231 protein-coding genes, 2 tRNA genes and 7 pseudogenes (1 of these 240 cut by a window edge) are annotated in these 230686 nt (G+C 42.2%); 173 read left to right on the forward strand and 67 right to left on the reverse strand.

Translation table 11 applies throughout. The features are described from left to right. Window positions 1-147 precede the first annotated feature (147 nt). From AWH49_RS15830 to dnaA, 7 genes are all read right to left on the reverse strand, one after another. Window positions 148-1230: an HD-GYP domain-containing protein gene (locus tag AWH49_RS15830; RefSeq protein WP_063966521.1), complete on the reverse strand. Its 1083-nt coding sequence runs from the start codon at window positions 1228-1230 to the stop codon at window positions 148-150. 105 nt (window positions 1231-1335) lie between these two features. Further along, on the reverse strand, window positions 1336-3807 hold the full coding sequence (gene gyrA / locus AWH49_RS15835; RefSeq protein WP_063966522.1) for a DNA gyrase subunit A: 2472 nt from the start codon (window positions 3805-3807) through the stop codon (window positions 1336-1338). A 199-nt stretch (window positions 3808-4006) separates the two neighbouring features. Then, a complete protein-coding gene (gene gyrB / locus AWH49_RS15840) occupies window positions 4007-5926 on the reverse strand; it encodes a DNA topoisomerase (ATP-hydrolyzing) subunit B (protein ID WP_063966788.1) in 1920 nt (639 codons plus the stop codon). A gap of 38 nt (window positions 5927-5964) precedes the next feature. Beyond that, a complete protein-coding gene (gene recF / locus AWH49_RS15845; protein ID WP_063966523.1) occupies window positions 5965-7083 on the reverse strand; it encodes a DNA replication/repair protein RecF in 1119 nt (372 codons plus the stop codon). Between the two features lie 26 nt (window positions 7084-7109). Then, window positions 7110-7349, reverse strand: a complete 240-nt coding sequence (yaaA, locus tag AWH49_RS15850) for a S4 domain-containing protein YaaA (protein WP_018395058.1) — start codon at window positions 7347-7349, stop codon at window positions 7110-7112. A 107-nt stretch (window positions 7350-7456) separates the two neighbouring features. Then, window positions 7457-8593 carry a DNA polymerase III subunit beta gene (dnaN, locus tag AWH49_RS15855; protein WP_018395057.1) on the reverse strand — a complete coding sequence of 379 codons (1137 nt, stop codon included), beginning with the start codon at window positions 8591-8593 and terminating at the stop codon, window positions 7457-7459. Window positions 8594-8783: 190 nt separating this feature from the next. After that, a complete protein-coding gene (gene dnaA, locus AWH49_RS15860; RefSeq protein WP_018395056.1) occupies window positions 8784-10133 on the reverse strand; it encodes a chromosomal replication initiator protein DnaA in 1350 nt (449 codons plus the stop codon). A gap of 585 nt (window positions 10134-10718) precedes the next feature. On the opposite strand from dnaA, the gene rpmH reads away from it, so the two are divergent. The 36 genes and pseudogenes from rpmH (at window position 10719) to rlmH (ending at window position 42236) form a co-directional block, all read left to right on the forward strand. Further along, window positions 10719-10853, forward strand: coding sequence for a 50S ribosomal protein L34 (gene rpmH, locus AWH49_RS15865; RefSeq protein WP_018395055.1), 135 nt, complete (start codon window positions 10719-10721; stop codon window positions 10851-10853). Window positions 10854-10925: 72 nt separating this feature from the next. Further along, complete coding sequence (gene rnpA / locus AWH49_RS15870) at window positions 10926-11261, forward strand: ribonuclease P protein component (protein WP_018395054.1); 336 nt, start codon at window positions 10926-10928, stop codon at window positions 11259-11261. A 56-nt stretch (window positions 11262-11317) separates the two neighbouring features. Continuing rightward, on the forward strand, window positions 11318-12067 hold the full coding sequence (spoIIIJ, locus tag AWH49_RS15875) for a YidC family membrane integrase SpoIIIJ (protein ID WP_063966524.1): 750 nt from the start codon (window positions 11318-11320) through the stop codon (window positions 12065-12067). A gap of 213 nt (window positions 12068-12280) precedes the next feature. Further along, on the forward strand, window positions 12281-13666 hold the full coding sequence (gene mnmE, locus AWH49_RS15880) for a tRNA uridine-5-carboxymethylaminomethyl(34) synthesis GTPase MnmE (RefSeq protein ID WP_063966525.1): 1386 nt from the start codon (window positions 12281-12283) through the stop codon (window positions 13664-13666). 27 nt (window positions 13667-13693) lie between these two features. Continuing rightward, window positions 13694-15586 carry a tRNA uridine-5-carboxymethylaminomethyl(34) synthesis enzyme MnmG gene (gene mnmG / locus AWH49_RS15885; RefSeq protein WP_063966526.1) on the forward strand — a complete coding sequence of 631 codons (1893 nt, stop codon included), beginning with the start codon at window positions 13694-13696 and terminating at the stop codon, window positions 15584-15586. 12 nt (window positions 15587-15598) lie between these two features. Further along, window positions 15599-16315, forward strand: coding sequence for a 16S rRNA (guanine(527)-N(7))-methyltransferase RsmG (rsmG, locus tag AWH49_RS15890; protein ID WP_063966527.1), 717 nt, complete (start codon window positions 15599-15601; stop codon window positions 16313-16315). Between the two features lie 63 nt (window positions 16316-16378). Then, window positions 16379-17221: a nucleoid occlusion protein gene (gene noc, locus AWH49_RS15895; protein WP_063966528.1), complete on the forward strand. Its 843-nt coding sequence runs from the start codon at window positions 16379-16381 to the stop codon at window positions 17219-17221. Window positions 17222-17357: 136 nt separating this feature from the next. Further along, the gene (locus tag AWH49_RS15900; protein WP_063966529.1) at window positions 17358-18119 is read left to right on the forward strand and encodes a ParA family protein; all 762 of its coding nucleotides are present in this window, start codon (window positions 17358-17360) and stop codon (window positions 18117-18119) included. Next, window positions 18112-18966 (forward strand): ParB/RepB/Spo0J family partition protein, encoded by an 855-nt coding sequence (locus AWH49_RS15905; RefSeq protein ID WP_063966530.1) that lies wholly within the window; start codon window positions 18112-18114, stop codon window positions 18964-18966. Before AWH49_RS15900 ends, AWH49_RS15905 begins: the two co-directional genes overlap by 8 nt. A gap of 190 nt (window positions 18967-19156) precedes the next feature. Beyond that, window positions 19157-19374: pseudogene (locus AWH49_RS20850) on the forward strand (ABC transporter permease); the annotation flags it as partial. A gap of 76 nt (window positions 19375-19450) precedes the next feature. Then, a complete protein-coding gene (locus AWH49_RS15910) occupies window positions 19451-20371 on the forward strand; it encodes a mechanosensitive ion channel family protein (RefSeq protein ID WP_063966531.1) in 921 nt (306 codons plus the stop codon). Further along, window positions 20371-20571 carry a DUF951 domain-containing protein gene (locus AWH49_RS15915; RefSeq protein WP_034287788.1) on the forward strand — a complete coding sequence of 67 codons (201 nt, stop codon included), beginning with the start codon at window positions 20371-20373 and terminating at the stop codon, window positions 20569-20571. The genes AWH49_RS15910 and AWH49_RS15915 overlap by 1 nt, the downstream gene beginning before the upstream one ends. A gap of 172 nt (window positions 20572-20743) precedes the next feature. Beyond that, window positions 20744-21844: a redox-regulated ATPase YchF gene (gene ychF / locus AWH49_RS15920; protein WP_063966532.1), complete on the forward strand. Its 1101-nt coding sequence runs from the start codon at window positions 20744-20746 to the stop codon at window positions 21842-21844. Between the two features lie 188 nt (window positions 21845-22032). After that, window positions 22033-22200, forward strand: coding sequence for a hypothetical protein (locus AWH49_RS20180; RefSeq protein WP_157723761.1), 168 nt, complete (start codon window positions 22033-22035; stop codon window positions 22198-22200). Next, window positions 22139-22735, forward strand: a pseudogene (locus tag AWH49_RS20855) (ABC transporter permease). Before AWH49_RS20180 ends, AWH49_RS20855 begins: the two are co-directional and overlap by 62 nt. 240 nt (window positions 22736-22975) lie before the next feature. Further along, on the forward strand, window positions 22976-23269 hold the full coding sequence (gene rpsF / locus AWH49_RS15930; RefSeq protein ID WP_018395041.1) for a 30S ribosomal protein S6: 294 nt from the start codon (window positions 22976-22978) through the stop codon (window positions 23267-23269). 75 nt (window positions 23270-23344) lie between these two features. Beyond that, on the forward strand, window positions 23345-23893 hold the full coding sequence (ssb, locus tag AWH49_RS15935; RefSeq protein WP_063966533.1) for a single-stranded DNA-binding protein: 549 nt from the start codon (window positions 23345-23347) through the stop codon (window positions 23891-23893). A gap of 24 nt (window positions 23894-23917) precedes the next feature. Beyond that, window positions 23918-24154 carry a 30S ribosomal protein S18 gene (gene rpsR / locus AWH49_RS15940; RefSeq protein WP_045852641.1) on the forward strand — a complete coding sequence of 79 codons (237 nt, stop codon included), beginning with the start codon at window positions 23918-23920 and terminating at the stop codon, window positions 24152-24154. Window positions 24155-24361: 207 nt separating this feature from the next. Then, entirely contained in the window at window positions 24362-24604 is a 243-nt protein-coding gene (locus tag AWH49_RS21040; RefSeq protein ID WP_063966534.1) for a methyl-accepting chemotaxis protein, read from the forward strand. A gap of 73 nt (window positions 24605-24677) precedes the next feature. Further along, entirely contained in the window at window positions 24678-25001 is a 324-nt protein-coding gene (locus tag AWH49_RS15950; RefSeq protein ID WP_157723763.1) for a hypothetical protein, read from the forward strand. Window positions 25002-25125: 124 nt separating this feature from the next. Next, window positions 25126-27105, forward strand: a complete 1980-nt coding sequence (locus tag AWH49_RS15955; RefSeq protein ID WP_082862908.1) for a methyl-accepting chemotaxis protein — start codon at window positions 25126-25128, stop codon at window positions 27103-27105. Between the two features lie 127 nt (window positions 27106-27232). Continuing rightward, complete coding sequence (locus AWH49_RS15960; protein ID WP_169816012.1) at window positions 27233-28165, forward strand: YybS family protein; 933 nt, start codon at window positions 27233-27235, stop codon at window positions 28163-28165. Between the two features lie 65 nt (window positions 28166-28230). Continuing rightward, entirely contained in the window at window positions 28231-30204 is a 1974-nt protein-coding gene (locus tag AWH49_RS15965) for a DHH family phosphoesterase (protein WP_034287774.1), read from the forward strand. Further along, window positions 30201-30650 (forward strand): 50S ribosomal protein L9, encoded by a 450-nt coding sequence (gene rplI / locus AWH49_RS15970; RefSeq protein ID WP_018395032.1) that lies wholly within the window; start codon window positions 30201-30203, stop codon window positions 30648-30650. The genes AWH49_RS15965 and rplI overlap by 4 nt, the downstream gene beginning before the upstream one ends. Window positions 30651-30709: 59 nt before the next feature. After that, window positions 30710-32074, forward strand: a complete 1365-nt coding sequence (gene dnaB, locus AWH49_RS15975) for a replicative DNA helicase (protein WP_018395031.1) — start codon at window positions 30710-30712, stop codon at window positions 32072-32074. Window positions 32075-32200: 126 nt separating this feature from the next. Further along, window positions 32201-33487: an adenylosuccinate synthase gene (locus tag AWH49_RS15980; protein ID WP_034287768.1), complete on the forward strand. Its 1287-nt coding sequence runs from the start codon at window positions 32201-32203 to the stop codon at window positions 33485-33487. Between the two features lie 280 nt (window positions 33488-33767). After that, window positions 33768-33844 (forward strand) — tRNA-Asp (locus tag AWH49_RS15985). A gap of 117 nt (window positions 33845-33961) precedes the next feature. Then, window positions 33962-34034, forward strand: a tRNA-Phe gene (locus AWH49_RS15990). A 318-nt stretch (window positions 34035-34352) separates the two neighbouring features. Beyond that, on the forward strand, window positions 34353-35063 hold the full coding sequence (gene yycF / locus AWH49_RS15995; protein WP_018395029.1) for a response regulator YycF: 711 nt from the start codon (window positions 34353-34355) through the stop codon (window positions 35061-35063). A 5-nt stretch (window positions 35064-35068) separates the two neighbouring features. Continuing rightward, the gene (gene walK, locus AWH49_RS16000; protein WP_063966537.1) at window positions 35069-36892 is read left to right on the forward strand and encodes a cell wall metabolism sensor histidine kinase WalK; all 1824 of its coding nucleotides are present in this window, start codon (window positions 35069-35071) and stop codon (window positions 36890-36892) included. After that, window positions 36889-38232, forward strand: coding sequence for a YycH family regulatory protein (locus AWH49_RS16005; protein ID WP_063966538.1), 1344 nt, complete (start codon window positions 36889-36891; stop codon window positions 38230-38232). The genes walK and AWH49_RS16005 overlap by 4 nt, the downstream gene beginning before the upstream one ends. Then, window positions 38219-39004: a two-component system regulatory protein YycI gene (locus tag AWH49_RS16010; protein WP_063966539.1), complete on the forward strand. Its 786-nt coding sequence runs from the start codon at window positions 38219-38221 to the stop codon at window positions 39002-39004. The genes AWH49_RS16005 and AWH49_RS16010 overlap by 14 nt, the downstream gene beginning before the upstream one ends. Before the next feature lie 20 nt (window positions 39005-39024). Beyond that, window positions 39025-39819 carry an MBL fold metallo-hydrolase gene (locus tag AWH49_RS16015; RefSeq protein WP_063966540.1) on the forward strand — a complete coding sequence of 265 codons (795 nt, stop codon included), beginning with the start codon at window positions 39025-39027 and terminating at the stop codon, window positions 39817-39819. Window positions 39820-40078: 259 nt separating this feature from the next. Further along, window positions 40079-41272, forward strand: a complete 1194-nt coding sequence (locus tag AWH49_RS16020) for a S1C family serine protease (protein WP_063966541.1) — start codon at window positions 40079-40081, stop codon at window positions 41270-41272. 13 nt (window positions 41273-41285) lie between these two features. Continuing rightward, complete coding sequence (locus AWH49_RS16025) at window positions 41286-41429, forward strand: CxxH/CxxC protein (RefSeq protein WP_018395023.1); 144 nt, start codon at window positions 41286-41288, stop codon at window positions 41427-41429. 327 nt (window positions 41430-41756) lie between these two features. Further along, complete coding sequence (rlmH, locus tag AWH49_RS16030) at window positions 41757-42236, forward strand: 23S rRNA (pseudouridine(1915)-N(3))-methyltransferase RlmH (RefSeq protein ID WP_063966542.1); 480 nt, start codon at window positions 41757-41759, stop codon at window positions 42234-42236. Between the two features lie 266 nt (window positions 42237-42502). Here the strand turns inward: rlmH and AWH49_RS21405 are convergent. From AWH49_RS21405 to AWH49_RS16065, 9 genes and pseudogenes are all read right to left on the reverse strand, one after another. After that, window positions 42503-42547 (reverse strand): annotated as a pseudogene (locus AWH49_RS21405) (hypothetical protein); the annotation flags it as partial. A gap of 22 nt (window positions 42548-42569) precedes the next feature. Further along, window positions 42570-42796 (reverse strand): annotated as a pseudogene (locus tag AWH49_RS19605) (NAD(P)-binding domain-containing protein); the annotation flags it as partial. A gap of 108 nt (window positions 42797-42904) precedes the next feature. Further along, the gene (locus AWH49_RS16035; RefSeq protein WP_063966543.1) at window positions 42905-44251 is read right to left on the reverse strand and encodes a GntP family permease; all 1347 of its coding nucleotides are present in this window, start codon (window positions 44249-44251) and stop codon (window positions 42905-42907) included. 27 nt (window positions 44252-44278) lie between these two features. After that, complete coding sequence (gene gntK / locus AWH49_RS16040) at window positions 44279-45817, reverse strand: gluconokinase (RefSeq protein WP_063966544.1); 1539 nt, start codon at window positions 45815-45817, stop codon at window positions 44279-44281. Then, window positions 45810-46541, reverse strand: coding sequence for a GntR family transcriptional regulator (locus AWH49_RS16045; protein ID WP_063966545.1), 732 nt, complete (start codon window positions 46539-46541; stop codon window positions 45810-45812). Before AWH49_RS16045 ends, gntK begins: the two co-directional genes overlap by 8 nt. 480 nt (window positions 46542-47021) lie before the next feature. Then, window positions 47022-48029 carry a FecCD family ABC transporter permease gene (locus AWH49_RS16050; protein ID WP_063966546.1) on the reverse strand — a complete coding sequence of 336 codons (1008 nt, stop codon included), beginning with the start codon at window positions 48027-48029 and terminating at the stop codon, window positions 47022-47024. Then, a complete protein-coding gene (locus AWH49_RS16055) occupies window positions 48026-49036 on the reverse strand; it encodes a FecCD family ABC transporter permease (protein WP_063966547.1) in 1011 nt (336 codons plus the stop codon). The genes AWH49_RS16050 and AWH49_RS16055 overlap by 4 nt, the downstream gene beginning before the upstream one ends. 69 nt (window positions 49037-49105) lie before the next feature. After that, entirely contained in the window at window positions 49106-50029 is a 924-nt protein-coding gene (locus tag AWH49_RS16060; RefSeq protein WP_063966548.1) for an iron-hydroxamate ABC transporter substrate-binding protein, read from the reverse strand. Continuing rightward, window positions 49980-50825 (reverse strand): ABC transporter ATP-binding protein, encoded by an 846-nt coding sequence (locus AWH49_RS16065; protein WP_034287732.1) that lies wholly within the window; start codon window positions 50823-50825, stop codon window positions 49980-49982. Before AWH49_RS16065 ends, AWH49_RS16060 begins: the two co-directional genes overlap by 50 nt. Before the next feature lie 198 nt (window positions 50826-51023). Here AWH49_RS16065 and AWH49_RS16070 point away from each other — a divergent pair, with 198 nt between their 5' ends. Continuing rightward, window positions 51024-52073 (forward strand): NAD(P)/FAD-dependent oxidoreductase, encoded by a 1050-nt coding sequence (locus AWH49_RS16070; protein WP_063966549.1) that lies wholly within the window; start codon window positions 51024-51026, stop codon window positions 52071-52073. Between the two features lie 101 nt (window positions 52074-52174). Here AWH49_RS16070 and AWH49_RS16075 read toward each other — a convergent pair whose 3' ends face one another. Continuing rightward, window positions 52175-52543 carry a hypothetical protein gene (locus tag AWH49_RS16075; RefSeq protein ID WP_157723764.1) on the reverse strand — a complete coding sequence of 123 codons (369 nt, stop codon included), beginning with the start codon at window positions 52541-52543 and terminating at the stop codon, window positions 52175-52177. A 534-nt stretch (window positions 52544-53077) separates the two neighbouring features. On the opposite strand from AWH49_RS16075, the gene AWH49_RS16080 reads away from it, so the two are divergent. Further along, the gene (locus AWH49_RS16080; RefSeq protein WP_063966551.1) at window positions 53078-54472 is read left to right on the forward strand and encodes an MFS transporter; all 1395 of its coding nucleotides are present in this window, start codon (window positions 53078-53080) and stop codon (window positions 54470-54472) included. A gap of 302 nt (window positions 54473-54774) precedes the next feature. On the opposite strand, the pseudogene AWH49_RS20860 reads toward AWH49_RS16080, so the two are convergent. Both AWH49_RS20860 and AWH49_RS20865 read right to left on the reverse strand, forming a co-directional pair. Next, a pseudogene (locus AWH49_RS20860) lies at window positions 54775-54861 on the reverse strand (IS6 family transposase); the annotation flags it as partial. Between the two features lie 63 nt (window positions 54862-54924). Next, a pseudogene (locus tag AWH49_RS20865) lies at window positions 54925-55014 on the reverse strand (IS6 family transposase); the annotation flags it as partial. Between the two features lie 422 nt (window positions 55015-55436). Between AWH49_RS20865 and rlmN the strand changes: the two are divergent. The 6 genes from rlmN (at window position 55437) to AWH49_RS16110 (ending at window position 60109) form a co-directional block, all read left to right on the forward strand. After that, on the forward strand, window positions 55437-56498 hold the full coding sequence (gene rlmN, locus AWH49_RS16085; RefSeq protein WP_018395002.1) for a dual-specificity RNA methyltransferase RlmN: 1062 nt from the start codon (window positions 55437-55439) through the stop codon (window positions 56496-56498). A gap of 509 nt (window positions 56499-57007) precedes the next feature. Beyond that, entirely contained in the window at window positions 57008-58528 is a 1521-nt protein-coding gene (locus AWH49_RS16090; RefSeq protein ID WP_063966552.1) for an ATP-binding protein, read from the forward strand. A gap of 86 nt (window positions 58529-58614) precedes the next feature. Beyond that, window positions 58615-58851, forward strand: a complete 237-nt coding sequence (locus AWH49_RS16095) for a hypothetical protein (protein ID WP_063966553.1) — start codon at window positions 58615-58617, stop codon at window positions 58849-58851. Between the two features lie 78 nt (window positions 58852-58929). Beyond that, window positions 58930-59175 carry a hypothetical protein gene (locus tag AWH49_RS16100; RefSeq protein WP_018394999.1) on the forward strand — a complete coding sequence of 82 codons (246 nt, stop codon included), beginning with the start codon at window positions 58930-58932 and terminating at the stop codon, window positions 59173-59175. 130 nt (window positions 59176-59305) lie between these two features. Further along, window positions 59306-59656, forward strand: coding sequence for an ASCH domain-containing protein (locus AWH49_RS16105; RefSeq protein WP_063966554.1), 351 nt, complete (start codon window positions 59306-59308; stop codon window positions 59654-59656). 21 nt (window positions 59657-59677) lie between these two features. After that, complete coding sequence (locus tag AWH49_RS16110; RefSeq protein WP_211268417.1) at window positions 59678-60109, forward strand: hypothetical protein; 432 nt, start codon at window positions 59678-59680, stop codon at window positions 60107-60109. A 104-nt stretch (window positions 60110-60213) separates the two neighbouring features. Here the strand turns inward: AWH49_RS16110 and AWH49_RS16115 are convergent, their stop codons facing one another. Together AWH49_RS16115 and AWH49_RS16120 are read right to left on the reverse strand one after the other, a co-directional pair. After that, window positions 60214-60480: a helix-turn-helix transcriptional regulator gene (locus AWH49_RS16115; RefSeq protein ID WP_063966556.1), complete on the reverse strand. Its 267-nt coding sequence runs from the start codon at window positions 60478-60480 to the stop codon at window positions 60214-60216. 709 nt (window positions 60481-61189) lie between these two features. Beyond that, window positions 61190-62389 (reverse strand): nitrate/nitrite transporter, encoded by a 1200-nt coding sequence (locus AWH49_RS16120; protein WP_063966557.1) that lies wholly within the window; start codon window positions 62387-62389, stop codon window positions 61190-61192. 196 nt (window positions 62390-62585) lie between these two features. Here AWH49_RS16120 and AWH49_RS21045 point away from each other — a divergent pair, with 196 nt between their 5' ends. The 4 genes from AWH49_RS21045 to fdhD all read left to right on the forward strand — a co-directional run bounded on the left by AWH49_RS21045 (window position 62586) and on the right by fdhD (window position 68061). Continuing rightward, complete coding sequence (locus tag AWH49_RS21045) at window positions 62586-62714, forward strand: hypothetical protein (protein WP_018394994.1); 129 nt, start codon at window positions 62586-62588, stop codon at window positions 62712-62714. Between the two features lie 19 nt (window positions 62715-62733). After that, window positions 62734-65016 carry a nitrite reductase large subunit NirB gene (gene nirB / locus AWH49_RS16125; RefSeq protein WP_063966558.1) on the forward strand — a complete coding sequence of 761 codons (2283 nt, stop codon included), beginning with the start codon at window positions 62734-62736 and terminating at the stop codon, window positions 65014-65016. Window positions 65017-65020: 4 nt separating this feature from the next. Further along, window positions 65021-67102 carry an assimilatory nitrate reductase catalytic subunit NasC gene (gene nasC / locus AWH49_RS16130; protein WP_063966559.1) on the forward strand — a complete coding sequence of 694 codons (2082 nt, stop codon included), beginning with the start codon at window positions 65021-65023 and terminating at the stop codon, window positions 67100-67102. Window positions 67103-67308: 206 nt separating this feature from the next. Then, window positions 67309-68061, forward strand: coding sequence for a formate dehydrogenase accessory sulfurtransferase FdhD (gene fdhD / locus AWH49_RS16135; protein ID WP_063966790.1), 753 nt, complete (start codon window positions 67309-67311; stop codon window positions 68059-68061). Window positions 68062-68113: 52 nt separating this feature from the next. On the opposite strand, the gene AWH49_RS16140 is transcribed toward fdhD, so the two are convergent. Beyond that, window positions 68114-68692 carry a molybdenum cofactor guanylyltransferase gene (locus AWH49_RS16140; protein WP_063966560.1) on the reverse strand — a complete coding sequence of 193 codons (579 nt, stop codon included), beginning with the start codon at window positions 68690-68692 and terminating at the stop codon, window positions 68114-68116. A 42-nt stretch (window positions 68693-68734) separates the two neighbouring features. Between AWH49_RS16140 and mobB the strand changes: the two genes are divergently transcribed. From mobB to AWH49_RS16155, 3 genes are all read left to right on the forward strand, one after another. Continuing rightward, the gene (mobB, locus tag AWH49_RS16145) at window positions 68735-69220 is read left to right on the forward strand and encodes a molybdopterin-guanine dinucleotide biosynthesis protein B (protein ID WP_063966561.1); all 486 of its coding nucleotides are present in this window, start codon (window positions 68735-68737) and stop codon (window positions 69218-69220) included. Between the two features lie 75 nt (window positions 69221-69295). Further along, entirely contained in the window at window positions 69296-69778 is a 483-nt protein-coding gene (locus AWH49_RS16150) for a COG4315 family predicted lipoprotein (RefSeq protein ID WP_051927915.1), read from the forward strand. A 152-nt stretch (window positions 69779-69930) separates the two neighbouring features. Then, entirely contained in the window at window positions 69931-70200 is a 270-nt protein-coding gene (locus AWH49_RS16155; RefSeq protein WP_018394987.1) for a hypothetical protein, read from the forward strand. Between the two features lie 159 nt (window positions 70201-70359). Here the strand turns inward: AWH49_RS16155 and AWH49_RS16160 are convergent, their stop codons facing one another. Beyond that, complete coding sequence (locus AWH49_RS16160) at window positions 70360-71229, reverse strand: LysR family transcriptional regulator (RefSeq protein WP_034287694.1); 870 nt, start codon at window positions 71227-71229, stop codon at window positions 70360-70362. Between the two features lie 114 nt (window positions 71230-71343). Here AWH49_RS16160 and AWH49_RS16165 point away from each other — a divergent pair, with 114 nt between their 5' ends. The 3 genes from AWH49_RS16165 to AWH49_RS16175 are packed head-to-tail and all read left to right on the forward strand — an operon-like array spanning window position 71344 to window position 74541. Beyond that, complete coding sequence (locus tag AWH49_RS16165; RefSeq protein WP_425305720.1) at window positions 71344-72564, forward strand: trans-sulfuration enzyme family protein; 1221 nt, start codon at window positions 71344-71346, stop codon at window positions 72562-72564. Next, window positions 72549-73313, forward strand: a complete 765-nt coding sequence (locus AWH49_RS16170; RefSeq protein ID WP_244886901.1) for an L-2-amino-thiazoline-4-carboxylic acid hydrolase — start codon at window positions 72549-72551, stop codon at window positions 73311-73313. The genes AWH49_RS16165 and AWH49_RS16170 overlap by 16 nt, the downstream gene beginning before the upstream one ends. Window position 73314: 1 nt before the next feature. Further along, the gene (locus AWH49_RS16175) at window positions 73315-74541 is read left to right on the forward strand and encodes a Zn-dependent hydrolase (RefSeq protein WP_063966563.1); all 1227 of its coding nucleotides are present in this window, start codon (window positions 73315-73317) and stop codon (window positions 74539-74541) included. A gap of 43 nt (window positions 74542-74584) precedes the next feature. On the opposite strand, the gene AWH49_RS16180 is transcribed toward AWH49_RS16175, so the two are convergent. The 4 genes from AWH49_RS16180 to AWH49_RS16195 all read right to left on the reverse strand — a co-directional run bounded on the left by AWH49_RS16180 (window position 74585) and on the right by AWH49_RS16195 (window position 78554). After that, window positions 74585-75847, reverse strand: a complete 1263-nt coding sequence (locus AWH49_RS16180; RefSeq protein WP_082862911.1) for an Nramp family divalent metal transporter — start codon at window positions 75845-75847, stop codon at window positions 74585-74587. A gap of 75 nt (window positions 75848-75922) precedes the next feature. Continuing rightward, window positions 75923-76585: a helix-turn-helix transcriptional regulator gene (locus AWH49_RS16185; RefSeq protein WP_063966564.1), complete on the reverse strand. Its 663-nt coding sequence runs from the start codon at window positions 76583-76585 to the stop codon at window positions 75923-75925. A gap of 17 nt (window positions 76586-76602) precedes the next feature. Beyond that, on the reverse strand, window positions 76603-77583 hold the full coding sequence (gene glsA, locus AWH49_RS16190) for a glutaminase A (protein WP_425305718.1): 981 nt from the start codon (window positions 77581-77583) through the stop codon (window positions 76603-76605). Window positions 77584-77603: 20 nt separating this feature from the next. Further along, window positions 77604-78554, reverse strand: a complete 951-nt coding sequence (locus tag AWH49_RS16195; protein ID WP_063966566.1) for an agmatinase family protein — start codon at window positions 78552-78554, stop codon at window positions 77604-77606. A gap of 354 nt (window positions 78555-78908) precedes the next feature. Here AWH49_RS16195 and AWH49_RS16200 point away from each other — a divergent pair, with 354 nt between their 5' ends. The 10 genes from AWH49_RS16200 to AWH49_RS16245 all read left to right on the forward strand — a co-directional run bounded on the left by AWH49_RS16200 (window position 78909) and on the right by AWH49_RS16245 (window position 87478). Next, window positions 78909-79523 carry a chromate transporter gene (locus AWH49_RS16200; RefSeq protein WP_063966567.1) on the forward strand — a complete coding sequence of 205 codons (615 nt, stop codon included), beginning with the start codon at window positions 78909-78911 and terminating at the stop codon, window positions 79521-79523. Next, window positions 79523-80059 carry a chromate transporter gene (locus AWH49_RS16205; protein WP_018394977.1) on the forward strand — a complete coding sequence of 179 codons (537 nt, stop codon included), beginning with the start codon at window positions 79523-79525 and terminating at the stop codon, window positions 80057-80059. Before AWH49_RS16200 ends, AWH49_RS16205 begins: the two co-directional genes overlap by 1 nt. Window positions 80060-80508: 449 nt before the next feature. Then, window positions 80509-80928: a hypothetical protein gene (locus AWH49_RS16210; protein WP_063966568.1), complete on the forward strand. Its 420-nt coding sequence runs from the start codon at window positions 80509-80511 to the stop codon at window positions 80926-80928. A 287-nt stretch (window positions 80929-81215) separates the two neighbouring features. Then, window positions 81216-81662 carry a riboflavin kinase gene (locus tag AWH49_RS16215; protein ID WP_063966569.1) on the forward strand — a complete coding sequence of 149 codons (447 nt, stop codon included), beginning with the start codon at window positions 81216-81218 and terminating at the stop codon, window positions 81660-81662. Between the two features lie 10 nt (window positions 81663-81672). Next, window positions 81673-81930: a hypothetical protein gene (locus tag AWH49_RS16220; RefSeq protein WP_244886907.1), complete on the forward strand. Its 258-nt coding sequence runs from the start codon at window positions 81673-81675 to the stop codon at window positions 81928-81930. 375 nt (window positions 81931-82305) lie between these two features. After that, window positions 82306-83385: a dimethylsulfone monooxygenase SfnG gene (gene sfnG / locus AWH49_RS16225; RefSeq protein WP_063966571.1), complete on the forward strand. Its 1080-nt coding sequence runs from the start codon at window positions 82306-82308 to the stop codon at window positions 83383-83385. 230 nt (window positions 83386-83615) lie between these two features. Continuing rightward, the gene (locus AWH49_RS16230) at window positions 83616-84665 is read left to right on the forward strand and encodes a lactonase family protein (protein ID WP_034287667.1); all 1050 of its coding nucleotides are present in this window, start codon (window positions 83616-83618) and stop codon (window positions 84663-84665) included. Between the two features lie 73 nt (window positions 84666-84738). Next, complete coding sequence (locus AWH49_RS16235) at window positions 84739-85431, forward strand: TerC family protein (RefSeq protein ID WP_063966792.1); 693 nt, start codon at window positions 84739-84741, stop codon at window positions 85429-85431. A 149-nt stretch (window positions 85432-85580) separates the two neighbouring features. Then, window positions 85581-86264 carry a FadR/GntR family transcriptional regulator gene (locus AWH49_RS16240; protein WP_063966793.1) on the forward strand — a complete coding sequence of 228 codons (684 nt, stop codon included), beginning with the start codon at window positions 85581-85583 and terminating at the stop codon, window positions 86262-86264. Further along, complete coding sequence (locus tag AWH49_RS16245) at window positions 86261-87478, forward strand: CynX/NimT family MFS transporter (protein ID WP_063966572.1); 1218 nt, start codon at window positions 86261-86263, stop codon at window positions 87476-87478. The genes AWH49_RS16240 and AWH49_RS16245 overlap by 4 nt, the downstream gene beginning before the upstream one ends. Before the next feature lie 118 nt (window positions 87479-87596). Here the strand turns inward: AWH49_RS16245 and AWH49_RS16250 are convergent, their stop codons facing one another. Together AWH49_RS16250 and AWH49_RS16255 are read right to left on the reverse strand one after the other, a co-directional pair. Next, window positions 87597-88157: a shikimate kinase gene (locus AWH49_RS16250; protein ID WP_034289727.1), complete on the reverse strand. Its 561-nt coding sequence runs from the start codon at window positions 88155-88157 to the stop codon at window positions 87597-87599. Between the two features lie 78 nt (window positions 88158-88235). Further along, complete coding sequence (locus AWH49_RS16255) at window positions 88236-89585, reverse strand: hypothetical protein (RefSeq protein ID WP_034287660.1); 1350 nt, start codon at window positions 89583-89585, stop codon at window positions 88236-88238. Between the two features lie 205 nt (window positions 89586-89790). Between AWH49_RS16255 and AWH49_RS16260 the strand changes: the two genes are divergently transcribed. After that, window positions 89791-90750, forward strand: a complete 960-nt coding sequence (locus AWH49_RS16260; protein ID WP_094777194.1) for a 2-hydroxyacid dehydrogenase — start codon at window positions 89791-89793, stop codon at window positions 90748-90750. Window positions 90751-90843: 93 nt separating this feature from the next. Next, window positions 90844-91365, forward strand: a complete 522-nt coding sequence (locus AWH49_RS16265; RefSeq protein ID WP_063966573.1) for a DUF3231 family protein — start codon at window positions 90844-90846, stop codon at window positions 91363-91365. A 257-nt stretch (window positions 91366-91622) separates the two neighbouring features. Here AWH49_RS16265 and AWH49_RS16270 read toward each other — a convergent pair whose 3' ends face one another. Further along, window positions 91623-92411, reverse strand: coding sequence for a DeoR family transcriptional regulator (locus AWH49_RS16270; protein WP_018394960.1), 789 nt, complete (start codon window positions 92409-92411; stop codon window positions 91623-91625). A gap of 390 nt (window positions 92412-92801) precedes the next feature. Between AWH49_RS16270 and AWH49_RS16275 the strand changes: the two genes are divergently transcribed. The 7 genes from AWH49_RS16275 (at window position 92802) to AWH49_RS16305 (ending at window position 99287) form a co-directional block, all read left to right on the forward strand. Next, window positions 92802-93923 carry an erythritol/L-threitol dehydrogenase gene (locus tag AWH49_RS16275; RefSeq protein WP_018394959.1) on the forward strand — a complete coding sequence of 374 codons (1122 nt, stop codon included), beginning with the start codon at window positions 92802-92804 and terminating at the stop codon, window positions 93921-93923. An 86-nt stretch (window positions 93924-94009) separates the two neighbouring features. After that, window positions 94010-95281, forward strand: a complete 1272-nt coding sequence (locus AWH49_RS16280) for an MFS transporter (protein ID WP_018394958.1) — start codon at window positions 94010-94012, stop codon at window positions 95279-95281. Window positions 95282-95465: 184 nt separating this feature from the next. Next, window positions 95466-95930, forward strand: a complete 465-nt coding sequence (gene rpiB, locus AWH49_RS16285) for a ribose 5-phosphate isomerase B (protein ID WP_018394957.1) — start codon at window positions 95466-95468, stop codon at window positions 95928-95930. A 2-nt stretch (window positions 95931-95932) separates the two neighbouring features. Further along, entirely contained in the window at window positions 95933-96937 is a 1005-nt protein-coding gene (locus AWH49_RS16290) for a dihydroxyacetone kinase subunit DhaK (RefSeq protein ID WP_063966574.1), read from the forward strand. 13 nt (window positions 96938-96950) lie between these two features. Next, window positions 96951-97601 (forward strand): dihydroxyacetone kinase subunit DhaL, encoded by a 651-nt coding sequence (gene dhaL / locus AWH49_RS16295; RefSeq protein WP_018394955.1) that lies wholly within the window; start codon window positions 96951-96953, stop codon window positions 97599-97601. A 143-nt stretch (window positions 97602-97744) separates the two neighbouring features. After that, window positions 97745-98719 (forward strand): class II fructose-bisphosphatase, encoded by a 975-nt coding sequence (glpX, locus tag AWH49_RS16300; protein WP_082862913.1) that lies wholly within the window; start codon window positions 97745-97747, stop codon window positions 98717-98719. Between the two features lie 301 nt (window positions 98720-99020). After that, window positions 99021-99287, forward strand: a complete 267-nt coding sequence (locus AWH49_RS16305; protein WP_063966576.1) for a phosphocarrier protein HPr — start codon at window positions 99021-99023, stop codon at window positions 99285-99287. 138 nt (window positions 99288-99425) lie between these two features. On the opposite strand, the gene tnpB (AWH49_RS16310) is transcribed toward AWH49_RS16305, so the two are convergent. Beyond that, window positions 99426-100592 (reverse strand): IS200/IS605 family element RNA-guided endonuclease TnpB, encoded by a 1167-nt coding sequence (gene tnpB / locus AWH49_RS16310; protein ID WP_063966577.1) that lies wholly within the window; start codon window positions 100590-100592, stop codon window positions 99426-99428. 225 nt (window positions 100593-100817) lie between these two features. Between tnpB (AWH49_RS16310) and AWH49_RS16315 the strand changes: the two genes are divergently transcribed. The 3 genes from AWH49_RS16315 to AWH49_RS16325 all read left to right on the forward strand — a co-directional run bounded on the left by AWH49_RS16315 (window position 100818) and on the right by AWH49_RS16325 (window position 103232). Further along, a complete protein-coding gene (locus AWH49_RS16315; RefSeq protein ID WP_063966578.1) occupies window positions 100818-101528 on the forward strand; it encodes a DNA alkylation repair protein in 711 nt (236 codons plus the stop codon). A 101-nt stretch (window positions 101529-101629) separates the two neighbouring features. Beyond that, window positions 101630-102214 carry a phosphate propanoyltransferase gene (gene pduL / locus AWH49_RS16320; RefSeq protein WP_063966579.1) on the forward strand — a complete coding sequence of 195 codons (585 nt, stop codon included), beginning with the start codon at window positions 101630-101632 and terminating at the stop codon, window positions 102212-102214. Between the two features lie 217 nt (window positions 102215-102431). Beyond that, a complete protein-coding gene (locus tag AWH49_RS16325; RefSeq protein WP_063966580.1) occupies window positions 102432-103232 on the forward strand; it encodes a YihY/virulence factor BrkB family protein in 801 nt (266 codons plus the stop codon). Here the strand turns inward: AWH49_RS16325 and AWH49_RS16330 are convergent. Further along, window positions 103229-103786 carry a hypothetical protein gene (locus AWH49_RS16330; protein ID WP_063966581.1) on the reverse strand — a complete coding sequence of 186 codons (558 nt, stop codon included), beginning with the start codon at window positions 103784-103786 and terminating at the stop codon, window positions 103229-103231. The genes AWH49_RS16325 and AWH49_RS16330 overlap by 4 nt on opposite strands. Before the next feature lie 46 nt (window positions 103787-103832). On the opposite strand from AWH49_RS16330, the gene AWH49_RS16335 reads away from it, so the two are divergent. The 4 genes from AWH49_RS16335 to AWH49_RS16350 all read left to right on the forward strand — a co-directional run bounded on the left by AWH49_RS16335 (window position 103833) and on the right by AWH49_RS16350 (window position 106868). Continuing rightward, window positions 103833-104354: a dihydrofolate reductase family protein gene (locus AWH49_RS16335; RefSeq protein ID WP_082862914.1), complete on the forward strand. Its 522-nt coding sequence runs from the start codon at window positions 103833-103835 to the stop codon at window positions 104352-104354. 4 nt (window positions 104355-104358) lie between these two features. Continuing rightward, complete coding sequence (locus AWH49_RS16340) at window positions 104359-105360, forward strand: PQQ-dependent sugar dehydrogenase (protein WP_063966583.1); 1002 nt, start codon at window positions 104359-104361, stop codon at window positions 105358-105360. Window positions 105361-105427: 67 nt separating this feature from the next. After that, entirely contained in the window at window positions 105428-106123 is a 696-nt protein-coding gene (locus AWH49_RS16345; protein ID WP_063966584.1) for a DsbA family oxidoreductase, read from the forward strand. Window positions 106124-106292: 169 nt separating this feature from the next. Then, window positions 106293-106868, forward strand: a complete 576-nt coding sequence (locus AWH49_RS16350; RefSeq protein ID WP_063966585.1) for a metallophosphoesterase family protein — start codon at window positions 106293-106295, stop codon at window positions 106866-106868. Window positions 106869-106875: 7 nt separating this feature from the next. Here AWH49_RS16350 and AWH49_RS16355 read toward each other — a convergent pair whose 3' ends face one another. Further along, complete coding sequence (locus tag AWH49_RS16355) at window positions 106876-107781, reverse strand: AEC family transporter (protein WP_018394944.1); 906 nt, start codon at window positions 107779-107781, stop codon at window positions 106876-106878. A 55-nt stretch (window positions 107782-107836) separates the two neighbouring features. Between AWH49_RS16355 and AWH49_RS16360 the strand changes: the two genes are divergently transcribed. The 3 genes from AWH49_RS16360 to AWH49_RS16370 all read left to right on the forward strand — a co-directional run bounded on the left by AWH49_RS16360 (window position 107837) and on the right by AWH49_RS16370 (window position 110059). Beyond that, entirely contained in the window at window positions 107837-108751 is a 915-nt protein-coding gene (locus tag AWH49_RS16360) for a sensor domain-containing diguanylate cyclase (RefSeq protein WP_063966586.1), read from the forward strand. 90 nt (window positions 108752-108841) lie between these two features. Beyond that, on the forward strand, window positions 108842-109603 hold the full coding sequence (locus AWH49_RS16365) for a threonine/serine exporter family protein (RefSeq protein ID WP_211268409.1): 762 nt from the start codon (window positions 108842-108844) through the stop codon (window positions 109601-109603). A 12-nt stretch (window positions 109604-109615) separates the two neighbouring features. Continuing rightward, window positions 109616-110059 (forward strand): threonine/serine exporter family protein, encoded by a 444-nt coding sequence (locus tag AWH49_RS16370; RefSeq protein ID WP_063966587.1) that lies wholly within the window; start codon window positions 109616-109618, stop codon window positions 110057-110059. 271 nt (window positions 110060-110330) lie between these two features. Here AWH49_RS16370 and AWH49_RS16375 read toward each other — a convergent pair whose 3' ends face one another. Continuing rightward, window positions 110331-111665 carry an RNA-guided endonuclease InsQ/TnpB family protein gene (locus AWH49_RS16375; RefSeq protein ID WP_063966588.1) on the reverse strand — a complete coding sequence of 445 codons (1335 nt, stop codon included), beginning with the start codon at window positions 111663-111665 and terminating at the stop codon, window positions 110331-110333. Between the two features lie 206 nt (window positions 111666-111871). Between AWH49_RS16375 and AWH49_RS16380 the strand changes: the two genes are divergently transcribed. Continuing rightward, entirely contained in the window at window positions 111872-112273 is a 402-nt protein-coding gene (locus AWH49_RS16380) for a (deoxy)nucleoside triphosphate pyrophosphohydrolase (protein ID WP_063966589.1), read from the forward strand. A gap of 409 nt (window positions 112274-112682) precedes the next feature. Here the strand turns inward: AWH49_RS16380 and AWH49_RS16385 are convergent, their stop codons facing one another. Together AWH49_RS16385 and AWH49_RS16390 are read right to left on the reverse strand one after the other, a co-directional pair. Continuing rightward, a complete protein-coding gene (locus AWH49_RS16385; RefSeq protein WP_157723765.1) occupies window positions 112683-112916 on the reverse strand; it encodes a hypothetical protein in 234 nt (77 codons plus the stop codon). A 206-nt stretch (window positions 112917-113122) separates the two neighbouring features. Next, window positions 113123-113902: a Cof-type HAD-IIB family hydrolase gene (locus tag AWH49_RS16390; RefSeq protein ID WP_063966591.1), complete on the reverse strand. Its 780-nt coding sequence runs from the start codon at window positions 113900-113902 to the stop codon at window positions 113123-113125. 445 nt (window positions 113903-114347) lie between these two features. Between AWH49_RS16390 and AWH49_RS16395 the strand changes: the two genes are divergently transcribed. Together AWH49_RS16395 and AWH49_RS16400 are read left to right on the forward strand one after the other, a co-directional pair. Beyond that, a complete protein-coding gene (locus tag AWH49_RS16395) occupies window positions 114348-114530 on the forward strand; it encodes a hypothetical protein (protein WP_018394935.1) in 183 nt (60 codons plus the stop codon). 279 nt (window positions 114531-114809) lie between these two features. Continuing rightward, a complete protein-coding gene (locus AWH49_RS16400; protein WP_157723766.1) occupies window positions 114810-116066 on the forward strand; it encodes an MFS transporter in 1257 nt (418 codons plus the stop codon). A 129-nt stretch (window positions 116067-116195) separates the two neighbouring features. Here AWH49_RS16400 and AWH49_RS19615 read toward each other — a convergent pair whose 3' ends face one another. From AWH49_RS19615 to AWH49_RS16415, 4 genes are all read right to left on the reverse strand, one after another. Next, complete coding sequence (locus AWH49_RS19615; protein ID WP_342341795.1) at window positions 116196-116570, reverse strand: DoxX family membrane protein; 375 nt, start codon at window positions 116568-116570, stop codon at window positions 116196-116198. A gap of 188 nt (window positions 116571-116758) precedes the next feature. Further along, window positions 116759-117631 (reverse strand): cation diffusion facilitator family transporter, encoded by an 873-nt coding sequence (locus AWH49_RS16405; RefSeq protein ID WP_063966593.1) that lies wholly within the window; start codon window positions 117629-117631, stop codon window positions 116759-116761. Between the two features lie 192 nt (window positions 117632-117823). Continuing rightward, window positions 117824-118789, reverse strand: coding sequence for an S-layer homology domain-containing protein (locus AWH49_RS16410; protein ID WP_063966594.1), 966 nt, complete (start codon window positions 118787-118789; stop codon window positions 117824-117826). Between the two features lie 187 nt (window positions 118790-118976). After that, on the reverse strand, window positions 118977-119444 hold the full coding sequence (locus tag AWH49_RS16415) for a GyrI-like domain-containing protein (RefSeq protein WP_063966595.1): 468 nt from the start codon (window positions 119442-119444) through the stop codon (window positions 118977-118979). 150 nt (window positions 119445-119594) lie between these two features. On the opposite strand from AWH49_RS16415, the gene dat reads away from it, so the two are divergent. After that, window positions 119595-120425 carry a D-amino-acid transaminase gene (dat, locus tag AWH49_RS16420; protein ID WP_063966596.1) on the forward strand — a complete coding sequence of 277 codons (831 nt, stop codon included), beginning with the start codon at window positions 119595-119597 and terminating at the stop codon, window positions 120423-120425. Window positions 120426-120503: 78 nt separating this feature from the next. Then, on the forward strand, window positions 120504-121385 hold the full coding sequence (locus AWH49_RS16425) for an SGNH/GDSL hydrolase family protein (protein WP_063966597.1): 882 nt from the start codon (window positions 120504-120506) through the stop codon (window positions 121383-121385). A gap of 57 nt (window positions 121386-121442) precedes the next feature. On the opposite strand, the gene gdhA is transcribed toward AWH49_RS16425, so the two are convergent. Both gdhA and AWH49_RS16435 read right to left on the reverse strand, forming a co-directional pair. Continuing rightward, window positions 121443-122828 (reverse strand): NADP-specific glutamate dehydrogenase, encoded by a 1386-nt coding sequence (gdhA, locus tag AWH49_RS16430; protein ID WP_063966598.1) that lies wholly within the window; start codon window positions 122826-122828, stop codon window positions 121443-121445. Between the two features lie 269 nt (window positions 122829-123097). Beyond that, on the reverse strand, window positions 123098-124441 hold the full coding sequence (locus tag AWH49_RS16435; RefSeq protein WP_082862917.1) for a sodium-dependent transporter: 1344 nt from the start codon (window positions 124439-124441) through the stop codon (window positions 123098-123100). A gap of 133 nt (window positions 124442-124574) precedes the next feature. Between AWH49_RS16435 and purU the strand changes: the two genes are divergently transcribed. Next, entirely contained in the window at window positions 124575-125483 is a 909-nt protein-coding gene (purU, locus tag AWH49_RS16440; protein WP_063966599.1) for a formyltetrahydrofolate deformylase, read from the forward strand. Window positions 125484-125786: 303 nt separating this feature from the next. Beyond that, the gene (trpB, locus tag AWH49_RS16445) at window positions 125787-126938 is read left to right on the forward strand and encodes a tryptophan synthase subunit beta (RefSeq protein WP_063966600.1); all 1152 of its coding nucleotides are present in this window, start codon (window positions 125787-125789) and stop codon (window positions 126936-126938) included. A gap of 202 nt (window positions 126939-127140) precedes the next feature. Here trpB and AWH49_RS16450 read toward each other — a convergent pair whose 3' ends face one another. Next, entirely contained in the window at window positions 127141-128763 is a 1623-nt protein-coding gene (locus AWH49_RS16450; protein WP_063966797.1) for an ABC1 kinase family protein, read from the reverse strand. A gap of 201 nt (window positions 128764-128964) precedes the next feature. On the opposite strand from AWH49_RS16450, the gene AWH49_RS16455 reads away from it, so the two are divergent. Then, a complete protein-coding gene (locus AWH49_RS16455) occupies window positions 128965-130806 on the forward strand; it encodes a cation:proton antiporter (protein WP_063966601.1) in 1842 nt (613 codons plus the stop codon). A 507-nt stretch (window positions 130807-131313) separates the two neighbouring features. Here AWH49_RS16455 and AWH49_RS16460 read toward each other — a convergent pair. Continuing rightward, the gene (locus AWH49_RS16460) at window positions 131314-132834 is read right to left on the reverse strand and encodes a succinyl-CoA:acetate CoA-transferase ScpC (protein WP_094777191.1); all 1521 of its coding nucleotides are present in this window, start codon (window positions 132832-132834) and stop codon (window positions 131314-131316) included. A gap of 122 nt (window positions 132835-132956) precedes the next feature. Continuing rightward, a complete protein-coding gene (locus tag AWH49_RS16465; RefSeq protein ID WP_018394921.1) occupies window positions 132957-133607 on the reverse strand; it encodes a LytTR family DNA-binding domain-containing protein in 651 nt (216 codons plus the stop codon). A 64-nt stretch (window positions 133608-133671) separates the two neighbouring features. Between AWH49_RS16465 and ybaK the strand changes: the two genes are divergently transcribed. From ybaK to AWH49_RS16480, 3 genes are all read left to right on the forward strand, one after another. After that, complete coding sequence (gene ybaK / locus AWH49_RS16470; protein WP_063966602.1) at window positions 133672-134151, forward strand: Cys-tRNA(Pro) deacylase; 480 nt, start codon at window positions 133672-133674, stop codon at window positions 134149-134151. A 112-nt stretch (window positions 134152-134263) separates the two neighbouring features. Continuing rightward, window positions 134264-134554 carry a hypothetical protein gene (locus AWH49_RS16475; protein ID WP_018394919.1) on the forward strand — a complete coding sequence of 97 codons (291 nt, stop codon included), beginning with the start codon at window positions 134264-134266 and terminating at the stop codon, window positions 134552-134554. Window positions 134555-134720: 166 nt separating this feature from the next. Beyond that, window positions 134721-135713 carry a hypothetical protein gene (locus AWH49_RS16480; RefSeq protein WP_063966603.1) on the forward strand — a complete coding sequence of 331 codons (993 nt, stop codon included), beginning with the start codon at window positions 134721-134723 and terminating at the stop codon, window positions 135711-135713. On the opposite strand, the gene AWH49_RS16485 is transcribed toward AWH49_RS16480, so the two are convergent. After that, window positions 135704-136507 (reverse strand): alpha/beta fold hydrolase, encoded by an 804-nt coding sequence (locus AWH49_RS16485; RefSeq protein WP_082862919.1) that lies wholly within the window; start codon window positions 136505-136507, stop codon window positions 135704-135706. The genes AWH49_RS16480 and AWH49_RS16485 overlap by 10 nt on opposite strands. Window positions 136508-136609: 102 nt before the next feature. On the opposite strand from AWH49_RS16485, the gene AWH49_RS21050 reads away from it, so the two are divergent. Next, window positions 136610-136735: a hypothetical protein gene (locus tag AWH49_RS21050; RefSeq protein WP_018394916.1), complete on the forward strand. Its 126-nt coding sequence runs from the start codon at window positions 136610-136612 to the stop codon at window positions 136733-136735. 51 nt (window positions 136736-136786) lie between these two features. Here the strand turns inward: AWH49_RS21050 and AWH49_RS16490 are convergent, their stop codons facing one another. The 4 genes from AWH49_RS16490 to AWH49_RS16505 form a co-directional block, all read right to left on the reverse strand. Next, a complete protein-coding gene (locus tag AWH49_RS16490; RefSeq protein WP_063966604.1) occupies window positions 136787-137176 on the reverse strand; it encodes a hypothetical protein in 390 nt (129 codons plus the stop codon). A gap of 61 nt (window positions 137177-137237) precedes the next feature. Then, window positions 137238-138428: a DUF418 domain-containing protein gene (locus AWH49_RS16495; protein ID WP_063966605.1), complete on the reverse strand. Its 1191-nt coding sequence runs from the start codon at window positions 138426-138428 to the stop codon at window positions 137238-137240. Window positions 138429-138583: 155 nt separating this feature from the next. After that, complete coding sequence (locus AWH49_RS16500) at window positions 138584-139666, reverse strand: AI-2E family transporter (RefSeq protein ID WP_063966606.1); 1083 nt, start codon at window positions 139664-139666, stop codon at window positions 138584-138586. Window positions 139667-139745: 79 nt separating this feature from the next. After that, window positions 139746-141083: a YjiH family protein gene (locus AWH49_RS16505; RefSeq protein ID WP_063966607.1), complete on the reverse strand. Its 1338-nt coding sequence runs from the start codon at window positions 141081-141083 to the stop codon at window positions 139746-139748. A gap of 214 nt (window positions 141084-141297) precedes the next feature. On the opposite strand from AWH49_RS16505, the gene AWH49_RS16510 reads away from it, so the two are divergent. Next, the gene (locus AWH49_RS16510; RefSeq protein ID WP_063966608.1) at window positions 141298-142170 is read left to right on the forward strand and encodes an HAD family hydrolase; all 873 of its coding nucleotides are present in this window, start codon (window positions 141298-141300) and stop codon (window positions 142168-142170) included. A gap of 43 nt (window positions 142171-142213) precedes the next feature. Beyond that, entirely contained in the window at window positions 142214-143461 is a 1248-nt protein-coding gene (gene ilvA, locus AWH49_RS16515) for a threonine ammonia-lyase IlvA (protein ID WP_094777195.1), read from the forward strand. Window positions 143462-143535: 74 nt separating this feature from the next. Here the strand turns inward: ilvA and bshB2 are convergent, their stop codons facing one another. Both bshB2 and AWH49_RS16525 read right to left on the reverse strand, forming a co-directional pair. After that, the gene (bshB2, locus tag AWH49_RS16520) at window positions 143536-144237 is read right to left on the reverse strand and encodes a bacillithiol biosynthesis deacetylase BshB2 (protein ID WP_063966801.1); all 702 of its coding nucleotides are present in this window, start codon (window positions 144235-144237) and stop codon (window positions 143536-143538) included. Window positions 144238-144264: 27 nt separating this feature from the next. Further along, window positions 144265-144612: a YojF family protein gene (locus AWH49_RS16525; protein ID WP_063966609.1), complete on the reverse strand. Its 348-nt coding sequence runs from the start codon at window positions 144610-144612 to the stop codon at window positions 144265-144267. Between the two features lie 123 nt (window positions 144613-144735). Between AWH49_RS16525 and AWH49_RS16530 the strand changes: the two genes are divergently transcribed. After that, window positions 144736-145299, forward strand: a complete 564-nt coding sequence (locus AWH49_RS16530; RefSeq protein ID WP_063966610.1) for a nitroreductase family protein — start codon at window positions 144736-144738, stop codon at window positions 145297-145299. Window positions 145300-145480: 181 nt separating this feature from the next. Here AWH49_RS16530 and pdxK read toward each other — a convergent pair whose 3' ends face one another. Next, entirely contained in the window at window positions 145481-146278 is a 798-nt protein-coding gene (pdxK, locus tag AWH49_RS16535) for a pyridoxine/pyridoxal/pyridoxamine kinase (protein WP_034287575.1), read from the reverse strand. A gap of 45 nt (window positions 146279-146323) precedes the next feature. After that, window positions 146324-146509, reverse strand: coding sequence for a general stress protein (locus tag AWH49_RS20870; protein WP_280512841.1), 186 nt, complete (start codon window positions 146507-146509; stop codon window positions 146324-146326). Window positions 146510-146696: 187 nt separating this feature from the next. Here AWH49_RS20870 and AWH49_RS16545 point away from each other — a divergent pair, with 187 nt between their 5' ends. The 5 genes from AWH49_RS16545 to AWH49_RS16565 all read left to right on the forward strand — a co-directional run bounded on the left by AWH49_RS16545 (window position 146697) and on the right by AWH49_RS16565 (window position 149793). Beyond that, complete coding sequence (locus AWH49_RS16545) at window positions 146697-148022, forward strand: RNA-guided endonuclease InsQ/TnpB family protein (RefSeq protein ID WP_063966611.1); 1326 nt, start codon at window positions 146697-146699, stop codon at window positions 148020-148022. Between the two features lie 206 nt (window positions 148023-148228). Further along, entirely contained in the window at window positions 148229-148912 is a 684-nt protein-coding gene (locus AWH49_RS16550) for a uracil-DNA glycosylase (RefSeq protein WP_018394904.1), read from the forward strand. Window positions 148913-148963: 51 nt separating this feature from the next. After that, window positions 148964-149143, forward strand: a complete 180-nt coding sequence (locus tag AWH49_RS16555; protein ID WP_034287570.1) for a hypothetical protein — start codon at window positions 148964-148966, stop codon at window positions 149141-149143. Beyond that, the gene (locus AWH49_RS16560; protein WP_034287568.1) at window positions 149140-149409 is read left to right on the forward strand and encodes a YwdI family protein; all 270 of its coding nucleotides are present in this window, start codon (window positions 149140-149142) and stop codon (window positions 149407-149409) included. The genes AWH49_RS16555 and AWH49_RS16560 overlap by 4 nt, the downstream gene beginning before the upstream one ends. A gap of 12 nt (window positions 149410-149421) precedes the next feature. Beyond that, window positions 149422-149793, forward strand: a complete 372-nt coding sequence (locus AWH49_RS16565; RefSeq protein ID WP_063966612.1) for a DUF423 domain-containing protein — start codon at window positions 149422-149424, stop codon at window positions 149791-149793. Between the two features lie 44 nt (window positions 149794-149837). Here AWH49_RS16565 and gerQ read toward each other — a convergent pair whose 3' ends face one another. The 3 genes from gerQ to hemQ form a co-directional block, all read right to left on the reverse strand. Beyond that, a complete protein-coding gene (gene gerQ, locus AWH49_RS16570; protein ID WP_155894731.1) occupies window positions 149838-150161 on the reverse strand; it encodes a spore coat protein GerQ in 324 nt (107 codons plus the stop codon). Between the two features lie 13 nt (window positions 150162-150174). Then, on the reverse strand, window positions 150175-150597 hold the full coding sequence (locus AWH49_RS16575) for a cell wall hydrolase (RefSeq protein WP_063966613.1): 423 nt from the start codon (window positions 150595-150597) through the stop codon (window positions 150175-150177). A gap of 147 nt (window positions 150598-150744) precedes the next feature. After that, window positions 150745-151491: a hydrogen peroxide-dependent heme synthase gene (hemQ, locus tag AWH49_RS16580; RefSeq protein WP_063966614.1), complete on the reverse strand. Its 747-nt coding sequence runs from the start codon at window positions 151489-151491 to the stop codon at window positions 150745-150747. A gap of 115 nt (window positions 151492-151606) precedes the next feature. Here hemQ and lipL point away from each other — a divergent pair, with 115 nt between their 5' ends. Then, window positions 151607-152440: an octanoyl-[GcvH]:protein N-octanoyltransferase gene (lipL, locus tag AWH49_RS16585; protein WP_063966615.1), complete on the forward strand. Its 834-nt coding sequence runs from the start codon at window positions 151607-151609 to the stop codon at window positions 152438-152440. An 8-nt stretch (window positions 152441-152448) separates the two neighbouring features. On the opposite strand, the gene AWH49_RS16590 is transcribed toward lipL, so the two are convergent. After that, a complete protein-coding gene (locus tag AWH49_RS16590) occupies window positions 152449-152988 on the reverse strand; it encodes an RsfA family transcriptional regulator (protein WP_034287558.1) in 540 nt (179 codons plus the stop codon). A 167-nt stretch (window positions 152989-153155) separates the two neighbouring features. On the opposite strand from AWH49_RS16590, the gene AWH49_RS16595 reads away from it, so the two are divergent. The 4 genes from AWH49_RS16595 (at window position 153156) to AWH49_RS16610 (ending at window position 156080) form a co-directional block, all read left to right on the forward strand. Further along, window positions 153156-153380 (forward strand): YuzB family protein, encoded by a 225-nt coding sequence (locus AWH49_RS16595; protein ID WP_018394895.1) that lies wholly within the window; start codon window positions 153156-153158, stop codon window positions 153378-153380. Window positions 153381-153518: 138 nt separating this feature from the next. Beyond that, window positions 153519-154829 (forward strand): HD domain-containing protein, encoded by a 1311-nt coding sequence (locus AWH49_RS16600; RefSeq protein ID WP_063966616.1) that lies wholly within the window; start codon window positions 153519-153521, stop codon window positions 154827-154829. Window positions 154830-154920: 91 nt separating this feature from the next. Further along, complete coding sequence (locus AWH49_RS16605) at window positions 154921-155559, forward strand: site-2 protease family protein (protein ID WP_063966617.1); 639 nt, start codon at window positions 154921-154923, stop codon at window positions 155557-155559. Between the two features lie 14 nt (window positions 155560-155573). Next, complete coding sequence (locus tag AWH49_RS16610) at window positions 155574-156080, forward strand: YwhD family protein (RefSeq protein ID WP_018394892.1); 507 nt, start codon at window positions 155574-155576, stop codon at window positions 156078-156080. 155 nt (window positions 156081-156235) lie between these two features. On the opposite strand, the gene AWH49_RS16615 is transcribed toward AWH49_RS16610, so the two are convergent. Continuing rightward, window positions 156236-158179, reverse strand: a complete 1944-nt coding sequence (locus AWH49_RS16615; protein WP_082862921.1) for a transglycosylase domain-containing protein — start codon at window positions 158177-158179, stop codon at window positions 156236-156238. A 144-nt stretch (window positions 158180-158323) separates the two neighbouring features. Between AWH49_RS16615 and speE the strand changes: the two genes are divergently transcribed. The 11 genes from speE to AWH49_RS16670 all read left to right on the forward strand — a co-directional run bounded on the left by speE (window position 158324) and on the right by AWH49_RS16670 (window position 170449). Then, complete coding sequence (speE, locus tag AWH49_RS16620; protein WP_018394890.1) at window positions 158324-159151, forward strand: polyamine aminopropyltransferase; 828 nt, start codon at window positions 158324-158326, stop codon at window positions 159149-159151. 2 nt (window positions 159152-159153) lie between these two features. Continuing rightward, the gene (gene speB / locus AWH49_RS16625; RefSeq protein ID WP_063966619.1) at window positions 159154-160023 is read left to right on the forward strand and encodes an agmatinase; all 870 of its coding nucleotides are present in this window, start codon (window positions 159154-159156) and stop codon (window positions 160021-160023) included. Between the two features lie 159 nt (window positions 160024-160182). Then, a complete protein-coding gene (locus AWH49_RS16630) occupies window positions 160183-160617 on the forward strand; it encodes a YwiB family protein (RefSeq protein ID WP_018394888.1) in 435 nt (144 codons plus the stop codon). After that, complete coding sequence (argS, locus tag AWH49_RS16635; RefSeq protein WP_034287538.1) at window positions 160614-162284, forward strand: arginine--tRNA ligase; 1671 nt, start codon at window positions 160614-160616, stop codon at window positions 162282-162284. The genes AWH49_RS16630 and argS overlap by 4 nt, the downstream gene beginning before the upstream one ends. 249 nt (window positions 162285-162533) lie before the next feature. Beyond that, on the forward strand, window positions 162534-164618 hold the full coding sequence (locus AWH49_RS16640) for a (Fe-S)-binding protein (protein WP_063966620.1): 2085 nt from the start codon (window positions 162534-162536) through the stop codon (window positions 164616-164618). Window positions 164619-164743: 125 nt separating this feature from the next. Continuing rightward, entirely contained in the window at window positions 164744-165595 is an 852-nt protein-coding gene (locus tag AWH49_RS16645; RefSeq protein ID WP_063966621.1) for a 3-hydroxybutyryl-CoA dehydrogenase, read from the forward strand. A 15-nt stretch (window positions 165596-165610) separates the two neighbouring features. Beyond that, window positions 165611-166732 (forward strand): acyl-CoA dehydrogenase, encoded by a 1122-nt coding sequence (locus AWH49_RS16650; RefSeq protein ID WP_063966622.1) that lies wholly within the window; start codon window positions 165611-165613, stop codon window positions 166730-166732. Between the two features lie 76 nt (window positions 166733-166808). Next, window positions 166809-167447, forward strand: coding sequence for a TetR/AcrR family transcriptional regulator (locus tag AWH49_RS16655; RefSeq protein ID WP_018394883.1), 639 nt, complete (start codon window positions 166809-166811; stop codon window positions 167445-167447). A gap of 339 nt (window positions 167448-167786) precedes the next feature. Further along, the gene (locus AWH49_RS16660; RefSeq protein ID WP_152333441.1) at window positions 167787-168008 is read left to right on the forward strand and encodes a hypothetical protein; all 222 of its coding nucleotides are present in this window, start codon (window positions 167787-167789) and stop codon (window positions 168006-168008) included. Window positions 168009-168102: 94 nt separating this feature from the next. Next, window positions 168103-168681, forward strand: coding sequence for a DNA-directed RNA polymerase subunit delta (gene rpoE, locus AWH49_RS16665; RefSeq protein WP_082862922.1), 579 nt, complete (start codon window positions 168103-168105; stop codon window positions 168679-168681). Window positions 168682-168850: 169 nt separating this feature from the next. Then, window positions 168851-170449 (forward strand): CTP synthase, encoded by a 1599-nt coding sequence (locus AWH49_RS16670; RefSeq protein ID WP_063966623.1) that lies wholly within the window; start codon window positions 168851-168853, stop codon window positions 170447-170449. Window positions 170450-170592: 143 nt separating this feature from the next. Here the strand turns inward: AWH49_RS16670 and AWH49_RS16675 are convergent, their stop codons facing one another. Beyond that, window positions 170593-171099 carry a DUF2529 family protein gene (locus AWH49_RS16675; RefSeq protein ID WP_193568206.1) on the reverse strand — a complete coding sequence of 169 codons (507 nt, stop codon included), beginning with the start codon at window positions 171097-171099 and terminating at the stop codon, window positions 170593-170595. Window positions 171100-171254: 155 nt separating this feature from the next. Between AWH49_RS16675 and AWH49_RS16680 the strand changes: the two genes are divergently transcribed. The 32 genes from AWH49_RS16680 to spoIID all read left to right on the forward strand — a co-directional run bounded on the left by AWH49_RS16680 (window position 171255) and on the right by spoIID (window position 199106). Next, window positions 171255-171617, forward strand: coding sequence for a response regulator (locus AWH49_RS16680; RefSeq protein ID WP_026221774.1), 363 nt, complete (start codon window positions 171255-171257; stop codon window positions 171615-171617). A 101-nt stretch (window positions 171618-171718) separates the two neighbouring features. Then, window positions 171719-172582, forward strand: coding sequence for a class II fructose-bisphosphate aldolase (locus tag AWH49_RS16685; RefSeq protein ID WP_018394876.1), 864 nt, complete (start codon window positions 171719-171721; stop codon window positions 172580-172582). A gap of 108 nt (window positions 172583-172690) precedes the next feature. Then, complete coding sequence (gene fsa / locus AWH49_RS16690; protein WP_018394875.1) at window positions 172691-173338, forward strand: fructose-6-phosphate aldolase; 648 nt, start codon at window positions 172691-172693, stop codon at window positions 173336-173338. A gap of 92 nt (window positions 173339-173430) precedes the next feature. Then, the gene (locus tag AWH49_RS16695; RefSeq protein ID WP_063966624.1) at window positions 173431-174717 is read left to right on the forward strand and encodes a UDP-N-acetylglucosamine 1-carboxyvinyltransferase; all 1287 of its coding nucleotides are present in this window, start codon (window positions 173431-173433) and stop codon (window positions 174715-174717) included. A gap of 94 nt (window positions 174718-174811) precedes the next feature. Beyond that, a complete protein-coding gene (gene glpX, locus AWH49_RS16700) occupies window positions 174812-175777 on the forward strand; it encodes a class II fructose-bisphosphatase (RefSeq protein WP_018394873.1) in 966 nt (321 codons plus the stop codon). 157 nt (window positions 175778-175934) lie between these two features. Continuing rightward, window positions 175935-177218 (forward strand): transcription termination factor Rho, encoded by a 1284-nt coding sequence (gene rho / locus AWH49_RS16705; protein ID WP_034287512.1) that lies wholly within the window; start codon window positions 175935-175937, stop codon window positions 177216-177218. Between the two features lie 132 nt (window positions 177219-177350). Then, on the forward strand, window positions 177351-177563 hold the full coding sequence (gene rpmE / locus AWH49_RS16710; RefSeq protein ID WP_018394871.1) for a 50S ribosomal protein L31: 213 nt from the start codon (window positions 177351-177353) through the stop codon (window positions 177561-177563). Window positions 177564-177642: 79 nt separating this feature from the next. Beyond that, window positions 177643-178215: a thymidine kinase gene (locus AWH49_RS16715; protein WP_034287510.1), complete on the forward strand. Its 573-nt coding sequence runs from the start codon at window positions 177643-177645 to the stop codon at window positions 178213-178215. 24 nt (window positions 178216-178239) lie between these two features. Next, the gene (gene prfA / locus AWH49_RS16720; RefSeq protein ID WP_063966625.1) at window positions 178240-179310 is read left to right on the forward strand and encodes a peptide chain release factor 1; all 1071 of its coding nucleotides are present in this window, start codon (window positions 178240-178242) and stop codon (window positions 179308-179310) included. Between the two features lie 3 nt (window positions 179311-179313). Further along, entirely contained in the window at window positions 179314-180159 is an 846-nt protein-coding gene (prmC, locus tag AWH49_RS16725; RefSeq protein ID WP_211268410.1) for a peptide chain release factor N(5)-glutamine methyltransferase, read from the forward strand. A gap of 44 nt (window positions 180160-180203) precedes the next feature. Further along, window positions 180204-180734: a stage II sporulation protein R gene (locus AWH49_RS16730; RefSeq protein WP_051927899.1), complete on the forward strand. Its 531-nt coding sequence runs from the start codon at window positions 180204-180206 to the stop codon at window positions 180732-180734. Between the two features lie 172 nt (window positions 180735-180906). After that, window positions 180907-181956, forward strand: a complete 1050-nt coding sequence (locus tag AWH49_RS16735; RefSeq protein ID WP_063966626.1) for an L-threonylcarbamoyladenylate synthase — start codon at window positions 180907-180909, stop codon at window positions 181954-181956. A gap of 59 nt (window positions 181957-182015) precedes the next feature. Continuing rightward, on the forward strand, window positions 182016-182543 hold the full coding sequence (locus tag AWH49_RS16740) for a manganese efflux pump MntP (protein ID WP_063966627.1): 528 nt from the start codon (window positions 182016-182018) through the stop codon (window positions 182541-182543). Window positions 182544-182630: 87 nt separating this feature from the next. Further along, window positions 182631-183053 carry a low molecular weight protein arginine phosphatase gene (locus tag AWH49_RS16745; RefSeq protein ID WP_082862923.1) on the forward strand — a complete coding sequence of 141 codons (423 nt, stop codon included), beginning with the start codon at window positions 182631-182633 and terminating at the stop codon, window positions 183051-183053. Then, window positions 183050-184339, forward strand: a complete 1290-nt coding sequence (locus AWH49_RS16750; RefSeq protein ID WP_063966629.1) for a methyl-accepting chemotaxis protein — start codon at window positions 183050-183052, stop codon at window positions 184337-184339. The genes AWH49_RS16745 and AWH49_RS16750 overlap by 4 nt, the downstream gene beginning before the upstream one ends. Before the next feature lie 87 nt (window positions 184340-184426). After that, window positions 184427-185023: a TIGR01440 family protein gene (locus tag AWH49_RS16755; protein WP_425305719.1), complete on the forward strand. Its 597-nt coding sequence runs from the start codon at window positions 184427-184429 to the stop codon at window positions 185021-185023. A gap of 168 nt (window positions 185024-185191) precedes the next feature. Beyond that, window positions 185192-186433 carry a serine hydroxymethyltransferase gene (gene glyA, locus AWH49_RS16760; RefSeq protein WP_063966631.1) on the forward strand — a complete coding sequence of 414 codons (1242 nt, stop codon included), beginning with the start codon at window positions 185192-185194 and terminating at the stop codon, window positions 186431-186433. Between the two features lie 199 nt (window positions 186434-186632). Next, window positions 186633-187262, forward strand: a complete 630-nt coding sequence (upp, locus tag AWH49_RS16765; protein WP_063966632.1) for a uracil phosphoribosyltransferase — start codon at window positions 186633-186635, stop codon at window positions 187260-187262. A gap of 21 nt (window positions 187263-187283) precedes the next feature. Then, window positions 187284-188432, forward strand: coding sequence for a non-hydrolyzing UDP-N-acetylglucosamine 2-epimerase (wecB, locus tag AWH49_RS16770; protein ID WP_034287491.1), 1149 nt, complete (start codon window positions 187284-187286; stop codon window positions 188430-188432). Window positions 188433-188702: 270 nt separating this feature from the next. Further along, window positions 188703-188918, forward strand: coding sequence for an AtpZ/AtpI family protein (locus AWH49_RS16775; protein WP_018394858.1), 216 nt, complete (start codon window positions 188703-188705; stop codon window positions 188916-188918). A gap of 6 nt (window positions 188919-188924) precedes the next feature. After that, window positions 188925-189317, forward strand: coding sequence for an ATP synthase subunit I (locus AWH49_RS16780; protein ID WP_034287486.1), 393 nt, complete (start codon window positions 188925-188927; stop codon window positions 189315-189317). Between the two features lies 1 nt (window position 189318). Then, entirely contained in the window at window positions 189319-190041 is a 723-nt protein-coding gene (gene atpB, locus AWH49_RS16785; RefSeq protein WP_018394856.1) for a F0F1 ATP synthase subunit A, read from the forward strand. Between the two features lie 78 nt (window positions 190042-190119). Next, window positions 190120-190332, forward strand: coding sequence for a F0F1 ATP synthase subunit C (gene atpE, locus AWH49_RS16790; RefSeq protein WP_018394855.1), 213 nt, complete (start codon window positions 190120-190122; stop codon window positions 190330-190332). Between the two features lie 333 nt (window positions 190333-190665). After that, window positions 190666-191184, forward strand: a complete 519-nt coding sequence (gene atpF / locus AWH49_RS16795; protein ID WP_063966805.1) for a F0F1 ATP synthase subunit B — start codon at window positions 190666-190668, stop codon at window positions 191182-191184. Further along, window positions 191181-191723 carry a F0F1 ATP synthase subunit delta gene (locus AWH49_RS16800; RefSeq protein WP_034287481.1) on the forward strand — a complete coding sequence of 181 codons (543 nt, stop codon included), beginning with the start codon at window positions 191181-191183 and terminating at the stop codon, window positions 191721-191723. Before atpF ends, AWH49_RS16800 begins: the two co-directional genes overlap by 4 nt. 47 nt (window positions 191724-191770) lie before the next feature. Continuing rightward, on the forward strand, window positions 191771-193279 hold the full coding sequence (gene atpA / locus AWH49_RS16805) for a F0F1 ATP synthase subunit alpha (RefSeq protein ID WP_018394852.1): 1509 nt from the start codon (window positions 191771-191773) through the stop codon (window positions 193277-193279). A gap of 81 nt (window positions 193280-193360) precedes the next feature. Next, entirely contained in the window at window positions 193361-194221 is an 861-nt protein-coding gene (locus AWH49_RS16810; protein ID WP_018394851.1) for a F0F1 ATP synthase subunit gamma, read from the forward strand. A 63-nt stretch (window positions 194222-194284) separates the two neighbouring features. Next, window positions 194285-195703, forward strand: coding sequence for a F0F1 ATP synthase subunit beta (gene atpD, locus AWH49_RS16815; protein ID WP_018394850.1), 1419 nt, complete (start codon window positions 194285-194287; stop codon window positions 195701-195703). 23 nt (window positions 195704-195726) lie between these two features. After that, window positions 195727-196134 (forward strand): F0F1 ATP synthase subunit epsilon, encoded by a 408-nt coding sequence (locus AWH49_RS16820; RefSeq protein ID WP_063966633.1) that lies wholly within the window; start codon window positions 195727-195729, stop codon window positions 196132-196134. Window positions 196135-196215: 81 nt separating this feature from the next. Further along, entirely contained in the window at window positions 196216-196452 is a 237-nt protein-coding gene (locus AWH49_RS16825) for a DUF1146 family protein (RefSeq protein WP_018394848.1), read from the forward strand. Window positions 196453-196763: 311 nt separating this feature from the next. Further along, window positions 196764-198053, forward strand: a complete 1290-nt coding sequence (gene murA, locus AWH49_RS16830; RefSeq protein WP_063966634.1) for a UDP-N-acetylglucosamine 1-carboxyvinyltransferase — start codon at window positions 196764-196766, stop codon at window positions 198051-198053. Between the two features lie 84 nt (window positions 198054-198137). Continuing rightward, complete coding sequence (spoIID, locus tag AWH49_RS16835) at window positions 198138-199106, forward strand: stage II sporulation protein D (protein WP_063966635.1); 969 nt, start codon at window positions 198138-198140, stop codon at window positions 199104-199106. Window positions 199107-199124: 18 nt separating this feature from the next. On the opposite strand, the gene AWH49_RS16840 is transcribed toward spoIID, so the two are convergent. Beyond that, entirely contained in the window at window positions 199125-199550 is a 426-nt protein-coding gene (locus tag AWH49_RS16840; protein WP_063966806.1) for a VanZ family protein, read from the reverse strand. 381 nt (window positions 199551-199931) lie between these two features. Here AWH49_RS16840 and AWH49_RS16845 point away from each other — a divergent pair, with 381 nt between their 5' ends. The 7 genes from AWH49_RS16845 to fabZ all read left to right on the forward strand — a co-directional run bounded on the left by AWH49_RS16845 (window position 199932) and on the right by fabZ (window position 204760). Beyond that, window positions 199932-200621 (forward strand): M23 family metallopeptidase, encoded by a 690-nt coding sequence (locus tag AWH49_RS16845; protein WP_157723768.1) that lies wholly within the window; start codon window positions 199932-199934, stop codon window positions 200619-200621. 162 nt (window positions 200622-200783) lie between these two features. After that, window positions 200784-201041 carry a sporulation transcriptional regulator SpoIIID gene (spoIIID, locus tag AWH49_RS16850; protein ID WP_026221770.1) on the forward strand — a complete coding sequence of 86 codons (258 nt, stop codon included), beginning with the start codon at window positions 200784-200786 and terminating at the stop codon, window positions 201039-201041. Between the two features lie 322 nt (window positions 201042-201363). Further along, complete coding sequence (gene mreB, locus AWH49_RS16855; protein ID WP_063966636.1) at window positions 201364-202368, forward strand: rod shape-determining protein; 1005 nt, start codon at window positions 201364-201366, stop codon at window positions 202366-202368. Between the two features lie 133 nt (window positions 202369-202501). Further along, window positions 202502-203302 carry a flagellar hook-basal body protein gene (locus tag AWH49_RS16860; protein ID WP_063966637.1) on the forward strand — a complete coding sequence of 267 codons (801 nt, stop codon included), beginning with the start codon at window positions 202502-202504 and terminating at the stop codon, window positions 203300-203302. A gap of 13 nt (window positions 203303-203315) precedes the next feature. Continuing rightward, window positions 203316-204104 carry a flagellar hook-basal body protein gene (locus AWH49_RS16865; RefSeq protein WP_063966638.1) on the forward strand — a complete coding sequence of 263 codons (789 nt, stop codon included), beginning with the start codon at window positions 203316-203318 and terminating at the stop codon, window positions 204102-204104. Window positions 204105-204178: 74 nt separating this feature from the next. Further along, window positions 204179-204325 (forward strand): DNA-directed RNA polymerase subunit beta, encoded by a 147-nt coding sequence (locus tag AWH49_RS16870; RefSeq protein ID WP_227431874.1) that lies wholly within the window; start codon window positions 204179-204181, stop codon window positions 204323-204325. Window positions 204326-204340: 15 nt separating this feature from the next. Then, window positions 204341-204760 (forward strand): 3-hydroxyacyl-ACP dehydratase FabZ, encoded by a 420-nt coding sequence (gene fabZ / locus AWH49_RS16875; protein ID WP_063966639.1) that lies wholly within the window; start codon window positions 204341-204343, stop codon window positions 204758-204760. A gap of 75 nt (window positions 204761-204835) precedes the next feature. Here the strand turns inward: fabZ and tnpB (AWH49_RS16880) are convergent, their stop codons facing one another. Next, the gene (tnpB, locus tag AWH49_RS16880; RefSeq protein ID WP_063966640.1) at window positions 204836-206002 is read right to left on the reverse strand and encodes an IS200/IS605 family element RNA-guided endonuclease TnpB; all 1167 of its coding nucleotides are present in this window, start codon (window positions 206000-206002) and stop codon (window positions 204836-204838) included. A 392-nt stretch (window positions 206003-206394) separates the two neighbouring features. On the opposite strand from tnpB (AWH49_RS16880), the gene AWH49_RS16885 reads away from it, so the two are divergent. The 3 genes from AWH49_RS16885 (at window position 206395) to AWH49_RS20195 (ending at window position 207511) form a co-directional block, all read left to right on the forward strand. Next, window positions 206395-206784: a hypothetical protein gene (locus tag AWH49_RS16885; RefSeq protein WP_063966641.1), complete on the forward strand. Its 390-nt coding sequence runs from the start codon at window positions 206395-206397 to the stop codon at window positions 206782-206784. A 155-nt stretch (window positions 206785-206939) separates the two neighbouring features. Next, window positions 206940-207338: a hypothetical protein gene (locus tag AWH49_RS16890; protein WP_034299480.1), complete on the forward strand. Its 399-nt coding sequence runs from the start codon at window positions 206940-206942 to the stop codon at window positions 207336-207338. 26 nt (window positions 207339-207364) lie between these two features. Further along, on the forward strand, window positions 207365-207511 hold the full coding sequence (locus AWH49_RS20195; protein WP_157723769.1) for a hypothetical protein: 147 nt from the start codon (window positions 207365-207367) through the stop codon (window positions 207509-207511). 40 nt (window positions 207512-207551) lie between these two features. Here AWH49_RS20195 and AWH49_RS16895 read toward each other — a convergent pair whose 3' ends face one another. Continuing rightward, entirely contained in the window at window positions 207552-207974 is a 423-nt protein-coding gene (locus tag AWH49_RS16895) for a YwpF family protein (RefSeq protein ID WP_063966642.1), read from the reverse strand. Between the two features lie 241 nt (window positions 207975-208215). Between AWH49_RS16895 and AWH49_RS16900 the strand changes: the two genes are divergently transcribed. Further along, on the forward strand, window positions 208216-208599 hold the full coding sequence (locus tag AWH49_RS16900) for a single-stranded DNA-binding protein (RefSeq protein ID WP_026221769.1): 384 nt from the start codon (window positions 208216-208218) through the stop codon (window positions 208597-208599). 253 nt (window positions 208600-208852) lie between these two features. Here the strand turns inward: AWH49_RS16900 and AWH49_RS16905 are convergent, their stop codons facing one another. From AWH49_RS16905 to AWH49_RS16915, 3 genes and pseudogenes are all read right to left on the reverse strand, one after another. Beyond that, complete coding sequence (locus tag AWH49_RS16905) at window positions 208853-211582, reverse strand: DEAD/DEAH box helicase (protein ID WP_063966643.1); 2730 nt, start codon at window positions 211580-211582, stop codon at window positions 208853-208855. Further along, window positions 211575-212876: a hypothetical protein gene (locus AWH49_RS16910; protein WP_063966644.1), complete on the reverse strand. Its 1302-nt coding sequence runs from the start codon at window positions 212874-212876 to the stop codon at window positions 211575-211577. Before AWH49_RS16910 ends, AWH49_RS16905 begins: the two co-directional genes overlap by 8 nt. 167 nt (window positions 212877-213043) lie before the next feature. Next, window positions 213044-213343 (reverse strand): annotated as a pseudogene (locus tag AWH49_RS16915) (helix-turn-helix domain-containing protein); the annotation flags it as partial. Between the two features lie 366 nt (window positions 213344-213709). On the opposite strand from AWH49_RS16915, the gene AWH49_RS16920 reads away from it, so the two are divergent. From AWH49_RS16920 to gndA, 7 genes are all read left to right on the forward strand, one after another. Next, window positions 213710-215134: an N-acetylmuramoyl-L-alanine amidase gene (locus AWH49_RS16920; protein ID WP_063966646.1), complete on the forward strand. Its 1425-nt coding sequence runs from the start codon at window positions 213710-213712 to the stop codon at window positions 215132-215134. Window positions 215135-215222: 88 nt separating this feature from the next. Then, window positions 215223-217169: a S8 family peptidase gene (locus AWH49_RS16925; protein WP_063966647.1), complete on the forward strand. Its 1947-nt coding sequence runs from the start codon at window positions 215223-215225 to the stop codon at window positions 217167-217169. A 295-nt stretch (window positions 217170-217464) separates the two neighbouring features. Continuing rightward, complete coding sequence (locus AWH49_RS16930; protein WP_063966648.1) at window positions 217465-218472, forward strand: C40 family peptidase; 1008 nt, start codon at window positions 217465-217467, stop codon at window positions 218470-218472. A gap of 106 nt (window positions 218473-218578) precedes the next feature. Then, on the forward strand, window positions 218579-220543 hold the full coding sequence (locus AWH49_RS16935; RefSeq protein WP_063966649.1) for an S-layer homology domain-containing protein: 1965 nt from the start codon (window positions 218579-218581) through the stop codon (window positions 220541-220543). A 189-nt stretch (window positions 220544-220732) separates the two neighbouring features. After that, on the forward strand, window positions 220733-222250 hold the full coding sequence (murJ, locus tag AWH49_RS16940) for a murein biosynthesis integral membrane protein MurJ (RefSeq protein ID WP_211268411.1): 1518 nt from the start codon (window positions 220733-220735) through the stop codon (window positions 222248-222250). Next, window positions 222247-223752 (forward strand): hypothetical protein, encoded by a 1506-nt coding sequence (locus tag AWH49_RS16945; protein WP_063966651.1) that lies wholly within the window; start codon window positions 222247-222249, stop codon window positions 223750-223752. The genes murJ and AWH49_RS16945 overlap by 4 nt, the downstream gene beginning before the upstream one ends. A gap of 242 nt (window positions 223753-223994) precedes the next feature. Next, window positions 223995-225410, forward strand: a complete 1416-nt coding sequence (gene gndA, locus AWH49_RS16950) for an NADP-dependent phosphogluconate dehydrogenase (protein ID WP_034287428.1) — start codon at window positions 223995-223997, stop codon at window positions 225408-225410. A gap of 42 nt (window positions 225411-225452) precedes the next feature. Here the strand turns inward: gndA and AWH49_RS16955 are convergent, their stop codons facing one another. Next, the gene (locus tag AWH49_RS16955) at window positions 225453-226664 is read right to left on the reverse strand and encodes an ROK family protein (protein WP_063966652.1); all 1212 of its coding nucleotides are present in this window, start codon (window positions 226662-226664) and stop codon (window positions 225453-225455) included. Window positions 226665-226900: 236 nt separating this feature from the next. Here AWH49_RS16955 and uxaC point away from each other — a divergent pair, with 236 nt between their 5' ends. The 4 genes in view from uxaC to larE are tightly spaced (at most 30 nt apart) and all read left to right on the forward strand, a layout consistent with a single transcriptional unit that may run on beyond the window. Then, complete coding sequence (gene uxaC / locus AWH49_RS16960; RefSeq protein ID WP_063966653.1) at window positions 226901-228316, forward strand: glucuronate isomerase; 1416 nt, start codon at window positions 226901-226903, stop codon at window positions 228314-228316. Window positions 228317-228318: 2 nt separating this feature from the next. After that, entirely contained in the window at window positions 228319-229587 is a 1269-nt protein-coding gene (locus AWH49_RS16965; RefSeq protein WP_063966654.1) for a nickel pincer cofactor-dependent isomerase, group 22, read from the forward strand. Between the two features lie 30 nt (window positions 229588-229617). After that, window positions 229618-230388, forward strand: a complete 771-nt coding sequence (locus tag AWH49_RS16970) for an SDR family oxidoreductase (protein WP_063966655.1) — start codon at window positions 229618-229620, stop codon at window positions 230386-230388. Window positions 230389-230406: 18 nt separating this feature from the next. After that, window positions 230407-230686, forward strand: partial view of an ATP-dependent sacrificial sulfur transferase LarE gene (gene larE, locus AWH49_RS16975; RefSeq protein ID WP_034287416.1) — the beginning only. It continues 539 nt past the right edge of the window; only the first 280 of its 819 coding nucleotides appear in the window; its start codon is at window positions 230407-230409; its stop codon lies off the right edge, out of view.

A 230686-nucleotide genomic window follows, 5' to 3' on the forward strand; every position in this document is an offset into this window, starting at 1 on the left:
CGTTGACGTTTTTATTGATTTTGTTCAGTTTTCAATGTTCAATTTGTTTATTTCTCGCCGTCATCATCAGGCGACTTAAATAATATACCACGGTTATATATAGAGAGCAAGTCTTTTTTAATAATAAATTAATAAAAACAGCCACTTTTATTTTAATGACTGTTTCCCTATCACTTTTTCAATATGTAAATCTCTTCTTTTCAACATGTCAATGACCTCTCCATTAGGTAATTGAATGAGCGGTCTCGTTCGATACATTTGATGAACAAACAACACTTTTCCTTCATTGCCATCCGATAACTCAACTATTGTCCCCGGTACTAAATTAGCTACAATTGAAAATAGTGCGTTCATAATAGGAAGATCGAATTTCCCGAATAAATCTTCTTGAATAAACTCAACCGCTTTAAAAACAGACCGTCTATCTTGAAACAATCTGTCTGTTGTTAACGCATGGTATGTATCAGCAATTCCTACAATCTGCGCAATTGGATGTATTTTATTCCCCTTTGCTCCCGTTGGATAACCCGACCCGTCTATGCGTTCATGATGTTGATAAATAGCAAGTTTTACTTCAGGCTTTAACAGCTTTAACTCTTTCACCATACTGTAACTGGAAATTGGGTGATTTTGAATATCTTTATATTCTTGCTCCGTCAGGGCAGTTGTTTTATTTAAAAGAGAAGAATTAATTTTGGACATGCCGGAATCAGCAAGAACACCGGTTAAAGCTACCTGCACAATCATTCCTTTTTCATAATTCATTTTTTGCGCGATCATTCCACACAAAATGCCAAGCGATGCTGTGTGATGAAATAAATACTCTTCCTTTTTTGAAAAAGAAGAAATTCTATACAACTGTTCTGGATTTTCAAGTACATATTTTAGAAGCGGTAAAATGATCGTTCTTATCCTCGCAATTTCTACATTCATTCCTGATTGCCATTTATGAAACTCTTCTTTTATTCCTTTAAATGTTTTATAGTACTGCTGCTCCAACATATCAATGTTTGGACTGAACTCATTTAGTGAGGCAGCAAAATAAATAGACGAAAGAGGATTTTCTTCTGGAGGAACAACATCAACAAATTTAATGGAGAATACTTTTAAAAATCGGATGTGCTGTTCAGTCAAAATAGTTCCTTTTAAAATGATAGGGTGATCAGTGCTGGCAAGCACCGCTTCATTAACATGCCATCCCTGCTGCAGATCTTCTACTTTCACAAACATATACCTTGCCCCTTTATTGAGTCTTTATACCCAATTATAATAAACATTATACTTAATTGATAGACAAAAAAGCACAGGTATGTTGAAATCCCTGTGCTTGATTCATTATTCTTCTATTTCTTCTATCTCTGTTTCGATCACTTCTTCGTCTTCCTTTTCTACTTTCGCTACAGTCGCAACTGTTTCTTCATTGCCAAGACGAATGAGTTTGACCCCTTGCGTACTACGGCCAGTAATGGAAATACCGCCGATATCCATTCGGATCATGACGCCGCCCATTGTGATCAGCATGAGATCCTCTTCACCTGTCACAGTTTTCACAGCAATCATCGGGCCGTTCTTTTCTGTAATATTGCACGTTTTTAATCCTTTACCACCACGCGTTTGAATACGATAATCCGATTCATGCGTTAGTTTGCCATATCCGTTTTCAGTGACGATTAAAATATACTCATTGTCTTCAACAAGCTCCATACCAACTGCATGATCGTCATCTGACAACCTGATTCCTCTTACACCTGTTGATGTTCTACCCATCGAGCGGACATTATCTTCTGGAAAACGAATGAGCATTCCTTGCTTTGTTCCTATGACGATATGTTTTTGACCGTCTGTTAATCTAACTGATATGAGTTCATCATCTTCACGAATATTAAGCGCAATTAAACCGTTTGTACGAATATTGGCATAATCCATAAGCGGCGTGCGTTTCACGATTCCTTGCTTCGTTGCAAAAAACAAAAACGCATCTTCTGTAAGCTTCTCAACAAATAGCATCGAATTGACCCATTCATCCTGCTCGACACCGAGTAAGTTTACAAGTGGAATACCTTTTGCTGTTCGGCTATACTCAGGAATTTGATACCCTTTTAGACGGTACACTTTCCCTTTGTTTGTGAAAAAGAGAATCGTATCGTGTGTCGACGTTGTTAACAATTGCTCCACAAAGTCATTTTCATTCGTACCCATCCCTTGAATACCACGTCCACCCCGGCGCTGACTTCGGTACGTTGAAACAGGCAGACGTTTAATATAGCCTTTATGCGTTAATGTAACGATAATTTTTTCGACTGGAATTAAATCTTCGTCCATTATATCACCTGGTGCACCATCGGTAATTTCTGTGCGGCGCTTATCGTTAAATCGCTCTTTAACCTCAGCCAACTCTTCGCGGATAATTTCCAGTATTTTTTCTTCATCTGCTAATATTGCTTTTAACTCAGTAATAATAGCCATCAAACTTTGATACTCTTCTTCAATTTTTTCACGTTCAAGCCCGGTCAACCTCTGAAGACGCATATCGAGAATAGCCTGTGCTTGCTTTTCTGACAAACCAAATTGTTCGATTAATCCTGCTCGTGCAAGATCTGCTGTCTGCGAACCGCGGATAAGTGAGATAATGCGATCGATATGGTCAAGCGCGATACGGAGCCCCTCTAAAATGTGGGCACGTGCTTCCGCTTTATTCAACTCAAACTGTGTACGACGGCGAATGATCTCTTGCTGGTGAGCAAGATAATAAGTCAAGCATTCTTTTAAGCTAAGTACTTTAGGATGACCATCTACGAGTGCCAGCATGTTAATACCAAAACTCGTTTGCATCGCTGTATATTTATATAAATTATTTAAAACGACACTTGCATTCGCATCACGGCGTATTTCCATCACAATCCGCATGCCTTCGCGGTCAGATTCATCACGAAGATCAGTAATGCCATCAATTTTTTTATCGCGGACTAATTCTGCAATCCGCTCGATTAGTTTTGCTTTGTTTACTTGATATGGAATTTCATGAACGACAATCGTTTCTTTTCCATTTGCTTTTTCTTCAATTTCGGTCCGCGCACGTAAAATAATAGAACCACGCCCTGTTTCATACGCGCGGCGAATACCGCTCCTACCCATTAAAATACCAGCCGTTGGGAAATCAGGGCCAGGTATGTATTCCATTAATTCAAGTACGGTCAACTCCGGATTTTTACTGATTGCAAGAAGCGCATCGATTACTTCGCCAAGCTGGTGTGGTGGAATATTGGTTGCCATCCCGACGGCTATACCAGATGCACCGTTCACAAGCAGATTTGGAAAACGCGCTGGCAAAACGATCGGTTCACGTTCAGAACCATCATAGTTATCTTTGTAATCAATTGTATCTTTATTCAAATCACGTGTAATTTCCATCGCAATTTTTGACATACGTGCTTCTGTGTAACGCATAGCCGCCGCTGCATCCCCGTCGACAGACCCGAAGTTTCCGTGTCCATCCACGAGCATATAGCGATAGTTAAAGTCCTGCGCCATGCGTACCATCGTTTCATAAACAGCCGAATCACCGTGTGGGTGATACTTACCAATAACATCCCCGACGATCCGTGCTGATTTTTTGTACGCTTTATCAGCGGTCATACCGAGGTCATTCATTGCATATAAAATGCGGCGGTGCACAGGTTTCAAGCCGTCACGCACGTCTGGAAGCGCTCTGGAAACGATAACGCTCATCGCATAATCTAAAAATGAAGAACGCATTTCTTGACTTATATTAATCTCTTTTACATTCGAGCGTGGCGTATCAGCCATGTAAAAATCCTCCCTTTTAAAAAAGTGGGAGCGCCCGCATTAACGGGCGCCATTTTAATTTATCCCGCATTAACAAGCAGTAAGGCCCCACGAAAAAGAAAGATAAGCGGGGTTCAACTGCCCGTAAATGCCCGATTGTTTCGGACTTGGGTCACAAAGGTATCGAGACAGAATGTCGTGCTCTTAACCTTTGTTCTGTTTATATATCAAGATTTTTAACATAACGTGCATTATCTTCAATAAATTGGCGGCGCGGTTCGACTTTATCACCCATTAAAATTTCAAACGTTTCATCCGCTTCCATTGCATCTTTTAATGTTACCTGAAGCAATGTACGCCACTCAGGATCCATCGTCGTTTCCCATAACTGAGTCGGATTCATTTCACCAAGACCTTTATATCGTTGCAATATCGGTTTGGCAGTAGTAGGGAGTGACCCCATCACTTCGTTAAGCTCATGATCATTATAAGCATAACGAATGTGCTTTCCTTGCTGCACCTTGTATAATGGCGGCTGTGCAATGTATACGTAACCTGCTTCAATTAACGGACGCATGTAGCGGAAAAAGAAAGTTAAAAGCAGTGTTCGGATATGCGCACCGTCGACATCGGCATCCGTCATAATAACTAATTTATGATATCTCGCTTTTGATAGATCAAATTCTTCGCTAATTCCTGTACCGAGCGCTGTGATCATCGCGCGCACTTCATTATTTGACAATATTTTATCAAGACGAGCTTTTTCAACGTTCAAGATCTTCCCACGCAGCGGCAAAATCGCCTGAAAGTGACGATCACGGCCTTGTTTTGCAGATCCACCAGCCGAGTCACCTTCTACAATGTACAATTCACTGATTTTCGGGTCACGCGATGAACAGTCTGCAAGTTTCCCTGGAAGACTAGATATTTCAAGTGCGCTTTTACGCCTCGTTAATTCACGTGCTTTCTTCGCAGCTAAACGAGCGCGTGCTGCCATCGTGCCTTTTTCAACAATTTTACGCGCGGTATTCGGATTTTCAAGCATGAATGATTCAAAACGACCTGCAAAAACAGAGTCCGTTACCGTACGTACTTCCGAGTTGCCTAGCTTCGTTTTTGTCTGCCCTTCAAATTGCGGATCTGGATGTTTGATCGAAACAATGGCTATTAGTCCTTCACGGACATCTTCACCGGATAAGTTTGTATCAATGTCTTTCACTAAGCCATTTTTGCGGGCATAGTCATTCACAACACGTGTCAGTGCCGTTTTGAAGCCGACTTCATGTGTTCCGCCTTCATGCGTATTAATGTTGTTCGCAAATGAATAAATATTACCGACATAGCCGTCATTGTACTGAAAAGCTACTTCGACTTGGATGCCTTCCCGCTCACCTTCCATGAAGATTGCTTCTTCATGAAGCACTTCTTTCGAACGGTTTAAATGCTCCACATATGATTTAATTCCACCTTCGTAGTGGAACTCATTTTGTCTTCCTTCTTCCCGTTTATCTTCCAGTGTAATTTTAAGTCCACGATTTAAGTACGCTAGCTCGCGCAAACGCTGTGTAAGTATATCGTAGTCATATTCGAGTGTTTCGGTGAAGATTTCAGGATCTGGACTGAAATGAATATGCGTACCAGTAATGTCCGTCTCTCCAACCACTTTTAAGTCTTCTTGTGGAACACCTTTCTTAAAAGCCATGTAGTGAATTTTTTCATCGCGATGTACATATACTTCAAGGATCATTGATAGTGCGTTTACAACAGATGCTCCAACACCGTGAAGTCCACCTGATACTTTATAGCCGCCGCCGCCGAATTTACCGCCTGCGTGCAGAACAGTTAAAATGACTTCAACAGCTGGACGGCCCATTTTTTCTTGATTATCAACTGGAATACCTCGTCCGTTATCTTTTACGGTTATGCTGTTATCTTCTTCAATGATGACATTGATTTCTGTACAGAAGCCGGCAAGTGCTTCATCAATACTATTATCGACGATTTCCCAGACGAGGTGGTGAAGACCTCTTGCACTCGTCGAACCGATATACATACCCGGACGTTTTCTAACGGCTTCGAGTCCTTCAAGCACCTGTATTTGATTAGCGTCATAGGAAGGTGTCGTATTTTGTTGGTCCATTGTCAAATCCAGTCACCTTCTCCTTCAATAAATTGATATTACTTTATTTGTGTAATCGCTCCGTCTGTCACATTGTAAGCGGAAGCGGCGTTTAATGTATCGTGCTCAATGCCATCCGTGTTCGTCGTCGTCACAAATGTCTGTACTTTTCCATGAATCGTATTAAGCAAATGCGACTGACGGTAATCATCGAGTTCAGATAACACATCGTCAAGCAATAAAATCGGATATTCACCGATTTCCGATTGTATTAATTCAATTTCAGCAAGCTTGACAGCAAGCGCTGTCGTACGCTGCTGCCCTTGTGAGCCGAATGTTTGAATGTTTTTCTCGTTCACATAAAAAAGAAGATCGTCTCGATGCGGTCCAGTCAATGTTACCCCACGATCCACCTCTTTTTTGCGCCCTTTTTGAAACAATTCTTCAAGAATGGACTGCATCTGTTCATCACTGTGCTCCTGTGAGATCCCCGCAGCCGGTTCATATAAAATAGTAAGTGACTCAATACCACGTGAAATGCCTGAGTGGAGCGGTCCCGCCCATTTTTGAAGCATACGAATAAATTCAAAACGCTTCTTCATCACTTTTACAGCTAGTTCAATCAGCTGATCTGTAAGTACATCAAGCATCGTATAATCAGATGCTCGTTTCGTCTGAAGCTGCTTTAAATAATGATTCCGCTGCTGCAGCACTTTATGATAAAGACTTAAATCATGTAAATAAACAGGCGATACCTGTCCAATTTCCATATCAATAAAACGTCTTCTTACCTGTGGACTGCCTTTCACAAGCGTCAAGTCTTCCGGTGCAAACATAACGACGTTCATATTACCGATATACTGGCTCAAGCGCGTCTGTTCAAGATGATTCACTTTTGCTTTCTTCCCTTTTTTTGAAATGATTAGTTCAAGTGGGAGCGACTGGTGTTTTTTTTGCACTCGCCCTTTTATTTTAGCATACTCCGCTTCCCAGCGAATTAAATCTTTATCATTCGACGTCCGATGCGACTTAGCCATCGCCAGCACGTAAATAGATTCGATCACATTTGTTTTCCCTTGTGCATTTTCACCGATGATGACATTAACAGTATCATCAAATTCAATGAGCATCGATTCGTAATTACGATATTGTTCCAGAGCCAGTTGTTCAATGTGCATGTGTGCATAACACCTTTCGCTGACAGTTAATCGATCTCTTCCTCTGATCCAAATGCCACTTCATACACGCCGTCCCCTGGAATTTCCACACGGTCTCCTTCCCGCAGCTTCCGTCCTCTGCGGTTATCTTCTTCGCCGTTTATATACACATCATGTTCACTTAAAAACCATTTTGCCATGCCGCCCGTTTGAATCACGCCGGCAAGCTTCAAAAATTGACCGAGCGTAATAAAATCCGTATCAATCCCTACTTTTTTTGTTGTCATCTTTTCTATTCCTCCGTTCAAAAAGCCAATACTTTAATTTTACTAAATAATCGCCGCAAATACAAAAAAAAGCAGAGCCTTCATGCTCCGCTTTTCAATTGGATTTATCAATACGTACGAACAGGCAAAATTAATTGTAATGTCGAGTCATCATGAAGCGGCCGAATGACGAATGGACGCATCGCACCTGTAAACTGAATATCAATTTCGGTTCCTTCAAGAGCTTTCAGTGCATCCATCATATATTTCGCACTGAATGAAATTTTTAATTCTTCGCCTTCTGTTGAAATACTGTTCACTTGCTCGGTTACCTTTCCAATTTCAGGAGAATTAGACGAAATTTCAATTGCTCCCTCTTCACTGCTGCTCATTTTCACAACGTTATTTCGCCCTTCACGCGCTAAAAGTGAGGCACGATCTATAGCTTGTAAATATTCTTTTGTATTCAGTTCCATTTTCGTTTTGTACTCATCCGGAATAAGGCGGCTCGTGTCCGGATAATTGCCCTCAAGTAAACGTGAGAAAAATAGTACATGTTTTGAACGGAAAAGCACTTGATTATCCGTCATAACAATTTCAACCGGCTCATTCGTATCATCCAAAATTTTGCTTAGTTCCGTTAAACTTTTCCCCGGAATGACGACATTGTACTCCCCCTCTGGCAGCCCTTCTGCTGACGTTTTACGCATAGCAAGACGATGACTGTCTGTTGCAGTACAAATAAGTGTTCCATTTTCAATCTCCCAGTTGACACCCGTCAAAATTGGACGTGTTTCAGAAGTTGATACAGCAAAAACGGTTTGACGAATTAATGTTTTGACAAGATCGGCTGGCAATTTAAACACATTTTCAACATCGATTTGTGGCAAATGAGGATATTCATCTGCATCCTGTCCATTCAAACTGAATTCAGCATGCCCTGAACGAATGATTGTTTGAAACGATACGGTTGTTTCAAACTCGATTGTCGATGCAGGCAGTTTACGGACGATTTCACTAAAGAATCGTGCATTTAATACAATGCCACCTGTTTCTTCAACGACAGCAATCGATGTTTCTCCTTCATCTTTTGGAATGAACGATTCAATCGAAATATCAGAGTCACTCCCTGTCAACGTAATACCGTCATCGGAAGCGTGAATCTTAATACCTGTCAAAATGGGAATTGTCGTCCTGGAACTGACAGCTTTTAATACATCTTGCACACCTTGAGCAAGGCGATCTTTTTGAATGGAAAATTTCATATTTATCCCTCCATCAGTATATTTGAATAATTTTTATTAGGAAACTCATTCTTTATTTATATATTAATAAAATAATAGTCGTAGTAGTAGGGCTTGTTGATTTGTGGATAACTATGCAAAAACGAAATAAAGACAGTCTATCCACATGTGGACAGACTGTTGATAATCGTCCCTGATTGTTCACAAGTTATTAAGCTTTTAAAATGGATATGATTTCTTTTACTTTATCTTGAAGCATCGGATCTGTGTCGAGCAATTTTGATATTTTCTCGTGTGCATGAATGACTGTTGTATGATCTCGTCCACCAAACTCTTCACCAATTTTAGGCAGTGAAAAATCTGTTAGTTCACGTGACAAATACATCGCGATTTGTCGTGGGAAAGCTACCATTTTTGTTCGTTTTTTCGCTTTGAAATCTTCTAGACGGATCTCGTATTGTTCGCCAACTACCCGTTGGATATCCGGGATTGTTACTACTTTTGGTTTCGCTCCTGGAATAATACTTTTCAATGCTTCTGCAGCTACACTTGCATTTACTTCTTTGCTGATCATTGAAGAATAGGCGACAACGCGGATGAGTGCTCCTTCGAGTTCACGAATATTTGTATCAATTTGATTGGCGATATAAAGCATTACTTCATTGGGCACGTCCAAGTTTTCAGCACGCGCCTTTTTACGTAAAATGGCAATTCTCGTTTCTAAATCTGGCGGCGTAATGTCCGTGATGAGCCCCCATTCAAAACGTGAACGGAGCCGGTCTTCAAGTGTTGGAATTTCTTTTGGCGGCCGGTCGCTTGAGATGATGATTTGCTTGCTTTCTTCGTGCAGCGTATTAAACGTATGGAAAAATTCCTCTTGTGTTTGTTCTTTCCCAGCTAAAAATTGAATATCATCAATAAGTAGCACGTCTACACCCCGGTACTTATTTCGAAATTCTACGGCTTTATTGTCACGGATCGAGTTAATAAATTCGTTTGTGAACTTTTCTGATGATAAATAAACAACTTTTGCACCGGGATTATGCTCAATCACATAATGGCCGATTGCATGCATTAAGTGTGTTTTTCCTAGCCCGACACCACCATAAATAAAGAGTGGATTATAGGCTTTTGCAGGCGCTTCTGCAACAGCAAGGGAAGCGGCATGGGCAAAACGGTTACCTGATCCGATAACGAATGTATCAAATGTATATTTGGGATTCAGCATGCTTTGAATGGTATCCTGCCCGTTGCCTTTTTGATTTTTAGGTTCTGTTGTATGTTTTGGAGGCACATATGCATCGAAATCATGGACATCCGGAGAAATAAAGTAAACATCGAGCTTTTCGCCCGTTAAATCGCCGATGATATCGGACATAAGATGTGTGTAATGGCCTTCGAGCCAGTCCCTATTAAAAAAATTGGGGGCAGCAACAACAATAGCATTCTCGTGAAGAGAATGAGCTTTTGTTGACTTCACCCATGTGTCGTAGCTTGGTTTGCTTATTCTCGTTTGAATGCTCTCAAGTACTTTGTTCCAGAGATCATCAATATTTTCCATGTGGCACCTTCTTTCTCGTTCCTAGCATATCTTGTTTAATAATTGTACAACATAAATAGGGATGAATTCATAATTATACATGACAATGATTGTGAATAAATATATAATAGGATGAAAGTAGTTTTTCGACAAAATCCACAAACTGTAGATAAAGTTGAAAACAACTTGTATATAGTTTTTCCACAAATTATCCACAACTGTGGATAATTTGTGTCTGTAAATATGTTATCCAGAGTGAAAACAAAATAATGATAGCAGAAATAATGAGTAGTTGCAATGATTGGAATGGATTATCCACAGGATGAAAAGTGGTGTTTAAAACATTGTCCACAGGGTGAGGACTTGTGAAGAATGGAAAGAAGAAGTTGTGGATAATCAAAAGTGCTGTCGAATACTGTCCACAATGCCAGACCATTCAACAAAATATGCATACTGCATAATTGAATTCCACAGAGAAAAGACAGTAAAATAAAGTAGATCAAACCTGTTTTTAAAATTCAGTTGACAGGATGGACCTACGTACTTATAATTGAAAAAGACTGTTTTGAAAATATGAATTTGAAAACCTCAGGGAGGTGTTTTAATATGAAAAGAACGTTCCAGCCTAACAGACGTAAAAGAAGCAAAGTTCATGGTTTCCGCACACGTATGAGCTCTAAAAATGGCCGCCGCGTTATCGCGAGCCGCCGTGCAAAAGGCAGAAAAGTACTATCTGCATAAGACCACTGACCATTTCAGTGGTCTTTTTTTCTAAAGTCATTGTGCGAATGAAAGAAGCAGCAGGTGTTATAGATGAAAAAATCATTTCGAATAAAAAAAAATGACGATTTTCAAATGGTCTTCAGTAAAGGAAAATCGTTTGCAAATCGCCAGTTTGTTGTTTATATGCATGAGAAAAAACAGAATGTACCATTCCGAATCGGCCTGTCGGTCAGTAAAAAAGTTGGCAACGCCGTTGTGCGCAATCGGATTAAGCGATACATAAGACAAAGTTTCATGGATCTAAAGACAGATGTCTCGCCAGGCTATGAGTTCATTATCATAGCGAGAAAACCGGCCGCGGATATGACGTGCAACGAAGTGAAAAGCAGTCTTATGCATGTGCTAAAACTGGCGAAAGCGCTGTAAGGAAACAATTGAATAAGCAAAATAAAGAGTAAGCTAATGACAGGGGGCGTAACAGTTTGAATAAAAAAACGCTTTCAATCCTGATTCTAGCTCTTTTTTCTGTATTGCTTGCTGGCTGTACAGAAGTCAATCAGGAAATTACAGCGAACAGTGAGGGGTTTTGGAATGAGTATATTATTTACCCGCTCTCACTATTTATTACGAAAACGGCTGAAGTAGTCGGAGGATATGGCTTAGCCATCGTCGTCGTAACGATCATCATTCGGATCGTTATTTTGCCACTTATGATCAAGCAGACAAAAAGTGCCAAAGCAATGCAGCTGCTGCAGCCTGAAATGGCAAAGCTTAAAGAAAAATACAAGTCAAAAGATGCACAAACACAGCAACAACTGCAGCAGGAAACGATGGCACTGTTTCAAACACACGGTGTCAATCCAGTTGCGGGCTGTTTACCGCTTATCGTTCAAATGCCGATTATTATCGGTCTTTATCAGGCTATTATGAGAACAGGCGAAATTAAAAATCATACATTTCTCTGGTTTGATCTCGGTTCACCCGACATTATTTTGTCGATTCTTGCAGGTGTCTTTACATTTTTCCAGCAAAAATTGATGATGGCTGGAACAGCGAATCAAAACCCGCAGATGGCAATGATGCTCTGGCTTATGCCGGTTATGATTATCGTCTTCGGAATCACACTCCCAGCCGCGCTTTCATTATACTGGGTTGTCGGTAGTATTTTTATGATTGTTCAAACGCTCATTATTAATGGGCCGAACAAACCAAAAGACCCGTCCATTACGTAACAAAAGACATTGTCTCTTTAGGCAATGTCTTTTTGTTATATAGAAAAAGGGGTATTGTTCCTTTTGTTGTTGGTTCTTTTTTGAAGTTATCAACATGTGGATGAATTCCGTCTTTTTTTCATCGTCTGGCTGTGGTATTCTATTTATTTAGGAAATGAAATTGAAGCCAATGGGCTACTATAGATAAAAAGTAAGGGGAGAGGGGTGAATTGAATGGAATTTGATACAATTGCAGCGATTTCGACACCGTCTGGGGAGGGAGCGATTGCAATCGTCCGTTTAAGCGGCGACACGGCCATTCAAATTGCCGATAAGGTATTTCATGCACCTGGAAATAAAACGTTGTCCACAGTGCCGACTCATACAATTCATTATGGCCACTTAATTGATCCATCCACAGGACATAATGTGGAAGAAGTGATGGTTTCTATAATGAAAGGACCGAAAACTTTTACACGTGAAGATGTCGTCGAAATCAATTGTCATGGGGGCATGACGGCGGTCAACCGTGTGCTACAAATTGTGTTGAATGAAGGAGCACGTCTTGCTGAACCAGGAGAATTCACAAAGCGTGCTTTTTTAAACGGCCGGATTGATTTGTCGCAAGCTGAAGCAGTTATGGATCTGATCCGTGCGAAAACGGATAAAGCAATGAATGTCGCACTTAATCAAGTAGAAGGGCGCTTATCGAAACTCATTCAAACATTGCGACAGGAAATTTTAGAAACACTTGCGCATGTAGAGGTGAACATTGATTACCCGGAATATGATGATGTGGAAGAAATGGCCCATGATGTACTCCTTGAGAAATCGCGGTTCGTTCAAATTGAAATTGAAAAACTTTTGAAGACAGCGGAACAGGGAAAAGTGTTACGTGAAGGATTGTCCACAGTGATTATTGGACGGCCGAACGTAGGAAAATCTTCTTTATTAAATGCGCTCGTTCAGGAAAATAAAGCTATTGTAACTGATATACCGGGTACGACACGTGATATTATTGAAGAATACGTAAACGTACGCGGTGTACCGCTTAAACTTGTCGATACAGCCGGTATCCGGGAAACGGAAGACATTGTTGAACGAATTGGTGTCGAACGCTCGCGTCAAGTGCTGGCAAAAGCGGATTTAATATTACTCATGCTTAATTATTCAGATGAATTAACAGCTGAAGATGAAGCACTGTTTGAAGTGATCAACACGATGAATGCAATTGTCATCGTCAATAAAACAGATTTGCCGCCGAAACTTAATATGAACCGTGTGAGGGAATTGGCAGAGCATAAGACGATACTGACAACATCACTGCTTGCAGAGCAAGGAATTGATGCGCTTGAAGAAGCGATTGCTGAATTGTTTTTCTCGGGTGCTGTCGGTGCGCAGGATATGACGTATGTGTCAAATTCGCGTCATATCGCCTTGTTGAAACAGGCGTATTCATCGATTACAGATGCCATTAATGGGGCAGAATCAGATGTGCCAATTGATATTATTCAAATTGATTTGACAAGAACGTGGGAACTGCTTGGTGAAATTATCGGTGAAAGTGTACAGGACGGTTTAATCAATCAACTGTTTTCGCAATTTTGTCTCGGGAAATAAACGAGAAATAGGAAGGAAGAAATAGTTATGAAACAATATGCAGCGGGAGAGTATGACGTTATTGTCATTGGGGCTGGCCATGCGGGTGTAGAAGCGGGGCTAGCTTCAGCGCGTCTTGGTGCAAAAACGCTCATGATCACGCTTAATCTCGATATGATTGCGTACATGCCATGTAACCCGTCTATCGGCGGTCCAGCCAAAGGTGTCGTCGTACGGGAAATTGATGCACTCGGCGGCGAAATGGGAAAAAATATTGATAAAACGCATATTCAAATGCGTCTTTTGAATACAGGAAAAGGACCTGCTGTACGTGCGCTGCGTGCGCAGGCAGATAAAGTGCTGTATCAGCAAGAAATGAAAAAAACAATTGAGACGGAACCAAATGTAAAAATCATTCAAGGGAAAGTAGAGACGTTGATCGTAGAAGATGGTGTGTGCCGCGGTGTCATTACACAAACGGGCGCGCGTTATGAAGCAAAAGCGGTTATTGTGACGACCGGTACGTTCTTGCGTGGCGAAATTATCATTGGTGAGTTGAAATATTCCAGTGGTCCGAACAATCAACAGCCCTCCATTCGCTTGTCTGAACATTTGCAGGAACTTGGATTTGAAATGAAGCGATTTAAAACAGGGACGCCTCCGCGTGTAAATAGCTTGACAATCGACTATTCAAAAACAGAAATCCAGCCAGGTGACGATGTGCCACGTGCGTTCAGTTACGAAACAACTAAATTTATTACGGATCAAATGCCATGCTGGCTCACGTATACAAGCCCCGAAACGCATCGTATAATTAATGCAAATTTGCACCGTTCGCCGATGCACTCAGGAATGATTGACGGAACGGGTACGAAATACTGTCCATCGATTGAAGATAAAATTGTTCGTTTTAATGATAAGCCGCGTCATCAAATTTTCCTCGAGCCAGAAGGAAGAAATACAGAAGAAGTGTATGTGCAGGGAATGTCATCAAGTCTTCCGGAAGAAGTGCAAATGGAAATGGTACGGAGTGTTCCAGGTTTGGAAAAAGCAGAGATGATGCGTGCAGGCTATGCCATTGAATATGATGCGATCGTTCCGAATCAGCTCTGGCCAACGCTTGAAACGAAGCGTGTGAAACAGCTTTATACAGCTGGTCAAATTAATGGGACGTCTGGATATGAAGAAGCAGCCGCGCAAGGTCTAATGGCGGGTATTAATGCAGGATGCAGCGTGCTTGGCAAGGAAGAAGTTATTTTGAATCGTTCTGATGCATACATCGGTGTATTAATCGATGACCTTGTGACGAAAGGAACGACAGAACCGTACCGTTTGCTCACATCGCGCGCAGAACACCGGTTATTGCTTCGCCACGACAATGCGGATTTGCGTTTGACGGAAATTGGATATAACACTGGCCTTATTTCAGAAGAACGGTATCGTCGTTTCATAGCAAAAAAAGAAGCGATTATAACGGAACTTGAACGGTTAAAAGTGTCAATGATTAAACCGAATGAATACACACAGACCATCATTCGTGAAGCGGGTGGCAGTGAGTTAAAAGACGGTATTCGCGCCGCAGACCTGCTTCGCCGCACTGAAATGACATATGAGCATATTAAACTGCTCACACCGCCAGAAGTTCCACTTAGTGCGGATGAAGAAGAGCAGATTGAAATCCAAGTAAAATATGAAGGCTATATTGAAAAATCGCTCCAGCAAGTAGAGCGTGTGAAAAAAATGGAGAATAAAAAAATTCCGGCTGACATTGATTATGATGAGATTACAAATATCGCCAATGAAGCACGAACGAATTTAAAATTAGTGCGCCCATTGTCCATTGCACAGGCTTCACGTATTTCAGGCGTCAATCCAGCTGACATTTCCATTTTGCTCGTCTATCTCGAACAAGGCCGTGTTGCACGGACTGGAAGCGAATAAGGAAGGTACCATATGAAAATCGATCAATTTCAATTAGAGCTCGCAGAAAAAGGGATTTCTCTATCAAACGAGCAAATGAATCAATTTCAGCATTACTATGAACTGCTCATCGAGTGGAATGAAAAAATGAATTTAACAGCCATTACAGATCGGGAAGATGTATATGTGAAACATTTTTATGACTCATTGACCGCTGCGATGTACACCGATTTAACAAAACCGCTCCGCATCTGTGATGTTGGTGCAGGAGCTGGTTTTCCAAGCATTCCGTTAAAAATCGCATTCCCTCAGCTCGACGTGACGATTATTGATTCGCTTAATAAACGAATTACCTTTTTAAATAAACTTGCTTCGGAATTGAAGTTAGAAAATGTTCATTTTGTACACGGCCGGGCAGAAGAAATGGGACAAAATCCGGCACAACGCGGACAGTATGACATCGTTACAGCACGCGCGGTCGCCCGTATGTCCGTTTTAACGGAGCTGTGTCTTCCATTTGTGAAAACGGGCGGTGCCTTCGTTGCGATGAAAGCCGCAAGCGCTGCCGATGAAATGGAGAATGCATCAAAAGCGATTACCGTTCTTGGTGGGAAAACAGAAGACATCTTTTCATTTCGTCTTCCTATAGAAGACAGCGAGCGGACCATTATTGTGATCCGTAAAGAAAAAGAAACACCGAAAAAGTATCCGCGCAAACCGGGCACACCAAATAAAGCACCAATTGAATAATGCTAGCAGGAACAGAACGCAGCGTGGCGAATACTATCTTGAGATGGAGAAGGTGGTGTAGTCATGAAGCGTTCTTTTTCCCATATATTTGGAGGGAAAAGTGAGTCGTCATCTGCTGTAGAATTAATGCCAGCAGATGAAGTGAGAGAACTTGCTGTGGAGTGGATCGAACCAAATCGGTTTCAGCCGCGCGTTGTCTTTCAAGAAGAGAAAATTCATGAGCTTGCGTCAACGATTGCCGTACATGGCATTATTCAGCCGATTGTCGTTCGTCAGCTAGAAGAAGACCGCTATGAAATTATTGCAGGCGAAAGAAGATACAGAGCGGCAATGAGTCTCGGACATTCCGCTGTTCCAGTCATCATACGTTCGTTTACAGATGAACAGACAGCGTCTGCAGCTTTAATTGAAAATGTGCAGCGTGAAGATTTGTCGCCGATTGAAGAAGCAATTGCTTATAAAAAACTGCTCGATTTAAGCGAGACGACGCAGCAATCACTTGCAGCTATGGTTGGGAAAAGCCAGTCGTTTATTGCGAATAAGCTTCGTCTACTAAAGTTGCCGGAAGATGTGCAGCAGGCAGTTGCTGAGAAACAGATTACAGAACGGCATGCACGTGCTTTACTGCCACTTAAAAAGCCACAGATACAAAGTGATTTGCTGCAAATCATACAAGCTAAACAGTTGAATGTGAAGCAAACAGAAGACCGTGTTGTGAAAATGCTTGAAAAAGAACAGCCGAAGCCACGTAAAAAAGCGATCAGCCGTGATATTCGTATTGCGGTCAATACAATCCGGCAGTCGCTCTCGCTCGTCCAGCAAAGCGGTATTAATGTAGAACAGTCAGAAGAGGAAAGCGATGAATTTTATCGGATTACGATTCAAATACCGAAAAAACCAAGATAATGACGAATAAAAAGCCTTTTTTGCTAATCTTCTAGTCAAAAAACGGCTTTTTTCTTATGGAAAAAAGGCAAAATGGTAGTCGTTTTGTTAGAATAAGAGATAGACAACACCGACAGATGAAAGCAGGTGAATTCCATTGGGAAAAGTAATTGCGATCGCCAATCAAAAAGGCGGCGTAGGTAAAACAACAACATCCGTTAATCTAGGGGCTTCTCTTTCCTCATTGGAAAAGAAAGTTTTGCTTCTTGATATCGATCCCCAAGGCAACGCGACGAGTGGTGTTGGTATTGAAAAGGATCGTGTTGAACAGTGTATTTATGACGTTCTTATCGATGATGTAGAACTGGCAGATGTTATAAAACCGACAACAGCCGAAGGGATGTATTCCGTTCCTGCCACGATTGCGCTGGCTGGGGCAGAAATTGAACTTGTGTCCGCTAGTTCACGTGAAAAGCGGCTTGAAAAAGCGCTTGAACCACTTCGTGACAGTTTTGATTATATTTTAATCGACTGTCCGCCATCGCTAGGATTATTAACTATAAACGCATTAACAGCAGCCGATTCCGTCTTAATACCTGTTCAATGTGAGTATTATGCTCTTGAGGGATTAAACCAGTTGTTAAATACTGTGAGTCTCGTTCAAAAGCATTTAAACAAAGATTTATATATTGAAGGTGTACTACTTACGATGTTTGATGCGCGGACAAATTTGAGCATTCAAGTCGTCGAAGAAGTGAAAAAGTATTTTCGGGATAAAGTATATCAAACTATTATTCCACGTAATGTGCGCTTAAGTGAAGCGCCAAGTCATGGAAAACCAGTCATGCTTTACGATGCCCGTTCACGCGGTGCAGAAGTGTATCTTGACTTTGCGAAAGAGGTGGCAGTACATGGCTAAAGGACTTGGAAAAGGTTTGGATGCGCTATTTAAAGATTTAGGACCGGATAATAATAATAATAATAATACCGTTCAAGATATTTTTGTTAAAGACATCCGCCCGAATCCGCATCAGCCAAGGAAGTTTTTCAATGAAGAAGCAATTGAAGAACTAAAGCAGTCCATTCAATCACACGGTATCATGCAGCCAATCGTGCTTCGCAAAAGTATTAAAGGCTATGAAATTGTCGCCGGTGAGCGTCGGTACCGTGCTGCAAAAGCCGCTGGCTTAGCAGAAGTACCAGCTATTGTGAAGGAATTGACGGAAGAGCAAATGATGGAACTTGCACTTATTGAAAACTTGCAGCGTGAAGATTTAACCGTCATGGAAGAAGCTGCGGCTTATCAAATGATTATCGATAAATTAAATTTTACACAGGCGGAGCTTGCTGCACGGATAGGGAAAAGCCGTCCTCACATTGCGAACTACGTCCGTCTGCTTGGATTGCCAGCTGAAATTCAAGTTTTTATCGCTAAAGGCAAGCTTTCGATGGGACACGCACGTGCACTTCTTGGTGTGAAACAAAAGGATCAGCAAAATGAAATAGCGCAAAAAGCCGTATATGAAGGCTGGACGGTGCGCCAGATGGAAGACTGGATTCGTAAACTGAATGAAAATGTTTCACGTGAAACAAAACCGGTAAAAAAAGATGTGTTTATCATTGACAGGGAAGAAGCCCTACGCGCACGTTTTGGTACATCGGTGCAAATCCGGCAGTCGAAAAACGGTGAAAAGGGAAAAATCGAAATTGAATATATGTCCATTGATGATTTAAACCGTATTTTAGAAATACTTGACCAAAAATAGTAGAGTGAATAGGTCGTCTCGTTTCATTTGTTTGATTTGTTCTATAAATACAGCATCATTTTAACGATTATCGTATTGATTGCTGTTTTTACGTCATTAAATCCGGCTTTTATTAGTGGAGAGAATGTGCTAACCGTTTTACGGTCCATTTCAATCGTCACGATTATTGCGGTCGGTGTAACGATTTCACTATATAATAGATTCTGTCGCCGCTGCGTTTATCCGTTTTTGGTGCGGGCAAACCGAATGCGCTCGGTACGTTCATCGGTGCAGTGCTGATCGGTATTTTACAAAACGGGCTTGTTATGATGTCAGTCCCGTATTACGCTATGGATATCGTGAAAGGATCTATACTTACTTGTCTTTACCCTAGCTCTCGCGTACTATAAGCAGACACAATCAAGATAAGGCGCATAGCTGTAAATGAGCGCCTGATCCTGTTAAAATAGTGACAACATAAGAAGCAGGAGAAGGAGGGCTTGTTTTGGAAGAATCATCATTATCGACATATCAGCGCGCTCTCGAAAAATTATGGGCTAAATTTACGAATGAAGAGACGTGGCTTGCGTTCGGTGAAGGAACGATTAAAATTACGTTAACGATTCTCGCCGCCATGGTCATTGTGAAAGTTGGCAAACTTGCGATTCGCAACTTTTTTGTGATTCGTTCGAAAGCGCCGCTTACCTTTTCAGAACGACGCGAAAATACGCTTTTAAAGTTGATTGAAAATGTATTGGCATACGTAGTCTACTTTATTGCGCTTGTTAATGTACTGGCTATTTTATCGTTTGATGTAAAAGGATTAATTGCCGGTGCTGGTGTGCTTGGTTTAGCGATTGGTTTTGGTGCACAGAATTTGGTCCGTGATGTTATTACCGGATTTTTTATTATTTTTGAAGATCAGTTTTCCGTCGGTGATTTTGTCCGCATTGGCCAGTTTGAAGGAACGGTTGAAGAAATTGGGCTGCGCACGACGAAAATTAAAAACTGGACGGGTGAGTTACATATTTTACCGAATGGAAGTATTGTTGAAGTGACGAATTTTTCACTTCACAACAGCGTAGCCGTCGTTGATGTGAGCATTGCGTATGAAGAAAATATTGCAGAGGCAGAACGGGTTATTGGTGAACTGCTTGAAACGCTTCAAGCGAAATATCCAGAGATCGTTTCAACACCAAAACTCCTAGGAATTCAGATGATGGCGGCAGCTGATGTAACACTGAGAATTACGGCAGAAACAACACCAATGAATCATTATTATATTGCCCGTATGATTCGAAAAGATATAAAATTGTACTTAGATGAACAAGGTATTGAAATTCCGTATCCGCGTATGGTCATGTATTCAAAAACGGACGAACCGGAAACGGAACAGAAAAAGTCGAAAAGCGGGGGGGCAACTTGATGGAAGAGAAGCAATTTGAATTAAACGACGTTGTTGAAATGAAAAAACCCCATCCATGCGGTACGAACCGGTGGAAAATTATCCGTCTCGGCATGGATATCCGCATTAAATGTGAAGGCTGCGGTCACAGTGTTATGCTACCGCGTCGTGAATTTGCAAAAAAAATGAAAAAAGTATTTGAACAGAGCGGCGGCGAATGAGCTGCTCTTTTTTTGTGTGAAATTGCCTTTTTCCCTCTCAGTCCATATAATAGGGAAAGGTTGAACAAAATAATTCGTCCGTGTGCCTACAGGAAGCGGGTCACGGAGGCGTTGCGGCAGGACGCAGAGAATTGAGCATTTGATCCTTTCGAGAAAATAAGGAGTGAATAATATGGCATTAACAGCAGGAATTGTTGGACTTCCGAATGTTGGGAAATCAACATTATTTAACGCAATTACAAAAGCAGGAGCAGAATCGGCGAACTATCCGTTCTGTACGATTGACCCGAACGTCGGCATCGTAGAAGTGCCAGATGAGCGTCTCGCGAAATTGACAGAAATGGTAACACCGAAAAAGACGGTCCCGACTGCATTTGAATTTACCGATATTGCGGGCATCGTAAAAGGAGCCAGCAAAGGGGAAGGCCTTGGCAATAAATTTTTGTCTCACATTCGTGAAGTCGATGCAATTTGTCAGGTCGTCCGCTGTTTTGATGATGAAAACATTACACACGTATCCGGAAAAGTTGATCCGATTGATGATATCGAAGTCATTAACCTTGAATTGATTCTCGCTGATCTTGAATCGGTGGACAAACGTCTTGCACGTGTAGCGAAACTAGCTAAGCAAAAAGATAAAGAGTCAGTAGCAGAACATGACGTACTCGTGATCATAAAAGAAGCACTTGAAGCGGACAAGCCTGCCCGTTCCATTGAATTCACAGATGATCAGCAAAAAATTGTGAAACAACTGCATTTGCTTACAGCGAAGCCAATGCTATACGTAGCCAATGTAAGTGAAGAAGAAATTTCAGACCCGTCAGGCAATGAGCATGTACAAAAGGTACGTGATTATGCGGAAGGTGAAGGATCTGAACTCATCGTCATTTGCGCAAAAGTGGAAGAAGAAATTGCGGAGCTGGATGATGATGAAAAAGCGATGTTTTTAGAAGAACTTGGCATTGAACAATCGGGTCTTGATCAATTAATTAAAGCCGCGTATTCATTGCTTGGTCTTGCCACATATTTTACAGCAGGTGTGCAGGAAGTGCGTGCATGGACATTCCGCCATGGTATGAAAGCGCCCCAATGTGCCGGTATTATCCACACCGACTTCGAACGTGGATTTATTCGTGCGGAAACCGTTTCTTACGACGATCTTGTATCAAACGGTTCAATGACAGCAGCTAAGGAAGCGGGAAGAGTGCGTCTTGAAGGAAAAGAGTATGTGATGAAAGACGGGGACGTTGTTCATTTCCGCTTCAATGTATAAAGGATCGAAAAGGAAAACAACATTTCTTTATTGTGACTTGAGAAACTGACCAGTCACGGTAAATATCGATTATTTTCGATGGAAATAATCCTGTCATCAAATCTTTTTCCCACTGCCATTTTGAAAAAAGGTCTGTCTCAAAATTCAATTTTGAGACAGACCCTTTTTTTGTAAGGGAGTTACGTATCGTGAAAGATATAAGTTATATGGCATTGCTTGCTGCTTTTTTAATTATGACGGTGCCTCTCCGGCTATCGTATAAACAGCAGCTTGGCATTTCGAAAGATATCATCATTGCGTCCATTCGCGCAGCTTCTGACAATTGGCTGTATCCTTACATTCGTTTTTTCGATTAAATCGCCAGTTGTCTTTACGCTGCTTATTTTATTTATGATCGTCATTGCAGCGAGAACGAGTGGAAAGCGGGGGAGTGTATTTTATCATTCATTTTGGATTGCCTTTGCTGCGATTGTAACGGCTGAAATCGTATCTGTCTCAATCTGGGTCCTATTTGACATGGTTAACTATGATTTGTAGTATATTTTACCTATGAGCGGGATGATTATCGGTAGTTCAATGATCGCTGTCAGCTTAACATTCGACCGTATGTCCCGAGAGTTTGACGCGACAAAAGAGCTGATCATGGGGAAACTCGCACTCGGCGCAACAAAAGGGCAAGCAGCGCAGGAGTTAATTGAAGCAACAGTAAAAGCCGCACTTATTCCAAATGTGGAAGCGATGAAAACGATCGGACTCGTTCAATTGCCATGCATGATGGCCGGTGCGATTATAGCTGGTGCATCGCCTGTTATTGCCGTTAAATATCAGCTTGTTATTTTGTTAACGGCGTTTGGAAATGCCGCAATTACGGCGATCATGGTTAGTTTTTAAACTTATTCTGCTTTTTTTAAACAAAGAATGTTTTAAAAGTTGCTATAATAAAACATGTGTTCTATAATGAGGATGCCGCCAAAGCTGTTGTCATGAATGACTACTCATAAAATCGGATTGTTAGAGAATGTTGCGTTGTTGAGAGATTCATGTTATAATTTCAACTTGTGAGTAATGAAAACTTACTCCTTGCTCTTTGGGAATCAAAGGGCCGCATAGTCCACGAGGAGGTGAACGAAGATGAGAAAGTACGAATTCATGTACATTATCCGCCCGAACATTGAAGATGAAGCGAAAAAAGCGCTAGTTGAGCGTTTTGACGGTATCCTTACTTCAAATGGTGCGGAGATCATCGATTCAAAAGATTGGGGTAAACGCCGTTTAGCGTACGAAATCAACGATTTCCGTGAAGGCTTCTACCAACTTATTCATGCTAAAGCTGAAAATGCAGCAGCAGTTGAAGAGTTTGACCGTCTTGCGAAAATCAGTGATGACATTATCCGTCATATCGTTGTTAAAGAAGAAGAGAAATAATCGTAACGTAATAAATACACATCTTTTTCAACATGTTTCACGTGAAACATTTCAAAAGAAAAGGAGTTGATTCTGATGATAAACCGGGTGGTTTTAGTCGGTCGTTTAACGAAAGATCCAGAACTTCGCTACACACCAGCAGGAGCAGCTGTTGCGACGTTTACGCTTGCGGTTAACCGCACGTATACGAATCAACAGGGTGACAGAGAAGCGGATTTCATTAACTGTGTGATATGGAGAAAGCCGGCTGAAAACGTGGCAAACTTCTTGAAAAAAGGAAGCCTTGCCGGCGTTGAAGGACGTATCCAGACGCGCAATTATGAAGGTCAGGATGGAAAGCGCGTTTACGTGACAGAAGTTCAGGCTGACAGTGTCCAATTTCTCGAACCACGCTCATCAGGCGGCAGTGGAGGAGGCGGCTATTCGGACGCTCCTCAACAGCAGCAGGGCGGAGGCTCTTACGGTGGCGAACAGCGGAATAACAACCAGGATTTTCCGTTTGGCCAGCAACAGCAGAATCAACAGCGCAGCAGTAACAATGCCGGTTATTCTAAAATGAATGAAGATCCGTTCGCGAATGACGGTCAGCCGATCGATATTTCAGACGATGATCTTCCGTTCTAATCAATAAAAGAGGAGGGGAAACTCATGGCAGGACGCAGAGGTGGACGTAAGCGTAAAAAGGTTTGTTATTTCACATCTAATGGTATTACACATATCGATTATAAAGATGTTGATTTGCTTAAAAAATTCGTATCTGAACGTGGAAAAATTCTTCCACGCCGTGTTACAGGTACAAGCGCTAAATACCAACGTCGTTTAACAATTGCAATTAAACGCTCGCGGCAGGTAGCACTTCTTCCATTCGTTGGAGAAGAAAGATAAGAATTGAAACAGGCACGATGTTGAATTTTCAGCATTGTGCTTTTTTTATGGGGAAAAACAAGTGAATCATTCTGTCCATGATGTGAAGGAATCGGTAGAAGCAACAGAACGATCAAACAATCTTGGCAGTCAGATTGATGTCATTACCGATCGGCAGATGAAATAGCCAGAGCAGCAGAAGAAGCTGAACAAGCGAACGAGGAAGGCTTGAGACAAATTCATGCATTGCGTAGGTCCAGCGAAGAAACGAAAAAATACATTGAAGATATGCAGTGCGTCATTGTGGATCTGGAATCAAAGATTACATCGATTGAAGTAGTCCTTCAACAAATTACAAATATATCTGCACAGACAAATTTGCTGGCGTTAAATGCGTCCATTGAAGCGGCGCGTGCAGGCGAGCACGGAAAAGGGTTCGCAGTTGCGTTCAAAAAGGGAGGAAGCTTGTAGAGCAGTCCTTACAGGCCGCGTGAAAGAAACCAATTCAGATTTTCAAATGGGCTCAAGGCAGGCTGTAAACCAAATGAAGAAAACGCACAGCAACTTTGATGAGCAGATGAATGTCGTCGAAGAAACGAGCATGATTTTCACAAAAATATCTACGCTTGTGGGCACAATTGCATTATCAATCTCAACCATTAACAGTGAAATTAAAGAAGTAGCTTTAACAAAAGATGAAGTCATTTATGTGATGGCAGGCATTGCATCAGCGAGTGAAGAAGTAAGTGCTTCGGCGGAAGAGCAGTTAAAAGCCATTCGAACCGTTACGGAATCTTCTGAGCAGTTAATGGAACTGAGTATTGATCTAAAAGAAGTTGTGGAACGTTTTAAGCTGGAACAAGCATAAGGGAAAATAGATGTTGGTTTTTCATATCTAATTTTAATAAAAACTTTACAAAGGCTTAACAATATAATAGGTATATAAAACTATAATGGAAGGCGGAGCTAGGAAGAAGGGTGTAGATAAATAAATGAGATCAATTCGAATGAAATTTATAGTGCCGATTGCGATTTTGTTAATCTGTGCATTTGCCTTTATTATTCTTTTTACGAGTTGGAAAGTAGAACAAAAAATAGCTGAAGATACGACGGAACAGACACAAGGTTTTGTGAAAGAGCTGAATAATTCAGCGGCCGTTTTTTTGAAAAAGTACGAAGAAAGTATTCAATTGTTATCGGAATCGGACCAAGTTGTTCAATATGCTAATACATATCGCTCTTCTAACGAGCCGAACAATAATATGGAAAGACAAATTCAAACGGTTTTCAACCGATACACGGAAATATATAAAGATGCATTGAGTGTTTACTATGCTTCTGAGAATGGCATGTTTAAAATGACACCGGCAACAGCTTTGTCGGCTGATTATAACCCAGTGAAAGAAGTTTGGTATACACAGGCGGTAAAATCAAAAGATCCTGTATGGAGCGAGCCATATGAAAGCAAAACAGGTGACTATGTGATTACTGTATCAAAAGCAATCATGAGTGGTGAGGATGTTCTTGGTGTCATTGGATCGGATATTAATTTAACGAGCATGACGAATTGGATGAACGAGCTGAATATCGGCTACGATGGTTATCCCGTTATTTTATCAATTGAAGGAAAAGCGATTATTCACCCGACGGAAAAAGGGCAGGACGTTACGAAAGATCCTGTGATGACTTCTGTGATCAATGGAGAGAAAAATGGTGTTATTGATACGGAAAAAGGACTTATCGTATATGATACAGTTGGCAAAACAGGATGGAAAATCGGTGCTGTATATGAAAAAGAGAACTTATTTGGTGTTTCAAATGAAATGAAAAAAATTCTCGCCATTACAGCGTTTTCTATTCTTTTTTTAGTCATTTTTGTCGTGTCGGTTTTATCATCTAAAGTGACAAAGCCGATTCAAAAGCTTAACGAATCTGTACAGCAAGTAGCGGATGGAGATTTGCAGACGCACGTTCACATGTCAGGAAAAGATGAAGTCGCGGCGCTTGGAAGGAATTTCAATAATATGGTACGGAAAATGCGTAGCATTGTCGGCATAACAGATGATGCTGCCGCGAATGTACGCGAATCCATTCATCAATTGAATATAGCGGTACAGGAAATTAATGAATCCGGTGCGATGGCTTTCTCCGCACTTGAAGAATTAACGGACGGTACAGAAAGGTCAGCAAGCGGGTCTAAAAAAGCAGCCGATCGTTCAATTGAACTGGGCCACTTAATTAGTTCTATTTCAGAAGAGGCATCGGCAATGTCAAAGCTTGCTGAGCAGGCTGCTGGAGCGACTGAAAAAGGATCGGCTCATGTCGCGGCTGTTGCATTGGCAATGGATACATCAACGGGATGGATGGACGCAGCGATGACCGCTATTCGAACGCTGGCAGAAGACATTACCCGTATTGAAAGCATCGTTCATGTGATTGAAGATATTTCGGTGCAAACGAATTTGCTTGCGTTAAATGCATCGATTGAGGCTGCACGTGCTGGTAACCATGGCAGAGGATTTGCAGTCGTGGCGCAGGAAGTGAGAAAACTTGCAGAACAGTCAAATAAAGCAGCCGGCGAGATTCATGAAAAAATTGCCGCTGTTCAAACTGGATCTGAACATGTAATTGATACGATGAGCCAGGCTGGTGATCATATTATGACACAGACAGACGCTGTACGCGAAACCGAAATTGTTTTTGCAGATCAAGGAGAGTTAATGAACAAAATGGATGCTGCGATTGTCGAAATTGCGAGTCATATTCATACAGCTAACAATGAAAAAGATGTTGTTGTGCAAACGGTTGGTCATTTAGCGGAGGAAGCCCGTTCTTCCGCTGCTTCATGCGAAGAAGTACAGGATCGGACGAAAAACCAGCTTGCAGTTATAGAAAGTGTTGCGTTGGCATCTGAACAGCTAGCTTCATTAAATGAAGAATTGATTAGCGCAATTCGTCAATTTCACATATAAGTACTTATGGAAACAGTCCGATCGTTCGTTCGGGCTGTTTTGTATTTAAAGTTGAATGGATGAAGAAAGGAATGTAGAATAAAGAAGGAGAATGTCGGAATTAACGGTGTATGAACGGAGTGTTAAAGTGGAAAGAACGAAAATGATAACAGAAGGGGCGCTCATGTCGGCACTTTTTACAGTGCTGCTCCTTGTTACGGTATACGTGCCAATTTTGTCAATAATCGGTGTCTTGTTTTTGATGTTGCCTTTTTTCATTTACAGTGCAAAATATAAGATCGTACCGGCTCTTATACTGCTCGTCGGGGCAGTAGCCATTACGTTTTTAATAGGTGGTCCATTTATGCTGCCGGCAGCGTTGCTATATGGAACAACTGGTATTGTGATGGGGACGATGGTTCGGAGAAAAACTGATAACTGGATCATCTATATGGCAGGAAGCCTAACACTTCTATTGAATGTTATCGCTCAATATGTCATCATGGTCTGGTTGTTTGATTTAACATTTTTTGATGAATTTCGTGCTACTTTTGAGACGACGCTCAATGAAATCGGCCCATTACTCGGTTCAGGAGACATGGATCAGATGAGAGAGCAAGTGGATATAGCAATGAATTATATTAGTGATATCTTACCAGCCCTATTGATCGCGACATCATTTGGCATGGTGTTTATATTAATGATGATCAACTACCCAATTGCAAAAAGACTTGGCATTCAAACAAAGCCAGTCAATCCATTTCACTCGGTACGGCTGCCAAGGTCGATTTTATGGTATTACTTGTTATTCATGATCAGTGCACTAATTGCTAATCCGAAAGAGGGAACAATGTGGTATGACATATATGTAAACATCATGTTTATTTTACAAGGTTGTCTATACATACAAGGTTTATCATTCGTGTTCTTTTTTGCACACAGTAAAAAATGGTCGAAAGCAATTCCAATCATCATTGCAATTTTATCAATTCCGGTCATTCCGGTCCTTTATCTTATCCGATTATTAGGTATAATTGACTTAGGATTTGATTTGAGACAGCGAATGCAGAAAAAGCCGTAACATGCTTTTTAAAATCGGCTCCATTAAGTACATGTAATGGAGTTCTACAATTAGGAGCTGAAGCTATGCTTTCGTATTATAACAGGCGAATTGTTCAATTGCTGTTGATCGTTATCGCGCTGGTCTTAACCACGGCTTCTATATGGCTGCTGACCTATCATCACGTTGTGGGCATCGTGATGATCACGGTGACGATTTTACTTCTCCTGTTTTTATATCTGGCAGAAAAAAGATTGCATGCGGAAGTGGAGCAATATGTGACAACGCTTACGTACAGACTGCAGAAGGTGGGAGATGAAACGCTTCAGAAGCTGCCAATTGGGATTCTTTTGTATAATAAAGAATATAAAGTCGAGTGGGCAAATCCCTTTTTGACTTCTTACTTTAAAGAAGAAACACTTGTTGGTGAATCGCTTTATGAAGTAGCTGAGCCCATGCCCGCGGTCATTAAAGGAGAAAAAGAAACCATTATTTCGCTCCATGACAAATTATTTCGGGTCATTATTAAACCAGAAGAGCGTCTTCTTTACTTTTTTGATGTGACGAAACAGGAAAAAACAGCACAGCTATTTGAAGAAGAAAAAACAGTACTCAGCATCATTTTTCTTGATAACTATGATGATCTAACGCAAGGAATGGATGATCAGACACGAAGCAGATTAAACAGTGCAGTAACATCCACGCTGAATAATTGGGCAAAAGATAATGGAATGTATTTAAAACGCATTTCATCCGATCGTTTTTTCGCTGTATTGAATGAGCGCATATTGAAAACACTTGAAGAAACAAAGTTTTCAATACTAGATGAAGTACGGGAAGAAACAGCGAAGTACCATGCACCGCTCACTCTTAGCATCGGAGTTGGACAAGGGTTAGTTCCATTACCCGAACTCGGTGACATTGCTCAGTCCAGTCTTGATTTGGCACTGGGCCGCGGCGGTGATCAGACTGCGATTAAACAAGACGACGGGAAAGTAAAGTTTTACGGTGGGAAAACAAATCCGACAGAGAAGCGGACACGCGTCAGGGCACGAGTTATTTCCCACGCGCTTCGTGATATTGTTGCAGATAGCGATAAAGTTATTGTGATGGGGCACAAGTATCCGGATATGGATGCGGTCGGGGCATCGATGGGCATTCGTCATGTAGCGGAACTAAATGGCCGTGAAGGGTATATTGTCATTGATTTTTCGCAAATTGATACAGCAGTGAAGAGACTAATGCAAGAATTAAAAGAACAAAACCCTGAGCTTTACTCACGCGTCATTACACCAGAAGAAGCGCTTGAAATTGCGACGAATAAAACACTGCTCGTTGTCGTTGATACGCATAAGCCGTCTTTAGTCATTGAAGACAGGCTATTGACAAAAGCTGAGCGGGTAATCGTGATCGATCATCATCGGCGTGGAGAAGAATTTATTAAAAATCCAATTCTCGTTTACATGGAGCCGTATGCATCATCGACGGCAGAACTCGTAACAGAATTACTTGAATACCAGCCTAAAACGAAAAAAATAATGTCGCTTGAAGCGACAGCGCTTCTAGCGGGGATTATTGTCGATACGAAAAGCTTTTCACTACGGACAGGTGCCCGGACGTTCGATGCAGCTGCGTATTTGCGTACACATGGAGCGGATACGATTCTCGTTCAGAAGTTTTTAAAAGAAGATATTGATACGTATATTCAGCGTGGCCAGCTTATCGAAACCGTTTATTTTTACAAAGATGGTCTAGCTATTGCAAAAGGAAAAGACGATTATATATACGACTCGGTATTGATTGCTCAAGCAGCCGATACGCTCCTTACGATGAACGGTGTGCAGGCGTCGTTCGTCATTGCACGAAGGGGAGAAGAGACGGTTGGGATAAGCGCCCGTTCGCTTGGTGATGTGAATGTACAGATTATTATGGAACAAATGAATGGCGGTGGCCATTTGACGAACGCGGCGACACAGGTGAAAGATGCATCTATTGAAGAGGTTGAAATGAAATTATGCCGGGTTATTGATGAATTGACTGAAGGGGGAAATGAAGAATGAAAGTTATTTTTTTAAAAGATGTAAAAGGTAAAGGGAAGAAAGGCGAAGTGAAGAACGTAGCGGACGGCTACGCAAATAACTTTTTAATTAAAAACGGGTTTGCGGTGGAAGCAACATCCGGTAATCAGAATACACTTGATGCACAAAAGAAAAAAGAACAGGCAATTGCAGCAGAAGAACTGGAAGCAGCGAAAAAGCTGAAAGAAACGGTCGAAAAATTAACGGTTGAATTACATGCAAAAACGGGCGAAGGTGGCCGCATCTTCGGTTCTGTTACAGCGAAGCAAGTAGTGGATGAATTGAATAAGACGCATAATATTAAATTAGATAAGCGTAAAATGGATTTACCGGATGGCATTCGCAGTCTTGGTTATACGAATGTTTCCGTTAAATTGCATAATGAAGTAACAGCTGTCTTGAAAGTTCATGTATCAGAGGACAAGTAAATAAATAAAAAATGTGATCGGATTTATCTGGTCACATTTTTTATGTAAGGAGATTGAAAATGAGCGATTTATTGACGGACCGCATTCCGCCGCAAAACATTGAAGCAGAACAGGCTGTACTAGGTGCGATCTTTCTTGAGCCATCTACGTTAACAGTCGCTTCTGAAATTTTAATTCCGGAAGATTTTTACCGGAACGCCCATCAGCAAATTTATTTAACGATGCTAAAACTTGGTGATCACGGTAAAGCAGTAGACGTTGTGACAGTGACGGAAGATCTGGCAGCCGCAAAGCAGATTGAGGATGTCGGCGGTATTGCATACTTAAGTGAACTGGCGGCTTCTGTACCGACAGCAGCTAACATTGAATACTATGCTCGTATTGTCGAAGAAAAGTCGCTCCTGCGCCGATTAATCCGCACAGCAACGACGATTGCGCAGGACGGATACAACAGGGAAGACGAAGTAGAAGATTTGCTCAGCGAAGCGGAAAAAAGCATTATGGAAGTAGCACAGCGAAAAAACGCCGGTGCATTCCACAATATTAAAGATGTACTCGTCCGCACGTACGACAATATTGAGCTTCTTCATAATCGAAAAGGCGACGTGACTGGTATACCGACTGGATTTGCCGAACTTGATCGTATGACAGCCGGTTTTCAGCGTAATGATTTAATTATCGTTGCAGCCCGTCCATCAGTAGGTAAAACGGCTTTTGCGCTGAATATTGCCCAAAATGTTGCAACGAATACGGATGAAAAAGTCGCGATTTTCAGTCTGGAAATGGGTGCAGAACAGCTGGTAATGCGGATGCTATGTGCGGAAGGCAATATTAATGCTCAAAACTTACGGACCGGTGCTTTAACAGACGAAGACTGGCGGAAATTAACGATGGCGATGGGGAGCCTGTCCAATTCCGGTATTTATATTGATGATACGCCGGGTATACGTATCGGTGAGATTCGATCAAAATGCCGCCGTTTGAAACAGGAACAGGGTTTAGGCATGATTTTAATTGATTATTTGCAGCTCATTCAAGGGAATGGCCGCTCCGGAGACAATCGTCAGCAGGAAGTGTCGGAAATTTCTCGATCATTAAAAGGGCTTGCCCGTGAACTTGAAGTGCCTGTTATTGCGCTCTCTCAATTATCGCGTGGTGTAGAGCAGCGGCAAGACAAGCGTCCAATGATGTCTGATATACGGGAGTCCGGTTCGATTGAACAGGATGCGGATATTGTTGCCTTCTTATACCGTGACGATTACTACGACAAAGAATCAGAAAATAAAAATATGATTGAGATTATTATTGCGAAACAACGGAATGGCCCAACCGGTACAGTCGAGCTTGCATTTGTGAAAGAATACAATAAATTCGTGAATATTGAGCGGCGTTTCGATGATATGTCAGCACCGCCAGGAGCATAAAAACGAATGAATAATTAATAAAATATTGAAATGTTCGTATTTTCTGTTTGACGAATAGTGTTTTTTACTGGTAAAATAACTGTGTTTGAGAAAACGTTTTTCATGAACCTTCGGAGGTGCAAAAAAATGTCATCAGTAGTAGTAGTAGGAACGCAGTGGGGCGATGAAGGAAAAGGAAAAGTTACAGATTTTCTTTCTGAAAATGCAGAAGTGGTTGCCCGTTATCAAGGCGGAAACAATGCAGGCCATACAATTAAATTCAACGGTGTTACATACAAGCTTCATTTAATCCCGTCCGGTATTTTTTATTCGGATAAAATTTGTGTAATCGGAAACGGTATGGTTGTTGATCCGAAAGCGCTTGTAAAAGAGCTTGCCTATTTGCATGGACATGGTGTATCAACGGATAATCTTCGTATATCAAACCGTGCACATGTGATCTTACCTTATCATTTGAAAATCGATGAAGTAGAAGAAGAGCGCAAAGGCGACAATAAAATTGGTACGACGAAAAAAGGAATCGGCCCTGCTTATATGGATAAAGCAGCACGCATGGGTATCCGTATGGCTGACCTTTTAGATCGGGAAACATTTGAAGAAAAATTAACACATAACGTAGCAGAAAAAAATCGTCTTCTAGAACGATTTTATGAAACAGAAGGATTTAAAGTAGAAGATATTCTTGATGAATATTACGAGTACGGTCAGCAAATTAAAGATCTTGTCTGTGACACATCTGTTGTGTTGAACGATGCGCTTGATGAAGGCCGCCGCGTATTATTTGAAGGTGCACAAGGTGTTATGCTTGATATCGATCAAGGAACATATCCGTTCGTTACGTCATCAAACCCGGTTGCTGGGGGTGTGACAATCGGTTCTGGTGTTGGACCGACTAAAATCACACATGTTGTTGGCGTATCAAAAGCGTACACAACGCGTGTGGGTGACGGTCCATTCCCGACTGAATTGAATAATGAAATCGGAGACCGTATCCGTGAAGTTGGCCGTGAGTATGGGACAACGACAGGCCGTCCACGCCGTGTTGGTTGGTTTGACAGCGTTGTTGTTCGTCATGCACGCCGCGTCAGTGGTTTAACTGACTTGTCACTTAATTCTATCGACGTGTTGACAGGTATTGAAACATTGAAAATTTGTACGGCTTATCGCTACAAAGGTGAATTGATTACCGAGTATCCGGCAAATCTTCGCGCCCTCTCAGAGTGTGAGCCCGTATACGAAGAACTTCCAGGCTGGACAGAAGACGTTACAGGCGTGAAAAACTTGCATGAGCTTCCTGAAAATGCACGTCATTATATTGAGCGCGTTTCACAGCTGACAGGTATTCCGCTTTCTGTATTTTCTGTTGGACCGGACCGCAATCAAACGAACGTTGTAAGAAGTGTTTGGGGCTAATCGTTATGAAAACCGTTTCCTTCGTGGAAGCGGTTTTTTTAATAGGCTGCGTTCAGTGCCCCTTGTTCATACTTTAAGTCGATTAAGTCGTATTTAGATGCGATTGTTCATGAATTGAGGCATGAAATGACGAAATTTGTATTGCAACGTTTGGAAATAGTCGCAAAATTGTCAATATATATTCTTTTTGTTCGCATTTTTCGACATTTTTTTTCGAAATGTATTGTCAGTATCTTAGGCATGTGATACTATTAGCAAAGTTGCTAGTAAACATATTGTTGGTCCGGTAGTTCAGTTGGTTAGAATGCCTGCCTGTCACGCAGGAGGTCGCGGGTTCGAGTCCCGTCCGGACCGCCATTTTTACTTTAACCTAATGTTATGTCTTAAAAGCGGCCGTCCGCACCTATGAATTGTCCTTCATGATCAACGGCCGCTATGTTTTTAACAGATAACGTAAAGAACGTTAATTATCTAGGCTCAGTAGCTCAGTCGGTAGAGCAAAGGACTGAAAATCCTTGTGTCGGCGGTTCGATTCCGTCCTGAGCCATCAAAAAAAGCATCGCGGTGATTTCGCTCCCGTGGTGCTTTTTATTATTTTATCCCGCATTAAAGGGCAGTAAGTGAGAATGTATTGTAAAACTTCGAAAAAAGAAGGGTAGATGAGGAACAACTACCCGTAAAAGCGTAATTGATCCAGGGTTGAAGTGAAGTTCCACTTTATGAAATGTTTACCGATCAGAAACGGGATGCCGCAGTCACACTATTCATGGTAAAGTTAAAAAAGGTAAAAGAGGCGCAAATATGATAAAATGTATTATTTGAAGCCATCTTTAACGTATTGAAAAAGAAGCGAGGGACATATATTATGCAAAAGAAAATATTGGTTGTAGACGATGAAAGACCAATTGCAGACATTTTGCAGTTTAATTTGAAAAAGGAAGGATACGACGTTCAGTGTGCATATGATGGAGATCAGGCTGTTGAGATGGTAGAAGAAATGCATCCGGATATCATTTTACTGGATATTATGCTTCCAGGCCGTGACGGAATGGAAGTGTGTCGTGAAGTACGTAAAAAATATGAAATGCCCATTATTATGCTGACGGCAAAAGATTCTGAAATTGATAAAGTACTCGGTCTTGAACTTGGTGCGGATGATTACGTCACAAAGCCGTTTTCCACACGTGAACTCATTGCCCGTGTGAAAGCGAATTTGCGCCGACATCAAGCGGTGCCTGTACAAGAAGAAGAACAGGCAGAAACGAATGAAATTGCGGTCGGGGCGCTAACCATTCATCCGGATGCATACATTGTTTCGAAACGAGACGAAACGATTGAATTAACGCATCGTGAATTTGAACTACTCCATTATTTAGCTAAACATATCGGACAAGTCATGACACGTGAACATTTGCTTCAAACAGTTTGGGGATATGACTATTATGGGGATGTCCGGACAGTGGATGTCACTGTGCGCAGGTTGCGAGAAAAGATTGAAGATAACCCGAGCCACCCTTCATGGATTGTGACGCGAAGAGGAGTAGGCTACTACTTACGCAATCCTGAGCAGGAGTAGCATTGATGAAAGGAGTAGGTTTTTTTCGTTCGATTCAAATGAAATTTGTGCTTACATATGTGCTGCTTATTTTATTTGCGATGCAAGTTATTAGCGTGTATTTCGTAAACTCCCTTGAGGAAAAATTTGTCACGAATTTTAAAACCTCTTTGCAAGAACGTGTTAATTTATTGGAGTACAATTTACGTGAAGAAATGTTGAAAGAGCGCAATGATGAATCTAATACACTTGAGCAGGATATTCGGGGTATTTTAGAAGATTTTTCTGCCAGAGATATTACAGAAGTGCGTATCGTTGATGAGCGGAGCCGGATTATCGGTACATCTGATGCGAATAATCAAGGTGTCGTCGGCCAGCGTATGACCGAGATTGCCATAAAACGGGCACTGTCTGCTGGTGCGACAGAAAATAATATGTTTATTGACGACCGGACTGGTCAGCGTGTTTGGGTATTGACGTCTCCTATTTTATCAAATAGTGAAGTGATCGGTGCCGTTTATTTAATTGGAGATATCGAAACCGTATTCAGTCAGCTAGATGATATTAATGAAATCCTATTTTCTGCGGCAATTTTAGCACTAGCTATTACCGCGATACTAGGCATTACACTAGCGAGAACCATTACAAGGCCAATTACCGATATGAGGCGTCAGGCGGTTGCTCTTGGAAAAGGAAACTTCTCGAGAAAAGTAAAAGTGTATGGCCAAGATGAAATTGGTGAACTCGCTGTAACATTCAATAATTTAACGAAGCGGCTTCAGGAATCGCAAGCGACAACAGAAGGTGAGCGTCGTAAGCTGTCATCGGTTTTGTCACACATGACTGATGGGGTAATTGCGACAGACCGCCGTGGCCGTGTTATTTTAATTAATGAACCAGCGTCAAAAATGCTGAATGTTTCACGTGAAACAATTATTTCACAGCCGATTGTGTCTCTGCTAAATTTAGAGGAAGACTATTCATTTGATGAGTTATTAAATGAGCAGGATTCGGTCATTCTTGATTATAGTACGCATGACCGCCCATATATCTTACGGGCAAACTTCTCGGTTATTCAAAAAGAAACGGGCTTCGTCAATGGGTTAATTACAGTTTTACATGACATTACTGAACAGGAAAAAATTGAAATAGAACGCCGTGAATTCGTGACGAATGTTTCACATGAACTGCGGACGCCGCTTACGACGATGCGCAGCTACTTAGAAGCGCTAGCTGATGGGGCATGGCAGGATCCGGACATTGCACCGAATTTTCTTGATGTGGCACAGACAGAGACCGAGCGGATGATCCGGCTCGTGAATGATTTGTTGCAATTATCAAAATTCGACAGCCGCGAATACAATTTAACGAAGAAAGATACCGATTTTATCGAGTTTTTCAATAAAATTATTGATCGTTTTGAAATGACGAAATCGCAGGAAGTTACATTCCGACGTAAACTGCCACGCTATCCGATTTATGTCACAATCGACCAGGATAAACTGACGCAGGTCATCGATAATATTATTTCCAATGCGCTGAAATATTCGCCAGAAGGCGGACTCGTTTCATTTAAAGTGGAAGAGCATGGTGACACGATTCAAATAAGCGTCAGTGATCAAGGAATGGGTATTCCGAAAAAGAGCCTTGAGCGCATTTTTGAACGTTTTTACCGTGTAGATCGGGCTCGTTCGCGGAAAATGGGCGGTACCGGTCTTGGTCTTGCGATTGCAAAAGAATTGATTGGTGCACATGACGGCCACATTTGGGCGAAGAGTGTGGAAGGAAAAGGGACAACGATTTTCTTTACATTGCCGGCAGATCTTTCCGAAGAGGATGATTGGGTATGAATTATGAAAAAATCAAATCTGCTGCCCTCGCGCTGTTTGTGCTCATAAGCCTGGCGTTTACATGGGGCATCTGGAACTACAAGCCTTCTTATGAAACGATTAAAGACAGCTCAGATACAATTGTAAAAGAAGTAGAAATTGGCCAGCAACGCAAAATTTCAGCGCTGCTGAAGCCATCTAAAATTGTAACCCATTTGCAGGATCAACATTACGGAACGGTGGCAGAAGAAGAGTTAACATGGTTCATGGAGGAAATGGCTTCATGGATATTTTATGAACCGGAAAATATTTCTAGTTTATTGAATGAGCAAGAATTTAATGAACTGTTGACTGGTGATTCTCATGTCGAATTATTTTTTTCTGGATCCATTCCGTTTAATACCATTAAAAATATATTGGCTTTTAATCATTCAGATGTCCCGAGTGCCGTATTTGACCGGATGGTAATTAAAGAGGAAGAGCAAAGTAACAGCGCGTCTGTTTACTTCGTTTCCGTACAGGAACGGCTCGTATTTAAAAGCCGGATTGAATCCGCATCACTTGCAGAATTTAAAATGCGCTATTTGGTACAATCAGATCATCTTGAACCATACATCGCGCATCAAATTCCAAATGGACCACTTTTGTTTGTAAGAAAAGAAGCACCGGTATTATATACGCAAAAATATTTGCCCGAACAAATAGAGGCTGAAACCTTTAAAAAAGCCCTGTTTAATGATCCAAGTTACGTAAAACGTGGAACGAGCTTGGGAAGTGATGAATACACAGACGGTTCAAGTTTAATGCGTGTTAACCACAGTACCGGTGTCATTACGTATTTGAATTTGGCATTAGAAAATGAAATCGGTCAGAAAATGGCGCTTAATACGCTTATTGATAAAAGTATTAGCTTCGTCAATGACCATAATGGCTGGGTGGATGAGTACCGGCTGTTCAGCACAACACCAGGTTCGTCGTTCATTAGTTACCGGTTGTTCTTAGATGATTATCCAGTATTTAATGAGCAGGGGATGGAGGGGATGGCTGAATTATCTCAAACTTGGGGACGTGAACGTATTTATCAATATAAACGTCCTTCTTTTATCATTCAGCTTGATAGTCCGCTTCCAGAAACAAAGACCCCGATTGAGCTTGAAAGCGGAGAAGAAGCCATTAGCAAAGTGCTCAGTCAAGAAATTGATGTGTCTCTTTTGACAGATATGCAGGTTGGTTATGAAATGACCGTTGAGCGTGAATCACCGAAAATTTTAGCGCTTGAGCCTTCCTGGTACTACAAATATAATGGAACGTGGCAGCGTCTTGTGACTGGTGGAGGGGGAGCGGCCGATGGATTGGAGTAAAACGAAAACGATTTTTATCGCTGTGTTCCTTGTGCTCGATCTGTTTCTAGCAGTCATGTTTTTTAACAAATACGATGCGACCCGTTTTGAAGTCATTAAGGAAACATCAATTGAAGAAAAGCTTCAGTCCGACCGAATTGAATACGAAAAAATGCCGGTGGATGCCGAAGAGCTGTCCATTATTACGGCCAAACCGAAAATATTCTCTGAAAAAGAGTTTTTCTTTTTAACGAAGCAGAGGATGACAATTAACAATGGAACAGAAGTTGTTAGTGAGCTGGACAAGCCATATGACACGGATAAGGCAACACGCGAAAAAATTGTCTCTTTTGTGAAAAACAACGTGCTTCAGGGCGACCGCTATTCCTATTGGAAGCGGAACCGTGATGAAAAAACAGTTATTTTTTATCAACAGTTTGATGATAAAAAACTGTTCAAAAATAGAAGTGGTTATTTAACGGTGCAGTTGGATGATGCTGACAACATTATTGGCTATACACAGACGATGCTGTCAGACATTGATGAAAACCGTGAAGAAGAAGCGATTTTACCAGCCTTCCAGGCGATTGATGCCTTGTACAAAAATGGCCTCATTCAGCCGGATAGTGAAATTGCCAATGCAGAACTTGGCTACTATACCGTCGTACAGCTAACAGAAGCACAGGTACTGTCACCGACATGGTACTTTCAGCTGAAAAAAGATGATAAAACGGAAGAAATTTATGTGAATGCATTTGACGGATCGATTTATCAAACGGAAAAAGAGTCGTAATTTAACTGGAGTGGTAATACATGACGATGCAATTTAGTGTGCTTGCAAGTGGAAGTACCGGCAACGCAATTTTTGTGGAATCAGACGGTCAATCGTTCCTTGTGGACGCGGGATTGAGCGGTAAAAAGATGGAGGAACTATTTTCATCGATCGGCAAGAAGATTGCGGACCTTTCCGGCATTCTTGTTACACATGAACATAGTGACCATATTAAAGGACTAGGTGTGCTGGCCAGAAAATATAAATTGCCGGTATACGCCAATGAAAAGACGTGGCGGGCAATGGACCGATTAACGGGTACCATTGATGACAGCCAGAAGTTTATATTCGAAATGGAAACAGTGAAAACATTCGGCGCACTTGACATCCAGTCATTCGGCGTATCACATGATGCGGCCGAGCCGATGTTTTATATTTTTCATCACGGCAGCAAAAAACTTGTGCTGATTACAGATACAGGCTACGTCAGTGACCGAATGAAAGGTTTAATCAAAAATGCGGATGCCTATGTGTTCGAAAGTAATCATGACGTCGGAATGCTGCGTATGGGCCGCTATCCATGGAACATTAAACAGCGCATTTTAAGTGATGTCGGCCACGTATCGAATGAAGATGCTGCACTCGCCATGAATGATGTCATTGGACCGAACACGAAACGAATTTATTTGGCGCATTTAAGCACAGATAATAATATGAAAGAACTTGCAAAAATGAGTGTCACGCAAACACTACAAATGAAAGACGCCGGTGTCGGAGAACAATTTCATTTATTTGATACCGATCCGAAAACGTCAACACCGCTTGCTATGATTTAAACGAAACGTCCCTAGCTTGTGCGCTGGGGACATTTTTTGATTAATTAAATGGTCAAAAAGCAGGATGAGCGGTTAGAAAAGACGTGGACTGGTCACAAATATGGCTAAGCGATCAAAAACTTGTATAAGTGGTCAAAATAGGCTTGAACCTTATTTTCTTCCTTATCAGTTGTCCTTTTTTTAGTCAAAGGCGTATAATTTTTCAGAATAGATAAAGTGAATGGTGAGACAATAACCGAGTGGAAAGGATGAGGAATACATGGGTTATTATGATGAAGGACGCATTGGACGTAATAAGGGTGGTGGAAAAGGCGGTTATTTTTTATCTGGGCTGGCAGGTGTTGTTATTGGCGCGGGATTGGTCGTCGCAACAATTCCATCCATAATGGATTACCAGAACGACGAACGAACTGTCGTTGAAAATCAATCATCTGGCCGAACAGAACAAGTTTCGTTTGATGTGACAACAGACGTGACAAAAGCAGTTGATAAAGCGAAAGATACGGTCGTCGGCATTACAAACATTCAAGAAACAATGAGTTTTTTCGGATCAGAAGCGACGACGCAGGAAGCGGGTACAGGAAGCGGTGTTATTTATAAAAAAGATGGAGATAAAGCATTTATCATCACGAACTACCACGTTATTGAAGGCTCACAGCAGCTGGAAGTAACGCTTGCGGATGGCACGAAAGAACCGGCAAAGCTTATTGGCAGCGATGTATGGACAGATCTTGCTGTCTTATCGATCAGCGGTAAAAATGTCGAGAAAACAGCTGAATTTGGCAATTCGGAGGCATTGAAAATAGGCGAACCGGTTATCGCGATCGGAAATCCACTTGGTCTTGAATTTTCCGGCTCCGTTACGCAAGGTGTCGTCTCGGGACTTGAACGTGCCATTCCTGTTGATTTAAACGGTGACATGGTGAACGACTGGCAGGCAGAAGTATTGCAAACAGATGCGGCAATTAACCCGGGTAACAGTGGCGGCGCACTTGTTAACATTGCCGGACAGGTGATCGGTATCAACTCGATGAAAATTGCCGAAAATGCTGTTGAAGGGATCGGACTATCCATTCCAATTGATGCAGCACTGCCAATCATTAAAGACCTTGAATCATTTGGAGAAGTGAAGCGTCCTGCTATGGGCATCACGCTTCAAAATGTCAATGAATTGCCATCGTATCATCAGCAGCAAACACTCAAACTTCCTGAAACGGTAACAGAAGGTGTCATCATTGAGCAGGTGCTCACCAAATCACCGGCAGCAGAAGCGGGGCTGCGTGAATACGACGTGATTACCGAACTGGACGGTAAACCAATTAAAGACGTTATCGAACTGCGTAAATATATGTATAACAATAAAAAAGCAGGAGACAGTGTCACTATCACATACTATCGCGGTGGAAAACAACAGCAGACTGAGTTAAAATTAGTAGCGGAAAGTGATTTTTAATGGGGGAAAAAAGATGTATTGTTGTTTAGAACATGCCGAGTTAGCCTTGGATATTGCTGTTGATGAGTATGAAACAGCGCCTAAAATAGAAAAAGTAGAAGAAACGATTTCATGTGAGTTTTGTAAAAATCAAGCCATGTATGTGGTAGGAAACTAATATTCGGGCACAAAATGTGGATGAATTCTGTGGGTATGTGGATAAAGTCAGAAAATTCCCGTTATCATCATGTTGATAACGGGAATTTTTTAATTATGTGAAAACGATCTTTAATAATATTGAAACAAAATTCTGTAATAAAATATAAAATTATCAAAAAAGTATGAAAATTCATTCTTTTATTTCTGTAGGAGTTAAAAAGAAGAGAGGAAAAGTATGATATTCACAGGTGTAAGATATGGTAAAATATAAACAGAAAGAATGTTGATATGTGGATAACTTCTGTGGATAACCTGTTTGTAAATTGTTTGTAAGGTGGGTTGTATTGTGAATATCTCTATTATAACAGTCGGTAAGTTAAAGGAAAAGTACTTAAAACAAGGCATTGATGAGTATGTCAAACGACTTTCGGCTTATGCGAAAATGGACATCATTGAAATAGCTGACGAAAAAGCGCCAGAAGTCCTGAGCGATGCTGAAATGATTCAGGTAAAAGAAAAAGAAGGAGAAAGAATCCTTTCAAAAATTGGACAGGACACATACGTCATTGCTCTTGCTATTAACGGAAAAATGAAATCATCCGAAGCTCTCGCAGCTGATCTCGACAAACTTGCCACATACGGAAAAAGCAAAATTGCCTTCATCATAGGCGGATCACTCGGCCTGAGTGATACTGTGCTGAACCGTGCAGATGAAAAGTTGTCATTTTCGAATATGACATTCCCGCACCAGTTAATGCGGTTGATTTTAGTGGAGCAAGTGTATCGGAGTTTCAGGATCAACAGAAATGAACCGTACCATAAATAGATGCGGTTTTTTATATTAATTTACATCTATCCTATCATTAGTACTGGATGAAGGACACTTTTCGTATTTCCATGGAGATTACTGTCCTTCAGAACCCGGATGAAAGACATGTTACTGGTTCCCAAGAAGAGTTTTGTCCTATCTGTTTTTTTATTCTAAATTTCATAGATTTTTAAAGGTTCCTTCTTCAAAAAATAAGAGGAACTGTCTTACGAAATAGTACAGGTATAGTGAAGAAATAATGAATCTTTTACTACCACTATCAATCACTGCCAGTTTGTGTGAAAGAATCCTGTTAAATCACTTCGTTCATAAGTATGGGCACCAAAATAATCCTGCTGTGACCATAAGGATTATTTTTCTTGGATGTTCTAAGGAGTGAACAAAATCTTGAATTTCGTAGTAGGGATGAATTGATTGATCTTCAATGTTATCAACAAGTTTATCGGTTAAATCCCTCGTATAATTATAGACAGCCACTTGCTCACTTTACTAGCCATATTTAAAGCAATATTACTGCCCATTACCCTTAAACCAATGACACCAATTGTATTGAACATTTCTTCCTGCTCCTTTTATTTAAGATTAATAGGCAGTAAAACCCTCACTTATAGACTCAGAAGATACTAAGAGAATAAGTGGGGGATCTACTGCCCGAAAATATTGGTTTATACGAATAAACTTAGTAATAGAACAAATCCTAATCCAGCTACAGAAACGATTGTCTCAAGCAATGTCCATGTTGCAAATGTTTCTTTCATGCTTAGGCCAAAATACTCTTTAAACATCCAGAAGCCAGCATCGTTAACATGTGAAGCTATTAAACTACCCGCTCCTGTTGCAAGCACGACTAAAGCAAGATTAACGTCAGATTGTCCTAACATTGGAATAACTAAACCGGCAGTTGTTAAAGCTGCAACAGTAGCAGAACCTAAGGAAATACGTAAGATTGCAGCGATGATCCAGGCAAGCAAGATTGGTGATAATGAAGTTCCTTGGAATAATTCGGCTACATAGTCACCTACGCCGCCATCAATCAATACTTGTTTGAAGGCTCCGCCGCCCCCAATGATTAAGAGCATCATCCCAATATGAGTAATAGCAGTTGTACAAGATTCCATTACATTTTTGATTGGGATTTTTCTTGCTAATCCCATTGTATAGACAGCGACTAATAAGGAAATCAACATGGAGGTTGATGCATCACCAATAAAACGGATAGCTGCTAGTAAGCTATTATCTTCAAATCCCATTGTTTTTTGAAGCAAAGTAATAATCGTAGCAATAGACATTAAAATAACAGGAAGCATTGCAGTAAATACACTGATACCAAATCCAGGTGTGTCTTCCAATTTAAATACTTTTTGTTCACCTAAAGAGGCGATGTTACCAGTTTTTTCAAATGAAGCAGGTACGAGTTTTTTGGTAAGCTTAGTAAATACAGGTCCAGCTAAAATAACTGTTGGAATTGCAATAATGAAACCGTAAAGTAAAACCTCACCAAGGTCCGCGCCATATTCACCAGCAATAACTGTAGGTCCTGGGTGTGGAGGTAAGAAACCGTGTGTTACGGATAAAGCTGCAGCCATCGGAATACCGAGATATAAGATAGAAACCTTTAATTCTTTTGAAATGGCAAATACGATTGGAATTAATAATACTAATCCTACTTCGAAAAATAACGCCACACCGATAATGAATGAAGCAGCTACGACCGCCCATTGAATATTTTTTTCACCAAATTTGTTAACGAGGGTCATGGCAATTCTTTGAGCGCCACCAGAATCAGCGATCAACTTACCTAACATCGCTCCAAGTCCAAAGATTAACGCTAAGTGACCAAGTGTTCCGCCTAATCCGGCTTCAACGGTTTTAACAATTTCCTCTAATGGCATTCCAAGTGCTAAAGCGACACCGAACGATACAATGATTAATGAAATAAAGGTGTTTAATTTGAAGCCCATTATTAAAATTAATAATGCTAAAATTCCAATTGCTACAATAACTAATGGCATTGTAATTTCCTCCTGCTGTTTATCTTATTAGTGTTTTATTAAGCTTCTTTGATAATTGGCAATCCGTGTATAATCGTTTTCTAATACTCTATATAGGTTAATGAAAATCGGCAGTAATTGCCTATATTCTTTTGTTGCATCTTCTTTTGGTGTGTGTTTGTTGGTACTGCCAACCATTTCAGAAACGACTTCAAATGATTGGATTTTTCCGGTGGCATATAAGCCTAAAATACAAGCACCTAGACAAGAACTTTCGTAGCTTTCTGGAACGACTACTTCAGATGCGAATATATCGGACATCATTTGCCGCCAAACATCTGACCTTGCGAAGCCTCCAGTAGCTTGAATTCGGGTCACAGGACCGTCCATGCATTCGGTTAATGCTAAAAATACTGTGTATAAATTGTAAATGACTCCTTCTAGGGCTGCGCGAATCATATGTTCTTTCTTATGAGACATCGTTAAACCGAAGAATGAGCCACGTACGTCTGGATTCCATAATGGCGCACGTTCACCAGCAAGGTATGGATGGAATAACAATCCATTAGCTCCGGGTTTTACACGTTCAGCAATCTTGGTTAATACATCATATGGATCAATTCCTAGTCTTTTCGCTGTTTCTACTTCTGATGAGGCAAGTTCATCACGAATCCAGCGAAGGACCATCCCCCCATTGTTTACCGGTCCGCCAATTACCCAGTGCTTTTCCGTTAAGGCATAACAAAATATTCTTCCCTTTTCGTCTGTTTGCGGCTTGTCAATAATGGTTCGAATGGCACCGCTTGTCCCAATTGTGATGGCAATTTCGCCTTTTCGTATCGCATTTACACCTAGATTAGAAAGGACTCCATCGCTGGCACCAATGACAAATGGTGTTTGTGGATCGATACCAATCTGTTTTGCTAAATCTGAATCACAGTTGGTAAATATCTTGGTTGTTGGTACGAGCTCAGATAATTGAGCAGGTGTTATACCAGCAATTTTTAATGCTTCTTCATCCCAATCTAGTGTTTTGAGATTCATCAAGCCCATGGCTGAAGCCAGGGAATAATCGACAACATATTGATCAAAGAACTTTTTAAAAATATATTCTTTAATTCCGATATATTTTTTAACCTTGACAGCAGTTTCAGGAAGGTCATTCACAATCCAAGCTATTTTAGTTAATGGTGACATGGGGTGAATCGGTGTTCCCGTTCGTTTATAGACTTCATGGCCATTCAACTCATCTTTTATTTTATGTGCCCATGCTTCACTACGATTATCTGCCCATGTGATACAAGGCGTCAGCGGATGCTCATTTTCATCCATGGCAATGACACTATGCATGGCACTGCTAAATGAAACAAACGATAGCTTTTTTTGTGAATGATGTTTCATTATATTTGAAATGGCTTGTAGGACTGCCTGAAAAATCTCTTCTGGATTTTGTTCACCTGTCGACATATCCGGTGTATAAAGCGGGTACCCGATATTTTCTTGTTGGATGACTTCGCCTTTTTCACTAAATAAAACGGCTTTCGTACTTGTGGTTCCGATATCTATACCTAACATATAGTTAGTCATTTTGTTGTACTACTCCTTTAGACAGCATTTGTTGTGACATCCATAGGTCTTCTACTTTAACTTGAACATCATCAAAGTTTTCATGGAAAGACTTAATCATGAGGTCTCTATCTTTTGTTTTGATCGCTTCAATATAAAGCTCATGATTTTTTACAATTCGTGTAAAGTCTTCATACTTTTCTTTGAAACGCATACGCATCGACAAAAGAATGAAGCTTTCCATAACGGGTTTTAAATTATTCCAGATCATCAGGATATATGAATGATTAACTGCATGAATAATCGTTTCATGGAACAAGACATCTTGATATGAAAACTCATCAGCATCACTATATTTGATTGCGACTTTCATCATTTCTAGTATTTTACTAAGTTCCTTTACTAATTCATTAGTGTCCATCCTTACAAGCCGTTCAAATACAAACGATTCTATGAGTAAACGGACATCATAAATTTCTTCTATTTCTTTATCTGATAAACCAATAACAACTGCACCCATTCTTTCTAATCGGATGATATTTTCGGATGCCAGTATTTTTAACGCTTCACGAATGGGTGAGCGGCTTACAGCAAAATCTACAGCTAATTTATTTTCTGATAATATGGTACCGCTTTCGATCTCGCCGGAAATAATACGCATTCTAAGCTCGGATGTTACACGATTACCAGCAGAGGCCTTTGAAAGCCATTTGGAGGGATATAGAAATTCCCTTGATTCGGCCATAAATTCACCTTCTTAATTAATCAAGTATACTTGTATACAAGTATTATAAATAAGATTTTTAATTTGGCAAGCGCTTTTATTAGATCGATGCCTGTCACGCCCCGACATTTGTCGAAGCTTGATAGGTATTTATAATGGTAGGGAATGATACATAGAATGAAAATTGTAATGGCGGCTTCGTTAGGGTTACTAATAATACTTGGAGGATGCAACTCAAAAACAGATGAATAATAACAAAACGCCATTCAAAAGGGTCTAGATGCTGTGACAGAAGATAATTTTAGTAAGGATGAAGGATTATTTGAGGGGCATTAGATAGTAAAAAAAGTGATGAGAGGGCAAAAGCTTATTTAAACAAAGTGCATTTGATTTTAAAAGCAGATAATTTAGTTGAACAAAATAAAATTGAGGATGCGATAAAATCCCTTGGGAATATGTCCATTCTCAAGGGATTTTATTTACAGTCTAAGATGGTGCGCCTTATTTTTTCAATAATAAATACATAAAATAGGGTGCACCAATTAATGCGGCCATAATACCTGCTGGAATACCATCCGGATCAACTAAATTACGTCCGATGGTGTCTGCAAGTAATAATAGCCATCCGCCAATCAGAATGGCAAGGGGGAGAAACAATTGATTTCTCGGTCCTACTAGCGCTTTTGCGATATGGGGAGCGATGAGCCCGATAAAGGCAATTCCACCTGTGACGGAAACGGCAGAAGCTGCTAGCGCAACCGCTGTTAAGAGCAAGACAATCCGTTCCTTTTCAATCGAAACCCCGATGCCAATCGCCACAGGTTCGCTAAGTCCAAGAAGATTTAAACGATTGGCTTTGTATAGCGTAAAGGGAATAAGGACTACCAACCAAGGAAGGATTGCCCATATAAAAGGCCAATCGGCACCCCAAATATTCCCGGCTAACCATTTCGCGATAAAATCCACTTTTGAACGTTCAGCCGATGAAATTAGTACAATCATGATACCGGAAAGTGCCATTGAAAATCCGATCCCAACGAGCACTAAACGAACGGGTTGAAGACCTACATTTCGGTTATATGAAAACACATAGATTAAGCATGCAGTGATTAAAGCACCTATGAAAGCAACAATTGGAAGCAAATAAACGAATGCTCCTGCTTGCACAGGGACAAACAAAAAGAAAACAGCAATGGCCACACCGGCTCCAGAATTAATACCGATAATGCCAGGATCCGCTAAATCATTGCGCGTAATTCCTTGTAAAATAGCACCGGATAGGGCAAGAGCCATGCCCGCTAATAACGTAATAATTATCCGTGGTAATCGAACAGAAAATAAAATAAAATCTTCTTTAAACGTACCTTGACCAAGAAAAGTTGGGATCAGCCTGTCATACGTTAACGAGGCATAACCGATTCCCATTCCAATAACGGCTGTCAATATAATAAGTGCTGTTAACAGACAAAAGATGATTCGCTGTTTTTTGAGTAACGCTGGCTGAATCATGAGAATGCTTTGCCTCCTTTGTGGACGATTAAAAGAAAGAAGGGCAAGCCCAGCATGGCAACAATAGCCGCCACAGGTGTTTCATAAGGAGAATTGATTGTACGGCCAAGCGTATCGGCAAACAGCATAAAAATGGCTCCTGAAACAGCTGCCATCGGTATAATATAACGATAATCAGTTCCAACGATTGCTCGAACTATATGAGGAACCATTAAACCGATAAATGCCATATTCCCAGCAAGTGCTACAGAAGCACCGGCGAGTAATGTAATGACAATAAATAGGATCGTTTTTATTTGAGTTGTCTTTTGACCTAATCCAACAGCTGTTTCTTCGTTTAAACTAAGAATGGTCAGTTGTCTTGAGAGGATAAGAGAAATAAGTATACTGATCGAAATGAAGGGCACGATCACTTGAAGCTGTCCCCATGAAGTACCGATCAATCCTCCGGCGGTCCACATGGATACATCTTTTGAAACTTTGAAGTAAATACCAATTCCTTCTGCGATAGCAGATAGGAAGACAGAAACAGCCGCACCGGCGAGTACAATTCGCAGAGGGGAAAAGCCACCCTTTTTCATAGCACCAAGACCGAAAACCATCATGGCTCCGATAGCCGCCCCCACAAAACAAGCAATCATGATTCCAAAATAATTGGCTGCAGGGATAAAAGCCACGGTCATTGCCAGTGCAGCATTTGCACCAGCAGTTAATCCAAGTAAACTGGGGTCGGCCAGTGGATTTCTTGTCATACCTTGCATCATTGCACCCGAAACAGCTAATGCCGCTCCGACAAAAATTGCGGCAATTTCACGCGGCAGGCGAATTTCACGGATAATGGAAATAGCATTTCCCTTCGTTTGAGAAGAAAGTGCCAGCCAAACATCTTTAAGCGTGATGTCCGCTGCTCCGAATACCATCGCTATCACAAACATCCCAACAAACACAAGGCTTCCCGCAATCAGTTTAAAAACAAATGGGATAGTATAGTCGTTTTCTTTCATCATTAATTAATCATCTTTTCTTTTATAGAATAAAGGAGGAACTCTTAAGTTAAGAATTCCTCCTTATTTGAATTAGTTACCAAGAAAGTTTTTAATAAAGTAATCTAGCTGAAAATCTAACGTTAATGGATCATTGAAGTAGAATTCTTTCATGTTCACTTCAAAAACTCGGTTATTTTTAACAGCAGGGATGTTTTTATACGTATCGGTTTCTTGGAATGAATTATCCTGCTCCGAGTCTTTACTAAGAATGACATAGTCTCCTGAAAACTCAGGCATAACCTCTAATGATAATGCGTAGTATCCATCTTTTAAAGCCGTTTCTTTTACTTTTTCAGGCATCTTTAATTTCATTTCTTGATAAAGAATTTCTGTACCACGGCCCCAGTTATCGCCGTATACATAAAGTTGTTTGTCAAAGTTTTCAATGACAGAAACAGTTGTCTCTTCACCAATTTTGGCTTTAATGTCTTCACCGGCTGTTTGTGCACGTTTTTTGAAGTCATCAATCCATGCTTTTGCTTCTTTTTCTTTATTTAATAATTTGCCTATTTCTAAGTGTTGGGTTAAATAATCTACTTTTCCATATGTATACGTGACAGTAGGAGCAATTTCACTTAATTTATCGACGTTGTTAATCGTTGATAAACCAATGATTAAATCAGGTTCTAATTCAATAATTTTTTCTAAACTTTCATCGGATACTTCTTCTACGTTTTTTAATTCCTTTTCAAAGCGTGGATTCATCTTGGACCATGAATCTACCCCAACAAGATTGACATCTAAAGCCATGATGTTACCGGCAAAAGAAGAAAGTACCAAAACCCGTTGTGGGTCAGCAGGAACTTCGATAGGTCCATTTTCGGATTGATAGGTGATGGTGCCTGATTTTTCTTTGTCCGTAGAGGCCTCTTTCTCGTTATTGTCAGATTCATTACTACAAGCACTAATAATTAGCACGAGCATTAGCATGAATGGAATTAATCGTTTTTTCATTTTTATCTTCTCCTTTTAATAGATCGTATGTAATACACATTGGTTTCTTTGTACGGGGGTCCCGTCCAATTTCAGCGTCAATATGAAAAACTTTTTTTAACACACTTTGATTAATAACTTCCTCGCAAACTCCGGCTTTAACTATTTCTCCGTCTTTTAAAGCAATTATAAAGTCAGCGAAACGAGCAGCTTGGTTTAAATCATGAAGGACCATGACAATCGTACGTTCTTGTTCTACATTTAATTTTTGCAAAAGTTCTAGAACTTCCAATTGATGTGCCATGTCTAAATAAGTTGTAGGTTCATCAAGAAAAATCATTTCCGTTTCTTGTGCAAGAGCCATGGCAATCCAGACGCGTTGGCGTTGACCTCCTGATAGGGCATCGACAGGTCGGAACTTAAAATCGTGTGTTCCTGTGACTTCAAGAGCCCAATCAATGATTTCATAATCTTTTTTTGTTAAGCGTCCGAAGCCTTTTTGATAGGGAAAACGGCCATAAGATATTAGCTCACCGACCGTCAATCCACTTGCACTTTCTGGTGTTTGTGGAAGAATCGCCATTTTTTTGGCGAGTCGCTTCGTGCTTTCTTTGGAGATATGTTCTCCATCTAAAACGACTGTTCCAGATTGATACGGAATAATGCGAGTCATTGCTTTTAACAGCGTAGATTTTCCACAGCCATTCGAACCGATAATGGTTGTGATTTTTTTATCAGGAATTTGTATATTGAGATCTTTTATAATTAAACGTTCACCGTAGCTAATCTTTAAATCATCTGTGTATAGGCGAACCATTACTCCACCTCCACCTCCATCTATTGAAACATATGACTAAACATAATTGATAACGATAATCAATTTCATTACTTTAAATATCATAATTCTATCTATTTTAATTGTCAACCATTGTTTTTATTGTGAAAGTAGAGAGAAATGTGTATATTTAATTGATAATGATAATCAATAACAATTAATTTGTAGGAGTGAATAGACATGGAGCAGCAAGAGCTATTTGATGTAACTGTCATTGGAGGAGGTCCAGCAGGGCTTTATTCCACTTTTTATAGTGGACTTAGGGAAATGAAAACAAAGCTTATTGAATATCAACCACAATTAGGCGGGAAAATACATGTATATCCAGAGAAAATGATTTGGGACGTTGGAGGACTCACGCCAATAACAGGAGAAAAATTAATTGAACAGCTTGTAGAGCAAGGTTTGACGTTTAACCCAAAAGTAGTGTTGAATGAAAAAGTAGAGTTGATCACCCGTGATGATAAAGGCATTTTTGTATTACAATCTGCCTCAGGCCAAAAGCATTTTTCGAAAACAGTCATTGTGGCTGTTGGCGGTGGAATATTAAACCCACAAAAGTTGGAAATAGAAGGTGCAGAGAGATTTGAAGTGTCTAATTTAAATTACACAGTAAAGTCTTTAAAACATTTCAAAGATAAAACGGTGATTATTTCAGGTGGAGGGAATTCTGCAATCGATTGGGCAAATGAATTAGAACCTATCGCAAAAAATGTTTATTTAACATATAGAAAAGATGCTTTAGCAGGTCATGAAGCACAAGTAACAGAGCTGATGAACAGTTCCGCTGTTTGTTTCTTTAATACGTCTATTACAAAACTAATGGCTAGCACTAATCATGAAGTCATTGAACGTGTTGAACTGACAAATCATGAAACAGGAGAGATATCGTATTTGCTAATTGATGAAGTGATTATTAATCATGGTTATGAATGGGATAAGACATTACTTGAAAATAGTGAAGTGGAGATAGCAATAGCAGATGATTATTATATCGCAGGTAATGCTGCGAGCGAATCTTCAGTAGATGGACTATACGCGGCTGGAGACATTCTAAAGCACGAGGGGAAATTACATTTAATAGCGGGTGCTTTCCAAGATGCCGCAAATGCTGTAAACAAAGCGAAGCAATTTATTCAGCCTGATGCTAATAAAACCGGAATGGTCTCTTCACATAATGAGATCTTTAAAAAGCGCAATCGGGAATTGGTTCAAAAAATGATGAAATAATCTATACTCCTTTAACCCGAAGAAAGCCGTTCCTTTAATCGTATTTCTACAATGAATGAAGGAACGGCTTTAAAGTTGATGTTCAATAATAAGAATGCAAACTATTCTCTTCCATCCAATACGCTTCTCTTCAGAATAAAAAGCTGTAAAAGCTTGTACACACTTCTTTTAATTGTTGTCCAAATGAATAAACTTCTATATTGCATTCGGTTAGTTACCGCGAGCCTCATCCGATGAATGTGTTCTTCAGTCACATACGTAGTTTCTCGGTCGATTTGTCCTTCCTTATTCAAATTTTCAATGTAGTTGGTTTCCTCTTCAAGGGCCTTCATCCGAATTTCGGTTTCCACTAATTTCAGTTGATCAGAGTCTTCATCACGTACAATCTTAAGACGATTTCGGGTTTGATTGCACGTCGCGATGACCAACAATGCGGCTCCACGGTTGTCAGATAGAGCTAATGGCAGCATCAATCGTACGAATCATAGCTGTCCTTCAAGCTGCACCATCTATTTTTTGAACTCGGACGTAAAGGTACGATATGCTTGCTTCATCGTGTTTTCGGCTCTACGTCTATTCTAGGTCAAGTAAGTGTACGTGACCGAAATTTTTCTGTCCAGATAAGTGTAGACGATTCATATAAATTCATTCAAATTCCAAATCCTTTTTGTAAAAAGATTAACCTAAAATGGAAAAAAGTTTTTTACAGCGCTTACAAAATTATATTGACGGAATAAAAAGAGGATGATATTCTACTGGTACGGTAATTAATTAGTTTATTAAACTAATTAATGTTCTATCTCGAGATGTAATAAAAAATTTTTTTATATATTTTTGAAAGGGATTTCAAAAATAAAAAATAGGACAAATTTCAAGGAGAAAGGCAAATGTTTTGCTGAAGGTGGGAATAGTGATGGACACACCTTTAAACATCCGAAGGTTCTGATATTAATTTTAGGGCAAGGCTTCTGAAATATGTTTTTAAAGTAATGGAGGGATAAAAAATGAATCAAAAAGCTACGGGAACAGGATCTGCAAATGTGGAAGTCAGAAAATTTGGCATGAGAGATAAATTCGGTTATTTGTTTGGTGATTTCGGTAATGACTTTTTCTTTATACTAGTACTGTCGTTCTTAATGGTTTACTACACAGATGTTTTCCATATTAGTGCGGCTACTGTAGGAGTCCTCTTTTTAGTTGCACGTTTATGGGATGCCGTTGCGGATGTTGCATGGGGTCGGTTTATTGATACTAGAAAATCGGGCAAACATGGTAAATTTAAACCATGGATTTTCAGAATGTCCTTTCCACTCGTTATTTCAGGTATATTAATGTTCGTAAAAATTCCAGGTATGTCAGATGGATTTTATATGGCATGGGCTTTCGTCACATATATTGTCTGGGGAACTTTATATAGCACGGTGAACATTCCATACGGCTCCATGGCGTCTGTCATTACGAGCGATCCTATTGAACGTACAGCTTTATCCACTTGGAGAACGATGGGTGCGATGCTGGCAAGCTTAATCATTAATGTACTTGGCCCTCTCATTGTGTTTGTAGACAATAAGATAGATGCGAACCGTATGCTGATGGCAGCCGCTATTTTCGGTGTTCTGGCGATTGTTTGTTACATGGCATGCTATAAATTATCAACGGAACGTATTGTTGCACCTGAAACTGAAAAAGAAAAAGTGAATATAGCTAAAACAATGAAAGGTCTTTTGAAAAATAAGCCATTAATTTTTATTTTAATCGCATCTTTACTTTTTATGGTGAATACGATGCTGATTGGTACGGTCAATGTGTATTTATTTAAAGATTATTTCAGTAACGCAGCCGCCTTAAGTATCGTAGGCTTTATCCAAGCGGCAGCTGTATTTCTAGCCATTCCGTTAGTGGCACCACTTGTAGCTAGATTTGGCAAAAAAGAAACAGCGGCAACAGGTATGTTACTTGCAAGCGTTGTCTATACTCTTTTATACTTCTTGCCAAACTTGACTTTAACGCCATTTATCGCCATTTCAGCTGTTGGGATGTTTGGGTTTGCCTTCTTCAATTTAGTCGTATGGGCATTCGTAACAGATGTGATCGATTACCATGAATATTTAACCGATTTGCGGGAAGATGCAACTGTATATTCGATCTATTCAATGGCTCGTAAATTAGGTCAAGCTATTGCGGGTGGTCTCGGTGGTTTTGCCATTGCAGCAGTTGGATATGATGCAACTCGTGAGGTGCAAACACAAGGTGCACTTCATGGGATTCATACACTTGCTACTTTAGCGCCTGCAGTCATTTATATTGTGATTTTCTTCATCTTGGTTTTCCTATACCCATTGAGTAAGAAACGCACAAACCAACTGGCTGCTGATTTGGCTGAAAAACGAAAAATATGACGAGCATAATTTAATTTCAAAGAAAAAATCGTACCGATGAAGGTACGATTTTTTTCGTATATATGCAGTCTCAACCTTTTAGGAGACGGGTGCTTTTTTGCTAATTTGAAGAGCATTTTGCAGATCATTGATCTCTTTTTGGATTTTTGAAAACCCTTGGATCTCAGGAGCACTTTTTGTAGACAGCGTCCATTGTTGCTAAGTAGACTTCGCCATTTTTTCGAAAATGAGAAGAAATTGGGGGTTCTGGTGCGAAAATAATTTGATAAAAATAGAACCTATATTACCTACTAACTTGCCCGTTATGATGCTATTCCGAACAACTGATGTATGAATTCAACTTCATTTTGGGCAGACTTCACCCCTTGGTGAACTTGCCTCTTTTTTATGGTTCTGGTGCAAATATGGTATTCATTAAAAAAAGACGTATGAAACCTTATCAGAATCGCTAGTTAAGCTGATAGACCAAACAATTGATGGATGAACGTTATTTGATTTTGCACAGAGTTATCCCTTAGAAGAAGTTGCTTCTTTTTCAGCATTCAGACACTCCTATCTAAAATAATAAGAAACCCATCATTGTTTTTCCTCTGTATCTATGCGCAAATGATGTCAGATGGAGCGATGACCCTAAGTGAAGCGGCTTTGAAATACTTCCTGTAAAAACACCTATGCCGCAGCCGGCCAAAACTCTTTAATCCATTCTTTAAGTTATTCCCCGGTTTTCATTTGCTATAAGTGTAGAAGTCAATTCTTCCTTTGAAAATAATGTATTTTTTGAATAAAATGCTCACTTATATATAATAAGAAGAGCTGTACTATAAATGAATGAAGTTTATACAGTATCCCCCGTACCTCTCCTTGCTTTTTTTAGAAATTGGAACGATAATAAACGAGTTGCTAGTTTAGGCTGCTATAACGTAGAATAGGGTTAAATTTTAGAGCTTTGAAAAGAGGGTAACAAATGAATAAAAAATCCATTTATGGGTTGACATTTGATCAACTAGAAGAATGGCTTATGGCATATGGGCATAAAAAGTTTCGTGCATCACAAGTTTGGGATTGGCTATATAGAAAGCGGGTAACAGACTTCTCTGAAATGATTGATATCAATCAAGAGTGTGTTCAATTACTAGCTGATCACTTTGTCATACAAACATTAAATGAGCATATTAAGCAACAATCAGCGGATGGAACGGTTAAGTTTTTGTTCAAGTTACATGATGGCAATTTGATCGAAACGGTATTGATGAGACATAAATTTGGTTTATCGGTTTGTGTCACAACGCAAGTCGGCTGTAACATTGGCTGTAGTTTTTGTGCGAGTGGATTATTGGCAAAAACACGCGATTTATCCAGTGGAGAAATCGTAGAACAGATTATGAATGTGCAGCATCATCTGGATAAAGCGGGCCAAAGTGAAAAAGTAAGTCACGTTGTGGTCATGGGGATTGGTGAGCCATTTGACAATTTTGATAACCTTATTGACTTCATAAGAGTGATTATTGATCAAAAAGGGCTTGAAATCGCGGCAAGACATATTACTGTGTCAACGAGCGGGCTTGCAGATAAAATTTATGAATTCACCGATACGAAATTACCGGTAAACTTAGCCATATCATTGCATGCGCCAAATGATGAACTTCGAACGCGGATTATGAAAATAAACCGGGCGATTCCGATAGAAAAATTAATGAAGGCCGTCGACTATTATTTGGAAAAAACAAACCGGAGAATTACATTTGAATATATCTTGCTGAAGGATGTAAACGACCGTAAGGAAGACGCTCTTCAACTTGCCGAATTGATTGGCGAAAAGCGGCAATACGTTAACTTAATTCCATATAATCCGGTTGATGAACATAGTCAGTACCAAAGAAGTGATCCGGAAGCAGTGATGGCCTTTTATGATACGCTCAAAAAGAAAGGCATTAACTGTGTTGTTCGTCAAGAACATGGGACAGATATTGATGCTGCTTGTGGACAATTAAGAAGCAAGCAAATTAAAAAAGCCAGAGCTCAATAACTTGGAAAAGATCATTGCGGATTAGGATGCTAATGAAGACTTAATGAAAAATGTATTCATTAACATGAAAATGACTATAAAAAAAGAAGCTAAGGGCATCCTTTAGCTTCTTTTTCTTTATCCACAAGTTTGTTGTGGTATTTTCCGACTTTCTGAATATAAGTATATCAGTGAATTAAATTGATCACATAATAAATGCGTATGGAAAAAGGTACCCATCTTCCATATGCATTATTTAATGGATTGTAAAGTGAAAAAAACTATTTTAATAAATATTTTAAAATAGTTTTTTTAATGGGAATGTAAAAAATAAACAGAGTTATAATTTTAGAATACTTACGTTTGATTTTGTATATTAAAATAGTTTCTTTCTGCTAGTATAAATCATCCAATTGCGATGTGTTAACAAAGAAAAAATCTATAAGCTGTAGAGAGGAGAGAAGGTCTAAGCAAAAGGTGATAAAATAAAACAACGAAGAAACAAATAGAGGATAAGAGGGAGATTGAACTTGAATAAAAATATAAATCATCCACCTGATTATTCATCCGCTCCACAGGATAACTTAATCTTAGAACATTACGGAATAAATGAACTTAATTTCGAATCTATTAAAAATTACCGATATAAATTTTCAGCCATTAAACCAGATCATCCATGGAATGGACTTGAAACAAAAGAATTTTTATATAAGATCGGTGCATGGGGAAAGGTACGAAATACGAGTAAGGAAGGCTTGACTATCGCTGGATTATTAATGTTCAGTGAGGAAAGGATTATTACGGAGGTTTTGCCGCAGTATTTTCTTGAATATAGAGAAAGCTTAGAAGGGACAGAGAAAGGGAATTGGTCCAACCGTTTTACTTCACAAGATGGAACGTGGTCAGGGAATGTATTTGATTTTTACTTTAAGGCAAGTGCTGATTTGGCTGCCGATTATAATGTTTTATATGAAAATAACCGTTTTGATCAGTCTGTTGAGAAGGATGATCTGTCTTGCTTGCATGAAGCATTGATCAATTCATTAGTTCACTCTGATTATTATGGAGGTGGCGGCATTGTCATTGAAAAAGAAAAAGAATTATTCCGATTTTCAAACCCTGGTCTTTTTCGTATGTCAGTAGAACAAGCGTTAGAAGGCAACATGAGCAATCTTCGCAATCCTAACCTTTTTAAAATGTTTATTTTAATCGGACTTTGTAAAAGGACTGGTTCGGGATTGAAAAATATCGAAGCAACATGGGAAAAGAAGAAAGAGGGAACTTTGGATATAATCCAGGCACTAGAGTCAGAGCGTACAATCCTCGCGTTACATGTAAAATTAAATTTGTTGGAGGAAGAAGAACAATTAAAGGAAGTAGACGAAAGTGATCTTTTTATATTCCATGAAGACGAAGAACCTTTAACAAAGAACGTTGATGACACGATAGACTCCATAAATAAGAATGAAAGCTCCATCAATAAAGAGGGTAACTCCTATATTAAATATAAGAACTCCGATATTATCATTGATAACTCTATAAATAATAAGACGAACTCCGATATTAATAATGGTAACTCCTATAATATCGATGATAAGTCCGTTAGTAAAGAGAATAACTCCGATAATAATAGGGAGTATCTATTTATTCATACTTTTAACTCCGACAATAGTGAAGTGCCTATAATAAACCATGAAAACACAGATATAACAGATATAACGGCAAATGATTTGACATATGAACAAAAAGAAAAAGCAGCAGATCTCTCTTCTTCAAAGGAAGTAGAGGAAGAACTATGGGAGATTTCAGAACTTGCCAGAAGGAAAAGGCGCTTGCAGCCAAGCACGATGGAAGAGATTATCATTAGACTGTGCACCCAAAAGCCATTAATGTTAAAAGAATTGGCATACTTATTAGAGAGAACACCGGATGGATTAAGAAATAATTATTTAGCTAAGCTACTAAGTAAAGGGAGGGTAAGGCTAAAATATCCAGATCAATTAAATCATCCGAAGCAAGCTTACATGGTTGTTGAGAAGAAAGATCAATGATTGTAGATAGGTCTTTAATTGGGAATAAAGAAATATTAGAATAATGAATATTTCCAAAAATAATATTAATAAGGAGCGGTAGGCAAGTGGGACAATGCAGTATCGATCACTCACAAGAGGATGTAATACAAAAACTCGAAAGCCAGCGGGACTTTTTACCAGCAGCTTTGTACGAAGAGTTGCAGTCACTTTTAAAGAACGAGCATGTACAGGAAGGGTTAAATGAGTTATTTCATTTATTTAAAAAATATGACCTAGCTTCCCAAGAAGAACAGGAAGTGCGAAATCAAAAATTAATGCACTTGATACACAGTAACAAGTAAGCAAAAGAATAATAGCCCATTCCGTTGAATAAAAGTAAATGAAAAGGCATGCAGATAATCAGACAAAGGAGGAGAAAAATGGATTTCTTCTTGGTTGGTCTTGGTTTATGGATAATGATTGGATCTGCCTTGCTTTTATTTATATGGGGGCTATGGAAAAAATCGTGGAGAGCATTAGTATGGAGTGGAATAGCTCTTTTACCGTCAATACTTTCTATATACATTGGCGGTACAGAAGGATGGCTTAAGGTATCTATTCTTTTGCCATTGGTACTCTTTGTTCGAGCTTACTACATGAAAAAAAGAAGGGCGCGTCTGTTATGAGGCCTCATTAATATTGAAAACTGCTTCATTTTTGAAGCGGTTTTCCGGTTATTTTTAATCAGATATACTATGGAAAAATAAAATATGGTAAAGTGGAAGCCTATAATAATATAAAAAAGGTGGTTTTAACATGACGACACAAAATGAAAATGCGGCTTTACCTCCTAAGACGTGCACGATTGAGCGTTTAGTAACAATGGAAGAAGATGTTAAAAAAGTATTGAAAGGTGAAAAAACAGCTACGCGCCGCAATGGCCGCTATGCGGATATTGGCGAAGTGATGACGCTTGATGGCCGTGATTTCGTAGTGGAGCGCGTATATTCACAATCACTCGGTGAATTAACAGATGAGCACGCTAAGCAAGAAGGATATGCGACGGTTGAAGAATATAAAAATTCAATTTTATCGTATCATCCAAATATGCCTTGGCTTCCGCAAATGCGTGTGTGGGTGCACGAATTCCGCGCTGTTCAGAATTGATTTAAGTAAAGGGTGAATACGATTTATCAAGTTATATTATTTTTGCACATTTTTAGTGCAGTCTTGTCCATTGGCCCATTTTTTGTACTTGTGCCGATGATTCCAAGAATGCGGGCAGCGGATCAAAGAGGGCTGCTTGCGTATTTGTCTTTGTTCAAATCAACCGTCAGTCTCGTGAAACATGCCGGTCATGTACTCGTGACGACGGGTGTTTTGCTTGTATGGAAAAGCGCGTGGTCTTGGTCAACATCGTGGGTTGTTATGACGATTGCAGTTATGGTCAGCTCCGTGTTTTTCCTCGCACGCGCCTTTTCACCGGTTATTTGCAGGTTTCACGCGCAGAAAATAAGTCAAGATAAGTTAATAAGTAAGCTGCATCGTTCTGTCTGGATTTATATTGCCTTACTCATGATCATGTTATGGTTCATGGTTGCAAAACCGGCTCTTTGGTGAAATAAAAAAGACTTGTCATATGGGATATTTACAAATTAACAGCATTCAAAATCCATTGTTTACGAAGCTACATAAATGAACACGTCTTGTTTGATTTTATTCATTCAAGTATTTATTTTTTTAAAAAGAGCATACATAAATGCCATGAGTTCAGCACGGTTTGAGACGTTTAGTTTTTTGTAAAGAATCGTTAAATAGTTTTTGGCAGTGCCGACAGATAAGAAAATTTTCTGGCTGATTTCGTCGTTTGAAAGTCTGAGTAGCAATGAATCGAGCAGTTCAGCTTCACGCGGTAGTAAGTCGATGCCGCTGCTCTTGACTAAATGGGCAATGGATAGGTCCAGCTTTTTTTCAACGACAGGTTCGTTCATAAAAAACGGCTGGATGAATACGAGAAAACCATTTGCCCAGCGACACAGTTTCGAATGGATAAAATGAGACTTTCGGTTTCCATACCTTTTAAAATGATAAAATCAATTTGATCAAATGGAGGAAACGAAAAGTAAATAAACCGGCCCAATCCGTAAGCTGCGTACGTAAAAACAGCATAAAATAAACTGAACTGGCTGGCGTATGTATAGGCAGCTCTCCTAACCAAAATAAGCAAAAAAAATTATGATATGAATGACGAATCATTCATATTGATAAGAAATCCAATGATTAACTGAATGGTAAGCAGTGATTGATCGGCACGAACGGACAGTTTGTTAAAGAGGAGGAGACTTTTGGCAATCGCTAACGAAACAAACAAAATTAAAAATAAAACAAGGGGTTTTGTTAGCACATTGTTGTCCTGAAACAGTAAATACAAAATAAACGGTTGTATAGTTAATAGTGATCGTTTTTTAGTTTCAAAGCTAGTACTTGTTTTAAGAGAAGAAAGGGAATTAATTTTGTTATTTAAAAATATTAAGTTGGTAAAAGAAGAATTAAAAAAAGCCTAGCGTTTATATACTTGCATTGGATGCCTGCTACGTCGTTCCTGCAATGGACAAATATCAGGATCGTGAAAAAATGGTAAAAAAAAGAGCTGACTCAAAGCCTGAATTTTTCAGGAGAGTCAGCTCTTTTAATCTTGTATTAAGCCGATTTTTCTTTCGGTGCCCATGATTTCCGCCATGAAATTTGTGCAATGGCCAATAGAATGAGTGCGGCAATACCGATAATCGCATAGACGGTAAAGCCTGCCGCGTATGTGCCGGTCATTTGTTTTAATGTACCGAGGATGTTCGGGACGAAAAATCCGCCAACTCCGCCGGCCGCACCGACGATCCCAGTAATCACGCCAATTTCTTTTTGGAAACGCTGTGGTACTAACTGGAATACAGCGCCGTTCCCCATTCCAAGGCACATCATTCCGAAAAACAACAAAGCTGTCACGATTGCGAGAGAAGGAAGTAAACTGACGCCAAACATACTTACGGCAACACCGATAAACAAAAAGCTGAGCAGTTTAGCGCCACCAATTTTATCGGCAATCATTCCGCCGACGGGGCGGAAGAAGCTTCCAGCGATGACACATAGTGTGACAAAGTCTCCGGCTCTTACACTTGAAAGTGCATATTGATCAACGAAAAAAATACTTAAGAAACTCGTCAGGCCGACAAAACCGCCGAATGTGACACTGTATAGCAAACAGAAATACCATGTGTCTTTCATTTTAAGGACGTTAAAATAATTGATCAATGGCTGCGCAGGAGGTTGAGATGGTGCATCTTTTGCAATTAGAACGTACGTGATAAAGACGAGGCTGAGCGGGATAAGAGCAACTCCCAACACGCCATGCCAGCCGACATGTTCCGCAAGACGCGGCCCAAACAATGTCGCAAAAACCGTTCCGCTATTCCCTGCACCGGCAATTCCCATCGCAAGGCCTTGCAAATGCGGCGGATACCAGCGGCTGGCCATTGGCAGGGCAACAGAGAAACTGGCACCGGCAACGCCAAGCAATATACCGATGAAATAAAGCTCTGTCATCGTATTTCCGAATAACCATCCCCAGAAAAGAGGGATCATCGTGACAATCATTCCGCCAATGGCTGTTTTGCGTGGGCCAATCCGGTCTGTTAATACACCGAGTATTAATCGAAAGAAAGAGCCGGAGAGAATGGGGATAGCGACGATTAATCCCTTCTCAGCTGGAGATAGCCCGAAGTCTTGCGTAATGTACACACCGAGTGCCCCTAACAACACCCAGATCATGAAGCTGATATCAAAGTACAAAAATGAAGCAAGTAAGGACGGCGTATGGCCGCTTTTTTTAAATTCTGATAGTTTCATCTGTTCCTCTCCTTCTTTAAAAGGTAATGATTTCTTAACATAAGTGTATGACTGGGAAAGGTTAATTTCTATCTTATTGTTAGAAAACCTAACATAATTTTTCGGAAAATAGTGAAAATGAAATTGACTTTCTTCTTTTTATTTCATATTGTGTTAAGTAAGCTGACATAAGAGACTAAATAAGGGAGTGGACAATATGAAAATCTTTTCTTTTTTCTTTATCCTTTTCACGAAAGGTGATGCAGATAAAGAGGCTGCAAGCAATATGGCAGAGTCATTTACAGGAAACGAAGCGTACTGGAACCCTACTTTAAAAGCTGAATAAAAAAGGAGGGATCCTCTATATGAATAAACGAAAAATAGTCGTCATTGGAAACGGCATGGCTGGCGTGCGATGCGTCGAAGAAATAGTAAAGATTAATCCACACTCTTTTCATATAACGATTTTCGGAAAAGAACCTCATCCGAATTATAACCGGATTTTACTGTCCAAAGTACTGCAAGGTGATACATCTGTTGAAAGCATTACGTTGAATGATTGGAACTGGTATGAAGAAAATAAGATTACACTTTTTACAGATGAGCCAGTTGTAAAATTGGATACGGAACAAAAATGTGTGATAACGGCAAAACGAACAGTAGAGTATGACGAATTAGTTTTGGCGACAGGGTCTCTTCCGTTTATACTGCCGCTTCCAGGTGCAAAAAAAGAAGGCGTGACTGCTTTTCGTGATATTGATGATTGTGAGAAAATGATCCGATTATCTAAAAAACACGAAAAAGCGATCGTAATCGGCGGCGGACTTCTCGGACTTGAAGCAGCAAGAGGACTGCTGAATCTTGGCATGAAAGTTGATGTTGTTCATATTGGGGACTATATTATGGACCGTCAGTTGGATCAGACAGCAGCTAATATGTTGCAAAAGGAGCTTGAGGAGCAAGGAATGAATTTCCTTCTTCAAAAGCACTCGGCTGAAATTACTGGGCATAAACGGGTGAAAGGGCTGAGTTTTAAAGATGGAAGCCGCCGGGAAGCCGATTTAATTGTAATGGCAGTCGGTGTTCGTCCGAATACAGAACTCGTTTCGGGAACGGCAATTAAAACGAACAGGGCAATTGTTGTCGATGATTATATGAAGACCAATGTGCCGAATGTATATGCTGTCGGCGAATGCGCGGAACATCGCGGTCTTGTGTACGGGCTTGTCGCGCCTTTATATGAACAGGGAAAAATATTGGCGGCCCATTTATGCGGTCTGGAAACAACAGGTTACCGGGGGTCTATTTTATCGACACAGTTAAAGATATCGGGCGTCAATGTTTTTTCAGCCGGCGAATTCATGGACAGTGATGATACGCAGTCGCTGAATTGGCATGATGGCATTCGAAATACGTATAAAAAAATTGTCGTGCGTGATAACAAAATCGTCGGGGCCATTTTACTTGGTGACATTCAAGAAGGCGCCAAATTATTTGGCATGATTCAAAAGAAAACCGATTATGCCGTTCTTGAAAAAGAAATGAAAAGTGTGGGGGACTCTCCGGCAAATGGCGATGCTCTTATTGCATCGATGGCCGATCACGATATCGTCTGTGCGTGCAATGGTGTGTCAAAAGGATCGATCGTCAATGCCATATGTGAACAGGATTTACAAAGTGTCGATGAAATTAAAGAATGTACGAAAGCGTCTAGTTCGTGCGGGGGCTGCCGGCTGGTTGTGGCAGGCATTCTTGATTATGTACAGCGAAACGGTGCGGGAGAAGACAAAGTGAAAGAAACAATTTGCGCCTGTACGGACGCGGAGCATAGCACCTTACTAGAAGTCATTCAGCTGTACCCGGGCGATTCGCAATCACAAATCATGAATCGGCTTGATTGGAATAATGAAGATGGATGTGTAATATGTCGCCCGGCACTTTATTATTATATGGGTATTCACAGCCAGTCCTTACCGGATATTATAGAGGAGCGGCAGACAGACGGCACGTACGTTATAGCGCCGCGTATGTATGGCGGAGTGACGGGAGCAGACCAGCTGAAACAAATTGCTAATGTCGTTGAGAAATATGCGATTCCTCTTGTGAAACTTGCGGCCGGTCCGAGAGTGGAGTTATACGGTGTGAAGGAAGGAGACGCGGCTACGATTCGGGCAGAGTTGAATGCAGCCAGTCCGCTTTACGGAAAAAAAATTCATGCAGTTGGTACGTGCGCTGGTATTCGATATGCAGGAGAAGCTATACAGGATTCTGTTCAGATGGGCATGACGCTCGAACGAGAACTGGAAACCATAATTGTACCGGCGAATGTGACAATTGGTGTATCAGCTAGTCCACGTGATGAAGCACATTCGCTTAAGGAAGATATCGGATTAATTGGCGTGCCGGGTGGCTGGGAATTATATGTGAGCGGTGAACGATTTTATGCACCGATGACAGACGAAAAAGTAATTTCGATGGCGGCTGCATTGCTGCAATATTACCAGGAAACGGCTTTTTATCCAGAACCATTGCCTGTATGGATCAAGAGACTGGGCATTGTGTTCATTCGTGAAGAAGTATTGAAGCGGAAAATAGAAAGAAAAACAAAAAAAATTCAACAGGCGGTTGCCATGTTACAAGGTAGGTGAAAGGATGGAAACGGTCATGGAGACGCAATGCCCATTTTGCAGTGTACAGTGCAAAATGCAGGTCATTGAAAAGAAAGAATCTGGTCTGAAAACGTATAAGGTGCTGCCAAAGCAAAATGCGGCATCAGAAGGACGGCTTTGTATAAAAGGGATGAATGCCTATCAGCACGCATTGAGCGGCGAGCGTATCACAACACCGCTCATTAAAAAAGACGGTGTATTTATGCCGGCTACATGGGAAGAGGCGTACGCTCTTATTGCGACCGAATTTTCGCGCATTCAAAGTGAATTTGGTCGCGATGCCATAGGTGTATACGGCGGCGGATCGCTGACGAATGAAACTTCTTATTTGCTCGGCAAGTTTGCCCGTGTCGCCTTGCAGACGAAATACATTGATTATAATGGCCGGTTTTGTATGTCGGCAGCGGCAACAGCCGGCAATAAAGCGTTTGGCATTGACCGAGGTTTGACCAATCCATTGCCGGAAGTCAGACAGTCAGACTGTCTTATTTTAGCCGGTACGAATATTGCCGAGTGTCAGCCAACATTAATGCCGTATTTTACAGATGCGAAAAAAAATGGAGCCTACATCATCGTCATAGATCCACGCAATACGTTGACCGCTGAACTGGCAGATCTTCATTTAAAAGTGAAGCCTGGTATGGATGCAGCACTTGCGAACGGATTGCTTAAAGTCATCATTGACGGCGGCTATGCCGATGAACTTTTTCTGGAAAAACGGACAAATGGATTTGAAGAAGTAAAAGCCCATATTGATACACTTGATCTTGCTAAGCTGGCTTCTATTACAGGTGTTCCGGCAGAGGATATTCAAGAAGCGGGCAAACGGTTCGGTAAAGCGGCTTCGGGCATGATATTGACAGCGAGAGGAGTTGAGCAGCAAACAGATGGGTACATGGCGGTCCGCAATTTTATTAATATTTTACTTGTCACAGGAAAAATCGGCAAAGTCGGCAGCGGGTATGGAGCAGTGACCGGACAGGCGAATGGCCAAGGTGGACGGGAGCACGGTCAAAAAGCAGATCAGCTCCCCGGCTACCGTTCAATTGAAAACCTGGAAGACCGTGCGTATATAGCCGGTGTGTGGGGAGTCGAACCGGATGATTTGCCGGGCAAAGGAGTTTCCGCTTATGAAATGATGGAAAAAGTACATGAGCGGGAAATATGCACGCTGTTTTTAATGGGATCGAACCCGATTGTCTCCAATCCAAATGCGAATTTCGTTGAAGAAGGACTGCGCAAGCTTGATTTTCTTGTCGTCGCAGATATGTTGATGTCCGAAACGGCACAAATGGCGGATGTCATTTTGCCAACGTCTTCTTACTTGGAAAATGAGGGCACATTGACGAATCTAGAAGGCCGTGTCTTGCTACGGGAAGCGGCGCGTCCAGTACCGGGCTTTGTGAAACAAGACTGGGAAGTGCTCAGCGGAGTTGCAGAGTTGCTTGAGAAAGGATCTTATTTTTCTTATTCTAGCGCGGAACATATTTTTGAGGAACTTCGAGTAGCAAGCAGGGGCGGACTAGCTGATTATTATGGCATTACGTACGACCGACTGAGAAAAGAAGAAGGTGTCTACTGGCCTTGTCCATCGATCGACCATCCGGGTGAAAAACGATTATTCGAAACGTCATTTGCCCATTCGGACGGAAAAGCAGCGCTTATTCCAGTAGATAATCATTTTCCAAAAGAGCAGACGAGCGAAGAGTTCTCGCTTTATTTAACAACAGGGCGTGTACTCGGACATTATTTAACAGGTGTGCAGACGCGCAAAAGTCCTACACTGGAGGCTCGCCAGTTTGAATCGTTTATTGAGATTCATCCGAAAACAGCGAGAAAGCTGAATATACGTGATGAGACACTTGTCAAAGTAAAATCTAGGCGCGGTGAGATTGTCGTTCGCAGTAAACTAACCGCATCAATTCGGGAAGATACCGTTTTTGTCCCGATGCATTGGAGCGGCATTCAAAATATTAATAAATTAACGAATGAAGAACTTGACCCAACATGTAAAATGCCAGGATTTAAAGTGTGTGCGGTTTCCGTGACCCCGTTGTTGACGTAAAAAAGAGGTTCAATGTATGAGCAATTTGTGAACGACGGTATAATCCCCTTCTAGTAGACAGATAAAAGAAAGATCTTTATCGTCTAACTAAGGAGGGTTTTTTTGTGGGAGTAATTATATAGAACAAAAGAAATCAATGTAGAGGAGGATTTACGTTGAGCCGCGCGGAAATAAAAAAGGACGTACTGCACTTTTCAAATGGAAAAATGACAACGAGAGAAGACACAATTGTGACTGAATTCCCAGTGACGATTAAAATAAACGGACAAGAATTCGTGACGATGGTTTGCACGCCGGAATACGTTGAAGATATGGCAATTGGGTATTTGGCATCTGAAGGAATTATCCGGAAATATGAAGATATTAAAGAGATATGGGTACAGGAGGATGAAGGGTTTGTTCATGTGAAAACAGATAAGCCGAATCCATACTATGAAAAATTTCAAAATAAACGGTATATTACGTCATGCTGCGGGGGAAGCCGTCAAGGGTTTGTGTTTGTTAATGACGCGTTGACAGCGAAAAAAATGAACGATATTCATGTAAAAGTTTCACCGGAAGATTGCTTTCGCCTTATGAAGGATATGCAGGAATCGGCGGTTACGTTTCAGCAGACAGGAGGCGTTCATAATGCGGCATTATGCGATATGAATGAACTGCTTTTATCTAGAATGGATATTGGGCGACATAACGCTCTTGATAAAATTTACGGATACTGTTTGAAAAATGACATATCCATTAAGGATAAAATACTTGTGTTCAGCGGCAGAATTTCTTCAGAGATTTTGTTGAAAGTGGCCAAGATCGGCTGTGAAATGATCTTATCGAAATCGGCCCCGACTGAACTTGCGCTTACATTGGCAGAAAATCTTGGCATTACAACTGTTGGTTTTATTCGGAATCAATCGTTCAATGTGTATACAGGCGCAGAAAGAATTATGTTGGAAAGTGAGTCATAATGACCCGCCATTTGCTACTTATGCATAATAGTAGGTTAAAAAAAGAGAAGTATCATACTCTTTTGAATTCCTCAAAATCAGATGGACTATTAATGTTGATAAAAGAAGGTTCTTCTATACTAAAAGAGATTGTTTTATATTTTACACTATTTAACAGCGCTGTCATGCTCCGCCTATCTTGCTTGAGATGATGATCAGCGGGTTGTAGGCAGTCACGATGATAAAGGGCGAGAAGAGGGTGGATCTTTTCATTTTGAACAGGCACGACCGCTTTATACTCATTGCTTTTTGTATAAGCGATCAATTGCTTTACAAAATCAGTTGTCACAAATGGTAAATCTGACGACAAAACAAAAAACCAATCCGGCTCGGGGAGACTTTTCATCACATGATGAAGAGCAAAAAGAGGACCCCGGTGGCACTCTTTTTCTATCGATAATGTGACACCAATCGCATCAAAATACGGCGCTAGCATGTCGTTCGTGGAAATAATAATCGGCGCCAAATTGTTTTCTTTTAGCGCATCAATGCTGTATTGATAAAATGGTTTTCCATTGTACAGTTCAAACATTTTTGGCTTGCCATAGCGGGAAGATTGTCCGCCGGCGAGCACGACACCTGCCATAGTCATCGTATCACACTCCTTATTTCATTATAACGCTGGAGGCTTTACATGAAAAATGTATTACAAGTTGTCGGCTATCAAAACAGCGGCAAAACGACATTAATAACAAAACTTATTACCCATGTCACTGAGAATGGCTTTCGAGTTGCAACCATTAAACATCATGGCCACGGCGGCTCACCGGATACGAAAGACAGTACACGCCATCAGCAGGCCGGCGCAATTATCGCCGGTGTCGAAGGGGATGGGTTGCTACAGCTAAATATTCAACGTGACAGCTGGCCGCTCGATGATATTCTTGCCGTGTACAATACGTTTCCAGTCGACCTGATTTTAATGGAAGGGTTTAAAAAAGAATTGTACCCGAAAATAGTACTGATCCGCACAGAAGACGACTTGCCACTTCTTGAACTTGAAGCCATTCAATGCATTATTAGCTGGATTCATTTACACGAATCACGCTATCCCGTTTTTCGTCTTCAAGAAGAAGAACAGTATCTTTCTTTTATTATCGAACGATTAATAAAGTCATGAAAAATGTTTCACGTGAAACATTGTATAATCCTCTTTCCTTGTGGATATTATAATCTAAAAAGGGGGACGGTATTTTTGCGAAAAAAATTAGCATATGTCTTGTTATTGATGTTGCTTGGAGGGTGTCAGCCAGATGAACAGCCAGAAAAGATGTCAGCACCGATCAATGAACCGCACGAATCGGCTCAAAGTCCGGCTAGCCCATTGAAGGTCATGAAAAAAGAAGAGACTGGTCAGTATTTGGCAGATTCAGCAGGAATGACATTGTATTATTATATGAACGATAAGCAGGATGCGTCCGCGTGCACAAATCACTGTCTTGAGGAATGGCCGCCGTTTTATATTGAATCAAGCAAAGTCCCAGAAGGCTTTAGTGAATCTGATTTCGGCGTCATTACCCGTGCTGACACAGGTAAAAAACAAACGACTTATAAAGGCTATCCGCTTTATTATTTTTCACGAGATCAAGTGGCTGGACAGACGAATGGCTATAGTGCAGATGATAAATGGTACACAGTCAACAATTCGATTGATAAAGTAGCACTTAATAAAAAATGATAGACCGGCATGATCGGTCTGTCTTTTTTTGTTCATTTACGATCTTATTCAAATTATGTCTTAAAGAAGCTAAATTCATATCAGTGAATTTAGTTTTTTTGTGTTAAAACGGGTATAGGTAACATAAGAATGAAAAAAGCGGAGGGATGGATATGGGATGGAAATATTGGAAGGTAGTCTTACGGTACGGTCATGTAGGGAAGAGAAATGAAATTAGCGTGGCTCGCTACCTTGTCACAGACTCATTTTATACACCGGTTCTCGTTATGGATCAGGCAGCGAATATGCCAGGTGTGAAACATAATGGGGTGACATCTATAAAAGAAGTAACGCGTAACGAATTTATTGCGGGCAAGCGACTGGAGCAAGAAAATTTTTATTTACAGAAAATGAAAGCGCTTCATGATGAAAAACCGGCTTGATGAGAATGAAAGTGTACAGGTTATTGCATGAGGAATACCGAAGCTGATAATAAAGTGAAACGTCCATCAGGGAGAGTTTACCGCCCATTAATCTGCGATAAAGATGTAACAAAAAAGACGATTTCAAAAGAATTTCTTTTGAAATCGTCTTTTTCGTGTTTATATTGAAAGCCATTCTTTGAGTACGTTTATCCACTTTTTTGACGCGGGTGACATGTTTTTAAAAGAAGGGGCAGCAATGCCGATTGTGCGATAAAAGTCTCCTTCTAATTTGATTGCTTTCACATTTTGAGGAAGCCGATATAAAATCATTTCCGGAAGAATACTAATACCGAGTTGATTTTGAACCATTGAGATAATAGCCTGATCTTCAGACGTTTCATAAAGAACATTAGGTTTTACTTTATGGGCGGTAAGAATCCTCCTCACATCATTATCAATACTTGATTTTGGCATGATAAATGGCTCGTTTTTTAGCTGGTGAAGTGAAAGGGATGTTGAATTGTAAAGAGGATGTGTATCCGGCACAATGCAGAGCAGCTTGTCTTTTTTGAGCGGTACCACATCTAATGATTTAGCGGCGGGCAGCGACAAAAAGCCAAAATCAATCGTTCCATCCGTCAGCCATTTGCTGATTTCATCATAGTCTCCTTCAAATAGTTTAATCTTGATGAGTGGAAATTGTTCACTAAAGCGCTTAATAATTTGAGGAATCCATTGAATCGAAACGCTCGGAAACGTCCCGATGCGGACAACCCCTTTTTCAATGCCATGAATGGTGGCTGCCTCCTGCACCATTTGTTCATTCCATTTCAATATTTCCCGAACATAAAGCAGCATCCGCCCGCCATTTTCAGTCAAGGCTACACCTGTCCGGCTTCTAGTCAGCAATGTAAAGCCAAATTCAGACTCTAATCCGGCAATGGCATGACTGACAGCGGATTGAGTTAAACCAAGCGATTCTGCTGCTTTTGAAAGACTTCCGAGATCGACGACAGCCCGAAATACTTCAAACTTTGCAATTGTCATAAGGTCTCACTCCACGTATTAATTTTATTCAACTATCTTATTATAAATATTCATTTGATTTATATAAAGAATAAATTTTATAATGAAGATAATAAAGAAACGGGAGGATGGTTCATCGTGAATAGGCGTTGGGGAATGGATACAGAGCTGATTCATCGGCATAGCGAACAAAAACAAATGGGTGCTGTTGCACAAGCAATCGTTCCGGCAGTCGCCTACTCGTTTGCAGACTGTCAGACCGCGATGGAGGTTGTTTCAGGCAAGCAGGAAGGGACCTATTATGGCAGATACGGAAATGAAACGTTATATGCCCTTGAAGAAAAAATGGCTGTTTTAGAGAATGGAGAAGCGGCACTCGGTGTCAGTTCAGGTATGGCCGCCATTTCAATTGCATTGCTTGCTTTTTTAAAATGCGGTGACCATGTGATTGTGACGAAAGATGTGTATGGCGGCACACATAAATTTTTAACAAGTCTGGCGCCGCGTTTAGGGATTACGTTCAGTTACGTAGATTGCACCAATCCAGCTAATATTGTGCATGCGATGAAAGATAATACGAAAGTGGTGTACATCGAAACACCGTCTAATCCATTATTAACAGTGCTGGATATTGAAGCGATTGCGAAAATAACAAAACGGTACGGGCTGCCACTGGTCGTTGATAATACATTTATGTCCCCTTATTTACAAAAACCGCTCGATATGGGTGCGGATGTTGTCGTTCACAGCGCAACGAAATATTTAAACGGTCACGGCGATGTGCTGGCCGGTTTTATTGTGGGCCGAACTGAGCATATCCAGTTTATGAGGCAAAATATTATGGGTGATCTTGGTCAGGTGTTAAGTGCATGGGATGCATTTTTAATTTTGCGTGGTTTGAAAACATTGGGTCTTCGCGTCGAACGTCACTGCAGTAACGCGCATCAAATCGCTGCATTTTTATCGGCTCATCCTCTTGTTGGGACCGTTCATTATCCCGGTCTTAAGTGCCATCCACAGCATGAAATTGCACAGAAGCAAATGCAAGGAATGGGTGGCATTGTTTCATTTGAATTAATGGGTGGATTGGAAGCAGCAAAGGAATTTATGGATTCCTTGAAGCTTGCGATGATTTCATTTAGTCTCGGTGATCCGGAAACGCTCGTGCAGCATCCGGCAACAATGACTCATTTTTCGATGTCAGATAAGGACCGGGCCGCTGCTGGCATTACAGATGGACTCATTCGCCTGTCCGCGGGTCTCGAAAGTGCATGTGATATTATTTTCGATTTAGAACAAGCACTGAAAACAGTCAATCAAAAAAAGGAAGAGGGATTATTATGGAAAACATTGTAAAAAAAGGAATCGATAATCTTGATCCAGTTTCAATGTACACGATTACCGCAAAATTATTTACACACGTTTTGATGTCAGTGACAGAGCGTTTCAGTGGCGAAGGAAAGATTGCGATAGAAGCGGGCGTAAAGCGCGTAACGGATGAACAGGTTCTTACTTTAAAGAAACAGATGAATAATCCAGAAGAAGAAATCAATGAAGGTGTGCTTTTTCATTTTGATCGATTGCTGGATGACGAAAAAGTAGAAGAAACATTTCGTGCGTATGAGAAAGCACAAAAAGAAGTAGGGCTTGAAGCGCATACGATGTACGCAATGATGGCGAAAGTGTTTGCGAATGTAGCCAAGTGTGTTGTGGATAAGTTTGGTGAAGCGGGACAGGAAGCGATGATGAACGGTGTTGGTACATTTGGTGAAGAGCGCGGACGCGATATTGCTCGGCGTGCAGCAGCTGTAGGCAAGCCGAATACAATGGACAATTATTTATCAAATTACGACATGGGACGCAGTGAGCTGTTTGAATACGAAACACTTTTTCATCCAACCGAGATTGAACAATCGTTTACGAAATGTGCATTTGCGGAGCAGTGGAAACAAGATGGGATGGAAGACTATGGAATTCTATACTGCCATATGATTGACCCGTCGATTGCGAAAGGATATAACCCGAATTTTGAAGTTGTTCATGATCAATACGTGCTGAAAGAAGGAACATGTCACTTCCGTTTTCAAATGAAAGAAGAAGTGTGAAATGGCGATTAATCAAGCACGTTTATGGAGCCGTCTTCATGAGCTAAGTCAGTTTGGCAAACAGGCAAGCGGCGGTGTTACCCGCTTTTCATTTACGAAGGAAGAACGTCAGGCGAAAGATCTTGTGATGACGTATATGAAAGAAGCAGGAATGACGGTTCGTGAAGATGCGGCTGGAAATGTTATTGGCCGAAAGGATGGATCAGATAATACGGCGCCTGCGGTCTTGATCGGTTCACATATTGATTCTGTTCCAGAAGGAGGGATATTTGATGGTCCTCTCGGCGTGCTGGCTGGCATTGAAGTTGTACAGGCGATGAGTGAAGCGGCTGTTGAAACCGTTCATCCAGTTGAAGTCATCGCATTTATTGATGAAGAAGGGAGCCGTTTTGGTTTCGGCATGATCGGCAGCCGGGCACTTGCCGGAACGCTTCTTCCCGAACATCTGCAACAAACGGATCAGAATGGCATCACGATTGCAGCAGCCATGCAAGAATCAGATTTACATCCGGACGAGATCAACAAGGCTGCCCGGTATTCAGAAACAGTCAAAGCTTATGTAGAGCTGCATATTGAGCAAGGAAAAGTACTTGAACGAGCGGGACAGCCAGCCGGTATCGTAACAGGAATTGCCGGTCCTCTGTGGACGAGATGGACAATCGAAGGGGAAGCAGGCCATGCTGGTGCAACACCGATGAATCAGCGAAAAGATTCCTTGATGATGGCCCTTCAAATTATTCAGTTTATTGAAGAAGAAACGAAAAAGTATACGAATGCTGTGGCGACAATCGGTCAAATTTCTGTCAAACCGGGAGGCGTTAATGTGATCCCTGGAGAGACCACGTTTACACTCGATTTGCGTGACATTGAAGAACGTGACCGCGATCAAATAGAAGAAGCAATTACGTCTTACGCACAGTCACTTTGTGCAGATAGAGAAATGAACATAAAAATAGAAGAGCTTCAACGAGTAGCACCAGCTCCATGTTCAAAAGAGATTCGTGCGGTCATGGAAGAAGCGTGCCTTACAATGAGTCTTGAACCGGTTTTTTTACCAAGCGGAGCCGGTCATGACGGAATGCAGTTTAACGATTTTTGTCCGATTGGTATGGTATTTGTGCGTTCTAAAAATGGGATCAGTCATAATCCGTCCGAATGGAGTTCAGAGGAAGACTGTGGTGTAGGGGCTTCGATTTTATATGAAACGGTGCTACGTCTAACCACGTAAAAAAGCGTGCGGAAATTAATCCGTACGCTTTTTTAGTATATTATTATGCACCCATAAAGGCATTAATCGCATCAACAAGGCTATAAATGCCAAGACCAGTACAAATCAGTGCAACGATTACGCCTGCAATGTTTGCTTTCACTGAGTTTGTATGATCACCAAGCCGTTTTTTGTTGTTCATAACAATTAACAGGAAGATCGCAATGAACGGTAATAAAACGCCGTTTAGAGCTTGAGCGAAAAGAAGCACGTCCATTGGTTTAAGACCGAGTCCGGATGAAACGATCCCGATGATCATGACAGTAACAAAAACTAGTTTATAACGTTTGTCTTTCATACCATTTTCCCAATTTAAGACACTACTAATGGTAATGGCTGCACCGAGTGGAGATGCGATAGCAGAAGAGAGGCCGGCTGCAAACAGCCCAATACTCATAAAGACTTTAGCCCAGCTGCCTAAAAGAGGTTCTAATTGTATGGACATTGCTGCAACATTTTCTACTTCTACGCCTCTCATTAACGTAGCGGATGTAATTAAAATGGCTGCCGTAATTAAACCACCTAGCCCAATTGAAATGATAATATCCCAGCGCGATTCTTTTAAATGATGTGGCTGATTCCATCTACCTTGTACCGTTGAGGAGTGGATGAATAAGTTATACGGTACAACAGTCGTTCCAATAAGTGCGATAATGGTAAGAATGGATCCATCAGGAATAGCCGGAACGAATGCTCCTTTAAACATTTCACCAAGATCAGGTTGTGCTACAACCATCGTGGTAATGAACGTAATACTCATAATGACGACGAGTACAATCATAACTTTTTCGATCAATTGATAACTGCCACTTAAACCGAGTAATAAAATAATAACACCGACGATTGGACCGAGAACATGTTCCGGAATACCGGTTAACGTTGTAAGGCCAAGTGACGTACCGATTAAATCACCGGCTATGTAAGCAGAACAACCAACCATAATGGCAATGATAACGAACCACATCGATCCGAATTTTAAGATCGGCTTGGTGAATTGTTCTCGAACGGCATCGCCAAGACTTTGTTGTGTAATGATCCCGAGACGTGCTGACATTTCTTGTAGAATGATCGTCGCAATGATAGAAAAGACAACAGCCCATAAAATCGCGTAGCCGTAAGAGGCACCCGCCCGGGTTGCAGTTGTTACCGTTCCTGGACCGATAAATGAAGCGGTAATAATGGCGCCAGGCCCAATAATTTTCATCTTGTCTTTAAATGATTTTGATTTGGAAGCGTTTTCTAATTCGGTTTTCGATTGATTTACCAAGATGTCTAACCCCTTTATGTAATATAGAAAAAATTGTGAAAATTCAACGCGTTATGAAGAACAGAGGCGCAACGGTCACGTCTCTGTTCTAGATTCTTCTAAATAGTTGTATATCGTTTGTTTGGAAACGCCCAGTACTTCCGTAATTCGATCAACAGATCCTTGAATCAGGAACGCGCCTTTTTCATCGAGTTGATTTACAAAGTAGATTTTATCTTCTCTGGACATCTTATCGATCGGTACATGAATATCGATAAGAGTATTTTCAATTAAATTTTCAAATACTTCCTCGATATTCTTCGCGTACGATTCATTCATGGTTCGATCAATCTGATCGAGATCATGTGTAACGGAAAATTCGCTGATAATTTGATTGACCATGGCGAAAGCGGTCACATCAAAGTTAATCCCTAAAAAGCCGATTACTTTTCCCTCAGGGTTTCTAATAAAGGAAATAGATGTTTTTAAAAATTTCCCATCGCGTGTTCGCGCCGTAAGTCCAAGCATATCTTTAACGTTATCACCGTAACGCCGAAGTTCTTTTAGGATAACTTCGGTTGTAGGTGCGCCAATTTCTCTACCTGTAACGGCTCCTTTAATATAGATAAGTGAGGATTGGACGTTTCTTACATCATGGATGACGACTTCACAGTTGCTGCCGAATGTTGCCACAATCATATCCGCAACAGGAATGTAACCATGCAATATCTTTGTGTTTTCTTCGTTTAGTATGTTCATAACATCACCAAGTTAATTTAGAATATTTTTACATCATACGATTGGAGAAAATCTTCAAGCAGCCGTGCTCCTTTTACACTATTTCCGTGTGCATCGATGGCGGGGCCATAGAGACCAATTCCACAGCCATCTGAGAGCAGCGGGTGACTGCGCAAGGATGGAGGAACAACTCCAAGTATACCACCGGAAACTCCGCTTTTGGCAGGAATCCCAACAAAAGCGGCAAATTTTCCGGAAGAGTTATACATTCCGCACGTAAACATTAATACTTTCGTTAATCTGGTGATAGGTGCAGGAATTAACTGGATTCTACGGACAGGATCGAATCCGTCCAAAGATAAAATGAGGCCAATTTTAGCTAAATCCTCTACCGTTATTTCAATGGAACAAAGATTGATGTAAGTAAACAGTGTATCGTCTACGCTAGAAGCAAGCAGATTATTTTCCATAAGGAAATTAGCTAGCGCCCGGTTTCGATATGCTGTTTCCCACTCGGATTCAAAGACTTTTTTATTAATTGTGACATCTTTATCTAATAAAGAAGAAAGAAGGCGTGTAACTCCTTGAATTTTGTCCATAGGAGTAAGCCCGGGAAGCAAAGAAGCTACTGTGAGTGCACCAGCATTAATCATTGGGTTGAATGGTTTCTTATTCTCATTTAGCTCAAAGCGCAGCAAAGAATTAAAGGGATCACCGGTCGGTTCTACATCTACCCACTCGAGAACAGCGGATTTTCCATTATATAAACAGGCCGCCATGAACGTAATGACTTTGGAGATGCTCTGCAATGTAAAGGGGACTTGATAGTCCCCGTTTAAATGAACTTTTCCATTGGGAAGCATAAGCGAAAAAGCTAAATAATCTGGATTTACTACCTTCAATTCAGGTATATAATTTGCACATTCACCAGACAAATATTCTTTGTAATAAGCAATCTTTCGATCTAAAAAAAGAGTTAATTCATTTTCGACGTCTAAATGGTGAAGTTCCATCGCCATGCACCTGTGCTTTTCTTTAATTAATTACTTTTTTGACTTTTATTCAAAATTTCACCTGCTAAAGCATATAGGATAACAGTTGTAGCAAAGTGAGCTGATAATTGAGTTGGATCTTGCTGTGGATAAATTTCCACGAAGTCCATGCCAGCAACACCAAGTTTGCAAATTTCATGAACGAGCGTTAAAAGCTCATGTGATGTTAGGCCATTTCCATCAACTGGACCGCCCGGATTAAAAGCGAAATCAAGCACGTCACTACAAATGCTTAAGTACACGCAATCTACTTCTTTGCTCGCCATTTGGTGAATTTCTTTTGCATAAGCTTTTAAATCTTTTTGAGCGCGGATATCATTGATTGTAATCGTCACTGCACCGGCTTCTTTTGCATTACGTCCACTTTCTGGGGTGTTTCTAGGCCCATGAATGCCTGTGTGAATGATGTTGCCATTAGGTACTGCATCTAGTTCATAGAGTCTTGCAAACGGACTACAACGCGCATATTGATCGCCGTTATGAGAAGGAAGGTTATCATAATGCGCATCCAAATGAATGATGCCGACTTTTTTACCTTGGTTCGTTAATGATTTTGCAATTGGGAATGTCACACCATGATCGCCGCCGAGACCGATGATAAATTTACCGCTTTCAAACAATTTTCCAGCAAATTCTTCAATGCGGCGCATCGTTTCATCAACATCTGCCGGTACAACATCGACATCACCAGCGTCACCAAGCTTCACATGTTCAAGCACATCGATATGATCAAGTTCAGGTAAATAACCGCTGTAACGTGCAGAACAGAGACGCATTACTTTAGGCCCTAACTCACAGCCAGTATAATCACCCCATGTAACAGCACCTTCCCACGGCACACCGTAGATGATTGCATCCACATCGTTCATATTTTTATCTTTAGATATATTTTTCGCTCCGAGAAAACAAGGGGTATTACCGTAGATGTTGTTTGCCATTAGTAGCATTCCTTTCCAAATTAGAGAAGTAAGTAATAATTCTGATTGACTATTTAAATCGTAAATTGATTTTTACAAAAAGTCAATTTAAATTTTAAAAATAATAAAATCATATAATTTATATGAAATAAATAGATATTTTATTAGATTTTTATACATAAAAAGTAAAAAAGTAGACAGTTTTTTTATCGTGGATTAATAGATGGTAAAGCCCTCACGGATGGAAGTTTCCCTTTATAATTGTATTGTATGCCGATACTCTTTTCCTTTTCCCTTTTATAGCGAAGAAAATCAGGAATTTAAAAGAAAGAGATGCTAAAATAATAAGAGGATTGACAAGAATGAGGTGGTTTTATGAAAAAAAAATGGGCGTTTCTTTTCGATATTTTCCTGACTTTTTTTAAAATCGCACCGATCACATTCGGTGGTGGATATGCGATGATCCCGGTTATTGAGCGGGAAGCAGTCGAGAAAAAAGAGTGGCTTAAGCAGGAAGAAGTGACGGATTTATTTGCGCTCGCCGGCTCCATTCCTGGTGCCATTGCGATCAATTCGGCCACGTTTATCGGCTACCGGATTGCCGGTGTCGCAGGTGCCATTGCGGCGACGATTGGCGTCATGATTCCAACATTTGCAATCGTTGTTTGTTTAAGTATTTTCTATTTATATTTTCAAGATCATCCGAAAGTTGAAGCGGCTTTTGAAGGCATCCGCCCAGCTGTTGTCGCGTTGATCGTTTTTGCTGCTTATAAAATGAGAAAAGGCGCTGTTGTCGATAAAACGACATTTGTTGTTGCCGCATTATCTGTTATATTGCTTCTATTTTTACACGTTCATCCCGTCATGATGATTGCTCTAGGTGCTGTTGCAGGTATTTTATTAATTAGTTTAAAAGACAAGCTTGGCATTGAAACGAAAGTCGACGACCACAAACAAAACACAGACTATTTTATGGGAGCGGATATTTAATGTTATGGCTGCTGTTTAAGACTTTTTTTATTACCGGACTTGTCTCGTTTGGCGGAGGTTATGCCATTATTCCCGTTATCGAAGCAGAAGTCGTGAAATATGGATGGATGAGCACACAAAAGTTCACTGATATTATTGCGATTGCCGGTATGTCACCCGGCCCCATTGCAACAAACACAGCGGTTTTTATAGGCTACCAAATGGCGGGCATTGCCGGTGCGGTTGTTTCAGCACTTGCAATGGTGCTGCCGTCGCTTCTGCTCGTCTTACTCGTCGCCCTCTTTTTTTATAAATTAAATCATAACCGCATTGTTCAGTCTGCGTTTTACGGATTGCGCCCGATCGTGATCGGATTAATCGTGTTTGCTGCCGTTAAATTTGCTCTTTCCAACGGATTAATGAATAGCATTTCGCTGCATACATTTAGCTTGCTCGCTATTTTTGCCGTCTCGTTGTTTTCATTGATTAAAAGAAACGCGCATCCAGCGTATGTTATTGTCATGGCCGGGCTGATTGGTATGGCCTTTTATTCTTGAAACTGTCTCGAATTGAGAGCAGTTTTTTTATTTTTTAAAATATACTTTTATTAAAATCTTTCTTCTATCTTCTATACTTGAGAGGTGGAAGGAAATTTTTTCGCTATTTTTATAAACAGGGATTACCTCTCTTGACATTGAGAATAGTTATCATTTAAAATTATGTTAGATAATGATAATCATTTTCAATTGAAGTGCAAGAACAGTCTAAAAGAAAGACCTTGTGGAAGCAAATGAAGAATTAATTAATCTTTATTATTTTTTTATTGTTCTTTTTTGTAAGTAATCATTTAGTCAGCTTCCTTAAAAAATTGAGATCATCATATTTCTAGAAGGTAAAGCATATACCTTTTCAAAGATTACGATGATGAAAGCTTATCTTTACATTATTTACACTAATTTTTAACGTTTCTTATGTCTTTATAAAACTTAAAAAAGGGGAGAAGAGAATGCATCGACATTTCATTGTGGCTAAACCATTTGGTCATCAAATCGACTGCTTTTGTCCAGACGGAGAACATGCAGATTATATTGTTCTTAATAAAGCAGATGTTATTGAAATAACAAATGAACGTAAAAACATGATGGATTATGGATGGTATTTTATGATCAATATTAATCATCATAGACAATTTTATATAGCACTTGAAGATTTGGACAAATACTTCGTTGAAGGACGAATGATGTCTCTGTTTGATTTAGAGTTACAAATAATTTATCTGAACTATCAAATTGATAAAGCCCTCGATAAGGGGGATGAACCATCATTTTTAGCAGAAACGAAAAAGTTAAAAGAAGCAAGCATCCTTCAGACACATTTGCAGCGCTTTTTACATAATGTTGAGGAAAACCAAATAATTTATGAGTGAAGTTAAAAAAGAGACATAAAGCATACTTAACTACTGAATGAGCAAAGGATAAAGAATTAATCAATCACTATCGTGAAAGAGTGGATTACTATTGAAATAACAGACAACAATTGATAAGATATTTATAAAAAAATTAAAACCGATTTGACTAATGGGATTAATTGGTATACAATGAACTTATCAATATAAAAGCCGACTGGACAACTAGAGGCTCCCTTACACAAAGCGTGAATCACTTTGTGTAAGGGAGCCTCTTTTATTTTAAACATGAAACAGGGGGATAAAAGATGACAAATGAACAGGATATTCAGCTTCTTCATAACGAGCAAGTGATTAGAGGCGAAGTGGTTCACGGTATGAAGGCGGGCAGAAAGCTTGGATTTCCGACTGCAAATCTTGATCAATCGCCGGGCGAACTTGAAAATGGTGTGTATGGCGTATATGTCCGTGTAAATGATCAGATTCATGAGGGAGTTATGAATATTGGCGTAAAGCCGACATTTGGCTCTGAATTTAAACGGATGATCGAAGTTCACCTGCTTGAATACACAGGAGACTTGTACGGAAAAGTTATTGACTGCGAATTTGTATTTAAAATAAGAGACGAACGAAGGTTTCCTTCATTTGAATTTTTAACGCGTCAAATTAAGGAGGATGTGCAATATGCAAACGAAGCCTTTCATTACATCAGTGTCCAAAAAGGCAGCGAACATCAAGCACAGCGAGTATCTTAATTTGCCCAATGTGCGCTTTTACAACTGGTGCCGTGAGCAGTACGGATTGAATAAAGGCGTCTTTCATACGATAGACGACTGGTTTTATGAATACGGGATCGTGAATATTTTATCCCGGCGCGTTTACTTGCTAGCATTTCTTGAATATGCAAAAGCGTCAGGAATGAAGCAAGAAGATCATAAATTCATTCGTTTCGGAAACGGAGGGCTCGTGGTCAAATTACGTGAGTTTCTGCAAATTCAGGAAGATGAAGTGTATATGATTTAAGGGCCGTACATGATGCATGGTAATGTTTATTCTATAAAAAAGGTACACATTATATGCACAAAGGAGATCGAGCGGGTGCCCGCCGGAAAGTAAGTTAACGAAGAGTCCTCACCATAATCTAGAATTGATACACTAAGATTTAACATAGTGTTCACACCAGATTTTCGACGCTTTCACAGTAGAATAATATTCACCCAAAAATTTATGAATAGTTCTTAAAACAAACTTAACAAATGTGTTTAATATAAATTAAAGTAACATTCAATAAGATTCACAATAACTAGCTAACTGGTCAACCAGAGGCTCTTGTCATTTCCTTATCTGAGGAAACCGACATGGGCCTCTTTTTTATATGAATAAAGGGGAGGAATGTTCGTGAGTTTACAATTTGCCTTTTGGGCTCCAAACGTAAGTGGAGGTCTAGTGATCACAGACCTACCACAAAAAACCGGCTGGTCATTTGAAGATAATAAACGCTATGCACAAATTGCGGAGAAAATTGGCTTTGATTATGTGCTGTTACAGACACGTTTTTTTGCAAGCTACGGTGCGGAAAATCAATTAGAAGCTGCTTCACTTGCTTCTGCTCTTGCTGCTACGACAAAGAAATTAAATATTATCACTGCCGTGTTACCTGGTTTATGGCATCCTGGTGTGGTGGCCAAAATTATTTCAACAATTGATCAAATTAGTAACGGGCGTGCTTCGATAAACATTGTGAGTGGTTGGTTTAAAGGAGAATTTAATGGCTACGGTGAACCTTGGCTTGACCATGATGAACGCTATCGCCGTTCTGAAGAATTTATTGAAGTCCTTCGTGAATTATGGACAAAAGAAGCAACAACATTTAAAGGGGACTTCTATCGTCTCAATGAAGCACCGCTCAAACCAAAACCAATTAATTCGCCAATAATCTTTCAAGGTGGAAACTCAAGAGCGGCAAAAGAAATGGCTGGACGCGTATCAGATGTATATTTCATGAACGGTAATACGCTGGAAAATATTAAGGAGCAAATTGAAGAAGTAAAAGCATTACGAAAAGAAAATGGTGGTGAAGACATTCAATTTGGTGTCAATGGTTTTGTCATCGTTCGCGATACAGAAGAAGAAGCGAAACAAGTGCTGTGGGACATCGTGGCTAACGCAAACAAAGAAGCTGTTGAAGGCTTTAAAAGTTCAGTCAAAGCTGCAGGCGCATCTTCACCTGAAGGAAAAGGAATGTGGGCGAACGCCTCGTTTGAAAACTTGGTTCAATACAATGATGGCTTCAAAACAGGCTTAATTGGAACTGCCGAGCAAGTCGCTGATCGCATTATCGAATTGAAAAAAATCGGTGTCGACATCGTTTTAACAGGATTCTTACACTATGATGAAGATCTACAAGCATTCGGAGAAAAAGTCATCCCGCTCGTCAAACAAAAAGAAGTACAATTAGCGGGAAAAATTACCGTATAAGCGTTAACTACACAGAAAAAGCGAAATAAAGGATTGGAAAACGAAATAGCTGGAGTTTAATATGAAGAAGCCGTCACGACTTTGTGACGGCTTCTTCTCTGAAAGCGTCTTATTGAAAATGGGGAATATTCTAATAAATAGAAAGGCGTGCTTTTTCTTTTTGCTATGTCTCTTACTGATTGTCGTATATAATGATAGAGATGATTATAGATAATACGGGAGGCACTAGGATGACGATATATACTGGATTTGTCGGAACATATACGAAAGAAGATGGGAAAGGCGTTTACTCTATTCAGCTTGATACAGATAAAGGCGAGCTGATCTCTGCAGCCGTTGCAGCAGAAGTAAACAACTCGACATACGTGACGATTAGCGATAATGAACAGTTTTTATATGCGGTTGAAAAAGGTGGCAAAGGCGGTGGCCTTGCTTCATTTAAAGTGGTAGATGGACAGCTTGAAAAGTTGAATGATGTACTTGAAAGCGAAGGAGTGCCTTGCCATGTAACTGTCAACAAAAGCGGCACGCGTGCATTTACAGCACAATATCATACAGGAACTGCGGAAATGTACAGCATTGATGCAGAATCAGGAAAACTGATTGATTTGCTTGATGTGGCAACGCACACTGGGACAGGCCCGAACATAGATCGTCAAGAAAAAGCACACACGCACTTTTTCGCATCAACACCAGATGAGCGATTCGTGGTAGCGATCGATCTCGGGACAGATGAAGTGATTACGTACGAAATTGCTGGTGAAGATTTGCTGAAAAAAGCAGTGTTCAATACAGAACCAGGAGCAGGTCCACGCCATCTTGTTTTTCATCCGTCAGGAAAAGTGGCCTATGTGATGACGGAACTCAGCAATGAAGTGCTTGTTTTGGCGTTTAATAGAAATGATGGAATGTTTGAATGGCTCGCTTCTCACAAAACGATTCCGGCTAATTTCACCGAAAACAGTCAGGGCAGTGCCATTCGTATTTCCAAGGATGGCAGGTTCCTTTACGTAGGCAACCGAGGTCATAACAGCATTGCGGTATTTGAAGTGATCAATGATGGCCGTGATGTGACATTGGTAGAAATTGTTTCGACGAAAGGCGACTGGCCACGTGACTTTGACCTTGACCCAACGGAACAATTTCTCGCAGTGGCGCATGAAAAAACACACAATGTCGTGCTGTTTAAACGAAATGCAGAAACAGGCCGATTAACGCCTGCGAATTCAGAAGTAAACGTTCCTGAAGGAGTTTGTGTGACATTTTTAAGTGGAAAATAAGTGAAAGAAGGCTTTAATAGTGGATGCAATCAATAGCATCATTCATACGTATGCTTCATTTTTTGACTGGGATATGTGGGTGCAGGTGCTGATAGATCCAGTGAGTTGGGGGCTGATCGGGACGCTGATTGTTCTTGAAGGTTTGCTTTCAGCGGACAATGCGCTTGTGCTGGCGGTAATGGTTCGTCATTTGCCAGAAGACAAGCGGAAAAAAGCGTTGTTTTATGGTCTGCTCGGTGCTTACACATTCCGGTTCATTGCCATTGGACTCGGCGTAATTCTCATTCAGCTCTGGTGGGTAAAAGTATTCGGTGCGCTTTATTTAGCGTGGCTTTCATTCAATCATTTTCGATCATCAGGAGCGAGCAATGAGCCGAAAGAAATGAATAAAGCAGGGTTTTTAATTCGGCTTTTCGGTCCATTCTGGGGAACAGTTGCAGCGGTTGAATTGATGGATATCGCCTTTTCAGTGGACAGTGTACTCGCGGCGTTCGGCGTCAGCCAGAAAATCTGGATTTTGCTACTCGGCGGCATGCTTGGTGTCCTCATGATGCGGACAGTAGCTGGTGTGTTTATTAAATTAATTGATAAAATACCCGAGCTTGAAACGACTGCATACGTATTGATCGGTATTATCGCAGCGAAAATGATGCTCAGTGTGTTCCATATTGAAATGAGTCATAGACTATTTTTTATCATTTTATCGGTAGCATTCGTTGGCACGTTTATTGTTCATATTGCCAAAAAAAGAATAAGCTTTCATTAAAGGTGTCCCGCTATTTAATGGCGGGATTTTTTATTGTTTCAGGGGGGATTAACCATAACCAAAAAGGTATTCCGCCATTTATCTTTTCAACGATACATGATAAAATCATATTAACCAATCATCCTACAATTCTAAAAGGAGAATCCACAATGGACGTAATAAAAGCAAAACGATCGTCGCTTGTCGAACAGATAGCGCTTCAAATCGAGGCATTGATCGAATCGAAAACATGGCCCGTCGGTACGCGCATCCCGCCAGAAATGGAGCTAATGGAGCAGTTCGGTGTAAGCCGTAATACGCTCCGCGAAGCAATTCGGGCACACGTTTACGCGGGGCTTTTGCAGACAAAGCAAGGCAGCGGGACATATGTGAGAGCTAAAACGGTCCTCGGTGTTTCCTTTCAGAAACGTCTGGAAACGTCAACGCTTCTTGAAACGCTGGAAGTCCGCCATGCAATTGAGCGTGAAGCAGCGTGGCTTGCGGCGGAACGGCATACGGAAGACGAAGCAGCGCATATTCAAATATGTCTTAAGGCGTGCAAAGAAGCATCGGATTTATACTCGTTTGCGGAAGCAGATATTGCGCTTCATCATGCAATCATTGCGGCATCGCATAACGGAATTTTAATCGATTTATATACGAGTCTGGCAGAGTCTCTTCGTGCGTCTGTACATGATTTAACCGGTATGAATTTACATACGGAAGCCGATCCGGGCGCCCATGAAGCGCTTGTCCAGGCAATTATGGAGCGACAGCCAGCAAAAGCGGCAGCCATTGTCAGCCAGGATATTGATTGCTTGAAGAAAATGGCTAATTCGGAGGAAAATAGATGAGTATGCAGGCATTAATAAAAGAGGAAAGAGAGCGGTCAAAAGCAGGGAAGCTGTTTTTACTATTCAGTATTATTTTACTTGCATTGAATATGCGTTCACCAATTACATCGGTCGGACCGCTTACAGCGATGATCCGCGACAATCTCGGTATTTCGAGCACGACAGCAGGCGCATTGACGACAGTTCCATTGCTTGCATTTGCGGTCTTATCACCGTTTGCATCAAAAATGGCCCGCAAATTCGGCATGGAAGTTGTTTTATTCGGCGCACTGCTTGTTTTAACTGCAGGACTGGCGCTCCGACCGATTGGCGGTGTGACAACACTATTTACCGGCACTTTGCTTATCGGCATTGCGATTGCACTTTGTAATGTGTTGATGCCAGCATTCGTAAAAAGGAACTTTGCACATCAAATTGGTTTAGTGACAGGGTTTTATGCGATGTCGATGAACTTGACAGGCGCACTCGCTTCTGGTTTCAGCATTCCGATTGCTACATCGAGTGATTTTGGCTGGCGGGCAGCAGTTGGCTTTTGGCTTATTCCAGCGGGCATTGCGATTATCGTCTGGCTATCGCAGATGACGCACATTCGTCATCCGATCAAAACAGAAAAAAGTACATATGAAAAAGCATCGCTTCTAACTTCATCACTTGCATGGAAAGTTACTGCGTTTATGGGCATTCAGTCACTTTTGTTTTATTCGCTCGTCGCCTGGCTCCCGGAAATTTTGCAAGAACAGGGAATGAGCGCTGGCGCTTCAGGATGGATGCTGTCAATGATTCAGTTTGCACAGCTGCCAGTCACATTTATCGTGCCTATTATTGCGGACAAGATGAGCAATCAGCGTCCGCTTGTAGTGATAACCTCTTTGTTACTGATTGTCGGATTAAGCGGTATTTTATTGGGCTTGACAGAGTTCGTTCTTTTATGGGTCATCATGATTGGCACTGGAGGCGGATTTGCTTTTAGCTTGGCGATGATGTTTTTCAGTCTGCGTACAAGGAATTCATTTGAAGCAGCGGATCTGTCAGGAATGGCACAGTCTGCCGGCTATTTATTCGCAGCAATGGGACCCGCATTATTCGGTGCTATGCACGATTTCATGAATGGATGGACGTTGCCAATTTTACTACTCATCGGGGCATCCATCTGTCTATTTATAGTTGGCATGGGGGCAGCGAAAGAAGGATATGTGACAGAGAAAACTGTATAAATAAAATAAGAAAATCCCGCTATGACGACAATGGCGGGATTTTCTTATTTTAACGGTTTTATTTGGAAACGTATTATGGAGCATCGAGCATCCCACCGTCCGCATAAAGAGGTCGATTTTAATCGTTCATAGGTTCGTACATATCCCATGCGTGCTTCAATGAATCGACGATGAAGTCAGCTACTTCTTCTGCAGATCGCTGGTTAACCGTCAACTTTGAATGGTTGATGGAATAGGCATCTTGCCGCTTATAAAATAACTCTTCAATTTCCTCGATGTTCCGGCTTTGTAAAACAGGCCGGCTATCGATCAAAATATTAAGGCGTTCCTTCCATTCGTCCCATGATACGTCCAAATAAAACACGATGCAGTTTCTTAAACAGGATTCACGAATTTCAGGCTGCAAAAAGGCACCGCCGCCGATCGAAACAATTTTTAATTTTTGTTCAGCGAGAGCACACGTTTTTTTCTTTTCGTAGTCGCGAAAGAACGCTTCACCATGCTGCTCAAAAATTTCTGGAATCGTCATACCGAAATCTTTTTCAATTTCTTGATCGACATCGATGAAGCTACGATATAACTTTTTCGCAACGAGCTCGCCGATCGTCGTTTTGCCAACCCCCATGAAACCGATCAGCACGATGCTTTTTTGTCTGACAGACATGCGCACATTGTTCAATGTAAACACTCTTTCCTCTAAATGAATTACATTTAAGTATAGTACAGCAAGCACACTCCGTAAATATTATTCCGAATTTCACAAAAATAATCCGATGCCGTATGCGATCAAAATACTGCTGATGATGTACATAAGCGCAAATGGGAGATTCCAGCGCATAATTTTAATTGGATTGATCCGCAGCAGGTCCGATAAGATCGAGACTGATAAGTTAAATGGACTATACATAACGGTAGCTAAGCTGCATGTGATTAATACAATCGTTAATGGAATGGATGAGACAGCAGGCAAGATAGGCCGCAGTAATTCTCCAAGTAAAGTAATCGATACGAGTGGATGGAAACCGATTAATGAGGCTACGAAAAAATACAATCCAATCATAAAATAAAAAATCAATATCCGGTCTGATACGCTGCTGAAAGCCGTCTGTAAAAACGATAATGCTCCGGATGCAGACAGCATATTTACGAACAATCCGGCGCTTAAAAACATAAAAAAATAATTCGATAATCCGTTCGACCGTTCTTTCCAATACGGAATTGTCACGCTGAAATAGCGCTTTTGCTTTTTAATTAAGAGTGCCCATATAATCGAAACAGGAATGATGACGATAACGACAGATAGTAAGTACCCTTTTTGAAAATAATGTTGGAACAATGATGTTAATAAAATAAAAATAAAAAGCATGAAAACCATTTCGAGTATTTTTCTGCGTACTTTTGCAGACGATGGTTGAAGAGCGTCCGCGATATGTAATCCGAATGGACGGTATTTATAAAAAGAAAGAGTGTAATCAATCATCGCAAAAAGGAATACGATCATAACCAAAGGTAAAAGAACTTCGTAATACGCTTTGCCGGTCATGTCAAGCGATGCGCTGACTAATACTTCCATCGGACTCCAGGACAGGCATAACGCATAGCTGCGCAATAAACTTTGTGATAAAAAGGCATGAGCTTTCTCCTTAGGCAGCTGCTTTAATGTATGATGAAGCGAACTTTTCAATAGCGGTATCATAGCAATATTTAAAAACAGTCCGAGTACATGCGAGACGAGAAAGCTACGTTTATAAAGCTGATCAAGCCAATTCGTGTTACGGCGGAGCAGCAAATTCAAATTCGTATCATAATGCCCGACACGAATAATCGAATTTAAAAAAGGCAGGACGAGGAACAGAGACATAACGCCCAGCATGGAATCAAAATACAAGAAAAATGAATACCACGGTATCTCTTGAAACAGAAATAATCCAGTACCAATCAATAAAAATATTAATCCTGAGTAAAAATAAAGTCCTTTTGAACGTGTGGAAGCGAGAATGGCCGCAATGACCGCGATCACACCAACTGCATAATTAAGAGCAGTTACATCGATAAAAACAGACAACATGTATAAAATGATAAGTGCTGTATACGTATATACAATCATCCAATCCCTACTTTCTAGACAGTCTAACTATACTATACATAAGCGTAGCAAACTTCTATTTTTTCGTCTATACAGGTCATGGATACAAGCGGCTTTTACAATTAGCCTAAATATAGATCTGCATCTCTGTTCCGAAAATGGGGCAGGGACTAAGCATGAACAAACGTGGTACAATAAGGGAAATGAGACAAAAAGGGTGAAAAACGTGAAACCGAAAGTAGTCGTCTATAAACGAATGAGTGAACAGGTACTTGATTTTATCCGTGAGTCCTGTGATGTACAGTATTTCCCAGATTATAAAAAGGAGTTCCCCGTATTTCTTGAGGCGCTGAAAGAAGCGGAAGGCGTTCTTGGATCAGGTTTGAAATTTGATGCTGCTTTGCTTGATCAAGTGCCGAAATTAAAAATTATTTGTAATACGTCTGTTGGTTATGACAATCTCGACATTCCTTTATTGAAAGAACGCGGTATTATGGCGACGAATACACCGGACGTGTTAAATGACACAGTGGCCGATACGATTGTGGCTCTTATGTTGTCAGCCGCGCGGCGTATTACAGAACTCGATCAATTTGTAAAAACAGGCGGATGGTCTGAACACGGCTTTTCGCAGCAGCAATTTGGTGTTGATGTCCATCATAAAACGCTCGGTATTATCGGTATGGGTGGTATCGGTTCAACACTTGCGAAACGAGCCTATTTCGGTTTTGACATGAATATTATATACCATAACCGCTCTCGCAATGAAGAAGCGGAGACTACATATAATGCTACGTATTGTACAATGGATGAACTTCTTGAGCAATCCGATTTTGTCTGTGTCATGACACCACTTACGCCGCAAACGGAGAAAATGATTGGTAAACGGGCATTTGAAAAAATGAAAAAAACAGCTATTTTCGTAAATGCAGCCCGTGGAAAAGTGGTCGATGAAGCAGCGTTGATTGAAGCACTCCAATCAAACGAAATTTTAGCGGCTGGTCTTGATGTATTTGAACAAGAGCCCACAGATCGTAACAATCCGTTGCTGCAAATGCCAAACGTCGTCACACTGCCACATATTGGATCAGCAACAGCGGAGACGAGAACAAAAATGGCGCAGCTCGGGGCAGAGAATGTAGTAGCGGGTGTGACGGGCGGGAAACTAGTCACATCTATTTATTAAAATGTAATGTATGGAAATCAGATAATTTTGCCCACTGAGGGGATACTATTTGCGTGCAGAAGCACAAATACTATTTCTGATGGAGGGATCCAAGTGGGCATATTAAGTGGGAACCCAAAAGATGAACCTATGCATTACGGCGAGGTATCAGCTGTATGGGCAGCAGCTCTTTCAGCAAAAAGCTTAGCATCTTGCTACAGCACACTGTTAAATCATGCGGGTGACGAAGATTTAAAGAAGCTCATTGAAGAAGCGATCACACTTGGGCAAGCGGAAGCAACCGCTCTTGAGCAAGTGCTAAAAGAAAACGGTGTTGGTCTGCCGCCTGCACCGCCTGAACGTCCAAAGGCCAATATTAATGACATTCCAGTAGGCGCCCGGTTCCAAGACCCGGAAATTGCTGCATTTATTTCCCGGGACATAGGAATCGGTTTAACCTCTGTCAGCATGGCAATGGCCCAGTGCATCCGTGAAGATATCGCTGCAATGTTTTGGAAGTGGCATGCAGCCCAAGTGAAGCTTGGCGGCGAGTTTTTAAAATTGAATAAAGAAAAAGGCTGGCTTGTTGTGCCGCCACTGCATCTTGAGCAACGCGAGCTAGTTGGAGCAAGATAATTATATAAAAAAGAACCGTCTGAAAAGTAGGGGAAACCCGGCTTTTCAGACGGTTTTTTATTTGATTTTTGAATTGATTTTCAAGAAAAAATGGAGTTGATTAAAAGTAAATTTGATAAATCGTAAATAAACGATAAAAAATTAACGAGTTTTGAAAGTCTTTAAAAGAAGGAATGAAAATGAATTATCAACAATGAGGCTGGCGGTTATACAATTTGGTAAAGTAAAAAGCAGCCGGATCTTATTCCAGCTGCTTTTTATTTTGAATTAGGGGAAGCAATGAGGATGTCCACTTGATGTTCGCTTAGTTTTGCCACATAGCCATCTGGTAGTTGATCATCCGTAATAATTAAATCAATTAAATCTGTTGAGGCAAAAGAAGCGATAGAACGTTTATTCATTTTTGTGTGATCAAGCAATGCTACAACTTTTTTAGAAGCGTTGACCATAGCCTTTTTTAATTCCACTTCATATACATTGAAGTCGGTTAAACCGGACTCGAGTGAAAAACCGTTTGCTGATGTGAACATGATATCGATATGAATTTGGCTTAAAATATTGACACCGAGGCTTCCTTCTAGTGAATAAGAGCCTCTTTTTACAATACCACCTAATAAAATAACCGTGATATCAGGGTGGTGATGTAATTCCAATGCAGTATTAATTCCACTTGTAACCACAGTCAATCGGATCGGTGTATCCTTTAAAACCCGGGCCAATTCAAGAGCGGTTGAACTGGCATCAAGCATAATACATTGGCCGTTCGAAAGCAGTTCAGTGGCCTTTTTAGCAATAGCTGATTTTTCAACCCGATTTTTGCTTTCCCTGATGGAAAAGCTTGTTTCAGTATCGTGATGATCATTTAAAATGGCTCCTCCATGCGTTCTTGTTAGAAGGCCCTCTTCTTCCATTTTCGTTAAATCAGTACGCAACGTGGCTTCAGAAACTTGAATTTCTTTTGAAAGTTCTTTAATCGTAATACGCTGCTGATCAGTTAATTTTTCCATAATGGTTTTTCGCCTTTCCGGCGCAAACATTTTCTTCATTATTTTATCACCTGCATGTCAATTTTATTTTTCAAAGTGAACCCGCTTACAAAAAAATGATTACAATTGAAGCAATTAAATGAGAAATAGAGAAAACTTTTAATTGCAGAAAAAGCATGGTATTTTAAAAAATAGGGTTTTTTTTTGAAATTACTTCTTTTATTTATAATACATCATTTCAATACAATAATGTAAATCATTTAATAGTAAAAGAAAACGAAAGTAAAATGAAAAAAATAAAAAATATATATTGACGTTTCGATAATAAATATAATACAATTAAAACGCAAACAAAACAAAACAAAAAATGAATAAGATTAATTGTAAGCGTTGTCTGTCATTGCGAGATTTATGCTTGAAAACACACTGTTTACCGAGGAGAGATATAAAATGTGTACAAATCATACAACAGCTATTCAACAAAATGATGCTAAAAATATTCCAACAACAATGAAAGCGGTTGTAGCCTATTCGCCTGGTGACTATCGCCTTGAAGAAGTGCCTGTTCCTCAAATTGGAGAAGGTGAAATTCTCGTTAAAGTTGAAGCATGTGGCATTTGCGCCGGAGATTTGAAAGCGTTTGATGGAGCACCAAGCTTTTGGGGAGATGAAAAACAGCCTGCTTACATTAAAGCACCGATGATTCCAGGTCATGAGTTTATTGGACATGTCGTTGCACTTGGTGAAGGTGTGAAGGGCGATTTTAAAATTGGCGACCGTATTATTTCAGAACAAATTGTTCCTTGCTGGGACTGCCGCTTCTGTAACCGTGGACAATACTGGATGTGTGAAAAACATGACTTGTATGGTTTCCAGAACAATGTAAACGGTGCGATGGCTGAATATATGAAATTTACAAAAGAAGCCATCAACTATAAAGTACCAGAAGATCTTCCGATTGAAAAAGCCATCCTAATTGAACCATATGCTTGTTCTTACCATGCAGTAGAGCGCGCACAAATTCAGCTTGGCGATGTTGTTGTACTTGCAGGAGCGGGAACGCTCGGACTTGGCATGATTGGTGCGATCAAAAAGTCAGGGCCTGGCAAATTAATCGTTCTTGATCTTTTTGAAGACCGTCTTGAGATGGCGAAACAATTTGGAGCGGATATGGTCTTAAATCCGGCAAAAGACGATGTAGATGCGATTGTAAAAGAATTAACTGATGGCTATGGCTGTGACATTTACATTGAAGCAACAGGTGCTCAAAAATCAGTGGAACAAGGATTAAATATGATTCGAAAATTAGGCCGATTTGTTGAATTCAGTGTGTTTAAAGATCCGGTTACAGTGGATTGGAGTATTATCAGTGACCGTAAAGAGCTTGATGTACTTGGTTCTCATCTTGGACCATATTGCTACGAGCCGGTTATTAAAGGGATTGCCAATGGTGATCTCCCAACTGAGGGTGTCGTCACACATGAATTGCCGCTCGAAGAATTTGCAAAAGGCTTCCAACTTGTAAAAAACGGAGCAGAGTCATTAAAAGTAGTACTTAATCCAAATCTGTAAAACGATGAATTTACTATAGGTTCCTACATTATTATAGGAACCTATATTTTTAACTGAAAATGGGATGAACAAAGGAGGAGAAGGTTATGAATATAAACCAGGGGTTTTTAGGGAAACTTGGCATGGACTCTAAAATGGCCATGGGGTATTTCGGCGTAATGCTGTTTATGATTGGGGACGGTCTGGAACAAGGCTGGCTATCTTCTTATTTAATTGACAACGGTTTGACTGTTCAACAATCCGCCTTACTTTTTAGTACATACGGTTTCGCCGTGGCGATCTCAGCGTGGTTTTCAGGAGTACTTGCTGAAGTTTTAGGCCCTCGTAAAACGATGGCGATGGGTGTTGTTTTGTTTGTTCTTGGAACACTGATCTTTTTACTAGTCGGTCTTCCGACGATGAACTTGGCCATTATGCTTCCGACGTATGCACTCCGCGGGCTAGGTTATCCTTTATTCTCATATGCTTTTCTTGTATGGCTTACTTATTACGCGCCAGCTGAGAAACTTGGCACAGCTGTAGGTTGGTTCTGGGTTTCGTTCGCTGCTGGATTGAATGTTCTCGGTGCGTATTATTCAAGTTTAGTTTTGCCTTATTTAGGCGAAATGAAAACACTCTGGAGCGCGTTGGTTTTTGTAGCAATTGGGGCGATCCTTGCAATTGTTTTAAATAAAGACGATGGCAGTAATCGAAAGAAATTTGAATCAAAAGCAGAAATGATGAAATATCTGTCAAAAGGGATTACGATCGCATTTGAACGGCCGAAAGTTGGACTTGGTGGAATTGTTCGAACGATTAACACGGCCGGTGCTTACGGGCTTGTTGTCTTTCTTCCAGCGTATATGATCGAAATCGGTTTTACACGCACAGAATGGTTGCAAATTTATGCTGCACTTTGGACAAGCAATGTTATTTTCAACCTCATTTGGGGCGTTGTCGGAGACAAATTGGGCTGGAGAAATACCGTTATGTGGTTCGGTGGTGTAGGCTGCGCTATCACCATCATGACGCTTTATTATATTCCGTTGTATATGGGACCAAACTATTGGGCTACAACGATTGCCGCGATAATTTTTGGAGCATGCGTTGCCGCTTTCGTACCGCTCTCTGCTCTAATACCATCACTTGCTCCTGAAAATCGGGGAGCCGCGATGTCAGTTTTAAATCTCGGCGCAGGCTTGAGTACATTTGTGGGTCCAGCGCTTGTAGGTCTTTTTATTGGCAGTGTGGGCACAGTAGGTATTCTCTGGATTTATTCCGGTTTATACTTAATTAGTGCACTTATCATGAGGTTTGTTACATTGCCGAAAGATGAAGTAGTGGGTGGCGTTTCTGCAAAAACACAAGCTGTTCATTGAAAAAAAAGAAATAATGAGAACGTCTGTTAACAGATGTTCTCAATTTTTTTTAGTTATTTTTCATAAATCAAAAATAATCGAAAATAAAAGAAAGTAAACATTGACTTTTTCGTAACAAAATGAAAAAATACAATTAATAATAGAAAAGTTAAAAAAGAAGAAAGTAACGAAAGGACGATATATAATGAAAATAGGATTAGGTTCCGATCATAATGCTTATGATATGAAAGACAGTTTGAAAGAGTACATTCAGGAGTTAGGACATGAGGTTGTCGATTATGGTTCTGAAGATTCATGCACAGAGATCGATTATCCAGGCGTTGCGTTTCAAGTGGCAAATGATATTAACGAGACTAAAATCGACCGAGCAATTTTAGTTTGTGGAACAGGAATCGGTATGGCGATTGCAGCAGGAAAAGTACCTGGTATCCGAGCGGCATTGTGCCATGACACATATTCAGCGGAGCGTGCACAAAAAAGCAATGATGCACAAGTCTTGACAATGGGTGCAAAAGTTATCGGGATTGAACCAGCTAAAAATGTGGTAAAAGTATACTTAGATTCTGAATTTCCTGGGGGGAATTCTGCGAGAAAAATACAGCAAATCACTGATAAAGAACAGGAATATTTGAAAGGAGCGACCGTATAGAGATGAAAAAGCTCATTAATAATCCAACGGTTGTTGTAGAGGAAATGATTGAAGGGTATGTGAAAGCATATCCTAAACATGTCAGACAGCTGGAAGAGAATGCACGGGCACTCGTTACAGCCAAAGAAACATGCGAAGGAAAAGTAGGCGTTTTAATTGGTGGCGGTTCAGGCCATGAACCAGCATTTATGGGTTATATTGGAAGTGGAATGGCAGACGGTGTTGCAGTCGGAAATATTTTTGCTTCTCCTCCTCCAGATCCAATTCTTGAAGCAACGAAAGTAATCGACAAGGGAGAAGGCGTCATTTATATATATGGAAACTATGCTGGAGACGTGATGAACTTTGGAATGGCGGCGGAACTTGCTGACCTTGAAAGTGGTATTCGGGTAGGCTCTGTGTTGGTCACAGATGATGTAGCTTCTGCGCCAAAAGAGGAAAAAGAAAAACGCAGAGGGATCGCTGGCGAATTTTTCGTCACGAAAGCAGCAGGTGCTGCAGCGGATAAAGGCTATAATCTAGACGACGTGGTTCGCGTTGCGCAGAAAGCAAATGATTATATGCGTACGATGGGTGTTGGCTTAACACCTTGTTCGCTTCCACAAACAGGAAAACCAAGCTTTGAACTTGAAGAAAATGAAATGGAAATCGGTCTAGGCCATCACGGTGAACCTGGAATTGAAAAGGGCGAATTGCAGCCTGCTGATCAAGTCGTGGATCGTCTCGTACATGACATTTTAGCTGATATGCCGATTGAAAAGGGCGAAAAAGTGGCTGTTCTAGTCAACGGATTAGGCTCAACGACACGCATGGAGCTTTACATTATGTTCAGACGTGTTGAACAGATCTTAAGTGAAAAAGGTATTGAAATCCACCGATCTTACGTTGGGGATTACAGCACATCCCTTGAAATGGGCGGTGCCTCTGTAACTATTTTGAAACTAGACGAAGAATTGGCCGAGTTTGTGGATCATGCAGCAGACTGCCCAATGTACGTTCAAAAATAAGGAGTGACACAAGATGAAAATGACTGCTGAAGATTTAAAAACCTTTTTGAAGAACGTTGTGGTGATGATTGAAGAGCAAAAAGAATATTTATGCGAACTGGATCGTAAGCTTGGTGATGGCGATCACGGTGTCACAATGTCTATTGGCTGGCAAGCTGTAAATGAGAAACTTGAAGCTGAATTGAAAGACGAACAGGATTGCGGCAAGATATGCATTACAACAGGACGTACATTTCTTAGCGCTGTCGGTTCTTCTGTAGGACCTCTTTATGCAACTGGTTTTATGAGAGGCGCTAAAGCATTTCAAGGAAAATCAGAACTAACTGATGTAGAGTTGAAAGATTTCTGGGTCGCATTTGTTGAAGGAATTAAAGAACGTGGGAAAGCCGAAGTCGGCGATAAAACGATGATCGACACATTGCAGCCGACACTCGAAAGCTTACAGACTAACTTTGAAAAATCCAATGATTTTTTAGCTGCATTTTCTGAAGCCGTTATAGCAGCGGAGCAGGGGATGGAATCAACGAAAGAAATGCTTTCCAAACGCGGGCGTTCAAGCCGTCTTGGAGAACGTTCTCTAGGGACGAAAGATCCCGGTGCTACATCTGCTTACCTTATTCTCGATACATTTTTAACGACAATTAAATCCGCTCAAGTGGCGTGATAATAAATGAAAATAGATTCACCCGCTCATCGAAGTCAAAGTAATGTTGACGGGCGGGTGGATTTTTTAATATAAATTGTACCGTTGATTAACTATAAATGCATAAAAATTCATTTTATTGAATGAGTAGGAGGGCGAAAACATTGTCTCGATTAAACATTGAACAAAAAGAATGCATTCAGTCACTGGCAGATGAATTTTTAACGGTGGCACAAAAGGCAGCGATTGGGGTATATCCGTGGATTGGAAAGGGGAATAAAAATGAAGCGGATGGTGCTGGGACAGAAGCGATGCGCAATGAAATGAATTGTATAAATATGAATGCGGTTATCGTCATCGGTGAAGGAGAAATGGATGAAGCGCCGATGCTGTATATTGGTGAAAAGCTTGGTACTGGCAACGGCCCTCAAGTGGATATTGCCGTTGATCCAGTCGAAGGAACCACTCTTGTAGCGAAAGGACAGGATAATTCACTGGCAGTTATTGCAGTTTCAGAACAGGGAACACTTTTACATGCACCGGATATGTACATGGAAAAAATCGCTGTCGGACCGAGAGCAAGAGGCTGTATTGATATAAATGTATCTCTTACAGAAAACATGCAGTCCGTCGCAAAAGCGCTTGGCAAAGATATGAGCGAATTGACGGTGATGATCCAGGATCGTCCCCGTCATGATCATTTAATGAAGCAGGTATTTGAAGTGGGCGCAAAAGTGAGATTATTTTCCGATGTTGATATTACTGGAGCAATCGCAACAGCTATTGATGAACTAGACGTCGATATCCTTGTAGGTACTGGTGGCGCACCGGAAGGGGTCATTGCGGCGGTGGCATTGAAATGCCTCGGCGGCGATTTTCAAGGCAGATTGATTCCGGAAACGGAAGAGGAATCGGAGCGCTGCGTAAAGATGGGGCTTGCCGATCCGCATGCTGTATTAACAATCAATGATATTGTGAAATCGGATGACTGTTTTTTTGCCGCGACGGGCATTACGGATGGTCCTCTTTTAAAAGGGGTTTATAAAAAAGAAAATGGCAAAATGGCCACACATTCTTTTGTTGTGACAACGAGATATTCACAATTTATTGAAGCACAACACGACGTATTATACATTTGATAAAATAGATGTTTATCAATTATCCGCTTCGATAAATAGACTGACTGCTGGATGTTTTTGTGTGTTGAAGGGAACTTTAGTCTTGCATGCGAGTTCTTTTTCTAAGAAGAGGAAACAATACGATAGAATTCATACATACAAGCGCCAACAGGACAACAATATCCACATTGAGGGTTACGCCAGTAATTTTAAATTAAAAGGGTTAAAAATGTATGATTTCGGGTAAAAAATAGTGTACTTCTGTATGGATTACATTATAATGAGTAATGTTTGTAATTGAACAGTAAAGGAGATTATTAAAATGAATACAAAAACATTTACAATTATTGATGAGACAGGTATCCACGCGCGTCCGGCGACGGTTCTTGTTCAAACAGCTTCTAAGTTTAGCTCTGATATCACATTAGATTACAATAGCAAAAGTGTGAACTTGAAATCCATCATGGGCGTAATGTCTCTTGGAATTCCGAAAGGTGCTTCTATAAAAATTGCCGCTAACGGTTCAGATGCTGACGCAGCAATCGCAGCACTTGCAGAAACAATGCAATCGCAAGGCCTTGGCGAATAATAATTCGCTTGAAAGATCACCGAATCCGTTTCGGTGATTTTTTGTATCATTTGGGGATTGAACTACCCTCCACTTAACCCTCTTGCGAGTTGTTTGAAGTGGGGGATTCCTACGATCACCCGCGTATCCGCCGGTTATTTAGTAGGCGAGCTCCGCCGTTCCTGCGGTTAGAAGTCGAATGGCTTCGTTTTTGATATTCGTACTTGCGTTCAGATCTCGATCGTGATGAGTGTTACACGATGGGCAGTCCCATGTACGAATGGCGAGATTCTTCACGTCTTTGTGCTGGTGTCCACAATTGGAACAGAGCTGGCTCGATGCAAATGTTTTTCCGACCACGATGACCTGCTTGCCGTACCATTTCGCCTTGTATTCCAGCATCGCGCGGAATTGAGCCCAGCTCACTTCGCTGATCGCTTTCGCCAGCTTGTGATTTTTGAGCATATTTGACACCTGCAAGTCTTCGATCCCAATCACATCGTGGTTTTTGATGATTTCGGTACTGACTTTGTGCAGGTAGTCTGCGCGTGTGTTGGCGATTTTCTCATGGATACAGGCCACTTTTACTTTTTGTTTTTGATAGTTTTTCGCTTCGGTTAACTTACATTTCCGCTTCATCGCGCCTTCTTTCCGGCGGGCAAGAATACGCTGTTCTTTAGCGAGCTTTTTCTCCAGTGTGCAGAAGAATTTCAGGTTTTTATAGACAGTGCCGTCTGAAAGGATCGCAACGTCTTTTAATCCAACATCAACGCCGCAAGATGAGTTGGTTTTAGCCAGTTTTTGTACCTCTGTTTCAACCAACAAAGAGACAAAGTATTTGCCGGAAGGATATCGTCTTATAGTAGCGCTCAAAATGCGTCCTTTCACTTCACGGCTTTTGGCAAACCGAACCCAGCCGAGCTTCGGCAGTTTTAGCTTATGGCCGGCTATGCTTACGTCAGGGGACTGGTTCTTCTTTTCGATATTGGTCGTGTACGACTGCACGTTGTTTCGCTTGCTTTTAAAGCGCGGCGCCTTATTTTGCTTGTTAAAAAAGCGGTCAAACGAATCAGCGAGATGTTTTAAGGAGGACTGCAACGCATGTGCGTCCACTTCTTTCAGCCAAGTGAATTCTTTCTTTAACTCGGGAAGCTGGGAAGAGCAAGCGCGATACGTTAAGCCTTTTCCTGTTTTTTCGTGTGTTTCATTCCATAGGGAGAGGAAACGGTTAAAGACAAAGCGAGAGCAGCCGATAGTTTTCGCCATCAGCACGTCCTGTTCTTTGTTTGGATATAAGCGAAACTTATAGGCTTTATGGATGGCCATTCTTTTCACCTCATTCCCAGGTTAGAACATTAGTTCCTATTAAATGATTATACCAAAGGCAAAAGAAAAAGCAACATCTTTTGCTTTGCAAACCAGAAATTCACCCCCTGCTTATCACTGGCTGTGCCCTTCGCGTGATTGAAGTAGGTGTGCTCTTTCGGTAAAATCTAATAGAAAGAAGGAAGAATAAATAGTGACAGTGTCGATTAAGAGGGGTGCGGGAGAATGACATACGAAGAAGTAATGGGAAAGCTGGAGCAACTTGGCACGGATCAGACGAAAAAAACATTTTTGAGGCATGGCGCGAAGGAACCATTTTTCGGCGTTAAAGTGGGCGATTTGAAAAAGCACTGTGTGAAAGATGTGAAAAAGGATCAGCAGCTCGTCTATGACTTATACGCCTCGGGTAATAGTGATGCGATGTATTTGGCAGGGCTTACGGTCAAGCCGAAAGAGATGACGAAAGAGCGACTGAACGAATGGGTGCGCGGTGCTTACTGGTATATGATCAGCGAATATACAGTCGCACAGATTGCGGCTGAATCACTCTTTGCGATCGAACTTGCGCGGGAATGGATGCGGGCGGATGAAGAAATGATCGTCGTTGCTGGCTGGAGTACGTATAGCAATTATTTGTCGATCGCACCAGATGAGCAGATTGATGGTGAAGAAGTGGAGCGGCTCTTAGCGCAGGTGGCGGAAACAATTCATGAAGAACAGAATCGTGTACGCTACGTTATGAACAATTTTGTTATTTGTGTCGGAGCATATTATGCACCGTTGACAGAGCGGGCAAAAGAAGTAGCAGTTGCTATTGGCAAAGTACACGTTGACGTTGGCAATACAGCTTGTAAAGTACCAGTTGCAATAGATTATATAAAGAAAATAGAAGACCGTCATGCAATCGGAAAAAAGCGAAAGACATGTATTTGTTAAAAAGAAGTCGAAGAAAAAAGCATGTTACGCGTATTATTCCGGTGCAATCATGTAAAATAGGCATGATGCAATTAGTGTTAAACAGAAAGGCTGGAAGATAGATGACTTTAACAAACCATGGAACAATTCCTGTTGCTGTTTCAGCACGCCACGTGCATTTGTCACAGGAACACCTTAAAATTTTATTTGGATCAGGACACGAATTAACGAAACGCGTAGATTTGTCGCAGCCGGGTCAATACGCAGCTGAAGAAACAGTGACAATTGCCGGTAAGAAAAGCGAAATTGCACGCGTTCGCGTCCTCGGACCGTGTCGCCCTGCAACACAGGTGGAAGTCAGCTTGACAGATGCTGTAAAGCTCGGTGTAAAACCGCCGCTTCGTGAATCAGGCGATATTAAAGGATCAGAAGCAGTAACGATTACCGGTCCTGCCGGTTCTATTGAATTGTTAGAAGGCTTGATCATTGCAAAAGCACACGTTCATATGACGACAGAAGACGCGAAGAAATACAACGTTGAAAATAGTCAAATTGTGACTGTAGAAGTAGGCGGAGAGCGCCCGGTGTCATTCCGAAACGTCGTCATTCGCGTATCAGACAGCTATGCACTTGAAATGCACATTGATACAGATGAAGCAAACGCCGGTTTCATCTCACAAGGTGCAACAGGTGATATTTGGGCGTAATAGGGAGAGAAGCTGCTGCATTTTGCAGCGGCTTTTTTGTCGTACAGGACGTGCTAAAAAAGGCGTAGCAATAAATGTTGTGCCATTGAGCCTTTGATTCATGGCGACGGGCGGGATAAATAACAATTAAACCCTGCTGATATATATTAGAATCCCGCTAAAGTCGGTATAGGCCTTCTTGAATACGGGTAAAAATCAATAAGAAGAGGTGAAGCAGATGGATGTAATAAAACGAATGATTGCCCGTTTTTTTGAAGAGCGCTTTTATGATCAAGCTGCACAGACTGCTTATTATCTGCTCTTATCTGCTATTCCATTTATGATTTTTATGCTGTCACTAATCAGTTTTTTCCCCGTCGATCAAGAAGCAATTCTCGAATTCATACGGCCATATGCACCGGGTGAGTCATTTACACTTATTGAAGAAAACGTCAATGCGGTTTTGTCCACAGGAAAAGGACAAGTACTTTCACTCAGCTTACTTTCAACGTTCTGGCTTTCTTCAATGGCTGTACAGTCACTAGGTCGGTCGCTTAATGATGTGAGCGGAATTGAACGGAATTTGCCTTTTTGGAAAGGACTTCTTCGTGATTTTGGCGTGACAGTGATCTTCATGATCATAGTGCCGCTGTCTCTGTTCATCCCATTCGCAGAACGTCTTTTGCAATGGATCGCTGCTCAGTCCATTACAATTGAAGCTTGGTCCGGCTGGTTGACCATTTGGCCAATCGCTAAATGGGGCATTGGAACATTATTTTTAATTTTATTTTTCATAGCCTTTTACAAAATCATTCCGAATGAGCGGCAAACGCTCCGCCTTGTCCTGCCAGGCGCCATTTTTGCAGCGCTTGGCTGGCAGATTGGTTCACTACTGTTCGGAAATTACGCGGCTGCCGTCAGCTATACAAGATTGTACGGCCAGCTATCTGGAATCATTGTCCTCGTTCTCTGGTTTTATTTAACGGCTGTCGTTATTTTACTTGGTGGACTGCTCAATGCAGAACGGGCACGGAGTTAGTCACTAAGGTGTGCCAGACACGTTAAATACATGCGATTCAAATAAAGCTGTCTGGACATATGCGGGCTATTCTCAAAATGATCTTCAAGTAAATTAAAAAAGTCTTCATTTGCCTCAAAATAGTGATGGATAACGGCATGGTTTTTTTCCGGAAGCGGCAGTGCAATGCCGATGAAGTGATCGCCTGTTATATCTGATAGTGACCACTCGCTGCCATTGGACCAATTTCGATACGTGTGATTTTCTTTACGGATGCCAGCAAAAACAAAGGGCAATTTCCATGCCTCAAGCGTAGCGCTGACGATTGGACGCGTTGATATCGACTGTATTTCTTCTATATAATGAAACCATATATAAGGATGTTCGATAAGTGCATACCAGTCGTCGATCGCTGCTTCGATTGAGTCATGAGTCACATATGTGCTGAGAAGAGGGATCCACGTATGGTACAGGCGATCAAGTTCGGTTTCATCTGCATGCTCTTCAAAGTAATTGGAAAATTGGTTTCGGATCGAGTCGAGTTCTCGTATGTGAATTGGTGTAATATTGTTCATTTAAATCCCCTTTTGGATTGATTATATCAGAGGAAGGATGATCAGGATGGGAAAAATCGTTCTTTATATTGCGATAAGTGTAGACGGATACATCGCGTGCGCGGATGGCTCGGTCGATTGGCTAGAAGATGTGAGGGGTGATGGCAGCGATAATGGGTACGGCGCATTTTATGATGAAATTGGCTCGCTTGTGATGGGGCGGAAAACGTACGAAAAAGTGTTGCAGCTTACGAATAACTTTCCATATGCGGGCAAGCCGTGTTTTGTCCTGTCACGGATGCTGGCTGGTGAAACAGAGCATGTGACGTTTATAAATGAGGCTATATCTGATGTTCTGGAACGGGCAAAATCTTCTGCAGAAGGCGATGTGTGGCTCGTTGGCGGCGGTGAGGTCGTGAAAGAATGCCTCGCAAATGGGCTGCTTGATGATCTATATGTGGCCATTATTCCGAAAGTGCTCGGAGGTGGGATTCCGCTTTTTCCAAAGGGGAGTGAAGAGGTATTTGTGCTTGCGGATGTGAAGAAATTTGGGGATATTGTATCAATTCATTATTGGAGAAAGGACTGATGGGGTGGCGAAAAAATGGGTAGCCGGATTTTTGTTACTGTCAGGATGCGGCATTCAGGAGCCGGCGCAGCCGGAAAGCGAATTGATTGAAGAAGTGGCAGCCGAACTCGATGTACCGTGGTCCATTGATCAGTCGGGAGATGTTTTTTACATCTCAGAGCGGCCAGGAACCATTGCGAAAATAGAAGACGGTCAAGTCGAACATCAGCAAGTCATTCTAGCAGAACCGCTTTCAGATATGTCAGAAGCCGGATTGCTTGGTTTCGTTTTGAAGCCGGATTTTGATGAGTCTCGCCAGGCCTATGCCTACTATACGTATGACAAAGACGGTGAACCGTATAATCGTGTCGTCGTGCTTGAATCGTCCGGTACGCTATGGCGTGAAGCAGAAGTCGTGCTGGATGACGTTTGTTCCGGCAATGTTCATCATGGCGGACGCCTTGAAATCGGACCGGACAAAGCCTTATATGTGACGATCGGGGACGCTTCAGAACCTGACACTGCGCAGGATCTGGGTTCATTAAACGGGAAAATTGTACGTGTGAATGAATCAGGCGACGCAACTGTTTACAGTCTGGGCCACCGAAATCCACAGGGCATTACCTGGTCAGAGGATGGAGTAATGTATGCTTCCGAACATGGGCAGTCGGCGAACGATGAAATCAATATCATTAAAGAAGGTAATAATTATGGCTGGCCGGAAATAGGAGGAATTGAGAAAACGGATGGACTAGAAACGCCGCTTATTACATCCGGTGCCAATGACACGTGGGCGCCGTCCGGAATGGTCTGGCATGACGGAGTGCTATACGTCGCGTCATTAAGAGGTGAGACTGTGTTGGAAATCGATATAGAAACGCTCCAAGTATCAAAAGAAATAGAAGGATACGGCCGCATACGAGATGTATTTTCGGACGGCGAATTTCTTTATTTCGTCACAAACAACACCGACGGCCGGGGCAATCAGGCAGAGAGCGATGATAAATTGTACCGAGTGAAAAAGTAGCATTCGGGCAGATGATTTGCGCTTCATTTAAATGTGCCCTACTCTTAAGAAAAGGAGTTGGACGAAGATGAAAGTAGAAATTTGGTCGGACTTTGCATGTCCGTTTTGTTATATTGGAAAACGCCGCTTTGAGCAAGCGATCGAGCAGTTTGATGGAAATGTAAAGGTAGAGTTTCGTAGTTTTGAGCTCGATCCGAATGCACCGAGAAAAGCTGATCAGGATATTCATGACATGCTGGCAGGGAAATATGGAATGACGCGTGAAAAAGCAAAAGAGATGAATGATCAAATGATAGAACAGGCGAAAGAAGCGGGGCTTGATTATCAAATGGATACCATTATCCCAGCTAATACGCACGATGCACACCGTCTGTCGCATTATGCGAAAGAACAAGGCAAGATGGCGGAGTTTACGGAACGCATAATGAAAGCGTACTTCACGGAATCAAAGCATATCGCAGACTTTGAATCTCTCGCCCAGTTCGCAGAAGAATCCGGCCTCCTTAAAGAAGAAGTATTACACGTACTTGAAAGTGGAAAGTATAGTGATCAAGTGCGTGCGGATCAGAAGGAAGCGGCGCAGGTTGGTGTACGGGGCGTGCCGTTTTTTGTATTTAATGAGAAGTATGCGGTGTCGGGTGCGCAGCCTGTGGAGTCATTTTTGCAGGTGCTCCATAAAGTAGGGACAGAAGAACAGGTGACGGCTAAAAAAACAGAATGGTGCGCAGATGATGATTGCGGTAGTCTTGACGGTAACAAATGAATATAATAAAAAAGTATATTTAACAATTCGTATTCAGCATGTCATATCATGAATTAAACCGCCAAAATTAAGGCGGTTTTTTGACGCATAGGGCGTGTTAACAAAGGTGTGCGATTTTATTTTTTGATCGGCAATTAGAAAAAATACTTTGATGGAAGGAGATAGAAGAATGGAGTACGCGCTGCTTGGTGATTTGCATTCTAGCATTGACGATACGAAAGCGGTGCTCGCTCACATTGAGCTTACGGTACCGAATGCGAAAGTGGTTGGACTAGGCGATTTATTTGAATCTAAAATTGGAAAAAGAAAAGCAGCGACGATTCGATTATCAAGACTAGAGGAAGCGGCAGTATGGTCGGAAGAATTCGTGTCGCTGCTAACATTTCCATCGGTCCGGGGCAATCAGGAAGAGCGAATTATGGTGGTGACCAGTGGGAATCAATATGAACATTTACCAGAACACATAATCATTGACGGAGCTGTGCTAATGCATGGCCACCAGTGGAAGTGGACAAAAGAGTGGACACCGGTGCTGCCCAAAACGGAACCGTCGCTTCTCTTTTTCGGGCATAGTCATGAAGCAGGACTGTATCGGAAAGGGAGACGACTGCCATTCTCGTACGGAGTCCCGGTGCATTTAAAGAAAAAAAGATACGGTATTAACGCTGGCGCCGTTTGGGGTACGCGCGAATGGGTGCTATATGACGCCGCCGCGCGCACCGTGACGTTTATGAAAACGGAGTAAACACTTGCTATACGCCAAGTAAAAACAAAACGAGCGGAATCGTCAAAATACTTAATAATGTGGTCACCAGTGTAGTAAACGAGACGAGATCGGGCTCCGTACCGAATTGAATGGCAAACATCGTCGTGTTTGCCGCAGCAGGCATTGCCGCCAGTAAAATCATGACATCTTTCAGCAAGTCATTGACCGGCATAAACGACACGATCAACACGGCAAGAAGCGGTGATGCAATCATTCGGATGGAGGTCACTGCACTCACATAATTATATGCTACACGCTTTGTCGCAATAACGGCGAGCTGCATGCCGAGAACGAGCATAACTGTCGGAATCGAAGCATCAGCGACCAGGCTAATTGCGTCCATAAATGTTTGGTGAATATGTACATGTAGCAATTGCAAGATGACCCCGAGTACCGCGCCGTGGACAACGGGCATGCGTACAACGCGCTGGAGCGACTGCTTCAACGTCGTTTCTTCTTCTCCGCCAAATGACGCCGCAAACATCCCGATCGTGTTCATCAAAAAGGCTTGGAACACCATAATAATAACCGCATAATCAAAACCAACCGCCCCAAAGGCAAATAACACAACCGGTGCGCCATAATTGCCGCTGTTCATAAAGACACCGCCAAGAATCATCGCTGCCATTTTTGGACGGGATGCTTTCATGAAGAAGCCAGTTACGAGTACAATAAGAATTAATGACAAGGATAAAATGAGGCAAAAAGCCGTAATATAAACGTACTCCATCGTTAATTCATTAGCGTAAAATGTCCGGAACGCAAGAAAAGGCGACATTAAATAAAGAGCGGCCATCGAAATCGATTTAATATCAAATCCAATCCACTTCTGTCCCGCGTAACCAGTCAAAAAAATTAAAAATGCTGGTAAAACAATCATTAATAAATCCAAAATCTGTTCATCTCCATCGAGTGTTTCTTTTCTTTATCATAGCAGAATATCCTATATGAAGAAGATGGTATACTACTGGGAAAACAGTGTTTCTTTTGTTCAAAAGGTGATCTCGGGCAAAGATGGATCTAAGCAAGTGACAAACACGCGAGGGGAACATTACCTTACCGGTTATTCTTACATGGCAAGCACCAGATGGGGGATTGTTTCTCAAACACCGAGTACGATTGTAAAAGAGCCATTAAATCATTTAATTCATCAAATGTTTCTACAGTCTCTTCCCATGCTTCTTTTAATTGTCCTGTTTGCGATAGGAGTAGCTATTTTCATTTCAATTCCGCTGAATAAGCTGGCGAAGTTTTCTGAAGAAGCAACATCCCTTGGTTATATTAAGAATGAACAGATGAATATGCCGAACATGAAACTGGTCATCTATGAAGTACGGCAACTTTATCAACATATCAGCAATCACCTGAATTTTTTATCTGCTGCAATTAGACGAGATGGGTTAACAGGGTTAGCTAATCGAAGGGCATTTGACTTAACCATTCAAGAATGGATGCAAAATAGGCATACTTTCTCTCTTTTACTTATAGATATTGACAATTTTAAGTGTGTAAATGATACGTATGGACATGTAGTTAGAGATGAAGTTTTAAAGTCTTTAGCCAATGTGATGTGTAAGATGTCCAGAGAACAGGATATTTGTTTCCGATATGGTGGAGAAGAGTTTTGTCTATTAGTAGACAGTGAGAAAAGGGGAGTGGCATATGCAGAAGCAGAGCAGCTTAGGAAAGCAGTAGAGCAGATGGAGAACGTAACAGGGAAGCCTATTACCATTTCGTTGGGAATATCGGCGTATGAAAAGGGCTGCCAGACGCCGGGTCAGTTAATTGAAGAGGCTGATTCGGCTCTTTATGAAGCAAAATCAGAAGGGAAAAATAAAACAATTGTTTACAACCGGCATTGAACTTCTTTAGCCGGTTATTTTTCTGTCGGATGAAAAAGATGGACGTGGTACGTTATAATGAAGGCATTGACAAAGATTGGAGTGATGTTGATGGAAGCCAAACTTGAAGAAAAGTACGACATAATGGACGTTAGTTTAATTGCGGGGAAAATTATGTTGGAAAACGGCGCGGAAACGTATCGGGTGGAAGACACGATGATGCGAATTGCGCAGTCATACGGCATTCGCGATTCACACAGCTTTGTGACACCGACAGGCATTATGTTTTCGATTGAAACAGACGAACCGACAAAAACAAAACTGATGCGTATTTCGAATCGAACGACCGATTTATATAAAGTGAGTGCAGTTAACGCAATTTCGCGGCGGATCAGTGCAGGAGAACTGACGACCGTGCAAGCTTACCGCGAATTAAAGGCAATTCAGAAAGCACCGATGTTTTTCCCCTTTTGGATCCATATACTAGCGGCAGCGTCGACAAGTGGATGCTTCGTCATCTTGTTAAAAGGAAGCTTTGATAACGTGCTTCCTGCTATGATAGCTGGCGGGCTGGCGTATTTCATCGTGTTAAAAGTCGCAAACATTGTGCCGACGGTGTTTTTCTCGGAATTTATTGCGGCACTTGTTGGCGGTGCTGCGGCATATTTGTTTTATCGAATGGGATTTGGCGGTGACCTTGATCGGATCATTATCGGTACGCTTATTCCGCTCGTGCCGGGCTTGCTTATTACAAATGCCGTACGCGATTTAATGGCGGGTCATTTTATTTCAGGGTTAGCGAAAGGAGCAGAAGCACTGCTGACGGCACTCGCGATTGGAACAGGCATCGCAGTTATTATGACATTGATTTAAGGGGGGAGGGGCGTGACGATTTTAACGAATATGCTGTTCAGCTTTCTCGCCGCAGCAAGCTTCGGCATCATGTATAATGTGCCGAAAAAATTGCTGATAAAGTGCGGCACTGTCGGGATGGCCGGCTGGATGGCGTACTATTTTTTATCTGAAAACAACGTCGATCCATTGGCATCCACAGTCGGTGCCTCATTCACAATCGCTGTCATCGGACATGTATACGCAAGACTGTACAAAACACCGGTTATTATCTTTACGATTGCCGGTATTATCCCGCTCGTTCCAGGCGGCACCGCGTACCGGGCGATGCGCGCTTTCGTGCAAAATGACTACGGAAATGCCATGAGTCTAGCAGCCAAAGCCTTCATGATTTCTGGTTCTATCGCTCTCGGCTTGATCTTATCCGACGTATTTTATCAGCTGTTGATTCGGAAAAAAGTACCGGTTGGGAAGTGAAATTGGGCGGACTGCAGGATATCTCTTTATTTACCAGATCGGGAGCTGAGTAAATGTGCAAGCACCAGGTCAAAGATTATGAGACCCGAGGAGTGTTTCGCCAAACTTTTCAAAAATAGGCTAAACTGACCACTCCCACGGCTGAAGCCATGGGGGTTCTTTTTCGCAAACATCCCACTTATATTCTTTCATCGAAAGAGGCAGAGGCGAGACTTTAGCGAACAACTCTTGAGAGAAAAACAGTCCTTCAAGAGGGCAAGGTCTGTGCCAACTACGCCATCCCACTGGCGATACGTTTTTCTTTTTTCGGTCGATCATTCAGCTGTTTCGTTTTTTGTCGTTGTTCTTCTGACAAAAACCGTTTATACCAAACGGGCTGCTTGTAGACAACCGACAAAAGCGGTTTGCCGGCCATGTGGTGTTGTTTACGGGCAATGTTTTGCGCGCCGTTTACATCACGATGGATTTCTGTTTTGTGAACAGAACAAGTGAAACTTCGTCCTCTGGCATGGTGCCGGCCGCCGCAAAACGGACAGTCTTGTGACGTATAGCTTTCTTCTGTTTCTTCTACTTGGATGCCTTTTAACTGCGCTTTATACGTGAGTTTTTGCTTGATTTTCCCCTGATTCCACAAAGAAAGCTGTTGTCTTCGTTTTTTGTTTGTCTTTTGTTTCTTTTGGCTGTTTTTCTTTGTGTTTTTTTCGATTCCAGACACATGTCCAATCACAAAATTCGTGACGTGTTCTTCTTCTAAAAACGCTATAACCTCTTTGGTTGTCTTGTGTTCCAATTGTTCAAGCTGATTCTTACTTTTTTGACGGAGGCGCATTCTTGCTTGCCGATATTTTTTCCATTGGTTCGATCCTTTTTTACAACGGGACATTTTCTTGCTCAAGTCCGCTAATGCTTTTGCGCGAAATTGAGAGAGACTCCGCATCGCACGTCCGGACACTAATAAGGCTTTCTCCTCCGTTGCCACTGTCACCGCATGAATTTCCCCTAGATCCCCGCCAGCTACTTTACAGTCATACGAAGAGAGATCTTTTTTAGGGACAGAAACCGCATAACAAAACCAATAGGCCCCGTTTCTCCACACGACTTCCGCATAGTTACAGTTTTCAAGGTTTTCTTCGGATCGATTGGGGATCACCACCGTCATGTTTTTCTTCGGAACCTTTTCCGTCCACTCTTTCTTTTTCCTTTTCGTTAATAAGTCTGAAAGGGCGTATCCATACTCCGATTTTTTAATCGTGATCGTGTCTTTGGAAACATCCATAGAGGCTTTTTTTAACGGAATACAATAATAGTACTTTCTACGCCACGGATATTTGGCTTTTTTGTCCGTTTTTCGCAGCTGCCGGATTGTTTCACGGTTCGCTGCGTATTTATCCGCAATGGCTTGAACCGTTTGGGAATGAAGATCGTAGGTTTGTTTTCGGATGGCTTGGATTTCTGTTTTGCTTAGCCACTTTTTACACGTGAAATAATAAGAAGTCGCTTCTCGAACGATGTCATTCCATACGGCTGCGGCTTCCCGCTGCATGATCCTTAATTCGTCGTATACGTTTTGATCATAAGGAATTCGAAAGGAATGCGTGACAAACATATTGGTATCCACCTTCCTCGCTTTATACGTTCATCATAACAGAATATATGTTCTATTTTCAAGTGATAAGCGTTGAAAAAACAAAAAAGTCGAACGATTGACGTGCCTTAAGATACGCCTCGTTCGACCTCACTCTCATCCCCTGTCTAAAGACGATGGGCTTTCCCGTTCGGCACATCTGTAAAAATAAAAAGGAGATGATCCAAATGAAAAAATCTGTTCGCGTTGTCGGCGCTGTGATTGAAAACGAGCAGCACCAAATCCTTTGCGCACTTCGCTCACCCGATATGACACTCCCAAACCTATGGGAATTCCCCGGCGGCAAAATCGAAAAAGATGAAACACCAGAAGAAAGTTTGCGAAGAGAAATCATCGAAGAACTCGCCTGCACAGTTGAAGTAGAGAAGAAGATTGAAGAAGTCACACATGAATACGAAGCCGTTATCGTGAACTTACTTACATACAAATGCCGCATTATAGATGGCACGCCAACCGCTGAAGAACATGCTGAACTTCGTTGGGTGCCAAAAAACGAACTCAGCACACTCGTCTGGGCACCTGCGGATATTCCGACAATTGATAAATTGTTAGTTGAATCAAATCTATAAATAAATCCTCTGAGAGCGGTTTGTGAAGGGCCCAAACAATTTTGGGAATCGAAGTAAATGCTGAAGAGCTTTTGGTTCGATAATGCCTAAATAAGTAGAGGTAATAATACGAACCGGGACACCGCGCTTATGAAGTTCTTGAAGCGATTTCGTCAGAAGTTAAACACCAGACATTCTTGTGAAGCTCACCATGAAATCAACGTGATCCGCTGTATGCATTTCAAATTTGATTGTTTTAAAGAAATTTTAAAGAATTTTTTCTCATTCGTTAACACGTCAGCACGGCTTAAAAACAGTTCTTGTTCAAGAAGTGGCATTGTATCCCCATGGCTGTATGTAATATAAGAGAGCAGTAATCAAATATTGTATATATTGTAAATTCCCCGCCTTCTCGTTCAGGCGGGGAATTTTATACTAATTTCGACCAGCTCTGTTCTTTCCACTGTTGACCGGTCATTCCATATTCAATGCACGCAATTTCATCGGACATTTCTTCAAAATGAACAGTCAGCCATTTTTGGTTGTGGGCGAGCCTGTAGTATCCTTTGTTTGAAAAGGTGACGGAGCTTGGGGCATAAAGAATATAATCTAGGTTCGTGAATTCTTCCTCGATTACATGGACAGCTTCTACTTTCATGGCCATTTGAGGATTTTCCTGAAAGCACTGCTTCATCTCAATAAAACTGGAGAATGTTCCCACGGAAATAAACGCCTCTCTTTCTCTAATCTGTATATCACTCTATCCTTTTGTCCATTATTCTGACCATATTTTCATTAATTATGCATATATAAGGAATTTTTCGAACAGAAAAAACGGCCCGCTTTTATGCGAGCCGTCACTTTTACTTATTAGTCTAACAGTCCAACCATTTTTAATCCGTTTACGATGCCGTCTTCGTCTACGTTTGTCGTAACGTATTTGGCCGCTTTTTTTGCTTCTTCACGTCCATCGCCCATCGCGACGCTGTTCATGACTGTTTCGAGCATCTCCACATCGTTTAAGCCATCGCCGAATGCATAAACATTTTCTGGCGTAATGTCAAGTCTGTCGATGATTTTTTGAATGCCTTTCGCTTTGGAGCCGCCTGCTGGAACGATATCAACAGATACAACATGCCAACGAACGAAGTCGAACTCAGGGAATTGTTCTTTATATAACTTGTCTTCCGGGTCTTTGCAAAATAAGAGTGATTGATACAAGTCCCGTCCTTCATGGTAATTCGGGTCATGTGATGGGAAGAAGTCGACTTTTAATGAATTGAGCCCGACTGTCATATCTTCGTTATCTAGGGTGTTCCTTCCCATATTTTCGTGATCCATATACACAATCGGATTTTCGCGTTTAATCGCAACATCTGTCAGTCTTAAAAGTGCTTCTTTATTAAGCGCATTTTTGTAAATCGGTTCACCTTTAAATACGACATACTGTCCGTTGTAGCTGACGAACGTATCGATATCGAGCTCTTCGCGCAAGTTTTTGAACATAAATGGTGCACGGCCGGTTGCAATCGCAACTTCATATCCTTTTTCCTGTAGGTCACGGACGGCCTGTTTTGTCGAAGCGGGTAGCTTTTTATCGTGATCATACAGAGTGCCATCTATATCGAAAAAAATAATTTTTTGATTCATGTCGGTCTCCTTCGTTTTTTATTCTTCTTATACCATACTAACAAAGGTGGTTTGTTTGAACAATAGCAGGAATCAATGGAAATATATATTGAAGGCTTTTTTTCACTTATGTGGAAATCGACTTTTATTTTTCAGATAAAAGCGAAGGAAGCATTTTTGTATTGAAAACGGCAAGTTCCTATGCTGAGTTGGCTCGAAAGTTATTTCCCATTTTATTAATTTTAGGTGAGAAGACATCCATTACTTCCATTGTACCAATAAATGATTGGGCGACTTCGGATAAAATATCTTTAATAGGGAAGTGAACATAAAAACAAAAGTGAGCATACTTGGATGATAACCGTTCCCTCCTTTTTCATAGGGAGATTAGTGAATACTTGCCAAAAGCTGTGACGTATATTTCTACTCTCATTTTTCATATTAAAGGAAAGAAGGAGGAATATTTATGGCAAAGCGGACGAAGAAAAATGATGCAGAACAAAAGAACAAAAAAGGATTTGACTCCAGTAAAACCGATTCAGAATTCTCCAAAGAGTTTGGCAGTGCAAATGCTAATCGAGCACACAAAGAAAAGGCGAAAAAAGAAAAAGCGTCCAAAAATCAAGGAGAATGGAACGGAATGAATTGATGAACCTTTAGGGTTCTCAATAACAGAAAGAAAAAAGCCTTCATTTTCGACCGAGTATAGTCGGGCGAAGATGAGGGCTATTACTAATGATAAGAGTGAATAAGAAATTTCAAATATTATTGTTGTTTAAAAGCGGGCACCTTTTTAACGCACCTGCTTTTATATATTTATTTTCAAAATTTGAGAAGGCAACTCAAAATCATCCTTCTATTCATTTACATTTTTTGAGTGAAGTGAACCATACTAGGAGAAAGGTTGAATGATGGAGGGCGTGAAATAATGACATCGTTAGGTTGGAAAGAAAGTGGGTACCCTATGAGAGTGTTGCTCTCGGGCGTATTGTTGTCTCATTTAGGCACCTACATGGTAGTTCCTCTGCTCCCCATATTTTTAAAGCTGGAGAAGGGGATGACTATTGCTGAAATTGGATTAATCTTAGCGATGTCGCCTTTTACATTTCAGGCAGGCAGTCTGCTCGGTGGATGGTTAGCTGATCTTATGGGAAGAAGAAGCATCATAGCCATTGGAGCATGGATCAATGCAGCAGCGATCGCCGGTTTTGGATTTTTCGATCAATTTTGGATGTTTATTAGTATGGGACTGCTTAGCGGATTGGGTGTCGGATTAAATGCCCCATCTACAAAAGCGGCCATCGCTGCCCTTGCCTCCCAGGAAGGCGACAAAACCACGGCATTTTCTTTAAGAGGAATTGCTGCCAATATTGGTATCGCCGCTGCGGGTCTTTTAACTTATTTCGTTTTAGGTGGAGCATCCATACTCATTTTTTATGTATCGGCAGGGTTATACATATTGTTAGGTATTATAAGTTGGTTAATGTTGCCTAAAGGATGCGGTGATGAGCCATGCAAAACCGTTCCATTTCGGTCATATGTGGAGATATTTAAGAATAAAGCATTTGTTGTTTTTTCACTGGTCAGTATACTTATTTGGACACTATATACCCAGCTATCCTTGAGTTTGCCTTTACGGGCGGAAGATATATTGCCAGATCCCGGTGCCGTCAGCCTGATTTGGACCGTTAACGCTGTGATTGTCGTTGTTTTGCAAAAACTGATTTCTAGATGGTTTAATGAGAAAATTCATCCTATGTATGCCTTGTCTGTAGGGATGTTATTTATTGGAGGAGGGCTTGGCTCTATTTATTTCGCTACCAATTTTTATGGACTGCTGTTAAGCGGTGCGATCTTTATTATCGGTGAAATGTTGGTTGTACCGACAATGGATGCAACTGTATCTCGGCTCGGAACCGTACGAATGATCGGCGTGTTCTTCGGTATAACCAATTTTGTTTCCGGAGTAGGGGAAGGTGCTGGTAAATTTGCAGGCGGTCAATTGCTTAGTTTAGGTACATCGTCAGTTACCCCTTGGTTGACATTTACTTTAGGTGCTTTAGTCATTAGCGGAATACTAGCTTCGTTAAGATTTTGGAAGCCATTAAACTCCTCATTGGCTGAAATAAGAGAAGAGGTGGGCCAAACAGGTAAGAGTGGTAGTTCCGATCATCTAACGGATTAGATAAACGCCTTAGTAACATGAAAAGTGGACAAACGGCAAGACTAGATCCTTAAAAAGGGATCCGGTCTTTTTTGTAGATGAAAGGAAAAAAGGCTTATTCTAGGTGACACAATAGATCAAGATAAACCATCATCTGCGTATACCCATGGAGTGTAGAATATAGAGTAATACTAACATAACGATGTCTAATCGCGCGTTAAAAGCAAATTGTATAAATCCTGACTGCAAGGATGAAACCTTTGTTAATAACAGGGCGGCAACCATGATGATGATTAAAGGAATCGTTGCAAGTTTAACCCCTCTATTTACCAATATAAAAATTCCGCAAATTATCTCAATAATAGCAATGATATAAATCGTATTTTGCGAAAAAGGTGGTCCTAAGCTCATCAAATGATGGCCTAATTCAGCATTTAATAATTTCATCAATCCAGAAGTAATAAAAACATAAGCGACTATATACCGGATAAGCTTAATTGCTGATAAGGAAGTATGAATTTGAATTTCCTCCTTTGTAAAACGATATGATTAAAGTGAGTAAACAATTACCAAAAATTAAAAAGAATGTGCAGCCGTTAGGGAGTGAATAAAGAAAAGGGTAGAGTTACCGTAGATGGAAGGCAGTTGATAGAAGGAGACGGTACGCTTTCGACGAGCGGCCGTTTTTTTGTAGGCAAAAAACGGCACACTGTTCAGTGGCCGTTCGGTTCAATGTGAATATGGGTGGCGCGTATGTTATGTTCTTGCAGTAGAGATTCTTCAACGTATTCAGTAATGTCATGGCTTTCGACAACGTTTAAGTCAGGATCGACTAAAATAACGACGTCGACGAATGTGATGTTGCCATGTGAGCGGGCTTTAATGCTTGATACACTGTAGACGCCAGGTACCTTCTCAACGGATTTTTGTATGTCTTCAATTTTATGCCGATCAAATGCGTCTGTTAATGTGAGGGAGGCTTCAGCGAAAATATCCCAAGCCGTTTTTAAAATAATTAAGCCAACGATGAAGGCAGTCAATGTATCGAGCCAGTCTATGCCTAACTGCGCGCCGATGATTCCGATAAATGCGCCAATGCTCACCAGCGCATCGGAGCGATTGTCATGTGCAGCGGCCAAGATGGATGGGCTATTAATTTTTTTGGCGAGCCGTGCGTTGTATGTGTAGACGCCGTACATGACAGCAGCAGCGAAAAGGGCGGCCCAGGCAGTGATCATGTCTGGTGTTTCATGATCAGCATGAAAGAGCGACGTGCCAGCACCGATAAGTACTTGAATGCCGACGGATGCCATAATGAAGGCAGCGATTAGTGAAGCAACGGTTTCGGCGCGGAAATGACCGTAGCGATGATTTTCATCGGGCGGCTTCCGGGCAATTTTTAAGCCAATCAAAATAGCGATAGAGGCGATGATGTCGGTTGAGTTGTTGAGACCGTCTGCTTTTAATGCTTCTGAAGCACCGATCCAGCCGATTGTTAGTTTTAATGTTGAAAGAAACAGGTAGGCGATAATACTGATCCAAGCGCCTTGTTCTCCTTTTTTAAGATTGTCATAAGCAGTATCCACGAGATGGTTCCCCCAATAAAAAAATAGTGTATCCATCATAGCAGATGCTATTCGGGTGGGTCTACGGCAACAAGATTGTGCGTGGCACAACAAGTTGTACATACGCTACAAATGGTCGAAGGCAATTAAATTTCGCTGCGAAAAGAGGCTGCCCAAGTCAGATTATCTGACTTAGGCAGCCTTTTCCTTAGCTTATTGGTAGTAACTCCATGAATGTTCGTAGTCGAGTGACAGGTTTTGCAGAGCTGGCCGTTGTTTTACTTCGATCCGGGCAAAATAAGCGGTTACTGTTTTTTGTTGGTTGGCGCCGATGACAATGTTGTCGAATGAGCGAGGTGATGTCATATCCGCGACGATCGTATTGCCAGCATGCAATGTGTACTGGCCTTTAATGTTAAACACTTTATTGCGTGAGTTGTTGTACAAGATGAGCGTCATTTTAATGCGGCCGTCTGCTTCGTGGACGGCGCTTTTAATGCCGACTTGAACACCTGTCCGGAATTTTGCTTCAAGTGCACGTGCGATAAAGACAGAAAACTCGGTCCGGTTAATTTCACTGTATGGCATAAAGTAGCCGTTGCTGCCACTCGCAATGCCAGCGCTGCCAAGTGCTGATGCATATTGATAAAACCAGTCTGTGCTTTTTACGTCTTTAAATGAGACGACATATGCCGGCTTCATGTTAAAGCCTTCTGCGATAATTTTCGCCATTTGAGAGCGTTTCAATTTACCAGACGGATTAAAGTAGTTTGCTTTGCTGAAAATACCATATTTTGTTAAGACTGCGATTGATTTATATGCAGGATGAGACGTCGGAATATCCCGGAATCCAGGATTCGGTGCCGACTCATTTTGAATGCCGAGTGCTTTCGCTAAGATGATTGCAGCGTGTTCCCGTTTGACGGAATCATTTGTGCCGAATTTTCCATTTTTGTAACCTTGAATAATACCTTTTTGTACAAGATAATCGATTTCATCGTTTGCCCAAAAGCTAGCAGGTACGTCACTAAATCTTACAGCAGCGGAGCTTGTCCCATTCGATTGTACCGCCGTGCCAGATGAGTTGTTTTCCACTACAGCCGCTGAAGGACTTGCAACTGGAATGAGTAAAGCAATCGTTAAAACTGCTGCAAATAAACTGTATAATATCCTCTTCATCTCCACACCCCGTTATAAAATTAAATTTTGTTTATATACATTTTAACAATTGAGGAAATGATTTCATATAGGGGGTGTAAAAAATGAGAAGTAAGTCACATATTTTCCTGTACAAAAGGTATTCGGTTTGAATGGGAACAATACCTTTACCTTCGGAAACTTCATTTTGGAGAAGGTTTACGTTATTTTAAACGGCTTCTTCAATTGCTTCGCTTCGTTTATCAGCAAGCCGCCAGTATAAATGGTGGTGGCCTTCTTCAATCGTGACATCAATACGGAATTCGTTGGAATCGAGCCTGACTTTATGTTCGCGCGCCCATTGCAAGATGGTGCGAAAAGCAAATTGGATCTCGTCATCACTTCCATGAAATTCAAGTAGTGCATACGACCCGGATGGAATAGTTGAATTTGTCATACCGGACGGAATAATATCAATTTGCTTCACTGCCATTGCGATGCAGTGTGTGTACAACTGACCTGCACGCTTTAAACAAATGTCCATTAAGTTTCCATCTGTCTGTCCGGGAATCAGGCTTGCTGCTTTTAAAAATCGTTTTGTCCACTCGGGTCTAAGTGCAGTAATTTCATCTTGTGTACCGCTTATTTCAAACCCAATAACAGTCACGGTGCGTACATCTACAATTTTTGGTGTCATATTATCAGCTCCTTTACCCTTTTCATTACCCTTTTATCTGCGTTTTCACACCGTTCCATTCGGGAATATACTTCAATACATACTGTATTATTTTTTCAGAAAAGTAAGTATAATGAATGGAGAAAAACATGTGAAAGGAGGCTTTTAAATATGGCGATGGGCTATTTGAACGGGAAATTTATCAATTCAAGCGATCCGGTTTTACCGATAGACGAGCGAGGTCACCAGTTTGGCGACGGTGTATACGAATTCATTCGAGTGTATAATGGACGCCCGTTTATGATGGATCAGCATATGGAGCGCTTATTTAAAAGTGCGGAGGCCATTAGGCTGAACATTGGAAAAACAGTTGAAGATATTATAGCGATTGTGGAGGACCTGATTGAGCGGAGCGGCGAGGCGAACTGCGACGTATATATGCAGGCGACGCGCGGCATTGCACCTCGCGATCACTTATTTCCGAATGTAGAAGCATCTATTTCGATGACAGTAAAGCCGTTTAAGCTTATATCGGATGACATTCGTAAGGTTGGTGCGACAGTGAAGCTGCTACCTGATGAACGATGGCAAAATTGCTGGATTAAGTCATTGAATTTGCTTCCAAATATTTTGGCCAAACAGGCAGCGTTTGAAGTAGGGGCTCTTGAAGCGGTACTCGTTCGTGATGGCTTTATTACAGAAGGGTCAAGTTCGAACTTTTTTATTGTGAAAAACGGCGAGATATTGACAGCACCGGCAACGAATCATATTTTACATGGGATTACACGTATTGCCGTGAAAGAAATCGCGATGGAACTTGGTATCACACTGAAGGAGCAAGCATTTACGCCGGACGAATTGCTGGCAGCAGATGAAGCTTTTTTATCGAGCACAGGCTTAGAAATATTGCCGGTAACAGAAGTGGACGGGCAGAAGATTGGCAATGGGTGTCCCGGGACGGTTACGGTAACACTGTATGAGGAATTTTTGAAGAGAATATAATGAACAATTAGTTGTTTCACGCGTAAAGCGCCTTCCTTTTGGTAAAATAGAAAGAACACTATTAGGGAGTGGGGCATCATGTTAAAGCGAAGCATCGTTGGTTGCTTGTTATGTTTAAGTCTCTTCGGAACACAGACAGGGCATGCAGCCGGGCTAAACTATACGGCCATCGGAGATTCACTTGCTGCGGGACAGACGCCAAACCGTGAAATTGGCGCAGGATATGCAGACATGATTGCAATGAGCATACAGCCAGAAGCCTATTCGAAAGAGCTGGCTATGCCGGGATATACAGTCGATCAGGTGATTAAGCAGGTAGAAAGTGACGCAGGCCAGCGTGCGATTCAAAGTGCGGACCTCATTACGATCTCAGCAGGTGCGAACGATTTATTGCCGCTCATTCAAAATGATCCATCGCGTGGCATGCTGACATTTAATGCAATCACTGCCGCCTTTGCGCTGAATGGGGTACGTGAAGATTATGCGGTACTGCTGCAAAAAGTTGAGGAATTGAATCCGGATGCCAATGTATATGCGATGGGGTATTACTTTCCGTATCCGCACGTATTTGACCAGCATAAACCAGCTGTCGCGGAGCAGCTTAATATGTTAAATGACATTATTAAGCAGGAAGCAGAAAGTGCAGGTGCTGTGTTTGTACCAGTTGCCGATCGTTTTGGGACGGATGCTGTCGACTATTTGCCAAATCCAGGTGACGTTCATCCAGAACCCGCAGGTTACTTAGAAATGGCGAATGCATTTTTAGCTGTTTACGCGCCGGGCAGTCCGGAGATTCCAAAGTCGTTGCTCAATCAGCTGCCAGAACCGGTGTCATTCGCGGAGCTCAGGAAAGTAGCAGCGAAACAAGAAGTCGAACCTGAACGCTCTGAAGAAGAGGTTGCTGCGGTAGAGGGATGTACAAAAGAAGAAATATACACGGAGGGGCGTCTTGAATCATAAGGCGTCTTTATTTAACAAAAAAAACACCCCAGACGAGTCCGGGGTGTTTTTTTGTTATTAAACGACACCTTGAGAAATCATTGCGTCTGCTACTTTAATGAAGCCGGCAATGTTGGCACCAACAACGAGGTTGCCTTCATGACCAAACTCAGCTGCAGCATGTTTGCTGTTTTTGAAGATGTTTTTCATAATGTTGTGAAGTTTTTCATCTACTTCTTCAAATGTCCATGGCTGACGCGCACTGTTTTGTGCCATTTCAAGGGCAGAAACCGCTACACCGCCTGCATTTGCAGCTTTTGCAGGGCCGAATAGAACGTCATTTTTCAAGAATATTTCGATCGCTTCAAGCGTTGAAGGCATGTTTGCTCCTTCACCAACCGCTTTTACGCCGTTATCAACAAGCACTTGTGCTGCTTCTGCATTGATTTCATTTTGTGTTGCACATGGGAGCGCGATATCGCAAGAGATGCTCCAAATGCCTGAGCAACCTTCTACATATTGTGCAGTTGGATGGACGTTCACATATTCGCTGATACGTTTGCGTTCAACTTCTTTCAATTGCTTCACAGTCGCCAGGTCAATGCCGTTTTCGTCGTAAATATAGCCGTTTGAATCAGAACATGCAACGACTTTCGCACCAAGCTGTGTCGCTTTGTCAATTGCATAGATCGAAACGTTGCCGGAGCCAGATACAACAACTGTCTTGCCTTCGAATGATTGGCCTTTATCTTGAAGCATTTCGTCTACAAAGTATACTGTTCCAAAACCAGTTGCTTCTGTACGCGCCAAGCTTCCACCGTATTGAATACCTTTACCAGTTAAGACACCCGCTTCATAACCACCGCGCAGACGTTTGTATTGTCCGAACATGTAGCCAATTTCGCGCCCGCCAACACCGATGTCACCAGCTGGCACATCAATGTCTGGACCGATATGGCGATACAATTCTGTCATAAAGCTTTGTGTAAAACGCATCACTTCATTGTCTGATTTGCCTTTCGGATCAAAGTCAGAACCACCTTTACCGCCGCCGATCGGCTGGCCTGTCAGTGAGTTTTTGAAAATTTGTTCGAAACCGAGGAACTTAATGATGCTTGCGTTAACAGACGGATGAAAACGAAGGCCGCCTTTGTATGGTCCGATTGCGCTGCTAAATTGAACACGGAAACCACGGTTTACTTGTACATTGCCATTATCATCAACCCATGGGACACGGAAAGAAATAACGCGTTCAGGTTCTACCATACGCTCAAGTATATTATGTTGAATATATTTAGGATGTTTTGCGAAAACCGGCGTCAATGATTCGAAAATCTCTTGTACCGCTTGATGAAACTCGCTTTCTCCAGGATTGCGTTTTTTTACGATCTCATATACATCGTCCACATATTTTTTGGCCACTTGAAATTCACCTTGTGTCACTTCGTTCGTGATTGTCGTCATGTGCAGTCCTACTTTCATAAGTTAGTAATTTAAGTTAAGAACATCATATGCCGATTTATTCATCTCTTCAATGCTTTGTTGGGATGGAATTAATGATTATTTGATATGGATTTAAAATGGAAGGAAAAGAAAGAGCTTTCCTGAGCTGAAAAAGGGTTTTCTATATTAAAATGAGATTAATTTTTTAAAAAATGAATAATTATGATCTTGAAAAAAGAACAAAAGAAAAAGGCGTTCGCGAAATGTTCATAATTTCACGAACGTTTTTCTTACTGCTTAAACTGGCTGACCGTGTAAACAAATACAATGACAATGGTGATCGGAACAACCCATCTCATTAATGAAAACCAGATTGAATATGTGCTGCCCATTTTGTTTGCGCTTAAATAGTATTGCTCTTTTACGAGTGATTTATCCATACGCCATGCAATAAACAATGCAATGAGCAAGCTACCAAGAGGCAGAAGGATGTTGCTGACGAGAAAGTCGGTCACATCAAAAACGGTCCGTTCAAATATCAGTACATCAGAAAGCGTACTGAATGACAGCGCCGCTGGAATGCCGGCAAGAAAAACAATTGCACCGGAAATCCATGAAATTTTCTTCCGTGACGACTGTTCACCTTTTGTGAATGCCGCTGTAATAATTTCCAGCAAGCTGAACGATGATGTAAGTGTTGCAAACAAGAATAACAAAAGAAACATAAACAAAAACAGTTCGCCAAATGGCAGCTGAGAAAAGACAGATGGCAGAACAACGAATAGCAGGCCCGGCCCTTCCGTCGGTTCAAAACCGAATGCAAAGACGACTGGGAAAATAGCCAAACCCGCAAGCACCGAGACAAAAATATTCATAAGTGCAACAGAGCCCGCTGATGCAGGGATGCTGACGTCTTTATTTAAGTAGGAACTATACGTCACCATGCAAGAAAAGCCGACTGCAAGTGAAAAGAAAGACTGTCCGAGTGCATATAAAACAGCTTCACCGGTAATTTTCGAGAAGTCCGGCTGCAAGAAGAATCGAACGCCTTCCATTGCTCCGTCAAGCGTTAATGAGCGCACGACAAGAATGATAAAGAAAATGAATAGCATTGGCATCATGTATTTGCTGGATCGCTCGATTCCATTGCGGACACCGGCAGCGATGACGAGAATGTTTAAAAGCATAAATGCGGCATGCCCGCCGATTGTCAGCCACGGATTCCCCGTCACAGCACCAAATAAGGCGCCAGCATCACCGTCGTCAATGACATTCCCGAAGAGGGCCATACATGTATAAATGAGCACCCAGCCGCCGACAACGCTGTAAAATGATAGAAGCAGAAAGCAGCCAACAACACCAATTTTGCCGATTGCTGTCCAAAACGAGTCCGGTGCCAGCTTTTTATAGGCACTGACCGCTTCACGGCCGGAACCACGTCCGATAATGAATTCAGAGATGAGCATTGGCAAGCCGATTAAAAGCGTAAAAAGGATGAATAAAAGCAAAAACGCTCCGCCGCCGCTCTGCCCGGTCACATACGGAAATTTCCAGATTGCGCCGAGACCGATCGCTGCCCCGGCTGATGATAAAATAAAGCCGATTTTCGACGACCATTGTTCCGTTTTTTCCATAATAATCGCCTCCATTTATGGGATTTTCATTCCCCCACTATAGCATGAAAAAGCATAGCAGACCGAATATATTTTCAATGCGTGTGAAATCGTCTATAATGAAGTAATTAATATGACAACTGGAGTGTACCCAATGACTGTAAATATAAATGGATCAGAAAAAAGAGATGAACATGGAAACCGTCTGAAAAATCGTGGCCGATTGCTTGTGAAATGTCCGGATGGACCAGGCATTGTATCGGCGCTGTCGAAGTTTCTGTTTGAACATGGAGCCAATATTATTGAATCAAGCCAGTATACGAGTGATCCTGCAGGCGGAACGTTTTTTATCCGCATCGAGTTTGACTGCGAGTTGCTCGCTGACAAACGTCAAAAGATAGAGAAGGACTTTGAAGTGCTCGCGGAACAATTTAAGATGGATTATCGTTTTGCCTACGGCGGTGACCGGAAAAGAACCGCGATTTTCGTTTCAAAAGAGCCTCATTGTCTTCGGGAGTTATTGTGGGAGTGGCAGAGCGGGGATTTGCAGACGGATATTGCGTTTGTCGCGGGAAACCATGAAGATGCACGCGGAATAGTTGAGTCACTCGGTATTCCGTTCCATTACATTCCGGCAAATAAAGACATTCGCAAGCAGGTGGAAGAGGAGCAGGCCCGACTTGTGGAAGAGTACGATATCGATGTGATTGTACTAGCTCGTTACATGCAAATTTTGACGCCGGAGTTCGTTGAGCGTTATCCAAACAAAATTATTAATATTCACCATTCATTTTTGCCAGCCTTTATTGGCGCGCGTCCGTACGAGCGTGCTTATAACCGTGGTGTGAAGCTGATCGGTGCGACGTCGCATTACGTGACGAATGATCTTGATGAAGGACCAATTATTGAGCAGGACATTGAACGTGTGGATCACCGCGATCATGTAGCTGATTTGAAGAAAATTGGTCGTTCGATTGAACGTCGCGTGCTGGCTCGTGCAGTAAAATGGCATCTTGAAGACCGCATCATTGTGCATGGCAATAAAACGATTGTGTTTCAATAAGAAAAAGAGTACGGACAATGTTCCGGGCTTTTTTTGAATAAAAGAATCGATTGTTTAACACAACATTAGCTGTAAAATGGAAAATTGTAAGGATGCGTATACTATAACATTGATGATCGTTGCTGCCGGTAAAAAGAGGCTGATTTTTTTCAGAGGTACATATTTTTTTCTTCATAAAGGTTAGCTGCCCTGTATTATATGCCTTTTGGGAATGGGTGTAAAAATATATCGAATCTTTTTCAGCGCAGTTGCTATAGTGAATGTTTATATTCAGAATAGTCGATAAACAGGGAGCGTGTAAACATGACAGAATCAGGATATTTCGGCCAGTTTGGCGGCAGTTTTGTACCACCGGAATTAAAAGCAGCGCTTGATTACCTCGCTGAACAATTTACGGCATATAAAGAGGATCCGGCGTTTAATAAAGAGTTTCGTTATTATTTGAAAGAATACGTCGGACGAGAAAATCCGCTTACATTTGCGGAACAGCTGACAGAGAAGCTTGGCGGTGCAAAAATTTATTTGAAGCGGGAAGATTTGAACCATACAGGCTCGCATAAAATTAACAACGTGATCGGGCAGATTTTGCTAGCAAAGAGAATGAATGCGCATCGTATCATTGCGGAAACGGGCGCAGGGCAGCACGGTGTCGCAACAGCTACAGCATGCGCGATGTTCGGAATGGATTGCGTGATTTATATGGGAGCGGAGGATATGCGGCGCCAGGCATTAAACGTGTTCCGGATGGAATTGTTAGGAGCAAAAGTGGTTGCTGTAGAAGAAGGTCAGGGGCGTTTGAAAGATGCGGTAGACGCGGCGCTGAATGACTACGTTGCAAATTATAAAGACACGTTTTATTTGCTCGGATCGGCTGTTGGCCCTCATCCATATCCAACGATGGTTAAGCATTTTCATGCGGTCATCAGTGAAGAGTCGAAACGGCAGATTTTAGAGAAAGAAGGGCGTCTTCCGGATGCCGTCATAGCCTGTGTGGGCGGCGGCAGCAATGCGATTGGATCATTTGCCCATTATATTGATGAGCCGTCTGTCCGTTTAATTGGGGCTGAGCCAGAACAGGCCGCTTCTCTTACAAAAGGGGTCCCCGCTGTCCTTCACGGGTTTAAATGTTATGTTTTACTTGATGAAGAAGGAAATCCGCAGCCGACGTACTCGATTGCGGCAGGACTCGATTATCCGGGCATTGGCCCTGAACACAGTTACTTGAAAGAAACGGAACGCGCTGAATATTACATGGTGACAAACGAAGAAGTGCTTGAGGCGTTTAAAGAGCTGTCACGAACAGAAGGCATCATTCCAGCGCTTGAAAGTGCACATGCCGTCGCACTCGTTATGAAACTTGCTCCGGAAATGAAGAAAGAAGAGATAGTGATCGTGAATATTTCAGGCCGAGGAGATAAAGACGTACAGCAAGTGTTTGAAATGGAAACGGAATAACGAAGAAAGGGTTGTCCTGAAAGTCAGTAAACTGACAAAGGGCAGCCTATTTTTTTGTTGACGGCGGGATAATCACTAGAATATGGATAATTCAGCCGTCAACAAAGGGAATTTCACCCTGCCCTGCCTGTTTCCCGCAGTTCCATGTGAACAGTACATTGTATAAGCATTGATCTTCAAATTTACCGACGATGTTTGATCGTCATGCTATAAATCGTTTGTGAGCTCGGATGGCCCGAATGTAAAAGAAAACAGAGAGCATAAACAAAACGGGGCCGCCGTAGACAATAGCTTCATGATGGACAAACGGGACAGCGGCCACTCCTGGGAATGTAACAGCCATAAAAAGGAGTGCGTCACGACGTCCCTTCAGCACATCCCGCTCCGCTTCATTGCGTTTTTGCTGCGCATCCCGCTGCTCACGAAACAGCCGGGGCTCGTCCAGGACAGACAAGAATTTTTGCGGGAATGACAAAAGCGGGCGCAGGGATTGAACAAGAATTTGCTTTGGACTCGTTTTGCCCGCATGTTTCCCGAGCCAGTCCATTACCGGCTTTCGACCGACTTCCATTAAATCGATGTTCGGATCCAGAATATGCAGCAATCCGATAAATGTGGACACAGCTCGTCCTAAAAACGCGAATTCCGCTGGGAGCTGTACCGGTTCTTTTTTGACGATTTGCTGCACTTCGTCGAGCAACTGTCCGATAGCGAAGTCATCTAGCTGCATAAATGACTGCGCCGTATAGGCATCGATCATCGCCCGGATGACGCGTTTCATCCGCTCTTTGTCAGCGTGCGGAAGTAAAAAGCGCAGCCCTTCTAGTCCTTTTATGACCTGATCGTAATCTTCAATTAAAATGCCTTCGATAAGCGTTCGAATATGAACCGCATCTTCATTGGGCACACGGCCGGTCATGCCAAAATCAATGAGCACAATCGTCCCATCTGCTTTCACTAAAATGTTACCGGGATGCGGATCAGCGTGGAATTTGCCTTCCTGCAAAAGCTGCTCCAGAAACATATTTGTCAATCGGACAGCAAGATCTTGCCGATCGATGCCGTTTCGTTCTAAAAAGGAAATATCTGTAATGCGGGCAGCTTCCACCCAGTCCATAACGAGCACTTTTTTTGTTGAATAATCCCTGTTATAGCCGGGAATATCTACGTCTGAAAACGATTCATAGCGCTTTTTAAAATAAAGACCGTTTTCGAGTTCACGACGAAAATCAAGTTCAGCTCCGATGACCGACGTCATTTCCCGATAAAGTGCAAGCATATCCGTTTGCTTGCCAAACTTCGTAAATCGTTTCGCAAGCTTCATAACAATGCGCACGGCTTTAAAATCAACAGCGATAATTCTATCGATGTCTGGGCGCTGTACTTTTACCGCGATGAGCTCGCCTGTATAAAGACGCGCTTTGTACACTTGACCAATGGAAGCGGACGCCACCGGTTGCCGGTCGATTTCTGCCGCCACGCTTTCAACAGGTGCATTCCATTCCTGTTCCATGACCGTTTGTGCTTCTTCCCACGGAACGGCTGGCACACGGTCGATTAAGTCTTCAAGCTCATCGAGAAACGCTTTTGGCATAACATCTGCTCTTGTACTTAAAAACTGTCCAAGCTTAATTAATAAACCTTCAAGACGAAGAGCGGTCTGCCGATACTTAGCTGCCTGTTTTTTTATGAGTAATTCCCATTTTATATTTGTTTCATCCGTCCAATTCCCCCGGTGACATCGTTCGAAAATGGTGAGCTGTAAAAAGAAAACAACAGCCATTTTGACGATAATAAAAATACGGAAAAAAGCTAATTTATTCAAAAAATCCGTCCTTTCCGGATAAACATTCATCTGCCATTTTACAGGATGAATGGCACCACTGTACAATTTCGGGTTTCAGGCACCATTACTTAAAAAGGAAGAGTGATTGGTTCTATGAAGCGCAGTCGGTTTTTTTTGTGTGGAATTCGGGAATAAACGCGGTAGTGTGTAGAAAGACTTACCAGAAGAGAGGAAGATGTAATGTTTGATTCACTATTATTTAATTTAATGATTATTCTCTTTATTGGGATTGCCTCCCAGTGGATAGCGTGGCGATTCCGACTTCCGGCGATCGTAGTTATGTCGGTGGCAGGGCTGCTTATTGGGCCGCTCTTCGGGTGGATAAATCCGAAAGATGTGTTCGGTAACTTATTTCAGCCAATTATATCAGCCGCTGTCGCGATTATATTATTTGAAGGAAGCTTAAATCTTGATTTTCGTGAAATTAAAACGGTTCGCCAGCCGATCCGGCGCATTGTGACGCTTGGCGCGTTTATCGCCTGGATTTTCGGTTCACTCGCCGCGCATTACATTGCCGGATTGTCATTGACTGTTGCATTTGTCATTGGCGGTTTGTTCATAGTTACTGGTCCAACGGTTATTTTGCCACTGTTGCGTCAGGCAAAACTAAAACCGCGCACGGCAGCTATCTTGAAATGGGAAGGCATTGTTGTCGATCCGTTTGGTGCACTTCTTGCTCTATTCGCGTTTGAATTTATTAAATTTTTAACAGGCACGGTATCGGTTGCGACACTGCTCGTCTTTTTAGCTGCTTCTGTATTTGCAGTTGTACTCGGAACATTATTTGGCATGGGGCTTGGCAAAATGCTTGAAAAAGGACGTATTCCAGAATATTTAAAATCACCGGCCGTGTTCGTGGCGGTCATTACTTGTTTCACAATTGCCGATGAAATGATGCATGAAACAGGATTGCTTGCGGTCACGGCGATGGGGATTGTGATGGCGAATATGCATATATCCTCCATAAAAGACATGCGTCATTTTAAAGAAAATATTTCAATTTTGCTTACTTCCACGATTTTTGTCATGTTAACGGCGTCATTGACAACCGATACTTTGATCGAAATATTTAACGTTCGCATTATTGCATTTGTTATTCTGATGCTGTTTATTGTACGACCGCTGTCGATATGGATGTCGACGATCGGTACGGATATGACGAATCAGGAAAAAATGCTTGTCGGCTGGATTGCGCCACGGGGGATTGTAGCATTAACCGTATCGGGGTATTTTGCAGAATCGTTGCTTAAAGCAGGATACGAAGATGCTGCACTATTAACACCGCTCACGTTTGCCCTTGTGTTTTCAACCGTTGTTGCACATGGATTTTCGATTGGCTGGCTGGCGAAAAAGCTGGACTTATCATCAACAGATAAACCAGGTGTGCTGCTTATTGGCGGTAATGCATTCACTGCAAAGCTTGGTCAAACGATGCAGGAATTGAACATTCCAGTGCTCGTTGCTGATGAATCATGGCAAAGGCTGAATGCTGCCAGGCAGATGAATTTGCCGGTATACCACGGTGAAATCTTATCAGAAAGCACGGAATATCATCTCGAACTGACGCCGTATGAATACATGATTGCGGCAACGGATGATGAAGCGTATAACGCGCTCGTCTGCTCAACGTTTGTTCCAGAAATGGGCCGCGTGAATTTGTATCAAATCGCAGCGGGTCTAGAACGTACGCAAAAGACAAAGGAATTTAACAAAACAGTTGGCGGAAAAGTGCTGTTTGACAGCGACGCCCATTTCCAGGCGTTAAATAGGCGTGCTGCTGGAAACTATGTTATCCGGAAAACCGATTTGACCGAACAGTACAGCTATGAAAAGTATTTGAGTGACCGCGATAAAGGCTCATTACTGTTGTTCATTGTGAAGCAATCTGGAAAACTGAAGTTTTACACGCGTGATGAATCACCAAAAGGGGAAGCGGGTGATAAAGTAATCAGCCTCGTGCCACCGGTGAAAGAATTCGCGAAAATGAAGGAAAAGATCGCTGAAAAGCGGCGAGATCAATAATGAAAAAGCGGCCCCTAGGAGGCCGCTTTTTCTGACAGTAAATTTAGAGAAAGTATGGAATGTATTATAGTTATATTTAACCGGATAAACCCGGCTGAGCACTTATTATATTATTCGATTTTGAAAGTGCTTTCATTATAAAATGCACAAAAAGCCATAAAAAAGACACAAAGCAGAATTATTCGACTTAAATCACAAATAGTGAAAGAAAAAGCAGTCTTTTCCGGATGTTTTTTCTTTCATAGAAGACTATTTATCCCGCATTAACGGGCAGTAAGATCCGGACTATAACTTTAAGACATCAGAAAAGAAAAGAAGGCGAAGGGGGATAGCGGAACGTAGACTAAGAGCATCACTTTCTGTGACAAAGTCTACATAACCCACATCCTATGGGTCTAACCCCCACTGAATGAAGTTTTACTTTATTGTTAACGTCAGGCCGCTTGTATATCGTTTATTTTGAAATTAGATGTTGGAATCGTTTTAGTCAAAAGCGGCCGACCAACGTCACAAAGAGAAAGAAAATTGTTTTTCAAGCATTGTTCCTTGGTCAGCAAGGCGTGTATGCCATGAAAAAGCCTTTTCAAGTATATGCGGTGTTTGACCCCCACGCAAAGATGCTTCTTCAAAATATTGGAGTAGCTGCTCTTTATACATCGGATGTGCGCAATTGTGAATAATGACGAGTGCTCGTTCGCGCGGTGCTAGCCCGCGCAAGTCCGCATATCCTTGCTCGGTGACGAGAATATCAACGTCATGTTCTGTATGATCAACGTGTGAAGCGAAAGGAACGATACTCGAAATCGTACCGTTTTTAGCGGTTGATTTTGTTACAAAAATAGCTGTACGGCAGTTGCGGGCAAAATCGCCTGAGCCACCGATCCCGTTCATCATTTTGGTACCAGATACGTGCGTGGAATTAATGTTTCCATAAATATCCGCTTCAAGCGCGGTATTTATAGATAACAAACCGAGCCGCCGAATGAGTTCAGGATGGTTTGAGATCTCTTGTGGACGCAGGATAAGTTTGTCTCGATATTTTTCTAGGTTGGCATATACCTCATTCATTTTTTCTTCCGATAGCGTAATGGAGCAGGCGGAAGCAAAACGAATTTTACCGTGGTCAAATAAATCAAACACAGCATCTTGCAATACTTCGGAATACACTTCAAGGTTTTCAAACTCGGAATCAATGAGCCCGTGCAGCACTGCATTGGCAACAGAGCCAATCCCTGATTGAAGTGGAGCCAATTCATTCGTAAGACGGCCTGCTTTTACTTCTTCTCTGAAAAAAGTAATGAGATGAGCAGCCATTTGTGCCGTCTCCTCATCTGGTGGAACAATCGTAGAAGAGGAGTCTAACGATTTTGTAATGACAATGCCTTTGATTTTAGCCGGATCGACAGGGATGCCTATTTCACCAATTCGTTCATTAACAGATGTCAGCATAATGGGTCCGCGTTTTCCTTGCTCATTTAGGCTGTAAATATCGTGAAGTCCTTCCAGTTCAGCTGGCTGGGCAAGATTCAATTCAATAATGACATTCCTTGCTTTCTCTATAAAAATAGAAGAGTTCCCAACAGACGTTGCAGGGATGATAAGACCCTCTTCTGTGATTGCCACGGCCTCAATAATGGCGTAATCAATCGGGTCCAGCACTTCGCTCCGGATAAGTTCAGCTGTGTGGGACAGATGCTGATCAACAAAATATAGATTGCCGTCATTAATTTTTTTTCGCATGGATGGGTCGGCTTGAAAGGGGAGTCGTTTATTAATAATGCCTGCTTCCGCCATCAATTTATCAAGATCAAAGCCAAGTGAAGCGCCGGTAAAGATATTGACTTTAAAGGTTTCTGTTTTGGCACGTTCAACGAGTGACGTAGGCACCGCTTTCGCATCACCGGCCCGTGTAAACCCGCTCAAACCAAGTGTCATGCCGTCCTGAATCCAGGAAGCAGCTTCATCTGCTGACACAATACGTGTATGTAAATCATTCATTCGTAATCGTTCTGTTATGTGTTTATCCACGATTCGATCCCTCCGATTCGTTTTTATTAGTGTAACAAATAATGAAAGGGCTTTCATTTGCATGGGCATGAAAAGCCGCAAAAAAGACGCGAAAGAGAAATTTCGCGTCATGAAGCAGTATATTAATAATTGAGTGATTTCCGAAAAGTACTCGTATACGTCTGCGTGACGGGGATTTTCGTTCGATCTTTCATAATAAGCAAAAAGGTAGAATGCGAATCTGGCTGAATTTCCTGAATGAAATGAACGTTCACAATATAAGAACGGTGGACGCGGATAAAAGAATCATCCGGCAGCGTAAACTCAAGCTCGGTTAAATTTAACTTATGGTAGCCGCTCCCAGTCTGTGCCTGCACCCTTGTTTTTCGGCCTTCTGATTCCAGATACATGACATCGCTGTAAGGAATCGGGTACCATCTATCTTCAGATTTAATTGTCAGTACATTGCGCGCAATCGGCGACGGTTTTGCCGGATAGATGGTGGTAATGGCACCGCTCACTTCATTGTCATCAAAAATGGGTACGGACATAGCGTAATAGGGGATTCCATACACATTACTGTCAATATACATCGATACTTGATGCTTTTCCGTTAATGCCTGATGTGTCACACTGCCTTTTTTGATCGGATCGCCAGCGTGAATATGCAGGTCCACGAGACGGCTTGGCTGATAATAAATAAATTTTTCGCGGCTGGAAATAGCTACTGCCGTGTTCGAAGGGAAAAATTCTCTCATCACTTCCATAATGCCAGACACAGTAAATTGATCCATTTCATCCACTCCTTTTGAATGGTTGTAGTACAATAATTTTAACATATAAATGGAGTGATTCAGGATGGCAAAAGGGAAAACAAATGCAATGCGGCTACTTGATGCAGGTGGCATTGCGTACAATATGTATAAATATGACAATAAAGATGGGGAAATTGACGGTGTATCTGTGGCGGGAAAAATTGAAAAGGCTACAGGGAATGTATTTAAAACACTTGTCACGCAAGGAGCAGCTGGACTTTATGTATTTGTCGTTCCAGTTGAAGAAGAACTAGATTTGAAAAAAGCTGCTCGCGCTGCCAGTGAGAAAAAAATTGAAATGATTCCAGTGAAAGATCTTCAAAAACAGACGGGTTACATTCGTGGGGGCTGCTCGCCTATTGGGATGAAGAAGCTCTATCCGACTTTTATTGATGCGAGTGCTTTACACTTAGACTTCATGATTGTCAGTGCCGGGAAGATTGGTGCACAGATCGAGCTGGCACCGGTGGACTTGAAAACGATTGTAAATGCTACAATTTGTGAAGTTGTGAAGAAACCTTGAATAAAATGTTAACAAATTGTGTAAAGTTCATGGCATCTCTGTAAAAACGTTCTTTTTCACTGTTTTTTTCGTATACTGTAGTCATCAAAAGAAACAGGAGTTGAACCTCAACATGATGGTCGTTGAAAATCTTCTTGACGTGAAAAAATATTTCGCCGGTGAAGTAAAAGAAAACTTTGTTGTGCAGTATGAGAAAATGCTAAAATCCAGCGCATGTTATCAAGCAGGCGATTTACACGAAACAGAAGACGAAACAGCGGAATGCATTAAAGTCCTTCGTTCAACAGGTGAAGCAAGTTCAGTCACACGAATTAGCGAATATCCAATCGGCGCGGAATTCACATGCGTTGACGAAGCACTTGCTCGCATACGGGAAGCACACAGCGATATTTTTAAACGATAATTAAAAGAGCAGCCGGTTCCTTTAAGGAGCCGGCTTATTTTGTTTATACGAACAATGTGAAGTATTCAGAAAGAAGCAGGAGTGGTTACAAACTAAGACAGCGTAGAGAAATTCCGGTATACATGTTCCATTGTAGTCATATAGTTAGACTCGAGGGGGTGGGCGGATGCTTTATTTTACGTCGGGCCATACGGCGAGAGGATTCGTACAGATGGCAGAGACGAATGTGTCGGATGTGCGCCTGTTTATTTTGCTGCGGGGCGGTGGAGAGTGTGCGCAGATGGAATGTTTAAAAGAGATCGAGGGGCGGCTTCAAAAAGCGGATGTCCAATTTGATTCTATTCGTAGTCCGTGGAATGCGCTAATGCCGGAAGGACTTATTGTCGGTAACAAAGCGATCTGGTGTGGCAGTCTGGCACCGGATATACCAAACGAAGCGACAGTCCGTCATGCTGCTATTCATCCGGATATGCTATCGGCTCCGCCTGCACAGAAAACGGCGCACATTGCTTATGACTGTTTTCGGGAAGCGCTGCTCATTCATGACGAATGGGAATCCATTTTCATTAACCGATTTGATCCGAAAAAAGCGGATCGACTGGCACAGAAATGGATCGCAGCCCTATTACCTGGGAAATCTGATGATGAACAAAAAACAATTCACCGCTTTCTCGGGGCGGCTACACCAACTGGACCGGTTGATTATATTCCAGAGCTGACAGAAGGATTGAAGAAACGGTATTTAATTAAAGGAAGAGCGGGTACGGGCAAATCAACGTTTATGAAAAAAATTGCCGCTGTAGCGGAGCAGAAAGGTTATCGGACAGAAATGTATCATTGCGGGTTTGACCCGGCGAGCATTGATATGGTTATCGTTCGTGAACTTGGATTTGCGCTCTTTGACAGCACGGCACCTCATGAATATTTCCCTGGAAATAATGAAGTGGATGTTATCATTGACACGTATGAAGAGCTTGTTGAACCGGGAACGGACGAAATGTATGAAAAAGAAATCACCGCGTTATCAAAGAGGTACTCTGAAATAATGGAAGAAGGGACGGCCCATTTGCTTGAAGCATACAAAGAAAAAGAGTCAGCACGGACGGCTACGCCCGCGGCTGCTTCAAGAACGGCGGAAATGATTTGGAATTATTTGTAGGAAAAGAAATGCCCGATTTTTTCATCTACAATCGGCGTTTCATGTAGACCGCTATGGTCGATTGTTTTATCATAAATAATAGTAACACGGTAGTTTTTTTTCGGTACGATCGCTTTTAAACGGAGTGCACTTTTTACAGGTGTCACTTGATCGCCGGTGCCAGCAATATTCAGCACGTCTATTTCGGCAGGAAAACGTGTATGTCCGGCAGCAATTTGTGCAAGAGCAGGAGAGCCAGGCATTAAGTCGTACACGGCAGGACCGGTGTTTTGTGTAAACCACCGGCTGCCGGCGACACCACCAAACGGACTGCCAATGGTGACGAGTTTATCCGTGACAGGATGCCGCTCTGGGTCATACAGTTCCTGCAAAAATTTCACAGAGACAATACCGCCCATGGAATGACCGACGATGTTGACACGGTCGATCCCATATTCTTTTTTCAATACTTGCATAACGAATGCGAGAGCATGGGATGTATCGTCAAATGAAGCCCGGTTATCTTCAAATAATACTTGAATAAAAGCAGGTTTATCAGGGAGGGACATGTCTTCACGAACGAACAGACGGCCAGCATGTGTCACATTTATCGTCAACGCCCGTGATCCCCATCCGTACTCTTCAAAACGGGCAATCATCGTATTGAATGAGTTGGCATTTCCTTTAAACCCATGTACAAACACGACCGTTTCTACATATTGATTTTCTGACACGGCATGATCGTTTTTAGAAAGTGTCAAAAAGCTTACATACATAAAAGCAGCTGCCGCTAAAAATAAGCCGAATTTGCGCATGACCGGTCTTCCTCTCCAATAACACGTAGTACCTTTTAGTGTACAAAGATCCTGTGAAAATATACAGATCGAAATATAATGGGAACAGGGCAGGTGATAGGGATGAAAGAACTCGTCGGTAAATGTGAAGAATGTGGAAAAGACATTTACTGCATGGATGGTTTTTTTTATGGCGTGAAAGAAGACGGCAAACTGCTTTGTTTTGACTGTGCGGATGAAGAAAAATAAGAGCCTGCTTACAATGCAGTGCTCTTTTTTGTGATACTGGGCAAAGGGATATCATTGAACGGGGGATTCACTCAACATACAATACTTTTTCGCTGAATCCGCATCGGTTACAGCATCGATCATTTTAAGGGGACAATCAATGTATGTTCCTAATTGTGTATCGGTGTAAAGGAAAAGCATATCGGCATTTTGGGAATAGCTTTGCACTTTTTTAACGAGTGAGGCGATGGCTGTCCACTCGGATTGAACAGCGGGAAACGCTAGCTTCATTTTAATATGGCCGCCAACAGATGCCTGTACTTCCTTGTAATCAGGAATGTCGGGACCGGTGACAAGATCAACACTTTCGCCGCTGTGTCTTGTAAAGAACTCTTCTCTTTTAGGCAAGAGACGCTGAATGTCAGGTTTAATGTCTTCTCGGAATTGTTTTTCCCATACCATATCCGGATAATTATCTCTATGATGAACGCAAGCGTCACGCTGATCAATAGCCAGCTTGTTATTATAATCCTTCCACCCGGTCGAATGGCTTCGGTTTTTTCGTCCGGATGCGTCCGCTCCATGACCAATTTGTCCACATGCGCATTAGCTGTTCAGACGGTCCGCGTTTAAATCGTTTCATATACAAGGTGCTGCACACGCATTGCAGTATGAAGATCATGATGCCAAGAAGGATGCTAGCGATCACACCTAATTGTCCAAACAGGCCAAGTCCGTAGCCATAGAAAATAAATGTGCAGATGATGGTCTGCATTAAATAATTAGTGAGCGACAATTTGCCAACCTGTTCAAAAGATATATTGATTTTTGACGTGGGCCACTTTATATAAAGCAGTGGGAATGCGCAAATATAGCCGATGGAAAGAGCACTTGTACCGATCGCTCCAGCTACGCCGGTCCAGTTCGTTTCAGGCAAGAGCACAGGGATGCTTTTTAGCAAAAGCCCGATTGGCACAAGCAGTGCTCCTTTTTGATACAGCGGTTTTTCTTTGTCCGGTCGGGTAAAGATACCTGCTTTGGCTGCATACATCCCGTATAAAAAGAGCGGCGCTGTAAAAAAGGGCGAAAGCAGAAGGATAAATAGATACAAGTAATCTGGCATAATCAACGGGTCCTCATTGTTTCGCTGGTCCATAATTTCCGTATACGTGCCATCTACATAAATCGTTTTTGTTGCATCGACGTAATCTGCCATCTTTTCTTTTTCGGCAACGGTTTCTTCAATTACACCGTACCCGAGCGCAAAGGTAAGCATGAGTAATGCTGTGCCCCAAATAAGTAGTGTTTTTTTCGAACGTTTTAAAAAGAGAAGAAGAAAGAAGCCCATCATCCCATAAAAAAAGAGAATATCCCCTTCCCATAAAAAGATGGAGTGCAGCAAGCCGATCGCGATTAATAAAAGAAATCGACGGGCGCAATGCCGCCACACTTTTACACCGTTTCGTTTCAAACTTTCCATCATTTTCACCATTGAATAGCCGAATAAAAAAGTGAAAATTGGCATAAAACTGCCTTCGATCGCAATCTTGACAAATTTGTAAGCTGCAGAATCGACCGCTGATAATGAATATATTTCAATTTCATCTTTCCCCCATATGCCGTACTGAAAAATGAGCAGGTTTGCAAGCAATATGCCAAACAAACTGAATCCTCTCATTCCATCAATTATTTGTACCCGTTTTGATTCTGTCATCAAGGGTTCCCTCCAATTATTCTTACTATTATTTTATAACGATGAAACGACAATTTGCTTATTGATTTATGGAATTTTTGGAAATCAATAAGGGGATGAAAATTTGCACACAACAAATAAAGCCTCCCTGAAAACAATGCAGAGGAGGCTTCTTGTTAATCGACTTCTTTTCCGGCAACTTCACGGATTTCGGTTCGTTTTTGGTACAAGTTCGTCAAGATTGTTTTAATGACAGCGTATGTCGGGATGGCGAGGATAATTCCCCAGAGACCAGCGATGTTGCCAGCTGCCAGAATGATTGTGATCACTGTCAGCGGGTGAATATCGAGTGCTTTGCCCATAACGTTTGGAGAAATAAAATTGCTTTCAATTTGTTGGGCAACAAGCATGATAATCCCGACATAAATGACCATTTGCGGCTCTTGGCTGAATGCAATAAATATGGCTGGAATAACGGCGATATATGGGCCGAGAAACGGAATCACATTCGTGAACATCCCAAACATCGCAAGTAACAGTGCGTAATCCAGACGGATAATTAAATACCCGATTAAAAGCATAACGCCCACGAGAAAGCTGACCAAAAGTTGTCCTTGAATGTACGAACGAAGTGTCACATCCAGATCGTGAAGCGTATGACGAATCCACGTTTTTCGTTCTCCGGAAAAAAAACCGGCAACAAATGGTGCAAATTTTTCATGGTCTTTCAACATGTACACGAGGAAGAATGGCACGAGGATAAGTAAAAACAGTCCCTGTACGAATGCTTGAACAAAGCCGATTAGCCGTGAACTAAAGCCCGTTACGTAATCATTTAGCTTGTCAGTTACGTTTTCGAGCGATTCAATCGCAGCAGGTGGAAGACGGTCTTTTTGATTCAACACGAAATCCATCGTCTTTTCTCCTTCTTTTACCATTTGAGGCAAGTTATCAACGAGTGAGCTCACCTGACTATTCGCGACCGGAGCGATAAGAGCATAAATAAGCCAGAAAACGAGTCCAATTACGATAATAACAGTGCTCAGCGACGCCCAGCGCGGAAATTTTTTCGATTCAAGCCATTTCATAAGCGGGCGCGTTAAATAAAATAAAACGCCTCCAAGCAGAGCCGGCAGGAAAATGGTTGTCGCTACGATCACGAGCGGATTAAATACTCCGCGAATTTCCTGGAACATAAAAATAATGACCATGGCAAGCAATATGCCAATTCCGGTCTGAAACCAGAGTTTATTTGTCACATAGACACATCCTTTCTACATGTCAACATACCATATTTACCCGTCTATACGAAAAAAAAAGCCGAAGAGTTCCAGCTTTTTAAAAATAAATATGTGCAACACCTGCGATAATGGGTAATGAAATGAGCGTACGGATGAGAAAAATAATCAGTAAGTCTTTAAATGAAACGGGAATTTTCGTTCCAAGCAGCAGTCCACCCACTTCAGACATATAAATGAGCTGTGAAACGGACAAGGCTGCGATAACGAATCTCGTCAATTCACTTTCGATCCCAGAGCCAATAATCGACGGAAGGAACATATCAGCAAATCCGATCATAATCGTTTCGGATGCTTCCTGTGCAAACGGAATTTGCAATAATTCAAGAAGAGGGATGAAAGGCATGCCAAGCCACTGGAATAAAGGTGTTGTTTCAGCAATAATAAGCGCTGTTGTTCCGAGCGCCATAACGATTGGTGCAACACCGAGCCACATATCAAGCACATTTTTACAGCCGTCCTGCACAGTTTCTGATATCTTGTTTTGGCCGGCGCGCTTCACCCCTTGCTCGTATCCGTATGAAATAGCCGTATACCCTTTGGGAATTGCTTCATCGTCAGCCTGACGCGGTTTTTCATTAATGAACGTATCGGGTTTTCTTGAAAGTGGCGGAATGCGAGGCATAATGAGTGCACAGGCGATTCCGGCTGAAACAACCGTTAGGTAAAATGGAATGAAATAGTCCGCAAGTCCGACCTGGTCGATGACGACAAGACAAAATGTAATCGAAACAACGGAGAACATCGTACCGATAATCGCCGCTTCTTTTTTCGTGTAAAAGCCTTCTTCATACTGCTTGCTTGTGAGCAGTACACCAATTGTCCCGTCGCCGAGCCATGAAGCTAGTGCGTCAATCGATGACCGTCCAGGCAGTTTAAAGAAAGGGCGCATTACTCTTGTAAGCGAGTAGCCGACAAACTCAAGCAAACCGAAATTTAAAAGAAGCGGCAGAAGAAGTCCTGCAAATAAAAAGACTGAAAATAAGACAGGTAAAAGGCTGATAAGCAGTGTGCCGCCCGTTGCGTCAGACCAGACAGCTTCGGGACCAAGCTGGAAATGCGTCATAACCGCAAAAATGGCACCGACAATGCGAACGACTGTCCAAACAGGTGAAATATCAAACAAATTGGCCAGAAAAGCAGAATGACGCACGAAAGCAGGACGCATTATTTTCACGGCAATCGTCGCAAGAGCAGCGAAAATGATTAAAGTGGTCATAATCGCTGGAATGAACGCTCCAATCCAATCTTGAAGCGCATTGGACATAATCGCGATTGGAATCGTCAATCCATCTTTCACAGGTACCGGCGTTATAAACAACAAAATCCCGATCAGTGACGGAATAATAAAAAGCCACGGGGATGTTTTTTCATGCATATATAAAACCCTTCCTTTGTATAAATATTCATGCTTTACACAGTTTAATTCATCTATTCCCGAAAATCTACAAAATCGGTCATATTCATAAAACACAGATTTTTGTTAACGTTTTCAATAGTGATTGCTGACAGATCGGAGCTTTTATACGTATTCTGACGTATTTTCATGTTAAAATAAGAAGGGATTAAATATAAACGAGAAGGTGAAAAGAATGATTACAAGCATCGCAACGGACATGGACGGCACGTTATTGAACGGGAAAATGGAAGTGAGCGAAGCAAATTGTGACGCAATTAAAAAGGCACAGAAACTTGGCGTGGAAGTTATTGTTGCAACAGGGCGTTCATATGCAGAAGCGCGCTTTGCACTCGAAGGTTCCGGCATTGAGTGCCCGATTATTGCTGTAAATGGTGCGGAAACGCGTAACGCAGCTGGCGAGGTCGTTCAATTCACCGCAATCGAAGATGATACGGCATCGGATATTTATCGACGTTTGAAAGATGTCGGCGTGTATTTTGAAGTGTTCACAAACCAAGGTGCGTATACGGATAATCCGGATAAAGCGGTTGAATTGCTCATTGATATCGTCTCATCGGCCCATCCAGAAATATCAGTCGAAGAAATTCGTGAAACGGCGCAGCAGCGTGTAAACAGGAAACTCATTTTACCAGTAGACGAATATGAATCGATCATTCATGACATCGATCATCACATTTACAAGTTTTTCGTTTTTTCAACAGATGATGATTTATTGCAAAAAGCATCAGATCGTCTTGAAGGCATTGCGAGTATTGCTGTTAGTTCATCTGGAAATGAAAACTTGGAAGTGACGAATGAGCTGGCGCAAAAAGGGCTAGCACTCGAAGCTTTTTTATCATCTAAAGGGTTGTCAATGAATGATGCACTTGCAGTCGGCGACAATTACAATGATTTATCGATGCTTGAGAGAGTTAAGTATTCGTATGCGATGGGCAATGCGCATGAAAATATTAAACGAGCATGCCGATTTGAAACAGCTGGTAATAATGAAAATGGTGTCGCGCAGGCGATTGAAGATGCACTGGAACGAAGCATGGCCAAATGATACAATTATTCTTAAAATTCGTACTAAAAAAGGAGAAATAGCCTTGTCGAAAGTAACAATCGAAGAAATCGTTGTAGCGAATCAAGTATTGAAAGACGTTGCCATTAAAACGCCGCTTCAAAAAAATGAAATTTTATCAGCGCGTTATGGCTGTAATGTATATTTAAAACGAGAAGACTTGCAAATTGTCCGCTCCTTTAAACTGCGCGGAGCCTACAACTTTATCCGTAGTTTGACGGAAGAAGAGCGGGGAAAAGGTGTCGTGTGCGCGAGTGCTGGCAACCATGCGCAAGGTGTCGCGTATTCATGCCATGCGCTCGGCATTGAGGGGAAAATCTATATGCCGTCGACAACACCGCGTCAAAAAGTGTCGCAGGTGAAACGATTTGGCGGTGAAAATGTATCGATCGTACTAACGGGGGATACATTTGATGACTCTTACACAGCTGCGGTGGAATATTGTACAGCAGAAGAGAAAGTATTTGTTCATCCCTTTGACGATTATCGGACGATTGCCGGACAGGGCACAGTCGCCGTTGAAATCATGAACGATGCACAGGTGCCAATTGACTACATGTTCTGTGCAATTGGCGGCGGCGGGTTAGCTGCAGGTGTTGGTTCGTATTTAAAAGGCATCAGCCCGAATACGAAATTGATCGGCGTCGAGCCAGCAGGTGCAGCGGGGATGAAAGTATCGTTAAATAAAGGTGAAGTCACACGCCTTGATACGATTGATCCATTCGTTGACGGTGCAGCTGTGAAGCAAGTCGGCGATTTGACGATGGACATTTGCATGGACGTGCTCGACGGTATTGCCGTCATTCCTGAAGGAAAAGTGTGTACAGCAATTTTGCAGCTGTACAACGAAAGTGCGATCGTTGCTGAACCAGCCGGTGCATTAACTGTTGCGGCACTCGACTCTTACAAAGATGAAATTAAAGGGAAAAATGTCGTCTGCATCATTAGCGGAGGCAATAATGACATTGAACGAATGCAAGAAATTAAAGAGCGCTCACTTATTTATGAAGGGCTCAAGCATTATTTCATCGTCACGTTCCCGCAGCGCGCCGGTGCACTTCGTAAGTTTATGGCTGAAGTACTCGGTGAGCAGGATGACATTGCCCGCTTTGAATACACGAAGCGGACAAATCGTGATGAAGGACCAGTGCTTGTTGGCATTGAGTTGAAGTGTAAAGAAGACTATGCTCCACTCGTGAAACGTATGAAAGAAAACGGCTTCCCTTACATGGAAATCAACAACGATCCGTTGCTGTTTAATTTGTTGATTTAAGTAGATCTATTCTGGCGGGAACGGAACAAAAACGGAGTAAAGCAAAAAACGCAGGCATTGAAGCCCTGCGTTTTTTATTTAATTTCGGTTACTTTGTCATTTTCATCAAATGTGTACGTCCAGAAGTGCTCATAATTAAATCGATCGTGCAGTTCGCTTCCTTCTTGCGCTACACCGGCTTCAAGCTCTTTTAACATCCAGATCGTCTGCGAAATGTGAGCTTTCATTGCCTCCATTTTTTGATCATATACGTGGCGGATATCATAACGGATGTCGGCTGCACCGATTTCTTCAGCCGTATTGTTAGCGAAAGCTACGCAGTGAAGCTTTGGCCGTTTTTCCTCATCAATTGCCCGTACGGCACGAACGACAGCACGTGCGGTTGCTTCATGATCCGGATGAACCGAGTAGCCTGGGTAAAATGTAATTACGAGTGATGGATCAAGCTCATTAATTAAGTCAGTCATCATATCCATCATTTTTTGATCATCTTCAAATTCAAGCGTTTTATCGCGCAAGCCCATCATACGCAAATCTTGAATCTTAATCGCTTCTGCGGCTTTTTTTAGTTCTGCTTTGCGAATATCCGGAAGCGACTCACGCGTCGCAAAAGGCGGATTTCCGAGATTTCTTCCCATTTCGCCGAGTGTGAGGCACGCGTATGTAACGGGTGTTTCGCGTTTTGTATGAATGGCGATCGTGCCGGATACGCCGAATGCTTCATCATCGGGATGTGGGAAAATAACAAGTACGTGCCGTTCCTGTTCAACTTCCATCGTTTTCATGTTCTCAACCCTTTCCTTTTACTTAAATGGCGTTGTACCCATTTGCAAGGCAACCGCCAGTTTTCCGTCAAAATCATGGCCTGCCATGAGCAAGTGCCCGTCTTCATCAAATCCATAATGAGTCAATCCTTCTGCGTATACCCAGCCAATTTCGAGCTTTAGTCCAACCCGATACGGCCCACCACCGACAATTTTGCCATGTTCATATGTAAGTTTTGCATTGCGGATGTAAGCGCCTGCAGAGAAAAACTTTTCGTCAAAGTGTGATGCATATGCACCGTTCGTCGTTTCTAGATGAAGATAAATTTCTTCACCGGCAAATCGGTCCACGAGCTCCTGCACTTTTTCCGGTAAAATTGGTTCCATGCCGTTAAACCCTCCAGTCAAAATCAGTTCTTAGTTCATTGTACTAAAACTTTATCCAATTGGCGAAAATCTAGCTTTTTGAGTATGATGAGAAAGGAAATAATTTGAATAGGGGTGTCTGTTATGAATCAATCGATAAAAACAATCATTGAAGAACGCCGCTCGATTAAAAAATTCAATGGCCGTCGGGTAGAACAGTCTGATGTAACGGCTGTTTTAGCGGACGCCGCATGGGCGCCGAACCATGGGAATCGCGAACCGTGGCGCCTTATCGTCGCAGCAGAAAGTGGACTTGATGCGATCCGCACGACGATGAAAGAATGCACAATTCCGAATTGGACAGCGCTCTCTCCTGAAGAACTTGATAAAAAGATTGCTGGATTTAAGCTGCCTGGTGCATTTGTTTTTGTGGTAGTGCCGGAAGATGCCCGCCAAAAAGAAAGGCTGGAAGACTTTTCTGCAACAAGTGCACTTATTCAAAATGCACAATTGCTCGCATGGGAGAAAGGAATCGGCACATGCTGGAAAACGCCAGTATGGATTGATGCACCGAAATTCAGAACAGCACTCGGCGTGCAACCGGGCGAGCGAATTCTTGCTATGCTTCAATTCGGATACTATGACGAATTGCCAAAAGCAAAGCCACGCACACCTATAGAGCAGAAGATTACGTATTTTGGAAAATGAAAAACGGCCTAAGGGTTGTTTTTTATTTGAGTAAAAATTTACTGGAAATTGGTGCGAGCGGTCAGAAAGAGGGGGAGTGATCAAAAAATGTGACGAGTGGTTGGAAATGAAATAAGTAAGCAGAAACTCCGATTACTCTTTTGGAAAAAAACCGCCGGGCGCAGCCAGGCGGTCTCAAAACTTATTTTTGATTGTACGCTCCGTGCATAACCGGACCTACGTATTCGTTCAGCTTCCAGCCATGTTTGATCGCGGCGTTAACGAACTCTTTCGCATGGTTGACCGCTGTTTTTACGTCCTGGCCGTTCGCAAGGTTTGCGGTGATCGCTGCTGCGAATGTGCAACCGGCGCCGTGATTGTACGTCGTGTTATGTTTTTCGTCCTCTAGCAAAATAAATTCATTGCCATCATAGAAAAGATCAACCGCTTTGTCATGCTCCAGCTGTTTACCGCCTTTCACAACAACATTTTTCGCGCCAAGCTCATGAATTTTTTTCGCTGCTTCTCTCATATCATCAATCGTACGGATCGGGCCAACGCCAGAAAGCTGCGACGCTTCAAATAAGTTCGGTGTAACAACTGTTGCAAGCGGCAGCAATAAATCGCGTGTTGCTTCTGCGGCTTCTGGATTCAATACTTCATCTTCACCTTTACAAACCATCACCGGGTCAATAACGACTTTTTCCACGCTGTTCGCTTTAATCGACGCTGCAGCCGTTTGGATGATCTCTGGTGTAGCAAGCATACCGGTTTTCAGCGCATCAATGCCTGTTGACATCGCTGTTTTCAACTGTGCTTCAAGCGCATCAATCGCAAGCGGGAACACACCGTGGCTCCAGCCGTTTTCAGGATCCATCGTCACAATCGTCGTCAGTGCTGTCATCCCGTATGTACCGTGTTCTTGAAATGTTTTTAAATCGGCCTGAATGCCGGCGCCGCCGCTCGTATCTGATCCTGCAATCGTTAATGTTTTTTTCATGTTGAAAATTCCTCCTTCTAAATACACTTCCTTTAGTGTAAAAAACTATCGGCAAATGCACAAGGAAAAACGCCCTTTTTCAAAGGACGCTGTTATTGTGGCGGTCATTGCGTCTGCCAAACGCTCAGATTCGTCTTTATCATGTGCAAATACATAAATATCAACCTTCATAAATCCATCTTGCATAAATTGAGTGACAGCACTTGCTGTTTCTGTATGGTCGTTTATCATTTTTTACAGATTTTCTGAACGGGAAAGCCCATCGTCTTTAGACATGGGATGAGAGTGAGGTCGAACGAGGCGTGTCTTTTGGCACGTCAATCGTTCGACTTTTTTATTATTTCAACGCTTATCACTTGCGATAAGAACGTATATTTGGTTATGGTGGACGTATAAAGCGAGGAAGGAGGACGCAAATATGTTTGTCACGCATTCATTTCGAATTCCTTATGATAAAAAAATATACGACGAATTAAGGATCATGCAGCGGGAAGCCGCCTCCGTATGGAATGACATTGTTCGAGAAGCCACTTCCTATTATTTTGCTTGTAAAAAGTGGCTGAGTAAAACAGAGATTCAAGCGATTCGAAAACAAACGTATCACCTTCATTCTCAAACGGTTCAAGCCATTGTAGATAAGTACGCGGCGAACCGTGAAACAATCCGGCAGCTGCGAAAAACGGACAAAAAAGCAAAATATCCGTGGCGGAGAAAGCACTATTATTGTATTCCTTTAAAAAAAGCCTCTATGGACGTTTCCAAAGAAACTATCATAATTAAAAAAGTGGAGTATGGATACGCCCTTTCAGACTTGTTAACCAAAAAGAAAAAGAAAGCATGGACGGAAAAGGTTCCGAAGAAAAACAAGGCAGTCGTCATTCCCAATCGAGCCGAAGAAAACCTTGAAACGTGCAATTATGCGGAAATCGTGTGGAGAAACGGGGCCTATTGGTTTTGTTATGCGGTTTCTGTTCCTGAAAAAGATCTTTCTGCGTATGAATGTAAAGTGGCAGGTGGCGATTTAGGTGAAATCCATGCTGTCACGGTGGCAACGGAGGAGAAAGCCTTATTAGTATCGGGACGGGCGATGCGCAGTATTTCTCAATTTCGTGCAAAAGCATTAGCGGATTTGAGCAAGAAAATGTCTCGTTGTCAAAAAGGATCGAACCAATGGAAGAAATATCGGCAAGCGAGAATTCGTATCCGTCAAAAAAGTAAACATCAGCTCGAGCAATTGGAACATAAGACAACCAAAGAAATTGTTGTGTTTTTAGAAGAAGAAAACGTCACGAATTTTGTGATCGGGAACGTGTCTGGCATCGAGAAAAACACGAAGAAAAAGAAACAAAAGAAGAATAAGATCAGAAGACAACAACTTTCTTTGTGGAATCAAGGAAGAATCAAGCAAAAACTCACGTATAAAGCGCAATTAAAAGGCATTGCCGTGGAAGAAACAGAAGAAAGCTATACGTCACAAGACTGTCCGTTTTGCGGGGGAAGACACCACGCTAATGGACGAAGATTTGGTTGTTCTGTTCACAAAACAGAAATCCATCGTGATGTCAATGGGGCACAAAATATCGCCCGTAAAAAACACCACATGGCCGTGAAGCTGCTTTTATCGGTTATCTACAAGCAGCCTGTTTGGTATAAACGGTTTTTGTCAGAAGAACAAAGACAAAAAACGAAACATCCGAATGATCAACCGAAAAAAGAAAAACGTATCGCCAGTCGAATGGCGTAGTTGGCACAGACCTTGCCCTCTTGAAGGACTGTTATTCTCTCAAGAGTTGTTCGCCCAAGTCTCGCCTCTGCCTCTTCCTTTGGGATTGTGTAAGTGGGATGTTTGCGAAAAAGAACCCCATGGCTTCAGCCGTGGGAGTGGTCAGCCGCTCACATTATTTTCAAACAAAGGCCGGCTCGATTATAATGAACAAAGAGGTGATTTAAATGACAAAACAGATCTTAAAAAACGATTGGGGTCCGCTGCTTGAATCCGAATTTGACGCGCCGTATTATAAGCAGCTCAGGTCCTTTTTAAAAGAAGAATATAAAAGCAACATCATTTATCCAAGTATGGATGATATTTTCAATTCCCTCCATTTTACGCCATATGAACAGGTGAAAGTCGTCATTCTTGGACAGGATCCTTATCACGGGCCGGGACAGGCGCATGGACTTAGTTTTTCCGTACAGCCAGGTATTGCACCGCCGCCATCACTTAAAAATATGTATAAAGAATTGAACGCAGATCTCGGTTGTCCTGTACCAAATCATGGTTATTTGAAGCAGTGGGCGGATGAAGGTGTGCTGCTGTTAAATACTGTGCTGACTGTACGGGATGGACAGGCTCATTCGCATCGCGGAAAAGGATGGGAGATCTTCACAGACCGAGTTATTACACTCATTAGTGAGCGCGAAAAACCCGCTGTTTTTTTGCTCTGGGGTCGTCCAGCTCAAAGTAAGCGGTCGTTAATTGACGAAAACAAGCATCGAGTAATTCAATCACCGCATCCGAGTCCATTGTCTGCATCTCGTGGCTTTTTCGGAAGCCGTCCATTTTCAAAGGCGAATGACTGTCTCGCAGAAATGGGCGAGGCACCGATCAACTGGTGTTTGAACGAATTGTCGTAAAGGTTTCACGTGAAACATGTCGATTTTTGTTAAAATAAAGGAGAGAAAACGTTGTCTACGGAACCGAATTGTTTAAAGTGCCAGTATTTTTATGTGACGTGGGATCCTGCAGCACCGCGTGGCTGCCGTGCATATGGATTTAAAACGAAACAACTCCCGTCGATTGTCGTCCGCCGTTCATCGGGCCATCCATGTTATAAGTTTGCCGTGAAAGCAGGTGAGAAAAAATGAATATATCGCATGAAAAAGTACTTGCGAAAATGGAGCAGGAAATGGCCGCTGCGAAGATGGCATCGCCGGATGACGTCAAGAGGCATGTGTATGCGATTAAATCAATGTGTGAGTTAATGCTTGGAGCGGAAGTAAGTGCATACGAACCGCGTCCTATTGTTACGCCGCCGGCTGTCATGCATACGCAATCGCCGGCAACGATTCAGCAAACAGAGCGGCTCACAACAGAGGACGGTTCTAACGGAGAGTCTATTTTTGATTTTTAAAGGAGCAGAAAAATGAAATTATTTATTATGTTAGGCGCAATCAATGCCTTTTTAGCCGTCGCACTCGGTGCATTCGGTGCACATGGTCTCGAGGGAAAAGTTGAACCGAAGTATTTGGAAATATGGCAAACAGCGGTACAGTATCAAATGTTCCACGCGATTGGTTTGATCATTGTCGGCTTTTTAATGGGGCAGTTTCCAGACAGCTCCGCATTAAACTGGTCTGGCTGGTTGATGCTCGCAGGAATTATTTTATTCTCGGGGAGTCTATTTGTCCTTGCTGTCACAGCGATTAGCAAACTGGGCGCCATTACACCACTTGGCGGAGTTGCTTTTTTGATCGCGTGGGTGCTCATCATCGTTGCTGCAGTCAAAAATATGTAAGGAAAAAAGGTGAGGGGAGCCCTGAGTAAGGGACCCTCATTTTTTTAGCGATATGGATATTCGTACGCAATTTCACCATCGAATGTCGCATAGTCAAGATAAAGAAGCGGAATTAAGTAACGTTTTCCAGAAGGTTCGCTTAAAATTAAGTGATCGCGGCCTGCTGCTTCGATTCGTCCCCGAAACACTTTAGCGTTCCATTCCTTATTGTTTTCAAATGTCGTATATACCGTCACCATTTTCCCTCGGTTTAATCGGAAAATGTTTTCAATATAGGATTCTTCCACGACAGGTCGAGGCGGGGTAGCAGGTTGACCGGGTACTCCTTGAGCAGGCATTGGCATATAGCCGTATGGATTCATCTTCATTCTTCCCCCTTATTTAAAAAACTCTTGGACAAACAGATCGAAGTGGGCTGAAAAAACAATGTGACTTGAATCGTCCGGAATTATTCTGACCATACCATTGAGCAGGGCAGTCTCCTTCTGGCTCAAAAAACCAGAGTGCGTTAGACGCCGGATGATAACGTCCGCCGTTAATAGCTTTGCGGGCAAGATCAATGTCTCTTTGCCGCGCTCTTTGATAAAAGTAACTTTTCTGCGTCGCTTCAAAGCCGCCAGGTGACTGAAAAACCATATCGCGAATAGAACGCAGCTGGGCGAAATCAAGACAGTCCGATCGTGTCCGGTTCACCCCGACATTTCCGACCATTAGCATTCCGAGTGGTCCTTCGCCTTCCGCTTCAGCCCGCATGAGGCGGGCAAGCAGCCTCACATCTTCTTCTGTGTGAGCAACAGCTGCCACAACAACACCTCCCATTGCAATGTATGCAAAAATGAAAAAAGGTGTGCATTCATCATCATGTTGACGGCAGAATCACCTCATTCACTTCGGAAATTGAAATGACAAAGAACCGCGCCTTGATTAGGACGCGGTTCTTTATTACTTTATTTAATTCACGTGCATCATTTGAGCAAAGTTCTCATCTGTTAGCAAGTTGCCGACGAAGAATGAGCCGAATTCAGCATAGCGTGCACTTACTTCATCGAATCTCATTTCGTAAATTAATTTTTTAAACTGAAGCACGTCATCTGCATAAAGAGTGACGCCCCATTCGTAGTCGTCGAATCCGACGGAACCGGTAATAACTTGTTTCACGAGACCGGCGTATTGACGGCCAATCATGCCGTGGCTGCGCATTAAGCTTCCTCGCTCTTTCATCGGCAGCATGTACCAATTGTCTTCCCCTTGACGGCGCTTGTCCATTGGATAGAAGCAGACATACTGCGTTTTTGGAAGTTCTGGATACAGGCGTGCACGGATTTGTGGATTTGCATACGGATCTTCATCAGAAGAAAGATAGTTGCTAAGTTCTACAACCGATACATATGAATAAGCAGGGATCGTAAATTCAGCAATTTTCAACTTGTTAAATTCATTTTCAATCACATTTAATTCTTCCATTGTCGGACGTAAAATCATGAGCATGAAATCGGCTTTTTGACCGACAACACTGTAAAACGAATGGCTTCCTGCTTTTGACTCCTGGGTCGCATCTAATTTAGTAAGAAATTGACGGAACTCGCTGATCGCGTCTTCACGTGCATCACTCGGCATCATCTTCCACGTTGTCCAATCAATCGACCGGAAATCATGCAGGCAATACCAGCCTTCAAGCGTTTTTGCTGCTTCACTCATCATCATCACTCCTATGTAATTAGTTTCACCACCACTATACCATAAAACACTTGAACCGCTCCTATCATAAGGCTACAGTAAAAAGAGAATATTTTGTGAAGGAGAACATACTACTATGGATCAATTAAAAGATCTGCTGCGCCGTCCTATCTGGCGCTTCATAGATCAATCTGCTTACGGACCAGGATTCAACCCTATCTATTCATTTGCGACTGATGACGCGCTTTGCACGGCAGTTGGTACAGAGAAGAGCCCATCGACGGTCCGTGCTTGGGTCCATCATGACACGGTCGTGTTAGGCATTCAAGATACAAAACTACCTTATCTTAAAGACGGTCTTCAAGTATTAAAAGATGCTGGATTTCACGTCATCGTCCGCAACTCGGGTGGTCTTGCTGTGATGCTTGATGAAGGGGTGCTCAATTTGTCGCTCATTATGCCCGATACGGAAAAAGGAATCGATATTGACCGAGGTTACGAGGCAATGTACGCGCTCATTCGTCACATGTTCCCAGATGTGAAAATTGATGCGTATGAAATCGTAGGATCGTATTGTCCGGGTAGCTATGACCTTAGCATTGGGGGAAAAAAATTTGCTGGTATTTCACAGCGCCGTCTGAGAAAAGGTATCGCTGTACAAATTTATGTATGCGTGAATGGAAGTGGAGCCGATCGAGCTGAACAAATTCGTGAATTTTATGAAGCGGCGAAGCGGGATGCCGAAACAAAGTGGACATATCCCGATATTCAGCCGGAAGTGATGGCGTCGCTCGCTGAATTGATCGGGAGTCCACAGTTAACGGTTCAAGATGTGATTATTCGCTTTTTACAGTCGCTGAAAGAAATCGGAGGTCCACTTGAAAGCGGCGCAATGACTGCTTTTGAAGCGGACATGTTTAACGGATATTTAACCCGCATGATTGAGCGCAATGAAAAAGCTTTTGGATAAGTGATCAGTTACTCTGCTATTTTTTCTAAGTTGCCGTTTCGTTCCATTTTGAATGTGACGGCAGGTGTTTCATCATCGAGTGCCACGAATTTGCGGGCGCGATTCATAATCTTCATTAATGTTTCATAGTCTTCCTGCATGATTTCTGAAGACTGTTCGATTTGATTCAACTTATTTTGCAGTTGTTCATTTTCGGAACGTAGTCTCTCGTTTTCTGCTTTTAGCAGATCAATGGATTCCATGCCTTGTAAATAAGCGATAACATCTGTCATGTTGATTCCTTCTGTTGGCGGCACATAAAGCACTTTTTTCTCTAGTGTCCGGCTTCTTTGTTTGCGCTGTTTTTTTGCAAGGCTGAGTGCTTTCTCGTATTGTTGGCGGACGACAGCATTCCAGCGAAATCCGCAGGCAGCAGACGTGCGGTTCAGCTCGTCGCCGACTTCTTCAAATGCATTTAACTGCGTGCTGCCTTCGCGCACGTGTCGGAGAACGGTTTCAGCAAGCAGCAAATCATTTTCTTCGGACCAGGCATCTTGACGAATTTTCATTTGAATCATCTCTCCTTTAAGAAATAGTCTTTGAAATAGTCTTTAAAAATAAGGATAGCCAGAGAAGGCACATTTTATACGGTTTACATGAAGAAGATTGAAAGCTTGCAAACACGCTTTTTTCCATGTAAAATACCGGTTGAATGCAAGAGAAAGGAATGTTTTAAATGGCGAATGAATTTCGTGTTTGCGATGACTGCCAGGCAGTCGACCTTAAAACATTGATTCCAAAGCTCGAAAAACTCGATCCAGAGGCGGCGATTGATGTAAAATGTCAGTCATACTGCGGTCCGGGCCGTAAAAAGACGTTTGCGTTTGTAAACAATCGTCCGGTTGCGGCACTGACAGAAGATGAGCTTATGGAAAAAATCGTTAAAAAATTAAAGTTGTAAACATAATCACCTTTTCTTTTGAATTAGGTGATTTTTTTATATATTTAACAGTATATGCTTGGCTTCGCGCAAATTTTCCCATAAAGATGTGAATTTCCGCTATAATGGACAAAAAAAGGGACTGGTAGGAGGCAGGTTATGAGTTATGCGAAGCAGAAGTTGAAAGAAGAGAAAGTGTTCAAAGACCCAGTTCACCGATACGTACATGTGCGGGATGCCGTTATCTGGGATTTAATTGGAACAAAAGAGTTTCAGCGGCTGCGCCGGATCCGACAGCTCGGGACGACCTATTTTACGTTTCATGGGGCCGAGCACAGCCGGTTTAATCATTCACTCGGCGTGTATGAAATTGTGCGCCGCATTGTCGATGACGTGTTTCATGGCCGGCCGGAATGGGATTTAGATGATCGATTGTTAAGCTTATGCGCAGCGCTATTGCACGATGTCGGCCACGGTCCATTTTCGCATTCGTTTGAAAAAGTGTTCGGGCTTGATCATGAGGAATATACGAAACTCATTGTACTCGGTGAGACAGATATAAACCGTGTTTTGTCAAAAGTGAGTCATGATTTTCCAGAAAAAGTCGCGGCTGTCATAAATAAAACATATGAAAATAAATTGGTTGTGAGTTTAATTTCAAGTCAGATAGATGCCGATCGGATGGATTATTTGCAGCGGGATGCGTATTTTACAGGTGTCAGTTATGGTCATTTTGATATGGAGCGCATTTTGCGCGTCATCCGGCCGCGTGAGGAGCAGGCGGTTTTTAAGCAGAGCGGTATGCACGCGGTGGAAGATTACATTATGAGCCGCTATCAAATGTACTGGCAAGTTTATTTTCATCCGGTGACACGCAGTGCAGAAGTACTGCTGTCAAAAACGTTGCATAGAACGAAAGAGTTGTACGAAGAAGGCTATTCATTTGCGCATGAGCCGGTTCATTTCAAGTCCTTGTTTGACGGAGATTGCACACTCATAGACTACTTGAAGCTGGATGAATCAGTTGTTATGTTTTATTTTCAAGTGTGGCAGGAAGAAGAAGATGCAATTTTACGTGATTTGTGCAGCCGGTTTATGAACCGGAATTTGTTTAAATACATCGAGTTTGATCCAGCCGAAGAGACACAGAAGTATGCAGAGTTGGAAGAGTTGTTCCGAAAAGCGGGCATTGATCCGGACTATTATCTCGTTCACGATTCGTCGTCCGATTTGCCATATGATTTTTACCGGCCAGGCATCGAATCCGAGCGGCAGCCGATTTATTTGTTAATGAAAGATGATGTTACGTTGCAGGAGCTGTCGACCCGGTCTGAAATTATGAAGGCGATTTCGGGCAAGCGGCGCACTGATCATAAATTGTATTTTCCGGTGGACTTGCTGCGCGATGAATCATCGAATCGGACAACGAAAAAGAAAATTAGAAGCATTTTAAAGATTTACCGGAAATGAAAGCGGGATTCTCTAATAATCAGGCGTTATCCCGCTGTGAGCATAACTGAATTTGTTCCTTTCCTATTCCATACTAAAAGGAGACGCCTAATTGGAAAATTTTTTAGCTTTTGAATTTGAACAAATGCCGTTTGTCATCATCTCCTTGCTCGTCGCGTTTACTGTGCATGAATTTGCACATGCATACACAGCTTATAAATTTGGTGATAATACAGCGAAAGATCAGGGCAGGCTGACACTTAATCCAGTGAACCACCTTGATCCGATCGGGACTATATTTATTTTAATTGCAGGGTTTGGCTGGGCGCGTCCTGTGCCAGTGAATCGCCGCAATTTCGCGAATCCGAAACTGGCCGGGGTGCTCGTGTCATTGGCTGGACCGCTTAGCAACTTTCTTATTGCGTTTATTGCGTATGGTATTTTTGTTTTTGCGATGAATGATGCACCTATATTTGTCATCGATTTGCTTCTTATGATGATGCAGCTTAACGTCGTTTTGTTCGTCTTCAATTTGCTGCCGTTTCCACCGCTTGACGGCTATCGAATTATTGAAGATCTTGTGCCGCCGCATATGCGTGTGAAAATGACGCAGTATGAGCAGTATGGCGTGTTGATTTTTTTGCTTTTAGTCATTACACCGCTTGATCAATTTACGATTCAGCCGATTTTTAGTGTAGCGATACCGGCTGTCATCGGCGGTTTTCAATCGATCTTTAGTTTATTTTTATAAGAGGAGAATGATTTATGGAGAAAAAGAAAAAAGTTGGATTTAATATTATTAAAAATGATCCAACAGACGGTCATAAAGGATTTGGACAAGGGGCGCTAAGTTTAGAGCATATGTCGCCGGTTATCGTTGACGAGGAAGAGGGTTCTGCTCATATTGACATCGGTGCGATGCATGCCCGCAGTGCCGTGGAAAAAGGGATTAAATTTTTAAAAACGAAAGAAGAAGTACCAGATGCAAAATTGTACTGGCTCGTGTGGGTGACGGTGGACCGGAATGAAGAGGGTCCTTATTATGCGGGTGTGGCAGCATGTGAAATGACGATAAACCGGGAAATTCGCCGCGGCTACAAGTCGCTCCCTGAACATGTAAACCGGATGGATAAATCCTTGAAGCGCCATATTATTGTTGGAGATATGGATGATAAATCAAAAGGGATTTTGCGCGAGTTCCTTATCTCACATAATGCCGATTTTTGGGCGCGTTCGTCTGAAGAATTGAAAAACGGCTTGTCTGTAGGATAAAACGCTTTAAATGTGTCGGAAAAATGAACGTTTTGGATTTCGACTTTCTTCTGTTGCCGGACTTCGTGAAAAAAAGTAAACTGAAAGTAACGCATATATTGCATAAGCTAGGACATGCAAAACGCCCGGGGACAGCACCCCCGGGCTTTTGCATGTCATCGAAACCAATCCGGCAGGTCAGGAAATAGGAGCTCTTCATCATTTTTGACAGCGGGTGGGCACGATTGGTCAGGTTCTGTGCCGCTTTCAAAAAGCATTAAATGTCCGTGCGGACAATCTTCAGATGCTAATTTACCGCTTTTTAAATCGATCGCTACTGCTGTCAATCCGTCAGGGCGTGTGAACAACGCGGGTTTTTTCCCTTTATGAATATGTTCCATATAATCACTCCAGATTACTTTCGCACGTGCACGGTCTTCCGTTTTCGTAATTTCCGCTCCGTCATCATAGCCGGTCCAGACGACCGAGACGGCGGACGGCGTAAAACCAGCCATCCAATAATCAAATGGAGTTGAGCCTGATTTCCCCGCATACGGCCGCGTTAATTTGTCTGTCATAGCAGCACCTGTAGGCGTGGCATAGTCGCTCATTGCCCCGTCAAACATACCGGTCATCATATGCGTTAACACCCCAATTTTCTTCTCATCAAATCGCTGTTTCACCTTCTTTTTATACTTGTACAGCACTACTCCATCTGTACTTTCCACTTTCGTAATGAACACTGGATCGCTGTAAGAGCCACCTGATGCAATCGATGCATACGCATTTGTCATGTCCAAAACCGATACACCTGACGTACCTAGGGCAAGTGATGGGACCGGCTCGAGCTTTGACGTCATGCCAAATTGTTGGGCTGTCTTCGCAAGCGTCTCTGGACCGAGCAGCATATTTGTTTTGACCGCATAAATATTGTCTGATACAGCGAGCGCTTCAGCCATTGTTACATTGCGTTCAGCATACTGACTGTTAAAATTTTTCGGCTTATACGTTTCATTAAATGTCGTCGGCTCACTTTTTCGCATCGTCACCGGTGTAAACCCGTTTTCAAGAGCTGCGTAATATAAAAACGGCTTCATAAGCGATCCAGGCTGTCGAAGAGCCTGCACGGCCCGGTTAAATGGACTTACACTATAATCGCGCCCGCCTGACAGCGCTGTGACAAAGTGATTCGACGGGTTGATGGACACGAGAGCCGCTTCAACTTTGGCGCCAGAAGCAATGCCGTTCGCAATCGCTTCATCCGCTGCTTTTTGATGTTTGGGATTGAGTGTCGTGTATACCTTTAAGCCGCTCTGTTCACGAAAACCGAGTGATTCCAATTCAGCACGCACAGCATCGATAAAATACGGTGCAGTCGTTTTGTTATCGGTAAATGCGCCTGTAATATCGGGGACTTCGGCGATCGCATTTGCATATTCTTTTTCTGGCAGGTTCATTTCTGATAAAATAAGCCGCCGTCTGTCTTCTGCTTTTTCACGCGATACGAGTGGTGAATAAATGGACGGGCCTTTCGGTATGCCGGCGAGTAAAGCCGCTTCAGAAGTAGTTAATTCATCCGCGGATTTGTTAAAATAAAAGCGTGATGCAGCTTCTATCCCGTACGCACCATGGCCGAAATAAACAGTGTTTAAATAGCCTTCTAAAATTTCATCTTTTGTATAGAAAAATTCGAGCCGAGTCGCATACCACGCTTCTTTCAACTTCCTAGACCATGTTTTGTCATGTGTTAAAAATACGTTTCGGGCATACTGCTGAGTAATGGTGCTCGCGCCTTGCACTTTAGCCATCGCTTTCATGTCGGCAATAAGGGCACCGGCAATCCTTTTTAGATCAAGTCCAAAATGATGGTAAAACTTTTTATCTTCAATCGCAATAACGGCATCCATGACAGACGGAGAAATCTCATCCAATTCCACCCAGTACCGTTTTTCGCCGGTGTGTGCCTCTGATGCTTTCGTTCCGTCGGCCGCATAAAAAATGGTTGAGCGTGAAACGGTTGTATCCGGTGGTCCAGCAGCGGACAACGCATATAAAACAATGGCTGCAGCGCTTATGAATATGATCATTCCAACCCCGATCCACTTGATCCATTTTTTCATTAAAGCGGCCTCCTTATTCATTATTATCTTTAGTATGAAAACAATTCCATCTTTTTAAACATCTTTACACAAAATTCACTAGGCATTTTCATTAAATTGTTCTATACTTTTTTCCGTAAGTCTTGTAAAGAAGGGATGAAGATCATGAGTGAATTATGGTATACAGAAAAGCAGACAGACAATTACGGTATCACGATGAAAGTGAAACGTACTTTGCATACAGAACAGACTGAATTTCAATATTTAGAAATGGCTGAAACAGAAGAATGGGGCAATATGCTGTTTTTAGACGGCATGGTCATGACAAGCCAGCGGGATGAGTTCGTGTATCATGAAATGGTGGCGCACGTACCGCTTTTCACACACCCGAATCCGGAAAACGTCCTCGTTGTCGGCGGTGGTGATGGCGGCGTAATCCGTGAAATATTAAAGCATCCATCTGTGAAAAAGGCGACATTGGCTGAAATCGATGGAAAAGTAATCGAATACTCCAAAATACATTTGCCTGAAATTGCAGGCGAGCTTGAAAATCCGCGAGTCGAAGTAAAAGTCGGAGATGGTTTTATGCACATTGCTGAATCAGAGCAGGAGTATGACGTGATCATGGTTGATTCAACGGAGCCAGTTGGTCCTGCGGTGAATTTGTTTACGAAAGGTTTTTATGCCGGTATTTCAAAAGCATTGAAAGAAGATGGCATTTTCGTCGCGCAATGTGATAATCCGTGGTTTAAAGCGGATTTAATCCGTCAAGTGCAGGCAGATGTGAAAGAAATTTTCCCCATTACACGTCTGTATACAGCAAACATTCCGACGTATCCGAGTGGCCTTTGGTGTTTCACGATCGGTTCGAAAAAATACGACCCGCTCGCTGTAGAAGACAGCCGCTTCTTTGATATCGAAACGAAATATTACACGAAAGAACTGCATAAAGCGTGCTTCGCATTGCCGAAATTCGTGCAGGAGTTGACATAATCATGCGATTTGATGAAGCGTATTCAGGAAATGTTTTTATCGGCACACAGACGTCTTATGAAGACAGCGATGTCGTGTTGTACGGTATGCCAATGGATTGGACAGTCAGCTACCGTCCAGGCTCCCGTTTCGGTCCGGCCCGTATCCGGGAAGTGTCAATTGGTCTGGAAGAATACAGTCTGTATTTAGACCGTGAACTGGAAGAAGTCGCTTATTTTGACGCAGGCGATATCCCACTTCCGTTCGGCAATGCACAGCGAAGCCTTACTATCATTGAAGAATATATTGATGGCCTTCTGGAAGCCGGCAAAAAACCACTCGGCATGGGCGGCGAGCATCTCGTTTCATGGCCAGTCATGAAATCTGTGGCAAAAAAATATAAAGATCTTGCGATTATTCATTTTGATGCACATACTGATTTGCGCACAGAATATGAAGGTGAGCCATTATCACATTCAACGCCGATCCGCAAAATTGCGGAACATATCGGGCCGTCAAATGTGTATTCATTTGGTATCCGCTCAGGCATGAGAGAAGAATTTCAGTGGGCGAAAGAAAACGGCATGCACATTTCAAAATTTGAAGTGCTTGAGCCATTGAAAGAAATATTGCCAACACTTGCCGGACGTCCGGTTTACGTCACGATCGATATCGATGTTCTGGACCCAGCCCATGCACCGGGCACAGGCACAGTGGACTGCGGAGGCATCACGTCGAAAGAACTGCTTGCATCGATTCATGCGATTGCCGGATCTGATGTAAATGTCATCGGCGCTGATCTTGTTGAAGTCGCGCCGATTTATGACAACACTGAACAAACCGTGAATACCGCATCAAAACTCATTCGCGAAATGCTGCTCGGTTTCTTTTAAATAATAGGGGAGCGTCCGGAAACGAACCGGACGTTCTTTTTGTTCAAATAAAGCAACATTTGGCTATGTTCAAAATCAATTACTCGTGAAAAACAAGATTTCTGCAGCCTCCCTTTCTATGATAAAATAAACACACATTGAAAAAGGAAGTGATTCGGCGTGACAGATGAGCAGATGCCGGTGAAAATCAAAGTAAAGACGGATGTGGCATACGAAGGAGAGAATGAAACATTCGAATTGTCGCTGTTCGGTCGGCTCTTTAAAAAAGGCGGCTCTACGTTTTTAAAATACGACGAAGTGCAGGATGAAGGTGTTGTGCATACAATCGTAAAGCTGGCCGAAGAAAGTGCGTTGATTTTACGAAGCGGCGCACTGAAAATGCGGATGATTTTTGAACAAGGTGAGCAACTGAACGGTTCATACGAAAGTCAGTATGGCACCTTGCTGATCACGACGGACACAACAGATTTCACACACGAAATAAACGACATAGGTACCGGACGGGCGCTGCTCACATACAGGCTGCTCATGCAGGGCGACCCGGTCGGCACGTATACGATGAATATTCATTACGAACTGGAGGAACAATTGTGAACATTGCAGAAAAAATGCAGACGCAGCTGAAAGAAGAAATTAAAGCAGCTGTGTTGAAAGCGGGACTTGCCGCAGAAAATGAAATTCCAGCGGTCATTCTCGAAACGCCGAAAGATAAAGCGCACGGCGACTATTCAACGAATATGGCCATGCAGCTCGCCCGCGTGGCGAAAAAAGCACCTCGTCAAATCGCAGAAATCATTCAAGAAAATATCGACTTGTCAAAAGGCTCAATCGAAAAAATCGATATCGCAGGTCCTGGGTTTATTAACTTTTATATGAATAACAGCTACTTAACGGATCTTGTGCCGTCTGTTCTAGCAGCAGGTAATCGGTACGGTGAATCAAACGCTGGCAATAATGAGAAAGTGCAAGTTGAATTCGTTTCAGCTAACCCAACAGGCGATCTTCACCTCGGCCATGCCCGTGGCGCATCTGTCGGCGATTCTTTGTGCAACGTGCTCGAAAAATCCGGCTATGACGTTACACGTGAATATTATATTAATGACGCAGGTAACCAAATACACAACCTTGCTGTATCTGTTGAAGCACGGTACTTCCAGGCGCTCGGCCAAGACAAAGCAATGCCTGAAGACGGCTATCACGGTAAAGACATCATCGATATGGGAAAAGAACTCGCAGAAGAATTCAGCGATAAATTCGCAAATATGACGAAAGAAGACCGCTATAAAGCGTTCCGTGAACAAGGCTTGAAGTACGAATTGGCCAAATTACAAAAAGACCTCGCTGATTTCCGTGTCAAATTCGATGTATGGTATTCGGAAACATCGTTGTATGAAAACGGCAAAATTGACGAAGCGCTCGACGCACTTCGCCAGAATGGCCATGTGTATGAAGAAGAAGGAGCGGTCTGGTTCCGTTCTACAACATTTGGTGATGATAAAGATCGTGTCCTTCGTAAACAGGATGGTACATACACGTACTTAACGCCTGATATCGCGTATCATAAAGATAAATTTGAACGAGGCTATGGAAAAGTCATCAATATTTGGGGAGCCGATCACCATGGGTACATTCCGCGGATGAAAGCGGCTGTTGAAGCACTCGGCATCAACCCGGATCAATTGGAAGTTGAAATCATTCAGATGGTACAGCTATACAAAGACGGCGAAAAAATGAAAATGAGCAAGCGGACGGGTAAAGCGGTCACAATGCGCGAGCTTGTAGAAGAAGTCGGTCTCGATGCAGTACGTTATTTCTTTGTTATGCGCAGCGGTGACACACATTTAGACTTCGATCTTGATCTTGCTGTCTCACAATCGAATGAAAATCCAGTTTATTATGCACAGTACGCACATGCACGTATTTCGAGCATTTTGCGCCAGGCAGCGGAGCAGGGACTTGATGTGTCCGCGGACGCAGACGTATCTCTTTTGACGGCTGAAAAAGAAATTGATCTGTTGAAAAAAGTTGGTGATTTCCCACAAGTAGTGGCTGAATCCGCTGAAAAACGACTTCCGCACCGTATTACAAACTATATACAGGAACTCGCATCTGCATTCCACAGCTTTTACGGAGCGGAAAAGGTTATTGATAAAGACAATGAAGTCATGTCAAAAGCACGCCTTGCTCTTGTAAAGTCAGTGCAAATCACAATGAAAAATGCGTTTTCCTTAATCGGTGTATCTGCCCCTGAAAAAATGTAAAGATGAAGCTGCCGGGAGGCCTTTCCTGGCAGCCTTTTTTATGTCCTTGTACGGCGGAAATATCTCTTTATAATTTGATCAATCTGCCAGCATAATCCCACTAGATATTGGAAGTGTTATAAACTAGTGTTTTATGAAATAAGAGGAAATGAAAAAGAAGTTTCTTTAAAAGGTTCTTGACTGAATGCTCATTCATATAATAGGATAAGAGTAATTAAAGGGATATTAGGGGAAAGGAAGTGCACGGTTATGAATGGGTTACTATGGCTTAATTTAATCGCTGCTACTTTTGTAATCGCTTACGCGGGATGGTTATTTGTTTATTTACTAAAAACACGCTACGCATTTATAAAGCTTGGTAAAAAAGAGGAATTTGATCGGAAAAAGGATGAACGAATCCGTACTATTATGGTCAATGTGTTTGGCCAAAAAAAACTATTTAAAGATAAAAAGAGCGGCACGATTCACGTAATGTTTTTCTATGGATTCCTGCTTGTGCAACTCGGTGCCATCGATTTTATTATGAAGGGAATTGTACCGGGAGCGCATTTGCCGCTCGGGCCACTTTATGAACCATTTACATTTTTTCAGGAAATTGTAACGCTCACGATTCTCGTCGCTGTTGTCTGGGCCTTTTACCGCCGCTACATTGAAAAACTCGTTCGATTGAAGCGTGGATGGAAAAGTGGACTTGTGTTGATTTTCATCGGATCGCTCATGGTTTCGGTTCTGGGAGGTAACGGTATGGACCTTATCTGGCACGAGGAAAGTGTTCAATTCACATGGATGGAGCCGGTGGCGTCAGCTGTTGCGGTCATATTCGCCAATCTGCCACAGTCGATTGTCATCGCCCTATTTTATGTCATGTGGTGGATTCATTTGTTCGTCTTGCTCACGTTCCTCGTGTACGTGCCGCAATCTAAACATGCGCATTTAATCGCCGGTCCAATCAACACATATTTACACCGGTTAAATAAAGCCGGTACGCTCCGGAAAATTGATTTCGAAGATGAAACGCAGGAATCATTTGGTACGGGGAAAATTGAAGATTTTACGCAGACACAAATGATTGACTTTTATGCGTGTGTGGAATGTGGACGCTGTACAAATATGTGTCCGGCGACCGGCACAGGTAAAATGCTGTCGCCGATGGATTTAATCGTCAAATTGCGTGATCATTTGACCATGACTGGTGCAGCCGTAACTAGGCAGCAGCCATGGGTTCCAGCGTTTGCTTTTGCTCAGACGCGAGGAAATCAAATTGCTAAAGGCATCGATCCGTACAGCCCTTCGATGATCGGGGATGTCATTACGGAAGAAGAAATTTGGGCGTGTACGACGTGTCGAAACTGTGAGGACCAGTGCCCGGTTATGAACGAGCACGTCGATAAAATTATCGACTTGCGCCGCTACCTTGTTCTGACTGAAGGTAAAATGAACCCGGATGCACAGCGCGCTATGCAAAACATTGAGCGTCAGGGCAATCCGTGGGGCTTGAACCGGAAAGATAAAGAAAAATGGCGTGAACTACGTGATGATGTTCATATTCCGACGATCAAAGAAATGCAAAAAGAAAACATTAAACCCGACTATTTATTCTGGGTCGGTTCAATGGGCGCATTTGACAGCCGTAGTCAAAAAATTGCGCTGTCATTTGCTAAACTGATGAATGAAGCAGGTGTGTCGTTTGCCATTCTTGGCAATAAAGAAAAAAATTCGGGAGATACACCACGCCGTCTAGGGAATGAATTTTTATTCCAAGAACTGTCGGCAGCGAACATTGCGGAATTTGAGAAAAATGATGTGAAAAAAATCGTGACAATCGATCCGCATGCATACAATATCTTTAAAAATGAATATCCCGATTTTGGCTATAAAGCAGACGTGTATCATCATACGGAACTCCTCCATCAGCTCGTGAAAGAAGGCCGATTGAAGCCGCATTATGAGGTAAATGAAACGATTACGTTTCATGACTCATGTTATCTTGGCCGCTACAATGATGTGTACGACCCGCCGCGGGAAATTTTGAAGGCGATTCCAGGTGTGCAGCTTGTGGAAATGAAGCGGAATCGTCAGAATGGCATGTGCTGCGGTGCCGGCGGCGGAATGATGTGGATGGAAGAAGATACTGGCCACCGAATCAACGTCGCCCGTACAGAGCAGGCATTAGCTGTGAGTCCATCTGTGATCAGCTCCGGCTGCCCGTTCTGCTTGACGATGCTTTCAGATGGAACGAAAGCGAAAGAAGTGGAAAATCAGGTCGCCACATATGACGTTGTGGAATTGCTTGAGAAATCGATTTATGGTGTGAAAAAAGAAATAAGTGCGTAGTACAAGAAGCGAACGTTGCCTGCTTTACCCGTTTAAGAGTCTCGCATATAACAAACTAGGCGCGCTTGTAAATCGAGAAGTCTGCACGCAGTGAATCAAATTAGCACGAAAAGGGGGATTGCTCAATGAAACTTAAAAAAATCATGGTGATCGGTGCCGGTCAGATGGGATCGGGGATTGCGCAAGTTTGTGCGCAGGCGGGTTATGATGTGCTGCTTCATGACCTGAAACCGGAACACATTGATCGTGGGCTCCAGATCATTTCTAAAAATATCAATCGTCAAGTGGAAAAAAATCGGATGACCGATTCAGAAGAATCAAATGTTCTTAGACGTATTCAAAAATCAACGGATTTACACGATGCGGGTGGCGTCGATATTGTCATTGAAGCAGTCGTTGAGAACATGGACATCAAGCGGAATATTTTTGCTCAGTTGGATGAAATCACGCCTGATCATACAATACTTGCATCGAATACGTCGTCGTTACCGATTACGGAAATTGCGGCGGCGACGGACCGGCCGGAAAAAGTGATTGGAATGCATTTTATGAATCCGGTCCCGGTGATGAAGCTGGTGGAGATTATTAGAGGCTTGGCGACAGCGGATGATGTGTATAAAAAGATTGAGGATCTCACGAAAATGCTGGGAAAAGTGCCGGTGGAAGTGAATGACTTCCCAGGGTTTGTGTCCAACCGTGTCCTCATGCCAATGATTAATGAAGCGATTTATACGCTCTATGAAGGAGTAGCGACGAAGGAAGCGATTGATGATGTGATCAAGCTTGGGATGAATCATCCAATGGGGCCGATTGAACTTGCTGATTTTATTGGTCTCGATACGTGTTTGTCTGTTATGGAGATTTTGCATGAAGGGTTTGGCGACGATAAATACAGGCCGTGCCCGCTGCTTAGGAAATATGTGAAAGCAGGTTGGCTTGGAAAAAAAGCAGGTCGCGGATTTTACATATACGAATAAGCGGAGGCGATTCGGATGAATGTTCGGCTGACAGATGAGCAGAATATGTTGCAAAAAATGGTGAGGGACTTTGCTGAAAAAGAAGTGGCTCCGTTTGTAGAGCGAATGGAAGCGGGGGAGTTTCCACGAGAAATTCTCAACAAAATGGCGACACTCGGATTGATGGGGATCACAGTGCCGGCCAAATACGGCGGCAGCGAAATGGATTTTACGTCATGCGTGATTGCCATTGAGGAGCTGTCTAAAGTGAGTGCGGCGGTGGGCGTTATTTTATCTGTGCACACATCGGTCGGTACAAATCCGATTTTATTTTTTGGAACAGATGCACAAAAAGAAAAGTATGTAACGAAACTCGCTTCCGGCGAATGGCTCGGCGCCTTTTGTTTAACTGAACCGTCTTCTGGGTCTGACGCGGCATCATTAAAAACGACAGCGGTGAAAAAAGAAGGTCACTACGTAATGAATGGTTCAAAGGCGTTCGTTACAAATGGTAGTGTGGCTGATACGTACATTGTATTTGCGAAAACAGAGCGGGGTATTTCTGCTTTTATCGTTGAAAAAGATATGGCTGGACTCATCATTGGCAAAGATGAGCGGAAGATGGGGCTTCACGGATCGCGCACGGTACAGCTGACGTTTGAAGATATGATTGTACCGGCTGAGAACTTGCTCGGTGAAGAAGGTGACGGGTTTAAAATTGCGATGGCTAATCTCGATGGGGGACGGATTGGCATTGCCGCCCAGGCGCTTGGGATTGCGGAGGCTGCTTTTGAAACAGCGGTAGCCTATGCGAAAGAACGTCATCAATTTGGTAAACCCATTGCGCAGCAGCAAGCGATTGCGTTCAAACTTGCTGATATGGGAACGGCTGTTGAAGCAGCCCGACTATTCGTCTATAAGGCAGCAAGTCTTCGTTCAAACGGACAGCCATGCGGGAAAGAAGCTTCGATGGCCAAACTATTTGCATCGCAAGTAGCGGTTGATGCATCAATTGAATGCGTGCAAATTTTAGGCGGATACGGTTATACAGAAGACTATCCGGCCGAGCGGTATTTCCGTGATGCAAAAGTGACGCAAATTTATGAAGGTACGTCAGAGATTCAGCGAATCGTCATTAGTAAACACCTGTTAAAATAAGAATGGAGCAGTGCTAAAAGAAATGAACGCAATTACCTTATAAAGGAATGTTGATGGAGTAAGGAGACGGAATAAAATGACAGAAAAAAGACGGCAAGTACATGCTTCTGTTAAAGACATACAATTGATTGAGAAACGGCGCTCGGAAATGATTCGCGGCGCTGTTCAATTATTTAAACAAAAAGGGTTTCACCGGACGACGACACGTGAAATTGCGAAAGCATCGGGCTTCAGCATCGGTACAATGTATGAATACATACGTACGAAAGAAGATGTTTTATATCTTGTCTGTGACAGCATTTATGATCAAGTGAAAGAACGACTGCAGCAAATTGATTTTGAGCAGGGTACTCTTGAGAGTTTGCAGCTTGGTATTACGTATTACTTTCGAGTAATGGACGAAATGCAAGATGAAGTGCTCGTCATGCATCAGGAAGTAAAGTCACTTTCAAAAGATGTGCTGCCCTATGTACTGAAAAAAGAAGTAGAAATGGTGTCGATGATGGAAACGCTCATTCAGCGCTGTGTCGATCGCGGTGTGCTTGAAATGGATGAAAAAAAAGTGCATGTTTTGGCGCAAAATATTTTTAATCAAGGACAAATGTGGGGCTTCCGGAGATGGATGATACAAAAATCATTCACGCTTGATGAATACATCAACTTGCAGACTGATCTGCTTTTTGCCGGTATAAACGGATACAAAACAAGCAATTAAAAAAAGCCCGTTCTCATTTTCGAGAGCGGGCTCATATTATTTACAGTAAATCGCGGTCTGTGCGCTTCGTTCTGTCTTCATTGATGATTTATTCCTCCTGAAAGTTGAATTTGTCAATGTTCTCAATATTTGTCTACCCGGCGTATGCCCGATAAAACGAACTTCTAAGAAAATGGTTACAAAGTCGGGAGGCCCTGACAAAAGTTTCTTTTTGAAAAAATAAGCTTATATTTTACATGGAAAGGGAATACTTATTAAGAAAATTTACAATTACGATATCTATGTAATACACTAAAGGAGTAAAATGAAAGAAAATGTCGATTGGAAGGATGTGAAGGCTTGAAACGTGTCATTCAATGTGCAGTGCTAATGGCTATAGCCATAATTACATACTGGCTTTATTTAAACCAAGTTGGAGCAGTTCCATTCCTTCTCCTCTCTATTTTTTTCTTTTACAAAGCATATGAAGCGTATCGTGAACGTTCAAAAAAGCATAAAGTAGGGCAGCGAATCGACCATTCAGCGGCTTCAACCGGAAAAAAAGCAGAAATCATCACATAAATATGGCATGCAGCCATATTTTTTGTTTATAATGGAGAATATGCCAAAAACGTTTTGCTCTTTTTGGGCGTGCAAATAGAGAAGGGAAGTGCGAATGGTGAGTTTGCAACAATATTCCAAAGAACAAATAAAAGAAATGTCATTCCTTGAACTGGCACATTTAATTCTTGCTGATCAGCGGGAACCAATAACATTTAAAGAAATGCTATCAAAAATTCAAAAGCATCTTGGCGTTTCAGATGCTGAAGTAAGATCGCGTATGGTTCAATTTTATACAGATTTAAACGTTGATGGAAGTTTTTTATCATTAGGTGAAAACCGTTGGGGTCTTCGTGCGTGGTACCCGGTTGAAAAACTGGAAGAAGAAACGACGAATGCACCTGCGAAAACGCGTAAGAAAAAGGCGAAAAAAGCAGTAATAGAAGATTTTGAAGAAGAACTAATTGAAGATGATGAAATCGAGGACTTCGATGATGAAGACTTTGATGAAGTGGAGGAAGATGAAGATATCGATGCGGAAGAGGACATTGATATCGACGAAGAAGATTTGGATGAGGACATTGAAGAAGACGATGAAGAAGACATTCTCATTGAAGTTGATCCCGACATTGAAGATGATGAATTTGAAGAAGAAGAAGGCGCCGAAGACGAGTACAATCTCGACGATAAATAACTTTTAATCTTCGCTTGACTATTTCATCGGTGAATTGTAGTATTTTATTTGGGCTCTTTTATGAGACGAAATGACATTAGTCTATAACGCTCCTCTTACTGAGAAGTAAGCGGAGCGTTTTTTGTATTTTTATGATAAAACAGAAGTATTGAAGGAGGATATTTTCACTTTGACAAAATATATTTTCGTGACAGGTGGCGTTGTATCATCACTCGGAAAAGGAATTACAGCTGCATCACTCGGCCGTTTACTCAAAAATCGCGGTTTAAAAGTATTTATTCAAAAGTTTGATCCATACATTAACGTAGACCCGGGTACAATGAGTCCGTATCAGCATGGCGAAGTATTCGTTACAGATGACGGTGCGGAAACGGATCTTGATCTCGGTCACTACGAGCGTTTCATCGATATTAATTTGACGAAACTAAGCAACATTACAACAGGTAAAGTATATTCATCTGTCATCCGAAAAGAACGCCGCGGTGAATATTTGGGCGGCACGGTGCAAGTAATCCCACACATTACGAATGAAATTAAAGAGCGTGTTTTCCGTGCGGGTAAAGAATCAGGCGCAGACGTTGTTATTACAGAAATTGGCGGCACGGTCGGCGATATTGAGTCACTTCCATTCCTTGAAGCCATTCGCCAAATTAAAAGCGATGTCGGCCAGGATAACGTGCTGTACATTCACTGTACGCTGATCCCATATTTGAAAGCAGCCGGTGAAATGAAAACGAAGCCGACACAGCATAGCGTAAAAGAGCTTCGAAGCCTTGGTATTCAGCCGAACATTATCGTTGTCCGGACCGAAATGCCGATTTCACAGGACATGAAAGACAAACTTGCTTTGTTCTGTGATATTGCAAAAGAGGCGGTGATTGAATGTCCAGATGCGGATACACTTTACGCCGTGCCAATCATGCTGCAAAATCAAAAAATGGACGACCTCGTTTGCCGTCTGTTGAAAGTACAGTGCCATGATGCGGATATGACGGAGTGGAATGCCCTCGTTCATAAAGTGCGCAACTTGTCGAATACGACGCGGATCGCTCTCGTCGGTAAGTATGTGGAACTACAGGATGCCTATATTTCAGTTGCGGAGTCATTGAAGCATGCCGGCTATCAGTTTGATGCGGATGTGGAAATTGACTGGGTGAATTCAGCTGAAATTACAGAGGATAATGTAGCAGAGCGTTTAAAAGACGCAGACGGTATTCTTGTACCGGGAGGCTTTGGCGATCGCGGTATCGATGGAAAACTTGCGGCGATTAAATATGCACGTGAAAACAATGTACCGTTTTTCGGCATTTGCCTGGGTATGCAGCTTGCGTCAATCGAATACGCGCGTAACGTATTGAAATTAGAAGGTGCACATTCAGCTGAAATCCATCCGGACACACTGTACCCAATTATCGATCTTTTGCCAGAGCAAAAAGATATCGAGGACCTCGGCGGTACACTTCGTCTCGGTTTATATGCATGTAAATTACAGCAAGGTACACGTGCATATGAAGCATATAATGAGGAGATCGTTTACGAGCGTCACCGTCACCGTTACGAATTCAACAACGAATTCCGTGAGAAAATGGAGAAAAAAGGATTCATCTTCTCGGGCACAAGCCCGGATGGACGTCTCGTTGAAATCATTGAACTGGCAGAGCACCCGTGGTTCGTTGCAGCACAGTTTCACCCGGAATTTAAATCCCGTCCGACACGTCCGCAGCCATTGTTCAAGCAATTCATTAAAGCAGCAATCGAAAATCAATAAGAATTCAAAGGCTAAGATCGCGGCATTAATGGCTACGCCTTTGTTAGCATACTCTATGAGTCAAAAAATCCCGTCCGACTATTTTACTTATCGGCGGGGTTTTTTTTGATGAATAGCAGGAACAGTCTGTCAGCGCTTCACTATTATCGGTATTCGCTCATAATTTCTTCAATCGTCATTTTTAATAAAAAATATGTGTATAGTCCGGCGATCGCAGAAGGAAATCCGGTCCGGCCCCCTTCATCATCGGGCAAAAGTCCTTTCGTCAGCCGCATATCAATAAACGCATCTGCTAATACTTCGATGCCGGACTCTTCTCGTTGTGAGGCAATGGCTGCAAATGGAATCCCGTCAGCCTCTAATTTTTTTGCCAGCTCTATTGCTTCCGGGTCATCAGCAAATCGTGAAGCGATCAATACGCGGTCTGCTTCCGACAATTGGACAGAAGGTGTCCAGCATTGAATGCGGCTCAATGTTTCTGCGCCGTCTATAGCTTCTTTTTCGATGGCAGCCATTTCACCAAAGCCTTTTATATATATAATCCCTTCACTAATTAAGCCTTGAGCAAGTAAGCGCCCTGCATCTTCAATTGGAAATTCTTCTTTTTCACTAATCCGCTTCAATAAGCCGATCAGCTGTGTCGTAAACATTTTTGACAATCGTATCACTCATTCCTTTTTCTTTAGTATAGTATTTATAACAAAATGAAGGAAGCAGGAATCAGGAAGGAATTTGAAGAGAAATGGAGAATGTATGTAGAACGTGTGAAAAAGAACGGAAGGCAAAAGTACAGGGGGAAAATACAGTGACAGCAAACATTTTAATTGTTGACGATCAATATGGTATCCGAATTTTATTGAATGAAGTGTTAAAAAAAGAAGGATACGATACATTACAGGCTGCAAGCGGGCCAGAAGCAGTAAAATTAGCAAAAGAACAAAATCCTGATCTTGTATTGCTTGATATGAAAATTCCAGGCATGGACGGAATTGAAATTTTAAAACAAATGAAAGCGGATAACCCTAATATCCGCGCGATTATTATGACAGCATATGGGGAACTTGATATGATTCAGGAAGCAAAAAACATTGGTGCAATCATGCATGTACCGAAACCGTTTGATATTGATGATATTCGTAAAACAGTCAAAGATCATCTAATCGATTAAAGGAATAACGTACTTTTGATGGTAATAAAAAGATGAATTTGGTATGATACTAATGTGGTTTTTTTATGAAGCGATTAATTCCCTTAGAGGAGGAAAAAGTAATGCCGTTAGTATCCATGACTGAAATGTTAAACACAGCGAAAGAGAAGAAATATGCTGTGGGACAATTCAACTTGAATAACCTTGAGTTCACTCAAGCAATTTTGCAGGCGGCTGAAGAAGAAAAGTCGCCTGTTATCCTTGGTGTATCTGAAGGCGCAGCACGTTACATGGGCGGTTTTAAATTAATCGTGGCAATGGTAAAAGAATTGATCGAAGAATACGGCGTAACTGTTCCTGTAGCCATTCATCTTGATCATGGTTCAAGTTATGAGAGTTGTGCAAAAGCGATTCAAGCAGGTTTCACATCTGTTATGATCGATGGTTCACATCATCCGCTTGAAGAAAACATTGCTTTGACAAAAAAAGTGGTTGAGCTTGCTCATTTCCACGGTGTTTCTGTCGAAGCAGAACTAGGCCGTATCGGTGGTCAGGAAGATGATCTTGTTGTTGACGATGCAGATGCAATGTATGCCATTCCATCTGAGTGCGATCAACTTGTTCGCGAAACAGGCGTTGACTGCTTCGCTCCGGCACTTGGATCTGTCCATGGCCCTTACAAAGGTGAACCGAACTTAGGTTTCGACCGTATGAAAGAAGTAATGGAATTGACTGGTATTCCACTCGTTCTTCACGGCGGTACTGGAATCCCGACAAAAGATATAGAACGTGCGATTTCTCTTGGTACAGCAAAGATTAATGTAAATACAGAAAACCAAATTTCATCTGCGAAAGCAATTCGTGAAACTCTTGCGGCAAAACCGGAAGAGTATGATCCGCGTAAATACCTCGGACCTGCACGCGAAGCGATTAAAGAAACAGTTAAAGGGAAAATGCGCGAATTTGGTTCTGCAGGTCAGGCTTAATAATTTTCTTTTGCGGCATAATTGAAATGTACATGGTAACCGCCTCTTTTGACAGAAAAGGCGGTTGTTGCGTGTATAATACTAACAACATGAAAAGAGGAAAATATAATGAAATTTTTTATTGATACAGCAAATGTGGACGAAATTCGTGAAGCGCACTCATGGGGTATTTTGTCAGGTGTAACAACAAATCCGTCAATCGTAGCGAAAGAAAATGTGTCTTTCCACGATCGCATTCGGGAAATTACGGAAATAGTCAGTGGTCCTGTGAGCGCGGAAGTAATTGCACTTGATGCGGAAGGCATGATTAAAGAAGGCCGTGAACTGGCGAAAATCGCACCGAATATTATAGTAAAAGTACCGATGACACCGGATGGTTTGAAAGCCGTCGCAGCGTTTACAAAAGAAGGCATTAAAACGAACGTAACACTTATTTTCAGCGCGAACCAAGCATTGATGGCAGCCCGTGCAGGTGCAACATACGTATCACCATTCCTTGGTCGTCTTGATGATATCGGACAGAATGGACTTGACTTGATTGAAACCATTGCTGATATTTTTGCAATTCACGGTATTGAATCAGAAATTATTGCGGCATCTGCTCGTCATTCACAGCACGTAACAGCTGCTGCACTCAAAGGTTCTCATATTGTAACGGCACCATTTAAACTGCTTCAGCAATTATTCAACCATCCACTGACAGATAAAGGGATTGAAGGATTTCTGGCTGACTGGGAAAAACGCCAAGCCAAATAATAATGTACATGATACGAATTTATATAGGTTAAACTAGGACTATCAAGAAAGCTTTCCCGCTTTCCGTTTATACAGGAAGAAGGGAGTACAGAATGGAAAAATTAAAAATTAAAGGCGGATACTTTTTAAAAGGGACGGTCAAAGTAGACGGCGCGAAAAATAGCGCCGTCGCTCTTGTACCGGCTGCTATTTTAGCGGAGTCGCCGATTACGATTGAAGGATTGCCGGATATTTCAGATATTCACATGTTAAAAGGACTCCTCGAAGAAACTGGCGGCGATGTGACGTTTGAAGATGGTGTCATGCAGATCGACCCGACAAAGATGACGGCGATGCCGCTTCCGAACGGGAATGTGAAAAAATTGCGTGCTTCTTATTATTTAATGGGCGCAATGCTTGGTCGTTTTAATAAAGCAGTCATCGGTCTTCCAGGTGGCTGTCATTTAGGTCCTCGTCCGATTGATCAGCATATTAAAGGATTTGAAGCGCTTGGTGCGGAAGTAACGAATGAACAAGGTGCGATTTATTTGCGTGCGAAGGAACTGCGCGGTGCTCGCATTTATTTAGACGTTGTCAGTGTCGGTGCAACCATTAATATTATGCTGGCGGCAGTTCGGGCTAAAGGACAGACGATTATTGAAAATGCTGCTAAGGAGCCAGAAATTATTGATGTGGCGACATTGTTGTCCAATATGGGTGCAAAGATTAAAGGTGCTGGAACAGATATCATTCGCATTGATGGTGTAAAGCAGCTTCAGGGGTGTCGTCATACGATTATTCCGGATCGTATTGAAGCAGGAACGTTTATGATTATGGCTGCAGCTGTAGGTGAAGGTGTCGTCATTGATAACGTCATCCCGCTCCATATGGAGTCATTAACGGCGAAACTTCGTGAAATGAATGTGCCAATTGAACTTGGTGAAGACCGCATTTATGTCGGAAAAGCGGATGAGCTGAAAACAGTTGATATTAAAACACTCGTCTATCCAGGGTTTCCAACTGATTTACAGCAACCATTCACGTCACTTTTGACGAAAGCGTACGGTTCGGCCATTATTACGGACACGATTTATCCAGCTCGTTTTAAACATATTGATGAGCTGCGGCGGATGGGGGCCAATGTGAAAACGGAAGGCCGATCCGCAATTATAAATGGTCCGGTTCAGCTGCAGGGAGCTAACGTGAAAGCGAGCGATCTGCGAGCAGGAGCTGCGCTCGTTCTTGCCGGACTTATGGCTGACGGCGTGACAGAAGTGACCGGCCTTGAACATATTGATCGGGGCTATAGTGGTTTAACGGAAAAGCTGACAGCGTTAGGCGCCAATATATGGCGTGAAGAAATGTCGAAAGAAGAGTTTGAAGAAATAAAAAGCTCATAATAATTCCGAGCATATTCTCCAAATGTGTTACAATATAAGTGGCAATTAGTTATACTAATTTGCTGAATGCTTGTCATACAGGAGGAAAAGAGCTATGGAGAGAAGTTTATCAATGGAACTTGTCCGCGTCACCGAAGCGGCGGGGTTAGCTTCTGCACGCTGGATGGGCCGCGGGTTAAAAGATGAAGCGGACGGCGCGGCAACAACTGCTATGCGCGATGTGTTTGATACGATTCCGATGAAGGGAACGGTTGTCATCGGTGAAGGAGAAATGGATGAAGCGCCGATGCTGTACATTGGTGAAAAACTTGGTACAGGCTATGGCCCTCGTGTTGATGTAGCAGTTGACCCGCTTGAAGGTACGAATATTGTTGCGGCAGGCGGATGGAATGCCCTCGCCGTTCTTGCGGTAGCAGATGGTGGAAATCTTCTGCATGCACCTGACATGTATATGGATAAAATTGCGGTTGGACCGGAAGCAGTCGGTCAAATCGATATTAATGCTTCTATCACAGACAATTTGAAAGCAGTCGCAAAAGCGAAAAATAAAAACATTGAAGACGTTGTGGCGACGATTTTGTATCGCGACCGTCACGAGCGTATTATCGCGGAACTCCGTGAAGCCGGTGCACGTATTAAACTCATTAATGATGGTGATGTTGCAGGTGCAATTAATACAGCGTTTGATCTAACGGGCGTTGATATTTTGTTTGGCTCGGGCGGTGCACCGGAAGGTGTTATTTCAGCGGTTGCATTAAAAGCGCTTGGTGGTGAAATTCAAGGCCGTTTATTGCCGCAAAATGATGCAGAGCTGGAGCGATGCAAAAGAATGGGTCTGGATGTGAACAAAGTGCTTCACATGGAAGACCTTGTCCGTGGTGATGACGCTATTTTTGCAGCGACCGGCGTAACAGATGGTGAGCTTTTACGCGGTGTTCAATTTAAAGGAACATATGCTGAAACGCATTCAGTTGTTATGCGAGCAAAATCTGGAACCGTCCGTTTCGTTGACGGCCGTCACAGCTTGAGCAAAAAACCGAATCTTGTTTTCAAACCATAAGAAGTCGTTTCTTCTTTTAACCAACAGCGGTGCAACCGGTCCGGTTCTCCGCTGTTTTGTTTGATCTGAACAAACCACTGAACAATTGCTTCACGACTACGACCAACGAGCCGTTCCTTCCTCTTAAAAAATCAATCTAATAAAGTGTGGTGCCCTAATGGAAGAATTAACAATTAACCATCTTGAAAATTTAAAACTGAAGGAATTATATGAACTAGCTAAAACATATAAAATATCGTACTATAGCAAAATGACTAAAAAAGAACTTATTTTTGCGATTTTAAAAGCACGAGCTGAACAGCAGGGCTTCTTCTTTATGGAAGGTGTTCTTGAAATTATTCAATCGGAAGGCTTTGGTTTCCTTCGCCCGATCAATTACTCAGCAAGTTCAGAAGACATTTACATTTCCGCTTCGCAAATTCGCCGCTTTGATTTGCGTAACGGTGATAAAGTATCGGGGAAAGTGCGCCCGCCGAAAGAAAATGAACGGTATTACGGTCTTCTTCACGTAGAAGCTGTAAATGGTGACGACCCGGAATCTGCGAAAGAACGTGTTCATTTCCCGGCATTGACACCGCTTTATCCAGACCGTCAAATAATGCTTGAGACAGAATCAAGACATGTATCGACACGCATTATGGATCTCGTTTCACCGGTCGGCTTCGGTCAACGTGGATTGATTGTGGCACCGCCAAAAGCAGGAAAAACGATGCTGTTAAAAGAAATTGCTAATTCAATTTCAAAAAATCATCCGGAAGCAGAATTAATTGTTCTGTTAATCGATGAGCGTCCGGAAGAAGTAACAGACATTGAACGTTCGGTGCAGGCAGAAGTCGTCAGTTCCACATTTGATGAAGTGCCTGAAAATCATATTAAAGTATCAGAACTCGTACTTGAACGGGCGATGCGCCTCGTTGAACATAAGCGCGACGTCGTTATTTTAATGGATTCTATTACCCGTCTTGCCCGTGCCTACAATCTAGTGATCCCACCAAGTGGACGAACACTTTCTGGTGGTATTGATCCGGCTGCGTTTCATCGTCCGAAGCGTTTTTTCGGTGCAGCCCGTAATATTGAAGAAGGCGGTAGCTTAACGATTCTTGCGACAGCGCTTGTTGATACCGGTTCGCGAATGGATGATGTTATTTATGAAGAATTTAAAGGAACCGGTAACTTGGAGCTTCACCTAGATCGTTCACTCGCTGAACGGCGCATTTTCCCGGCGATCGACATTCGCCGCTCAGGCACACGAAAAGAAGAACTTCTTATTGGAAAAGAACAGCTTGAAATTGTATGGGCTATTCGTAAAACGATGTCTGATGCACCCGACCTTGCTGAAAAAATACTTCGCCGTTTGCGTCAAACGAAGAGCAATGAAGACTTTATAAGCCAGTTGCTTGCTGAAATAAAGAAAAATGGTACATCGAAAAAAATGCTGTGAAAATAATTTGCGAAATGAGTAATACCCTGTTATACTGTTTTAGTATGTACGAAAGAAAGGCATAAATCACTTTATGCTTATTCATATAATACTCTGTTTCGGAATGACTCAGGGCGGAAGGAGAGAAAAGACATGCAAGCAGGAATTCATCCTAACTACAAAGCAGCACAAGTTAAATGTGCGTGCGGTAACGAGTTCGTAACGGGTTCTGTGAAAGAAGACATTCGCGTAGAGGTTTGCTCTGAATGCCACCCATTTTATACTGGACGTCAGAAATTTGCTGACGCAGGTGGACGTGTGGATCGTTTCAACAAAAAATACGGCCTTAAAGATGAAGCAAGATAATGATAGACGAAAACGGGCGAGGAGTGCTACACTGCTTGCCTGTTTTTTTTGTACAAAAAAATGGAGGACCAAACATATTATGGCCCAGTTATTTTTTAAATATGGTGCAATGAACAGCGGCAAATCGATTGAAATTTTAAAAGTTGCGCACAATTATGAAGAACAAAATAAATCAGTGCTTCTTTTCACATCGAGTCTTGATACGCGCGATGAAGTCGGCTATATTTCAAGTCGAATTGGGCTGCGTCGTCAAGCTTTGCCTATTTTCAATGAAACAAATATATTTGAGGATGTACGCACGAATGAATCAAATCCGTCATGTATTTTAATTGATGAAGTTCAGTTTTTATCAAAAGAACATGTTTTGCAGCTCGCACAAATTGTGGATGAACTGAATATTCCCGTTATGGGGTTCGGTTTGAAAAATGATTTTCAAAATGAATTGTTTGAAGGCAGTAAATATATGTTAATTTACGCCGACAAAGTAGAAGAAATGAAGACAATCTGCTGGTTTTGCGAGCGGAAAGCGACGATGAATTTGCGTGTGGACGGAGCGGGGAAGCCGGTTTATACCGGTGAGCAAATTCAAATTGGGGGCAATGATTCGTATTACCCGGTGTGCCGGAAATGCCATCAGGATCCACCGCTTTAATTATGAAAAATCGAGGTGAAGAATATGTTTGACCGACTGCAGGCAGTAGAAGATCGTTATGATAAATTAAATGAGTTGTTAAGCGATCCGGATGTTGTCAACGATCCGAAAAAGCTGCGGGATTATTCAAAAGAACAGTCTAATATTCAAGAAACAGTGGAAGCATATCGTGAATATAAAGAAGTGAAAGCACAGTATGCCGATGCAAAAGTGATGCTCGACGATAAGCTCGATGCGGACATGCGTGAGATGGTAAAGGAAGAGATGAATGAGTTAGAAGGTCAGTTGACTAGTCTTGAAGCACGGTTGAAAATATTGCTTATTCCGAAAGATCCGAATGACGATAAAAACGTTATTATGGAAATTCGCGGGGCGGCGGGTGGTGATGAAGCGGCCTTATTTGCCGGAGATTTGTACCGTATGTATGCACGTTTTGCAGAAGCAAACAATTGGAAAACGGATGTCATTGAAGCGCATGCGACGGGTCTTGGCGGCTATAAAGAAATTATTTTTATGATTAATGGCCGTGGTGCGTACTCGAAGCTGAAGTATGAAAATGGTGCTCATCGCGTGCAGCGTGTGCCGGAAACAGAATCGGGCGGACGTATTCATACGTCGACAGCAACGGTGGCCGTGTTGCCGGAAACGGAAGAAATAGAAATAGAAATACACGATAAAGATATTCGTGTTGATACGTTTGCATCAAGTGGTCCAGGCGGCCAATCGGTGAATACAACGATGTCTGCCGTGCGTTTAACGCATATTCCAACGGGAACGGTCGTATCGTGTCAGGATGAAAAGTCGCAAATTAAAAATAAAGAAAAAGCAATGAAAGTACTACGAGCCCGCGTTTATGACAAGTTTCAAAAAGAAGCGCAGGCAGAATATGATGCTGTGCGGAAGTCGGCGGTTGGAACAGGCGACCGTTCTGAAAGAATTCGCACGTATAATTTTCCACAAAATCGTGTGACAGATCACCGAATTGGCTTGACAATCCAAAAGCTCGATCAAATACTGGAAGGGAAAGTCGGTGAAGTGATTGATGCGCTGATTGTAGAAGATCAATCGAGCCGTCTTGAGAACTTGGAGGATTAATCTGTGACGAAAAAAATGTACGAAGCCCTTAACTGGGCTTCTTCGTATTTAACACATCACGGACGGGATGCTAACGCAGGCGAATACATTATGAAGCATATATTACAAGTTGAACGCTCGCAAATGCTTGCTCGTCTTCATGATGTGTTAAGCGAGGAACAGACTAAAGAATTTGAACGTCTGGTCCATCTTCATGCAGAGGGTGTGCCGGTTCAGCATATGACCGGCACGGAAGAATTTTATGGCCGGATCTTTTCAGTGAACAGCGACGTGCTCATTCCACGTCCGGAAACGGAAGAACTTGTTTATTATGCGCTTGAAAAAATAAAGGACATGAAGTCGCCTGTTATCGCTGATATTGGCACAGGAAGCGGTGCCATTGCCATCACAATGAAATGCGAGCGTCCTGAAGCGAATGTGTACGCGATTGATTTATCGAAAGCAGCGCTAAAAATAGCAGAAAACAATGCGAATAAGCTAGGCGTACCTATTCAATTTTTACACGGTGATTTGTTGGAGCCCCTCATTCAACGTAATATAAAAGTAGATCTATTATTATCAAATCCGCCATATATTCCTAATCATGAGCGGGAGACGCTATCTGCAGTCGTGGTAGATCACGAGCCGCATATGGCGCTTTTCGGAGGAGAAGATGGACTTGATTTATATAGAAAAATCACCCGGCAGCTGCCTTTTGTTTTAAAAGTAGGGGGCATTGCCGGCGTGGAAACGGGTGCGGGGCAGACAGAAGCCGTTGCTGCCATATTTCAGGAGACATTCCCAGATAGAGACGTCAAAATCATGTATGATATTAATGGAAAAGATAGAATGGTATTTTTGCACGTATAAGAAATTCAAGTCCCGGTCATACTGATTACCGGGAGGGATTATTAATGAAAACACTAACAATGATTCTATATTTATATGGGCTTTCGGCAGCGGCTTCTTTTATGATGTATTTTGCACCAGCTGATCAAATGGCTGGAGGTATTCCGGATGAATCAATCCGTATTCGTGTCATTGCAGATAATAATAGCGAGGCTGAGCAAGAACGGAAAGAAATCGTTCATCAAGCAATCGCAAAAGAAATAAACAATTGGGCACGGACAGCTGTTTCGGCGGAAGAATCGCGGATCATGGTTGAAAAGAATCTTGATGAAATTGAAAAAATCGCTAATGCAGCCGCGGGGGCAAAACAAACTGTTCATGTTACATTTGGCCAAGAGGATTTTCCAGTGAAACAATACGGCCGCTTCTTTTATCCGCCAGGTACATATGAATCTCTCGTTGTCACCATAGGTGAAGGAAAGGGAGCCAATTGGTGGTGCGTATTGTATCCGGCGCTTTGTTTTCCAGAAGAACAAAAAGAAAAGACAGAATTAAAATGGGCATTTGTCGATTTATGGGGACAACTGAAAAAATAACTGCATTTTTCTGATAATATCCACACTCATCCACAGAGTTATTCACAAAATGATAAATGTTATCCACATAATGTTGGTAACTTAGTGTGGAACAAAAGTTGAAAAATGATTTATGTATAGAAATTATTGAGTACGTAAAGATTTTGTAAATATACAAGCAAAGGTGACAAAAATGGAGACAACACACTGGATTGTGGATAAACAGGGTATAACTCATGAACATTATCCACAAATAGAAGAAGCAGCCCGGTTAATTCGAAAAGGTGAAGTGGTCGCTTTTCCAACTGAAACGGTTTATGGTCTCGGTGGACAAGTGCAAATGGATGAAGCTGTGCAAAAAATTTTCACGGCGAAAGGGCGTCCGTCAGATAATCCGCTTATTGTGCATATTGCCGACCGCAAAGATGTGGATCATCTGGCGCAATCAGTACCGAACTATGCAGAAGCGTTAATGGATTCTTTTTGGCCAGGTCCATTGACGATCATCGTGCCGAAACAAGAAGGCGTACTTTCAGAGCTTGTAACGGCGGGTCTTCATACGGTTGCGATTCGCATGCCAGATCATCCGGTTGCACTTGCGCTTATTAAAGAAGCAGGTGTACCGGTTGCAGCGCCGAGTGCAAACCGATCGGGAAAACCGAGTCCTACGACGGCGGCGCACGTGCTGGATGATCTTTCTGGCCGGATTGCCGGTGTACTGGACGGTGGTGATACAGGTGTCGGTTTAGAATCAACGGTTGTGGACTGTACCGGCCCGCATCCGATCATTTTACGTCCTGGGGGAATAACACAAACAGACATGGAAGCGGTCGTTGGAAAAGTGAAGATTGGCGGCACCCTTCAAAATGAAAAGGACGTACCGAAGTCACCGGGAATGAAATATACGCATTATGCTCCGGAGGCTCCGCTCTATTTAATAGAAGGAACACATTCATTTATTCAAGAGCAAATTGATGAATTACGGGCGGAAGGGAAAAAGGTTGGTGTGATGACAACGGAAGAAAGTGAGCATTTCTACGTGGCCGATCGCATTATTTCATGTGGGCGCAGACATGATATTGAATCGGTTGCAAAGCATCTATACGGTGCGCTGCGCTCGTTTAATGTGTCTTCGCTGGATGTTATTTTGGCTGAAACGTTTCCATCAGAAGGCGTCGGTGTGGCAATTATGAACAGATTGGAAAAAGCAGCCGGCCATCGGTGGATAAAGGAAGTCGATTGATCATTGGATCAGCCGGCTTTTTTTATGGATAAAAAGGGACAAGCCGAATATAGATAAGCATGGACATCATTATCCTTTCACTGGCGTTGTCGGCAGATGCGTTTGGAGCAGCACTAGCGGTTGGAATGCGAAGAATCGGTTTATGGAATATGGTTGTGATGAGTACAACGGTCGGCTTGATGCACGTCATCATGCCGTTCATCAGCATAACGGCAGGGAACGAATTGCATGGTGTGTTTGGCGGAGCTCTTATTTCGACGGGCGGTGTTATTTTACTGCTGACAGGGCTGCAAATGGTGCTGTCGATGTGGAAAAATGAATTGAATGTACAGAAGCCTGCAGGGATCGGGATGTTCTTTTTTGCATTCGGTGTGAGTATGGACAGCTTTTCTGCAGGGCTGTCACTCGGTGTTATTGGCATGGATCATGTGAAAGCAGTCACTTGTTTCGGGTTGTCTTCTGCCTTTTTCACAATGACTGGTTTGCTGTTAAGCCGCCGAATCGGTGTAGCCGCCGGCAAAGCAGGTGAAGCGGCGGGCGGACTTATTTTAATGTTCCTCGGTATGAAATGGCTTCTTTCATTGTGAACAGTCCTTTTCTTATTGAAAAGGACTATTTTCCTGTTTGTAGAAGCGTTATAATGAAAGAAAACGTATAGATAAAGGTGGATGTTCATGAATATTTTGTTTGTTTGCACGGGCAACACGTGCCGCAGTCCAATGGCGGCGGCAATCTTGCGGGAGAAAAGACCAGATTGGGTCGTACAGTCAGCTGGATTATTTGCCAGTCCAGGCATTCCTACATCATTAGGAACAAAAACGGTTTTGTTGGAAAAAGGAATTCATTCGCCGCATGTTTCCATGCAATTGACAGAAGAGATGGCGGAGCGGGCGGATGTAATTTTGACGATGACGGATTCACACAAACAGACGATTGACATTCACTTTCCTCATTTAAAAGGAAAAACGTATACGTTAAAAGGAGAAGAAGGGGATGTGATCGATCCGTTTGGCGGCCCAGTTCACATATACCGTCAGACCTACGATGAACTGCTCTTTTATATTGAGAAATGGCTGGAAGAAGGGAGTAAGGCATGAGGGAGAGAATATCCTATTCATTTGGTATTCGGAAGAAAGTTATCGTGCTCGTTACATTGCTGGCCATTATTACTTATACGATCAGTGCGTTGTTTATTTATTATTTGTACCCTCTGTATTTTTCCTATATAAATGAAACGTTTTTTTCGTTTTTAACACTTGCACTGGGCATTCTATGGTCAGGCATTCTTGCCTATTTTGCGGCATCTTATTTTGTGAACCCGATTGTCCGGCTTGAAAAAGCATCGCGTGCGGCGGCAGCTGGCCATATTGACAAAGAAGTCGAGCTGCCGGAAGGAGACGATGAAATTCGGGCGCTTGCACTTGCATTTAATGAGATGTTGACGAATTTGCGAACGATGGTAAGCAGTATTGAGAGTAATTTTTCCGCGACAAATGAAAGTGTTAGCCATATTGCAAGCATTAGTGGACAGGCGGTGGAGAAAGCTTCAGAAATGGCGCACACAGCAGCCGATATTTCGACAGGCGCTGAAAGTTCCGCGTTTGCGATTCAGGCGACAGCTGAAGCAATGGAAGAAGTTTTAAGTATTGCAGGTCATGTACAGCAAAAAGCGAATGAGTCCGCCCATCAGGCAGAAGGAATGGTGCAGGATCTCGATGTCAGCAGACGAACGTTTCAGTCCCTTATTGAAGGCATGGATTCATTAGCCACAGATAATATAGACTCGCTTGAAGCAGTCCATTCATTAGAAGAAAATGCATGCAAAGTCGGCAAAGTCATTGGCCTTGTCGGTGATATTGCTGCACAGACGAATTTACTCGCGTTGAACGCATCGATTGAAGCAGCTCGCGCTGGTGAACATGGGAAAGGATTCGCAGTCGTGGCAGAAGAAGTGAGAAAGCTTGCTGATGAAAGCGCGACAGCTGTCCAAAGCATCTCTGATCTTGTGAAGAAAATTCAAGAAGAAGTCGACCACGTCGTCCAGAAAATTACTGCGCAGGCGGCAGCAGCCGGTGAGGGAGTAAAGAAAGGGGCATCTGCACAAGAAGCAGTGGGACAAATAAGCAGCAAAATTACCAGTATGGCAGGAGCCGTTGAAGAAATCGCCAACCTTGTTGATCAGCAAATGGTGAAAATCGAGCAAACATCTAGACAGTCACAGGAGGTAGCAGCGATTGCAGAAGAAACATCAGCGGGCGCGAATGAAGTAACCAATGCTGCAGCAGATCAGTCGGATGTCATCGGTGAAATCGGTAATGTAAGCCAGCATCTGCAGAAACAGGCAATGGAGCTGAAGTCTGTCATTACACGCTTTAAATTGTAACTTTTAAAAGGAATATGAGAAAATATAAAGAGAAACTTCATTTAGTAGAGGTCTTACTGCCTATTAATGCGGGACAAATAGGAAAGCATGAAAGGAGCGCTACAAATGAAAGTAGCTACTCAGTGGAAAGAGGAACTTCAAGTCCTTTTGACCGAACTGCAAGAACAGGCACAGTTTAAAGCGGGTCAATTGTTTCTGATCGGCTGTTCAACATCGGAAGTGGCAGGCGGCCGGATTGGGACGGCTGGCACAGATGAAGCAGCTGCTGTTTTATATGAAGTATTTGAATCATTTGCAAAGCAGACAGGCGTTCATCTGTCGTTTCAATGCTGCGAGCACTTGAACAGAGCTGTTGTCATCGAGCGTACAGTGGCAGAAAAGTTCGGTTACGATGAAGTCGCTGCGATTCCGGTGCGGACAGCAGGCGGAGCGATGGCGGCGTATGCGTTTAATCAAAAAGACCATGTGCTCGTTGAGTTTGTGAAAGCAGATGGCGGGATTGATATAGGCGACACGTTCATCGGTATGCATTTGAAGCATGTGGCAGTGCCGGTACGCACGTCGAGAAACAGCGTCGGCATGGCTCATGTGACGATGGCAAAAACGCGGCCGAAGTTGATTGGAGGACCTCGGGCTATTTATGAAAAAACGAATATAATTGATTCAATTACTGATGAATGTTAAGAATTTGCTGTCTTTTTTAATAAAGACAGCTATTTTTTTACCCGAAAACCGTAAAAAAGCATAAAATACGGTTGAAAGATTCGGAAAACATGTTAGAATGAAAGAGAATTTTTTAACAGATATCCGTAAATACTATTTTGAATTAATAGATTGGAAAGGGGAACGATGATGAGTAAAATTCAAACGCAAGATCCGGCTGTATTTGCAGCAATTGAGGATGAACTGAAACGCCAGCAAACGAAAATTGAATTAATTGCTTCTGAAAACTTCGTATCTGAAGCAGTAATGGAAGCGCAAGGATCAGTATTGACAAACAAATATGCAGAAGGCTACCCCGGCAAACGCTACTATGGCGGCTGCGAGCATGTTGACGTTGTGGAAGATTTGGCGCGTGATCGTGCGAAAGAAATTTTTGGTGCAGAATATGTAAACGTTCAGCCGCATTCAGGTGCACAAGCGAACATGGCGGTTTATTTCACGATTTTGGAAACAGGTGACACGGTTCTTGGTATGAATTTATCTCACGGCGGTCACTTGACTCATGGAAGCCCTGTTAACTTCAGTGGTGTGCAATACAATTTCGTTGAGTACGGTGTAACGAAAGACACGCAAGTAATCGATTATGAAGATGTTCGTCAAAAAGCGCTTGAGAATAAACCGAAATTGATCGTAGCTGGTGCAAGTGCATACCCACGTGCGATTGATTTCGCTAAATTCCGTGAAATCGCTGATGAAGTAGGGGCGTATTTAATGGTGGATATGGCACACATTGCCGGTCTCGTTGCAGCCGGTCTTCACCAAAGTCCAGTTCCTTACGCTCATTTTGTTACAACGACAACGCATAAAACATTGCGTGGACCACGTGGCGGGATGATTTTGTCCAGTGAAGAGTTCGGCAAAAAGCTCGACAAATCGATTTTTCCTGGTATTCAAGGCGGACCGCTTATGCACGTCATCGCGGCCAAAGCGGTTGCATTCGGCGAAGTGCTTGAAGACAGCTTCAAAACATATGCACAAAACGTGATCGACAACGCGAGCCGTTTAGCGTCTGGTTTATCTAAGGAAGGAATTGATATCGTTTCAGGTGGCACAGACAATCATCTATTATTGATCGATCTTCGCTCACTTAGCCTGACAGGTAAAGTAGCGGAAGCGGTTCTTGATGAAGTGGGTATTACGGTAAATAAAAACACTATTCCTTACGATCCAGAAAGTCCATTTGTCACAAGCGGTGTCCGTATCGGTACAGCAGCAGTGACATCACGTGGCTTTGATCTTAACGCGATGGACGAAGTAGCTTCAATCATTGCAAAAACATTGAAAAACCATGAAGATGAAGCGGTATTGAAAGAGTCAGCTGAGCGCGTAGCAGCATTGACTTCGAAATACGCACTTTATCAAGAAGTGTAATAAATAGAACGAACCGCTGGCAACTTGCTGGCGGTTTATTTACATTTATTCGCAGTCTGACAGCTGGTTGCTCACGTTCATTAAATACGATTCACAAAAAGGCCCATTTCTTGAGGGTCCTTTCAATTTGTTGCCCCCTAAACTCTTTTCAAGTAAAATAGGGATGGCCTTGAATGAGCGTACAATAAGGAGTGAACATATGAGCAAAGTATATGTATTCGATCATCCGCTAATTCAGCATAAGCTGACGATGATCCGCGATAAAGAAACAGGTACAAAAGATTTCCGTGAATTGACAGATGAAGTGGCAACATTAATGGCGTATGAAATTACACGCGACCTTCCATTAGAAGAAGTAATAGTGCAGACACCGGTGTGCGATGCAAAGGCGAAAGTGCTTGCCGGCAAAAAAATCGGGATTGTCCCCATTTTGCGTGCGGGTATCGGCATGGTGGACGGTGTGTTAAAACTTATTCCAGCGGCAAAAGTCGGCCATATAGGCTTATACCGCGATCCAGAAACATTGCAGCCTGTTGAATATTACGTCAAATTGCCGACAGATATTGAAGAGCGGGATTTCATTGTCGTTGATCCAATGCTTGCGACAGGGGGATCGGCGATTGAAGCGATTAACTCGCTGAAAAAACGTGGCGCGAAGAGCATTAAATTTATGTGTTTAATCGCTGCACCGGAAGGTGTCGATGCACTTAAGGAAGCGCATCAGGATATAGATATTTATATTGCGGCGCTCGATGAAAAATTAAACGAAAAAGGCTACATCGTGCCAGGTCTTGGCGATGCAGGCGACCGTTTATTCGGAACAAAATAAAAAGAAGCAGGTGGAGAAATAATGGATCGTCCGATTAAAGTCATGACGATTTTCGGCACACGGCCGGAAGCGATTAAGATGGCACCGCTCGTTCTAGAACTGAAAAACCGTCCAGATGAATTTGAAGCGATCGTAACGGTTACAGCACAGCACCGCCAAATGCTTGACCAGGTGCTCGATATTTTTAACATCACACCGGATTATGACTTGAACATTATGAAAGACCGTCAAACACTGATCGATGTAACAACAAGGGGTCTTGAAGGTTTAGACAAGGTGATGAAAGAAGTTAAACCGGATATCGTCCTCGTTCACGGTGATACAACGACAACTTTTGTCGCCGGTCTTGCGGCATTTTATAACCAGATTGCCATTGGTCACGTAGAAGCGGGTCTTCGTACGTGGAATAAGTATTCACCGTTTCCGGAAGAAATGAATCGTCAGCTCACAGGTGTGATGGCCGACCTTCATTTTTCACCGACAGCGCAGTCAGAACAAAACTTACTAAACGAAAATAAAGAACAGGAAGCGATTTTCGTTACCGGTAATACGGCGATCGATGCGTTGAAAACAACGGTTAAAGAAGCGTATACACACGAAGTGCTTGAGAAACTAGGGACGGATCGTCTCGTCTTAATGACGGCTCATCGTCGTGAAAATCTCGGCGAACCGATGAAAAACATGTTCCGTGCGATTAAACGCCTTGTGAACGATCACGATGATATTCAAGTCGTTTATCCGGTTCATTTAAATCCGGTCGTGCGAGAAACGGCCGATTCGATTTTAGGGAATGATCCGCGTATTCATTTAATTGAACCACTTGATGTGATTGATTTCCACAACTTTGCTGAGCGGGCCCATATCATATTGACAGATTCAGGCGGCGTGCAGGAAGAAGCACCGTCCCTTGGTGTTCCAGTTCTCGTTTTACGTGATACGACAGAGCGTCCGGAAGGTATTGAGGCCGGCACATTGAAATTGGCGGGTACAGATGAAGAGACTATTTACTCGCTTGCATCAGAATTGTTAACAGACGGGGCGGCCTATGAAAAAATGTCGAAAGCGTCTAATCCATACGGTGACGGTGAAGCATCGCGTCGAATTTGTGATGCGATCCGCTACTATTTTAAAGCAGCCCCAGATGCACCAGAGCGTTTTGAAGTGAAATAAATGAAGAAAGTCGTCCGTTATTTACGGATGACTTTCTTTTGTATTAAAATCATTGTTCGGAAAAAACTGAAAAAAGTTTGAGCATTTTGTGAATTCATTGTTATTTACTGAGGTTTTCGTTCTCAACACATTGACATTAAAAATGGGTTATTGTATTCTAACAAAGGGTACGGAGAATGGAATTTGTACGTTGTGTAACCGTTTTTTCTGTCGTTTTTTTGTGCAATTAGTCGGATCTTTGTGCAATCAGTCGGATCAGAGAGGTGTAAAATGAACAAAAATCGGCCGTTTCGGGCAATGGCAATTTACAGTACTATTTTAGCTCAGCTTGCCGGCTCAATGCTGATTGGGATTTTCGGGGGTCTTGCTCTTGACAAACATTTGAACACAATACCTCTCTTTTTAATTATCGGACTGCTGGCAGGCCTCTCAACGGGTGTTTATGCAATGTTCCGTACACTTAACTATTTCAACTCAGGAGACTAGCCACTTATGTCAGAACTCCAGCATTCCATCAGAAGGCAGAGAAAGTATTTATTTTATCTTCTTTCACTATTTTTTCTCGGATGGGGTTTTACGTCAGCACAAAGCATTTATGGGGGGTTAATCCTCGGTACTGTACTAAGCATGTGCAATCATTGGCTTATATCAAGGCGGATCTTGAGCTTTAGCTTCGCGGTTGAAGGTGAACAAAAACCGCCGAGGCTAGGTACATCTATGCGAATCGCTACTGCCGCATTGGCAGCGATCATTGCCCTCCGAAACCCTGAACAGTTTCACATCATCAGTACCACTTTGGGATTAATGGCTGCTTATGCAGTGATTATGATAGATTTTGGAATCCAGCACTATATAAAACGTATGAACCGGAAAGAGGTGAAATAGTTTGCATCACAAATCTCCATTAGTCGATCTCGATTTATTCGGGCTGACACTGACTTTTAACCTGGCCAATGTGTTAATGATAACAATTGCCAGCGTAATAGTGTTTCTGATTGCGTTTGTTTCCACACGCACACTGGCTATAAAGCCGACAGGAATGCAAAACTTTATTGAGTGGGTAATGGATTTTGTTAAAGGAATTATAAAAAGCAATATGGACTGGAAGACAGGCGGTCAATTCCACATTCTTGGAATCACATTGCTTATGTACATTTTTGTTTCCAATATGCTTGGCCTTCCGTTCTCAGTCGTCTACAACGATTACTTATGGTGGAAATCGCCGACAGCTGATCCGCTTGTCGCAATGACACTTGCCGTTATGGTAGTAGGGCTGACCCATTTTTATGCGGTCCGTATGAAAGGATTCTCAGAGTACGGAAAGGATTTTTTCCGTCCAATGTCTTTTATGTTGCCGCTAAAATTGATTGAAGAGTTTGCCAATACGCTGACGTTAGGCCTGCGGCTTTATGGGAACATTTTTGCTGGTGAGGTTTTGCTTACCTTGCTGTCAGGTTCACTGGCAGTCGGTGTGGGCGGTCATTTGGCAGCCATTCTGCCGACTCTTGCATGGCAAGGCTTCTCGTTGTTTGTCGGTGCCATACAGGCATTTATTTTTACAATGTTAACGATGGTTTACATCTCACATAAAGTGAGCCACGACCATTAATCATAATTAGCTGCTCAGCAATGAATAAACATTTTCTGAGTAAATTAAGCTTTTAAAAATAAGGAGGAAAAATTTACAATGGGTATATTAGCAGCAGCAATTGCAGTTGGTTTAGCGGCCGTTGGTGCCGGTGTCGGTAACGGTCTTATCGTTTCAAAAACAATTGAAGGGGTAGCTCGTCAGCCTGAAGCACGTAACACTCTTCAAACAATCATGTTCATCGGGGTAGCTCTTGTTGAGGCGATTCCAATTATCGCGGTTGTTATCGCGTTCATGGCACAAGGTCAGTAAAAAGCTGGAAAGGCGCTTTTTTAAGCTGATTCATGAAATAGACAGCAGCGTCTTTATCTTGCTACATATAAAAGTTGACCTGAAGATAACAAAAAATGGCAAGTGATCTCCCCTGCTCGGCTCGTCATCGTATGGCTGCCGGCAGGGACTCCGATCATTTGTGTTGGTTCAAGCAGATCAAGGATAGGAAAAGCCCCGGAGTCAAATCCGGCTGGCCTTCTGTATGGCGAAGATCACATTCTAATGCGAACCTTCGCCATTCCTTTATGTAAAAAAAGGAATGCATTGTTTTTCCCAGCTGGGAATGAACCTGTTGAAGGGAGTGAGAAAATCGTGACAACAAATTCATTTGTACTTGGATCAGGTGCCGGCTTTAATACCGGTGATGTCTTTTTCCAATTGATTATGTTTATTATTTTGCTTGCACTGCTGAAGAAGTTTGCATGGGGACCGCTTATGGGCATTATGCAGCAGCGTGCAGATTTTATTGAATCTGAAATCAAAGAGGCGGAAAAAAGCCGTACCGAAGCAAATCAGTTATTGGAGCAGGCGCGTAATGATGTGAAAGCAGCCCGCGCTGAAGCACAAAACACGATTGAAAATGCTAAGAAATTGGCAGAAGAACAAAAATCGGACATTCTGGCAGCAACTCGTGCCGAATCGGCCCGTCTAAAAGAAACAGCGAAGCTTGAAATCGCTCAAGAGCGCGATAAAGCAATGGACGCGCTTCGTGAGCAAGTGGCTTCACTTTCTGTTATGATTGCATCGAAAGTGATTGAAAAAGAACTTTCAGCAGCAGATCAGGAAAAAATGATTAATGATTATATTAAAGAGGCAGGGGAAGGGCGATGAGTAATTCCGGAGCGGCAAAACGCTACGCGACAGCGCTTTATGAGCTTGCCGATGAGCAGGGTAAAACAGCGGAAATCGAGCAGGAACTTGGTGTGGTAAAACAAGTTTTGAATGAGAATCCGGACCTGTTTGCTGTTCTTGAATCACCAAAACTTTCTGTCAAAAACAAGCAGGTGCTGATTCAATCCGCTTTTGCGAAGGCCTCAGCACCTGTTGTCAATACATTGACACTGCTCGTGCAGCGCCACCGTACAAACGAACTGACGGTTGTCTGTGATGAATATCTGCAATTAGCCAATGAAAAAAGCGGCACTGCGGAAGCAATCGTCTTTTCTGTACGCTCGCTTTCGCCTGCAGAAGAAACAGCGATTTCCTCTGTTTTTGCCCGTAAAGTCGGCAAGCAAACATTACGCATCAAAAATGTGGTAGACCCGGACCTTTTGGGCGGTTTGAAAGTTCGAATCGGCAACCGTATTTACGATGATAGTTTACGCGGTAAACTAAACCGTATTGAAAAGAAATTAACGACAAATTTATAAATTTAAAAAGAAGCCGTTTGCTTCTAAAAAATTAAGGGGTGACATGCATGAGCATCAAAGCTGAAGAAATCAGTGCGCTGATAAAAAAGCAAATTGAAAACTTCCAGTCCGATATGACCGTTAGCGACGTCGGTACAGTCATCCAGGTTGGGGACGGTATCGCACGTGCTCATGGCCTCGACAACGTAATGGCGGGAGAACTTCTTGAGTTCTCAAACGGTATTATGGGTATGGCTCAAAACTTGGAAGAAAACAACGTGGGTATTATTATTCTTGGTCCTTACACAGGTATCAAAGAAGGCGATGAAGTGCGCCGTACAGGCCGCATCATGGAAGTACCGGTTGGCGAAGAGCTAATCGGCCGCGTTGTAAATTCTCTTGGCCAGCCAGTCGATGGTCTTGGTCCGATCAATACAACAAAAACACGTCCAATCGAAAGCCCGGCAACAGGCGTAATGGCTCGGAAATCAGTTCATGAACCATTGCAAACGGGAATTAAAGCGATTGACGCTCTTGTGCCAATCGGCCGTGGTCAGCGTGAGTTAATTATCGGTGACCGTCAAACAGGTAAAACGACAGTAGCAATCGATACAATCTTGAACCAGCGTGATCAAGATATGGTTTGTATCTATGTGGCAATTGGCCAAAAAGAATCAACAGTACGTAATGCAGTTGAAACACTGCGTAAACATGGTGCGCTTGATTACACAATCGTTGTAACAGCATCAGCGTCATCACCGGCACCAATGTTGTTCCTTGCACCGTACACAGGCGTTTCAATGGCGGAAGAATTTATGTTTAACGGCAAGCACGTTTTGATCGTATACGATGATCTTTCAAAACAAGCAGCAGCTTACCGTGAGCTTTCTCTTCTTCTTCGCCGTCCTCCAGGTCGTGAAGCTTACCCTGGTGACGTCTTCTACTTGCATTCTCGCTTACTTGAGCGTGCAGCAAAATTGAACGATACTCTCGGTGCAGGTTCGATTACAGCACTTCCATTTGTTGAAACACAAGCAGGTGACATTTCTGCTTATATTCCAACGAACGTTATCTCAATCACAGACGGACAAATCTTCTTACAGTCTGACTTGTTTTTCTCTGGCGTACGTCCAGCGATTAACGCGGGTCTTTCTGTATCACGTGTTGGTGGTTCAGCACAAATTAAAGCGATGAAAAAAGTAGCAGGTACACTTCGTCTTGACCTTGCTGCCTACCGTGAGCTTGAAGCATTTGCACAGTTCGGTTCAGATCTTGATGCGATTACACAATCAAAATTGAATCGCGGTGCCCGTACAGTTGAAGTATTGAAGCAAGATTTGAATAAACCACTTAAAGTTGAGCGCCAAGTTGTTATTCTTTATGCATTGACACGCGGCCATCTTGATGATATTCCGGTTTCTGATATTACTCGTTTCGAAGATGAACTGTTGCATTGGCTCGATAAAAACCACACAAATGTGTATGATCATATTCGCACAACGAAAGAACTTCCGTCTGATGATGAGTTAAAAGCGGCAATCAGTGAGTTTAAAAAATCGTTTGTGAAATCCGAATAAAAAGCAGAATGAGGGCGGTACCGTCAATCGGACGTCCGCTCTTGTCTGCGTCATCTAACACAAAAAGGGTGGTGAGAGAAAGTGGCATCGTTACGCGATATACAAACACGTATTACATCGACAAAAAAGACGAGTCAGATTACGAAAGCCATGCAAATGGTATCTGCTTCTAAATTAAGCCGTGCAGAATCGAACGCAAAGTCATTCGTTCCTTACATGGACAAAATTCAAGAAGTAGTAGCGTCAATTGCCCTCGGCAGTAAAGATGTAAGACATCCGATGCTCGTCTCCCGCCCCGTTAAAAAAACCGGGTACCTTGTGATTACATCGGACCGCGGTTTGGCGGGAGCCTATAATAGCAGCATTTTACGTTCGGTTTATAAAAAAATTCAAGAACGTCATACGTCAAAAGATGAGTACGTAGTCATTGCGCTTGGACGCGTTGGCCGGGATTTTTTCCGCATACGCGGCATTGAAGCCATTGAAAGTACTATAGGTCTTCCAGATCAGCCATCTTTTGCAGATGTAAAAGAGATTGTACGTAAAACCGTCGATTTGTTTTCTGAAGGTATGTATGATGAGCTTTACATGTATTACAGCCATTTCGTCAATGCTATTCAGCAGGACGTAACGGAGAAAAAGGTCTTGCCTTTGACTGATATTCAATCATCTGGCGGCCGTCTTTCTTCATATGAATTTGAACCGTCTCCAGAAGAAATTCTTGAAGTCTTGCTTCCGCAATATGCAGAAAGCTTGATCTACGGAGCCCTTCTTGATGGGAAAGCGAGTGAGCACGCTGCGCGTATGACCGCTATGCAAAATGCAACGGATAACGCGAAAGAGCTTATCCGCTCGTTAACACTTCAATACAACCGTGCGCGCCAGGCAGCAATCACGCAAGAAATTACGGAGATTGTTGGCGGAGCAGCAGCACTCGAATAGAAGAAAAGGGTGGGTAGGCTTTGTCCTGCTCACTATATATTTAGTAAAACAGGAGGGAAAAAGATGAACAGAGGACGCGTTCTTCAAGTCATGGGTCCGGTCGTTGACGTTAAGTTTGAAAACGGTCAACTTCCTGCCATTTATAACGCCTTGAAAGTGCAAATCGGCGCTGAAGCGGGTGAAAAAGCTTCTGAACTGACGCTAGAAGTAGCAACGCACCTTGGCGATGATTCCATCCGCGCAATCGCGATGGCATCAACAGATGGCCTTCAACGTAACCAGGAAGTAATTGATACAGGCAGAGCGATTTCCGTGCCGGTTGGTGACCTTACACTCGGCCGCGTATTTAACGTATTAGGTGAGACAATCGACTTAGCAGAACCAATTGAGGCGGATGTACGCCGCGACGCGATTCACCGTCTGGCACCTACGTTTGACCAGCTTTCAACAGAAACTGAAATTTTGGAAACAGGTATTAAAGTTGTTGACCTTCTTGCCCCTTACATTAAAGGTGGTAAAATTGGTCTCTTCGGTGGTGCCGGCGTAGGTAAAACAGTATTAATTCAAGAATTGATCAACAACATCGCACAAGAACACGGTGGTATTTCCGTATTTGCAGGTGTTGGTGAGCGTACTCGTGAAGGAAATGACCTTTTCTATGAGATGAGCGATTCTGGTGTTATTGCGAAAACAGCGATGGTGTTCGGTCAAATGAATGAGCCGCCAGGTGCACGTATGCGCGTTGCCTTGACAGGTTTGACAATGGCTGAATATTTCCGTGATGATCAAGGACAAGACGTATTGTTCTTTATCGATAATATTTTCCGTTTCACGCAAGCAGGTTCTGAAGTATCTGCCCTTCTTGGCCGTCTGCCATCAGCGGTAGGTTATCAGCCGACACTTGCAACAGAAATGGGTCAGCTTCAAGAACGTATCACGTCGACTAATGTTGGTTCTGTAACATCTATCCAAGCAATTTATGTCCCAGCCGATGATTACACGGATCCAGCACCAGCGACAACATTCGCCCATTTGGATGCGACAACAAATCTTGAGCGTAAACTTTCTGAAATGGGTATTTACCCGGCAGTTGATCCGCTTGCGTCTACATCACGTGCCCTTTCTCCTGAAATCGTAGGTGAAGAGCATTACAGTATTGCGCGTGCGGTTCAGCAAACATTGCAACGTTACAGAGAATTGCAAGATATTATTGCGATCTTAGGTATGGATGAATTGAGTGAGGATGACAAACTGACTGTATCACGCGCACGCCGCATTCAGTTCTTCCTGTCACAAAACTTCCACGTTGCTGAGCAGTTCACAGGTCAAAAAGGATCTTACGTACCTGTTCAAGAGACAGTACGTGGATTCAAAGAAATTCTCGACGGCAAACACGATAATCTTCCTGAAGATGCATTCCGTCTTGTCGGTGGCATTGATGAAGTTGTTGCAAAAGCACAAGAGCTGAGTGCAAAAGCTTAATATAGGGATCAGGAGGTTTAGCTATGAAGACATTTAACGTCAATATCGTCACTCCTGACGGCCCGGTAGTGGATACGAACGTAGAACTCCTTAGCGCGAAAGCTCAAAGCGGCGAGCTCGGCATCATGGCCGGCCACGTGCCGCTGGTCGCTCCCTTACAAATCGGAGCTGTCCGCCTTGTTTTGGGCGACAAAAAATCCGAATTGGTCGCTGTCAGCGGTGGCTTTCTCGAAGTTCGTTCTGATCAGGTAACGATATTAGCGCAAGCTGCTGAAAAAGCGGAAAACATTGATATTGCCCGTGCAAAAGAAGCCAAAATGCGTGCAGAACGCTTTTTGCAGGACAAACAGGATCAAGTCGATTTGAAACGAGCCGAACTTGCATTAAGACGAGCGACTAACCGTCTTAATGTGTACGAAGGCAAACTATAAGAAAAGATAAGCTGTCCATCGTTCTGGCGATTGGGCAGCTTTTTTATCGCAGATTAACTTGTAAGAAAAGGAGGAAGTACGATGCTTGAATCGTTTGGACAGGAAGCGCTTATTAGCATGATTATGAGCTTATTTTTCATCGGTTTGTCTTTCTGGGCACTGCAGGCGATCCGCTTTGAAAAGTTACTTCGTAAAAACCAGATGGCACGGGCGCGTCTTCTTTATTTATTGCTTGCGACGACAATTGGTTCGACCGTTAGCAATTTCTTTCTTGACTATTTTATATGGTCCCGTCAGCTGCCGCTTTTATTACCATAAAAAATCAATATGTGAATGTACTTGCCTTTTTGGGAAAAATTATATAAGTTTAAGTGAGAAGAGTTTGTGAAAGATCATTCATTTTGGTTTGCCGTGCATTTATATGGGAAAATAAAAAAAGGATGGTTTACTTAAACAGCTTCACAAATTATCTACAATTTGTGCTTAATTTCACTTGTGAATAACCGGAATAGGATGGTAAACTTGAATAAGTTTTGTCGAAATGATTTGCAAAGACATTGGAAAGAGACTGGAACGTCAGTCCATTGATTTGAATATGTATAATAGAAAAGAGCGCGGAGGGGAACAGTTTGGACAAAATTATCGTCCGCGGCGGCCGTCAATTGAACGGTTCCGTCAAAGTTGAAGGTGCAAAAAATTCGGTGCTGCCTGTACTTGCAGCAACGATGTTGGCTAAAGAAGGAAAATGCGTCATTCGTGACGTGCCCACTTTATCCGATGTATATACAATTAACGAAGTGTTGCGCCACTTAAATTGCGAAGTAACATTTGAAAACAATACAGTGACAATCGATGCTACGAAACAACTTTTAATTGAAGCGCCATTTGAATATGTTCGAAAAATGCGCGCGTCTGTCCTTGTGATGGGCGCACTATTAGCCCGCAACGGAAAAGCACGTGTAGCTTTACCGGGCGGTTGTGCAATTGGCTCGCGTCCCATTGATCAACATTTAAAAGGGTTTGAAGCGATGGGTGCGGAAGTCCGTGTTGAAAATGGATTTATTGAAGCGGAAACAGATGGACGTCTCAAAGGGGCGAAAATTTATTTGGATTTCCCAAGCGTTGGAGCGACTGAAAACATTATGACAGCTGCTGCTCTTGCAGAAGGCACAACCATCCTTGAAAATGCCGCAAAAGAGCCGGAAATCGTTGATCTTGCCATCCTTATTAACAAAATGGGCGGCAAAGTTGTCGGTGCCGGAACGGAAACGATTCGTATTGAAGGTGTGGAAACACTTCAAGGTACGGATCACGTTATTATTCCTGATCGTATTGAAGCAGGTACATTTATGACAGCTGCAGCGATTACAGGTGGAAACGTACTAGTTGAAGGTGCAGTGGCTGAGCACATGTCTTCATTGATTGCAAAGATGCGCGAAATGGGCGTCCAAATTATTGAAGAAGACAATGGTGTTCGTGTTATTGGACCGGAAAAAATGAAGTCTGTCGACATTAAAACAATGCCGCATCCAGGCTTCCCGACTGACATGCAATCACAAATGATGGCACTTATGTTGAAAGCAGAAGGAACAGGAGTCATTACAGAAACGGTTTTTGAAAATCGGTTCATGCACGTCGAAGAATTCCGCCGCATGAACGCAAATGCAAAAATTGAAGGCCGTTCCGTTATTATTGACGGACCATCTGACTTACAGGGAGCGGAAGTCGCTGCAACTGATTTGCGTGCAGCAGCAGCACTTATCATTGCTGGTCTTGTGTCAGATGGGTATACACGTGTAACCGAGCTGAAACACCTTGACCGTGGATATGTGAATTTCCATGGCAAGCTAGCTTCACTTGGCGCCGATATTGAACGTGTATCGGAAGCAGTTGATACGCCGATCCCGGTGGAAAACTGAATTTATTTCTAATTCTATTTTTGTTTGAAGAAGCCGTCTGTTCACGCAGGCGGTTTTTTGTGTGTAGTCATAATTAGTATAGTCATGCATATCCCTTTTTATACAGCAGGGAGGGATTTTGTTTTGAAAAAAGCGCTCTATCTTTTTCTTTTTATTCTTATTGTTACGATTGCGATTCCAGCTGTCGGTCTTTTTTTAACGGAAGAAAAAACAATTCAACAAAAAGAAGAAGCGTCACCGTCAGTGGACGTTGTACGTTCTGATTCGCAGGAAACAGAATCTGTTCTTCTGGAAGACTATGTGGTTGGTGTTGTCGCTGCTGAAATGCCGGCAACATTTGAAAAAGAAGCGTTAAAAGCACAGGCTGTCGCAGCTAGAACTTTTATGTTGACGCAGACGCTGGCCGGCCTTAAAGTAACCGATACAGTTAACGATCAAGTATTTAAAGATGAAGAAGAATTAAAAGAAACATGGGGAACACAATTTGAAAAAAACAAACAAAAGATAGAAGAGGCGGCGAAAGAAACAGAAGGAGAAGTACTTGTTTATAACGGTGAACCGATTACTGCTGCTTTTTTTTCATCAGGCAATGGAAAAACGGAAAATGCTGAAGAATATTGGCAATCACCACTTCCATATTTGATTAGTGTTGAAAGTCCATGGGATGAGGCGGCACCAAATTTTGAGCAGGACGTCGTTATTCCGCGAGCCGAAGTGGAAGACAAACTAGGTGTCTCGCTGCCGAAATCGGGTGAGGTGGGTACTGTTACTGCTCGTACGGCAGGCGGACGCGTCGGGGAAATCCAGATTGGCGGAAAAAGCTTTACTGGACGTGAAATGAGGGAGACACTTGAACTGCCATCAGCCGATTTTCAAATGTTTGTTAAAGGAGAAAACGTTGTAATGACGACGAAAGGATATGGACATGGCATCGGCATGAGTCAGTACGGGGCAAATGGTATGGCAAAAGAAGGGAAAAAATATACTGATATTATGACACACTATTATCCAGGTACTTCTATTGAATCTATAGACAATTTTTTTAAAAAATAAAAAACACGTCCGCTGCCTCTATTGCGGACGTGCCCATTCACTGAATACGGCCATCCAGCGGCCGATACGTGAATTTTTTTCGAAATACATATATTTAACGATTGTGAAGGCAATAAATATGCCGGTTACATCTTTAATCGCATCAATTAATGTAGCCGAACGATACGGGATAAATGCCTGATGGATTTCATCCGCCAGCCCGTAAAACGAAGCAAATATCGCAGCAGCCAAACTAATAAACGGCGTCAATTTCCCATTCGCTAAAAATGCATAAATAATCAGCACGTATAAAATCGCAAACTCGACAAGATGAAGAGACTCTTTTAAAAACTGGTCCACTGTATTATTCGGCAAATCCATAATCGTATCATGCGGAAGACCTGACATGGCCCAGATAGCCATCATGTAAACGACAGGTGCCGCAATTGATAATAATCGAATCATTTTTTTCACTTCGACACCCCGCTCATTAGTTAATATTATATTGATTTTACCATTTCATCGCAGTGCATTCTCTTTTGTTTGTGGCGTTTTTTTTACAGATTTCCCCCAATGGGAAGGCCTACTCCTTTAGGCGGGCTGAAAGTAAGGCCGAACCGGGCGTGTTTTATCACACGTGAATGGTTCGCCCTTTTTTAAGGTGAAGAGCGTATTTTTCGCGAAAAGAACATATATTCTTATGTAATAATCTTATAAAAGGAGAATGGAGACCAAACATGTTTGTCACGCGTTCCTTTCAAATTCCCTATGATCAACACCTAAAAGAAATATTGTGCCGCATATGTATAAAAAATCCCAAGCGCGTCTACAATGCGTGATGAGGTGATGAACATGAATGAGGGCGGCAAAAAACCACTCCCCCCAAAATTGAAAGACTTTTTTAAGAAAAGACGAGCACTACCAGCAATCTATCTCGCTTGCGCCATTTTACTTATTTCCAGTCTTATGATGTATGAAGTGATGAATGGTGAAAAGGATGAAGTATCTGTCACGAATTCAGCACCTGCTTCAAAAGAATTTGATGACTCAACGATCAGTGTAAATGGTGAGAAGGGTCCCGAGGAAAAAATGAGCAAGCCATCTGAAGCAGACGTTACGGTTAAAACGTCATTTTATGATGAAAAAGCAACAGAAGGTGACCAACAAAAAGCGCTCGTTGTTTTTAACGACACGTATTATGAAAGCTCAGGTGTTGATTACGCACTAGAAAACGGTAAAAAATTTGACGTCATTGCACCGCTGTCTGGCAAAGTTACTGATGTAAGGGAAGACGCATTTTTAGGTAATTATATTGAGATTGATCATGGAAAAGGTGTTGTGACGACATTCCAGTCCATAGCAGATATTCAAGTGAAATCAGGAGACAAAGTGAGTCAGGGTGATAAAATCGGGAAATCTGGCAGAAGTTTAATGAATGAATCGGCAGGCGTCCACGTCCATTTTGAAGTTAAACAGAATGGCGAGACGCTCAACCCCGATTCACTATATGGAAAAGCGGTCTCCCAATGGAAATAACCGTTCATATTTCCTGGGAAATGAGCATATGGTAGAAAAAAGGAACGGGGCTTCTAAAAATGAGACCGCCCCGAAATAATGAATAACGATGCCTACTTGCTCACATCAACAGAAGATACGTCTCATTTCGCCCGTCCCGGTTCCGGTGAGGGAGGCGTGCATGTGCGCGATTACATCAAAGAAAGAGCGCTTAATATCGGAGAGTACATCGTTGATACAAACAAAACAGTCCGCGATATCGCAAAAGAATTCGGTATCTCAAAAAGCACAGTCCATAAAGACTTAACCGAGCGGCTGCCGGGCCTCAGCCCAGAACTCTCAGCCCGCGTCGAACATATTTTACACTACCATAAATCGATCCGGCATTTACGCGGTGGAGAAGCAACGAAAGAAAAGTGGAAGACACTTGATCATCGGTGAAACGTAGTACATGAACAGCTGAATTAGTTGTTTCTTTGCCTTTTGAGATGGGTAGACAACGACTGCGAATCGGATAGCGTCTGGAACCGGACGAAAGAAAAATAGTCATCCGTAAATTGAATTTTCCATCCCGCCACATAAAGGCGGGATTTTTCTATTTTGTGGGAAAATATGTAGATTTATAATGGTTATGAATCTCTCGTATTTTCCGAATGTTCCTCGATGATTTCATCCATTCTTACGTGTTTATATGGTAAAATAAAACTTTGAAATAAAACACCTATAAGAAAATAGATAGAGAAAACTCAGGAGGAAATAGATCATGTTATCTAAAGATATTGGAATTGATCTCGGGACAGCAAACGTACTTATTCATGTAAAAGGACGGGGCATTGTGCTAAATGAACCATCTGTCGTTGCCCTTGATCGTAATACAAATAGAGTACTCGCTGTGGGAGAAGAAGCGTATCAAATGGTCGGCCGGACGCCAGGACATATCGTAGCAATTCGTCCGCTGCGTGATGGCGTTATCGCCGACTTTGATGTAACTGAATCCATGTTGAAACACTTTATTGACAAATTGAATGTAAAAAGCTTGTTGTCCAAGCCGCGTATTTTAATTTGCTGCCCGACACAAATTACAGCAGTCGAACAAAAAGCTATTCGTGAAGCAGCAGAAAAAAGTGGCGGGAAAACGATTTATCTTGAGGAAGAACCGAAAGTGGCTGCGGTTGGCGCTGGCATGGAAATTTTTGAACCGAGCGGTAATATGGTCATTGACATCGGAGGCGGCACAACGGATGTAGCCGTCTTATCACTCGGTGCGATCGTGACAGCAGAATCTATTAAAGTAGCCGGTAACGCATTTGATGCTGATATTATGAGCTATGTGAAAAAACAATATAAACTGTTGATCGGTGAGCGCACAGCAGAAGCGATCAAAGTAAATATTGGCACGGTCTTTCCGGAAACGCGCAATGAAGAAATGGAAATCCGCGGACGTGACATTATGACAGGACTTCCACGTGTTTTAACGGTAAGCTCTGCTGAAATTGCAGGAGCACTTCGCGAGTCGGTTATGCAAATTGTCCAAGCATCAAAAAATGTCCTCGAAAAAACACCGCCTGAGCTGTCGGCTGACATTATCGATCGGGGCGCTATGTTGACGGGTGGAGGAGCTTTGCTGCATGGCATGGACCAACTCCTGATGAACGAACTGAAAGTACCTGTATTTGTCGCTGAAAACCCGATGGACTGTGTCGCAGTCGGCACTGGTATCATGCTGGACAATATGGACCGTCTTTCTTCCAAAAAACGACGTAAATAGTGAAACAGGGCCATTCAAGATATAAAGATGGCCCTGTTTAATTTGTCTCATTCTGCATTATTTTCTATTAATTACAGCTTTATGTATTGTATAATGTAATCAGTGTCTACTGCTTGAAAATGAGGTGAATCAGTTGTTTAAAGGTTTTTACACAGCCGCTTCAGGAATGATTGCGCAACAACGGCGCACAGAAATTTTAACAAATAACATGTCGAACGTGAATACACCGGGCTACAAAGCAGATCAGACAAGCATGCGTGCTTTTCCAGAAATGCTTTTAAAGCGTATTGATGAAACGTCCATTCCGGTTGAAAATAAATTGAACCTTCCGTTTGAACCGGTTGTGGGTACATTAAACACAGGCGTTTACTTACAAGAAACGATCCCAAATTTTCGTCAAGGTGACATACGTGAAACGGGACTTTCTACAGACCTTGCTTTGCAGGGAGAGTCGGTCTTTTTCACCGTTCAAAATACAGTAAATGAAACGCGCTACACGCGCAATGGGAACTTTACACTTGATCCGGAAGGCTATTTAACAACGGCTTCCGGTCTTTACGTTCAAGACATAGAAGGCGAACGTATTCAGTTGACTACAGATCAATTCATGGTAGATGACGAAGGCCGCATCACAGAAAATGGTACAGACATCGGCCAGATAGGTGTTGCCTATGCAGAAGATCCGAATGCGCTCATAAAAGAAGGGGATGGCTTGTACCGGATGGATGGTCCAGCGCTTCCAACAGCGTTCGGTGCGGACGGAGCCGTTTTTTCCGTTCAGCAATCTTTTCTAGAGGGGTCAACGACGGATACGGCCCGTACAATGACCGACATGTTAACGGCATACCGCGCGTTTGAAGCTAACCAAAAAGTGCTGACGGCGTATGATCGCAGCATGGAAAAAGCCGCCAACGAAATCGGCAGAGTGACGTAAGGAGATAAATAACATGAACAGAACGATGATCAATGCTGTTAACACGTTGTCACAGCTTCAAAAAAAAATGGACGTCACGAGCAATAATGTAGCGAATGTGAATACAGTCGGCTATAAACGGAGCGACGCCACATTCGCTGATCTCGTTCATCAGCAGACGGTTAACATGTATCGCGAAAATGAAGATATTGGTCGACAGACACCCTATGGTATCCGCCTCGGTACAGGCGCAATGATGGCGCAGGCACAAATGGTCGGGACACAAGGCGCTTTTGGACAAACTGGAAGAACACTTGATTTTGCACTGTCTAAACCAAATCAATTTTTCAAAGTACTCGTTCAAAATGAAGAGGGTACTGGACGTGTTCATTATACGCGTGACGGCTCCTTCTCGCTCACACCGTCTGGCGGCGAAAATGTTATGCTCGTTACGTCAGAAGGCTATCCGGTATTGGATGAACTTAATAATCCGATTATCATGAGACCTGAGGAAATGACTGTGCGGGCAGGCGGATTATTGGGTATTATACAGGTGGATAAACTGCAATTTTTAGAGCGTGCATCTAACAACTTACTTGTACTTCCGGAAGATCCAGCTGTGGAAGAAGGACAAGTATTACGTAATCTTACTGGAGCGGAGCGGGAAGATGCTGGTATTCAAAATGGTATGCTCGAGCAGTCAAACGTTGATTTTTCAAAAGAAATGAGTGATCTTATGGTCACACAGCGATCTTATCAATTTCAATCAAAAGCGATTTCAATCGCAGATCAAATGCTGGGCTTAATTAATGGGGTCAGATAGAGGGGAAGGATAAATTAGTGACTGAACAAAGGAAGCGGAAAAAAGAAACCCGCCTCACCCCCCTCGGGAGATTCATGTTAGCATTGTTTACCATGGTCATCACAGCTGTCATAGGTGCGCTGATTGGCTATAGCATTATCGGCACTGGTGATCCGATCGAGGTGTTTATGCCTGACACGTGGATTCATTTATCCGACGTTATCGTTAGAAGTCTCTTTTAAAAGGTGGGTGTAAAAATGGATATTCGTGAAATTAAAGAAACAATTCCGCACCGTTACCCGTTTCTTCTTGTCGATCGTATTGTCGAAGTAGAAGATGGAAAGCGGGCGGTAGGCTTGAAAAATGTAACAGCAAATGAAGAATTTTTTAACGGACATTTTCCTAACTATCCGGTTATGCCGGGCGTTTTAATCGTCGAAGCGCTTGCACAGGTAGGCGCTGTCGCGATGCTGAAAAAGGAAGAAAACAAAGGCCGCCTTGCATTTTTTGCAGGCATTGATAACTGCCGTTTTAAGCGCCAAGTTGTCCCTGGCGATCAACTGCGCCTTGAAGTTGAAATGACCCGCCTGCGCGGCTCAATCGGCAAAGCAAAAGCAATAGCTTCTGTTGAAGGTGAGCTTGTCTGCGAAGCGGAATTAATGTTTGCCCTAGATTGAACTACCCCCACTTAGCACCCTGATGGCTGTTTGAGGTGGGGGATTCCTACGATCACCCGCGTATCCGCCGGTTATTTAGTAGGCGAGCCCCGCAGTTCCTGCGGTTAGAAGTCGAATGGCTTCGTTCTTTAGATTTATACTGGCGTTCAAATCCCGTTCGTGATGCGTGTGGCACGATAGGCAGACCCATTCACGAATGGCGAGATTCTTCACGTCTTTATGCTGGTACCCACAGTTGGAACACAACTGGCTGGATGCAAATGTATTTCCGACCACGATGACCTGCTTGCCGTACCATTTCGCCTTGTATTCCAGCATGGTGCGGAATTGCGCCCAGCTCACTTCGCTGATCGCTTTCGCTAGCTTGTAGTTTTTGAGCATATTTGATACCTGCAAGTCCTCGATCCCGATCACATCGTGGTTTTGGATGATTTCGGTTGAGATTTTGTGTAGGTAGTCTGCCCGTGTGTTGGCGATTTTCTCATGGATGCGAGCGACTTTCAATTTCTGCTTTTGGTAGTTTTTTGCTTCTGACAGCCTGCATTTTCGCTTCATGGCGGCCTTTTTCCGGCGAGAGAGGATGCGCTGTTCTTTAGCGAGTTTTTTCTCCAGTGTACGGAAGAATTTTGGATTTTTATAGACAGTACCGTCTGAAAGGACCGCAAAGTCTTTTAATCCAACATCAACGCCGCAAGATGAATGGGTTTTAGCCCGTTTGTTCGTCTCTGTTTCAACCAACAAAGAGACAAAGTATTTGCCGGAAGGATTCCGTCTTACCGTAGCGCTCAAAATACGTCCATCCACTTCACGGCTTTTGGCAAAGCGAACCCAGCCAAGCTTCGGTAGTTTCAGCTTATTGTCGGTTATGCTTACGTCAGGAAACTGATTCTTCTTTTCGATATTGGTCGTGTACGACTGCACGTTGTTTCGCTTGCATTTAAAGCGCGGTGCCTTATTTTGCTTGTTAAAAAAGCGCTCAAACGAATCGGTAAGATGTTTTAAGGAGGACTGCAACGCATGTGCGTCCACTTCTTTCAGCCAAGTGAATTCTTTCTTTAACTCGGGTAGCCGGGAAGAACAAGCGCTATATGTTAAGCCTTTTCCTGTTTTCCCGTATGTTTCATTCCAAAGGGAGAGAAAATGGTTAAAGACAAAGCGGGAGCAGCCGATGGTTTTCGCCATCAGCACTTCCTGTTCTTTGTTTGGATATAAGCGAAATTTATAGGCTTTATGGACGGCCATTTTTTTCACCTCATTTTTATATAGGAATATTTGTTCGTATAAAGTGATTATATCAAAAGCGGGATAAAAAGCAATGTCTTTTGTTGCGCAAACCAGAAATTCGCCCCCTGCTTATCATTGGATTGTGCCTTTCATATGACGGAAGCAGGAGTATTCTTTCGGCAGAATTTGATAGAAATAACAAACGGTCTCCATCGATTATCGGTGGAGACTGTTTATTTATTGACCGTTTAAAATGGATCCCCTATCCGACGGTCATACAAATACGTCCAAATCTTTACAAAGTCGAAACATCCTTTTTACAAAATTTATGATTAGTCTTCTGATAAACAGGAAACAATATAATCAGTAAGAGCAAAAAATCGTAATTGGTGAAAGGGGATATTCTACAAATGAATGCAAAAATATTGAAACTAGCTGGTGGATCTGTACTCGCAGCGATGCTCCTTGTCGGCTGTGGAGCGGGAAATGATGCGGACAATCAGCAAGAAGATGTACAGAATGATGATGGCGTTATGGATGACAACAATGGCGGCAATGATGATGGCACTCTAGATGATAACAATGACGGCAATGATGATGGCACTCTAGATGATAACAATGACGGCAATGATGACGGCATTCTAGATGATAACAATGACGGCAATGATGACGGCATTCTGGATGATAACAACGGAGACAATAATGATGTCTTGCCGGGAGAAAACGATGGAATCAATGATACGAACACTGATATTGAAGATCAAAAAGACATGGAAGACGACAACAATAAAGACCGTTAACAAACTAAGCATCGCGTCGGATAAAAAAACCGGCCGATGCTTTTTTAAAAGGATAAAAATTTTGTCACCAATTCGAAAGTATGGTAAGGTATAAGAGTTATTATTTTCGAAGAGTCAATGATGCCATTTCTAGGAGGTACCTATTGGCAATGTCAATGTTAAACAGTTTATCACATGGTGTAAAAATTAGTATTACTAGGTCGATTAATACTGCTTTTGAACAATATATGGCGAAAATTATGTGGGATGAAGAAAGCTATGACCCGCAAGATTTTATAAAAGAGTGGCGTCACTATATTCAGCATAAAGCATCCTGGTACAACCAGATCGATGAAGAGTTGAAAACGGATCCATCTTTTCATGAAGAACTGGCTCAAAAAATCAATGAAGTCGTTGAGAAAACTTTTGCAGAAGAGCCAACAGCAGATCAGATTCAAACGGTCGATGCTCTTCAAGAAGAACTCGGCACTAATTATGATTATTCCTGCAAAGCAGAAGCACGTTTTTTTATCGATTTTTTAAAAAACTCGATAAAAAAAAAGTCGAACAGCTAAGTCCTGCCGATGAACCGGAGCTTGCGTTGGCTTCACTTCTGTACTATCAGGTATATGACACGGAATTACCGGCGCAATCTTATACGAAACAGGACATTCACTATATTATTCAATTGTTGCAGCAAACCATCCAGACCGGTCATGATGGTCTACAATCAACGACTATTCATTGATTAGAGACAGACGCTTCCTTGTAAAAAGGAAGCGCTTTTTTCATTTTTCCGGAATTTCGGGCCGTTTCCGGATCGTATCCGTAAACGTATTTAGCAGTTCTTCTCCTTCAAGTCCTTGTTTCAAAAGTGAATCGAGTACCTGTTTGGTATAATGATTCCGTCTTTGACGGAGCTGTGCATCAAAAAGGACACTGATTCCATGATCAAGCTTTTGAATACCGCGCATTGAAACGGAAAAAATAGCTGGATCATTCCCTCTGTCAGTAATCGCAATACGGGCAGTTAAACTCGATATATGATGAAAACGGCGAATGGACAATTCTTCGCTTTCATCTAGAAATAATTCAATAAGCCACGATTGTTTTTCATCCTCGCGATTAATAATTAAGCCATCTTTCAACGGGATTTTATGCGAAATTTCTTCTTTTTCCAAAAAAAATTCAGCAACCTTGAACGTTTTCATATCAATGGTTCCCCCTTCTTGAAAGCGTTTTATATATTAAGTGTACTATAAAGTTGTTAAATATCATTTTATTAACAAATAATAGGTGATTATTCGACAAATTAGGACAGGGATAAACAAAATTAGATTTATTTCGACAAACAGATGGCCTGTCTGACGGGAAAAAATCAGTAAAGGGTGATTTGCTCTTTTGTTCCTCAATTTTTATGATGTAGTCAATAAGCAGAAAGGAGGAATTAATCTGATTAACCAAGTGACACTCGTAGGCAGGCTGACGAAAAACCCAGAATTAAAGTATACCAGTGATGGACGGCCACTCGTGCAAACAACGATCGCCGTCAGCCGACCATATCGGAATGCGCAAGGGGAAACAGATACAGATTTTATTTACTGTACGATTTGGAACCGTATTGCTGAAAACACAGCAAAATATTGCGAGAAAGGTTCGCTCATTGCAGTGCTCGGGACGATTCAGACGAGAACCTATAAAGATAACACCGATAAAACGGTGTATGTCACAGAAGTACTCGCTCATACGGTTCGTTTTCTTAGTAAAAAGCAGTCGGAAGTGAAAGAACCCGCTCCCGCTGCATTAGACATGATCCAGACTGTCCCGCTCATTTAAAAGCGAAAAGGAGTTGTTTGTCACAGGATGGAACGTGTCATGGAAGATATGATTTTCAACTTGGTAAAACCTTGACGGTCATTCGTCAGCTAGAAGAACGGATTGAAAAGTTAGAAAAGCAACGAGTACAGTCACAGTAACCGGGGGTGACCGGTTACTAGAAAAGAGTCGTTTGACCCCCTTTTATCCGCGAAATGGTGCCAGCCGCCGCTCCGTCTGTCGCCCCTCTGGCATTCAGACGGAGCTATTTTTATCAATCGAGTTTAAATAGCTCGCTGAGTGCGTGATTATCAAGATTTGCGATGAATGTACCACTTTGAATAATTTCGCTGCTTGCCGCCTGTTTTGATTCAATCATCGCATCAATTTTCTCTTCAATCGTTCCGGTTGTAATAAATTTATGGACGTGAACGAATCGGCTTTGTCCAATTCGATAAGCTCGGTCCGTCGCCTGATTTTCCACCGCTGGATTCCACCAGCGATCGTAATGAATGACATGATTGGCAGCGGTCAAATTAAGTCCTGTACCGCCCGCTTTTAAAGACAAAAGGAAAAACGGAAACTCCCCATCTTGAAAACGCTCCACAAGTTTATCACGTTCCTGCTTCGGTGTAGCTCCATTTAAAAACGGCACATCGATCCCGAACGTATCTGTAATTTCACGCTGAATCATATTACCCATACCAATATATTGTGTGAAAATTAAACAGGCTTCCCCATGCTCGTAAATATTCGCAGCAAGCTCCATTAATTTATCCATTTTTGCCGAACGGCCACGTACATCGTCAGGCATCTCTTCTTTTAAATAGAGAGCAGGATGACTGCAGAGCTGCTTTAGTTCATTTAAAAGGCGGAGAATGAGACCACGCCGTTGAAATGCAGAAAGCTGCCCGATTTGCTCCATCGTATCGCGTACCGTTTGCTCATAAAGCGCCGCTTGTTCTTTTGACAGCGAACAATATTCTTTTTGCTCCACTTTGTCGGGAAGGCCCAGTGCTGCTTCGGGATCGGTTTTCGTCCGGCGCAATAAAAATGGCCGTATTTTCGATTGCAAAGCCGTTACACGATCAACATCATGATCTTTTTCAATCGGTATCATATAGTTTTTTTGAAACTGTGTAAGTGTACCGAGCCAACCGCGATTTGTAAAATCAAAAATCGTCCACAGTTCGGACAATCGGTTTTCCATGGGCGTCCCAGTCAGAGCAATAAAATGACGGCTGTTTAACTTTCGAACTGCACGCGACTGCTTCGTTCCGGCATTTTTAATGTTTTGTGCTTCATCAAGTGTAGCTGTGCTCCATTCCACTTTTTCAAGCGTTTCAAAATCAGAATGAACGAGCCCGTAAGTCGTCAGAACTACATCGGCTTTTGCGATTTCTTTTAAAAGGGCTTCGCCGCGCGGACGGTCTTTCCCATAATAAAGCATGACAGATAGATCTGGTGCGAAAGATGCCAGTTCACGCTGCCAGTTGCCAAGCACCGATGTCGGACAAATAATCAACGCCGGCGTTTCGGGGCGTTCTTTTTTCTCAACGTGCAGCAAATAGGCGATTAATTGTATGGTTTTACCGAGTCCCATATCATCAGCTAGGCAAGCACCAAATCCGCATTCACGCAAAAATAACAGCCAGCTCATGCCGATTTGCTGATATGGACGAAGCTCTCCGTGCAATGTAGAAGGCGCAGGCTGGAGCGGAATGTCTGTAGCGCTTTTCAGTCTTTCGATCAGTGCCTGTAAAGACCGATTTAAGCGAATATGAACACGTGCTGCATCTTCTGTATCCGAAAACTCCTGATTCAACACGTCAACAATGGTAACCCCTTCCTGTTTTGCTTTATCCATTAACGCTTTAATTTTGCTGATCACAGCAGGATCAAGGTGCACCCAACGACCGTTTGCTTTAATAAGCCGGCGTTCGCCGCTTGCGAGCTGCATAAACTCTTCTTCGCTCATTTCCACGCCGCCGAGTGCTACTTTAAAATCAAACTCTAAAATGGCATTCATGCCGACGAATGATTGTTTAGTCGACTCGCGTACATCAGCGGCTACTGAGACAGCTGCCGAACGAACAGACTCCCACCATGGCGGAAGTAGCACTGGAATGCCGAGAGCCGTTAACTTTTCACCGCTTCCGGTTAAAAATGTAATGGCTTCGGCTTCAGACAGTGATTTCTTTAACGAACCGTTTTCGTTCAGTTCGGGAAATAGTTGAAGCCATCGCTGCAGTTCATTGTGCGCTTCTAGTTCAAATGGCTCAGCCGATTTTGGAAGCTTTTTATTAAATAAGTATACTTTTTCAGATGGTTTATTCCGGATTAAAACCGCTTCGAGCCGCCACAATTCATCATCCGCATGCGGTTCAGATAAACGAAGACCTGGTTCATATGCGGCAAGGTCACTGCCCGCAAGATACGAGCGGAGCCGTTCTGGATCAAAGTAACGATTTAGTTCATCTGCTGTCAACTGATCGCCGAATGAGTTTGCAAGCACGGTCATGCCAGGATGAGCTTGCGCCGCAATAAGAGGGAAGACTCGGTTAATAAATGCGAATCGACTTTCATTAAAAATGGGTTCTTCCCAGAATGAATCCGCAAACTCATTGTGCACATCGTCCGGTACCGGCCAATTAATTCCGTATTCTGTGAATTTAGGCATTGCTTCAAACACCGCTTCGTACAAAACAGGCGCACACGCTAAACTAAAATGGCCGGCTTCATCCCATTCAAAACGGGCAAACCGGTTAAAATGTTCCGCTTTAAACAAAGAAACCCATTCAAATGGCGTTAACCGAACAGATTTCCCGCCATTGATCTGGCTGTATGTGAGTTTCGTACCGTAAAAGCTTTCGCGGTGGCTGGCAAACAGCAGACGTGTCCATGACTCAGGGGGAAGCGGTTTACCGCTGTCATCTATCGCTAGTATGTGAAAATTCTCATTCTCATAGTGTGTCCCTAAATGAATTGTATCTAGTTTAATCATGTAACAGTCCACCTTTTTTGCATTCTTCTTGAAAAGCACGCAGCCGCTTCGTGTCATTTGCCAGCCAGTCAACCCAACGATCAAATTCGTCAGTGCGCTTTAATTTTTTGTACATTGTCCGCATTCGTTTACTGAATCTTACAGCCTGCCGGTACGCGTTTCGATTTCGCGCGGCAATAAGCGCGGCGATGCCATGATGGAGAAGCGGCAACGTCTCTTCCGGCGCTTCTTTGATCGCCGTTTTCAATCCTGCTCGGTCAAGATCAGGAAGCTCCGCATCAACGAGCAGCTGCAAATCGATCCATTCAGCATAATCACCGCGGTCCATTAGAAAGTAGCTGAGTGAGGCGTAGCTGAATGGCAATAAAGCGGTATATAGATCTTTAATGAGCGAAGGAGCGCGGACAGATAGGTCATCTTCATCGATTAAACGAATGAACTGGCGCACGAATAAACGACGACTGTACTCATCTTGAATGATTAAAATACCGTCACTGGCGAGAGCCGCTGATGCTTTTAATAGAGGAATCAATCGATCTGAACGTTTTGCATCTTGAAGCCAGTGAGTAAAATATAAGAAGAGTTCAGCCGGACCAGTGACAGCTACGTCTACAAATTTATCCATCTCGCCGAGCAAATACAGTTGATGCATGTGGGCGGCTGTCTGAATCGTTTTGCTGCCGGAAGCAGGAACAGTTCGTTCTAATTCTTCACGCCGCCAGTCCATTTTTGTGAATAGGGAGCCCCAAAGGAGACGGTACAGATCAAGACGTGCAGCGGGAAAATGCTCGTATGGAAAAGACAACAGTCTTCCGGTATCTGTTCGGATCAGGTCAATATATGGCTCGAAAGCAAATGGCATTGCGCCACCGGTCAGTTTCACTGCATCAAACGTTTCATCAGCTAAGTAAAACAGGATATCATATCCGGCGCGTTCTGTTATGTCATCGTCTAGTTCAGCTTCATCTAAACGTTCAGCCAGGCTAGAAAATGAATAAAAAGCCGCAAACATACGAAATAAAACCGCCCATTCTCGGTCAGCGGGTGCTTTTTTCAACAATGTCTTGTACACATCTTTAACAGCGTATTCAGTGCTGTACGGCCGTTCTTTAATATCTTCAACTGTGAGCCGTTTATAAATGGCTGAGGTAATAGTTTCTTTCCATTGCTCTGGTGAAGGCCCGATCTCTTGCACAGGGCGTAAGTCAGATGCACGCATAACACCAGGAATGGAAAAAAGGTCCGCTCGATTAAAAGAAGATCGATCTGGAAAAAGCGTTTTCGCCTTCGTCAAAGTAGATGGCACCCTTTCAATTCTGTAAGATTTCTTCATTATAGCATGAATTGAACTACCCTCCACTTAACCCTCTTGCGAGTTGTTTGAAGTGGGGGATTCCTACGATCACCCGCGTATTCGCCGGTTATTTAGTAGGCGAGCCCCACAGTTCCTGCGGTTAGAAGTCGAATGGCTTCGTTTTGCTTGTAAAAAAAGCGGTCAAACGAATCGGCAAGATGTTTTAAGGATGACTGCAAAGCGTGTGCGTCTACTTCTTTCGGCCAAGTTAATTCTTTCTTTAACTTAGGAAGTTGGGAAGAGCAAGCGCGATACGTTAAGCCTTTTCCTGTTCTCTCGTACGTTTCATTCCACAGGGAGAGGAAACGGTTAAAGACAAAGCAGGAGCAGCCAACGGTTTTCCCAATCAGCATTTCTTGTTCTTTATTTGGATATAAGCGAAACTTATAGGCTTTATGGATGACCATTCTTTTCACCTCATTCCTAAAAAACAAACATTTGTTCCGTTTGGATAATTATATCAAAGGCGTCATAAAAATCAAAGTCTTTTGCTTTGCAAAACCGAAATTCACGCACTGCTTATCGTAGGGCTGTGCTCTTCACATGATTGAAGAAGGGGCACTCTTTCGGCAAAATCTGATAGGCCCGAACACGCAACGACAAGGAATTATGTTCCTTTATTTCGTGATAATGACATGTGTTGCAAAACTATTACATTTATAGGGAAAAACTAACAAAATAGTAGTTTATTCGATAAATATAAAAAAAGAGAGGTGTTTAGATTAATATTTATATGCTAGACTAGAGTGGTAAATTTTAAGAACGGAGGCAGAATGGTGAAAAAAAGGTTTTTCTTTGTCGTAATGGCGTTTTTATTGACGGTTCCCCTATTCGGTTTTGGACAGAATGCTAGTGCAGCAGGCTTTGTCGACGTACCTAACCGTGCAGCGAAAGAAGTCAACTATCTGGCGGAAGGAGGAATTGCTAACGGATCGTCAGCGACTATTTTTGGTGCGGACAAAACGGTTACACGTATGGAAGCAGCGGCATTCATCGGACGTGCACTTCAGCTTGATGGCACGCAGCGTGTAACTAATTTTAAAGACGTTGGTTCTGGCAGTTTTGCATCAGGCTACATACAGTCTGCAGTTGAAAAAGGGATTCTCTCTGGCTACGATGGTGGACGGTTTTTACCATATAATGAAGTATCACGCGGTGAAATGGCCGTAATGCTTTCAAAAGCATTCGATTATAAATTTGGCGGAACGTTATCCGGTGCTGCAAATGCATTAACATCACGTGGGATTGCGAGCGGTTTAGAAGATGGTTCCTTTGGCGCAGATCAGATCATTAAACGGGCTGACTTCGCGGTTTTCCTTGCCCGTGCGATTAATCCAGAGTTTCGCACAAAGGCGTTTTCAAGTTTTACAAAAACATTATGGACAAATGTCGGTGACTTAAATATCCGTTCAGGTCCATCTACATCATATGCTTCTGAAGGGAAGCTGGCGAAAGATATAAAAATTATTGGTGCGCATGAAATTGCGGGCTGGACATATGTGAAATCTGGTAGCACAACTGGTTTTGTTAGTACATACTATCTTCGTAATACAGAACAGCAGACTGTAAAACCACCAATAGATAATCCGATTCAAGGAGCCGATTCACGTCTTTCCAGTCAAACGATCATTCTTGATCCAGGTCATGGCGGCACAGATCCAGGAGCGATTGGAAACGGGCTGAGAGAAAAAGATGTTGTGCTGAAAACGGGGCTTCAAGTGAATAACTTATTGAAACAAACGCCATTTAATGTGAAAATGACTCGTTCTACTGATACGTTTATTCCATTGAAAGAACGGTCTACTTTTGCCAAAAACAATGGCGGTAATATTTTCGTCAGCATCCATGTGAATTCTGCATCAGCTAGTGCAAGCGGGACGGAAACGTATTATTATGCAGCAGGAAATCCGTATGTGGCAGACAGCAAATTGCTCGCAGCGAAAATTCAGGCACGAATGTTGGCCGCATGGAATTTAAATGATCGTGGAGTAAAACCAGGCGACTTATCTGTTCTTCGTGAAAATAATATGCCAGCAGCACTAGCCGAGCTTGGATTCATATCCAATGCAGGGGATGCAGCCAAAATGAAGTCGGATTATTCGATGAAGATCATGTCAAATGCGATTTACTACGGTATTTTGGACTATTATGATGCCAAAGGATATGAAGTATCACCGCTTTATGATGTTGCAAAATAGGTAAATATATAAATAGAATATTCATCGTGTAAACGGTACAATAAAGAGGGGCACACGGCCTCTCTTTATTTTTATTTAGAAGAAAGAGGTGATCGACATAGGTAATTCAAAATATCTACCTGCGCTGCTTTTCGCGGCTTTTTTCTTCTTCATTGAAACCCCTGCAATGTTCGAAGCAGACACAATTGACGGTAGACAGGCGGTAATTATGTTTGATGAGAAAGTGGACAATGAATTGCTTGAGCAATATTCGGAATCAATTGAGTACATATTTCAAGAAATTCCAGCTGCATCGATTACAGTAACAGATGTACAAAAAAAAGCATTGGAGATGTCACCGGATGTAGTCTCCATTACGTATGATATGCCGATTAAATCATCGGCACAGGCTATTCCGTACGGATACAAAATGGTTGGGACGCAAAGTCTTGTACCCACCACATTGACTGGATCCGGCGTGAAAATTGGTGTGCTTGACTCCGGTATCGGTGCAAGTCATCCTGATTTGCAAAATCGGATTGCCGGTGGCGCGTGTATGATGACAATCGTCGACAAAAATGGCTGTCCTGACTCGTACAATGATAATTTCGGTCACGGTACACACGTAGCGGGCATTATCGCAGCGAATAACAATACATTCGGAACGATCGGTGTTGCGCCATCATCTAAACTTTATGCGATTAAAGTGCTTGATGAATACGGATATGGTACGACGAGTACGATGATTGCTGGCGTTGAATGGGCAATAAAACAAAAAATGGACATTTTAAATGTCAGCATTACAACTCCGGTGAACGAAATAGCGTTGCAGGAAGTAATGCAAAAAGCATATAACTCAGGCGTATTAATTGTAGCGGCGGCAGGTAATACAGGAGCACCTGTAAGCGGCTCTACATCATCGGTTGAATACCCGGCGAAATTTGAAAGTGTTATTGCAGTTTCGTCTATTGATCAATATAAAAAGATTGACCCGCTGTCATCACTCGGGAAAGAAGTCGAGTTAACCGCTCCAGGCGTGAAGATTTACAGCACTTATCCGCAGTCCATTAATGCATCCGGTTATCAATACTCAAGCGGAACTTCAATGGCGGCACCTTACGTAACAGGTCTTGCAGCACTTTATAAAGAAAAGTATCCTGAAATGACAAACGTTCAAATTCGATCACTTTTGCAAAAAAATGCGGTTGATTTAGGCGCGGCAGGCCGTGATACTTATTTTGGCTTCGGCCTTGTACAGGTTGATAAAAATCCGATTAATCACGAAATTAATGTACCATATACAACGGATGCAAAAGGAAAAGTGATATTTGATACGAGCGTTCTTTCTGCTCGATTCGGCACTTTTAACGTATACCGTGGCGAAACGCTCGTCGGGAAAAACGAAACAGGAGACGAATGGATTGATTACGCATCGCAAGGAACGGTGACGTATTATTTCCATCCGGTTGTCAATGGGGTAGAGGACGAAGTATCGTTTATTACATTAAAAGCAACGATTGAGGAACCAAAAATAAGTGATTTACGCGCAACAAAATGGTATGACCGCTACATGATGTATTTATATCATGAAAAGATCATGACAGGTTTTAACGACGGCACCGTTCGTCCAGAAGCAGGTATTACACGAGGAGAAGCATCTGTGCTGATTGGACAGTCACTCGGTTTTGACGGCGCAGTGCGTGACACATCCTTTAAAGATGTGACCGCAAACGTTGCGTCTTCCGGCTACGTGCAAAGTTTGCTTGATGCCGGGATTGTTACGGGCTTCAGCGACGGCACATTCCGTCCGGGCACGCCTGTGACACGTTCTGAAATGGCGATCTTGATTGCCCGTGCCTATAAAGTAGCACCGGTGGAATCAGGAACAGTGAAAGACATCACGGCGAAAGTGACAGGTTATCAGTATATTAATGGCATCATTGCTGCGAATATAGCGGGTGGATACGCGGATGGCACATTCCGTCCGTCAGCCCACATAAACCGTGCAGAGTTCTCAGCATTCCTTGCTCGTGCTCTAAATGAAGAAATACGCTAATAAAAAACAAGACCCGATTCGTGAGATATACGAATCGGGTCTTTTATAATTTGAATTTTCAGTTTTATTTCAGTTTTATTTCAATGTTACATAAATATGGAGAAAGATGAGGAAACGACATAATAAATGAACGGGAAAATGAAAATTTCATAGAAAAATGTTAGGGAATGCTGTCAAATCAGCGTAATATATCGATATTTGAATGTAATAGAAACGTAAAACTATTTAAAGTTTAAATTTGCTACAATTACTTCAGTGAGAAAATATGGAGAACGAAAGAGAAACTGGGAGGTTTATGGTGAACAGTTGTAAAAAAGTAATAACTGCTATAATTGCCGCAATCATGCTTTTCACTCTGTCCCCGCTGGCATCTGTTAAAACAGAAGCAGCGTCTGTCGGAGAATCAATCGTGACGTATGGTAAAAAATTTATGGGTGTCCCTTATGTCTTTGGTGGAACAACGCCAAATGGATTTGATTGTTCCGGATTTACACAATATATATATAAACATGCAGCAGGTGTTTCTCTGCCGCGTACAACAGATCAACAATATAAAGTAGGTACTTCAGTAGTAAAAAGTGATTTACAACCAGGCGATCTTGTTTTCTTCGCCAATACATATCGCCAAGGTATTTCACACGTTGGTGTATATGCAGGCGGTAATATGGTATTGAATGCGACATCTAGTGATGGTATTGCTCTAGTTTCATTGAACAACTCGTACTGGGGACCAAAATATGCAGGTGCGAAACGCATTGTAAACGAACCTGAATGGTTTACAGACGTAGCAAAATCAGAAACAACATACGAAGCAATTAAAACGTTAACAGATAAAGAAGTCATTACAGGTTTCGAAGATTACACGTTCCGTCCAGAAGCGAAAGTAACGCGCGGACAAGCAGCAGCAATCATCAACCGTGTTTTGAATATTAAACCAGAAGTGATGAGCCACTTTAAAGATGTACCAAAATCATATCGTTTCGCTTATGATATCGCAGCAATGCGTGAAGCAGGGATCATTACAGGATTTGCTGATAAAACATACCGTCCTGATGAAGAAATGACACGTAACGAAATGGCTTCAATCATCCAGCGTGCATTTGAACTAAAAATGTCACAAACAGCAGCAGCAAGCGTTACATACAAAGACATCAGTGCAAGTCATTGGGCATATGAAGGCGTCGTTACAATGGCATCCATCGATAAAACAGGCCTTTTCACAGGTGAAAAATTCTACGGTACACACAATGCAACACGTGAAGCATTTACAGTTGCGATCTATAATGCTATGAATGCACAATAAGAAATATAAAAAAGCGGTCCCGGCTCTTACACCGGGGCTGTTTTTTTCATATAATAATAGCATCACCAAAAATAGGCCACCACCTTGAAGGGAGTTCCAATCTACGATGAAAAAAGCATTCTCAATTGTGATGGCGCTTGTTTTATTATTCCCAATCTTGCCATCATTAAACATGAAAGTACAGGCTGATGATGTAACCGGTATTAAACTTGAAGCAGAACTAAGGTCCATTATTGAAGCAGGCATTATGAGTGGATATGAGGACGGAACATTTCGACCGGGGAATAATGTGACTCGTGAAGAATTCGCGACGTTTTTAGCACGCGCACTTGAACTTCCGTCCGGCCCAGCAGTGTTCAAAGATGTATCGCCGGCTGGTAAACTAGCACCATACATAAATGCAGCGGCAGCAGCGGGCATTATTAAGGGCGGTTCGGATGGGAATTTTCATCCGAAAGCGACAATTGTCCGCAAAGATATGGCGCTAATGATTGACAATGCACTCGCGTATTTGAACAAGACAGCAGAATACGTTGCACCAACATTTTCGGATATGGATGGCTTGAGTTCAACGCATAAAATTGCGATTGGCAAGAGCGTTAACTTAGGGATTATCTCAGGATTCCCAGATAATACGTTCCGCCCGGATGCGAATGCTCAACGTGATCAGGCAGCGGCGTTTATTTACCGGCTTCTTGAAGGTGATTTACCGGAGCCACCGCCGGCGAAATTGTATCAAACAGCAAATATTGATGCAGCTGGCAATGTAACACGTTCTGCCGTATCCTATGAATCTTTTGATCTGGCAAAACAGGCGATGGACACGAGTGGCTCTGAGCTTGTGACAAAAGACGGGGAAATTATTTATATGAAATACAATGGCGGGATGGTATTTGCTAAACCGGCTAGCGGAGCGACGGTGAATCTGTACACAGATCCTGCGTTAAAAACAGCTAAAACATACGTGTCAGCAAATCCGAAAAATGCATCAAAGATCGTGTACACAACGACTGAATTGAAATATGTCACATCTACCGATCAATATGTGCAAGTATATATTGGTGGAGAAGATTACTATATGAAACCGGGCGATGCAATGCTCGTTCCATTTGAAGGAGCGAAAGGACGCGGTTACTATCAAAATGTAAACGGGTCGCTCGTTCATTCCATTTATGGAATTGAAAACAATACGTACTCGTCTTATAATGCCGGTATTGCGCCATCATTTATGAGAAGCGGCCAAAAATATTATAGCTGGGATGGATTTAGTTTTTACAATGCGTCCGGTCATATCGTTGGACGGGAATATCAATATTTTCAATACTTAACGGCACGTACAACGACAAATTACACAGCAGCTGAACTGGATGCGTATATTAAGAAAGCGGTCGCTGAACGGGAAGCAATGGGCTATGCAAAATATAAAGATGCTTCAAAGAAAAGCAAAATTCTTGGTATTGGTGCTGCACTGAAAAAAGTAGAACGAGAGAAGCACGTTAATGCTTTAATGGTGCTAGCAATGGCTATTCATGAAAGTGATTACGGCACGAGCGATCATGCGTATAACAACAATAATATATTCGGCATTCAAGTGTATGACAACAATCCTGAAAAAGGAAAATCATTTGAAACAGTAGAAGAAGGCATCAACCATCTGGCAGATGAATATTTCACAGGTGCGGACGGAGATTGGAGAGGCGGTTACCTCACACCTGGCGACTGGCGTTCTTACGGTGCTGCACCGGGAACGAAATCGAACGGCATCAATGTGAAGTATGCATCAGATCCATTCTGGGGAGCGAAAGTCGGCGGTCATATGAGAACGATCGACAAAGAACTCGGATTAAAAGATTTTGGCCAATACACATTAGGCTTTACGAACACAACGGACTTAAATGTGCGTACAAGTGCGAATGGAAGCCTTCTATACACATACAATTTAAGTAGAATGCCAGTTGCAATCTTGCAGCAAGGCGAATGGACAAAAGTTGTATCAGACATTCCGACGAGTGTAGAAGGCTATATTTATAGCGATTATATTAATATTTTGCCTGTTGCAGGTAAAGAATAGAAACGGAGTCCCGCCTAGCAAATACGCTATGGCGGGATTACTGTATTTACGACGAGATGATCAATGACTGCAGCGAGATTCGCCCATTGTGAGTAGTTATTCCACTGTGCTGTCCGGCTCTCGCATGATAATTGAGAATAAGGTAAAATAAGTAGGGGAATTTAAGAGATATGGGGGTATATATAAATTATGTCATTGAAAAAAACAGCGCTCTGGCTCGGATTGCTGGCGCTCGTTGTCAAATTGTCGGGCTTTTTGCGTGAAAGTATTATAGCCTATCAATTTGGTGTCAGCAGTTACACAGATGGCTATTTGCTTGCGTTTTCATTTATTACATTGGTGATCGCTATGATTGCAGGTGGATTCAATAATGTATTTTTGCCAATGTATGTAAAGAAACGAAAAGAAAATCCAGAACAAACAGACCGCAGTGCGAACGGAATTATGAATGTTACGTTCTTTTTGTTTATCGGTGTTTCAATGATCGGCTTCTTTTTAGCACCGTGGTTCGTGCCGCTCATTTTCAGAAATATGCCATTATTGACAGAAGAAACGGCCGTTTCGATTACGCAGTTTTTTTTCGTGTTCATGTCATTTATTGCGTTAACAAGTATTTTAGATTCTTATTTGCAAGGAAGACGCGTTTTCGTTCCTTCACAGATTGCAAAGCTGCTTCAAACGATTGTCGGTGTCGCATTCGCTCTCCTTTTCTCAGAGCAGTGGGGCATTGCGAGCCTCGCTTACGGCTTTATCGTCGGTACGATTCTCGGCATTTGTATTCAATTTTTTTACCTATACAAAACGGACTATAGGTGGAAGCCGGTTTTGTCGGTCGATAAAGAGTTTCAGCACTCCTTCCTCGTACTGTTAGCGCCGGCACTCCTTAGCTCTGTCGTCGGTCAAATCAATGTGTTTGTTAATAAAGGTTTCGCAGCTGGGATAGGAGAAGGGCCTGTTTCATACTTGAATTACGCGCAGCTTTTATCATCTATTCCGCATACGATTTATGCGACGACGATTGCCGTTATTATTTTCACTCTTTTAGCCGAACAAGTGAATGATCGCAAAAGCTTTCAAAATACGTTTTTCAGCGGTATGCAAATTTCATTGCTAACGCTCTCACCAATTGCAGCTGGTCTTTACGTCGTTGGGGAACCCGCATTGTCATTCATTTATGAGCGGGGTAAATTTACAGCTGAAGATACGCATTATACATACATTGCGCTCGTTTTTTACTTGCCAATGATTGTAACACAGGGGATGCAATACATCGTTGCAAAAGCGATGTATGCGCAAGGGAAAACGAAAATCGTCTTCCGGATCAGCGTGTTTACGATCGCCATTAACGTGCTTTTGAACTGGCTTTTCATCGGTCCATTCGGCTATCCGGGGCTCGCGCTCACAAGCTCACTCGTTTCGCTTTATTATTTAACGGCCTGCACCATTTTTGTTTATAAAGATTTCGATAAGTCAGAGCCTGCGAGACTTATTGGATTACTGGCCCGTACGGCGATTGTGACTGCATTTATGGTTGTGCCCCTTTATTTCATCCGTCCACTCATCGATGAATGGTATTCATTATGGCAACTTGCTATTCTCGTTCCAATCGGCGCCATTTTATACGTAGTTGGACTGTTTTTCTTCTATAAAGAAGGATTCCGTAAATTGCTCAGTATGATTAGGCGAAACGGGAGCAGTTTATCGTGAGAAAATGGTACTTCATCTTAGCTGTGTTGATACTGGCAGGCTGCAAGGCAAGTTCGGAAGCAGCACCTATGACGGAATCGCAAATTATTTCGATTGGTAACAAATCACTCCTTCTTGAAGCAGATCATTTATCTTTGAAAAAAGAATCGAATCCAGAAGGACTCGATTTTATTTATAAAGATACAAACTATCGTTATAACGTCGGAAACAAGGCTGCATTAACAGTGAAAGTCCGGAAAATGAACAATGGCGATCGGTTCGTTATGCTGCGTATGAGCGGTGAAGGGACCGTAACCGGCAAGGTGCAAATTCCATCTGCCGATGACTATTATTTTGTTGATTGGACGAAAAACATTCCGGAACGGGTACACGACGATGTTACCGGTGTGGATGAAACGAAGCCGCCGGCCGGTCTGTTCCGCTACACGAACAATCGTGAATTTATTAACGAGCTGGTCATAAGCCACACGTTTACGTCGCGTGAATTGAATGAGTTGTACGGAAGCGGCCGTGAAAGTACGGTGCGTGAGCTGCTGACGGAAAAAAATACATTGCAGCATTCAAAAGAAGGTGTTGAATTTACGATGACTGCCGGCCGTGGCGAAATAAGCGAGCAATGGTTTTTACTCGCAGAAGCACCGCTGTTTGAACAAACCGACAACTTGAATGACTGGATTACATTCCAGCAGATAAATTATAAGGAAGTAAACAACTGGTTTACAGTGGATGGCTCATTGAAAAAACTGCCGTGGTCTGTGGAGCCGTTTACAAAAGATGGATACGGCCGTCATATGGGTACACTTATTGAAAAAGAAGCCATCGATCGCTATTTTAAATACAAAGAACGCTATTTTTACAATTTAACCGTTCAATCAGCAGCGAATGTATGGTCATACCGTGAATCAAAAAAAGATGTAATCTGGAAAACAGAATATACGAGCACGTGGCTAAAGGAAAAGTATAATATTACAGCGCCATATGTGGATACGCGTCATAATGAGTTAATCGTGATTTATTTGCACCGGATCGGCAAAGAACTCGGTGTGCCAGAGCTTGAAAAAGCATTACCTGAATACAGCGATTATCTGCTTAATTTAATTAGCATTGACAACGTTGTACGGGCTGAAAAAGGATACTTGCCCGCTGATTATTATTCGCCGCAGCAAGGCAAACAGCGCATTCATGCGTCCCTTAACCACGCGCTCGGTGAAGCAAATATGCTTATCGACGCGTATCATGCGACCGGTCATAAAAAGTACTTGCTTGCTGTCCGTGAAATCCGCGGGGGCATTGAATCCGTTGGTAGTGATTGGATCCGGCCGAACGGCGATCTCTGGTACCAGATTAATCGCGATGGAACGTTTGATGGCAATGATTATGAATATTTGACGCTGAACGATTTAGAAGGACATGAAAAAAAATGGGCGACACTTGGTGGAAATCCAAGTCCGGTGCTTCAAAAATTGATCAAAAGTAAAAAAGCATATTTAAAATCACGATAATATTGACATAAATCGATATATTTTTTGAATATTGACATAAATCGATATATTTTTTGCAGGAAAACAAATAAGGTTTGACGAAATAATAGTGAAGTAGAAAAATGACGAAAGAACGGAAGTTGCCGTATGTTCAAAGGCATGCTTTATCAGAAGTTTTAGATAAGTCGAAAAGCAGGCAGGAAGTTCATTCGTAACATCTGCTTTAAAAAAAATAAACGGGAGTGGAAAGGAAGGAAATTCGTATGACGAAACAACAATTTGGTGTAGTCGGCCTTGCTGTAATGGGGAAAAATCTGGCATTAAACATTGAAAGCAGAGGATACTCTGTTGCTGTTTATAACCGCTCAGCTGATAAAACGACTGCATTTCTTCAACAAGAAGCAGAAGGAAAGAATTTCAAAGGTACGTACAGCGTAGAAGAATTTGTGGCCTCTCTTGAGAAGCCGCGTAAAATTTTACTTATGGTTAAAGCAGGTGGCGCAACAGATGCAACAATCGATTCATTAAAGCCGTATCTGGATAAAGGGGACATTTTGATCGACGGTGGAAACACATTTTTCGAAGATACGGTCCGCCGCAATAAAGAACTTGCAGGACTTGGCCTTCATTTCGTTGGAACAGGAGTATCAGGTGGAGAAGAAGGAGCACTGAAAGGTCCTTCCATTATGCCAGGCGGTCAGCGTGAGGCGTTTGAACTTGTCCGTCCGATTTTAGAAGCCATTTCCGCAAAAGTAGGCGATGACGCATGCTGCACATACATCGGTCCGGATGGTGCTGGTCATTACGTAAAAATGGTGCATAACGGCATCGAGTACGGTGACATGCAGCTGATTTCAGAAGCATACTTCATCATGAAGCATATGCTCGATCTTTCAACAGACGAACTGCATGAAGTATTCGCAGAATGGAATCAAGGCGAACTTGATAGCTATTTAGTCGAAATTACAGCCGACATTTTCAAGAAAAAAGACGATGAAACAGGTCAACCGCTTATCGATGTCATTTTAGATGCTGCTGGCCAAAAAGGCACAGGTAAGTGGACAAGTCAAAATGCGCTTGATCTAGGCGTACCGCTTTCTATTATTACGGAGTCTGTATTTGCTCGCTTTATTTCTGCGTTAAAAGACGAACGTGTACAAGCAAGTAAACAATTAACAGGCCCTGAAGTCACACCGTTTGACGGTGATAAGAAAGAAATGATCGAAGCAGTCCGTGAGGCGCTTTACATGAGTAAAATTTGCTCATATGCGCAAGGATTTGCTCAAATGAAAGCTGCCTCAGAAGAATATGGATGGGATCTTCACTACGGTGACATCGCCATGATTTTCCGCGGAGGCTGTATCATCCGTGCGCAATTCCTGCAAAAAATCAAAGAAGCATTCGATCGCGATCCGAACCTTGCGAACTTGCTTCTTGATGAATATTTCCAAGACATCGTGCAAAACTATCAATCAGCGCTTCGCCGCGTCGTGACAATGGCTGTGGAACGTGGTATTCCGGTACCGTCATTCTCAAGCGCAATTATTTATTTCGACAGCTACCGTACAGAAACACTGCCTGCGAACTTGATTCAAGCGCAACGTGATTACTTCGGTGCTCATACGTATAAACGAATTGATAAAGAAGGCACATTCCATACAGAGTGGATGAGTAAATAACATGCAAAGAGCCGTCTCTAATATAGAGATGGCTCTTTCATTTTATTGATTTTGTATCCTTTCGCTAACTGTTATATCAGCGCTCGTTTCACTTTTAATAAGTGATAGATTCATAGACGGTACATCCCAAAAATGTTTAATACCAAGCGCACAAGCTCCTAAGACACAGGCCTTTGTACCAAGTTTTGAAATAGATAATTCTCGGTATTGACTGATAGTGGACTTTAAATTGCATTCAATTTGTTCAATGGATTGAGGATTGAGCTGAAGTAGTTCACTGCTTAAAACGATGACTTCCGGATTATATGCATTAATCAAATTATTTAAGCCGATCGTTAAAAAATAAATGAATTGTTCCATCATTTCGACGACGACTTTATCTCCTGATTGCATCCATTGGTGCACGTCTTCATAAGAAATAGTTGATTGCCCCTTCTTTTCCGACAACTCTCTGAAAAAAGAGGATTCCGATGCATATTGTTCCCAGCAGCCATAGTTGCCGCAATTACACGGTTTTCCATTCGGCATAATGATTGTATGACCGACTTCACCTGCAAAGCCATCATGCCCTTTGAAAAATTCTTCGTTCATCATCACACCGAGTCCGATTCCAGAATAAAGGCTTGCGCATAATAAGTTTTCAGTTTCGTGGTGCTCATAAACGCGTTCTGCGAAAGAACACAAATTAGCGTTGTTCTCGATGCAAATAGGAAGTCCAGTCGCTTTTTCTAGGTCATTTTTTATATGAATATCCCGCCACCCGAAACGGGGGACATAATGAATGATTTCATCTTTTGTCACCAAACCGTGAATCCCAATGACGACACCGACTAAACCGTAGCGGCTTTGCGCACATTCTTTTTCAAAAAGTTGAATGTGTTTCACTAAAAGATGGAGAATCGTTTCATACTCAGTCGCTTCTATCTTCACTGTACGGGTCGACACCGGCTGACCGAGCAAGTCAGATAAAGCAAACGTTAACAGCCCATAATCGAGATCAATGCCAAGCGTGTAACCGGCTGATCGGTTTACAGATAGCATAATTGGACGTCTTCCAACACCGTGGTGTTCAAGATGCGTTTCCACAATAAGTTCATCTTCCAGCAAATCCGCTGCTTGAGCAGAAATAGTCGCTCTTGTTAAAGAGGTTAGTTTTGATAAATCAGCACGAGAAATCATCTTTCTTTCGATAATTTTTTGAACAATAAGTGAACGATTTATTTTTTTAATGTAAGCGGCATCACCGGCAGCCATGTATAATCCTCCTTCATAGGTACATTCTTTTATTATACTTTTATTATATAGGTTTTTTTCTCTGAGAAAGGTTTATTGACGTATAACACAGAGACATGATAAATTAAATATTATAGTTAATTTGTTTAGTAAACGAATTAACAAGATGAATTTTTTAACTAAATTATGTTGCTTTGAAAAGGTTTACAATTTTTTACTTCAAAAATACACTAACATAAAATCGGAGGGGACACAACATGAAAAAATTTTTACAGGATGATTTTCTTTTAAATAATGAGACAGCTGTACACTTGTATGAAAAAGCGGCAAAAGATACGCCGATTTTTGACTTCCACTGTCACCTCAGTCCGAAAGAAGTGTGGGAAAATAAACCGTTTGAAAACATTACGCAGCTCTGGCTTGCAGGTGATCATTATAAATGGCGATTGATGCGTATGCATGGCGTGAGCGAGTCACTTATTACGGGTGATGCAAGTGATTGGGAAAAATTTCAGGCGTGGGCAGATACAGTGCCATATTTAATTGGCAATCCACTTTTCCACTGGACGCATATGGAATTAAAAAAATACTTCGGCATCGACAAATTGCTTACACCGGAAACAGCGAAAGAAATTTGGGATGAATGTAATGAAAAGCTTCAGTCACCTGGGTATGATCCAAGATCGTTTATTGAAAAATCAAACGTGTTATTCATCGGCACAACAGATGATCCAGCATCGGATCTTCGTTATCATAAGCTGCTGAAAGAAGACGATTCATTTAAAGCAACCATTGCGCCGACATTCCGTCCAGACGGAGCGCTTTTTATTGATCGCCCTGCATTTGCAGACTGGCTTGGCAAATTGGCTGACGTTTCCGGCTTGAAAGTGGAATCATTCGACGATCTTTTGGCAGGACTTCAAAACCGGGTTGATTTCTTCCATGAAAATGGCGGACGTGCCTCGGATCATGATATGCCGAAAATGGTGTATAAAGAAACAACGAAAGACGAAGCGGAAGCGGTCTTTAACAAACGGATCAGCGGAGAAGAGCTGACGGGTGAGGACTTGTTTGCTTACCGTTCATTCCTTTTAAAAGAACTCGGCAAGATGTACGCTGACAAAGAGTGGGTTATGCAGCTTCATATGGGTGCGATCCGGAATAATAATACAGCGATGAAAGAAAAAATCGGCCCGGATACAGGATTTGATTCGATCGGTGATGGTGATGTAGCAGAAGGGTTGTCTCGTTTTCTTGATGCACTCGATCAAGAAGGTGCTTTGCCAAGAACAGTTCTCTTTAACTTAAATCGCAAAGACAACGATGTGCTTGCGACGATGATGGGGAACTTCTTTGAAGAAGGGACTCCGGGGAAAGTTCAATTAGGTTCTGCCTGGTGGTTTAATGACCATATTGATGGAATGGAACAGCAAATGAAGACATTTGCAAGTGTCGGTTTGCTTAGTCATTTCATTGGAATGTTGACGGATTCCCGCAGTTTTATATCATATACGCGACATGATTATTTCCGCCGCATTTTATGCAACATTCTCGGGGAATGGGTTGAACAAGGAAAAGCACCAGATAACTCTGCATTCCTTGAGCAGATGGTACGAAATATCGGGTATGATAATGCTAAAAATTACTTTTTGGAGCGAAAAGGAGGAAGATAACAATGGGGATCATTCAAGATCTTGTTAAAGACATTCCTGTACCCAAAATGGTGAAAGTGAGACAAAAGTTTGATAATCAAAAAATCGATGATCTGGCAGCTGTTTTTATAAAAGAATTTGAGCGCGAGGTTATCCGTCAAAAAATCAAACCAGGCATGTCGATTGCCATTGCAGTCGGAAGCCGCGGGGTAGACCGGATTGTTGAAATTACAGCGATGACCGTTGCCTTTTTAAAAGAAATGGGCGCAAATCCGTTTATCGTACCGAGCATGGGCAGCCATGGCGGTGCAACAGCGGAAGGGCAAATTGACGTTTTGAAACACCTCGGTGTAACTGAAGAAAGTACCGGTGCTGAAATTCGTTCTTCAATGGAAGTTATTAAAGTCGGCGAGCTGCCAAATGGCCTGCCGGTTTACGTAGATAAATACGCATCTGAAGCGGATGGCATTGTCGTTATTAACCGCATTAAGCCGCATACTGCTTTTCGCGGACCGGTTGAAAGTGGCATTATGAAAATGATCAGTATCGGTCTAGGCAAGCAAAAAGGAGCGGAAGCGTGCCACCAGCTTGGCTTTAAACATATGGCTGTGCACGTGCCGGCGATGGCGAAAATGATTATGGAGCATCTGCCTGTGTTGTTCGGTGTTGCAACGGTCGAAAATGCCTTTGATAAAGTTGCGGTCGTTGAAGTGCTAGCAGCAGAAGAAATTGAAGAAAAAGAAGTGGGGCTTCAAGTGAAAGCAAAAGAGCTGCTGCCAAAACTATTTTTCGAGCAGCTTGATGTACTTGTTATTGATCAGATTGGCAAAAATATCAGCGGTGATGGCATGGATCCGAATATTACGGGCCGTTATCCGACACCATATGCGCACGGTGGGCCGGATGTGAATAAAATGCTCGTGCTTGACTTGACAGACGAGACAGAAGGAAATGCGAACGGTGTCGGCACAGCCGATTTTACGACACAGCGCCTTGTCGACAAAATGGATCTCGAAGTAACGTATGCGAATGGGCTGACATCAACAGTTGTTGCGCCAACAAAAATTGCGACTACACTTGCGAATGACAAAGAAGCCATTCAAGCGGCTATTAAAACGAGCAACATCCTTGATTTTACAAAAGTAAAAATGGTTCGCATTAAAAATACGCTTGAAGTAAGTGAAATTGAAGTATCCGAAGCACTCCTTCCCTACGTGCAGGAACATGCGCAGCTTGAAGCGATGACAGAAGCGGAAGAACTTTCATTTGATCAAAAAGGAAATTTAGTTTAAAAAAGATATAGGAAATAGGGAGGATTTACTGTGAATACATTATTTGATTTAACTGGAAAAACAGCCGTCGCAATTGGAGGGAACAGTGTTCTTGGCTCATCTATGGCAAAAGGGCTTGCCAATCATGGCGCAAAAGTGGCGATTGTCGGCCGTAACCTTGATAAAGCAAACGAAGTCGTTAAAGAAATTGAAGCATTAGGTGGCATAGCGAAAGCATTTCAGGCAGATGTCGTCTCGAAAGAATCGCTTGAAGCATCGGCAGCAGCTATTGAAGAATGGTCTGGTGGCTGGGATATTTTATTAAATGCACCTGGTACAAATAGCGCAACACCGTTTTTCGACCTTGACATGGACGAATGGGACAAGATCATGGACGTAAACTTAAAAGGTATTGTTGTAACATGCCAGGTTTTCGCTAAAAAAATGATCGAGCAGGGCAGACAGGGAAGCATTATTAATATTTCATCTGTTTCATCGACAACACCGTTGTCAAAAGTGTTCACGTATTCCGTTTCAAAAGCAGGATTAAACAGCGTAACGCAATTTTTAGCACGTGAATTTGCGCAAGATGGAATTCGTGTGAACGCGATTATTCCAGGCTTTTTCCCGGCTGAACAAAACCGAAAGATTTTAAGTGAAGAACGTATTGCTTCTATTATGAATCACACACCGATGAACCGTTTCGGCGATCCGGATGAATTGCAGGGAGCAACCGTGTGGCTCGCATCTGATAAAGCATCAAGTTTTGTGACGGGTACGCTGATCCGCGTTGATGGCGGATTTGGCAGCATGACGATTTAACAGAAAGGATGAACCGTAATGGTAAATGAAAAATACGGGAAACTGCAGTCGATTCTCCGCGAGATGGAATCTGTTGTTGTCGCGTTTTCAGGTGGAGTGGACAGCACATTTTTGCTAAAAGCAGCTGTCGATACACTTGGTCCAGAGCGGGTACTCGCCGTTACAGCGGATTCCGAAACATATCCGTCCACTGAACTGGAAGAAGCAAAGAAGCTGGCTAAACATATTGGCGTGAAGCACACAGTCATTGAAACGTCGGAATTAGCGATTCCAGGATATACAGAAAACGATAAGAACC

Origin of the sequence: Domibacillus aminovorans (genome assembly GCF_001643235.1) — a bacterium.
Lineage (GTDB): Bacteria > Bacillota > Bacilli > Bacillales > Domibacillaceae > Domibacillus > Domibacillus aminovorans.

What these genes read in the sequence shown, in the direction of transcription:
- AWH49_RS15830 (WP_063966521.1), bottom strand. Translation starts at nt 1,230, where the DNA reads ATGTTTGTGAAAGTAGAAGATCTGCAGCAGGGATGGCATGTTAATGAA.
- gyrA (WP_063966522.1), bottom strand. Translation starts at nt 3,807, where the DNA reads ATGGCTGATACGCCACGCTCGAATGTAAAAGAGATTAATATAAGTCAA.
- gyrB (WP_063966788.1), bottom strand. Translation starts at nt 5,926, where the DNA reads ATGGACCAACAAAATACGACACCTTCCTATGACGCTAATCAAATACAG.
- recF (WP_063966523.1), bottom strand. Translation starts at nt 7,083, where the DNA reads ATGCACATTGAACAACTGGCTCTGGAACAATATCGTAATTACGAATCG.
- yaaA (WP_018395058.1), bottom strand. Translation starts at nt 7,349, where the DNA reads ATGACAACAAAAAAAGTAGGGATTGATACGGATTTTATTACGCTCGGT.
- dnaN (WP_018395057.1), bottom strand. Translation starts at nt 8,593, where the DNA reads ATGAAATTTTCCATTCAAAAAGATCGCCTTGCTCAAGGTGTGCAAGAT.
- dnaA (WP_018395056.1), bottom strand. Translation starts at nt 10,133, where the DNA reads ATGGAAAATATTGATGATCTCTGGAACAAAGTACTTGAGAGCATTCAA.
- rpmH (WP_018395055.1), top strand. Translation starts at nt 10,719, where the DNA reads ATGAAAAGAACGTTCCAGCCTAACAGACGTAAAAGAAGCAAAGTTCAT.
- rnpA (WP_018395054.1), top strand. Translation starts at nt 10,926, where the DNA reads ATGAAAAAATCATTTCGAATAAAAAAAAATGACGATTTTCAAATGGTC.
- mnmE (WP_063966525.1), top strand. Translation starts at nt 12,281, where the DNA reads ATGGAATTTGATACAATTGCAGCGATTTCGACACCGTCTGGGGAGGGA.
- mnmG (WP_063966526.1), top strand. Translation starts at nt 13,694, where the DNA reads ATGAAACAATATGCAGCGGGAGAGTATGACGTTATTGTCATTGGGGCT.
- rsmG (WP_063966527.1), top strand. Translation starts at nt 15,599, where the DNA reads ATGAAAATCGATCAATTTCAATTAGAGCTCGCAGAAAAAGGGATTTCT.
- noc (WP_063966528.1), top strand. Translation starts at nt 16,379, where the DNA reads ATGAAGCGTTCTTTTTCCCATATATTTGGAGGGAAAAGTGAGTCGTCA.
- AWH49_RS15905 (WP_063966530.1), top strand. Translation starts at nt 18,112, where the DNA reads ATGGCTAAAGGACTTGGAAAAGGTTTGGATGCGCTATTTAAAGATTTA.
- AWH49_RS15915 (WP_034287788.1), top strand. Translation starts at nt 20,371, where the DNA reads ATGGAAGAGAAGCAATTTGAATTAAACGACGTTGTTGAAATGAAAAAA.
- ychF (WP_063966532.1), top strand. Translation starts at nt 20,744, where the DNA reads ATGGCATTAACAGCAGGAATTGTTGGACTTCCGAATGTTGGGAAATCA.
- rpsF (WP_018395041.1), top strand. Translation starts at nt 22,976, where the DNA reads ATGAGAAAGTACGAATTCATGTACATTATCCGCCCGAACATTGAAGAT.
- ssb (WP_063966533.1), top strand. Translation starts at nt 23,345, where the DNA reads ATGATAAACCGGGTGGTTTTAGTCGGTCGTTTAACGAAAGATCCAGAA.
- rpsR (WP_045852641.1), top strand. Translation starts at nt 23,918, where the DNA reads ATGGCAGGACGCAGAGGTGGACGTAAGCGTAAAAAGGTTTGTTATTTC.
- AWH49_RS15950 (WP_157723763.1), top strand. Translation starts at nt 24,678, where the DNA reads ATGAAGAAAACGCACAGCAACTTTGATGAGCAGATGAATGTCGTCGAA.
- AWH49_RS15955 (WP_082862908.1), top strand. Translation starts at nt 25,126, where the DNA reads ATGAGATCAATTCGAATGAAATTTATAGTGCCGATTGCGATTTTGTTA.
- AWH49_RS15965 (WP_034287774.1), top strand. Translation starts at nt 28,231, where the DNA reads ATGCTTTCGTATTATAACAGGCGAATTGTTCAATTGCTGTTGATCGTT.
- rplI (WP_018395032.1), top strand. Translation starts at nt 30,201, where the DNA reads ATGAAAGTTATTTTTTTAAAAGATGTAAAAGGTAAAGGGAAGAAAGGC.
- dnaB (WP_018395031.1), top strand. Translation starts at nt 30,710, where the DNA reads ATGAGCGATTTATTGACGGACCGCATTCCGCCGCAAAACATTGAAGCA.
- AWH49_RS15980 (WP_034287768.1), top strand. Translation starts at nt 32,201, where the DNA reads ATGTCATCAGTAGTAGTAGTAGGAACGCAGTGGGGCGATGAAGGAAAA.
- yycF (WP_018395029.1), top strand. Translation starts at nt 34,353, where the DNA reads ATGCAAAAGAAAATATTGGTTGTAGACGATGAAAGACCAATTGCAGAC.
- walK (WP_063966537.1), top strand. Translation starts at nt 35,069, where the DNA reads ATGAAAGGAGTAGGTTTTTTTCGTTCGATTCAAATGAAATTTGTGCTT.
- AWH49_RS16005 (WP_063966538.1), top strand. Translation starts at nt 36,889, where the DNA reads ATGAATTATGAAAAAATCAAATCTGCTGCCCTCGCGCTGTTTGTGCTC.
- AWH49_RS16010 (WP_063966539.1), top strand. Translation starts at nt 38,219, where the DNA reads ATGGATTGGAGTAAAACGAAAACGATTTTTATCGCTGTGTTCCTTGTG.
- AWH49_RS16015 (WP_063966540.1), top strand. Translation starts at nt 39,025, where the DNA reads ATGACGATGCAATTTAGTGTGCTTGCAAGTGGAAGTACCGGCAACGCA.
- AWH49_RS16020 (WP_063966541.1), top strand. Translation starts at nt 40,079, where the DNA reads ATGGGTTATTATGATGAAGGACGCATTGGACGTAATAAGGGTGGTGGA.
- AWH49_RS16025 (WP_018395023.1), top strand. Translation starts at nt 41,286, where the DNA reads ATGTATTGTTGTTTAGAACATGCCGAGTTAGCCTTGGATATTGCTGTT.
- AWH49_RS16035 (WP_063966543.1), bottom strand. Translation starts at nt 44,251, where the DNA reads ATGCCATTAGTTATTGTAGCAATTGGAATTTTAGCATTATTAATTTTA.
- gntK (WP_063966544.1), bottom strand. Translation starts at nt 45,817, where the DNA reads ATGACTAACTATATGTTAGGTATAGATATCGGAACCACAAGTACGAAA.
- AWH49_RS16045 (WP_063966545.1), bottom strand. Translation starts at nt 46,541, where the DNA reads ATGGCCGAATCAAGGGAATTTCTATATCCCTCCAAATGGCTTTCAAAG.
- AWH49_RS16050 (WP_063966546.1), bottom strand. Translation starts at nt 48,029, where the DNA reads ATGATTCAGCCAGCGTTACTCAAAAAACAGCGAATCATCTTTTGTCTG.
- AWH49_RS16055 (WP_063966547.1), bottom strand. Translation starts at nt 49,036, where the DNA reads ATGATGAAAGAAAACGACTATACTATCCCATTTGTTTTTAAACTGATT.
- AWH49_RS16060 (WP_063966548.1), bottom strand. Translation starts at nt 50,029, where the DNA reads ATGAAAAAACGATTAATTCCATTCATGCTAATGCTCGTGCTAATTATT.
- AWH49_RS16065 (WP_034287732.1), bottom strand. Translation starts at nt 50,825, where the DNA reads ATGGTTCGCCTATACACAGATGATTTAAAGATTAGCTACGGTGAACGT.
- AWH49_RS16070 (WP_063966549.1), top strand. Translation starts at nt 51,024, where the DNA reads ATGGAGCAGCAAGAGCTATTTGATGTAACTGTCATTGGAGGAGGTCCA.
- AWH49_RS16075 (WP_157723764.1), bottom strand. Translation starts at nt 52,543, where the DNA reads ATGCTGCCATTAGCTCTATCTGACAACCGTGGAGCCGCATTGTTGGTC.
- AWH49_RS16080 (WP_063966551.1), top strand. Translation starts at nt 53,078, where the DNA reads ATGAATCAAAAAGCTACGGGAACAGGATCTGCAAATGTGGAAGTCAGA.
- rlmN (WP_018395002.1), top strand. Translation starts at nt 55,437, where the DNA reads ATGAATAAAAAATCCATTTATGGGTTGACATTTGATCAACTAGAAGAA.
- AWH49_RS16100 (WP_018394999.1), top strand. Translation starts at nt 58,930, where the DNA reads ATGGATTTCTTCTTGGTTGGTCTTGGTTTATGGATAATGATTGGATCT.
- AWH49_RS16105 (WP_063966554.1), top strand. Translation starts at nt 59,306, where the DNA reads ATGACGACACAAAATGAAAATGCGGCTTTACCTCCTAAGACGTGCACG.
- AWH49_RS16115 (WP_063966556.1), bottom strand. Translation starts at nt 60,480, where the DNA reads ATGAACGAACCTGTCGTTGAAAAAAAGCTGGACCTATCCATTGCCCAT.
- AWH49_RS16120 (WP_063966557.1), bottom strand. Translation starts at nt 62,389, where the DNA reads ATGAAACTATCAGAATTTAAAAAAAGCGGCCATACGCCGTCCTTACTT.
- AWH49_RS21045 (WP_018394994.1), top strand. Translation starts at nt 62,586, where the DNA reads ATGAAAATCTTTTCTTTTTTCTTTATCCTTTTCACGAAAGGTGATGCA.
- nirB (WP_063966558.1), top strand. Translation starts at nt 62,734, where the DNA reads ATGAATAAACGAAAAATAGTCGTCATTGGAAACGGCATGGCTGGCGTG.
- nasC (WP_063966559.1), top strand. Translation starts at nt 65,021, where the DNA reads ATGGAAACGGTCATGGAGACGCAATGCCCATTTTGCAGTGTACAGTGC.
- fdhD (WP_063966790.1), top strand. Translation starts at nt 67,309, where the DNA reads ATGACAACGAGAGAAGACACAATTGTGACTGAATTCCCAGTGACGATT.
- AWH49_RS16140 (WP_063966560.1), bottom strand. Translation starts at nt 68,692, where the DNA reads ATGACTATGGCAGGTGTCGTGCTCGCCGGCGGACAATCTTCCCGCTAT.
- mobB (WP_063966561.1), top strand. Translation starts at nt 68,735, where the DNA reads ATGAAAAATGTATTACAAGTTGTCGGCTATCAAAACAGCGGCAAAACG.
- AWH49_RS16155 (WP_018394987.1), top strand. Translation starts at nt 69,931, where the DNA reads ATGGGATGGAAATATTGGAAGGTAGTCTTACGGTACGGTCATGTAGGG.
- AWH49_RS16160 (WP_034287694.1), bottom strand. Translation starts at nt 71,229, where the DNA reads ATGACAATTGCAAAGTTTGAAGTATTTCGGGCTGTCGTCGATCTCGGA.
- AWH49_RS16170 (WP_244886901.1), top strand. Translation starts at nt 72,549, where the DNA reads ATGGAAAACATTGTAAAAAAAGGAATCGATAATCTTGATCCAGTTTCA.
- AWH49_RS16175 (WP_063966563.1), top strand. Translation starts at nt 73,315, where the DNA reads ATGGCGATTAATCAAGCACGTTTATGGAGCCGTCTTCATGAGCTAAGT.
- AWH49_RS16185 (WP_063966564.1), bottom strand. Translation starts at nt 76,585, where the DNA reads ATGAACATACTAAACGAAGAAAACACAAAGATATTGCATGGTTACATT.
- glsA (WP_425305718.1), bottom strand. Translation starts at nt 77,583, where the DNA reads ATGGCGATGGAACTTCACCATTTAGACGTCGAAAATGAATTAACTCTT.
- AWH49_RS16195 (WP_063966566.1), bottom strand. Translation starts at nt 78,554, where the DNA reads ATGGCAAACAACATCTACGGTAATACCCCTTGTTTTCTCGGAGCGAAA.
- AWH49_RS16200 (WP_063966567.1), top strand. Translation starts at nt 78,909, where the DNA reads ATGAAAAAAAAATGGGCGTTTCTTTTCGATATTTTCCTGACTTTTTTT.
- AWH49_RS16205 (WP_018394977.1), top strand. Translation starts at nt 79,523, where the DNA reads ATGTTATGGCTGCTGTTTAAGACTTTTTTTATTACCGGACTTGTCTCG.
- AWH49_RS16210 (WP_063966568.1), top strand. Translation starts at nt 80,509, where the DNA reads ATGCATCGACATTTCATTGTGGCTAAACCATTTGGTCATCAAATCGAC.
- AWH49_RS16215 (WP_063966569.1), top strand. Translation starts at nt 81,216, where the DNA reads ATGACAAATGAACAGGATATTCAGCTTCTTCATAACGAGCAAGTGATT.
- AWH49_RS16230 (WP_034287667.1), top strand. Translation starts at nt 83,616, where the DNA reads ATGACGATATATACTGGATTTGTCGGAACATATACGAAAGAAGATGGG.
- AWH49_RS16235 (WP_063966792.1), top strand. Translation starts at nt 84,739, where the DNA reads ATGTGGGTGCAGGTGCTGATAGATCCAGTGAGTTGGGGGCTGATCGGG.
- AWH49_RS16240 (WP_063966793.1), top strand. Translation starts at nt 85,581, where the DNA reads ATGGACGTAATAAAAGCAAAACGATCGTCGCTTGTCGAACAGATAGCG.
- AWH49_RS16245 (WP_063966572.1), top strand. Translation starts at nt 86,261, where the DNA reads ATGAGTATGCAGGCATTAATAAAAGAGGAAAGAGAGCGGTCAAAAGCA.
- AWH49_RS16255 (WP_034287660.1), bottom strand. Translation starts at nt 89,585, where the DNA reads ATGATTGTATATACGTATACAGCACTTATCATTTTATACATGTTGTCT.
- AWH49_RS16270 (WP_018394960.1), bottom strand. Translation starts at nt 92,411, where the DNA reads ATGAAGAAAATGTTTGCGCCGGAAAGGCGAAAAACCATTATGGAAAAA.
- AWH49_RS16275 (WP_018394959.1), top strand. Translation starts at nt 92,802, where the DNA reads ATGTGTACAAATCATACAACAGCTATTCAACAAAATGATGCTAAAAAT.
- AWH49_RS16280 (WP_018394958.1), top strand. Translation starts at nt 94,010, where the DNA reads ATGAATATAAACCAGGGGTTTTTAGGGAAACTTGGCATGGACTCTAAA.
- rpiB (WP_018394957.1), top strand. Translation starts at nt 95,466, where the DNA reads ATGAAAATAGGATTAGGTTCCGATCATAATGCTTATGATATGAAAGAC.
- AWH49_RS16290 (WP_063966574.1), top strand. Translation starts at nt 95,933, where the DNA reads ATGAAAAAGCTCATTAATAATCCAACGGTTGTTGTAGAGGAAATGATT.
- dhaL (WP_018394955.1), top strand. Translation starts at nt 96,951, where the DNA reads ATGAAAATGACTGCTGAAGATTTAAAAACCTTTTTGAAGAACGTTGTG.
- AWH49_RS16305 (WP_063966576.1), top strand. Translation starts at nt 99,021, where the DNA reads ATGAATACAAAAACATTTACAATTATTGATGAGACAGGTATCCACGCG.
- tnpB (WP_063966577.1), bottom strand. Translation starts at nt 100,592, where the DNA reads ATGGCCATCCATAAAGCCTATAAGTTTCGCTTATATCCAAACAAAGAA.
- AWH49_RS16315 (WP_063966578.1), top strand. Translation starts at nt 100,818, where the DNA reads ATGACATACGAAGAAGTAATGGGAAAGCTGGAGCAACTTGGCACGGAT.
- pduL (WP_063966579.1), top strand. Translation starts at nt 101,630, where the DNA reads ATGACTTTAACAAACCATGGAACAATTCCTGTTGCTGTTTCAGCACGC.
- AWH49_RS16325 (WP_063966580.1), top strand. Translation starts at nt 102,432, where the DNA reads ATGGATGTAATAAAACGAATGATTGCCCGTTTTTTTGAAGAGCGCTTT.
- AWH49_RS16330 (WP_063966581.1), bottom strand. Translation starts at nt 103,786, where the DNA reads ATGAACAATATTACACCAATTCACATACGAGAACTCGACTCGATCCGA.
- AWH49_RS16335 (WP_082862914.1), top strand. Translation starts at nt 103,833, where the DNA reads ATGGGAAAAATCGTTCTTTATATTGCGATAAGTGTAGACGGATACATC.
- AWH49_RS16345 (WP_063966584.1), top strand. Translation starts at nt 105,428, where the DNA reads ATGAAAGTAGAAATTTGGTCGGACTTTGCATGTCCGTTTTGTTATATT.
- AWH49_RS16350 (WP_063966585.1), top strand. Translation starts at nt 106,293, where the DNA reads ATGGAGTACGCGCTGCTTGGTGATTTGCATTCTAGCATTGACGATACG.
- AWH49_RS16360 (WP_063966586.1), top strand. Translation starts at nt 107,837, where the DNA reads ATGAAGAAGATGGTATACTACTGGGAAAACAGTGTTTCTTTTGTTCAA.
- AWH49_RS16365 (WP_211268409.1), top strand. Translation starts at nt 108,842, where the DNA reads ATGGAAGCCAAACTTGAAGAAAAGTACGACATAATGGACGTTAGTTTA.
- AWH49_RS16375 (WP_063966588.1), bottom strand. Translation starts at nt 111,665, where the DNA reads ATGTTTGTCACGCATTCCTTTCGAATTCCTTATGATCAAAACGTATAC.
- AWH49_RS16380 (WP_063966589.1), top strand. Translation starts at nt 111,872, where the DNA reads ATGAAAAAATCTGTTCGCGTTGTCGGCGCTGTGATTGAAAACGAGCAG.
- AWH49_RS16385 (WP_157723765.1), bottom strand. Translation starts at nt 112,916, where the DNA reads ATGGCCATGAAAGTAGAAGCTGTCCATGTAATCGAGGAAGAATTCACG.
- AWH49_RS16390 (WP_063966591.1), bottom strand. Translation starts at nt 113,902, where the DNA reads ATGAATCAAAAAATTATTTTTTTCGATATAGATGGCACTCTGTATGAT.
- AWH49_RS16395 (WP_018394935.1), top strand. Translation starts at nt 114,348, where the DNA reads ATGGCAAAGCGGACGAAGAAAAATGATGCAGAACAAAAGAACAAAAAA.
- AWH49_RS16400 (WP_157723766.1), top strand. Translation starts at nt 114,810, where the DNA reads ATGACATCGTTAGGTTGGAAAGAAAGTGGGTACCCTATGAGAGTGTTG.
- AWH49_RS16410 (WP_063966594.1), bottom strand. Translation starts at nt 118,789, where the DNA reads ATGAAGAGGATATTATACAGTTTATTTGCAGCAGTTTTAACGATTGCT.
- AWH49_RS16415 (WP_063966595.1), bottom strand. Translation starts at nt 119,444, where the DNA reads ATGACACCAAAAATTGTAGATGTACGCACCGTGACTGTTATTGGGTTT.
- dat (WP_063966596.1), top strand. Translation starts at nt 119,595, where the DNA reads ATGGCGATGGGCTATTTGAACGGGAAATTTATCAATTCAAGCGATCCG.
- AWH49_RS16425 (WP_063966597.1), top strand. Translation starts at nt 120,504, where the DNA reads ATGTTAAAGCGAAGCATCGTTGGTTGCTTGTTATGTTTAAGTCTCTTC.
- gdhA (WP_063966598.1), bottom strand. Translation starts at nt 122,828, where the DNA reads ATGACGACAATCACGAACGAAGTGACACAAGGTGAATTTCAAGTGGCC.
- AWH49_RS16435 (WP_082862917.1), bottom strand. Translation starts at nt 124,441, where the DNA reads ATGGAAAAAACGGAACAATGGTCGTCGAAAATCGGCTTTATTTTATCA.
- purU (WP_063966599.1), top strand. Translation starts at nt 124,575, where the DNA reads ATGACTGTAAATATAAATGGATCAGAAAAAAGAGATGAACATGGAAAC.
- trpB (WP_063966600.1), top strand. Translation starts at nt 125,787, where the DNA reads ATGACAGAATCAGGATATTTCGGCCAGTTTGGCGGCAGTTTTGTACCA.
- AWH49_RS16455 (WP_063966601.1), top strand. Translation starts at nt 128,965, where the DNA reads ATGTTTGATTCACTATTATTTAATTTAATGATTATTCTCTTTATTGGG.
- AWH49_RS16465 (WP_018394921.1), bottom strand. Translation starts at nt 133,607, where the DNA reads ATGGATCAATTTACTGTGTCTGGCATTATGGAAGTGATGAGAGAATTT.
- ybaK (WP_063966602.1), top strand. Translation starts at nt 133,672, where the DNA reads ATGGCAAAAGGGAAAACAAATGCAATGCGGCTACTTGATGCAGGTGGC.
- AWH49_RS16475 (WP_018394919.1), top strand. Translation starts at nt 134,264, where the DNA reads ATGATGGTCGTTGAAAATCTTCTTGACGTGAAAAAATATTTCGCCGGT.
- AWH49_RS16480 (WP_063966603.1), top strand. Translation starts at nt 134,721, where the DNA reads ATGCTTTATTTTACGTCGGGCCATACGGCGAGAGGATTCGTACAGATG.
- AWH49_RS16485 (WP_082862919.1), bottom strand. Translation starts at nt 136,507, where the DNA reads ATGCGCAAATTCGGCTTATTTTTAGCGGCAGCTGCTTTTATGTATGTA.
- AWH49_RS21050 (WP_018394916.1), top strand. Translation starts at nt 136,610, where the DNA reads ATGAAAGAACTCGTCGGTAAATGTGAAGAATGTGGAAAAGACATTTAC.
- AWH49_RS16490 (WP_063966604.1), bottom strand. Translation starts at nt 137,176, where the DNA reads ATGGTATGGGAAAAACAATTCCGAGAAGACATTAAACCTGACATTCAG.
- AWH49_RS16495 (WP_063966605.1), bottom strand. Translation starts at nt 138,428, where the DNA reads ATGACAGAATCAAAACGGGTACAAATAATTGATGGAATGAGAGGATTC.
- AWH49_RS16505 (WP_063966607.1), bottom strand. Translation starts at nt 141,083, where the DNA reads ATGCATGAAAAAACATCCCCGTGGCTTTTTATTATTCCGTCACTGATC.
- AWH49_RS16510 (WP_063966608.1), top strand. Translation starts at nt 141,298, where the DNA reads ATGATTACAAGCATCGCAACGGACATGGACGGCACGTTATTGAACGGG.
- bshB2 (WP_063966801.1), bottom strand. Translation starts at nt 144,237, where the DNA reads ATGGAAGTTGAACAGGAACGGCACGTACTTGTTATTTTCCCACATCCC.
- AWH49_RS16525 (WP_063966609.1), bottom strand. Translation starts at nt 144,612, where the DNA reads ATGGAACCAATTTTACCGGAAAAAGTGCAGGAGCTCGTGGACCGATTT.
- AWH49_RS16530 (WP_063966610.1), top strand. Translation starts at nt 144,736, where the DNA reads ATGAATCAATCGATAAAAACAATCATTGAAGAACGCCGCTCGATTAAA.
- pdxK (WP_034287575.1), bottom strand. Translation starts at nt 146,278, where the DNA reads ATGAAAAAAACATTAACGATTGCAGGATCAGATACGAGCGGCGGCGCC.
- AWH49_RS20870 (WP_280512841.1), bottom strand. Translation starts at nt 146,509, where the DNA reads ATGATAAACGACCATACAGAAACAGCAAGTGCTGTCACTCAATTTATG.
- AWH49_RS16545 (WP_063966611.1), top strand. Translation starts at nt 146,697, where the DNA reads ATGTTTGTCACGCATTCATTTCGAATTCCTTATGATAAAAAAATATAC.
- AWH49_RS16550 (WP_018394904.1), top strand. Translation starts at nt 148,229, where the DNA reads ATGACAAAACAGATCTTAAAAAACGATTGGGGTCCGCTGCTTGAATCC.
- AWH49_RS16560 (WP_034287568.1), top strand. Translation starts at nt 149,140, where the DNA reads ATGAATATATCGCATGAAAAAGTACTTGCGAAAATGGAGCAGGAAATG.
- AWH49_RS16565 (WP_063966612.1), top strand. Translation starts at nt 149,422, where the DNA reads ATGAAATTATTTATTATGTTAGGCGCAATCAATGCCTTTTTAGCCGTC.
- gerQ (WP_155894731.1), bottom strand. Translation starts at nt 150,161, where the DNA reads ATGAAGATGAATCCATACGGCTATATGCCAATGCCTGCTCAAGGAGTA.
- hemQ (WP_063966614.1), bottom strand. Translation starts at nt 151,491, where the DNA reads ATGAGTGAAGCAGCAAAAACGCTTGAAGGCTGGTATTGCCTGCATGAT.
- lipL (WP_063966615.1), top strand. Translation starts at nt 151,607, where the DNA reads ATGGATCAATTAAAAGATCTGCTGCGCCGTCCTATCTGGCGCTTCATA.
- AWH49_RS16590 (WP_034287558.1), bottom strand. Translation starts at nt 152,988, where the DNA reads ATGAAAATTCGTCAAGATGCCTGGTCCGAAGAAAATGATTTGCTGCTT.
- AWH49_RS16595 (WP_018394895.1), top strand. Translation starts at nt 153,156, where the DNA reads ATGGCGAATGAATTTCGTGTTTGCGATGACTGCCAGGCAGTCGACCTT.
- AWH49_RS16600 (WP_063966616.1), top strand. Translation starts at nt 153,519, where the DNA reads ATGAGTTATGCGAAGCAGAAGTTGAAAGAAGAGAAAGTGTTCAAAGAC.
- AWH49_RS16610 (WP_018394892.1), top strand. Translation starts at nt 155,574, where the DNA reads ATGGAGAAAAAGAAAAAAGTTGGATTTAATATTATTAAAAATGATCCA.
- AWH49_RS16615 (WP_082862921.1), bottom strand. Translation starts at nt 158,179, where the DNA reads ATGAAAAAATGGATCAAGTGGATCGGGGTTGGAATGATCATATTCATA.
- speE (WP_018394890.1), top strand. Translation starts at nt 158,324, where the DNA reads ATGAGTGAATTATGGTATACAGAAAAGCAGACAGACAATTACGGTATC.
- speB (WP_063966619.1), top strand. Translation starts at nt 159,154, where the DNA reads ATGCGATTTGATGAAGCGTATTCAGGAAATGTTTTTATCGGCACACAG.
- AWH49_RS16640 (WP_063966620.1), top strand. Translation starts at nt 162,534, where the DNA reads ATGAATGGGTTACTATGGCTTAATTTAATCGCTGCTACTTTTGTAATC.
- AWH49_RS16645 (WP_063966621.1), top strand. Translation starts at nt 164,744, where the DNA reads ATGAAACTTAAAAAAATCATGGTGATCGGTGCCGGTCAGATGGGATCG.
- AWH49_RS16650 (WP_063966622.1), top strand. Translation starts at nt 165,611, where the DNA reads ATGAATGTTCGGCTGACAGATGAGCAGAATATGTTGCAAAAAATGGTG.
- AWH49_RS16655 (WP_018394883.1), top strand. Translation starts at nt 166,809, where the DNA reads ATGACAGAAAAAAGACGGCAAGTACATGCTTCTGTTAAAGACATACAA.
- rpoE (WP_082862922.1), top strand. Translation starts at nt 168,103, where the DNA reads ATGGTGAGTTTGCAACAATATTCCAAAGAACAAATAAAAGAAATGTCA.
- AWH49_RS16675 (WP_193568206.1), bottom strand. Translation starts at nt 171,099, where the DNA reads ATGTTTACGACACAGCTGATCGGCTTATTGAAGCGGATTAGTGAAAAA.
- AWH49_RS16685 (WP_018394876.1), top strand. Translation starts at nt 171,719, where the DNA reads ATGCCGTTAGTATCCATGACTGAAATGTTAAACACAGCGAAAGAGAAG.
- fsa (WP_018394875.1), top strand. Translation starts at nt 172,691, where the DNA reads ATGAAATTTTTTATTGATACAGCAAATGTGGACGAAATTCGTGAAGCG.
- AWH49_RS16695 (WP_063966624.1), top strand. Translation starts at nt 173,431, where the DNA reads ATGGAAAAATTAAAAATTAAAGGCGGATACTTTTTAAAAGGGACGGTC.
- glpX (WP_018394873.1), top strand. Translation starts at nt 174,812, where the DNA reads ATGGAGAGAAGTTTATCAATGGAACTTGTCCGCGTCACCGAAGCGGCG.
- rho (WP_034287512.1), top strand. Translation starts at nt 175,935, where the DNA reads ATGGAAGAATTAACAATTAACCATCTTGAAAATTTAAAACTGAAGGAA.
- rpmE (WP_018394871.1), top strand. Translation starts at nt 177,351, where the DNA reads ATGCAAGCAGGAATTCATCCTAACTACAAAGCAGCACAAGTTAAATGT.
- AWH49_RS16715 (WP_034287510.1), top strand. Translation starts at nt 177,643, where the DNA reads ATGGCCCAGTTATTTTTTAAATATGGTGCAATGAACAGCGGCAAATCG.
- prfA (WP_063966625.1), top strand. Translation starts at nt 178,240, where the DNA reads ATGTTTGACCGACTGCAGGCAGTAGAAGATCGTTATGATAAATTAAAT.
- AWH49_RS16730 (WP_051927899.1), top strand. Translation starts at nt 180,204, where the DNA reads ATGAAAACACTAACAATGATTCTATATTTATATGGGCTTTCGGCAGCG.
- AWH49_RS16735 (WP_063966626.1), top strand. Translation starts at nt 180,907, where the DNA reads ATGGAGACAACACACTGGATTGTGGATAAACAGGGTATAACTCATGAA.
- AWH49_RS16740 (WP_063966627.1), top strand. Translation starts at nt 182,016, where the DNA reads ATGGACATCATTATCCTTTCACTGGCGTTGTCGGCAGATGCGTTTGGA.
- AWH49_RS16745 (WP_082862923.1), top strand. Translation starts at nt 182,631, where the DNA reads ATGAATATTTTGTTTGTTTGCACGGGCAACACGTGCCGCAGTCCAATG.
- AWH49_RS16750 (WP_063966629.1), top strand. Translation starts at nt 183,050, where the DNA reads ATGAGGGAGAGAATATCCTATTCATTTGGTATTCGGAAGAAAGTTATC.
- AWH49_RS16755 (WP_425305719.1), top strand. Translation starts at nt 184,427, where the DNA reads ATGAAAGGAGCGCTACAAATGAAAGTAGCTACTCAGTGGAAAGAGGAA.
- glyA (WP_063966631.1), top strand. Translation starts at nt 185,192, where the DNA reads ATGAGTAAAATTCAAACGCAAGATCCGGCTGTATTTGCAGCAATTGAG.
- upp (WP_063966632.1), top strand. Translation starts at nt 186,633, where the DNA reads ATGAGCAAAGTATATGTATTCGATCATCCGCTAATTCAGCATAAGCTG.
- wecB (WP_034287491.1), top strand. Translation starts at nt 187,284, where the DNA reads ATGGATCGTCCGATTAAAGTCATGACGATTTTCGGCACACGGCCGGAA.
- AWH49_RS16775 (WP_018394858.1), top strand. Translation starts at nt 188,703, where the DNA reads ATGAACAAAAATCGGCCGTTTCGGGCAATGGCAATTTACAGTACTATT.
- AWH49_RS16780 (WP_034287486.1), top strand. Translation starts at nt 188,925, where the DNA reads ATGTCAGAACTCCAGCATTCCATCAGAAGGCAGAGAAAGTATTTATTT.
- atpE (WP_018394855.1), top strand. Translation starts at nt 190,120, where the DNA reads ATGGGTATATTAGCAGCAGCAATTGCAGTTGGTTTAGCGGCCGTTGGT.
- AWH49_RS16800 (WP_034287481.1), top strand. Translation starts at nt 191,181, where the DNA reads ATGAGTAATTCCGGAGCGGCAAAACGCTACGCGACAGCGCTTTATGAG.
- atpA (WP_018394852.1), top strand. Translation starts at nt 191,771, where the DNA reads ATGAGCATCAAAGCTGAAGAAATCAGTGCGCTGATAAAAAAGCAAATT.
- atpD (WP_018394850.1), top strand. Translation starts at nt 194,285, where the DNA reads ATGAACAGAGGACGCGTTCTTCAAGTCATGGGTCCGGTCGTTGACGTT.
- AWH49_RS16820 (WP_063966633.1), top strand. Translation starts at nt 195,727, where the DNA reads ATGAAGACATTTAACGTCAATATCGTCACTCCTGACGGCCCGGTAGTG.
- AWH49_RS16825 (WP_018394848.1), top strand. Translation starts at nt 196,216, where the DNA reads ATGCTTGAATCGTTTGGACAGGAAGCGCTTATTAGCATGATTATGAGC.
- spoIID (WP_063966635.1), top strand. Translation starts at nt 198,138, where the DNA reads ATGCATATCCCTTTTTATACAGCAGGGAGGGATTTTGTTTTGAAAAAA.
- AWH49_RS16840 (WP_063966806.1), bottom strand. Translation starts at nt 199,550, where the DNA reads ATGATTCGATTATTATCAATTGCGGCACCTGTCGTTTACATGATGGCT.
- AWH49_RS16845 (WP_157723768.1), top strand. Translation starts at nt 199,932, where the DNA reads ATGAACATGAATGAGGGCGGCAAAAAACCACTCCCCCCAAAATTGAAA.
- mreB (WP_063966636.1), top strand. Translation starts at nt 201,364, where the DNA reads ATGTTATCTAAAGATATTGGAATTGATCTCGGGACAGCAAACGTACTT.
- AWH49_RS16865 (WP_063966638.1), top strand. Translation starts at nt 203,316, where the DNA reads ATGAACAGAACGATGATCAATGCTGTTAACACGTTGTCACAGCTTCAA.
- AWH49_RS16870 (WP_227431874.1), top strand. Translation starts at nt 204,179, where the DNA reads ATGTTAGCATTGTTTACCATGGTCATCACAGCTGTCATAGGTGCGCTG.
- fabZ (WP_063966639.1), top strand. Translation starts at nt 204,341, where the DNA reads ATGGATATTCGTGAAATTAAAGAAACAATTCCGCACCGTTACCCGTTT.
- tnpB (WP_063966640.1), bottom strand. Translation starts at nt 206,002, where the DNA reads ATGGCCGTCCATAAAGCCTATAAATTTCGCTTATATCCAAACAAAGAA.
- AWH49_RS16885 (WP_063966641.1), top strand. Translation starts at nt 206,395, where the DNA reads ATGAATGCAAAAATATTGAAACTAGCTGGTGGATCTGTACTCGCAGCG.
- AWH49_RS16890 (WP_034299480.1), top strand. Translation starts at nt 206,940, where the DNA reads ATGTTAAACAGTTTATCACATGGTGTAAAAATTAGTATTACTAGGTCG.
- AWH49_RS16895 (WP_063966642.1), bottom strand. Translation starts at nt 207,974, where the DNA reads ATGAAAACGTTCAAGGTTGCTGAATTTTTTTTGGAAAAAGAAGAAATT.
- AWH49_RS16905 (WP_063966643.1), bottom strand. Translation starts at nt 211,582, where the DNA reads ATGATTAAACTAGATACAATTCATTTAGGGACACACTATGAGAATGAG.
- AWH49_RS16920 (WP_063966646.1), top strand. Translation starts at nt 213,710, where the DNA reads ATGGTGAAAAAAAGGTTTTTCTTTGTCGTAATGGCGTTTTTATTGACG.
- AWH49_RS16930 (WP_063966648.1), top strand. Translation starts at nt 217,465, where the DNA reads ATGGTGAACAGTTGTAAAAAAGTAATAACTGCTATAATTGCCGCAATC.
- AWH49_RS16935 (WP_063966649.1), top strand. Translation starts at nt 218,579, where the DNA reads ATGAAAAAAGCATTCTCAATTGTGATGGCGCTTGTTTTATTATTCCCA.
- murJ (WP_211268411.1), top strand. Translation starts at nt 220,733, where the DNA reads ATGTCATTGAAAAAAACAGCGCTCTGGCTCGGATTGCTGGCGCTCGTT.
- gndA (WP_034287428.1), top strand. Translation starts at nt 223,995, where the DNA reads ATGACGAAACAACAATTTGGTGTAGTCGGCCTTGCTGTAATGGGGAAA.
- AWH49_RS16955 (WP_063966652.1), bottom strand. Translation starts at nt 226,664, where the DNA reads ATGGCTGCCGGTGATGCCGCTTACATTAAAAAAATAAATCGTTCACTT.
- uxaC (WP_063966653.1), top strand. Translation starts at nt 226,901, where the DNA reads ATGAAAAAATTTTTACAGGATGATTTTCTTTTAAATAATGAGACAGCT.
- AWH49_RS16965 (WP_063966654.1), top strand. Translation starts at nt 228,319, where the DNA reads ATGGGGATCATTCAAGATCTTGTTAAAGACATTCCTGTACCCAAAATG.